187 protein-coding genes, 13 tRNA genes, 4 rRNA genes, 1 riboswitch and 1 other annotated feature (2 of these 206 only partly in view) are annotated in these 230,686 nt (G+C 47.4%); of the genes, 28 read left to right on the top strand and 176 right to left on the bottom strand.

From position 1 onward, the window contains the following. The 30 genes from MHB71_RS29580 to MHB71_RS29435 all read right to left on the bottom strand — a co-directional run. On the bottom strand, nucleotides 1-587 hold the 5' portion of the coding sequence (locus MHB71_RS29580) for a nucleotide disphospho-sugar-binding domain-containing protein (protein WP_340028343.1). 622 nt of this gene lie to the left of the window's left edge; the window shows 587 of its 1,209 coding nt (coding positions 1-587); its start codon is at nucleotides 585-587; its stop codon lies beyond the left edge, outside the window. Between the two features lie 40 nt (nucleotides 588-627). Continuing rightward, on the bottom strand, nucleotides 628-1,485 hold the full coding sequence (locus MHB71_RS29575) for an SDR family NAD(P)-dependent oxidoreductase (protein WP_340028342.1): 858 nt from the start codon (nucleotides 1,483-1,485) through the stop codon (nucleotides 628-630). A 13-nt stretch (nucleotides 1,486-1,498) separates the two neighbouring features. Next, nucleotides 1,499-2,668 (bottom strand): thiolase family protein, encoded by a 1,170-nt coding sequence (locus MHB71_RS29570; RefSeq protein WP_100529843.1) that lies wholly within the window; start codon nucleotides 2,666-2,668, stop codon nucleotides 1,499-1,501. Nucleotides 2,669-2,673: 5 nt separating this feature from the next. Then, nucleotides 2,674-4,179 carry an AMP-binding protein gene (locus MHB71_RS29565; protein ID WP_100529844.1) on the bottom strand — a complete coding sequence of 502 codons (1,506 nt, stop codon included), beginning with the start codon at nucleotides 4,177-4,179 and terminating at the stop codon, nucleotides 2,674-2,676. Further along, complete coding sequence (locus MHB71_RS29560; protein WP_179086540.1) at nucleotides 4,176-5,840, bottom strand: adenine deaminase C-terminal domain-containing protein; 1,665 nt, start codon at nucleotides 5,838-5,840, stop codon at nucleotides 4,176-4,178. Before MHB71_RS29560 ends, MHB71_RS29565 begins: the two co-directional genes overlap by 4 nt. An 83-nt stretch (nucleotides 5,841-5,923) precedes the next feature. Next, nucleotides 5,924-6,727, bottom strand: a complete 804-nt coding sequence (locus MHB71_RS29555) for an energy-coupling factor transporter transmembrane component T (RefSeq protein ID WP_340028341.1) — start codon at nucleotides 6,725-6,727, stop codon at nucleotides 5,924-5,926. 2 nt (nucleotides 6,728-6,729) lie between these two features. Continuing rightward, on the bottom strand, nucleotides 6,730-7,593 hold the full coding sequence (locus tag MHB71_RS29550; protein ID WP_076253568.1) for an energy-coupling factor transporter ATPase: 864 nt from the start codon (nucleotides 7,591-7,593) through the stop codon (nucleotides 6,730-6,732). After that, nucleotides 7,578-8,387: an energy-coupling factor transporter ATPase gene (locus MHB71_RS29545; protein ID WP_076253567.1), complete on the bottom strand. Its 810-nt coding sequence runs from the start codon at nucleotides 8,385-8,387 to the stop codon at nucleotides 7,578-7,580. Before MHB71_RS29545 ends, MHB71_RS29550 begins: the two co-directional genes overlap by 16 nt. A 78-nt stretch (nucleotides 8,388-8,465) precedes the next feature. After that, nucleotides 8,466-9,038: a biotin transporter BioY gene (locus MHB71_RS29540; protein ID WP_340028340.1), complete on the bottom strand. Its 573-nt coding sequence runs from the start codon at nucleotides 9,036-9,038 to the stop codon at nucleotides 8,466-8,468. A gap of 71 nt (nucleotides 9,039-9,109) precedes the next feature. After that, on the bottom strand, nucleotides 9,110-10,093 hold the full coding sequence (locus MHB71_RS29535; RefSeq protein WP_340028339.1) for a zinc-dependent alcohol dehydrogenase family protein: 984 nt from the start codon (nucleotides 10,091-10,093) through the stop codon (nucleotides 9,110-9,112). Nucleotides 10,094-10,317: 224 nt separating this feature from the next. Further along, nucleotides 10,318-10,647 carry a cytochrome o ubiquinol oxidase subunit IV gene (cyoD, locus tag MHB71_RS29530; protein WP_036606914.1) on the bottom strand — a complete coding sequence of 110 codons (330 nt, stop codon included), beginning with the start codon at nucleotides 10,645-10,647 and terminating at the stop codon, nucleotides 10,318-10,320. Next, nucleotides 10,648-11,268, bottom strand: a complete 621-nt coding sequence (cyoC, locus tag MHB71_RS29525) for a cytochrome o ubiquinol oxidase subunit III (protein WP_036606911.1) — start codon at nucleotides 11,266-11,268, stop codon at nucleotides 10,648-10,650. It abuts the gene before it with no gap. Then, the gene (locus MHB71_RS29520; RefSeq protein WP_036606909.1) at nucleotides 11,269-13,239 is read right to left on the bottom strand and encodes a cbb3-type cytochrome c oxidase subunit I; all 1,971 of its coding nucleotides are present in this window, start codon (nucleotides 13,237-13,239) and stop codon (nucleotides 11,269-11,271) included. Nucleotides 13,240-13,260: 21 nt separating this feature from the next. Continuing rightward, the gene (gene cyoA, locus MHB71_RS29515; RefSeq protein ID WP_076253565.1) at nucleotides 13,261-14,235 is read right to left on the bottom strand and encodes a ubiquinol oxidase subunit II; all 975 of its coding nucleotides are present in this window, start codon (nucleotides 14,233-14,235) and stop codon (nucleotides 13,261-13,263) included. A gap of 318 nt (nucleotides 14,236-14,553) precedes the next feature. Beyond that, nucleotides 14,554-14,817 (bottom strand): hypothetical protein, encoded by a 264-nt coding sequence (locus MHB71_RS29510; RefSeq protein WP_036606904.1) that lies wholly within the window; start codon nucleotides 14,815-14,817, stop codon nucleotides 14,554-14,556. A gap of 360 nt (nucleotides 14,818-15,177) precedes the next feature. Then, the gene (locus MHB71_RS29505) at nucleotides 15,178-16,539 is read right to left on the bottom strand and encodes a GH1 family beta-glucosidase (protein ID WP_036668061.1); all 1,362 of its coding nucleotides are present in this window, start codon (nucleotides 16,537-16,539) and stop codon (nucleotides 15,178-15,180) included. 16 nt (nucleotides 16,540-16,555) lie between these two features. Beyond that, on the bottom strand, nucleotides 16,556-18,937 hold the full coding sequence (locus MHB71_RS29500; protein ID WP_340028338.1) for a glycoside hydrolase N-terminal domain-containing protein: 2,382 nt from the start codon (nucleotides 18,935-18,937) through the stop codon (nucleotides 16,556-16,558). Nucleotides 18,938-19,127: 190 nt separating this feature from the next. Next, nucleotides 19,128-20,813, bottom strand: a complete 1,686-nt coding sequence (locus MHB71_RS29495) for an ABC transporter substrate-binding protein (protein ID WP_076328928.1) — start codon at nucleotides 20,811-20,813, stop codon at nucleotides 19,128-19,130. Between the two features lie 333 nt (nucleotides 20,814-21,146). After that, nucleotides 21,147-22,850, bottom strand: a complete 1,704-nt coding sequence (locus MHB71_RS29490; protein ID WP_036606898.1) for an ABC transporter substrate-binding protein — start codon at nucleotides 22,848-22,850, stop codon at nucleotides 21,147-21,149. A 377-nt stretch (nucleotides 22,851-23,227) separates the two neighbouring features. After that, nucleotides 23,228-24,916 carry an ABC transporter substrate-binding protein gene (locus tag MHB71_RS29485; RefSeq protein ID WP_100529848.1) on the bottom strand — a complete coding sequence of 563 codons (1,689 nt, stop codon included), beginning with the start codon at nucleotides 24,914-24,916 and terminating at the stop codon, nucleotides 23,228-23,230. Nucleotides 24,917-25,103: 187 nt separating this feature from the next. Next, nucleotides 25,104-26,006, bottom strand: coding sequence for a carbohydrate ABC transporter permease (locus tag MHB71_RS29480; protein ID WP_036606894.1), 903 nt, complete (start codon nucleotides 26,004-26,006; stop codon nucleotides 25,104-25,106). 15 nt (nucleotides 26,007-26,021) lie between these two features. Further along, a complete protein-coding gene (locus MHB71_RS29475; protein ID WP_036606891.1) occupies nucleotides 26,022-27,005 on the bottom strand; it encodes a sugar ABC transporter permease in 984 nt (327 codons plus the stop codon). A gap of 278 nt (nucleotides 27,006-27,283) precedes the next feature. Next, complete coding sequence (locus MHB71_RS29470) at nucleotides 27,284-30,193, bottom strand: sugar-binding domain-containing protein (RefSeq protein ID WP_340028337.1); 2,910 nt, start codon at nucleotides 30,191-30,193, stop codon at nucleotides 27,284-27,286. Between the two features lie 175 nt (nucleotides 30,194-30,368). Beyond that, nucleotides 30,369-31,967, bottom strand: a complete 1,599-nt coding sequence (locus MHB71_RS29465) for a response regulator transcription factor (RefSeq protein WP_340028336.1) — start codon at nucleotides 31,965-31,967, stop codon at nucleotides 30,369-30,371. Next, a complete protein-coding gene (locus MHB71_RS29460; protein WP_036668069.1) occupies nucleotides 31,960-33,750 on the bottom strand; it encodes a histidine kinase in 1,791 nt (596 codons plus the stop codon). Before MHB71_RS29460 ends, MHB71_RS29465 begins: the two co-directional genes overlap by 8 nt. A 328-nt stretch (nucleotides 33,751-34,078) precedes the next feature. Then, nucleotides 34,079-34,501 (bottom strand): OsmC family protein, encoded by a 423-nt coding sequence (locus tag MHB71_RS29455; RefSeq protein WP_340028335.1) that lies wholly within the window; start codon nucleotides 34,499-34,501, stop codon nucleotides 34,079-34,081. Nucleotides 34,502-34,776: 275 nt separating this feature from the next. After that, nucleotides 34,777-35,523: an amino acid ABC transporter ATP-binding protein gene (locus MHB71_RS29450; protein WP_340028334.1), complete on the bottom strand. Its 747-nt coding sequence runs from the start codon at nucleotides 35,521-35,523 to the stop codon at nucleotides 34,777-34,779. Nucleotides 35,524-35,539: 16 nt separating this feature from the next. Continuing rightward, nucleotides 35,540-36,184: an amino acid ABC transporter permease gene (locus tag MHB71_RS29445; protein ID WP_017692207.1), complete on the bottom strand. Its 645-nt coding sequence runs from the start codon at nucleotides 36,182-36,184 to the stop codon at nucleotides 35,540-35,542. Between the two features lie 32 nt (nucleotides 36,185-36,216). After that, the gene (locus MHB71_RS29440) at nucleotides 36,217-37,068 is read right to left on the bottom strand and encodes a transporter substrate-binding domain-containing protein (protein WP_340028333.1); all 852 of its coding nucleotides are present in this window, start codon (nucleotides 37,066-37,068) and stop codon (nucleotides 36,217-36,219) included. Between the two features lie 114 nt (nucleotides 37,069-37,182). After that, a complete protein-coding gene (locus tag MHB71_RS29435) occupies nucleotides 37,183-37,815 on the bottom strand; it encodes a TetR/AcrR family transcriptional regulator (protein WP_124118149.1) in 633 nt (210 codons plus the stop codon). 238 nt (nucleotides 37,816-38,053) lie between these two features. Here MHB71_RS29435 and MHB71_RS29430 point away from each other — a divergent pair, with 238 nt between their 5' ends. Then, nucleotides 38,054-38,839 carry an undecaprenyl-diphosphate phosphatase gene (locus MHB71_RS29430; protein WP_340030239.1) on the top strand — a complete coding sequence of 262 codons (786 nt, stop codon included), beginning with the start codon at nucleotides 38,054-38,056 and terminating at the stop codon, nucleotides 38,837-38,839. Nucleotides 38,840-39,104: 265 nt separating this feature from the next. Here the strand turns inward: MHB71_RS29430 and MHB71_RS29425 are convergent, their stop codons facing one another. The 6 genes from MHB71_RS29425 to MHB71_RS29400 form a co-directional block, all read right to left on the bottom strand. Continuing rightward, entirely contained in the window at nucleotides 39,105-39,287 is a 183-nt protein-coding gene (locus MHB71_RS29425; protein WP_124118151.1) for a hypothetical protein, read from the bottom strand. A 224-nt stretch (nucleotides 39,288-39,511) separates the two neighbouring features. Beyond that, nucleotides 39,512-39,838 carry a thioredoxin family protein gene (locus tag MHB71_RS29420; RefSeq protein WP_047841605.1) on the bottom strand — a complete coding sequence of 109 codons (327 nt, stop codon included), beginning with the start codon at nucleotides 39,836-39,838 and terminating at the stop codon, nucleotides 39,512-39,514. An 85-nt stretch (nucleotides 39,839-39,923) separates the two neighbouring features. Continuing rightward, entirely contained in the window at nucleotides 39,924-40,832 is a 909-nt protein-coding gene (locus tag MHB71_RS29415; protein ID WP_340028332.1) for an aldo/keto reductase, read from the bottom strand. 180 nt (nucleotides 40,833-41,012) lie between these two features. Continuing rightward, nucleotides 41,013-41,183, bottom strand: coding sequence for a hypothetical protein (locus MHB71_RS29410; protein ID WP_339191346.1), 171 nt, complete (start codon nucleotides 41,181-41,183; stop codon nucleotides 41,013-41,015). Nucleotides 41,184-41,398: 215 nt separating this feature from the next. Further along, nucleotides 41,399-42,142 carry a 2,3-diphosphoglycerate-dependent phosphoglycerate mutase gene (gene gpmA, locus MHB71_RS29405; RefSeq protein WP_047841607.1) on the bottom strand — a complete coding sequence of 248 codons (744 nt, stop codon included), beginning with the start codon at nucleotides 42,140-42,142 and terminating at the stop codon, nucleotides 41,399-41,401. Between the two features lie 73 nt (nucleotides 42,143-42,215). Further along, nucleotides 42,216-42,788: a DUF420 domain-containing protein gene (locus MHB71_RS29400; protein WP_074096493.1), complete on the bottom strand. Its 573-nt coding sequence runs from the start codon at nucleotides 42,786-42,788 to the stop codon at nucleotides 42,216-42,218. 375 nt (nucleotides 42,789-43,163) lie between these two features. Here MHB71_RS29400 and MHB71_RS29395 point away from each other — a divergent pair, with 375 nt between their 5' ends. Continuing rightward, complete coding sequence (locus MHB71_RS29395; RefSeq protein ID WP_127546622.1) at nucleotides 43,164-44,354, top strand: cation:proton antiporter; 1,191 nt, start codon at nucleotides 43,164-43,166, stop codon at nucleotides 44,352-44,354. A 914-nt stretch (nucleotides 44,355-45,268) separates the two neighbouring features. Further along, nucleotides 45,269-45,922 (top strand): transcriptional regulator, encoded by a 654-nt coding sequence (locus MHB71_RS29390; RefSeq protein ID WP_340028331.1) that lies wholly within the window; start codon nucleotides 45,269-45,271, stop codon nucleotides 45,920-45,922. A 495-nt stretch (nucleotides 45,923-46,417) separates the two neighbouring features. Here MHB71_RS29390 and MHB71_RS29385 read toward each other — a convergent pair whose 3' ends face one another. From MHB71_RS29385 to MHB71_RS29340, 10 genes are all read right to left on the bottom strand, one after another. Next, nucleotides 46,418-46,903 (bottom strand): DedA family protein, encoded by a 486-nt coding sequence (locus MHB71_RS29385; protein WP_036606861.1) that lies wholly within the window; start codon nucleotides 46,901-46,903, stop codon nucleotides 46,418-46,420. A 13-nt stretch (nucleotides 46,904-46,916) separates the two neighbouring features. Beyond that, on the bottom strand, nucleotides 46,917-47,462 hold the full coding sequence (pssA, locus tag MHB71_RS29380) for a CDP-diacylglycerol--serine O-phosphatidyltransferase (protein ID WP_036606859.1): 546 nt from the start codon (nucleotides 47,460-47,462) through the stop codon (nucleotides 46,917-46,919). 21 nt (nucleotides 47,463-47,483) lie between these two features. Further along, on the bottom strand, nucleotides 47,484-49,232 hold the full coding sequence (locus tag MHB71_RS29375) for a HAMP domain-containing sensor histidine kinase (protein WP_340028330.1): 1,749 nt from the start codon (nucleotides 49,230-49,232) through the stop codon (nucleotides 47,484-47,486). After that, a complete protein-coding gene (locus tag MHB71_RS29370) occupies nucleotides 49,229-49,909 on the bottom strand; it encodes a response regulator transcription factor (protein WP_036606855.1) in 681 nt (226 codons plus the stop codon). The genes MHB71_RS29375 and MHB71_RS29370 overlap by 4 nt, the downstream gene beginning before the upstream one ends. A 249-nt stretch (nucleotides 49,910-50,158) precedes the next feature. Then, nucleotides 50,159-50,971, bottom strand: a complete 813-nt coding sequence (gene thiD / locus MHB71_RS29365) for a bifunctional hydroxymethylpyrimidine kinase/phosphomethylpyrimidine kinase (RefSeq protein WP_017692191.1) — start codon at nucleotides 50,969-50,971, stop codon at nucleotides 50,159-50,161. A gap of 105 nt (nucleotides 50,972-51,076) precedes the next feature. Continuing rightward, a complete protein-coding gene (locus MHB71_RS29360; RefSeq protein ID WP_340028329.1) occupies nucleotides 51,077-51,775 on the bottom strand; it encodes an ABC transporter permease in 699 nt (232 codons plus the stop codon). Continuing rightward, complete coding sequence (locus MHB71_RS29355) at nucleotides 51,768-52,691, bottom strand: ABC transporter ATP-binding protein (protein ID WP_340028328.1); 924 nt, start codon at nucleotides 52,689-52,691, stop codon at nucleotides 51,768-51,770. Before MHB71_RS29355 ends, MHB71_RS29360 begins: the two co-directional genes overlap by 8 nt. A 127-nt stretch (nucleotides 52,692-52,818) precedes the next feature. Next, entirely contained in the window at nucleotides 52,819-53,751 is a 933-nt protein-coding gene (locus MHB71_RS29350; protein ID WP_340028327.1) for a sensor histidine kinase, read from the bottom strand. Further along, entirely contained in the window at nucleotides 53,748-54,464 is a 717-nt protein-coding gene (locus MHB71_RS29345; RefSeq protein ID WP_340028326.1) for a response regulator transcription factor, read from the bottom strand. The genes MHB71_RS29350 and MHB71_RS29345 overlap by 4 nt, the downstream gene beginning before the upstream one ends. 153 nt (nucleotides 54,465-54,617) lie before the next feature. After that, nucleotides 54,618-55,469 (bottom strand): DegV family protein, encoded by an 852-nt coding sequence (locus MHB71_RS29340; protein ID WP_036606840.1) that lies wholly within the window; start codon nucleotides 55,467-55,469, stop codon nucleotides 54,618-54,620. 305 nt (nucleotides 55,470-55,774) lie between these two features. Between MHB71_RS29340 and MHB71_RS29335 the strand changes: the two genes are divergently transcribed. The 4 genes from MHB71_RS29335 to MHB71_RS29320 all read left to right on the top strand — a co-directional run bounded on the left by MHB71_RS29335 (nucleotide 55,775) and on the right by MHB71_RS29320 (nucleotide 59,113). Beyond that, nucleotides 55,775-56,551, top strand: coding sequence for an ABC-2 family transporter protein (locus MHB71_RS29335; protein ID WP_036606839.1), 777 nt, complete (start codon nucleotides 55,775-55,777; stop codon nucleotides 56,549-56,551). Further along, a complete protein-coding gene (locus MHB71_RS29330; protein WP_340028325.1) occupies nucleotides 56,548-57,348 on the top strand; it encodes an ABC-2 family transporter protein in 801 nt (266 codons plus the stop codon). Before MHB71_RS29335 ends, MHB71_RS29330 begins: the two co-directional genes overlap by 4 nt. Before the next feature lie 22 nt (nucleotides 57,349-57,370). After that, entirely contained in the window at nucleotides 57,371-58,339 is a 969-nt protein-coding gene (locus MHB71_RS29325; protein WP_340030238.1) for an ATP-binding cassette domain-containing protein, read from the top strand. Between the two features lie 96 nt (nucleotides 58,340-58,435). Then, on the top strand, nucleotides 58,436-59,113 hold the full coding sequence (locus MHB71_RS29320; protein ID WP_340028324.1) for a succinylglutamate desuccinylase/aspartoacylase family protein: 678 nt from the start codon (nucleotides 58,436-58,438) through the stop codon (nucleotides 59,111-59,113). Nucleotides 59,114-59,199: 86 nt separating this feature from the next. On the opposite strand, the gene MHB71_RS29315 is transcribed toward MHB71_RS29320, so the two are convergent. The 11 genes from MHB71_RS29315 to MHB71_RS29265 form a co-directional block, all read right to left on the bottom strand. Beyond that, nucleotides 59,200-60,255 (bottom strand): serine hydrolase domain-containing protein, encoded by a 1,056-nt coding sequence (locus MHB71_RS29315; RefSeq protein ID WP_340028323.1) that lies wholly within the window; start codon nucleotides 60,253-60,255, stop codon nucleotides 59,200-59,202. Nucleotides 60,256-60,412: 157 nt separating this feature from the next. Next, complete coding sequence (locus tag MHB71_RS29310) at nucleotides 60,413-60,814, bottom strand: MerR family transcriptional regulator (RefSeq protein WP_340028322.1); 402 nt, start codon at nucleotides 60,812-60,814, stop codon at nucleotides 60,413-60,415. A 26-nt stretch (nucleotides 60,815-60,840) separates the two neighbouring features. After that, nucleotides 60,841-62,319 carry a prolyl oligopeptidase family serine peptidase gene (locus MHB71_RS29305; RefSeq protein WP_340028321.1) on the bottom strand — a complete coding sequence of 493 codons (1,479 nt, stop codon included), beginning with the start codon at nucleotides 62,317-62,319 and terminating at the stop codon, nucleotides 60,841-60,843. A gap of 84 nt (nucleotides 62,320-62,403) precedes the next feature. After that, the gene (locus MHB71_RS29300; protein WP_340028320.1) at nucleotides 62,404-63,966 is read right to left on the bottom strand and encodes a glycoside hydrolase family 32 protein; all 1,563 of its coding nucleotides are present in this window, start codon (nucleotides 63,964-63,966) and stop codon (nucleotides 62,404-62,406) included. A 42-nt stretch (nucleotides 63,967-64,008) separates the two neighbouring features. Further along, entirely contained in the window at nucleotides 64,009-64,836 is an 828-nt protein-coding gene (locus MHB71_RS29295) for a carbohydrate ABC transporter permease (RefSeq protein ID WP_036607075.1), read from the bottom strand. Further along, nucleotides 64,836-65,720 carry a sugar ABC transporter permease gene (locus MHB71_RS29290; RefSeq protein ID WP_340028319.1) on the bottom strand — a complete coding sequence of 295 codons (885 nt, stop codon included), beginning with the start codon at nucleotides 65,718-65,720 and terminating at the stop codon, nucleotides 64,836-64,838. Before MHB71_RS29290 ends, MHB71_RS29295 begins: the two co-directional genes overlap by 1 nt. Nucleotides 65,721-65,867: 147 nt before the next feature. Beyond that, entirely contained in the window at nucleotides 65,868-67,193 is a 1,326-nt protein-coding gene (locus MHB71_RS29285; protein ID WP_340028318.1) for an ABC transporter substrate-binding protein, read from the bottom strand. Between the two features lie 161 nt (nucleotides 67,194-67,354). Next, nucleotides 67,355-68,335, bottom strand: coding sequence for a LacI family DNA-binding transcriptional regulator (locus tag MHB71_RS29280; protein WP_340028317.1), 981 nt, complete (start codon nucleotides 68,333-68,335; stop codon nucleotides 67,355-67,357). Between the two features lie 92 nt (nucleotides 68,336-68,427). Then, nucleotides 68,428-68,871: a FixH family protein gene (locus MHB71_RS29275; RefSeq protein ID WP_036668090.1), complete on the bottom strand. Its 444-nt coding sequence runs from the start codon at nucleotides 68,869-68,871 to the stop codon at nucleotides 68,428-68,430. Nucleotides 68,872-68,890: 19 nt separating this feature from the next. Next, nucleotides 68,891-69,340, bottom strand: a complete 450-nt coding sequence (locus tag MHB71_RS29270) for a disulfide oxidoreductase (RefSeq protein ID WP_047841622.1) — start codon at nucleotides 69,338-69,340, stop codon at nucleotides 68,891-68,893. A gap of 189 nt (nucleotides 69,341-69,529) precedes the next feature. Continuing rightward, nucleotides 69,530-71,158: a copper amine oxidase N-terminal domain-containing protein gene (locus MHB71_RS29265; RefSeq protein ID WP_327196760.1), complete on the bottom strand. Its 1,629-nt coding sequence runs from the start codon at nucleotides 71,156-71,158 to the stop codon at nucleotides 69,530-69,532. A 330-nt stretch (nucleotides 71,159-71,488) separates the two neighbouring features. Between MHB71_RS29265 and MHB71_RS29260 the strand changes: the two genes are divergently transcribed. Together MHB71_RS29260 and MHB71_RS29255 are read left to right on the top strand one after the other, a co-directional pair. After that, nucleotides 71,489-71,695: a hypothetical protein gene (locus MHB71_RS29260; protein ID WP_017692174.1), complete on the top strand. Its 207-nt coding sequence runs from the start codon at nucleotides 71,489-71,491 to the stop codon at nucleotides 71,693-71,695. Between the two features lie 201 nt (nucleotides 71,696-71,896). Next, nucleotides 71,897-73,000: a hypothetical protein gene (locus tag MHB71_RS29255; protein WP_340028316.1), complete on the top strand. Its 1,104-nt coding sequence runs from the start codon at nucleotides 71,897-71,899 to the stop codon at nucleotides 72,998-73,000. A gap of 74 nt (nucleotides 73,001-73,074) precedes the next feature. On the opposite strand, the gene MHB71_RS29250 is transcribed toward MHB71_RS29255, so the two are convergent. The 3 genes from MHB71_RS29250 to MHB71_RS29240 form a co-directional block, all read right to left on the bottom strand. Further along, nucleotides 73,075-75,033, bottom strand: a complete 1,959-nt coding sequence (locus MHB71_RS29250; protein WP_340028315.1) for a hypothetical protein — start codon at nucleotides 75,031-75,033, stop codon at nucleotides 73,075-73,077. A 222-nt stretch (nucleotides 75,034-75,255) separates the two neighbouring features. Beyond that, complete coding sequence (locus tag MHB71_RS29245) at nucleotides 75,256-76,308, bottom strand: hypothetical protein (protein WP_340028314.1); 1,053 nt, start codon at nucleotides 76,306-76,308, stop codon at nucleotides 75,256-75,258. 90 nt (nucleotides 76,309-76,398) lie between these two features. Beyond that, nucleotides 76,399-78,126 carry a DUF6138 family protein gene (locus MHB71_RS29240; protein WP_340028313.1) on the bottom strand — a complete coding sequence of 576 codons (1,728 nt, stop codon included), beginning with the start codon at nucleotides 78,124-78,126 and terminating at the stop codon, nucleotides 76,399-76,401. 298 nt (nucleotides 78,127-78,424) lie between these two features. Between MHB71_RS29240 and MHB71_RS29235 the strand changes: the two genes are divergently transcribed. Beyond that, nucleotides 78,425-78,667 carry a hypothetical protein gene (locus tag MHB71_RS29235; protein ID WP_036606815.1) on the top strand — a complete coding sequence of 81 codons (243 nt, stop codon included), beginning with the start codon at nucleotides 78,425-78,427 and terminating at the stop codon, nucleotides 78,665-78,667. A gap of 123 nt (nucleotides 78,668-78,790) precedes the next feature. Here MHB71_RS29235 and MHB71_RS29230 read toward each other — a convergent pair whose 3' ends face one another. From MHB71_RS29230 to MHB71_RS29220, 3 genes are all read right to left on the bottom strand, one after another. Next, nucleotides 78,791-80,443 (bottom strand): extracellular solute-binding protein, encoded by a 1,653-nt coding sequence (locus MHB71_RS29230; RefSeq protein ID WP_340028312.1) that lies wholly within the window; start codon nucleotides 80,441-80,443, stop codon nucleotides 78,791-78,793. Nucleotides 80,444-80,563: 120 nt separating this feature from the next. Further along, complete coding sequence (locus tag MHB71_RS29225) at nucleotides 80,564-82,156, bottom strand: response regulator (RefSeq protein ID WP_340028311.1); 1,593 nt, start codon at nucleotides 82,154-82,156, stop codon at nucleotides 80,564-80,566. Then, nucleotides 82,131-83,891, bottom strand: coding sequence for a histidine kinase (locus MHB71_RS29220; protein ID WP_340028310.1), 1,761 nt, complete (start codon nucleotides 83,889-83,891; stop codon nucleotides 82,131-82,133). Before MHB71_RS29220 ends, MHB71_RS29225 begins: the two co-directional genes overlap by 26 nt. A gap of 319 nt (nucleotides 83,892-84,210) precedes the next feature. Here MHB71_RS29220 and MHB71_RS29215 point away from each other — a divergent pair, with 319 nt between their 5' ends. Together MHB71_RS29215 and MHB71_RS29210 are read left to right on the top strand one after the other, a co-directional pair. Next, nucleotides 84,211-85,131, top strand: coding sequence for an ABC transporter permease subunit (locus MHB71_RS29215; protein WP_036668173.1), 921 nt, complete (start codon nucleotides 84,211-84,213; stop codon nucleotides 85,129-85,131). Between the two features lie 132 nt (nucleotides 85,132-85,263). Beyond that, on the top strand, nucleotides 85,264-86,142 hold the full coding sequence (locus MHB71_RS29210; RefSeq protein WP_017692164.1) for a carbohydrate ABC transporter permease: 879 nt from the start codon (nucleotides 85,264-85,266) through the stop codon (nucleotides 86,140-86,142). Nucleotides 86,143-86,187: 45 nt separating this feature from the next. Here the strand turns inward: MHB71_RS29210 and MHB71_RS29205 are convergent, their stop codons facing one another. The 6 genes from MHB71_RS29205 to MHB71_RS29180 form a co-directional block, all read right to left on the bottom strand. Further along, nucleotides 86,188-86,379 (bottom strand): aspartyl-phosphate phosphatase Spo0E family protein, encoded by a 192-nt coding sequence (locus MHB71_RS29205; protein WP_036668104.1) that lies wholly within the window; start codon nucleotides 86,377-86,379, stop codon nucleotides 86,188-86,190. A gap of 247 nt (nucleotides 86,380-86,626) precedes the next feature. Beyond that, nucleotides 86,627-87,649 (bottom strand): hypothetical protein, encoded by a 1,023-nt coding sequence (locus MHB71_RS29200; protein WP_340028309.1) that lies wholly within the window; start codon nucleotides 87,647-87,649, stop codon nucleotides 86,627-86,629. Between the two features lie 24 nt (nucleotides 87,650-87,673). After that, nucleotides 87,674-88,672, bottom strand: a complete 999-nt coding sequence (locus MHB71_RS29195) for a hypothetical protein (RefSeq protein WP_340028308.1) — start codon at nucleotides 88,670-88,672, stop codon at nucleotides 87,674-87,676. A gap of 28 nt (nucleotides 88,673-88,700) precedes the next feature. Then, on the bottom strand, nucleotides 88,701-89,621 hold the full coding sequence (locus tag MHB71_RS29190) for a WYL domain-containing protein (protein WP_340028307.1): 921 nt from the start codon (nucleotides 89,619-89,621) through the stop codon (nucleotides 88,701-88,703). A gap of 83 nt (nucleotides 89,622-89,704) precedes the next feature. Beyond that, nucleotides 89,705-89,893, bottom strand: a complete 189-nt coding sequence (locus MHB71_RS29185) for a hypothetical protein (RefSeq protein WP_076253532.1) — start codon at nucleotides 89,891-89,893, stop codon at nucleotides 89,705-89,707. Nucleotides 89,894-90,038: 145 nt separating this feature from the next. Next, complete coding sequence (locus MHB71_RS29180; protein ID WP_340028306.1) at nucleotides 90,039-90,362, bottom strand: helix-turn-helix transcriptional regulator; 324 nt, start codon at nucleotides 90,360-90,362, stop codon at nucleotides 90,039-90,041. 205 nt (nucleotides 90,363-90,567) lie between these two features. Here MHB71_RS29180 and MHB71_RS29175 point away from each other — a divergent pair, with 205 nt between their 5' ends. Beyond that, complete coding sequence (locus MHB71_RS29175; protein ID WP_237178186.1) at nucleotides 90,568-91,947, top strand: MFS transporter; 1,380 nt, start codon at nucleotides 90,568-90,570, stop codon at nucleotides 91,945-91,947. Between the two features lie 196 nt (nucleotides 91,948-92,143). Here MHB71_RS29175 and MHB71_RS29170 read toward each other — a convergent pair whose 3' ends face one another. The 3 genes from MHB71_RS29170 to MHB71_RS29160 form a co-directional block, all read right to left on the bottom strand. Beyond that, the gene (locus tag MHB71_RS29170; protein ID WP_074096526.1) at nucleotides 92,144-92,593 is read right to left on the bottom strand and encodes a nuclear transport factor 2 family protein; all 450 of its coding nucleotides are present in this window, start codon (nucleotides 92,591-92,593) and stop codon (nucleotides 92,144-92,146) included. A gap of 213 nt (nucleotides 92,594-92,806) precedes the next feature. After that, nucleotides 92,807-93,214, bottom strand: a complete 408-nt coding sequence (locus MHB71_RS29165) for an Rrf2 family transcriptional regulator (RefSeq protein WP_017692155.1) — start codon at nucleotides 93,212-93,214, stop codon at nucleotides 92,807-92,809. Between the two features lie 106 nt (nucleotides 93,215-93,320). Then, nucleotides 93,321-94,160, bottom strand: coding sequence for a helix-turn-helix domain-containing protein (locus MHB71_RS29160; protein WP_036606789.1), 840 nt, complete (start codon nucleotides 94,158-94,160; stop codon nucleotides 93,321-93,323). Nucleotides 94,161-94,278: 118 nt separating this feature from the next. On the opposite strand from MHB71_RS29160, the gene MHB71_RS29155 reads away from it, so the two are divergent. After that, the gene (locus MHB71_RS29155) at nucleotides 94,279-95,283 is read left to right on the top strand and encodes a Gfo/Idh/MocA family oxidoreductase (RefSeq protein WP_340028305.1); all 1,005 of its coding nucleotides are present in this window, start codon (nucleotides 94,279-94,281) and stop codon (nucleotides 95,281-95,283) included. A gap of 20 nt (nucleotides 95,284-95,303) precedes the next feature. Beyond that, complete coding sequence (locus tag MHB71_RS29150; RefSeq protein ID WP_340028304.1) at nucleotides 95,304-96,251, top strand: aldo/keto reductase; 948 nt, start codon at nucleotides 95,304-95,306, stop codon at nucleotides 96,249-96,251. A gap of 127 nt (nucleotides 96,252-96,378) precedes the next feature. Here the strand turns inward: MHB71_RS29150 and MHB71_RS29145 are convergent, their stop codons facing one another. Further along, a complete protein-coding gene (locus MHB71_RS29145) occupies nucleotides 96,379-97,398 on the bottom strand; it encodes a Gfo/Idh/MocA family oxidoreductase (protein WP_036668128.1) in 1,020 nt (339 codons plus the stop codon). Nucleotides 97,399-97,453: 55 nt separating this feature from the next. Beyond that, nucleotides 97,454-98,230, bottom strand: coding sequence for a sugar phosphate isomerase/epimerase (locus MHB71_RS29140; protein ID WP_047841639.1), 777 nt, complete (start codon nucleotides 98,228-98,230; stop codon nucleotides 97,454-97,456). Nucleotides 98,231-98,605: 375 nt separating this feature from the next. Between MHB71_RS29140 and MHB71_RS29135 the strand changes: the two genes are divergently transcribed. The 5 genes from MHB71_RS29135 to MHB71_RS29115 all read left to right on the top strand — a co-directional run bounded on the left by MHB71_RS29135 (nucleotide 98,606) and on the right by MHB71_RS29115 (nucleotide 105,114). Next, the gene (locus tag MHB71_RS29135) at nucleotides 98,606-99,436 is read left to right on the top strand and encodes an AraC family transcriptional regulator (RefSeq protein ID WP_036668130.1); all 831 of its coding nucleotides are present in this window, start codon (nucleotides 98,606-98,608) and stop codon (nucleotides 99,434-99,436) included. Between the two features lie 236 nt (nucleotides 99,437-99,672). Beyond that, nucleotides 99,673-100,374 (top strand): response regulator transcription factor, encoded by a 702-nt coding sequence (locus MHB71_RS29130; protein ID WP_340028303.1) that lies wholly within the window; start codon nucleotides 99,673-99,675, stop codon nucleotides 100,372-100,374. Nucleotides 100,375-100,394: 20 nt separating this feature from the next. Next, on the top strand, nucleotides 100,395-101,837 hold the full coding sequence (locus MHB71_RS29125; protein ID WP_340028302.1) for an ATP-binding protein: 1,443 nt from the start codon (nucleotides 100,395-100,397) through the stop codon (nucleotides 101,835-101,837). A gap of 113 nt (nucleotides 101,838-101,950) precedes the next feature. Then, the gene (locus MHB71_RS29120; RefSeq protein ID WP_340028301.1) at nucleotides 101,951-102,709 is read left to right on the top strand and encodes an ABC transporter ATP-binding protein; all 759 of its coding nucleotides are present in this window, start codon (nucleotides 101,951-101,953) and stop codon (nucleotides 102,707-102,709) included. Between the two features lie 2 nt (nucleotides 102,710-102,711). After that, complete coding sequence (locus tag MHB71_RS29115) at nucleotides 102,712-105,114, top strand: FtsX-like permease family protein (RefSeq protein WP_340028300.1); 2,403 nt, start codon at nucleotides 102,712-102,714, stop codon at nucleotides 105,112-105,114. Between the two features lie 83 nt (nucleotides 105,115-105,197). On the opposite strand, the gene mmuM is transcribed toward MHB71_RS29115, so the two are convergent. The 8 genes from mmuM to MHB71_RS29075 form a co-directional block, all read right to left on the bottom strand. Then, a complete protein-coding gene (gene mmuM / locus MHB71_RS29110) occupies nucleotides 105,198-106,265 on the bottom strand; it encodes a homocysteine S-methyltransferase (protein WP_338707075.1) in 1,068 nt (355 codons plus the stop codon). After that, nucleotides 106,243-107,655: an S-methylmethionine permease gene (gene mmuP / locus MHB71_RS29105; protein ID WP_340028299.1), complete on the bottom strand. Its 1,413-nt coding sequence runs from the start codon at nucleotides 107,653-107,655 to the stop codon at nucleotides 106,243-106,245. Before mmuP ends, mmuM begins: the two co-directional genes overlap by 23 nt. Nucleotides 107,656-107,747: 92 nt before the next feature. Continuing rightward, a riboswitch (SAM riboswitch) is annotated at nucleotides 107,748-107,849 on the bottom strand. Nucleotides 107,850-107,919: 70 nt separating this feature from the next. Next, a complete protein-coding gene (locus tag MHB71_RS29100; RefSeq protein WP_051447013.1) occupies nucleotides 107,920-109,122 on the bottom strand; it encodes a Ger(x)C family spore germination protein in 1,203 nt (400 codons plus the stop codon). Further along, nucleotides 109,119-110,219, bottom strand: coding sequence for a spore germination protein (locus MHB71_RS29095; RefSeq protein ID WP_036606759.1), 1,101 nt, complete (start codon nucleotides 110,217-110,219; stop codon nucleotides 109,119-109,121). Before MHB71_RS29095 ends, MHB71_RS29100 begins: the two co-directional genes overlap by 4 nt. Before the next feature lie 39 nt (nucleotides 110,220-110,258). Then, on the bottom strand, nucleotides 110,259-111,971 hold the full coding sequence (locus MHB71_RS29090) for a spore germination protein (RefSeq protein WP_100529892.1): 1,713 nt from the start codon (nucleotides 111,969-111,971) through the stop codon (nucleotides 110,259-110,261). 148 nt (nucleotides 111,972-112,119) lie between these two features. Next, nucleotides 112,120-113,040: a PAS domain-containing methyl-accepting chemotaxis protein gene (locus tag MHB71_RS29085; protein ID WP_235200715.1), complete on the bottom strand. Its 921-nt coding sequence runs from the start codon at nucleotides 113,038-113,040 to the stop codon at nucleotides 112,120-112,122. A 472-nt stretch (nucleotides 113,041-113,512) separates the two neighbouring features. Continuing rightward, entirely contained in the window at nucleotides 113,513-114,037 is a 525-nt protein-coding gene (locus MHB71_RS29080) for a VOC family protein (RefSeq protein ID WP_340028298.1), read from the bottom strand. A gap of 228 nt (nucleotides 114,038-114,265) precedes the next feature. Beyond that, nucleotides 114,266-114,709, bottom strand: a complete 444-nt coding sequence (locus tag MHB71_RS29075; protein ID WP_036606754.1) for a VOC family protein — start codon at nucleotides 114,707-114,709, stop codon at nucleotides 114,266-114,268. 87 nt (nucleotides 114,710-114,796) lie between these two features. Here MHB71_RS29075 and MHB71_RS29070 point away from each other — a divergent pair, with 87 nt between their 5' ends. Then, entirely contained in the window at nucleotides 114,797-115,765 is a 969-nt protein-coding gene (locus tag MHB71_RS29070; protein ID WP_340028297.1) for a YafY family protein, read from the top strand. 41 nt (nucleotides 115,766-115,806) lie between these two features. On the opposite strand, the gene MHB71_RS29065 is transcribed toward MHB71_RS29070, so the two are convergent. After that, complete coding sequence (locus tag MHB71_RS29065) at nucleotides 115,807-116,988, bottom strand: MFS transporter (RefSeq protein ID WP_340028296.1); 1,182 nt, start codon at nucleotides 116,986-116,988, stop codon at nucleotides 115,807-115,809. Nucleotides 116,989-117,156: 168 nt separating this feature from the next. Here MHB71_RS29065 and MHB71_RS29060 point away from each other — a divergent pair, with 168 nt between their 5' ends. Beyond that, on the top strand, nucleotides 117,157-118,038 hold the full coding sequence (locus MHB71_RS29060) for a LysR family transcriptional regulator (protein WP_340028295.1): 882 nt from the start codon (nucleotides 117,157-117,159) through the stop codon (nucleotides 118,036-118,038). Nucleotides 118,039-118,059: 21 nt separating this feature from the next. After that, on the top strand, nucleotides 118,060-118,734 hold the full coding sequence (locus tag MHB71_RS29055; protein ID WP_340028294.1) for a VOC family protein: 675 nt from the start codon (nucleotides 118,060-118,062) through the stop codon (nucleotides 118,732-118,734). Nucleotides 118,735-118,777: 43 nt separating this feature from the next. Here MHB71_RS29055 and MHB71_RS29050 read toward each other — a convergent pair whose 3' ends face one another. Further along, a complete protein-coding gene (locus tag MHB71_RS29050) occupies nucleotides 118,778-119,143 on the bottom strand; it encodes a MerR family transcriptional regulator (RefSeq protein ID WP_340028293.1) in 366 nt (121 codons plus the stop codon). Between the two features lie 129 nt (nucleotides 119,144-119,272). On the opposite strand from MHB71_RS29050, the gene MHB71_RS29045 reads away from it, so the two are divergent. Next, entirely contained in the window at nucleotides 119,273-119,923 is a 651-nt protein-coding gene (locus MHB71_RS29045) for a nitroreductase family protein (RefSeq protein ID WP_340028292.1), read from the top strand. A gap of 266 nt (nucleotides 119,924-120,189) precedes the next feature. On the opposite strand, the gene MHB71_RS29040 is transcribed toward MHB71_RS29045, so the two are convergent. The 13 genes from MHB71_RS29040 to ppc all read right to left on the bottom strand — a co-directional run bounded on the left by MHB71_RS29040 (nucleotide 120,190) and on the right by ppc (nucleotide 175,406). Further along, entirely contained in the window at nucleotides 120,190-139,083 is an 18,894-nt protein-coding gene (locus MHB71_RS29040) for a non-ribosomal peptide synthase/polyketide synthase (RefSeq protein WP_340028291.1), read from the bottom strand. An 85-nt stretch (nucleotides 139,084-139,168) separates the two neighbouring features. Continuing rightward, nucleotides 139,169-140,902, bottom strand: coding sequence for an ABC transporter ATP-binding protein (locus MHB71_RS29035; protein ID WP_340028290.1), 1,734 nt, complete (start codon nucleotides 140,900-140,902; stop codon nucleotides 139,169-139,171). Further along, the gene (locus tag MHB71_RS29030) at nucleotides 140,899-142,725 is read right to left on the bottom strand and encodes an ABC transporter ATP-binding protein (protein WP_340028289.1); all 1,827 of its coding nucleotides are present in this window, start codon (nucleotides 142,723-142,725) and stop codon (nucleotides 140,899-140,901) included. Before MHB71_RS29030 ends, MHB71_RS29035 begins: the two co-directional genes overlap by 4 nt. Then, nucleotides 142,715-145,993, bottom strand: a complete 3,279-nt coding sequence (locus MHB71_RS29025) for a non-ribosomal peptide synthetase (protein ID WP_340028288.1) — start codon at nucleotides 145,991-145,993, stop codon at nucleotides 142,715-142,717. The genes MHB71_RS29030 and MHB71_RS29025 overlap by 11 nt, the downstream gene beginning before the upstream one ends. Before the next feature lie 152 nt (nucleotides 145,994-146,145). Next, nucleotides 146,146-161,193 carry an amino acid adenylation domain-containing protein gene (locus MHB71_RS29020; RefSeq protein ID WP_340028287.1) on the bottom strand — a complete coding sequence of 5,016 codons (15,048 nt, stop codon included), beginning with the start codon at nucleotides 161,191-161,193 and terminating at the stop codon, nucleotides 146,146-146,148. A 671-nt stretch (nucleotides 161,194-161,864) separates the two neighbouring features. Continuing rightward, nucleotides 161,865-163,148: a diaminobutyrate--2-oxoglutarate transaminase gene (gene ectB / locus MHB71_RS29015; RefSeq protein ID WP_017692123.1), complete on the bottom strand. Its 1,284-nt coding sequence runs from the start codon at nucleotides 163,146-163,148 to the stop codon at nucleotides 161,865-161,867. Nucleotides 163,149-164,451: 1,303 nt separating this feature from the next. Continuing rightward, the gene (gene glmS / locus MHB71_RS29010; RefSeq protein ID WP_036668148.1) at nucleotides 164,452-166,284 is read right to left on the bottom strand and encodes a glutamine--fructose-6-phosphate transaminase (isomerizing); all 1,833 of its coding nucleotides are present in this window, start codon (nucleotides 166,282-166,284) and stop codon (nucleotides 164,452-164,454) included. Between the two features lie 700 nt (nucleotides 166,285-166,984). Then, a complete protein-coding gene (gene glmM / locus MHB71_RS29005; RefSeq protein ID WP_017692121.1) occupies nucleotides 166,985-168,325 on the bottom strand; it encodes a phosphoglucosamine mutase in 1,341 nt (446 codons plus the stop codon). Nucleotides 168,326-168,398: 73 nt separating this feature from the next. Then, nucleotides 168,399-169,892 carry a CdaR family protein gene (locus MHB71_RS29000; RefSeq protein ID WP_076328833.1) on the bottom strand — a complete coding sequence of 498 codons (1,494 nt, stop codon included), beginning with the start codon at nucleotides 169,890-169,892 and terminating at the stop codon, nucleotides 168,399-168,401. Continuing rightward, the gene (gene cdaA, locus MHB71_RS28995) at nucleotides 169,885-170,721 is read right to left on the bottom strand and encodes a diadenylate cyclase CdaA (RefSeq protein WP_017692119.1); all 837 of its coding nucleotides are present in this window, start codon (nucleotides 170,719-170,721) and stop codon (nucleotides 169,885-169,887) included. Before cdaA ends, MHB71_RS29000 begins: the two co-directional genes overlap by 8 nt. 314 nt (nucleotides 170,722-171,035) lie before the next feature. Then, nucleotides 171,036-171,650 carry a zf-HC2 domain-containing protein gene (locus MHB71_RS28990; RefSeq protein WP_036614042.1) on the bottom strand — a complete coding sequence of 205 codons (615 nt, stop codon included), beginning with the start codon at nucleotides 171,648-171,650 and terminating at the stop codon, nucleotides 171,036-171,038. 136 nt (nucleotides 171,651-171,786) lie between these two features. Further along, nucleotides 171,787-172,353 carry an RNA polymerase sigma factor SigW gene (gene sigW, locus MHB71_RS28985; RefSeq protein ID WP_036614044.1) on the bottom strand — a complete coding sequence of 189 codons (567 nt, stop codon included), beginning with the start codon at nucleotides 172,351-172,353 and terminating at the stop codon, nucleotides 171,787-171,789. Nucleotides 172,354-172,613: 260 nt separating this feature from the next. Further along, on the bottom strand, nucleotides 172,614-175,406 hold the full coding sequence (gene ppc, locus MHB71_RS28980) for a phosphoenolpyruvate carboxylase (protein ID WP_036668150.1): 2,793 nt from the start codon (nucleotides 175,404-175,406) through the stop codon (nucleotides 172,614-172,616). A gap of 577 nt (nucleotides 175,407-175,983) precedes the next feature. Between ppc and MHB71_RS28975 the strand changes: the two genes are divergently transcribed. Next, complete coding sequence (locus MHB71_RS28975; protein WP_076328832.1) at nucleotides 175,984-176,331, top strand: WGxxGxxG family protein; 348 nt, start codon at nucleotides 175,984-175,986, stop codon at nucleotides 176,329-176,331. A 235-nt stretch (nucleotides 176,332-176,566) separates the two neighbouring features. On the opposite strand, the gene MHB71_RS28970 is transcribed toward MHB71_RS28975, so the two are convergent. The 19 genes from MHB71_RS28970 to MHB71_RS28880 all read right to left on the bottom strand — a co-directional run bounded on the left by MHB71_RS28970 (nucleotide 176,567) and on the right by MHB71_RS28880 (nucleotide 184,418). Then, a tRNA-Gly gene (locus MHB71_RS28970) sits at nucleotides 176,567-176,637 on the bottom strand. Between the two features lie 12 nt (nucleotides 176,638-176,649). Then, nucleotides 176,650-176,723: transfer RNA gene (locus MHB71_RS28965), tRNA-Pro, on the bottom strand. Between the two features lie 15 nt (nucleotides 176,724-176,738). Further along, nucleotides 176,739-176,815 (bottom strand) — tRNA-Arg (locus MHB71_RS28960). Between the two features lie 8 nt (nucleotides 176,816-176,823). Then, nucleotides 176,824-176,898 (bottom strand) — tRNA-Gly (locus MHB71_RS28955). Between the two features lie 10 nt (nucleotides 176,899-176,908). Beyond that, nucleotides 176,909-176,989: transfer RNA gene (locus tag MHB71_RS28950), tRNA-Leu, on the bottom strand. 6 nt (nucleotides 176,990-176,995) lie between these two features. Further along, a tRNA-Lys gene (locus MHB71_RS28945) sits at nucleotides 176,996-177,071 on the bottom strand. Nucleotides 177,072-177,080: 9 nt separating this feature from the next. Beyond that, nucleotides 177,081-177,155 (bottom strand) — tRNA-Gln (locus MHB71_RS28940). Nucleotides 177,156-177,164: 9 nt separating this feature from the next. Then, nucleotides 177,165-177,240 (bottom strand) — tRNA-Val (locus tag MHB71_RS28935). A 7-nt stretch (nucleotides 177,241-177,247) separates the two neighbouring features. Continuing rightward, a tRNA-Glu gene (locus MHB71_RS28930) sits at nucleotides 177,248-177,319 on the bottom strand. 10 nt (nucleotides 177,320-177,329) lie between these two features. Next, a tRNA-Thr gene (locus tag MHB71_RS28925) sits at nucleotides 177,330-177,402 on the bottom strand. A 3-nt stretch (nucleotides 177,403-177,405) separates the two neighbouring features. After that, nucleotides 177,406-177,481: transfer RNA gene (locus tag MHB71_RS28920), tRNA-Asn, on the bottom strand. Nucleotides 177,482-177,565: 84 nt separating this feature from the next. Beyond that, a 5S ribosomal RNA gene (gene rrf, locus MHB71_RS28915) occupies nucleotides 177,566-177,682 on the bottom strand. A gap of 78 nt (nucleotides 177,683-177,760) precedes the next feature. Beyond that, nucleotides 177,761-180,686 (bottom strand): 23S ribosomal RNA (locus MHB71_RS28910). Nucleotides 180,687-180,896: 210 nt separating this feature from the next. Further along, nucleotides 180,897-180,972 (bottom strand) — tRNA-Ala (locus MHB71_RS28905). A gap of 22 nt (nucleotides 180,973-180,994) precedes the next feature. Further along, nucleotides 180,995-181,071, bottom strand: a tRNA-Ile gene (locus tag MHB71_RS28900). 36 nt (nucleotides 181,072-181,107) lie between these two features. After that, a 5S ribosomal RNA gene (gene rrf, locus MHB71_RS28895) occupies nucleotides 181,108-181,224 on the bottom strand. A gap of 158 nt (nucleotides 181,225-181,382) precedes the next feature. Beyond that, a 16S ribosomal RNA gene (locus tag MHB71_RS28890) occupies nucleotides 181,383-182,935 on the bottom strand. Together the 16S, 23S and 5S rRNA genes with 13 tRNA genes alongside form the textbook arrangement of a ribosomal RNA operon. Nucleotides 182,936-183,414: 479 nt before the next feature. Continuing rightward, nucleotides 183,415-183,645 (bottom strand): hypothetical protein, encoded by a 231-nt coding sequence (locus MHB71_RS28885; RefSeq protein ID WP_017692114.1) that lies wholly within the window; start codon nucleotides 183,643-183,645, stop codon nucleotides 183,415-183,417. A 155-nt stretch (nucleotides 183,646-183,800) separates the two neighbouring features. After that, the gene (locus MHB71_RS28880; RefSeq protein ID WP_076329930.1) at nucleotides 183,801-184,418 is read right to left on the bottom strand and encodes a stage II sporulation protein M; all 618 of its coding nucleotides are present in this window, start codon (nucleotides 184,416-184,418) and stop codon (nucleotides 183,801-183,803) included. A 122-nt stretch (nucleotides 184,419-184,540) separates the two neighbouring features. Here MHB71_RS28880 and pdaB point away from each other — a divergent pair, with 122 nt between their 5' ends. After that, nucleotides 184,541-185,317 (top strand): polysaccharide deacetylase family sporulation protein PdaB, encoded by a 777-nt coding sequence (gene pdaB / locus MHB71_RS28875; RefSeq protein WP_036607219.1) that lies wholly within the window; start codon nucleotides 184,541-184,543, stop codon nucleotides 185,315-185,317. A 98-nt stretch (nucleotides 185,318-185,415) separates the two neighbouring features. Here pdaB and MHB71_RS28870 read toward each other — a convergent pair whose 3' ends face one another. Beyond that, nucleotides 185,416-186,048: a KinB-signaling pathway activation protein gene (locus tag MHB71_RS28870; protein WP_047841115.1), complete on the bottom strand. Its 633-nt coding sequence runs from the start codon at nucleotides 186,046-186,048 to the stop codon at nucleotides 185,416-185,418. A gap of 125 nt (nucleotides 186,049-186,173) precedes the next feature. Here MHB71_RS28870 and gerD point away from each other — a divergent pair, with 125 nt between their 5' ends. Continuing rightward, the gene (gene gerD / locus MHB71_RS28865) at nucleotides 186,174-186,923 is read left to right on the top strand and encodes a spore germination lipoprotein GerD (protein WP_076254717.1); all 750 of its coding nucleotides are present in this window, start codon (nucleotides 186,174-186,176) and stop codon (nucleotides 186,921-186,923) included. A gap of 88 nt (nucleotides 186,924-187,011) precedes the next feature. Here gerD and MHB71_RS28860 read toward each other — a convergent pair whose 3' ends face one another. From MHB71_RS28860 to MHB71_RS28845, 4 genes are all read right to left on the bottom strand, one after another. Further along, nucleotides 187,012-188,112 carry an Mrp/NBP35 family ATP-binding protein gene (locus tag MHB71_RS28860; RefSeq protein ID WP_076329931.1) on the bottom strand — a complete coding sequence of 367 codons (1,101 nt, stop codon included), beginning with the start codon at nucleotides 188,110-188,112 and terminating at the stop codon, nucleotides 187,012-187,014. A gap of 79 nt (nucleotides 188,113-188,191) precedes the next feature. After that, nucleotides 188,192-188,947, bottom strand: a complete 756-nt coding sequence (cwlD, locus tag MHB71_RS28855; protein WP_036607212.1) for an N-acetylmuramoyl-L-alanine amidase CwlD — start codon at nucleotides 188,945-188,947, stop codon at nucleotides 188,192-188,194. A 68-nt stretch (nucleotides 188,948-189,015) separates the two neighbouring features. Then, on the bottom strand, nucleotides 189,016-190,185 hold the full coding sequence (gene sat / locus MHB71_RS28850; protein WP_036607210.1) for a sulfate adenylyltransferase: 1,170 nt from the start codon (nucleotides 190,183-190,185) through the stop codon (nucleotides 189,016-189,018). A 23-nt stretch (nucleotides 190,186-190,208) separates the two neighbouring features. After that, complete coding sequence (locus MHB71_RS28845) at nucleotides 190,209-190,901, bottom strand: phosphoadenylyl-sulfate reductase (RefSeq protein WP_076320297.1); 693 nt, start codon at nucleotides 190,899-190,901, stop codon at nucleotides 190,209-190,211. A 202-nt stretch (nucleotides 190,902-191,103) separates the two neighbouring features. Here MHB71_RS28845 and MHB71_RS28840 point away from each other — a divergent pair, with 202 nt between their 5' ends. Continuing rightward, on the top strand, nucleotides 191,104-191,295 hold the full coding sequence (locus MHB71_RS28840) for a hypothetical protein (protein ID WP_076329932.1): 192 nt from the start codon (nucleotides 191,104-191,106) through the stop codon (nucleotides 191,293-191,295). Between the two features lie 407 nt (nucleotides 191,296-191,702). Here MHB71_RS28840 and rpsI read toward each other — a convergent pair whose 3' ends face one another. The 55 genes from rpsI to cysE all read right to left on the bottom strand — a co-directional run. Beyond that, entirely contained in the window at nucleotides 191,703-192,095 is a 393-nt protein-coding gene (gene rpsI, locus MHB71_RS28835) for a 30S ribosomal protein S9 (RefSeq protein ID WP_017692105.1), read from the bottom strand. 19 nt (nucleotides 192,096-192,114) lie between these two features. Next, nucleotides 192,115-192,552, bottom strand: a complete 438-nt coding sequence (gene rplM / locus MHB71_RS28830; protein ID WP_024633564.1) for a 50S ribosomal protein L13 — start codon at nucleotides 192,550-192,552, stop codon at nucleotides 192,115-192,117. A 205-nt stretch (nucleotides 192,553-192,757) separates the two neighbouring features. Then, nucleotides 192,758-193,531, bottom strand: a complete 774-nt coding sequence (gene truA, locus MHB71_RS28825) for a tRNA pseudouridine(38-40) synthase TruA (protein WP_076329933.1) — start codon at nucleotides 193,529-193,531, stop codon at nucleotides 192,758-192,760. Nucleotides 193,532-193,697: 166 nt separating this feature from the next. After that, on the bottom strand, nucleotides 193,698-194,063 hold the full coding sequence (gene rplQ / locus MHB71_RS28820) for a 50S ribosomal protein L17 (protein WP_017692102.1): 366 nt from the start codon (nucleotides 194,061-194,063) through the stop codon (nucleotides 193,698-193,700). Nucleotides 194,064-194,097: 34 nt separating this feature from the next. Next, entirely contained in the window at nucleotides 194,098-195,042 is a 945-nt protein-coding gene (locus MHB71_RS28815) for a DNA-directed RNA polymerase subunit alpha (protein ID WP_017692101.1), read from the bottom strand. Between the two features lie 136 nt (nucleotides 195,043-195,178). Then, nucleotides 195,179-195,574: a 30S ribosomal protein S11 gene (gene rpsK / locus MHB71_RS28810; RefSeq protein WP_017692100.1), complete on the bottom strand. Its 396-nt coding sequence runs from the start codon at nucleotides 195,572-195,574 to the stop codon at nucleotides 195,179-195,181. Nucleotides 195,575-195,593: 19 nt separating this feature from the next. Next, complete coding sequence (gene rpsM, locus MHB71_RS28805) at nucleotides 195,594-195,962, bottom strand: 30S ribosomal protein S13 (protein ID WP_036607200.1); 369 nt, start codon at nucleotides 195,960-195,962, stop codon at nucleotides 195,594-195,596. 20 nt (nucleotides 195,963-195,982) lie between these two features. Continuing rightward, nucleotides 195,983-196,096 carry a 50S ribosomal protein L36 gene (rpmJ, locus tag MHB71_RS28800; RefSeq protein WP_003333770.1) on the bottom strand — a complete coding sequence of 38 codons (114 nt, stop codon included), beginning with the start codon at nucleotides 196,094-196,096 and terminating at the stop codon, nucleotides 195,983-195,985. 152 nt (nucleotides 196,097-196,248) lie between these two features. Continuing rightward, the gene (gene infA, locus MHB71_RS28795; protein ID WP_017692098.1) at nucleotides 196,249-196,464 is read right to left on the bottom strand and encodes a translation initiation factor IF-1; all 216 of its coding nucleotides are present in this window, start codon (nucleotides 196,462-196,464) and stop codon (nucleotides 196,249-196,251) included. A 3-nt stretch (nucleotides 196,465-196,467) separates the two neighbouring features. After that, nucleotides 196,468-196,776, bottom strand: a complete 309-nt coding sequence (locus MHB71_RS28790; RefSeq protein WP_036607194.1) for a KOW domain-containing RNA-binding protein — start codon at nucleotides 196,774-196,776, stop codon at nucleotides 196,468-196,470. Between the two features lie 10 nt (nucleotides 196,777-196,786). Continuing rightward, entirely contained in the window at nucleotides 196,787-197,539 is a 753-nt protein-coding gene (gene map, locus MHB71_RS28785) for a type I methionyl aminopeptidase (protein WP_340028286.1), read from the bottom strand. A 3-nt stretch (nucleotides 197,540-197,542) separates the two neighbouring features. Beyond that, nucleotides 197,543-198,187: an adenylate kinase gene (locus MHB71_RS28780; RefSeq protein WP_036607188.1), complete on the bottom strand. Its 645-nt coding sequence runs from the start codon at nucleotides 198,185-198,187 to the stop codon at nucleotides 197,543-197,545. A gap of 90 nt (nucleotides 198,188-198,277) precedes the next feature. Next, nucleotides 198,278-199,576, bottom strand: a complete 1,299-nt coding sequence (gene secY, locus MHB71_RS28775; RefSeq protein WP_340028285.1) for a preprotein translocase subunit SecY — start codon at nucleotides 199,574-199,576, stop codon at nucleotides 198,278-198,280. After that, on the bottom strand, nucleotides 199,576-200,016 hold the full coding sequence (rplO, locus tag MHB71_RS28770) for a 50S ribosomal protein L15 (protein WP_091020538.1): 441 nt from the start codon (nucleotides 200,014-200,016) through the stop codon (nucleotides 199,576-199,578). The genes secY and rplO overlap by 1 nt, the downstream gene beginning before the upstream one ends. 43 nt (nucleotides 200,017-200,059) lie before the next feature. Beyond that, the gene (rpmD, locus tag MHB71_RS28765) at nucleotides 200,060-200,245 is read right to left on the bottom strand and encodes a 50S ribosomal protein L30 (protein WP_017692092.1); all 186 of its coding nucleotides are present in this window, start codon (nucleotides 200,243-200,245) and stop codon (nucleotides 200,060-200,062) included. A 13-nt stretch (nucleotides 200,246-200,258) separates the two neighbouring features. Next, nucleotides 200,259-200,756 carry a 30S ribosomal protein S5 gene (gene rpsE / locus MHB71_RS28760; RefSeq protein ID WP_017692091.1) on the bottom strand — a complete coding sequence of 166 codons (498 nt, stop codon included), beginning with the start codon at nucleotides 200,754-200,756 and terminating at the stop codon, nucleotides 200,259-200,261. A 27-nt stretch (nucleotides 200,757-200,783) separates the two neighbouring features. Further along, nucleotides 200,784-201,152: a 50S ribosomal protein L18 gene (gene rplR / locus MHB71_RS28755; protein ID WP_017692090.1), complete on the bottom strand. Its 369-nt coding sequence runs from the start codon at nucleotides 201,150-201,152 to the stop codon at nucleotides 200,784-200,786. Between the two features lie 117 nt (nucleotides 201,153-201,269). Next, the gene (gene rplF / locus MHB71_RS28750; RefSeq protein ID WP_017692089.1) at nucleotides 201,270-201,812 is read right to left on the bottom strand and encodes a 50S ribosomal protein L6; all 543 of its coding nucleotides are present in this window, start codon (nucleotides 201,810-201,812) and stop codon (nucleotides 201,270-201,272) included. A gap of 30 nt (nucleotides 201,813-201,842) precedes the next feature. Beyond that, the gene (gene rpsH / locus MHB71_RS28745; RefSeq protein ID WP_017692088.1) at nucleotides 201,843-202,241 is read right to left on the bottom strand and encodes a 30S ribosomal protein S8; all 399 of its coding nucleotides are present in this window, start codon (nucleotides 202,239-202,241) and stop codon (nucleotides 201,843-201,845) included. A gap of 32 nt (nucleotides 202,242-202,273) precedes the next feature. Next, nucleotides 202,274-202,459 (bottom strand): type Z 30S ribosomal protein S14, encoded by a 186-nt coding sequence (locus tag MHB71_RS28740; protein WP_013312154.1) that lies wholly within the window; start codon nucleotides 202,457-202,459, stop codon nucleotides 202,274-202,276. A 73-nt stretch (nucleotides 202,460-202,532) separates the two neighbouring features. Next, a complete protein-coding gene (gene rplE / locus MHB71_RS28735; protein WP_017692087.1) occupies nucleotides 202,533-203,075 on the bottom strand; it encodes a 50S ribosomal protein L5 in 543 nt (180 codons plus the stop codon). Between the two features lie 32 nt (nucleotides 203,076-203,107). After that, nucleotides 203,108-203,461 (bottom strand): 50S ribosomal protein L24, encoded by a 354-nt coding sequence (gene rplX, locus MHB71_RS28730; RefSeq protein WP_017692086.1) that lies wholly within the window; start codon nucleotides 203,459-203,461, stop codon nucleotides 203,108-203,110. A gap of 39 nt (nucleotides 203,462-203,500) precedes the next feature. Further along, on the bottom strand, nucleotides 203,501-203,869 hold the full coding sequence (gene rplN / locus MHB71_RS28725; RefSeq protein ID WP_017692085.1) for a 50S ribosomal protein L14: 369 nt from the start codon (nucleotides 203,867-203,869) through the stop codon (nucleotides 203,501-203,503). A 35-nt stretch (nucleotides 203,870-203,904) separates the two neighbouring features. Further along, a complete protein-coding gene (rpsQ, locus tag MHB71_RS28720; RefSeq protein WP_017692084.1) occupies nucleotides 203,905-204,171 on the bottom strand; it encodes a 30S ribosomal protein S17 in 267 nt (88 codons plus the stop codon). Between the two features lie 48 nt (nucleotides 204,172-204,219). Continuing rightward, on the bottom strand, nucleotides 204,220-204,417 hold the full coding sequence (gene rpmC / locus MHB71_RS28715) for a 50S ribosomal protein L29 (RefSeq protein ID WP_017692083.1): 198 nt from the start codon (nucleotides 204,415-204,417) through the stop codon (nucleotides 204,220-204,222). Beyond that, nucleotides 204,407-204,841 (bottom strand): 50S ribosomal protein L16, encoded by a 435-nt coding sequence (gene rplP, locus MHB71_RS28710; protein ID WP_017692082.1) that lies wholly within the window; start codon nucleotides 204,839-204,841, stop codon nucleotides 204,407-204,409. The genes rpmC and rplP overlap by 11 nt, the downstream gene beginning before the upstream one ends. A 2-nt stretch (nucleotides 204,842-204,843) precedes the next feature. Continuing rightward, on the bottom strand, nucleotides 204,844-205,509 hold the full coding sequence (gene rpsC / locus MHB71_RS28705) for a 30S ribosomal protein S3 (RefSeq protein ID WP_036607182.1): 666 nt from the start codon (nucleotides 205,507-205,509) through the stop codon (nucleotides 204,844-204,846). Between the two features lie 15 nt (nucleotides 205,510-205,524). Then, complete coding sequence (gene rplV, locus MHB71_RS28700; RefSeq protein WP_036607180.1) at nucleotides 205,525-205,857, bottom strand: 50S ribosomal protein L22; 333 nt, start codon at nucleotides 205,855-205,857, stop codon at nucleotides 205,525-205,527. Nucleotides 205,858-205,892: 35 nt separating this feature from the next. Continuing rightward, nucleotides 205,893-206,171, bottom strand: coding sequence for a 30S ribosomal protein S19 (rpsS, locus tag MHB71_RS28695; RefSeq protein ID WP_017692079.1), 279 nt, complete (start codon nucleotides 206,169-206,171; stop codon nucleotides 205,893-205,895). A gap of 71 nt (nucleotides 206,172-206,242) precedes the next feature. Further along, nucleotides 206,243-207,073 (bottom strand): 50S ribosomal protein L2, encoded by an 831-nt coding sequence (rplB, locus tag MHB71_RS28690; protein ID WP_017692078.1) that lies wholly within the window; start codon nucleotides 207,071-207,073, stop codon nucleotides 206,243-206,245. Between the two features lie 30 nt (nucleotides 207,074-207,103). Beyond that, nucleotides 207,104-207,394: a 50S ribosomal protein L23 gene (gene rplW, locus MHB71_RS28685; protein WP_017692077.1), complete on the bottom strand. Its 291-nt coding sequence runs from the start codon at nucleotides 207,392-207,394 to the stop codon at nucleotides 207,104-207,106. Further along, nucleotides 207,394-208,017, bottom strand: a complete 624-nt coding sequence (gene rplD / locus MHB71_RS28680) for a 50S ribosomal protein L4 (RefSeq protein ID WP_017692076.1) — start codon at nucleotides 208,015-208,017, stop codon at nucleotides 207,394-207,396. The genes rplW and rplD overlap by 1 nt, the downstream gene beginning before the upstream one ends. A gap of 25 nt (nucleotides 208,018-208,042) precedes the next feature. Beyond that, on the bottom strand, nucleotides 208,043-208,666 hold the full coding sequence (gene rplC / locus MHB71_RS28675) for a 50S ribosomal protein L3 (RefSeq protein ID WP_017692075.1): 624 nt from the start codon (nucleotides 208,664-208,666) through the stop codon (nucleotides 208,043-208,045). A 46-nt stretch (nucleotides 208,667-208,712) separates the two neighbouring features. After that, nucleotides 208,713-209,021 carry a 30S ribosomal protein S10 gene (rpsJ, locus tag MHB71_RS28670; protein ID WP_017692074.1) on the bottom strand — a complete coding sequence of 103 codons (309 nt, stop codon included), beginning with the start codon at nucleotides 209,019-209,021 and terminating at the stop codon, nucleotides 208,713-208,715. 436 nt (nucleotides 209,022-209,457) lie between these two features. After that, complete coding sequence (gene tuf, locus MHB71_RS28665) at nucleotides 209,458-210,648, bottom strand: elongation factor Tu (RefSeq protein WP_017692073.1); 1,191 nt, start codon at nucleotides 210,646-210,648, stop codon at nucleotides 209,458-209,460. 95 nt (nucleotides 210,649-210,743) lie between these two features. Further along, the gene (gene fusA / locus MHB71_RS28660; RefSeq protein WP_036607177.1) at nucleotides 210,744-212,822 is read right to left on the bottom strand and encodes an elongation factor G; all 2,079 of its coding nucleotides are present in this window, start codon (nucleotides 212,820-212,822) and stop codon (nucleotides 210,744-210,746) included. Between the two features lie 49 nt (nucleotides 212,823-212,871). Further along, nucleotides 212,872-213,342: a 30S ribosomal protein S7 gene (rpsG, locus tag MHB71_RS28655; RefSeq protein ID WP_017692071.1), complete on the bottom strand. Its 471-nt coding sequence runs from the start codon at nucleotides 213,340-213,342 to the stop codon at nucleotides 212,872-212,874. A gap of 87 nt (nucleotides 213,343-213,429) precedes the next feature. After that, nucleotides 213,430-213,852, bottom strand: coding sequence for a 30S ribosomal protein S12 (gene rpsL / locus MHB71_RS28650; protein WP_017692070.1), 423 nt, complete (start codon nucleotides 213,850-213,852; stop codon nucleotides 213,430-213,432). A 150-nt stretch (nucleotides 213,853-214,002) separates the two neighbouring features. Beyond that, the gene (locus MHB71_RS28645; protein WP_036607175.1) at nucleotides 214,003-214,254 is read right to left on the bottom strand and encodes a ribosomal L7Ae/L30e/S12e/Gadd45 family protein; all 252 of its coding nucleotides are present in this window, start codon (nucleotides 214,252-214,254) and stop codon (nucleotides 214,003-214,005) included. A 204-nt stretch (nucleotides 214,255-214,458) separates the two neighbouring features. Next, on the bottom strand, nucleotides 214,459-218,073 hold the full coding sequence (gene rpoC, locus MHB71_RS28640) for a DNA-directed RNA polymerase subunit beta' (RefSeq protein ID WP_036607173.1): 3,615 nt from the start codon (nucleotides 218,071-218,073) through the stop codon (nucleotides 214,459-214,461). A gap of 113 nt (nucleotides 218,074-218,186) precedes the next feature. Further along, nucleotides 218,187-221,732 (bottom strand): DNA-directed RNA polymerase subunit beta, encoded by a 3,546-nt coding sequence (gene rpoB / locus MHB71_RS28635; protein ID WP_036607171.1) that lies wholly within the window; start codon nucleotides 221,730-221,732, stop codon nucleotides 218,187-218,189. A 394-nt stretch (nucleotides 221,733-222,126) separates the two neighbouring features. Then, nucleotides 222,127-222,747, bottom strand: coding sequence for a class I SAM-dependent methyltransferase (locus tag MHB71_RS28630; protein ID WP_074096568.1), 621 nt, complete (start codon nucleotides 222,745-222,747; stop codon nucleotides 222,127-222,129). A 96-nt stretch (nucleotides 222,748-222,843) separates the two neighbouring features. Further along, on the bottom strand, nucleotides 222,844-223,203 hold the full coding sequence (gene rplL / locus MHB71_RS28625) for a 50S ribosomal protein L7/L12 (protein WP_017692065.1): 360 nt from the start codon (nucleotides 223,201-223,203) through the stop codon (nucleotides 222,844-222,846). A gap of 72 nt (nucleotides 223,204-223,275) precedes the next feature. Continuing rightward, a complete protein-coding gene (gene rplJ / locus MHB71_RS28620) occupies nucleotides 223,276-223,779 on the bottom strand; it encodes a 50S ribosomal protein L10 (RefSeq protein ID WP_047841127.1) in 504 nt (167 codons plus the stop codon). 23 nt (nucleotides 223,780-223,802) lie between these two features. Continuing rightward, nucleotides 223,803-223,950 (bottom strand) — a sequence feature (ribosomal protein L10 leader region). Nucleotides 223,951-224,018: 68 nt separating this feature from the next. Continuing rightward, complete coding sequence (rplA, locus tag MHB71_RS28615) at nucleotides 224,019-224,711, bottom strand: 50S ribosomal protein L1 (RefSeq protein ID WP_017692063.1); 693 nt, start codon at nucleotides 224,709-224,711, stop codon at nucleotides 224,019-224,021. Nucleotides 224,712-224,805: 94 nt separating this feature from the next. Continuing rightward, nucleotides 224,806-225,231: a 50S ribosomal protein L11 gene (gene rplK, locus MHB71_RS28610; protein ID WP_017692062.1), complete on the bottom strand. Its 426-nt coding sequence runs from the start codon at nucleotides 225,229-225,231 to the stop codon at nucleotides 224,806-224,808. A gap of 68 nt (nucleotides 225,232-225,299) precedes the next feature. Continuing rightward, on the bottom strand, nucleotides 225,300-225,833 hold the full coding sequence (gene nusG, locus MHB71_RS28605) for a transcription termination/antitermination protein NusG (RefSeq protein ID WP_017692061.1): 534 nt from the start codon (nucleotides 225,831-225,833) through the stop codon (nucleotides 225,300-225,302). Nucleotides 225,834-225,854: 21 nt separating this feature from the next. After that, the gene (gene secE, locus MHB71_RS28600; RefSeq protein WP_017692060.1) at nucleotides 225,855-226,046 is read right to left on the bottom strand and encodes a preprotein translocase subunit SecE; all 192 of its coding nucleotides are present in this window, start codon (nucleotides 226,044-226,046) and stop codon (nucleotides 225,855-225,857) included. Nucleotides 226,047-226,063: 17 nt separating this feature from the next. Next, nucleotides 226,064-226,213: a 50S ribosomal protein L33 gene (rpmG, locus tag MHB71_RS28595; RefSeq protein WP_072735843.1), complete on the bottom strand. Its 150-nt coding sequence runs from the start codon at nucleotides 226,211-226,213 to the stop codon at nucleotides 226,064-226,066. Between the two features lie 304 nt (nucleotides 226,214-226,517). Then, nucleotides 226,518-227,162 carry an RNA polymerase sporulation sigma factor SigH gene (sigH, locus tag MHB71_RS28590; protein ID WP_017692059.1) on the bottom strand — a complete coding sequence of 215 codons (645 nt, stop codon included), beginning with the start codon at nucleotides 227,160-227,162 and terminating at the stop codon, nucleotides 226,518-226,520. A 171-nt stretch (nucleotides 227,163-227,333) separates the two neighbouring features. After that, entirely contained in the window at nucleotides 227,334-227,855 is a 522-nt protein-coding gene (locus MHB71_RS28585) for an NYN domain-containing protein (RefSeq protein ID WP_036607162.1), read from the bottom strand. A 5-nt stretch (nucleotides 227,856-227,860) separates the two neighbouring features. Then, nucleotides 227,861-228,607, bottom strand: coding sequence for a 23S rRNA (guanosine(2251)-2'-O)-methyltransferase RlmB (gene rlmB / locus MHB71_RS28580; RefSeq protein WP_017692057.1), 747 nt, complete (start codon nucleotides 228,605-228,607; stop codon nucleotides 227,861-227,863). A 43-nt stretch (nucleotides 228,608-228,650) separates the two neighbouring features. Next, nucleotides 228,651-229,130, bottom strand: coding sequence for a ribonuclease III domain-containing protein (locus MHB71_RS28575; RefSeq protein ID WP_307415964.1), 480 nt, complete (start codon nucleotides 229,128-229,130; stop codon nucleotides 228,651-228,653). After that, nucleotides 229,127-230,527, bottom strand: a complete 1,401-nt coding sequence (gene cysS / locus MHB71_RS28570) for a cysteine--tRNA ligase (RefSeq protein ID WP_340028284.1) — start codon at nucleotides 230,525-230,527, stop codon at nucleotides 229,127-229,129. The genes MHB71_RS28575 and cysS overlap by 4 nt, the downstream gene beginning before the upstream one ends. A 42-nt stretch (nucleotides 230,528-230,569) precedes the next feature. Continuing rightward, nucleotides 230,570-230,686, bottom strand: the 3' portion of a protein-coding gene (cysE, locus tag MHB71_RS28565) for a serine O-acetyltransferase (RefSeq protein ID WP_221825254.1). 543 nt of this gene lie beyond the right edge of the window; only the last 117 of its 660 coding nucleotides appear in the window; its start codon lies beyond the right edge, outside the window; its stop codon occupies nucleotides 230,570-230,572.

The raw sequence follows: 230,686 nt of genomic DNA, 5'->3' as shown, positions 1-230,686 counted from the left end.
ATCTGTACCGGATCAAAATCCGGTATGCTCGGAAGAAGGGCAAGATTACCCGCCAGAAATGTGAGAAGGTTGTCCGTTTTAGGCAGACCGTACTCAACCAACGCTCCGTTCAACACATTCGTGACATCTGGTATGTCTCCATATAATCCATAATTCGTTGTAAAAGGAAGACCACCTGGAAGTGTGCTGGACTGATTCATAGAAACGAGAGGAATGTCCAGCTTACAGGCAATGAACGCTGCGGGGACACTCGAATCGGAAATAACAAGGTCCGGTTTAAAACCGATGGTTACCCGCAGACGAGCTTCAAGCTCATTTCGCATGTAAACAGGGTCCGAGTACCCCATCATGGACAAAAAGTGATTCATATCCTTGAAGTTTGGGTGGAAAACCTGTCCCTTGGGAGCAGGAATAACTGGAATCGGAATATAGGTAAAACCCATCTGTTCCATCGCGCCCCCGGCATTTCCCCAGATTGTGAACGCCACCTCATGTCCCATCTCTCGTAACTTTAGTGCTATGGGAAGACAACGATTCACTCTCCCCATCCCGGCCATCATCCCAATAAAAATGCGTTTTTTCTTCAACAAAATTTCCTCCATCAATTCGTATATTTCGGAAATAGTTCTACACTTTCACGTAGGCTGACAACACTTGCTCAAAGAGTTCGCCTGCTTCCCAACCGTTCTCCCTACTGGATTGGGTGGCAACTATACGGTGCTCTGGAGGGGACCACACACCGATCTTTCCACCATTAACAGAGAATATCTGACCGGTAACCCTACGGCAACGCGGCAGACATAAGGAAAGTATCAATTCGGCCACATCTTCCGTTGAACCTACTTTCCAGTACTCGGGAAACGACTCACCTTTCATTTCAGCGGTCTGCTTCGCCCGTTCGATATAGGGCATTGTCATGTCAGTACGCGCTGCGGGAGAAACTGCATTCACATTAATGCCATAAGATTCAAGTTCCAGCGAAAGTGTCCACGTCATGCCTATCAATCCGGCTTTGGCAGCACTATAATTTAATTGTCCGATCATTCCGGTCAAGCCCGCCACGGAGATCATATTAATAATGCTGCCTTCCCTTCGTTCCCTCATGCCCGGCAGAGCGGACCGGATACAAGCAAAGGCTCCCTTAAGATGCGAATTCAATACAAGATCCCACTCGGTTTCACTCATTTTATGGGCCATCTTATCGTGAACAACTCCGGCGTTGTTCACCAGGATATCAATCTTGCCGAATTCGCGAAGACCCTCCGATATGATGCGTTCACCACCGGCCATGCTTGCGACGGATTCAACGACCCCAATAGCGGTCCCTCCCTGATTCCGAATCAACTGAACAACGTCCCATACCCCACCTTCTTGTACACCGTTGACAACTATCTTGGCTCCTTCTTGTGCCATACGTATTGCGGTTGCACGCCCAATTCCGCGGCTGGAACCCGTAATGACTGCTACCTGTCCCTCTAACAACAAAGGCTGTTTCCTCCTATTCGCACTTCTCCCACAATGATGCAAGCCCGATCCCGCCACCAATACCCAGTGTTGTGATTCCCCGAGCCCCCTTTATATGCCTCATCTCGTTGAATAGGCGTGTAACCAGGATGGCTCCCGATGCACCGAACGGGTGTCCAAGCGCCAGTGCCCCGCCCCCCACATTAACAATGTGAGTTGAAATATGCAGTTCTCTTAAAGAGGCCAGAACTTGTGAAGCGAACGCTTCATTGAATTCCACAAGATCAATGTCTTCCATTGCCAAGCGATTTCGGCTGAGCAACTTGGTAACGGCAGGAACCGGACCGATACCCAAGTAGTTCGGGTCAACGCCCACTGCCACACTGTCGATAAATTTCATTAGTGGTGTAAGTCCTAACGATAATGCTTTTCCCATTGACATGATTAAAACGATAGCGGCTCCATCATTCAATGGACATGCATTACCAGCCGTCACTGTACCATCCTGTTCGAAAACAGATGGCAATGCTGCAAGCATCGTAAGTGTTGTATTCGCCCGAGGACATTCGTCTGTATGAATGATTCTAAGTTGCTTACCCTCCGGGATAGACAATGGAACGATTTCGTTGTCGAAACGCCCGCTTTGTATTGAAGCAATCGCTTTCCTATGACTGGAAAGCGCATATTCGTCCTGGTCCATTCGAGTCACACCGTACTTCTTAGCAACGTTGTTAGCCGCCTTCCCCATATCCGGATCTCCGATCCATTCCGGAGAGAATCGTGTGCGAGTGATTACTTGAGGTACTACACTCCCGTACAGAGACAAGGGTTTCTCCAATCTCCAGGGTGCACGACTTGTGCTTTCGACACCACCAGCCAGATACACTTCCCCGGCACCTGATTGAATCAGCCTCGCTGCTAAATGAATGGCTTCAAGACCAGATCCGCATTGACGATCAATCGTCACGCCAGGGACCTCTACTGGGAGTTTGGCTTGTAACGCGGATAACCTGGCGATGTTACCTCCCCCGCCTACTGCATTCCCCAATAGAACATCATCAATGTCACCGGGAGGGATGGGAATTTCGCTTAAAATGGCCTGAATGACTTCTGCAGCCAGTATCTCCGGCGGTGTCTCCTTAAACATCCCCCCGTATTTGCCGATTGCAGTTCGCTTCGCGGAAAGAATAACAGGAATCAACATATTGTTCATATCTTTATTTTCAGTAACTCGTTCAGTTTTGTTCGCGAAATCTTTCCACTCGTTGTATAGGGGAAGGCATCCACCCGTATAATTTCCTTTGGACACTTGTAGGTAGCAAGCTCACGACGGCACAATGATACAATCTCATCATCACTAACCTCGCTACCCATTCTGAGCTTGATAAGTGCGCTCACCTTTTGGCCCCAGTATACATCGGGTACACCTACAACGATGACCTCCTCAATACCTTCCAATGTTAACAACAGCTTCTCGATTTCCTCCGGATATATATTAAGCCCTCCGCTAATAATCATGTTTTTCTTTCGACCAACCAGATATAAATAACCTTCGGAATCTCGTGTTGCAAGGTCTCCCACAGTTGCCCATTCACCATGTACAACTTGGCTGGTTTCTTCCTCGGAACCATAATATCCGGTAAAGATCATCGGGCTCTTCACAAACAATTGTCCTACTGCGCCTTCGGTTACTTCCGTACTATCCGCTTCACGAATGGATACCTGCACACCGGCAAACGGTTTACCGATTGAATCAGGCTTATACCGATTTCCTTCCGGATCAAGTACTGTGACAAAGCTTAGCTCGGAGGCACCATAAAATTCATACAAACCTGCATTTTCAAATACCTCTTTCACCTTCCGTTTTGATTCTGGTGACCATTTATCACCTGACGTAATGAGAGATCTGACAGATGGCAGCGCAATAACTGAATCAGAAGCCATGAACGCTTTGTAGAGTGCTTCAAACATCGTAGGTACAAGATAAAGATGTGTAACCGCATGTGTTGCTAACGTCTCCAATACGTATTCCGCTCGGAATTTGCTTGTTAGATGGAATGTCCCGCCAATATACAACGTTTGAATGCACGCATATAACGTAAGTGAATAGACCAAAGAACCCGGCGCCAATACATGGTCTCCTGCATCATGCACGAATGTTTCACGCGCATATGCAAAGCTCTCGATCCATGAACGCTGAGAACGGAGATAGCCTTTCGGTCGTCCGGTCGTCCCGGAGGTATATCCCATGTAGAACAGGCTATCTTCAGTTGAGGATCGCTGTGGTTCGGCTTCTTCCCTTCTGAGAGAATGAGGTTCACCTGTATCCACAGTAATCACCCTTGTTGACGATGGAATATGAGGTATTCTGGCTTTGAACTCCACATCTATGACAAGCACACGAGGTTCACATTCATTAATAACCTCCGTCAGATTTGCATCGCTCCACTTGGGATCAAATACAGCAGCACACATTCCAATTTTGGTGGCTGCAAGAAAGTATTCGATCATCACGGCACTATTGTTCATCAGCAGGCCGACAAGAGGAAGTTCATCGGCTTCGAAATCTTCCTCAGTAGCCAGAATTGTATTTGCTGCCAGCTTTATTCCATGGTATAGCTCGGCGTACGAAATCTGCCGGGCATCATCAAAGATGGCAGTTTTCTCAGGATTCTGGGAAGCATGCATGCGTATCGCATCAGCCAGTAACATCATTTCACCTTCCTTACTGTATTAACTAAGGGGGTAGCCGGGAGCACTATCTCACCTGTTTTAACCAGATACAACCCTTTGTCCGATACACGAATATGCGGCAAATGTGAAGCTGTCAGAAATAAAAGAGAATACAGAGGATCACCAAATCGGTAACCGTGGACACGCATTTTCTCATTGAAATGATCCACACTAGCGCCGATTGATGCCACGCTCTCCAAGCTCATAGCTCCACTGAGAGGAAGAGGAATGTACAGTTGCTCCCCATCCACGAAATATACTAATATTCCTTCCCCGCGAACTTCCAACTCCTGAGATGCTTCGCGCATGACAGACAGAGATCGCCCAAGTAAAAGTGTATCGTTCGAAGCGTTGTAAGTACTTGCTAATGCCTTGATCCCACACGCTAAACCTTTGATTCGGGTGTTAATCACCCAACTTCCGTTAACATCCAGTAATGTCATCCAGTTCTCATCCGTTTCCAATTCCGCTCGGGGATCAAAATGGTACGATTGGGTGATGACATCGTTCACCAATTCAATACCGATGTCGGTTCGAGTTTCCATCTGGTCCAGCCTCAGGTTACCGATCGTTCGACGAGACCGAAAAGTGGAGCGCAACCAAGTGTGTATCTCTGCTTCATCTGGCTCTACTACTCGCCTTTGATTTTGGACCACCCAATCACCTCGTTGCAGGACATGCAGTGGATCAGGTTCATTTATGGAGGTTAAGACGTTCAAACAAGCCAGTCTGCCTGGTGCAATCCCGCCTAAGTCTTCATCCAGACCGTAATATACTGCCGGATTTAAGGTAGCAAGACGATAGGCATCCGCTACAGATATTCCCGTCTCCATACAGATCTTGATCATGCTGGCACAGCTCGTCCTCTTCACATAGTTTGGTGACGGGCCATCGCTGGTAAGCATCATTCGGTTCATATTGAATCGGGAATCACCTTTCATCCCTTTAAGGAGGTGTGGCAAATCAGGACGAATAGATGAGTATCGAAGAGAGGCGTACAGCCCCGCTTTTAATCGTCTAAGTACATCTTCGGCATGGAGAGCTTCGTGGTCAGCTGTGATGCCCGCTGCAGCCATAGTACTTATTTTTTCATAAGATACGCCCGGCAAATGTCCTTCCGCCCTCATCCCATGATGAGCCTTCGTTAGATAAAGTTGCTCTACCAATACTTCGTCGTTCGCCAGCAGTTTGGGCCATTCGGTCAGCTCCCCGCTCTGTATCACAAGGTTATGTTGTAGCCACTTGTCCATAGTCATTGGATCAGCTCGATCAGGACGGTCAATGTTACACCACCATAGGAACATATGGTGACTTGTCTCCTCCAGCTTCTCAATGAATGACAAAGCTTCAGTTCCTAGAAACGTTAACAAAGACAGATTATCATTAATGGACAAGACCGTACCCTTCTGTAACAGAGCTTCTCCCCATGTATAAGGATTGTACATTTGGCATGGGTGTGCATGAGGTTCAATATATCCTGGAACAACAACATGATCTTTCTCCAATTCAATGACCTGGGTCTGGTCTGAAGTGGGTAGTTCCTTGGCTCCAACGTAGGCAATACGACTTCCGGACAGATAGATATTCGCTTGTTCAACTTCCCCTGTGTATACGTTCAAGTAAGATGCCTGTCTAAACCACATTGTCGCAGGCTGATCACCTTTAGATACTGATATGAGTTTGTGATATTCATGTAGATTTGTCGGGTAAATCCTCATAGCTTACCTCACTTTCGTAATGCCAACAAAAGTGCGAAACAAAAAATGGATATGATCAGCACTTGATAGTCGAGCTTTTTGAAAGCTAACGTTCTCAGTTGCGTTCGATTCATGCCTGGGCTATATCCGCGTGCCTCAACGGCCAGTGAAGCGCTTTCGGCTTTCTGGAAAGCTAACAGAAGGATAGGGACTACAATTGGGATAAAACTTTGCAGACGACGAACGATATTACCGGAATTAAAACGAACACCTCTTGCCCGCTGTGCCTTCATCACGTTGTCGGTTTCATTCAACAGGATTGGAATAAAGCGGATCGTCCACGAGATCATCAACGCAACTTCCTGTGTAGGAACACCCAACCGCTTGGCAGGCTTCAACAGATCTTCAATAGCCTGTGCGAGATCACCCAGCTTTGTCGTAAGTGTCAACAATGAAGCGATGACGAGAAGAAGAATGATGCGAATGGCTATATTACCTGCTTTAATGACACCCTCCTTGTAGATCGAAAACACTCCCGCTTCAAGCCATAGCTCCCCCCCTTGTGTCAGAAAAATGTGAAACACAGATGTGACAATGACTATTAGCCAAACAGGTTTCAATCCTCTAACAATATAGGAGGGTGGTATTTGTGATATAGTGACTACACACACCACAAACACCGCAGACAATACGTATGAAAGCCATGAGTTCAACAGCATGACAGACAACATGAACAGGAACGCGATGACGAGTTTAGCTCTTGGATCAAGCCGGTGAATGATGGAGTTTCTGTGGACATACTGACCAATGATAAAGGATTGAGATAAGGACATAACTACAATTCCTTCCTCTGAAAAAAATCAGCAATATATGACAAAATCCATTCTTTCTTTACCGACTCCAGCTGCAATTCAACGTTCAATTTTACATTTATGGCTTCCACGAGCTGGAGCGCTTTAGGCAGCTTTAATCCCATATCTTTCAACTCAACTTGATATTCAGTGAACAATTGGAGCGGAGTCGTATGTCTTTGCACTTGACCACGTTCAAATATAATCACTTCTTCGGCGTACTCGGCAACAGTCTCCATATCGTGCGTCACCATAATGATCGTACTCCCCTGTTCCTGCTGCCAGGAACAAAAGAGTTCCATCAGCTGCTCTTTTCCTTCCGAATCCAACCCTACCGTTGGCTCGTCGAGAATAAGTACCTCCGGGTTCATCGCTAACACACTTGCAATTGCCACTCTCCGCTTCTCTCCGCCACTTAATTCAAACGGTGATCTATTGCAGAAAGATTCGTCCAGACCTACCATGTGTAATGCATCCAAGCATGTACTACGTACTTTTTCGGCCGACCAGCCCAAGTTCTTGGGACCAAAAGAAATGTCTTTTATTACCGTATCCTCGAATAATTGATGCTCCGGGAATTGAAATACAATACCTACTTTATCGTAGAGAACGTGCGTTTTTTTTCGATCGGTTGTCATTCGAAAATCCCCTATATCAACTGTTCCATTTATAGGTTGCAGAAGCCCATTGAGCAGCTGTACAAAAGTTGACTTGCCTGATCCCGTTTTCCCCACAACAGCAATAATACGATTATCGCCCATGGTGAGTGTAATGTTGCTCAATACGTTGTTCTCCAGTGGTGTTCCAACATGATACGAGAAGTCTACTTCTTTTAGTGTAATTTGCATAAATCATCCACCAAATCTTCCAGAGTGAGTGCCGAAGAAGAGTGCAGCCCCTTCCGGTTCAATGTCTCTCTTGCCTCGACAACAAAAGGAGCCGTTATCCCGGGAAAACGCCAGTATTCCCCCTGAAACAAGGCCTCGGGCGATCCATCATAACAAATGTCACCCTGATCAAGTACAATAACCCTCGAAGATGCTGCAATCTCCTCTAAGTCATGCGTAATTGTTACAATCGTAATTCCTTGTTTATGCAACTCTCCCATCAGCAATGCAATCTGATCTTTGCCTTCCGGGTCGAGCATTGAGGTAGATTCATCAAAAACAATAACTTCTGGTCCCATAGCGAGAACTCCCGCAATAGCGATACGCTGTTTTTGCCCTCCAGATAACGAATATACATCAGAATTATAATAATCCAGCATCCCCACTTGCCTCAATGCCTCTGTTACATGACGCTCGATATCTTCAGTAGGGACACAAACGTTTTGCAGGCCGAAGGCGATATCTTCAAACACTGTAGATGCTACAATTTGATTCTCTGGATTTTGAAAGATCATTCCAATTCTCTGACGAATGATACTTAAATCATTTTCATTGGATGTCACATAATCATTAAAAGTTACTTGGCCTGTGGTTGGAAGGAGTAACCCGTTCATTAACCTAGCTATGGTGGATTTCCCTGCTCCATTCCTTCCAGCAAACGCCACATATTCACCAGAACCAATATGAAGGTTAATATCGTTTAACATTGTTGCTCGGTTTGCATAACCAAACGTTACATTGGAAAAATGAATCACTGTAGTACCTCCATCACTTGGGCGCGATTTACTTGTACAGAAGTGTTTAAGAATGTGCAGTCTCTGAATATCATAATGTTAGACCCCCGGAGTCTGCCTTTTCGTATCCTGGATCATTGTAGGACTTACCTTGAGGATTCTAACAGCAATAAGTGAAGCAAGCACTGCTTTGAGCAAGTCGCCTGGAATGAAAACAAGGTTGCCTATGATAGCCTGTGTAATTGGTACATCCGTTATAAAGGACAGGAATGGAATACCCACTGCATACACAACAAGGATTCCGCCCACGATGTTGCTCAGTAGAAAGTTCCAAAATTTAATGCCTGCAACGGATGTACGTTGAACTAACAACCCAATCACAAAAGCAGCAATCGGATAACTAAGAACATACCCGCCTGTAGGTCCAACCAGAACACCCAAGCCCCCTCTGCCACCGGACAACAATGGAGCTCCTAAACCGATCAGAACAACAAAGAGCAAGAGACTTCCCCCTCCCAATCGAGCACCAAGGATACTGCCTGCCAGCATCACGCCCAGCGTTTGGACTGTAATTGGCACAGGTATAAATGGTAGTGGAATCGGAGGTAACAGTCCAAGTACTGCAATAACAGCTGCCATAATCGCAGTAAACATCATATCTTTAATCTTCACAACAAGGCCCCCAATATGAATTAGTTATTAACTACGCATCCTTTATGTTGAGTTTTTCCAAGTCTTATGTACTACTGTATTAAGAGAACCTTCCCCTCGATACCCGATTCAGCCGCTGCAATAGCCTGTTGTACATTCGTTAGTTCATACGTCGCCCCAATGTTTGTCATGACAAGCCTCCCTGCTCTGACCAACTCCATTACCTCATGAAATACCTGTTCCCAGCGTTCTTGCGTACAGCGTTCCACCCAATGTTTTAACCAGAAAAGTTTCACATGAACTTGTGTTCCCCGGGTAACTTCATGCCATAACGGTGTGATCCCCGAAAGCAGTCCTACACTGATGACCGTTCCATTTGGCTTAAGGCAACTCACCAACTGTTCCCCATCTGTCCCTCCAATACAATCCACGGCTGCATCAGCACCGCACCCCTCTGTTAATTCCGTGATCCTAGCCTGGAGCAACTCTTTCGTTGTATTGATAACAGATACTGCTCCAAGACGATACAGTTCAGCAGTATGACGATCATCTCTCGTAAGCGCAATCAATTTAAATCCATAGATTTTTGAGATCTGTGCAAAGATTCGCCCGATTGCAGATCCCCCTGCATTCACAATCAGGGTATCACCACACGTAAGCTTAAGCACCTCTGTACAGATCAACCAAGCCGTAACCGGATTAATATAGAGCTGACTTGCTGAGTGATCATCGATATCATTCGGCACAATAATCGTATGTTGCTCCAAAGTCTTCACGACGTCCTGCCAAGTATTCTCACCTTTTAGTGGCAAGACACGGCGACCCAACATTTGATTGGAAACTCCCGGCCCTACTGCTTCTACCACCCCCACACCCTCAAACCCGGGAACAGCTGGTAATCGGGTACGATGCGGGTAAGCTCCTCGAACAGGAATAATATCGGAGGGATTAATAGGTCGAGCATACATCCTCACTGCTAATTCACCGGGGCCAGGGGGTATCACATCTTTTTCTTCCATACATAACACTTCACTTGGTTCGCCAAAACGATAATAACGGATTACCCTTGCTTTCATTAGTACATCTCCTAAAATAATTTTGCTAAAATTGCTCTAACTAAAATATTGAATATATTTCCAGAGTGTATAACAATAGTATCACTGGTAAATTATTTCATCAACGACTTATTATGATATAATCCAACTTTTTTTTCATTAAAATATGCGATAACTTCTGCTTAGAAAAAAAAGAGCCCCACAACCTTGAATTCCAAGGTCGTGAAGCTCTTTCATCATATCAATTAATGTGCAACAGCATTGTTAAGCATAATCCAGATCGAACCAATTACGATGGTCATCATAATCAGCAAACCGAAGATAAGAGCCATCACATTCCAGCGTGGTTTCTCTGTTTCACGGATATGCATGAAGAAGAAGAGTTGAACCACAAACTGAAGTGCTGCCGTGCCAAGAACAACAATGAGTGTTCCTGTTCTTTCCATCATATCATTGAGAACCACCACAAGTGGAATGATTGTCAGAACGACGGACAGAATGAAGCCGATGACATAAGACTTCAGTGAACCATGTTGCTCATGACCGTGGGAATCATGTGAGTTGTGCTCTGACATCTACATCACCCCCATGAGATAGACGATCGACAGGAGGAAAATCCATACGACGTCCAAGAAGTGCCAGTACAAGCTGATGACGTTAATTTTACCGCGAGTAACATCGGTAATACCACGTTTTTTCAGTTGTAACATAAGTCCAATCATCCAGATCAGACCGAGCGATACGTGAAGTCCGTGAGTTCCCACAAGGGTGAAGAATGCGCCAGAAGCAGCACTCGTTGTAAAGCTGAACCCTTCGTGAATCAACTCAATAAACTCATATACTTCCAGTGCGATAAAGCTTGCACCCAGAACGGCTGTAACTGCCAGCCAACTGATTAATTGTTTTACTTTGCCTTGATTCATCGCCAGTACGGCTAGTCCGCTCGTAAATGAACTTGTGAGCAAGATAAACGTTTCGGCAATAACACCAGGCATTTTGATCAATTCAGACAAAATCGGTCCGCCCGCCGTATTGTCACGCAACACAATGAAGGTTGCGAACAATACGGAGAACAGGATAACGTCGGAAATCAGGAAGAACCAGAAACCGAGAATTTTCATTTCCTGTGGATCATGATGTCCATGGTCGTGACCATGTGCATGATTCTCACCGTGCTTAGCGGCTGCTTGAGCCATCTATACCGACCCCCTTAACGACGCTTCGGTACGTTTAATTTCGTCAACCGGAATGTAATAATCCGTATCATATGAGAATGAACGGGCGATCATACAGATCCCTACGCCAGCGAGTCCGAGAATTGCCATCCACAACCATCCGAAGACAAAGCCGAAACCGGCGATGAACCAGAAGACAGACATGATGAACGGAATTCCAGAGTTCTTCGGCATATGAATCGGCTCAAGCGGTTGCTCTGGCGGATAGATGCCTTTGGCACGACGTTCTTTCTCTTCCCACCACTCATCAATATCATCTCCGCGCGGTGTAACGGCGAAGTTGTATTCAGGAGCTGGTGAAGGAATTGACCACTCCAGCGTACGGCCATCCCATGGATCGGCGGAAGCTTTGAGTGATTTGTATTTGCGAATACCGTCTGCGATTTGTGCAACTTGGAACAGGAATCCGACACCCATCAGGAATGCCCCGATTGTGGATACGAAGTTCAGTTCCCACCAGCCAGTATCCCAGCCGTATGTGCTCAGACGACGTGTCATACCCATTAGACCGACAGCGTACTGCGGCATGAAGCAGACATAGAAACCAATATTCCAAGTCCAGAATGCCCATTTGCCCAGTTTCTCTTCGAGTTGGAAACCGAACATTTTAGGCCACCAGTAGTACAGACCTGCGAAGTATCCGAAGACAACGCCACCGATCAATACTTGGTGGAAGTGGGCAATCAGGAAGTAACTGTTGTGGAACTGGAAGTCAGCAGGAGCAACGGATAACAGAACGCCTGTCATACCCCCGACAATAAAGCACGGGATAAAGGCAAGTGTCCACATCATCGGAGTCGCCATGCGAATCCTTCCTCGATACATGGTAAACAGCCAGTTGAATATCTTAACCCCTGTTGGAATAGCAATCAACATCGTAGTTACGGCGAAGAATGCATTCACGTCTGCTCCGGAACCCATCGTGAAGAAGTGATGCGCCCATGTGAAGAAGGACAGGAAGCTGATGATCAACATCGCGAATACCATCGATTTGTAGCCAAACAGTTTTTTCCGAGAGAAGGTACTTACAATCTCGGAGAAAACACCGAATGCCGGCAAGACGACAATGTATACCTCAGGGTGACCCCACATCCAGATCAAGTTGATATACATCATTGGGTTACCGCCCAGATCAAGTGTGAAGAAATGCGCCCCGGCAAACCTGTCGAGGAATAACAATGCAAGTGTCACGGTCAAGATCGGGAAAGCAAACAAGATAATGATACAAGTGGAGAATACCGACCATGTGAACATCGGCATTTTCATCCATCTCATGCCTGGCGCACGCATTTTAATGATGGTAACCAGGAAGTTGATACCGGTAGCCAAGGAACCGATACCCGATATCTGTATACCCCATATATAGAAGTTCTGTCCTACCCCCGGACTGTGTGACAGCTCCGATAGAGGCGGATAACTCAGCCATCCTGCATCCGGTGAACCACCGATAACGAATGACAGGTTAAACAGCATTGCTCCCAGGAAGAATAACCAGAAGCTCAGTGCATTCAGGAACGGGAATGCAACGTCCCTTGCTCCGATCTGTAATGGCACGATAACGTTAAATAGACCAAACATAAATGGCATCGCCATGAACAAGATCATGATCGTACCGTGAGTTGTAAAGACCTGATTATAATGCTCAGGATTCAGAAATTCATTGTTAGGCATAGCTAGCTGAAGGCGCATCATTAGCGCATCCACACCACCACGGAACAACATGATAATGGAAGCAATGATATACATGATACCGATCTTTTTGTGATCGACAGTCGTTAACCAGTTACGCCAGAGCCAGCCCCATTTTTTGAAATAAGTTAGCACCGCTACAATAGTAATCATGGTAATTCCGATAGCTACCATCGCACCATAAATGAGCGGATCACCGGTTACGAAAAACTCCGATGCAAACTCTTTAAGTCCCTCTAACATTGGGGGCCTCCTTTCGAATCTTTAGTTAGCACTCTCGTCCTCGTCTTGATTGGACGTATCAGTTGCATTTTGAATGGCTCCAGAAGCTTCTTTTGAAGTTCCATGCTTACTGTGAGCACTTTGACCATCTACTACATACTTGGTCACAATATTTTGGAACAATCCTTCTGGGAAGGCAGAATAATAAGCAACGTTGCTTGTGCCTGGCTCAGCCAGTGCTTTGTAACCTTCTGTAGTCAACGCCTGAGAACTCTGTTTCACTTCAGCTACCCAATTGTCAAAATCTTCGTCCGATGTAGCATTCACATCAAAACGCATTTCTCCAAAATGCTCACCTGTGAAGTTAGCGCCTGAACCCCAGTACTTGCCTTCATGATCTGCCTGCAGATACAAGGTCATCGCCATACCCGACATCGTATAAATCTGTCCTCCAAGTTGCGGAATCCAGAATGAGTTCATCGGTGAATCCGCAGTGAGTTCAAATTTCACGGGCCGGTCTGCCGGAATATTCAACGTATTAACCGTTGCAATTCCTTGTTCTGGATACATAAACAGCCATTTCCAGTCCAGTGAAGACACTTGGATGGTAATTGGTGCTTTCTCGTGAGCCAACGGCTTCGAAGGTTCCAAAACATACGTGTAACGAATCGTTACAATTGCAAGTATTCCAATAATAATAATTGGAATGGTCCACCATACAACCTCCGCTTTGGTGCTATGAGCCCAGTTAGGTTCATATGCTGCTTTGTTGTCCGGTTTCTCACGGTAACGCCATACGATTACGGCAGCCAAAATGAGTACTGGCACAATAATGACAGCACACAAAATTGTCGAGATGACAATCAAATCTCTCTGCGAAGCGCCAATTGGCCCCTTCGGATCCAGAACAACGTACTGTCCGCCTGCCAGCATTGGCCAGACAATCAATGCAATTGTAACCAACGTCAGGACAACCGGAATGATAATCCGGATTAGCGACCTAGGTTTCTTGTTCATTTTGATCCCCTCTCCTTAAATTCGCTCATACTGAAAAATCAGTATACTACTCTCTTCCTACTAAAGATATCAGAAATGAACAACTTTTTTGTTCTTGTTAACAAATTTGTCGATTTTACACCTTAAATGTGTGAATTTTTTCTCACAAATCGCTTGCATGCTTGATATTTGTACTTCGTAATCTTTACACATCAAGTCACAAAATAAAACCCTTTGCAGTCCCGTTGAACAGTGTCAACGAATCCGCAAAGGGCTTTATTGACTGGATTCCGGGAACTCATCCAGTCTTATTATGAACGAATTAACGCAGGATTATAATCAATCGGCGCCTTCGTCTTCCCGGCGTGTATGAACAAGGCCAATCGCTTTGGCAATAACGTAAATAAACACACTACCTACAAGGAATCCAATACCAACCATCAAGCCAAGATTACGATCATTAAATTCGTTCAGATTGATCAGACACATGATCACTCCCGTAATGAGTGCGACCCATGCCAGAACTGTCATCGTCAAGACGGCGCGCCGCATATTTTTGTCTTTGCGCTCCAATTGGCTAACCATTGCTGTCTTCGATGCCATAGTAAACACTTCCTTTTCCCTTTTTGTAAGTGCTTTCCTTATACCAATATACCACATCAGTATGATTTTTAGTCAACAAATGTTCAAATTTTCTTCGCAATTTGGACACTTTATTTCAAATTTATCCGTTGACAAAACATTATTCATTTCTTCCTTACTTCTTATAACCCAAAAAACGTCTCTTCATAACAGGAACCGCACTTGACCTTATGAAACCTTTATGAACTACTCCTTTCCAACGGTAAAAATACAAAAAAAAGACGGCACATTGGAATACTCCAATGTTACCGTCATTCTCAGCTTTAATAAGGGAACCATATATAATGAGGACCTGCTCTACCCTTAAAACCTGCCAACCAACTATTGAGGATTATGTTCGTTCCGTGTCTCCAACCAATTATTCTTGATGACGTTCTGATACCAGTAATAACTCTCCTTCGGTGTTCTCACGAGTGAACGATAGTCCATATGAACAAGACCAAAACGCATACGGTAGCCTTCTGCCCACTCAAAATTATCCATCAGTGACCATGCCATGTACCCTTTCAGGTTAATGCCGTCATTAATGATGCGGTGAATTTGAGCCAAATGCTGCTCATAATATGAAATCCGGCGATCATCGTTAATTTTTCCGTTCTCCAGATCATCATTGATGCAGGCACCATTCTCTGTGATATATACATCCACATTGCCGTACTTTTGCAAGTAATGCATAAATTCATACAAACCACGTGATTCCACAGGCCAGCCAATATCAGTTTTGGTGAGGCCCATATCAACTTCTTCCGATTGCAGAGCACCTGCCTCCGGATTGAAGCGATTGATCCCCATCGTGTAATAGTTAATGCCGAGCAGATCGATTGGTTGCGAGATGATCTCCATATCACCTTCCTGAATTGGTACGGTAGCACCCGCTTCTGCAAACCAATCCACCATAAACTGCGGATATGAACCTTTGTAGATTGGATCAAGGAACCAATCGGTATTAAGCGCAATTGATCGGTCACACGCAGCTTGGTCCTCAGGAGATTTGCTGTACGGCTCAGCCCAGCACACGTTCGGAGCAATACCAATCTGACCGGTTGTTCCCAAGCGACGGAAAGATTGAACGGCTTTACCATGAGCAACCAGCAATCCATGAGCAACATTGATTGAAGTTTGCAGGTCTTTGTTTCCTGGCGCATGAATCCCGAGAAGGTTCGACAGGAACGCGATGCACCATGGTTCGTTGAATGTAAGCCAGAAGTTGATTTTGCCAGAGAATTCTTTGAAGATCACTTCGGCATATTTCACAAAAGCATCCACAGTTCTGCGGTTGCCCCAGCCTCCGTCATCCTCCAGCGTTTGCGGAAGATCCCAGTGATACAGTGTGAGGAACGGTTCAATTCCAGCCTCGATCAATGCATCCACGAAGCGGTGGTAGAAGTCCAGACCTTCCCGATTGATCTCACCATCTCCGTCAGGAATAATACGCGGCCAGGCAATGGAGAACCGGTATGTATTAATCCCGAGTTTCTTCATCAGTTCGATGTCTTCCTCGTAACGGTGGTAGCTGTCACACGCGACATCCCCATTGTCTCCGTTATATACCTTGCCAGGTGTGCGCGCAAACGTATCCCAGATGGATGCCCCGCGTCCACCTTCCTGTGCCGCTCCTTCTATTTGATAGGAAGCTGTTGCTGTACCCCAGCGAAAATCTTGCGGAAATTTAAAAATGGTCATGGTTGGCTCCTCCGTCTCATGATGACACGCGGATCGTCTGTCCTGCGGTCATCGTTAAAATAATTACATAATCGCCCTGAGGCGTAAGCTCTGCCTTGGCTTGTTCGTTTCCTTCCACACGCAGCGGATAAGCACTGCGAAGGGTCAGCGACTCATTTCGATCTGCCTTAATAACCGCTGACGCAAGCTTGTTGTCCGTCCACGTTATTGCTACCGTATAACCACCTCTTGCACGAAGCCCTTCAACTCGACCTTGAGTCCAGAGTTCAGGCAGTGCCGGCAGTAAATGTAACTCGTTCAAGTGGCTCTGCAACAACATCTCGGCCATGCCAGCCGTGCCTCCAAAGTTACCATCGATCTGGAACGGCGGATGATCGTCAAACAAATTCGGATGTGTGGATCGGGCCAGCAACGTGCGCACAAACTGATGTGCCTGGCTGCCATCCAGTAATCGTGCATACAGATTGATCAACCATGCACAGCTCCATCCTGTATGCCCGCCACCTTGTGAGATACGACGTTCAAGCGATACCCTTGCAGCTTCCACAAGTTCTGGTGTGTGCACTCGATTGATCTGCTCTCCCGGATACAGTCCATACAGATGGGAGACGTGACGATGCCCTGGCTCGGATTCGGCAAAATCCTTAAACCACTCCAGCAATTGTCCTTCGCTTCCAATTCGGAATGGATAGAGTTTCTCCAGAGCCTCACTCCACTCGCTTGCCAACGACTCATCTATATTTAGTTGCTTCGAGGCCTCAATACAGCGGCTGAACAGTTCACGAATTAACGTCATATCCATCGTTGAAGCCATGGATATACTGCGTGACTCCCCAGCATCTGTGAGAAACTTGTTCTCTGGTGAAGTGGATGGAATCGTAACCAGATAACCATCGGGCCCTTCCACCAGCCAATCGAGACAGAACAGCGCCGCCTCTTTCATGATGGGATACGCACGTTCCTCAAGAAAACGCTGATCCCCGGTAAATTGGTAATGCTCCCATAGATGCGAGGTCAGCCACACACCACCCATCGGCCAGAAAGCCCAGCTTGCATCTCCACCTGTCGGTGTAGAGGTTCTCCAGATATCCACGTTATGATGGGCAGTCCATCCACGGGCTCCATACAGAATCCGCGCCGTTCTTCGTCCTGTATCACTGAGATCGGTCAGCATATCAAACAGTGGCTCATGACATTCACTGAGATTGCAGACTTCTGCTGGCCAGTAATTCATCTCCGTGTTGATGTTGATCGTGTAGTCACTGTGCCATGGCGGCTCTACCTGATGATTCCAGATTCCCTGCAGATTGGCAGGCTGGCTGCCCGGACGCGAACTAGCCATTAACAGATATCTTCCATATTGAAAATAAAGTGCCTCCAGTCCAGGGTCTTGTTGCCCTGCCTGATAAGCCTGCAGCCGCTCATCTGTAGGTAATTCGGCGTTAGCCCATACCCCTAAATCAATAGAGACTCTGTTAAACAACGCGCTGTGATCCTGAATATGTCGGTCACGAAGCGCTTCCGCGCCATGTGTGGTCGCTTTGGAGATCATCTCCTTACATTCCTCTTCCAATACAAGATGATCCTTCACAGGTAACACATCGTAACTCTCAAAGGAGGTAGCCGCTGCTAGATAAAACACAACCTGATCAGCACCCTGAATATGTAACTTGCCTTCCAGATTGGAGACCTTCATCTGATCGCCAGATGCCGTAAATGCTACATGGACAGCATAAGCCGTTCCCCGATCCTCTTCATAGAGAACGGATTCCGGGTGATCTCTGAAGTAATTGGACTCCACATGACTTGGGCACCGACTGAACATGGTTAGAGCATCTCCCGAAGTCTCAACGCGATAAGGATGGGGACTGTCTAGCGTAATACTTACACTCACAGCGCCCTTCTGATCAGCAGTTAATGTGCAGACCATTAGATCATCCGTAGCACTGGAATACACTTCACGTACGTATTGAGTTCCTTCCAATGAGTAGTTTGTGGTTGCAATACCTGATTCCAGATCAAGCTCCCGTTCAAATGCATCATATGAAAGATCATCCAGACCCTCATGGTGCAATAGAAAATGACCCATCGGCTGGTAGGCCTCTACATCACGACCAAGCATTTCACGGTTCAACAAATCCTCAGCTTCACCATACTGCCCAGACATGATCAACTCTCGCGTCTGTTTCAAATACCACTGACTGCTGTATTGAATCGTATCCCGTGGAAACCCTGACCATAATGTATCTTCATTGAGCTGAATTCGTTCATCTGCCGCGCCACCGTACACCATGCCTCCAAGACGGCCGTTTCCGATGGGCAATGCTTCTTCCCAGCGTTTTGCCGGTTGTTGATACCATAGACGATTGATTTTAGTTTGTTTATTGTGTTGGGACATGATTAGCTCCTGTTCCTGAATCAACTGTATATTCCTTATGTTATAAAACGTTTTCGGTAAGTGCTTACAATAATAAAATTATATGTGATTTCAAAATTTGCGTCAATGCAAATCATCACATCATTACACAAAAAAAAAGCCCCATATAGGGCCCTTTCCTTGTGTAACCATGGATCACAGACAATCCATATTATTTTACGTCTTTTCCTGTCCACAGAGAGACACGTTCCTTAACCCAAACCGTAAATTGTTTCTCCATTTCAACTGCACCCGCTTTGTCCAAATCAGCCAGTAAAGCATCATAGGTTGCATCAAAGTTGGCTGGTGTAGTCAGAACAGCTTCCGGAATCCGTTTACGGATGATATCCTGCGTTTTCTGGAAAGTTACTTCATAGTCTGTACCGGATGGTACGGACATGTTATACGCTGCGCCCCAATCCTTAACTGGCAGATCTTCTTCAGCCGGATAGAACTCTTTCCAAGTCGTGATACCGTAAGCTTTCAGCGTTTCTTTCTCTGCAGCCGTGTAACCAGCTACAATCTGCTCAGGGAAGTTGGTTGTGTAGTAGTTATCCGTAGAATCTTTTACACCATCACCGTATCTTGCGCTAAATATGTTATACATCCCAATTCCTGTTTCCTTGCTGAAATTGGAGTTGTCATTCGTTTTGCGGTCTTGAACGTCTTCTGGAATCACGCGTTTACCATCTTCTACGTTGTAATGTTCACCTTCGATACCCCAGTTTCTCAGAACTTGTCCTTCATCGGAAGCAAGCCAATCCATGAATTTGATGATACGCACTGGATCTTTGGCCGAAGTTGTAATCCCGATGCCATAACCGTCAAATCCGGCTGGTTGGAACGTGTGATCCACAATCTCATCGTTAAGTGATACAGAGAAGTGAGCGTATGTGGCATCATCCTTACCTGATGATTTAAGCGCGTTCTCCGCTTCTTGATAGTTCCACTCTTGGTCAATCAGACCGAGGACACGACCACTGGCAATTTTGGACTTGTATTGGTCATCCTTTTGAACAAAGGCATCTTTGTCCAGTAGGCCTTCATTGTACATTTTATTCAACCAGCGGAAATATTCTCTTTCCTCTGGACGTTTGTAGTGCAATTTTGCTTCATACGTTTCAGGGTCAATGTAATATTCACCATCATCCGGTGCACCTGTTGCTTGGAAAGCCGGGTTCGTTACCGTGATCATGATTTTCCAATCATCTGCATTCAATGTTAATGGAATGGTTGGTTGACCATCAATGGTTGGATGTTTTTCATAATAGGCTCTGAGTACATTCTCGTAATCCTCAAGTGTCTTCACTTCAGGGTATCCAAGCTCTTTCAATACTCTTTGCTGAATTTCAAATCCACCTGTAGCGTCAAACGTAACATTATCAACACCCATATTGGTTGGAATGGTATAGATCGCTTGATCTTCCAAACTGTATTTCAAACGGTTCATCTGTTCCCCATAGATTTTTTTCAGATTGGGAGCATGCTCCTCAATCAGATCCGTGAGATCCAGCATCGCGCCTGCATCCACAAGCTTAGATAAGTTACCTTTAGGGTAAATCATATCAGGAAAGTCACCACTGGCAGCCATTAGTGCAATCTTCTGGTTACCACCATCGTTTACATCATACTCTGCTTCAAGAGTAACGCCAGTTTGCTCCGTAATCTTTTTACCAACAGCATCTTGCATCTTGTTCCAGGTTGGACTAGCATCCGCCCCGAAGAATGTAACTGTGATCGGTTCGGTTCCGCTGGATTCCGAAGTCTCTTTGGTTCCCGAATTCCCGCAACCTGCTGTAACCAACATTGCACTTGCGAGCATCAACATTGCAAACGTCTTGGGTGTATTGCCTTTCATTTTGCCTCTCATTGTCTAGTTCCCCCTATTATTTATGAAGGTTTTATCTGTATAACAGGCTTTATGCCTGAGGATACCACTTTTTTTGAATACGCTTTCGATATCGTTCATTCCGACGTGTTTACTGGAGCTTACGTTTCGATTCTGCAAAAAGAAAGATTCTTCTTCTAACAAACGTAAAACGTTTTCGTAAATAGAATAAACCGCTTACTGAAAGTGCTTACATGATAGATTATAGGCTATCCATCTCCTCACGTCAACAATAAAAAAAGCCCTCTCTCAAGGGCTTTTTTTGCTATGAAAATCAATAGCTTTCATGCTTGGTTTTCAAGCTTATTTCACATCTTTTCCAGTCCAGAGAGCTACACGTTCTTTGATCCAAACCGTGTATTGTTTCTCCATCTCCACTGCACCCGCTTTATCGAGTTCAGCCAGAAGACTATCATATACGCTGTCGAAGTTCTCAGGTTTGGCAAGGATCGCTTCTGGAATACGTTTACGTACGATATCCTGTGTTTTCTGGAACGTTACGTTGTAATCCGTGTCAGATGGTACAGGCATGTTGTATGCTGCACCCCAATCTTTCAGCTTCAGATCATCGTCTGAAGGATAGAAATCTTTCCATGTTGTAATACCATAGGCTTTCAACGTTTCCTTCTCAGCGGCAGTGTAACCAGCTTGAATCTGTTCAGGGAAGTTCGTTGTATAGTAGTTATCCGTGGCATCTTTCACACCATCACCGTATCTGGCGCTAAATATGTTATACATGCCTACGCCTGATTCTTTGGTAAAAGCAGAGTTATCATTGGTTTTGCGATCCTGTACGTCAGCCGGAATGATGCGTTTCCCATTCTCGACTTGGTAATGTTGGCCTTCAACGCCCCAGTTTCTCAGGACCTGACCTTCATCGGAAGCAAGCCAATCCATGAATTTGATAATACGTACCGGATCTTTGGCCGAAGTTGTGATTCCGATACCATAACCGTCAAATCCTGTCGGTTGGAACGTATGATCCACAATATCCTTGTTCAGGGATACGGAGAAGTGGGCATATGTTTTGTCTCCACCGTTAGATGATTTCAAAGCATTCTCCGCCTCACCATAGTTCCACTCTTGGTCAATTAGACCAAGTACACGGCCACTGGCAATTTTGGATTTGTATTGGTCATCCTTTTGAACAAATGTATCTTTATCAAGCAGACCCTCATTGTACATTTTGTTCAACCAACGGAAATATTCTTTTTCTTCAGGACGTTTGTAGTGTAGAACGGCTTCATACGTCTCAGGGTTGATATAATACTCACCGTCATCCGGTCCACCCGTAGCTTGGAATGCAGGGTTCGTTACCGTAATCATAATTTTCCAGTCATCTGCATTCAATGTTAACGGAATCGTCGGTTGACCATCAATCGTTGGATGTTTTTCATAATACGTTCTCAATACGTTCTCGTAGTCCTCAAGCGTTTTTACTTCAGGGTAGCCAAGCTCTTTCAATACTCTTTGTTGAATTTCGAATCCGCCCCTAGCGTCAAACTCAACGTTATCTACACCCATATTCGTCGGGATCGTGTAAATGGCTTGATCTTCCAGACTGTATTTCAGACGGTTCATCTGATCACCATAGATTTTTTTCAAGTTGGGAGCATGCTCCTCAATTAGATCGGTCAGGTCCAGCATCGCGCCTGCATCCACAAGCTTAGACAAATTGCCTTTAGGATAGATAATATCAGGGTAATCACCACTGGCAGCCATCAAAGGAATCTTTTGGTCACCACCATTATTCACATCATACTCAGCTTCAATTGTAACTCCCGTTGCCTTAGTAATTTCTTGACCGACAGCATCCTTCATGTTATTCCAGTTCGGACTCGCGTCTGCACCAAAGAATGTAAAGGTCACTGGACTGGTTGTATCTCCGGAATCAACCGGTTTCTCTGAAGCGTTAGTTCCTCCTCCACTGCCGCTGCATCCTGCTGTAATTGCAAGAGCACTGGCTAACAGAAGCATTGCGAATGTTTTTGGTGTTTTGCCCTTCATGTGTAATCCCCCTTATGGATATTAATGAAGCTGTATATTTGTATAACAGGCTGACCTGCACATACCGTGACCAGATGAAACAAATGTAATTTTCTTGTTTTTATAACATTAGAAGCGTTTTCTGAAAAATAAACAAATGTTCTTCTCTTGCTTTACTTCCTCTTCATTCTGCAAATGTTTACTTTGAGATTCAGGTGTATGGCACGTGTTGTACAAGTGAATGTAAGTGCTTTCATACTTGAATAATAATCGCTCCTATATCCCTTGTCAATAGTGAATTTATAAAATTGAAAACGTTTTTTAGAAAACGTTTTAGATAAAAAAATAACCCAGAATATCTGGGTTATTTTTCGTTTTAGATCTGAATTGCTAATCGTTTATTTAGCTTCTTCACCGCTCCACAATTGAACACGGTTTTGAACGAGTTCTGTGTATTGTTTCTCCATATCCTCTGCGCCTGCTTGGTTCACTTCTGTAATCATGCCGTCATAGATCGCATCGAACTGTTCAGGAGTACTCAGAATGGCTTCCGGGATACGCTTCCGGATGATATCCTGTGTTTTCTTGAAGATGACGTTGTAGTTGGAGTCACCTGGTGTTGGCAGATTGTATGCTGCTCCCCATGGTTTGATTGGGAACTCGTCTTCACTCGGGAACAGATCTTTCCACGTCGTAGCACCGTAAGCTTTGAGTGTTTCTTTCTCTGCATCGGAATATGCTGCCACGATCTGTTCAGGGAAATTCGTAGTGTAGTAGTTATCCGTTGAATCCTTCACACCGTCTCCATAGTGACCAGACATATTGGTGTACAGACCAATACCCGTTTCTTTCTGGAATACGGCTGCATTATTGGTTTTCTGATCCAGAATGTCGGCAGGAATGACACGTTTGCCGTCCTGCACTTCATACTGTTTGCCCTCAATCCCCCAGTTCATCAGCACTTGCCCTTCTTCAGAAGCCAGGTAATCGAAGAATTTGATCGTACGAACCGGGTCAGGATTCGATGTTGTAATCCCTACACCCCAACCGGATACAAAACCAGGGTCTTGGTAGGCATGATCCTTGATATCCTCGGACAGGGTTACTGGAAAGTGTGAATACGTTGCTTCAGTCTTACCAGCGGATTTCAATGCATTTTCTGCATCGGAGTAACCCCAATCCTGGTCAATGACACCAAGAACACGTCCACTTGCAATTTTGGATTTGTATTGGTCTGTTTTCTGGATAAAGCTGTCCTGGTCCAGTAATCCAGAGTTGTACATATGGTTCAACCAGCGGAAGTATTCTTTTTCCTCTGGACGTTTGTAATGCAGACTTGCTTCATACGTCTCTGGATCGATGTAGTATTCACCATCATCCGGTGCACCTGTTGCCTGGAAGGCCGGGTTCGTTACGGTAATCATGATTCTCCAATCATCCGCGTCCAGTGTTAACGGGATCGTTGGCTGACCATCAATCGTTGGGTGTTTCTCTTTGTACGCCTTCAGTACATTCTCGTAATCCTCAAGTGTGCGCACTTCCGGGTATCCGAGTTCTTTCAGTACACGATGCTGAACGCCAAATCCACCACCTGCATCAAAGTACTTCTGGTCTACCGCATAATACGTTGGCAGCACATAAATAGCCTGATCTTCATTACTGTACTTCAACCGGTCCATGTAATTACCATACAGCTTCTTCAGATTGGGAGCATATTGGTCGATCAGATCTGTCAGATCGAGCATTGCTCCGGCATCCACCAGTTTGCTGAGTTCTCCTTTGGGGGAGACAATATCCGGATAGTCTCCGCTCGCCGCCATTAAGGATATTTTATCTTGACCACCACTAACGGCAAATTCACCGTTAAGGGTTATCCCTGTTTTTTCCGTAAGGACTTTACCTACTTCATCCTTCATGCCATTCCAGTTCGGACTGGGGTCAACGCTGAAGAAATCAAAAGTAAGTGGAGTTGTCTCTGCGCTTGTATCCTTGAACGACGTATCACTGCCGCTTCCTCCACCGCAACCTGCGAGTAAAGACATTGCAAGCACTGGTGCCAGTGCAATCTTCATTTTGGAACTTGCCATAATGGTAATCCTCCCTGTTTCATATGTCTGTCTTATCCGGGACTTTTTTGTCCCTGTCTATAGCTTCATGAATACCACACCGCAGCCCTATACGGTGAAGCGCAGACCACATGGCTGCGCTTCGGATATCCTGATGCTTCATTTGTAGATGTACGGCCGCTCTATGTGGCAGCCTGTACCCACTTGTTTAACCTTTTACTGCGCCCAGTGTCATACCACCAACAAAGTACTTCTGAAGGAACGGATATACAATGAGAATTGGAACCGTTACAACGATCGTAATCGCCATTTTGATCGATTCCGGTGAAATCTGTGTCATTTGCTGCGCCATATCATTGGCATTTCGTCCAGCACCTGAGCCCTGCTGTGTACTTTGCAATACTTTCATCAGCTCATATTGGAGCGTGGTCAAATGTGCCTTTGAACCATTATACAGGTACGTATCGAACCACGCATTCCATTGACCTACAGCCAGGAACAATGCGATGGTAGCAAGCACTGGTTTACACAGTGGCAAGATGATTCTGTAATAGATTGTAAAGTCATTCGCTCCGTCCAGCTTCGCGGATTCCTGCAATGAGTATGGCAGGCCATCAATGAATGAACGGATAATGAACACGTTAAATGCACTGATCATGCCAGGCAATACATATACCCAGAATGTACCGATCAGGTTCAAGTCACGCATCAGAATGTACACCGGAATCAGACCACCGGAGAAATACATCGTGAGCGCGAGCGTTGTGGAAACAAATTTTCTAAGTCCAAAATCAGGTCTGCTCAGTGTAAAGGCGATCATGGATGAACTGATCAATCCGAGCACGGTACCTACAAGTGTACGCAGAATGGAGATCTGCAAACCTTGTAACAATCCATCATATTGGAAAATCGTTTTGTAGTTCTGTAATGTGAATTCGCGAGGCCACAAGTAAATTCCGCCACGTACTGTATCTGTCGAGTTATTGAGTGAGATGGCTAGTACGTTAAGGAATGGATAAAGTGTTACAACCAGCACCATGGTCATCGCGAGGATGTTGAATATATCGAACAGTTTATCGCCCCGAGTAGCATTGAATGCTTTGTTCGCCATAATGTCGTCCCCTCCCTACATGATGCTTTCTTTTGTGAATTTTTTGAACAAGCCGTTCGCAGTAAACAGAAGGATGATACTGACAACGGAGTTGAATATACCTATGGCTGTACCATATGAGAATCGTCCCATATTCAAACCATAATTGAGCGCATATAGATCAAGTACTTCCGAGTAGTCTGTGACCAGACTGTTGCCAAGCAAGAACTGCTTCTCGAAACCGATACTGATCAGATGTCCAATTGACATGATGAAAAGTACAGAAATCGTGGTCCGTATGCCAGGCAGCGTAATATGCCACATCTGTCTCCAGCGGTTGGCTCCATCTACACGGGAAGCTTCATACAACTCATTGTCGATACCTGTAATCGCCGCCAGATAGATGATGGCATTCCAACCGGTTTCCTTCCACATATCTGAAGCGGTTACAATGTACCAGAACAAGTTCCCCTTGGCCATGAATTGGATCGGCTGATCGATAATGTTCAGTCCTACCAATAGATCATTGATAATCCCTCCATCGGTGGAGAGCATCTTCGTAATGATCCCGGCTACAACAACCCAGGATACAAAGTGAGGCAGATATGATACCGTTTGCACGGCACGTTTGAAGAACATGCCTCTCATTTCATTCAGGAGAATAGCGAAGAATATCGGTACGATAAAACCGACAACCAGTCCCATCAAGCTCATTGCAAGCGTATTTCGAAGTACCAGATAGAATCGATCATCACTGAACAGTTCTACAAAGTGTTTAAAACCAACCCACTCTTGATCACCAAACGATCTGGCAGGTTTATAATTTTGGAAAGCCATCGTCCATCCCCATAGTGGCAGATAGTTAAATACGAAAACCCAAGCTACGAATGGCAATGACATGAGATAGAGATATTTCTGCTGTTTCATTCTGTCCCAAATTCCGTTCCGCCGATTCTTTAAAGGCGGTTTGGGGTCACTGCTTCTGTTCGCGGAAGCGGATTTTTTTGTTAGCGTTTCCATCTCCGTTCCCCCTCCTCTGTTTTATAAAATAATCATACTCGATAGAGCGTTTTCAAAATACCATCTGGATTTTAGAGAAAATCATATAAAAATTAGATATAGACATATATAATCAGACATTAATTCGTTAAAATCAGTGATAAATTATACTTTTAAATGATATAAAAGTAATATTAAGGTAAAATACTTTTGAAAGTGGTAATTATCGAAAACGTTTTATAGTAATCGTTTACTTCAATTACATGGCATACAAAAAGGACCCTTTCGGGTCCCTTTGATTACAATGTAAACTGAATGGTTTGCAGTTTAACGATGCCGAGTAATTGCGCTACGGATATGGAGGTTGCTGGACGGAATTGATCTCCATTCAGATACGCAAGCATCTCCTGAAATAAGTAGGCGGCTTCCGAACGCTTCATTACAGCCAGATTGGCAAACGGAAGTGAGGAGATCAAAATCTTGCCCTTCCCTACTTTTGCCTCAAAGGCATAAGCAAGTCGTTTGGCCCGATGGAAATGGTCCACCACTTCGATCAGCGGCTCCACCCCGGGCAACGTATCCAAACATATCGCTGGTGTACCGTTCACCAAGTGATACCAATGCCAGTCCGAAGCCCCATCATGCGGGAAGGAGCCTAGTAGTGCTAGCTGTTCTCTCAAATACATGCCCATCGTTGCACCAGGCTGTGTAGCAAACATCAGGTAATTCCAGAATACAGGCAGATACTTGGTCTCCACTGAATCATATAACCCTTCTGCGGTTGGCTGCAGCCAAACACTCCCCCCGTTGACCACATAATCAACGACATTGGGTGTTAACGACTGAACGATAACCAAGTCAATCTCCCGATTTTTCAACAACTGGAATCCATCGATGCGATCTACGCAATCATCATGCGCTTCACCCAATAATGGCTTCAACTCTGCCACGGTATTCCAGAACCGATTTGAACTAGGATGAGACTGATAAAAAGGAAACGACCAGCCATGCCATACATTCGCTACAGTTCTTTCCGAATCGCCTGATATCAGCTCCGCTTCAATCCGAAAAGATGCTGCCCCTTCATGAGGAGCGGTAGCGACGATGCTTCCCAGTGACATGACAGACCCACATTGGATATCTCCGGTCTTCCATGCCCCTTCAGTAAGCATCACATCATCGCTTATTAACCTCCACTGAATGACCGCGTCCTCAAGCGGCTCCTTACCGTAGTGAGAGATGCGTACATCGACATGAATGGGTTCTCCGGCGTAAAATGTACGCTCCTTGCAGCTTAACAACAGCACCACATCTGCGTTGAAACACATGAATTCTTCTGGTGTTGTAATGCCTTTGTCATCCCAAAATACATCCAGAATGCCCGTCGTAGCATGTCCCTGCCCTGGAAAATCACGAATGTCCAGAAGCTGTACGCCCGCAGCGTCGGGTGTTCGCCGAATTCGCTCCATAGCTTCTTTTAAGGAACGTACCAGATGGGTACCACTGACCTGTTGAAAATGCTCCAGGTCCCCCATCATACCTTTGTTTGTCAACGATTCTTCGATCGGTCGTAACCAGCTAGGACGCAATACGCCAGTATACTTCGCTCGCTCTTGGGGCCGCACATACATGGTGTACTGTGCATGTTCGTGCCCAATGACGGGATGCTCCGCGAGCCGAGTGACTGCATGATAGTCCAGCGTGGTATCCGGCACAGCAGAATATGCGGATTCCAACGGGGGATGCCAGTTCAACGACTGAATATAATAATCACCTTCCCGCCCTTGCGTCGGAAGCTGTCCAAAACCTGTATTGTCCGTATATAACCGGGTCGGGTCCATATCCTTTGCCCTTGAGACCAATGCATTGAGTTCAGGGTGGCCATTCGGACCAATGAGTTCATTCCCCATGGAGAACATGACGAATGAAGGATGTCTATGCAGCGACTGAAGCAACCCGTCCAGTTCTTGTGTCAGATAGGACAATACTTCAGCTGGCGCAGACTGATCCGATTGCTCAAAGAAACGAGACCAATGGGGAAGTTCTGCCTGCACCAGCATGCCTGCTTCATCAGCAGCATCCCAGAAAGGCTCCGGCGCGCTCCACCCATGCAGTCGGACATGATTGAAGCCATACGATCTGGCGATTCGAAATTGCTGAAGATAATGCTCCTTGTCCCAGACGGGATAACCCGTCAGTGGAAAGATACAGCAATCGACGTATCCACGCAAATATACTGGTGTCCCATTCAACTCAAGCTGCTTCCCGTTTGTTGCAAAGGAGCGTACACCAAATGATTGCTCCAGCCGATCCAGTTCCTGTTCACCGTCATAGAGACGGATCACCGCCTTGTATAATTCAGGGGATTCATCCGACCATCTTGCGATAGACTTCTCTGTTCCAAGTTCCAATCGCCACTGATCTATTACAGCGTTGCTTTCAGTTACACCTGCTGAGCTTATCTCCACATGTGATGGATCACTCAGATTCACATTACAACTATATCGATCAAGCCATGTGCCATCCGGATGCTGGATATCCACATGTAATTGCATCGATCTAGCAGAATCATCTGCGGGAGCGCTTACAGTACAATCAACCAGAATGGTTCCGTTCTCAGCATCTGGTTGAATACGTAACGTCTGTAGTCGGCATGGGGGCAGACTGTCCAGATAAACACCACCCGTGATTCCACCCCAGGCTGTGGCCGTATGCAATGAATGAATATGGCTACCCGCCAGCGGAAGTTTCATCGTATTATCCACGCGAATCTCTATCCGATTCACTTCCCCCTGCTTCACCAGAGAGGTAACATCCCACTTCTGTAGACTCACCAGACTATCCTGCTGCCCTGCATATTGTCCATTGATCCAGAGATGCGTTGTCCAGCGGACCCCTTCCAACCTGAATACATACTGGCAGCCAGAATCATCTGATGGAACATGAATATCCTGAGCATACCAGGCTGAGCCTTCATACTCACGTACCTTGGTCCAAGTATCGATTCGTTCGTATTCAGGCTCATCTCCGTACCCTTGCTCTTCCCATGAACCGGGAATTTGAATGGTCTCCCATGATGTATTTTCACACTGTGATGGCGGTAATATCTCTTGTTCAACGAGTATATCGGACTCCAGATCCAAACAAAACTGCCATGTTCCATTTAAGTTCAATGTATGACGCACAGCGCCTATATCAGACAAATTCATATCGTATAGCCATCCCTTCATCTGGATACTTGTAAATCCAGTCTAAAATGTGAAGCATTCGGTGACCATTGCTTATCATGGGAAGTGCATGGACAATATGATGAATCTGGAAACTTCTCAGGAATACCGAAAACGTTTTACACAATAGGTAGGGGCAAAGCCCAGCACTCCGTACTTATTCCTCGTTTATATCCGTAGCCGTTCCTTTAATTGATGATTGGGTTCTGGCCTGTTTGTAAGCGGATGGGGATTCCCCTACATATTTCTTGAACTTACCGTGGAAGTAGTCCACATTAGCATATCCCACTCTCGCCGCGACCTGATGGACCTTCAGTCCTTCGTCCAGCAATTCCTTGGCCTTTTCCATACGAACCTTGTCCAGAAATGCATTGAAATATTCTCCAGTATGATTCTTGAACAACTTACCCAAGTAACTGCTGTTATAGTTAAACACTTCTGCCAGCACTTCGAGTTTGAGATTTTCGCCAGGGTTACGCTGGATAAATTCAATCATCTGTTTCAATACAGTATCCTTGCTTCCCCCACCCATACGTTGAATAAGTCGATTAAAATGTTCCGCTGCTATAACTTTGAGATCAGACATCGTAAATTGATGATAGACTTCATTAATCAGAACCGAATGTTCCTGCATAATGGAGTGCATATGTTGATTCGTCGCTGCAAGTTTGTTGAACGCCAGGGAAAATACCTGTGAGAACGCCGTCTTAATCGCTTGCTCTGTTCGGTGATATGGAACCAAGCGCTCTTCCATCTCACCCAGTACCCGCATGACTGACTCACTACTGCGGATGTCTAACGCATAATACAGCTTGTCCGCGAGTTCGTCCTCAACTGGCTCATGTGTTCCGTCCACAGCTTCAACTCCTGGCTTAACAACCTCTTCGCCTTCGCTACCTTCAGTCCACAGCATGATACGTTTCTCCGTGAACAAAAAGCGTTCACCGAGTATACGATTCGCCTGCGTGTATGACCGGGCAATTTCAGAAGTGGAATGTACGGGTTCACCTGCAGCACCATACATATGAACCTCCCATTCTCCAAGAAGTCCTTCCAGCTCATCATACAGATTTCTTGCAGATGACTCGGATGTGATTATTTCCTTACTTAACAGCCCCAGACCAGAATGGAACGAGAATACAATGCCTCGGTCTTTATGGTCAAATGCTTCAATCAGTTTGCGTTTCATAACACTTCCCCGTTGCAGGTCGGGGGTTACATGCATCTCAAGCAGCACAATCTGATAGTGAGGCCAGTGCAGCCCCAGGCTATCTTCTTCCGTGCTACCCGCACCCTCCAGACTGTCAAAGAGCAAAGCCTCGATCTGATGCTCCCTAAAGACGGTATCTTCACCAGCATGACGTGCCATTGTCTCCCGTTCACGGGTCAGGATTGTAGCAATACGCTCCAGTTCACCAATAATCTCTTCTTCATCCACCGGTTTGAGCAGATAACCATCCACACCAAAACTGATGGCTTTTTTGGCATAATCAAAATCTGCGTAACCACTTAATATCAAAAAGTGCGAATCCGGATGATTCCGGCGCACTTCTTCAATCACATCCAGCCCGGTCATACCGGGCATGCGAATATCAATAATCGTCAGATCAGGCTCCAATTCCTCAAACCGGGAGATGGCCTCACGCCCGCTGGCAGCTGTAGCGATAACCTGGAATCCGTATTTTTCCCACTCGATAATGGTTGTCAGTCCCTCACGTATGCTCGGTTCGTCATCCACCAAAAACACTTTATACATGTTGGTCCCCTCCTGCTGGCAAAGTGAAAGAAACCTCTGTTCCTTCCCCATATACACTCGTAATCTGTAACCCATATGGCTCCCCGTACGTCAAGGTTAAGCGTTGATGTACATTACGCATGCCGATCCGACTCTTCTCCTGTTCCTCCGGTCCACAGATAAACTGCATCACCTCAGCCAGTCGTTCTGGCGTTATGCCTGCACCATTGTCATCCACACGGATCTGCAAAATGTTCTCTACTAAACGAATACTTATATGAACACGGACTGTGCCCTCTTTGTTCTCCAGACCATGGACAATCGCATTCTCAACCAAAGGTTGAATAATTAGAGGCGGAATGTACATCTTCTCCACCTCAGGATCGATATGGATCTGGAATGCAAGGCGGTCGCCGTAACGAAATTTCTGAATTTCCAAATAGGAACGTACCATTTCAAGTTCAGCCCGGAAGGTTGTTTTTCCACTGCCAATCTCCAGACTCTTGCGCATTAGCTTGCCCAACAGCCTGACGATGTTGGCAATCTCTGCTTCTCCCTTGATATGCGCTTTCATCCGAATGGACTCCAGTGCATTAAACAAGAAATGAGGATTGATCTGGCTCGCCATCATTTTCAATTTAATCTCTTTTTGGGCGATTTCCAATTGATTGTTCTGTTCGGTCGCTTCTACCACCTGCGTCATGAGTTCATTGATACTTTTCACCATATAGTTGAACTGTCGTGACAGTTGCCCAATCTCATCGTTTCCATCAATCCGTGAAGTCACGTTCAGGTCTCCTAATGCCAGCTTGTTGAGGTGTTTACTCAGCCGGAGCAATCGATTCGAAGTGAGGAACGAGATGATATATACGAATAGTAGGGCGATCACCAGCACAAGGATAATGAAAATCATGCCGATCAAGCTGACGGTGTTAGCGTCTTTGACGATATTTTTGGTGGCAAAAACCGAAATCACCTTCAGGCTGTTCATACTCGATCCAGGGCCCAACTCATCAATAACAATATTAGATGGTTCCCCTCGGAAATCCCCCTCTATGGTGCCTTTCGCCTGATTCTGCAGATCAACGCCAAAATCAAGCTCATCCAGCGTTTTACCCACCAGCTCGGTATTCTTGGCCGCAACCACATACCCCTGCTCGTCCGTAATCATCGTCTCAAACTGTTCCTGACGCAACAATCCATTCAGCTCATCCTGATTGATCACAATCATCAACACGCCCTCGGTCCGATACTCGGCAAAAGGTACTTTGCGCACCAGGCTGAGCTTGTGTACAGGATTATCTTCCTTGTCCGGAATGTAGAACCACCCGATGCTGGTTGTTTTCAGTGCCTGTTGGTACCAGTAGCTCTCTTCCGTCTGCTTGTCTACCGGGATGAATTCGAGGTTGTTGATCAATGTTGGGTTAGTCGAGTAAAAACGAATGCCGGCTATCTCACGGTACAAACGCCTGTACTCCTGAAAGTCTTTGTATGCAAGATACGCTGAGGTTAACTCCACAACGCTCTTGTACCGTTTATTTACGATCTCCTTAAGATCCGCATTAAACATTAAAAGATTGGATATATCGGTTGGTACACGAAGCATGGTTGCCGTCTGGCTCTTGATCTTGTCCACATTGATGATCGTCTGTCCTATCGCATTGTCCAGGGCTTGCTGGCGAAAATAACTGGTCACAGCAAGACCAACAATCAGGACCGGAATCATGACAACCAGTACATAGGAAATGAGCAATTTATGCTTTAATTTGAGATTATTAGTGGTTCGTATCAATCTTTTCAACATGTCTGCACCTTCCGTCATCTGTATAAGCGCTTACATACAAACAGCAGGATCAGGATGTTCTGTCCTCAGAATTAATCATACCACATAACCGCCAGAATTCGGATTGTCATTGCAATGGGTAATATATTGCCAGGCTACAAGCTAGGCTACCTCTAGTAGAAGAGGCCGCCATTAACATGGCGACTGGGCTTACCGAATTATTTTCTACTGACAGAAGTTTAGTGACTCCTAGATGGGCGAAATCCCTGTTGAAGTGTTGGAAAAGCCAAAAAAGGCACTCCCACGATTGGAAGTGCCTTCTCAGTATCAGAGATTTACTCATATGTTATTAAGGACGAGGTGTACTTACCCCATTGAGGATCAGTTTAGGATGAATATCGGCGTTTAGCGAAGCGGAGACTGCACAATATTTTTCTTCAGCCATCTGGATGGCTTTCCAGATGCGATAATCCGGGATATCGCCATCGACTTTGAAGATCAGATCAATGGATGTGAACCCTTTAGGCATCTCTTCACTGCGTGTACCTTGCGCTTCAATCTCAATTGACTCAATTTTGTCCAGAAAAGCGTCCAGAATCATCGTAATATCGATTCCCATACAGCCGCCGAGACCCGCCAGTAACAATTCCATCGGGGTAGCTCCCTTGCTGTCACCACCATAAGTAGCAGTGGCATCCATGCCAACGGCGTAGCCAGAGGGTCCTTCGGAAGTAAACGCGCGTTTGCCTTTCCATACGGTTGTTACATTCATGATGTTATCCTTCTTTCTCACAATAGTTTAAGTTCAAGCGAAAAAGGTTTGCACTTGCCAATCCGATGACAGAATAACCTTCCGATCGCTGTTATCCCCAGATTTTTTTGATTCCCTTCTTCAAGGGAATATCAGGGGATAAAGGCGCACGCTCCGCTTCTTCAGGTTTCTTCTGTCCTCTCCGTTCTTGTGCAAAAGTTTAGTTGAACTGATATCGTCACGACCTTAAATACCCGCTCCGGGTTCGTTCGTTCTTCCGATCGCTGTTATCTTTATCAAAATTCAGTAATTTGTTGCAAGAAACGACGGGTGCGTTCTTGCGTTGGATGTTCAAAAAAGGCCTGTGGACTTGCCTCTTCTACAATCGATCCATCCGCCATAAAGACGATTTTGTTCGCCACATTACGGGCAAACTTCAATTCATGCGTCACAACCAGCATCGTCATGCCTTCCTCTGCCAACTCCTTCATGACGGAAAGTACCTCTCCGACCAGTTCAGGATCAAGAGCTGAAGTTGGCTCATCAAACAGCATCACTTCCGGCTCCATTGCAAGTGCACGTGCAATGGCGACCCGCTGCTGTTGTCCACCCGATAATCGGGATGGATACGCATCCTGCTTGTCTGACAAGCCAACCCGATCCAGAAGAATTCGGCCGCGTTCAGCCGCTTCGTCACGCTTGATTTTTTTTACCGTCACGAGACCTTCCATCACATTACCCAGCACTGTCTTGTGCGGATACAGATTGAATTGCTGGAATACCATGCCGGTCTGGCGACGAATCTCCAGTACCCGGGCACGTTGGACTCGCAGCGGATCTGCGCTGTTGACCACAATGCCGTTCACTTCGATCTGTCCTCCGGACAACTCTTCGAGTCCATTCAGACAGCGCAGCAAGGTACTTTTGCCTGAACCACTTGGGCCGAGCAATACAACAATATCTTTGGCATCGACATGAAGATCGATGTTCGTAAGTACTTCATTTTGCTGAAAACGTTTGGTAAGTCCAGTTGTTGTAATCATCGGTTCTCTCCTCCCATCAGTAAGCCCGGGCCAACCGGCGCTCCACTTGTTCCAGAATGGCCGAGAAGCCGATACTCATGATCCAGTAGATCACACCAATCGCCAGATAAAATGGCATGTTCAATGCATATTGTGATACCAGCAGTTGTGCTGAACGCAACAACTCGGTAACACCAATCGCCGCCACAAGTGATGTTTCCTTCAACATGCCAATAAAGGTGTTCCCCATCGGCGGAATCGCAATGCGCACAGCCTGCGGGAAGATAATCCGTCTCATCGCTTGAGCCGGGGTCATTCCCGTTGCATATGCAGCTTCCGTCTGTCCTTTAGGCACAGCCTGAATGGCTCCACGGAACGTCTCCGATAGAAACGCACCTGCATTCAGACTCAGTCCCAGACACGCTGCGGTGAGCGATCCCAAGGTCACTCCATAATCGACCAATCCGTAATAAATAACGAATAATTGCACCAGCAGCGGGGTTCCCCGCATGATGGATACATAAAACCTTGCGATCAACCTAAGCCACATCGGTCCCTTCAGACGAGCAATCGCAACAAGCACCCCGATGATGAACGCAAAAAACATGGAGATCACAGTTACATACAGCGTATAATAAGCCCCCTTCAGAAAGAAGGGGATATTCTCAAATACCAGTTCCATGGGTCAAATCTTCCCTTCGCCTTGCAGGTTCATTATTGCGCAGGCTCTTCACCAAACCATTTTTTGAAAATGGTATTGTACGTGCCATCATCTTTCATGCCTTTGAGAGCATCATTCAATGCTGCTACAAGTTCCGGATTGTCTTTGCGAACAGCAATACCTGCCTGGTCACTCTTAATAGCTTCACCTACAGCTTTGATATTCAATCCGTTGGCATCCACAATCGGTTTCAGTGCATACATATTGTTGATTGTTGCGTCAATCCGTCCAGCATTCAGATCTTTGAGTGAAGAGATGACATCGTCATAGGTTTTGATCGTGAAGTCTCCCACTTTTGGCAACACTTCATTACGCAGATATGATTCATCATTTGTACCCAGACCTACGCCAATCGTCTTACCTTTGAAGTCTTCCAGCTTGGTAATATCGTTATTGTCTTCTTTTACAATAATTTTAACTTGGTTCGTAATATACGGATCACTGAAATCCAGTACTTTCTTACGATCATCGGTAATCGTCATCTGGCTGATAATGGCATCGAGCTTCTTCGCTTGCAGACTTGGTGTCAAACCGGAGAACTCTTGGGATACAAATTCAACCTCTACACCCAGACGCTTCGCAACTTCACGTGCGATATCGGCATCATAGCCGTCCATTTCTTTCTTATCGTTCAGGAAGTTGTACGGTGCGTATGTGCCCATCATGCCCACTTTGATAACGCCAGCAGACTTGATTTGCTCCAGTTCATTACTTGCCTGTGCACCATTTGTACTTCCATTGTCTGCTGCTTTACTTCCACAAGCACTAAGTACCAGCACGGTCATCAGCAGAATTGCTGTCAAAGACCAGCCTTTACGAGTTTTCGATCCATATGTTTTGTTCATTACGTTAACTTCCTCTCAGTCGTGTATTAATCTGGATGTACATTGGGTTACTTTATTGTGACTAAACCGCAGTTGTACCCATTATTCCCTGCTATTTGTTTAATCATGTGAATCTTATGTGCCCAATAGTCCGTAAAACTCAAAGCTTGCTGCTTCAGCTGCCAACGATGAAGCTGTCATGGCTGAGAACTTGCTGTGCAACTCATCGGAACCGAACAACCAGCGTGATATCATTCCTTCAATCATGCTTACCAATAACGCTGCTCGGAGCGGTACATCCATGCCCTTAGGCAACATGCCGAGTTCGATGGCACGTTCCATATTGTGACGAAACGCCGTTTCCACAGCATTACGTGTCTCCTCAACCAGGCGTTGTACGGATTCTTCCGTCACGATGCCTTTGAGTAACAGTTCCATAAAATAACGATTCTGCGCGGCAAACAAAAACAAGTCAGTGAACAGCCTTTCCGATGCTTTCACCATATCTTCTACCGACCCGGCATCCTTGCGGTACCCTTGTCCGATCGCCTCAAGCAACTCCTCCTTGCCCGTTAAGACAATCTCCGAAGCAATGGCTTCTTTACTCTTGAAGTGCCAGTAGAACGTCCCTTGCGCCACACCAGCCTCACGGACGATATCGGAAATTTTCGTCTGATGGTAGCCTTGGGTTGCAAAACGCTCCATCGCTATGCGTATTATTTGGTCCCGGCGTTCTTCACCGGGTTCCAAACCGTTAATTTTGGTCATTCATGTAACCCTCCCGATTGATCAGTCAGTCAGTTAATTTATATCCTATGGGATAACTAGGTTTTTGTCAATATAGTTTTAAACAAATGGTTACAAGCATAAGTTGAAGTTGAGTGCATTTGTGATCATAATAGGTGATAGCCTTGTTCAAATGAACAGGCATGGTCAAGCAGGACAGCCTGTGCTGTCACCTGCATTTCAAGGAGGAAGAGAATTGGACATTATATCATCCATTATTATGGGCATCATCGAAGGTTTGACTGAGTTTTTGCCCGTGTCCTCTACTGGACACATGATTCTGACTGCCCACTTGCTGGGTTTATCGGAGGACAACGAGTCAGTCAAAACGTTTGAGGTGGTTGTTCAACTCGGAGCTGTACTTGCTGTTGTTGTACTGTACTGGAACAAATTCATTGATATGTTCCGCTTCACCGGAGGGAGCAGACCTTACTCTCGCCGCCTCAATCTGGGACATATCTTCCTGGCGATGGTTCCTGCCGTAGTCATCGGACTTGTATTCCGCGACTGGATCAAAGCACATTTGTTTGGTCCGGAAACAGTGCTGTACAGCCTCGTTATAGGTGGTATATTGATGATCGTAGCCGAACGCTGGAGTCGGAATAGTGGGCGGATTACTACCCATGATGTCGATGATATTTCCTACAAACAGGCATTCGCGGTGGGTATATTTCAGATCTTGGCATTGTGGCCAGGCTTCTCTCGTTCCGGGTCAACGATCTCAGGCGGTCTCTTTGCAGGGGTAAGCCGTGTAGCCGCTGCGGAGTTCACATTCCTCGTGTCTGTGCCAATTATGATTGGTGCTACGGGATATGACCTGTACAAAAGTATCGATCACCTGAACGGCAGTGATTTCCCGATCTTTGCGATTGGATTCATCGCTGCTTTCATCGTCGCCATGCTTGCGATCAAGACGTTCCTCTCCATTTTGAAAAAATTGAGCCTGACCGTCTTTGCTGTATATCGCTTTGTCTTGGCAGCCGTGTTCTTTATTATTTTGATGTAATCATTACAATTCAAGTAATTAGACAGGCAAAATCAATGGCGGCCTCACGTTCCCTTGGGAAGCGAGGCCGCCATATTTTATATTGCTATACTTCCGTTACTTCATGTTTCTGTTGCTGCTTCAGAGACAGGAATTTCTGTAATTAGAAGAAGTTTGACTCTTCATTACTTCCTTCTTTGCTGGGTTGGTTCACTTGTGATGCCAACTAGGTTTACTATGTATCATGGACAACCATATTTATGTTCACTTCTGAGAAGAAGCCTGTCTAATACCACTCTTTTACTTGAAAGTTCCGGTGTTTCTTTCGATTCTTCAATCTCTCACGCAGATTATATCTATTCTCCTTTTGTTCCTGCAGCAGTTGTTTCACTCCAATCATCAACAATCGGTATCTTCGGTCATCATTGTGACTTAATTGGTGCATTTCTTCAAAAATTTCATTCTTCATACGGATCTTGTTCACTCCAAATATTCAGTTTGTTCTCACAGTATACATGGGAGCACTGAACAAATTCTAAACAAGCGTTGTTTCTCAACTTCAGTTATTCAAATGCACATTTGAATGCACATCATGCGTGCTGGGATGAAGCAGAAAAACCCCTTCCTGTCGCAGGACAAGAAGAGGTCTCCTTAGCTAAATTAATTAGTCAAACTGCTGATGCCTTTGTACACTTAAACTTTGGATTCAAGCGTCTCCAGATACTCGGAGATTTGAGCAGGTGTTTTAGCCCATTTGCTATGCAGATGTGCGACTTTCTTGCCGTTCTGGAAGACGAGCAGGCTTGGAATGCCGCGTACACCATTCTCTTCAGCAAACGGCTGGAACTTTTCTGCATCCAGCGCATAGAAGGTTTTGTCCGTATGTTGGTCGATAACATCCCCGATAAAACGATCCAGGTTTTTGCAATCCGGACACCAGGTTGTATCAAATTTAATGACGGTAAAACCATCAGAGTTAATTGTATCCAAATATTGCTGTTCACTTTGAATTCTTTCCATATGTCTTCTCTCCCTTATATGTTCCTTTTTTGGCTGATCTTCATTGTACCTCGTATAGTTACAATTGAAAATAGGCTTAATGGAGTTAACGATGCTGCTTGTACAGATTAGCGGGACTGAGTTCTCGTATTTCCTGAGTTTCCGCAGCGGTGAGTGCAGGCGAATTCGAAGCAGCAATATTGTGCAGCAACTGCTCTCTTGAACTGGCACCAGGGACAACAGTTGCTACGGCAGGATGGGATAACGCGTAGCGGATAGCTGTCTGAGCCATACTGCGTTGGTCTGTAACAAGACGACTTAGCCCTTGCCGAATGGTATATAGTTGCTCTGGCGTATAGTCCAGATAACCTTTGTCTGCCTTGGCAGATCCGGAATCAGCAAGCACACCGCTAGCTACGGGCCCGCGGGCAATTACGCTGATCCCCTTTTGTTCCAATAAAGGCAGCACTTCTTCTTCCGCTCTGCGGTCAGCAATGCTGTACTGGTTCATCACACTGACGATGGATGCCCTCTTTACATACTCCCGAATCACATTGGGACGAATGGAGGAAATTCCGTAATATCGGATAAGTCCTTCCTTCTTCAGTTCCTCAAACGCTTCGATCGTCTCTTCGATGGGGTCGTCCAAGGTCCCGCCATGTAGCTGATACAGATCGATGTAATCGGTCTGCAGACGCTTCAGACTTTCATGTACAGCCTGCTTAATGTAGGCTTTGGACGGGTCCCATGACCAGCCCTCTTTGCCAGGCAGACGACGATTACCTACTTTGGTCGCCACAATGACTTGGTCCCGACGCCCTTTAATAGCTTGTCCTACAATCTCTTCATTACGCCCTTCGTCATACAGATCGGCTGTATCCAACAGATTGACCCCATGATCCAGAGCCTCATGAACCAGGCCCACAGCGTGCTCCATTTCAGTTCCAAGTGACATACATCCCAGCCCAATCTCAGACACCATCAGTTCGGATGTACCCAGACGATTTTTCTTCATATGTGCATCTCCCTCCATACGTTCTGCAAGTATCCATTGTATCATTCTTACTGGCAAAAATCGCATGCCTCACCGAAACATAAGGTAGTTTTCAACTGCACAAAAAAACCTGGAACGACTTCATCTCCAGGTTTATCATGATCATCATTTAAATTCAATCGATAAACGAACTATCGCAATCTATTTCACTTCCACACGTGGTCTGGTTTTACTTGTTACATTGGACGAATTGGAGTTTTTCATCATACCCGAGACAGTGCTAAACAGCTTATCTCTTGCTTGTTTGTTCCTCATCAGATAAGTCACACCTGCGCCGATAGCCGTCATGATAATTCCTCTTCTTTTAGACATGTGCTTCTCCTCCTTCAGGATAAATGTACATCGTGTCTTGTTTGACAATTACCCTGTGGGAGCAAAACGAAACGAAGTACAGGCTTGATCGCAGAAAAAAAGATGACCTCCGAATTCAATTCAGCGGTCATCTTTCAATCCTCCTGTTGAAACATCAACCGAACGAAATAAATCATACAAGCTTTCGTACAATCAAGACATACGTCCATGTCCAATTAATCAGATGGCGTTGCCACATGGGTCATTTCTTCATGTTTGTAGGTCGAACCATCGGCGGTCAGATAAAAGTGTCCGATGGGATGCAGATCTTCATCCAATTCGTAGACAAGCGGAATGCCTGTCGGGATATTGAGCGCCATCACGTCTGCTTCGGACAATTGGTCCAGATGCATGACGAGTGAACGGAGCGTGTTCCCATGCGCAGAGATCAGCACTCTTTTGCCAGCAGACACCATCGGTTTAATCTCCGCATTCCAGTACTCCAGAACACGCTTCGAGGTATCCATTAGGTTCTCCGTAAAAGGGATGGTGCATCCGAGCCGCTTGTACTTGTCCAGATCCTGCACATATCGGTCATCGGTTTCGTCCAGTGCCGGGGGAGATACGCTAACGGAGCGTCTCCATTCCTTTACTTGGTCTTCCCCATACTTCAGAGCAGTCTGCTGTTTGTTCAGTCCTTGCAGCGCACCATAATGGCGTTCATTCAGTTTCCAAGTCTTCGTAATGGGAATCCACATGAGGTCCATTTCATCCAGCGCAATATCGAGTGTTCGGATAGAACGTTTCAGCACGGATGCATAGGCATAATCAAAATCAAATCCCTGTTCCTTCATGATCTTACCTGCTTTACGTGCTTCTGCGTAACCATCCGTCGTCAGATCCACATCTGTCCATCCGGTAAAACGATTCTCTACATTCCACATGCTCTGTCCATGGCGAATCAAAACAACTCTGTACATAAATGTGAACCCTCCTTCCATGGAAACATTACCCGCAAGTCAAACTAATTAGCACAATGAAACGTTCATCACATTAATAATATGGTGCCATCATCAGGTATACCACGACACCTGTAGAACTGACGTACAGCCAGATTGGCATCGTCCAACGTGCAATTTTGCGGTGTTTCTTCAATTGATTCGTCCAACCCCACACAAGTGTGAACAACGCCAATGGAACAATCAGGGCTGCCAGTATACTATGGGTAATCAGAATGAAGAAATAGATCGAACGAATGATGCCCTCGCCGCCGTATTTGGACGTCTCTGGTGAGAGGTAATGAAACGTCAGATAGGTCACGAGGAATAACAGTGTTGTTGAGAATGCAGCAAGAATAAATCGTTTGTGCAGCTTCACATTCCGCTTGATAATCGCAATAAGTGCTGCGAGCAGGAAGATGAAGGTAAAGCTGTTAAACACGGCATTAAACCGCGGCAACACCGTAATATCAAAGGTTACATCACCTTTGTAACCAATCGACGGTGCGAAGAACAATAATAAAATAATGACATTAGCGAGAATGGAAATCGTGATAATGATGCCTGCGAAATTTTTATTACTCGTCGGGGACTGAATGTTCGGCTCCCCTTTGTTATTTTTGCCCAATGCAAAATCCTCCTCATATCCTAACTTCTATGTTCTATATCATTATATCTCGCCAATTCCGGGCTGTTAAGTGACAACACTCTGAACAAAAACCGCTTCACTCCCCTATAAAATGCCCCTTTGCGGCTATTTTCAATCAAATCCAAACCGGCTCCCATTTACCCAAGTCCTTATTTGTGGTATAATTAATGCAATTAATCACATACGCGTTGAAACTGGAGGAGCCTGTCACCAAGGGCCCCTCTTTGTCTTTTTCAGGCACAGAACGGCACTCTGCTAATGCCGTTCTGTGCCTTTTTGTCTGTTTGAAGCGGAGGATGGATCGCCCTTGGGTTGGTTAACCTATATACGCTACTACTGGAGGGAAGAACACCTATGGAATTTATTTTGGTTCTTGCACTTATTTTAATCTTTACCAAACTCGCTGGTGATCTATCCGTAAGATTGGGTCAGCCATCCGTTTTGGGGAAATTGATTGTCGGTGTCATCCTCGGACCTGCGCTGCTCGGTTGGGTGGAGAAGACGGATTTCGTTCATTATATGGCTGAGATCGGGGTATTGCTGTTAATGTTCATTGCGGGACTGGAAACCGATCTGGAGCAGTTGAAGAAAAACTGGAAGGCGGCCTTTGCCGTAGCGGTCGGCGGTGTTATTTTACCTTTTATCGGAGGATACGGTTCGGCCATAGCATTTGGTATGTCGCAGACACACGCGCTTTTCTTCGGACTTTTATTCTGTGCTACTTCCGTCAGTATCTCAGTTCAGACGTTGAAGGATATGAATCAGCTGAGTTCACGGGAGGGTACCACCATTCTGGGTGCAGCCGTTGTGGATGATGTGCTCGTTGTGGTTCTGCTCGCCGTGATGATGAGCTTGCTCGGCACAGGTGCAGGGGATGTCTCTATTGGATTGTTGATTGGTAAGAAACTTCTGTTCTTTGTCATCATCTTTGCAGCAGGCTGGTGGCTTGTGCCACGGGTCATGAAATGGATGGCCCCACTGCGGGTCACGGAAACCGTGATTACGACAGGACTCATTATCTGTTTCCTCTTCTCATACTTTGCAGAGTGGATGGGTGTTGCTGGAATCATAGGTGCATTTGCCGCTGGTATCGCCATCTCCCAAACCAAATTCAAACATGAGGTTGAAACTAAAATCGAGCCGATTGCTTACGGAATATTTGTCCCAGTTTTCTTTGTCAGTATCGGCTTAAATGTCACTTTTGATGGTGTGGGTTCACAGATTTGGTTTATTGTTGTTATAAGCCTCATCGCTATTGTTACCAAACTTATCGGTGGTGGAGCTGGTGCCCGGCTGACCGGGTTCGACCGTTCCTCTTCTATTGCTATTGGTGCAGGCATGATCTCCAGAGGGGAAGTTGCTCTAATTATTGCTTCGACCGGACTTGCTTCGGGCTTGCTTGATTCGGAGTATTTTACCAGCGTTGTGATCATGGTTATTGTGACTACACTGGTTACTCCGCCACTCCTCAAAATCACCTTTGCACGTAAAAAAGGGGAGCAGCGGGTTGAAAAAGGAATTGAAGATTCTCATTTGAACGGGTGAGGTATGTCTCAGTTCAAAACTTAACAATACAGATTCCATTGTGGCACTCTGAACTCTAGACTTCAGTTGTGTCCACAGAATTACTATGAGTGTCTTGCGACTCAGGTAAGCTGTGTCTTGATGATATGCTGCACTTTAAGCTTTTCGCATTTGGCACACCCAAGGCATCCAGTCGTCACACATACTAACACTGTCTTGAAGCATCAACGGGCGTAAAATTCCTGAAATGTAGGCCGGCTGCGCCTTAAGAATAACCCTTCATTTTTTCTAAGGAACCCAGTACGTCTTATTTGGTCCTCTGGCTCTCTTTTTCAATTGTAAGAAACATCAGACACCTTATTTCCCAAATTTTCATAACAAAACGCTGAAAATGGCTGTACATTCCGAAATAACGTTTCTCAGGTTCCTTACATTTCTGCGAGTGCTTCAACTCCCTGAATAAGACGTCTCAGATTCCTTAGCTCTTATTGCCCGCTCTACGCTTCTTTCCAAGCATGAGCAAGAGAAGACGCATACCCGCGGTACGAAGAACTTAATTTAAATGTAAACAGCCTTGAAGGCGAGAATAATCTACTTTTACAGCGTCTATATCGCTTACTCGCACATTAAGGGACGCGTTCTCACACATTTAAAGTGTAGCACCTAATAGCTCGGAATACGTCCAGTCTCGTTCTGGCATTCAGACCTTGGCTTGAGATATCCTCTATTGGAAAAGGTATTGAAATCATTCCATATTTAAAGCTATACTTGATCTAGAAATGTAACATATCGGTCGTGAAGCACACGCCGCTTTGATCCATTCTCCCCCTTCAACGCGAAGGTTGGAAATGGTCAGAGCGGCTTTTTGTATTTTGACATGACGACCTGAAGCCTGTTCACGTTCGTTTATTTTATTTTTAGAGGAGATGAAGACGATGAGCATTGATTTTGAGGAGGCTTACGAAGTTTGGATGCACTCCCTTCTGGAGAAGGAAACGAACCCCAGAGTGCTGTCCAGACTAGAAAATGGACTTGAACATGGCACGTTGGAATTTTTGCGTTCAGTCTGGTTTCCGGTGATGAAAAACTTTAACCATTTGCAACCCGAATGGGAAGTTCGAGACTTTCATAACGGCTATCGGTATCTGGATCTGGCTTATCTGCCAGGTAACGGCGTTAAAGGAGGTATTGAGATTCAGGGATACGGGCCACATGCCCGTGATCTGGATGTACGGCGCTTTAAAGATTTATGCTGGCGGCATTGTCTGCTAACGCTTGATGATTGGATTTTTCTGCCGATCGCTTATCTCTCCATTAAAGACGAACCGAAACGGTGCCAACAGCTTGTGCTCTCTTTTATGGGAAAATTCATTGCTACGGATGTTCCGACATCCTTAAATTGGCTTGAAGCCGAGACTCTTCGTTATGCCAGACGCATCATTCGTCCATTTGCCCCCTCGGAACTAGCAACACACCTGCGAATCACGGATCAGCATGCTCGAAGAGTTCTTCACAGCCTGATTGATCAACAAATATTACATGTCGCTAGTGGCGCTCAACGATATCGAACGTATATCTTACGAACATGAGACACTCTATTTCGCCGATATCGTACATATCCATTTTTTAACGAACTCAGGACATCTTATTGTGATGATATGAAGTAGATCAGGGCACTTTTTCGGGCTTTTTCGTGAAATAGGGTTGCTGAGATTCGTTAGAATTTCAATATTGCTCAAATCTCGATAATAAGCTCACCTGAGTTCGTTAGAATTTTGGAGATGACTTTGAAAAGCTTGGAGTTACTACTATTAAATCTAAATTCTAACTACTTTAGCTACTAGAGTGTCAGATACTTGCGTCAATAACGAGTTACATGGAGATTTAAACGGAGGAATAGCTCTGAGCTTGAATTTACTTGAAATAGCTTGCGGGCTAGCCTACAGCTCCAAGGATAAATTACTTGTAGTCGATTAAATCACTTAAAATGAGGTTTCCGACCATATATAGAAAAACAAAAAAAGACCACCTTACACTCAAGAGGTCTTCCATCCTTGCCTGTTGTTACAACAGGCTGTCCCATTTTAAGTTAACACGCCAACATAAAAACCAATCGAGATAAAGACAACACACCAGACGAATGCACCAATGCCCGATACAACTACGTACCTGCCAATTGCCATCTTGCTAATCCCGGAGAAACAACACATCAGATGACGAATGCCTGGAATGAAGTAACCCAGGATGATGGACCAATACCCATATTTGAGGAACCACGACTCCACCCTGCTGAATCGTTTGGCATTAACGCCAACCCACTTGCCGTATTTTTCAACCAGCGGCCTGCCCGCTTTTTTGCCAATCATGTAGCTAAGCAGCCCTCCGGTAAATGCGCCACCAAAACTGACGGCGATGGATACGGAGTAATTCAATACCGAGATGGAGGCGAGATAACCGACAAAAGTCATCATCACCTCATCCGGAATCGGCATGCCAATAACGCCGAGAGCCAGTAGTCCGTATATTGCGAAATAACCATATTGACCAATAAATTCTTTTGCAAATTCCATACTGACTCGCTCCTTATTTCGGTTCCACAATATCCTTCTCATGTGAGGCTAACACTTGTTTTAGAGACGGGAATCGGATTTGGCTCACCATGAGACCGGATAATACAATAATGACAAGATAGGCTACACCATGTGTGAAATAAGGACTCCAGAGTGCGAAAAAGGACATCAGACCTCCCGCAAATGTAATCGGCATTCCGACAAAACCACTGCTTGCTGTCTTCTGACAGTTATAACGGGCCAGACGCAAAGCACCGCAAATCGGAAACAATGCAGTCAGTGCCATCCCCAGCACACTCACTTCAATCATGGAATTCAGGTACAGAATCAGCACGGGTGCTGTTCCGAATGAAACTACATCCGCAAGCGAGTCCAAGGACTTGCCGAACTCACCCTCACAATGCAATTTACGAGCCGCATACCCGTCAAACAGATCAAAGAACATCGCTACCCATATCATCATCACAGCCAGGGCAAATTCACCATGAATAGCCATAATGACTGCCAGCATGCCTGAACTCAGATTCCCCAAGGTTAAAATCGATGGTAAAGACTTCATAATATTTGACTCCCTTTCGTACTAGGCTTTAGGAAAAATAATATAAAAACGGACTCCATCCGGTGTATTCTCCACTCCATAACTGCACCCATGCAGATCAAGAATCTGCTTCGCAATGGCCAGACCAAGCCCGGTCCCCCCCATTTTACGATTACGTGAGCGCTCTACCCGATAGAACCTCTCCCATATATACTGCCGCTCAGCTTCAGCAATGTGCTCACCCTTGTTTTCAATGGAAATATGGACAAAACCTTCACGCCTGCTAATCTCAATAGTTATATCGGTATGTGGTATCGCATGACGTATAGCATTCATCATGATATTGAAAATAACTTGCTCCAGCTTGCTTCGGTCACCCTCAACCGTCTGTTCTGTTGTGGATACAAGCACCACATCCAATCCTTTGTCCTTCAGTTGCGGGCCCAGACGGCCGGCGATATCTTCAATCATGTCTGCCAGAGCAACAGCATCCGTATTCAATTGAACCGCTGAGGATTCCAGTCGCACCAGATCCAGCATCTCTTCAACCATCGTTTCCATTTTGATCGCCTCATCGGCAATGATCTCAATGTAACGCTCCCGTTTGCTCTCACTCACGCCATCTTTCAGCCCTTCAGAATATCCCTTAATAATGCTGATTGGAGTCTTAAGTTCATGTGATGCATCGGCAAAAAACTTGCGCTGACGCTGTTCAATCTCCTGCTTCATTTCCATATCTGTACGCATCTGCGAGTTGGCCTGCCTCAGCTCTTCCAGTGTCTGACCCAAGGTTCCCGATAAGGCATTAAGGCTGTTAGACAGACTGCCGATCTCATCATTACGCCGGATGGGTGATTTCACCGTGAAATCCAGCGTAGACATTTTCTTAGCGACATGGTTCAAGGCCAAGAGCGGCTTCGTTACAATTCGGGACAGGAGTAACGCCAGCAACAGAATCAATATAAATGCCCCTATGCCGAAATACGCATAGAACAAACGTGTTGCCTCATTCGCTTCCCTCATCTCCTGTAGAGAGGTGAGCGAGAAAATCAGTTGCTGCTCGGGTCCGGAACGATGCACTGGAGCAATGGTGATGACATTGCGAACACCGCTCCAGCTATCCATCCATTCTTCATTAAGCATTTTGCCATTCGCCAAGGCCAGTTGGTCTTCGGTGGACAACGGGAACCGACTATCCAGGGCTTGCACCAGCAGTCCCTGCCTCTGACTCCACGTTGCCAGATTGGGAAGAACGACCTCGGTCAATACGCCTGACCATTCCTTTACCGGTTCAATTGATTCCTGAAAGCTTTCTGTTCCCCATGCGGCAGAAGTGGCATCCTGGATTTTGAATGGATAGACCATGGATTCGCTGGCCGGACCTTTCACCGTCAGTTCTTGCCCATATTTCAGATGGGATGTAATCCAGCCAGCATTCTCACTATTGATAAACAAGGACAAGGACACCTTCACGTGACTTCCATCCTCTTGAAGCAACGTAATGTGGAACGGGTCATTAACCAGTCTTCCTTTATTCGTCAGAATGACCAGATGTGACTGATTCTGACGCATGAATTTCCCGGTCTCCTTGGCTAGCTGTAAATCACTCCAATGTCCATTGGAATATTGCTGTTCGAACTTGGACAGCTTTTTCTTCATACTGCTAACCTTTTGATGCTGATAGAAGTCGGGGAACCAGACCAACTGGGCAAAAACCGTCGTCCCATATAGAAGAACCAGACATCCTGCCATGACCAGGAAAAGCTTCATCGTTACGCCATTTCTTCTCATGCTTCTGCCTCGAAACGGTATCCAGTGCCAATCACCGTCCGGATACACTTGGCTTCATCACCCAATTTGCTCCGCAGCTTCTTGATGTGGGTATCTACAACACGTGAGTCCCCCTCAAAATCAAATCCCCAGATCCGATTCAAAATGGCATCCCGGGACAACACAATGCCTGCATTACGTACCAGATAAAGCAACAGATCATATTCCTTTGGTGCAAGTTCCACTTCAATTCCGTCCTTCTCCAGACGTCTGGCCCATGGATCAAGGGTTACCTGTCCGAAGCGAATCACACCCTGCTCTCGTCCAAATGCACCTTCAACACGCTTCATTAATGTCTCTGCACGTGCAACCAGCACACGTGGACTAAACGGCTTGGTGACGTAATCGTCTACGCCCAGCTGAAATCCATGAATTTTATCGTCATCCTCGGACCGTGCAGTCAGCATGATAATAGGTACGGTGGATTGGGATCGAATATGCCCACATAACGTCCATCCATCCATTTCAGGCATCAAAACATCCAGAATAACCAGATCTACCTCATGCAGAGCCAACAGTTCCAGTGCCTGTACTCCATGTTCAGCTTCTATGACGTTCCATTGTTCTTTTATGAAATAATCGGCCACAATCTCACGAATGCGGCTTTCATCTTCCACCAGAAGCACTGTTCTGATCATGGCCGACTCTCCTTTTAGATTTCTGATGATAACATACCTATTCCATGTGTCGTTCATGTGTCCACACATGTTTTGGAATGCTCCCATGATATATACGATTAATATAAGCCAAAAGTTACTAGTTTTTATAAAAATTCGCATAAAAAAGAAGCCATCAACGAGCAAGCTCCTGCTCATTGACAGCTACTTGAATGAAATCGAAGTGTGTTATCCAGAATTGATGCGCTACTGCGCGCTCCCTGGCAACACTTAACGTTGTTGCTCCAGACGGTGTGCCACATGCAGTGTCGGGCCAACAAAACGGTTTAGCGGGAATCCGCCGGCAATCGCTTTGGTCACGAAGGCTTTACCTTCACGAACAGCCTCTTTCACTGAAAGACCACGAGCCAACCCTGCGGTAATCGCAGCAGACGTTGTGCAGCCCGCACCATGAGTATATCCGGAGCCGACAACATCGGCTTCAAACCATTCGTAGTTGGTTCCATCATAGAGTAGATCCATTGCTTTACCCGGGCTAATGACACCTCTGTCCTTGATCAGAACATGTTTCGAGCCATGGGCATGAATTGCTGCTGCCGCTGCTTCCATTTGTTCCTTGGAGCGAATAGGTCCGCTCTTCGCCAGTTGGGATGCTTCGAACAGATTAGGTGTAACCAGATCAGCACCTGGCAACAGGAATTCGATCATCGCTTCCGTATTTTCCGGTTGCAGTACTTCGTCTGTACCTTTGCAGACCATTACCGGATCGATAACGATCTGTGGCAGACCGCTGCGGCGAATATGTTTTGCTACCAGTTCAATAATATCTACAGAACCGAGCATACCTGTCTTCATTGCATCGAAACCGATGCCGTCCAGAACCGTGCGAAGCTGCGCTTCAACCACATTTAATTCAACAGGAAAGACCTGGTGATCCCATGTTTCGGGCTCCATTGCCACAACCGTAGTCAGTACGGTCATGCCATACACACCCAGCTCCTGAAAAGTTTTCAAATCAGCTTGAATACCTGCACCGCCGCTCGTGTCCGAACCAGCTATTGTTAATGTTTTTGGAATCGTCATGGTAGTTGCATTCTCCTTCGTGTCTCAGTTGACATTATCCTATCCCTTGTACGAGCGGATGTCAATGGCATCTGAAGCCATACAGAGCATGGTTTTCCGAATGATTCAGTTCACATCTTTTGTCTCCAGACGAACCATGGACATCGAAGCAATCCATATCCCTATTGCTCCAAGGGTCAGAGGAATAATAATAAGAGAATGAATGGAAACTTCCGACCCGTTGAATCCGGAGCAGACAATCGAAACCAGCAAAATGGACGAGACCATTGTAGTTGTAACAGAATGCTTACGCATACCGAAGAATAGGGGAATGAGTGCCATACACGCAGCCGATAAAGAACTTATACTGTACTTCACCAGAAGTCCCAATATATCCAGATTCGTCAGTGATTCAGGAATGAAGGAGTAGAATTGATTAACAATCAACAATAGTGAGCCCATGAACAGATCGTTAACCATAATCATCACAAATGTAAAACCAAACACGATAATCAATTTGGCAGCGATGATTTTATGACGCTGGATGGGATAGGTGAACATGACGTTCATCGTTTTATTTCTATACTCACTGATCACCAGCTTGGATAATAAAGCTCCTGCAAATATGATAAAGGTCGCTCTCACAAACGTATCAATAATCATAAAGGCGGTCTGGTAATCGGCATAGGCATAATCTTCTGCTCCCACATCCACGAATCCAATCATGATCAGGAAAAGAAGAATGGCTATGCTGGCAATACCTGCACCTGCAAAATTACGTGCAAAACGGTGCTTCCGCATCTCAAGTCTGATTAGTTTAAGCAACGTCTTCATCCCCTTTCACAAGCTTCATGAAGTGTTCTTCCAGGGAATGAGCCCGTTTGGATATCGATTCGATCTCAATGCCGTGTTGGATCAGCTTGGTGTTCAGTTCTGATGGAATAATTCCCGGATCATAGATGCGTAACGTTTGGTCGTCAACCAGTTTATAATTACTCAAACCAAGCTGGTGTTCAATGACATAGGTCGCTTTGCGGATATCCACCGCCTGTAACTCGATGTACTCATTTTGACTTCCACGAATGCTCTCCATCGATACTTCCTCCACCAAACGACCGCCGCGAATGACACCAACTGTGTCCGCAATCTGCTCTATCTCGCCAAGGATGTGACTGGAAACCAGCAGGGTAATGCGATACTCATTGCTAAGGCGCTTGAACAAATCTCGCATCTCCCGGATCCCTACAGGATCCAATCCGTTGATCGGTTCATCCAGAATGAGCAGTTCAGGTGTGGTTATAAGTGCACGAGCCAGTCCCAGCCTCTGCTTCATGCCCAAGGAGAAGTCCTTGACCGGTTTCTTGCCTGTACCCTTCAGCCCTACCATTTCCATCGTATTGTCGATGATCTTTTTGTTGTGAAACCCCATGTATTCACAGTGAAGTTCCAGATTCTCGCGAGCAGACAGCCTATCGTAGAAAAAAGGATATTCAATAATGCTGCCCATTCGCTTCAGCACTTCATAAGAGGTCGGCGTAAGCTTCTCCCCAAACAGTTCTATCTCCCCTGTGGTTGGTTTGACGAGATTGGTGAGCATCTTCATGATGGTTGTTTTACCAGCACCATTCGGACCGAGGAATCCATAGATCTCACCTTGCTTAATATTCATATTGACGTTGGATACAACCTCCACCCCTTCATATACTTTGGTCACATCTATTGTTCGTGCGATATAATTCATCGTCCTTGTTCTCCTTTACGTCCCCTGTCCGGGTTCCTATATCTATATTGTAAAGAGAAAAGTCTTCTTTTTTATTAATCAAATCTTACAAAAACCTTAAGTCTGACCGGACACGCCAACGCAGGGTCTACCAAGCCTTTAAGGTAACCGAGAATACAGTCCGTTGATGTGGCACACTATGCAAGTGAATACTTCCACCCATCCGCTCAACTAGCCGTTTCGTAATGGTCAGACCCAGGCCACTGCCTTGATAGAGTCGATTGCGGGAATCCTCCAGTGTATACATGCGTTCAAACACACGGCTATGCTCGCTCTCAGGAATCCCTTTTCCCTGATCCCAGATTTGTAACGTCACAGGTGCACCTATTGAATGATCAAGTGAAAGTCCCAGTACCTTACCCTCTGCTCCATATTTCATTCCATTGGTAATGAGATTATCCAGCACACGGTCCAATGCTTCTTCATTCGCTTGCACGAAGAGATCACCATCAGGTATCTCCAGCTCCACGTGCAACCCCAGATTCGTCAACATTTCATAAAAGGAAAGCATCTTCAACCGGCATAATTCACTTAAATTCACCCGACTAAGTACCAGTTCCGTATCTCCGGATTCCAGCTTCGCCAGATCAAAAAAGGAATGGATCAAACGCAACACTTCCTGCGCCTTATCTTGTATTTTCTCCGTCATCATCTTCCGTTCCTGATCGGTCAGTGATGGGCTGTGCAGCAAGGTCTCACTATAACCCAGCACAACGGTGAGTGGCGTTTTCAGATCATGCGAAATGTTGGAGAGCATATTACGCATCTCCTTCTCCTGGTTAGCATAACCGGCCTTAGCACGGTGCGCATGATCCAGCAGCTGGTTCATGTCTTTCAAAAGCTGACTGACTTGGTCATCACTATTGAATACAAGTAAACGCTCAAAGGTGCCTTGATCCAGAATAGCAGATATTTTCTGATGAATATAAGACAGGTGTTGGGTGCGTTTCCGCAAGCTCATCCACAATCCAATGACGGCAATGGCCAGAATACCCGTCGTGACGGCAAAAATCAGTGTCATCCCTGCTCCGCCTCCAGCTTATATCCGATGCCCCAGAGTGTCTTGATATACTGGGGATCCGAAGGGTCCGCCTCCAGTTTCTCACGCAGACGACGCATATGTACGTTAATGATATTTTCGTCTCCATAATAATGATCGTTCCAGACGGAAGCGTAGATCTGCGCCTTGGTGAACACTTTGCCAGGATGGGTAACTAACAGCTTCAGAATGCCAAATTCCTTGGATGTCAGCTTGACGGGTGTACCTTCACGTTCCACCTCGTACGTCTCCATGTCAACTACGAGTCCTCCAATGTGAATACGCTGATCTTTAGCCACTTCAGCCACAGGGGGAGTGGTATAATTGGCGCGGCGAATCGCAGCTTTGATGCGGGCAGTCAGTTCGATTAACGAGAAAGGTTTGCTCAAGTAATCATCTGCACCGAAGCCCAGACCTAATGCTTTGTCCACCTCCCCATCCTTCGCAGACAGAATGAGCACAGGTACCAGACTGACTGCCCGAATGGTTTGCAGCACATCCATCCCACTTTTGCGGGGCAGCATCAGATCCAGAATAACCAGATCATACCCGGGTTGTGACTGGCTGAACTGACGTTCTGCCTCTAAGCCGTCATATGCATAAGTGACGTCGTAGCCCTCTTTTTCCAAGTATGGCCCGACCATCTCACTAATTGAACGATCATCTTCAACAAGCAACAAGCGGTGACTTAACACATGTTTCCCTCCAACATGAACAGTTTTCTTTATTACCTCACAGTTTGTTTGAATTGGCAATGATATACGAAAAAACCTGACAGGAGCAACACTTTGACATCAAGTGTGTTTCCTGCCAGGTCTATGAGAGTTTATAGATGAGTGCTTATACGTCTAGTCTCTATATCCGTTTTCGCTGTGTATCCAGCACAGTCCAATGGTTCCTGCACCTGCATGAATACTCACCACAGGGATAAACGGCATGATTTCGGTCTTTAATTTAGGGAGCAGATTGGCAATCTGCTTCTTGATCGTGACGGCTTCTTCCTGATTGTTCGCATGCATAATGCACACATGCTTTACTTTCTCCACATCCAGCTTGAGCATATCCAGCATGCGCTCTTTTGTCCGCTTGAACGTGCGAATTTTCTCATTCACAACCACTTTGCCCTCTTCAAATCGAAGCAGCAGATGGATCTTGAGCAGTTGACTGATGATCAGCTGTGTGCCCGACACCCGGCCACTGCGGTGAAGATGCTGAAGACTGGCCGGTATGAGGTAAAAGGACATGTTATCAATCATCTGTTCAATGTTTACTTTGATCTCGGCAGCTGAACATCCCTGCTTCTGCCATTCCAGTCCTTGCATAATCATCTCACGGTGAGGATAGGCACCTGCCTTCGAATCAATTGCGGTCACCGTCACTCCTGCAATCTCTGCAGCCTGCATGGACGTATGCAGCGTTCCGCTAAGCTCTGTAGAGCAATGAATCGTAATAATCTCATCGTACTTGTCTTTGAGCGACTCATACAGTTCAATGAATTCGCCAATGGGTGGCTGCGAACTGCTCGCACGTGAAGCCTCCGCAAGTTTCTCATAGAACATTTCAGATGTAATGTCATCGGTTTCCCGGTAACATTCCTCTCCAAATACGATGCGCAGCGGTACGATGTAGATATGATTTTGCTCCGCAAAAACGGGATCCAGTGTACTGGTACTATCGGTGACCCATGCAATTTTCTTCATGACATCCTTCTCTCTTGCCGGATTGTTCGTTCTGTATCCTCAATCGTCAAGCACAAGCCCGGCGGTTTATTTAAAATTTGAATATTTCACATTGTAAACGTTTGCGATACTACCTCTCAATTATAAATGAACGGACAGACCGTTGTCTTGTGGCGCAATCATGAACACCCCTGTTAATACCATTATTAGCTAAAAAAATGTCTTGCCTGTGAAGGAATAAATTGGTATGCTGTTGTCCTTCTCTCTTTTTCGCCTTGACTGAAGTGAACGGAAACGCCGTTCAATCCACTTATCGGAGGTGTCACATGCTTTATTTCACTCTGGCTTCCAAAGCCTACTCCCGGAATCTGCAATACCGCGGGGCACACATGGTACATAACTTGGCAAGCGCCATGTTTGGTTACATGTATGCCTGCCTCTGGATCGGCATCGGGGCCGACCATACTCTCGGAGAATATGGGACACAGGGAATGATCAGTTACATTGCGTTCACGCAATCCTCTCTCTGGATCTCGGGTTTTCTCACGAACGGATTGGGTATTCCCTTATCCGTCAGGACAGGGCAGATCGCACTGGATCTGATGAGGCCTGTTCATCTGTTCACCCACCTGATGGCACGCGAATGGGGGCAGATTGCCTACCAGTTCGTGTACAAAAGTATTCCGATCTACCTGCTCTTCTCCATTGTCTTTTCCCTGCATTGGCCCTCAGACGTTTCAACACTATTCTATGCCGCACTTGGTCTTGCCGGCGCCGCATACTTATCCATCTGTATGAACTACATCATTGGTGCCACGTCGATGTGGACCACGGAGTCCTCTTGGCTTCACTGGGGCAATCACGCGATGATGAATCTGCTGGCTGGTTTTTTCATTCCGCTGGAATGGCTACCGAACTGGCTTGAACAACTTGCCTGGATATCACCCTACCCTTTCCTGCTCTATGTACCTACCCGAATCTATCTTGGTTTCGAAGATGGCTCCTTGTTATGGGGAACCTTGCTTTGGTGTGTCTTTATGACGTTGATCTGTCTTGCGATTACCCAAGTGTTACGTCGTAAAGTGGAGGTACAAGGCGGATGAAGCGAACTTCCTGGTTCAATTTATATAAAATGCTCATTCGAACAAGCATCCGCAGTCGGATGCAATACAAGTTCAATTTCATCATGGCGTCCGTACTGGCCGCTTTAATTCAGATCTCCGAGTTTCTGATGGTTGCTCTCGTGCTGCACAAATTCGGAGCAATTAAAGGCTGGTCCCTCCATGAGATCGGTTATCTCTTTGCCATCATGACGTTATCCAAAACACTGTATCGGACATTCGGTAATGAGGTTCACCATCTGGAAAAATATCTGGTTAATGGTGAGCTTGATCAACTGTTAACACGTCCCATGCCCGTATTGCTGGCACTGCTGCCGCAAAACTTCCGCATCATGGCTGGAGAAGTCCTGCAAGGCGGGTTCATTCTCTGCTGGTCATTGGCAGGCATGATGCATAGCGGACAGATTGGCTGGGTAGCCATTCCCTTCTCCCTGTTCATTATCCTGACCGGTGCAGTCATTCTCTTTTCCATAGGACTTGCTACCGCCACACTCGGATTCTGGACCACACGTATCGAGGAATTACAGACGATCACTGAGGATGCAGCACGAACAGCTGCCCAATATCCGCTAACGTTATATCCCAAATGGATGTCTGGCATTCTGCTAACGGTGATTCCGGTGGGATTCGTCAACTACATTCCGTCACTGTACCTGCTACGGGGTGAAGGAGGAGCGTGGATTCTTGTTGCTGTGGCGGCGGTTGCCGTACTGAGTTTGGCTGCAAGTCTGCGTTTCTGGCAATTCGGCATGACCAAATATCAAAGTACAGGTAGCTAAGGAGGCGTAACGAATCATGAACATGATCACAGCACGGCATCTGCAAAAGGAATTCAAAACTCCTGTTATTCGCGAAGGACGTTTCTCCGGTCTACGTACTTTATTTTCACGTGAGTATGTGTCCAAGGAAGCGGTACGCGATATCAGTTTTGATATCGGCCCAGGGGAATTTGTGGGTTACATCGGTCCGAACGGGGCTGGCAAGTCTACCACGATCAAAATGCTGACAGGTATCCTGCACCCAACCTCGGGTGAGGTAAAGCTTGACGGTATGAACCCACATCAGGACAGGCGCAGGACCGTTGGTCGACTAGGCGTTGTGTTTGGACAGCGCAGTCAGCTCTGGTGGGATCTGCCCGTGAAAGATTCATATGATATTCTGGCCGAGATGTACGGCGTTCGTGCCGAGGATAAAAAGAAACGGCTGTCCCAGTTCGCCGAGCTGCTGGACCTTGAATCGTTCTGGGCCACGCCTGTCCGCAAGCTCTCGCTTGGACAACGCATGCGTGCCGATCTCGCAGCTTCCATGCTGCATGATCCCGAACTGCTTTTTCTCGATGAACCAACGATTGGACTGGATGTGAACGCAAAGCGGAACATTCGTCAATTTCTACGTACATTAAATGAAACGTTTGGCAAAACGATTTTGCTGACTACACATGACATGGACGACATTGAGCAGTTATGCAGCCGGGTCATGGTGATTAACCATGGTCAACTGACCTATGACGGTACGATCTCGTCACTTCGCGAAACCATCGGACTACCTACGCTGATTCGGGTAACGTTCCGAGGAGAGTTCCACATCCCGGATGTTGTGTCGTCCGCGATACATATTTCTGGAGTGGAAGGACAGATTGTCACCGTGGAAGTGAACCGGAAGGAATGGAGCACAATGGACATTCTGAAACAGTTGGAGCACTGGGGTGAGATTGAAGATGTAGAGATGAAAGAACCCGATTTTGAAGATATCATTCATCGGGTGTATTAGTCGGCCCATTTTGTGAGGAAATAGGATGAAGACCTGTTCTTACGCCGTTACATGAAAGAGGGACATGGCGTACTGTAATAACGGAGGTGAAGTGTCATGCTTGTGACCAAACATGTCCTTCTAGCATCCACCGTACACGCTACTCCCTACTTCATTGTACGTGGCATGATGCCGGGACCCGTGATGTTCATTACATCCGGGGTTCACGGGAATGAAACGGCGAGTGTGGCCGCTGCGCAAAAACTCGCAGATGATATTGCGACAGGTCGTCACGCCATTCAGCGAGGGCTGTTAATTATCGTGCCACGCGTGAACCAACAAGCCTACGCAAAGAAAATCAGAGGCAAGCCAGATCTGAATCGTACGTTTCCACGCCGTATGTCAGGCAAGGCCAAGCATCCGCTAGCTACGGCAGTTTTTCAGCTGGCGCGTGAACATCGGGCCGACTGGTGGCTCGATCTGCATGAAGCCAACGGCCTGTCTCAACTGAGTTCACGAGTGCTTGGACAGACGTTGATCACCAATCCCGGCAGTCGGACGATTCCAGCTTGCAGAAGAGTTATCGAACGGATGAATCGGTCGATTGCCATTCATGATCGTCATTTTAACCTCAAGCAGCATGAATTGCCGGGATCTGCCCGTACAGCGGCTTCAAGACTATTACAAGCCCGTTCCGTCACGGTGGAGACCTGTTGGAGTCTGAAACGCTCAACTCGTATCAAGTATCAGACGAAGATTGTGCACCATTTTCTGCGTGAAGCAGGTATGTCATGATCAAGACTATTAAGATAGAACGAAAAAAAACCTCCAACAGAGAGCGCCGAAGTACATCCTCAGGCGATCTCTATTGGAGGTTTTTTTTATCTCTGCATCATGGCTTCCAGTATTTTATTACCCACGGGATCCAGCGGCATGAGTGGATAAAGGTCTTTTTTAGTTATAAACTTGAATATCGCATCCAGATACTCATCCACAATTGAGGCTGATCCAAAACAATAATTGGACAATAATACGATGCCTATACCCTGTTCCTTGTTTATAGCCAAATAACTGGAGAAACCAAATGTGCCACCGTTATGCCAGAGTATATTCTGATCTGAGATGTTATCACTAAACCAGGCGTAATGATGAGTCGAATCTCCAATCATTACAGGCATGTGACTTTGTTGCATTGCAGAGGCTGGCGGATGATCTTCATTCAGATTGGCCTGTACAAATAAACACATATCGTAAAGAGATGACTTGATTGCCCCTGCCCCTTCATGTACACCAGTATCCCAGTGAGGCATATTTTTCCCCGTTGACGTATGTCCATCCACAAATCTGCCATTCTGTTCTGCATTCAGCATAACAGCTGTCTCCGTCATGTTTAATGGACCTGTGATATTTTTTTTCAGCAGATCGTCATATGTACTGCCTGATACTTTACATAGGATATAACCAAGTAAGCCCACGCCGGTATTGGAATACTCAAATGAACCCATCTGATCCGTAAAGTCAGCATCCGATAAAAAAGCAAGTAAATCATCCTCCGTATAATTTGAATACGGATTGTATCGATTTTTCTTCGAGGACAGGTTTGTGGCAACTCCGGGTAATCCAGAGGTATGCGTTGCAAGACTTTTTAAGGTAACCTTATTCAAATAATCGTTTTTACCGTTGTGTATGTACTTGCCAACCGTGTCATCCGCGGAAAGCTGCTGTTGACGCTCCAATTCTAATAGAAGGATCGATGTAAAAAGTTTGGTTACAGAGCCGATTTCGAACAACCTATGTTCAGGAGCAGCCACACTCTTCTTTTTGGGATTGCCCAATGAATGATATTCGATATCTCCCTTTGTAATGATGCCAATCTCAAGATGCAGATGTTTCTTTCCTTTGATGTAATCGGATACAAAACCTTGTAAATCCCTCATAGAAAATGTTACTCCTCTTGTGGTGTGAATTTCATTATTGAAATCACGTTAACCACCATTATGTATTGGCAAACTACACTATGTATTCTTTCTAAATCTCCGATTCCCTGCTCAATAGTCCACGCCTGTTTTCTCCTAAACAGGAAAAGAGCCGCGATTACGGCTCTTTCTTCTGCACCCTGAACGATTGAATATAATTGTCGATATCGTCCTCCGGTGTATGCAACAGTCGTGCCAGATTAATCTGCAGCTGTTCCAGATGGTCAATATGCTTCTGAATGTCAGTGATGCGTTCGCGTACAAGGGTTTTTAACGTTTCCTTTTCCATGTCTTCCTGACTGAGTAACTGTAACGTATCCTGTATTTCCTTTAGAGAGTAACCCAGCGACTGGGCATCCTTAATGAATTTAATCTTCACCAAATAATCCTCAGTATACACCCGATATCCGTTGGAGGAACGACGGGGAGCAGGCAGAATTCCACTATCTTCGTAATAACGGAGGGTTGCCATACTTACAGCGGTACGCTTGGCCAACATTCCTCTTGTCATGGTTTCCATGCCTACTCCTCCACCTTTCTACGGATTTATTGTGTTTGTTCGTTGCGTATCTTAGTATATGTGGCATCATAGGTGACCTCGGGAAATTGCGCTGAAGAACCTTGCAGCAATGGCTGCTCTTTCCCTTTCAGATAACGGTCAAAGAATGCCAGCGCATAGGATCTGGTTATATCCACATTATGTTCTGGCGTCATACCTCTGGCAAACATTTTTGGTGAAATTAACGAAATATCCGTAAAGCTTTGATGAAATAAATTCTCCACTGTCAGATAATAGGTATCATTAAGACTGTTTGACATCACCCGATCCAAATCAGGCTCAAACTCGGGATAAAATACTTTATCCTTGGCAGTGGCGTCCGGGTCCAGACTTTTGGCTGTCCCACCCGACATGATATACATAAACGGCTGTTTCAAGGCTGTTGTGGATACTTTACCCCAGAAACCGCCTTCCAAACTAAGTCCTGCTTTGAAACGGTCATCCTGAGCCAGCGCTTCCGCCGTGGTTGCACCGCCGTAGGAGTGACCAAAGATACCGACAGAATCCAGATCAAGCTTGCCTTCGAGCAATTGATTCGGATCATGTGAATTCCACTGTGTGAGAGTGTCCAGTACAAAGCTTGCATCCTCTGCACGAATACCTATACCTTTTATATTATATTGATATAGTTCTTTGGAGGTTGGGAAGTCAGGGTCCGGCTGATAAGAAGCGACATCGCCATCCGAGAATGTAACTTGTGCAGATGTATACGGATGGTCGATACCAACCACAATGTAGCCGTTGCTCACAAGTTCCTCAATCGCGGTCATACTTTGAAAGCGAGTAGAACGTATCCCTGGTGAAAACAGTAAAACAGGATACTTGCTCTGTGCGGCAGATACCTCGGCACCTTTAACAACATGCGTCGGAATCGTGTCAAGGTAACTGAATACCACTGGTGGAATACCAAATACCAGGCTGATCGCCTCTCCCAATTCGGCAGGATAATGCTCTAGCGGCAATCCTTTGGCTGTTTCCTGATCTACAGGATACCAGACATTGATCATGAGTTCCCGCTTGTCGCCCGGTTCAACCGATTTCGTTTCTTCCCGGGAATCATCCGTTAACTGCTGCGAAAAGGTTCCTATGGCAAATGAACCCGTCGATTCGGGCATCGTGAATGCAGGGAATAACGACGTCAACACCATTGTACCTGCACTAAGAGCCAGCACCAGAATGGATGCCAAAATGGTTTTGAACCACGATCGACGTTTCTGTTTCTGTGTATTCTGAATATTGCACCGTGACTTCCATAATTGAACGGACAATACAATCAGTAAAACAAAGGCCACGATATAGGTAGGCATCAACTGCAAACGAAAATGATCCATTCCCCCATGCAAAAGGATAGCCAGTGCCAGTGCCGACAACGTACCGCCCCCCACTACCCGATGTTTGGGAGCCACCCAAATAACCACTGCGCTAATAACTGTCACGATTACCAAAATCCATTCTAAAATTCTCATTATTCAGCCTCCAATATTTCTTGATAAAAAAAGAATAAACCTTGAAGCATACTTCAAGGTCAAGGCTGTATTTTAGAAAAGATTTTATCGAGGAATTCGTAAATCCCATTTCCGAAGTTCGGTCAACGTGCACGTTCCGGACGAGAAAGCCTTAATAACTGTTGAGTTCGGCCCAGGATAGATCCGTCCTGTCATCACTTGCTCCCCCTGCTGAATGAACACCTCAATGGAGCTGACATCCATAAAGATATGAAGTTCCAGTTTCCCGTCAAGCAGTTCCACTGTTGCAGCTCGTTCTCCGCCCGGCCCTTGTCCGGCCTGCTCGCGATTCAAGCATAAACGCCGCTGCTCCACATCATAGGAAATCACGGTTTCTTCATCCTCACCCGTGCGCAGCTTTAACCCAAAGTGTTGTGCCTGTTCCGCTTCGAATACAGCATACAGTTCGTAACGGTCTCCACTGATTCCAAGATCAAAATCATGTTCATCACCATTTAAATGTATACCATACTGCTCGGTGCCTTCCGACCTGTACTGTATAAGTTCGGAAAGAGGCTGGAATATCAATCGTTCTCCCCTACGAATCAATTGTCTTGGCAACGTCATCGCTCCAGCCCAGGCATGGGACTGTTGTGTCGGGATTTCCGTTTCCCACGTATCCATCCAAGCCACCATGATTCGTCGTCCCTGTGCATCCTCCATCGTCTGAGGTGCGTAAAAGTCGAAGCCACAGTCCAACGGAACGTACTGCTCGTACTTCAACACACCCTGGTCTTCATCCAGCGTTCCCATCATATAAACGGTCGAATGCAAGTTGCGATAGTTATCTCCCTGAGCAGGCATGCGTTGCGGAGACATGATCAGAATATCTCGGCCATCCAGTGTGAACAGATCGGGACATTCCCAATTGTCGCCAAGCGTCCCGTCACTCTGGGCCATAATGTTGACATAACTCCAATCCAGCAAGTCCGTTGAGCGGTATAACAGAATGACACCTTTGCCCGCAGCATCATTCGATCCAAGGACGCAATAGTACACACTGTTTCGTTCAAACACTTTCGGATCACGGAAGTCCTTCGTACTCGTATGCTCCGGAATCTGATCCAGCCGAATGACCGGATTCATCGTGCTTTTGACAAAATCAATCCCATTGTCCGAGACAGCGATATTCTGTGTCTGCAAGTAATCGTTATCCTTGTCAGGTCCAGTCACGACATGTCCCGTGTACATCAGCACCAACTTGCCATCCTGCACGATTGCACTTCCGGAGAAACAGCCTCCACTGTCGTAGCTCTGATCGGGCGCCAGTGCAACAGGCAGGTAAGACCACGTAACCAAATCACGGCTCACCGCATGGCCCCAGTGCATCGGCCCCCATACCGGTTCATAGGGATAATGCTGATAGAACAAATGATACATCCCACCGAAGTATATGAAGCCGTTGGGATCATTCATCCAGCCCACCTCTGGCATCAAATGATAGGCCATTCGATAGGTTGGATCAACCTGATGTCGATGCTCCTTGATATATGCGTTGGCCCGGGCGAGTGTATACCTCTCCTTCGTTTGAGCCGAAGAACTCGTCAGTCCAAGGTCTGTCTCTTGCCTTGTGTCTATTTCCTGCTTCTCGTGTCGTTCCTGGTTCATATGTCCTTCACTCCTGTCTCTCTCTATATCACCCGACTGAACTTATTTGATTGCCCCTTGCATGACCCCCTGAATAATGTACTTCTGCGCAAACAGATAAACGATCAGGACAGGTAGCAGGGTCAACACCAGACCAGCCATCAATGGACCGTAATCCACTGTATATGTCCCATAAAAATAAAACGTGGACAACGGCAGCGTACGCTGCTCGGATGAAGTCAGTACCAGAGAAGGCAGCAAAAAATCATTCCATATCCACAATACATTCAGCACGCTAATCGTTACGGTTGTTGGCAGTAACACTGGCAGTACGATACGGAAAAAGGTCTGCACTCTGCCGCAGCCATCCATTAGAGCCGCTTCTTCAAGCTCCAGGGGAATACTTTTGATAAAGCCATGGTAGATAAATACGGCGAGCGGACTGCCAAAGCCAATATACATGTAGATCAGCGACCACTTGTTATCCAGCAGGCTGAGCGAGCCGTATATTTTAACCAATGGAATCATAATGGCCTGGAACGGAATAATCATCGCAGCTACCATCAGGAAAAAGAGATACTGATTCACCTTGCTTTTGTGACGAACAAAGTAATGGGCTGTCATCGCCGCAAAAAGAGCAATCAGTAATACACCTGCAATGGTAATGAGCAACGAATTGCTGAATGCGGATACATATCCCATTTTGTCAAACGCATTGACGTAATTATCGAATTGAAAGGAGCTTGGCAAGCCCAGCGGATCAGAGGTAATGGCCTGGTTAGCCTTGAACGAATTGACGATTAGAAGCACAAACGGAAATACAAATAAAATCATCACAATGATTAATGCAATAAACTTCATCCAGTTGAGAATGCGCGATTGTCCAGCCATCATGCCTCGACCTCCAGTTTTTTGCTGAAATAGACCTGGAGCAATGTAATGGCGGCTACAAGGATAAACAGAACAAAGGCTTCTGCCTGACCCAATCCGTAGTCACGAGCAAGAAAGGCCTGCTCATAAACATGCATGGATACCATCTCTGTGCTCTTGAAGGGCCCGCCACTGGTCAAAGAGACGTTCAGATCATACACCATGAATCCCCGTTGCAGTGACAAAAAGATGCATACAATAAACGAAGGAACCATCAGTGGCAATACAATGCGCGCCAGCATTTTGCGATTACTTGCCCCATCAATGCTGGCTGCCTCCATAACATCCTTTGGCACATTCATCAGTCCTGCAATGTAGATAACCATCATATAACCGGCATACTGCCAAACGGTCACCACAACGAGAGCCCAGAACGCTTTATCCGGATCAGCCAACCAAGAGGTGGAGAACAGCGTGAGATTCATTTTTTGTCCTGCAAAGACGAGTACCTGATTAAAAATAAACTGCCAGATGAAACCAAGCACGATTCCGCCCACCAGATTTGGCAGGAAAAATCCAGCCCGAAACCAGCCCTGTGCCTTCATTCCCCGAGTTACAACGTAAGCGAGCAGGAAGGCAACCGCATTGGTCAGCACAACGGTAATAAATACGTACTCCAGCGTCATCCCAAATGATTTCCAGAACACGGTGTCCTTGAACACACCGATGTAATTATCCCAGCCAACAAAGTTTTGATCGACGGCAATGCCATCCCAGTTCGTAAACGTCAAATAAATACCATACAAAAATGGAATAATCATCACCGTAGCAAACGCAAATAATGTCGGGCCAGTAAAGATCAGGCGGGTGCGCAGACGTGTCCATAATCCTTTTTCGGTCAGCATTGTCAACCTCCACTCTATCCAAATGATTAGCCTGGCGGTTATACCGGAAACAAGTCGAACAGACCTCGTGTGGAAGCTGTATGTTCACCATCTCCGGCGTACCGCAAGTCTCTCTCTATGTGCTGCACAGGGCTATGATTAATTCCTTTATTTCACGTTGCTCCAGTATGCCTGAATTTCACTGGCAAGTCCGGTACGGTCAATGACGTCAGCCAAATATTTCTGCATGGATGCACCCAGTTTGGACCAGTGATCCGCAGGAAGTGTGCTCATTGATTCCTCGATTTTGCCTGCCTTGATGTATTCACTAATGGATTTGCCAAGTGGATCGGTTGGCTCCAATGTAATGTTGCTGAATGCCGGAATAATACTGGCTTGATTCACCAGGAAATCCTGACCTTTTTCGTTATAAACGATCCAGTCCAAAAATTTCTTCGCTGCTTCCTGCTGCGCTGGTGTGCTCTTTTCCTTATCCAGCAATATGCGTTTGGATACAGCAGCAGAGATTTGCGTATTACCGAAATCATCCGGATTATTGCTCACAGGTACCGGGAGGAAGCCATATTTTCCATCTGCTGTATCAAAGCTTGAAATTTGTGGCCATGCCCAGTTGCCCTGGAACCAGATGCCAACCTCACCCTTGCCAAGCACCTCCGGTCCACGCTCATAGGTTCCGGACAGTGGAGAAGCCTTGTCAATATTGTAGGTTTTCATCAGGTCAAATGTATCTAACAAGCCATTAAACACGGCATTGGATGCAAGGTCCACTTGACCTGCCTTCAGATCAGTAATGAATTGATCCACCTTCGCACGGTCCGGCGACTGCCCACCATATGCAAGCCCCAGATAATGCGCACCAAGCGACCAGTCCATCGGAGATACAATCAAAGGTGATTTTCCAGTAGCGGCGATCTTTTGGAACAACTCATCAAGCTGTACAGTGGTCTGTACAGACTTTGGATCGAATGTCCCACCTACCGCCTGATCCAAAACATTCTGGTTATAGATGAATCCATATCCTTCAATAGAGAACGGGAAGGCATAATTTTTGCCATCAAACGTTGTAGCCGCTGTGCTATTCTCCACAGCATCCTTCATCCAAGACTCGGATGTGAGGTCCAGAACACGATCTTTGAATTTCTCGACATCCCCTGTATCCAGCATCATCATCGTTGTAGGGCTGCCAGAGGCATACAAAGCAGACGCTTTTTCAAACGGAGACTGTCCACTGCCTACAGGTACAATTTCAAGTGTTATATTTTGATTTTCGGCATGAAAGTCTTTAGCTGCTTGTTCCAACTGACTGTTAATTTCCGACTTGGAATTAAGCAAGGTGATTTTGACACTCTCACTGCTGCTACCCTCTGAGGAGGAGTTGGACTCCGTCGCTGCTTTACTTCCACATGCCGACAATACAAGCATCATAATCAATGACAATACCGATAATTTCATCCATCTCTGTTCTCTTTTCATCTTGTTATGGCCCCCGATCAATAGTTTAAAAGGAAACGCTTACAAATCGAATTATAATGTCAAAGGTTTGACATGTCAATCGTTTGACATACCATTCAAAAAAATTTTTCTCGACTTCATTTCTTCGTGGCAAAAGGACGAATAGGAAAAAACGACCTGTATCAGGTCGTCTCTCTCTCCACGATGGTAACTGGCAAAATATGCTCCATTCCGATCTTCTCTTCCGCGAGCTGGCGCCGAATCAGATCAATCGCCAGCTTAGCCATGGCCTCCACCGGCTGCCTGATCGTTGTAATGCCAGGCACCGTATACGCTGCCGCACGACTGTCATCATAACCTATAATAGCAATATCGTCGGGTACCTTGCGCCCACCTAACACGATCTGCTTCAGCGCATGCACCGCCATCAGATCACTCGTTACAAAGAGCCCATCCACCTCGGGGTGTTGTGCAAGCAGCTTATCCACCAATTTCGTATACTGATGCTGATCAAACACATTCAGATCGGTTTCATGAATCATGACCGGTTTGACTCCATGAGCCTGCAATGTATCAACGAAACCTGTCGTCCGGCGATTGGACAGCATTTGCAATTCCAAATTACCGCAGATATGTGCCAAATGTCGTCTGTTCTTCGAGAGCAGCAATTCAGCAGCCATAACCCCTCCCTGATAGTTATCAGATGAGATAAACGGGATGTCTTCACCGATCTTACGATCAAAGGTCACGATTGGGGAATGCAGATTCATATACTCATCAACTTCCAGTGTATGACTTCCCATAATAATGCCATCCACGCGATTACCCTTGAGCATTTCCACATATTCACGCTCTTTGGAAGGGTCCATGTGGGAATTGCATAACATAATTTTAAATCCATTCTGGTAAGCATGATACTCAACATAGCTAGCCAGTTCTCCAAAAAACGGATGGGATACATCGGGGATAATCAAGCCTATCACATTGGATTGCTTACGCAGAAGAGAACGGGCAATTTCATTGGGTCGATAGTTCAGTTCGTCCATGGTTTGATACACTTTGTCCCGAGTCTTCTGACTTATATATCCCCGGTTGTTTAATACACGCGAGACGGTAGTTACAGAAACTCCTGCCCTGAGTGCAACATCATGAATAGTTGCCATAACAGCCTCTTTTCCTACAACATTCTTCATACCTTTAACATTATAAACCTATTGTTAAACCTGAACCAAAGCCTTGGTACCCGCCTGCTGCTTCATTCCGCTACAATTCTCGCTCTCGGCATGCTATGCATAGCTCCGTGCGTAACATGGACCTGTACCACATACGTACCTGGTTCTTCAAAGGTATGCTGGATTTCATAATGCCCTTCCTCTGCCTCCTTGGCAGTTATAGCCCCCTGATTCTCCAGTTCGTCCGCTGTCATCATACCTTGTTCCGGAGATACAGAAGGCGGATCATCAAGCTCATTCCAGATCTGGAATTGCACATGGTCAGCATGACTTAACGGTGCATCTCCCTGTGTAAGCTTCACCTGCAACCGTGTTGGTTCATGAAGAGAAGCTTTCTCTGGAACGTCAAGTTTCACTTTGATCATCTCCGGCATCTCGCCCGATTGTGACTGTTCTTCATAAGAGCATCCCACCGTCAGGAGGAGCAGAATAACGAAGGGCATGAACCACCGAGCTTGTCCGCTCATCACCATCTATCCTTTCTTATTAAGAAGATTTTGGTGTTTTGCCGATACCCCACAGCATCACGATGATGATAATAAAGGCGATCAGTGCCAGTAATGGAATTGTGATGAAACCAAACCAGTTCAAATAGTCGGTATAACATGGAACCTTACCGCACGCGACGGCATTACCTGTAGCCGAAAAAATACGCTGGATCGTTACATGATATAACGAAATGCCGCCACCGACGAAACTCAGTGGGAGTACGTATTTCGTGATGCCCACGTCATCCTTAAAGTAAGCAATGCCCAGCAAAATCGTTAGTGGATACATGAATATGCGCTGGTACCAGCACAGATCACATGGAAGAAAGCCCTTGATCTCACTGAAATAGAGACTCCCCCCTGTTGCGATAACGGAAACGGCCCAAGCGACAAATAACCGGGTATCCACATTTCTCGCTGGGCGCTCCGATTTTGATGATGTACTCATTCCTCTGTCCCCCTCTTCATTTTGCTTATACCAAATTATCATACATCATTCTAGACTCCATCGGCTATTCAAGCTGTTATGTAGGTCATTACTCGATGATTATACCAAATATTTGAACTTTTGGGTGAATACAAAAAAGCTGCCGTATGGGGCAGCTCTTTTTGTTTGATTCGTATATAAAACGTTGGATTACATCGATTTAGTCAGCGTAATGGAACCATCTTTTTGTGCCCATTTCACGTCCCAGTTCAGAAGTTCAGCAATGAAGCGCAGAGGAACTTGCGTACGTCCATCTTTGTTTACAAATACAGTTGCACCCACATTTTTCTTCACGCCGTTTACTTCCATAACGTTGTTGTTCACCCAGAATTCAAGGGTATCATCGCCAGCCATCACCGTTACTTGTTGTGCTTTTTTGTCCCATTTCACCGTTGCGCCAATACCTTCACTCAGGAAACGCAATGGAATGTATGTTGTGTTTTTCCAAAGCACTGGTGTGGTATCCATGTTGGTTGTTTTATCGTTAATTTTCAGCATTTTACTGTTCAGTTGCATCCACACCGTTGTCATATCTGGCGCTGGTGCTGGTGTTGCTGGCTCTTGGAATTTGTCATTGAATTGAGTCACGATGGCGTTACCCAGGGCTTGACCTACACCAAACATCACTTTGAAGCCTTCACGATTCGTTGTGTAAGAAGCATCATAGTTACCTGTTGCATATTGATTCAATACGTTTTGTACTTGATTTTCATGCGTTGTCAGCGCTTGTTGTCCTGCTGCTTTTGGCAGATTGCCAGCTGTTGCTGAATCCAGGAATGTAGCAAATTCTGTTGTAAATCCATCAATACGTTTCTCTACTGCTGCACGAGCCGCAGCATCGTTGTTTTTAACAGCTTTTACATAGTCGCTTTGTGCGTTAACGTGGTTCGTTACCCAAATTTTCTCGAAAGCATTGGCACCATCGTTACCATAAACGGAAGCAATCGCTGCTTTGAAGTCAGCTGTGTTTCCAGCTTCAGCTGTAACCAGTGCGTTGGAAGCTGCTGTGCGTCCATCGAATTCCTCTTGCATTTGCAGAGCCGAAAGTGCAAAGTGTTCGGAAGCCAAGTGGTTGAGTGCAGATCTCAGATCAGCTGCTTTTGTATCCGCTTTGGTATTTTCGAATTTCTCAGGCATTTGTGTCGTAATTGCTGTGGAGAGTGCCTTACTTACGTCGAACATTTCCTTGAAACCTTCACGGTAAGCCTTGTATGCATCAGCGTAATCTCCAGCTACATACTCATCAAATACTTTTTGCACGAGATCTTCATGTACTTTCAGCGCCTGTTTGGCTGCTGCTTTTGGCAACTTGCCTTCGGTAGCTGTGCTCAGGAATGTGGAGAACTCATCCACGAAACCGTTGATGTTTGCCTGTGCTTGTTTGATTCCAGCCTGGTTGCCCATTTTGGTTGCTTTCACCAGATCATCTGTGTATTTGTTATGAGCGCGGAAGATGCGTTCGAATTCTTTGGCACCTGCGTCACCGTATAGGGAAGCAATTGCTGGTTGCATATCCAGTGCATTCTGGTCGAGTGCTTTGTAGGCTGCATCTGCATCTTTTGCTCCGTCATATGCTTTGGCCATTGCCGTTACTGCGAGTGCAAAGTGCTCGGACAACAGGTGGTCCAGGTTTGCTCTCAGGTCAGCCGCAGGTGTGTTCACGGATGCTTTCATCATGGTCATTGGTGTCTGTGGTGCGGCAGCTGCTCCAGCGATCCCCGGCATCAACAGTGTCAAGCTAAGTACAGGTGCGATAAACTTCTTCATTTTCATTTTCATTACGTGTTCACTCCTCGATTATGTTGTGTGTATAATTTCTTTCCTCGTCGTCGTCTTCATAGGGTGTAACGCAGGGTTCTCTATTCTGGATCACTCTGTGGACAAAAAAAATTCACAGCCTTCAGTGAAGAAAGGTGCGAACGCCTGTTGTATCAAGGTTTTTTTGAATTAAAAAAATATAAAATTGTAGTGATCTTTCCGATTCAAGACCACATACATACTGTAATATAGATACTTCATTTTCCTTTATTTCTCAACTAAAGCTTACATCAAAGGTTATCCTGAAGTACAATAAGGACATATCATATTATTCGCGAAGGAGGTCCATTCATGACCTGGTTGCCTTATGTTTTAATTGTGGGTATTGCCTTGTTTGGAGGTATTGCTACCATGATCATCGGAAATTCCAAAGCCAATCAGACCAGCAACCCCGAATATGATCGCCGCACAAAGCAAAACCTTAGCAAACTTTCCTATGTATACGTTGGTGCGATTGTACTTGGTTTTGGCGGACTAATCCTCTATCTTTTTAACTAAAATGTTTCGATTCGGCAAAGAATACGTTCAACACACCAAGCAGCTTCCGTTTTCGTTCTACATTCTCCGTTTATATACACATGTTTACAAGTTGGAGATAATTCAGAATTATTCTGGATATGTTCGGGGTTTAATATAAAGCCATAAGGGACAGCGAGCCCATTAAACAAACCAAACCCCAACTTGAAGGAGAGATATAGGATGAAAAAAAACATGAAGAAATCCGTAGCAACGATGATGGTACTGGGCATGACTTTAACAGGAGCAACGGGTGTATTCGCCGGAACACAGCTGGAGAAAATCTCCGCATATCTTAACCATGGAATTAGCTTCAATGTCGATGGCGCGACTTACTCACCAACGGATGGCAATGGCAACAAACTTGCGCCAATTACTTATAACAACTCTACTTATCTGCCTGTACGTGCGCTTGCCGATGCACTGCATGTACCCGTATCCTATGACGGCAAAAAAGGACAGGTCATTATCGGCCAAGCAACAAGCAATCCATCAGCTTTGACAAATGTAACGTATAGCGCAGCACAAAAAGAGGCGATTCAAAAAGCTTTTGCACAATTCGATGGGTTCGAGACCGCTTATGCCCCTCAGCAGATGATCGCAGGTGACACGTTCAAAAGTGTAGGTGCGGGTGGCGACGGCGTCAGTTTTGTTTTCAACCATATGAAAGTGGATGTGTCTCCAAGAGATTATTCGGACGGTTATACGAGCAAAGACGTGAAACTGTCCAATGGCGTGATCGCCAAATGGTACACACCAGATCAAACGGGCATGCTCACATTCCAACTGGATGATCGCTACGTTACGCTTAGCTCCCCGGATCATAAGCTGAGCCAAGCTCAGTTGCAACAAGTCGCTGTCTCTGTTCAGAAAGCCAACAGCAACAATGAAGGGATCACTGCATTTGCAGATGTGAACTATAGCAAACAACAATTGGATAACATTCGCAAAGCATTTGCGAAGTTTGACGGGTTCACAACAGCCTATGCCCCACAACATATGGTTGCTGGAGATACGTTCAAAAGCGTAGGTGCGGGTGGTGATGGTGTAAACTTTGTTTTTAATCGTATGAATGTAACGGTATCCCCTAAAGATTACTCGTTCAGCTATGATGGCAATACGGTAAAACTGCCTAATGGCGTATCAGCCAAATGGTATACACCAGACCAAACGGATATGCTCACATTCAAGCTGGATGATCGTTATGTAACACTCAGCTCGCCGAATAACCAATTGACTCACACTCAACTGGAGCAAATGGCAGTATCCGTACAAAAAGTGAAATAAACAAAAATAAACACACATCATTTCGGTCCCGCTCTATGAGCTGGGGCTGATTTGATGTGTGTTTTTTTGAATCTTTAGAATTTATTTTTATCAAATGGTTCTGGAAGCTTTAAGGAGTACACCATCGTTGATTTTCCTTCTTTCACGGGAACAATCACGTTAAGCACACCATCTTGTAACATGTTTTCTGGAATCTTGGCTGTGCTAAATCCCCACTTCCTCTCAGGTATGTCCGTTAAAGATACTTTCCCGAGCACCGAAGTGTAGTCTGGATTGATGAACAGCAACTCTGTAATTGAATCTTTAGAGGAGGAAATGGTCAATGTTCGATCAAAATTCAGCACCACACCATCAATTCGGTCTGGCACAGCTGATTCCATCGGCCTTGTATTTACCGGATCTAATTGGTAACTGTCCCCTACCCGATCCATCCATCGTGCTCTTGCATGAAAAGGAAGAATTTTGGAATCCATGGCTAGATCAGTTCCCTTTTCTTCATCGCTCATGCTTAATTGTTTGTTGTAACCAGTTGCTTTTGTTTCCGACACTTTGAGCCCCAAGTCCTTACTCCACTGACCTAAAGGAATAAAGGTCTGATTGTATAGCGTCAACAATTGTTTTGAAGGTTTATTCACACTGGAAGAACGCTGACCACGAGTGAAGGTGAGCCGATCCTTCCCGAGATTATATTGAATATGAAATGCTTTAGTGAATTCTTCTAAAGGAACATAATGCTGACCTTCCATATAGAAGGTGGGCTGCCCTTTATACTCCAATACACCCTGATCAGACTTAATAGCTACAGGTTCCATCGGGAAAAACACATTAGAGAACTGAAAAGAATTCCAATATTTTTTCCAGTCACTGTACGTACTATAATTCAATTTAAGATGTTTATTTTCTGAAATAACATATAAGGATGGCGGATAAGAGCCCGGGTTGGAAAAGTACTGTTCAATAATATACTCATCCTCAGTAATCCACTGGATACTTTCGGTACGAGCGCGATAAGGAGAATCATAGGAACGAATCCGTTTAAGGGTCTTCAAATCATAGACTTGTACCTTGGACGACTCCATTTTACTATCCAGACCGTTCTCTGTGACCAGAACCAATGTTTTTCTTTCGGGTGAGATAAATGATTGCACATAGCCCACTCGCTCTTTAATCAGTGTAGTTTTTTTGCCATTTTTGGTTACAACCACAGTCCAGTCTGATTTCCGATCCCTCGTGTTGCCTTGAGAAACATTTAGATGAACATCTGCACTTACCTGAAAAGCTTTAGTAGACAAGCCCGTCTTCTGGTCGGGCTTCATCCACAAGTCGCTTACTTTGGCCTTCTTCCCCTTTATACCGCCATATTCAAGGTAGTGACAATCTAAAGTATCTGTGCAATAAACCCCAAAATTACGGGTTTGTGGAATCGGTGATACCACATATTTGGTATCTGTAAAATCCCTTTCCAGCAAAAGCTTTCCGCGAGTGTATACTTTTTTTCCTGTGACCATGGAATAGTAGTTGGATTTAGGTGCGTTTTTCTCATAGATCGTATAATATATTCCGATTTGAGGTTCCAAGTGGATACGGTTTTCGCCCTCATGGACCTTGCGAAGTGTGTTCGAGCTATAGTCATACTCGTACAAAACGTAATAATGCTGCTTATCATCCGTGGCATAATAAGTTATGTATCCTTTTAACCCTGCTGGTGTGTCACTAACAATAGGATCATAATGATGGGAAGTTGTCGTCAGACCAGTATGTATCCGAGGAAGAATAGCTGGATCGGTAAAATGGTGCTCATTTTCTTTGATTTCACCAGTATCAAAACTTGTTCGAAGCGTAGTCACGGCCACCTCCGTTCCTCTGACTGCAAAACGAATGTTGTGTTGCACACGATCTTTGGATGAAATGGATCGCTCTGCGTTCTGTGTGGTTTGAACTATTGAAGTGGACGCTGAGACTGTGAATTGCGACATGCTGAGTATAAAAATTGAAACTAAACTGACGATGAGCCATTTGGATATTCTGGACATACTTAACTCCTTCTCTGTGTAATGGATTTGGTTGAGACTCGTTAAGTATAGAACTTTTGATCTAAATATTCATTACTTTTTCTTCCATCTTCTGGCCCTAATGGAACATTCCAAAGGACAGCGACAGATCTATTCATTTATCTGTCAACTGCCCTTTAGAATTCACTAAATCTCTTTCTACGTATGGGATGCTACCGCTTAATAGCTGTTTCGGTTAACCCATCAAACCTTTAGTTCAGCCAAACGAATAACCCTGCGATACATCATCGCATCCATCAAATCCTCCCAGTCAAGTTCACTGGCATTAACGTCTCGATAATAGACCGCAGCAGCAGGCAAGAAACCAACCAGCGGCCCTGTACCACCACATATCAGGCTACCTCCGTCTCCGCCTTTAGGCATCACATCCCCAACCGAATCCAGTGTAAGCTCATACTTGTAGGGATCACCGGCAAATTGCACTCCGAAGAAATTTGGCAGTTCCAGATCATAAGGACAATCATCCTTTTCTTCACCCCGTGAAGAGGCCGTCTCTGCCACTCCATCCACAATTTCATCCACGCCTTCCAGACTTCCAAAGTGCTTCAATCTCATCGTATAGTCGAAGCTGTCACCCCAGGGAAATAACGTGCGACAACCGCCGCCATAGATATACTCCCATTCGTCTTCAGTCAGCAAACCAAAACCCGCCGCAGCTTCCTCCCTCACAACGTCTTCCAACTCTATTCCTTCGTTGAACCACAGAATTCGGACTTCATTCTCACTTTGGCGAATCAGACGGAATTGTTGATGCAATTCATATTCACGTATTTCCGACTGCTTAAACTGCTCCAGTGCTGACGGGAAATCAGAATTTTCCTGTGCAAATGCTTCCTCCTTGGACACTTCAATCCAGCCAAGTGAGATCAGTTCGCATTCAACAAGCATCGGCGCAATGTTGACCATTCTTACAGGTGACATCTGACTCGCCAGAAACGAATCCACGTCCTCCACACCATACTCACTGACCGTTTCATGCAGGTCGGCTGAGGTCTCTTCGTTCATACCATGCTGCCAACGATCCCAGCCGAGTGTTACTTGATCCCCAGGGACAAACACAAATCTCAGCCCATCCTCCGTAAATACACCTGTCTCCATCCGCTGACCAAATCGTTCAAATGTCTCGAGGCCCTCATATACCATACCATCTGGTAACTGACGAACAAGCTTACGCATCCAAGCCTCTTTGTCCTGAGCATTCAACGCCTGCCACATGTCTCGTCTCAATGCCTCCACAACTTCCCCCACCTTTCCTTATGCACTTTCACTTCTCTAAAATGTTTTACTGGCTGGCACAGCACAATCTTACTTGTGTTGTTTACATTTTCACTTCCCTGCAGCCTGCAACAGTTCCAGCAATAATTCCTTCCGTCTCCCCTCGGCCTTGCGAGCAAGCGTTGAGAGCTTCTCCACTTTGCCAAAGATCAGATAGAGTACACGTTCCGCTTCATAATACTCAAGTTTTTGAATCTGTCTAACCAGCAGTTCGAGTATTTCCTCATTCTCCAGTTCGGGCTGAATCTTCAGCTTCAGACTATCGGTCGAACGACGCAAGCTGGCGACTAACGCAGGTATGGATTGAGCCGTGACACCCTGTTGTTCTACAAATGCCGCAATGAACTTATCCTGAATCAACTGATGCTCATCATCCACTTCACCCATGTAATATTCAACCAACGGGAAATACTGCTCATCCACAAGCCCCAGTCCAAAGGTTGCATAACTGCCCGGCATACAGCTTTTCTCTCCCTCGGTATCCTCATAAAACTCAAACTCCTGGATAGCCTCACGCGCATACTCTTCCAGAAGTGGATGCAATTCCGGGTACTCCAGTGCATTGGCAAAGAATCGGTGGGTATCCGACTTCGCAAGTCCTTTGATCGGCAAATACTGCTTTACGCTGGACTTGAGCTTGATCTTATAACTTTTCGGAAAGCCCTGTTTCAATAAATGAGTGACAAAGGTAAGTGCCTGTTGATAGGCACCCGGCTCTTCCTTACGAATGTGAATGGTCATCAGAGCAAATACATCATTTGCTTTGCATTCTACTTCTTCCGTTTTCACATGAATATCGTCCTTCGCATACGTTCCGCTGCCTTCTGTCATCATACGTGCCGCACGTTTGCTACCGAGTTGCTTAGCGAGTTCCAGAAAAGTCACACCTTTGGGTTTACTATAACTCGGCTCAAAACGTAGAATCATGACCGCCGCGTATAATAGCAGATCGATTGGTTGAGTTTCGGATGTTTGCGCCTTCCCAGTCTCGTTCAAATGTTGGCCTGCCTGTGTCTCAACGTTCGACTCCAGCGTTGCTCCAGGTTTTAGTGAATATTCATTGGTACGATAAGGCGAAGACTGAACATCATAATACTGTGGCAAAAACTGATTCTCCGCCCATGCCGTCACCGCACGAGTTATCTCACCACGATGTTCTGCAAGTGCCTCCTGACGCCCCTGATTCAACTCTTGTATCCGGTCATACTGCCCGATGGTCCATGCTACATCCAACTCCGGGAACAGCTTTGGATCGAGCAGATGACTCGTCAAAAAGAAGGATTCCAATGGCTTCGTTGGATATGTACTGTTCTCCAGATTCTTGTCTACATAGGTATGAATACGATCAAGGAGCAGCTTTCTTTTCTCTTCGTTGATCCATTCCAATAAAGTCAGTTGCAGCTTACCTTCGGTTGTTGGGAATTTCCCTCGCAAGGTGAAGCGGTAGTCAATCAACGGAGTATCTGCCAGCTTGTCCAATCTTTCCTGAACAACCTCAACAAGCTTAGGCCCGATCTCGTTCCGTACCTGTTCCTCGGTAAAGGCTCCTGCCTGCTTTGATTTCACATCATCATCATCATCATCATCCAAACCCAGATCCAGGCTGTCTACCGTGGTCCGTCCAGGTCTGTAATCCAGCACAATATCATTAAAAATACCCATTTGCAGTGTAGTTCGCTTCACAACACTTTCCAAGTCATCCCGCTTTTCCTGTTCATCAAACCATTCATTGATCGTCGTCATCATCTCTTCCATCGCCTGATCATAAAGTGTACTCATCTAATCTCCTGCCTTCCCATGCATCTTATGATGTTCATCAACCACACTTGAACCTCTATGAATCCCGGATTAATCCGGGGCATCTATGTTATAAATACGTATTGATGTTCGTATATTACCTATTATTTTACTCTCTCAAGTACACCCGGAACAATAAGGCTTATGCACGGTTGTTTGCTGGTCAAAGAGATCTACGGATTCCTTTTTTTTCAAATTTATGTACGCTCTCGGCATGCCCTCGCTATCATCATCCCCACGTTGTATAATCATTGTATTCCTTTTCAGGAGGTCTGACGAAATGAGCTACAGCAAATACTTCCCCTTGGAAAACTATTTGAATCAAGTTTCAATCACCCTTACATATGCAGAGCTTGAGGAGATTCTCGGATTTACGTTACCCCCTACAGCGTATAATCGCGAACAATGGTGGGTGAATAATTCCAATAATCATACACAAGCACTATCCTGGTTAAATGCCGGATGGAAGGTTGAGAATGTGATTCTAGGAAAACAAGTAACTTTTGTCCGCTGCGAGTCATAATCGATCTGTACGATATAGATTAATAGTTATAACTCCAAAGGTTCTATTTTTCCATAAATGTTATTCGAGACAAAAAAAGCAGGGTAGACTGATGAACTCATCAGTTCTCCCCTGCTTTGTAAATTAATTAACTGTCTTATACCACTCGTTCACTTCGGCGGTAATATCATCGCCGCCCATGGACTTCCACTTCGTCACAAATGCATCAAATTCCTCAATGCCTACCTGACCATAGATGATCTTGCTGAACGTATCTTTCTCCAACTTGTCGATTGCGTCCTTCTTCATTTTCATCGTCTCGGTTGGTGCCCCGGTGAACTTGTTCTTGATCGCGTTATCTTTATTCGCAACGACCACCTCAGCGGCTACAAATACTTCCGGTTTGTTGGCAATCTTCGTATTTTTCTCAAAAGGAGTCTCCGGTTCCTTGCCCTTTGCAAGTTCCGCCAGCGTATCCATCATGAGATTCGGAATCCGTGCACCATCATACGTAATCGTATATTTGAGTGGTGATACGCCGTCCTTCACTTCAGCTTCACCAACGACTTTGCCATCCACGATGTCATAATCATATCCTTGTGCGAAGCCATGTTCGAACTCGCTTCCCACTTCCGGATTAGCAAAGTTGTCGAACAGATAATTTTGGTACGTGAAGAAAATCTCCGGGTTCGCCATGTCTTTGTTAATCAGTACAACGCCGTTACTTGCACCAGAACCATGCTGGTGGCTCTCACCTGTTGGTCCTGTAGGTAAAGCAATGGCCTTGTACGTGGCACCGTCCACATTTTTCTTCACATCATCAATCGGCCAGTTTGGCATCCAGTGTGGTCCCACAATAATGCCTGCTTTACCTGCGGTGAACAATTCTGCTGCCTTGATCTCGTCATAGACACCCGCTTCTTTGGGCAGGTAACCTTTGGACAACCAATCTTTCATCGTTGCAAGGCCTTCCTTCACACCTGGCTGAATGGAGCCATATTGCAGTGTTCCGTCTCCGGCATCATTCCACTGTCCAGGCATCGTGTTGTACATGCCGAAGATCCAGCCGGATTCCGTCATCCAGGTATTGAGCGCATTTTTCATGCCCACGGTCAGACCATACGTATCTTTCTTACCGTTCCCATCCGGGTCCTGATTTGTAAAAGCATCCATGACCGTAACCAGTTCATCCATGGTTTTTGGTTCTTCCAGTCCCAGCTTCTTCAGCCAGTCTTCCCGGATAAACATGACCGAATCGCCGTTGTAGGCATAATCGAAGATTGGAATGCCATAACGCTCGCCCTCATACATGTATGGATACCATTCCTCGGATGCTGATTCGGATGCCTGTTTCCATGTGTCCGAAGCGTATTTGTCAAACAACTCGCCTGCATTGGCAAATTTGCCGGACTCAATTAATTCCCGGACCAGATTGTAGTCTCCCCGAATGGAGACGATATCCGGCAGTTCTTCGTTAGCGGACAGGGACAAGCGTAATTTCGTGTAAAATGCATCATTGGTCACCGATACAGCCCATGGCGTAGTCAGATCGATGCCAAGTCGTTCCTTAGCCCATTTGGTATGCACATTGTTCTGTGCCGTTTCCCCATTCTTGAACTTCGTGTCATCATTCCAGGCCCGCAAATAACTCATCTGTACCACCGGTTCATACTTCCCATCTTGCAGAGCAAGTGGTGCAGCGGCTTCCTTCGCCGGTTCTTCCTTGGCCCCCGAACTACATGCTGTTACAGCAACCATCGTGATTGCGAGCAATGCCGTCATCATTTTTCTATACATGAACTAACCCCTCCTCAGGTAACTTGGATACCCTTATGTGCCAAATGCACCTTACATGAAAAGGATAGTGCAGCCGGGGAGGCAAACATATATCACAATTTCAATGTTCATATCGATTTGTTAACCGTTCCGAAAATCTTGCGGGGTCAGTCCATAATGTTTGCGGAACACCTGAATGAAATAAGGCGTGTTATTGTACCCCACTTCCTGACCAACTTCATAGATCTTCATCGCCGTATGCTTCAGCAAATGAACCGCACGTTCCATTCTGGAACGGATAATATAATCACTAATGCCTTCACCTGTGGATTGTTTGTACATTTTCGACAGATATACGGGGTGCAAATGCACCTCTCCGGCAATGACCTGCAATGATAGATCCTCACCCAGATGATGGTCAATCCATTGCTGCACCTGCCGAATCAGCGTTGATCCGGCATCCTGTCCCGCATCGCTTGTGCTCTCTTCCCACTGCTTCATCACACATCTGGTCCACGTTTCCAGACTACGCAGCGAGATACCATATCCATCCTTGAGCAGTTGCTGGTATTGCTCGCCAAGCACTTCGGTTAACTGCCTTCCTTCCCGATGAGCCATATAGGAGAATGCTGCCGCCAGATAATGAAAAGCCACATACACATGCTCCGGGAACACACTGTTCGACAGTTCGGCAAAGATCTGATCGATCTTGCGGTGTGCATCCTCCATGCGCCCGGCTTCCAGTAACGTCGTCAGACCCGGTGGTTCATACAGCGCTGCAAGAGACTTCAACGTGGCCCCATTGGTTCCTGCCGCCGCATTCAAATGTAATCCTTTGCCCGCCTCGGCCTGCTTGCGAAGTGCACTCACAGCTTGATGATATAGCTGCGGCACCTGATCTGGGAAACGCCCCATACGACTAACGGACAGGGAAATGGTCGCGTTCAGATACTGCCTCACACTGTGGATCAACCGCTCTCCAAGTCGGCCCATTAACATTTCTGGTTCGGCCTGAGTTTGTTTGGGACTGGCCATGAAGACCAGATCATCATAGGCGTCATCCGTATGGCAGAGATGATAGGTACTGCCGTAGATCTCTTCCACTACATTCGAGATGGCGTACTTCATCAATCGAAACGCTTTATGTGTAGGTTGATGGTCATCATACCGGATGAGCAGCAGTTGCATTTTATCCTGTGGACGGAACCCGATCTCCAGTTGCTCCAGCTTGCCTTCGAGTTCAGCATCCGCAAATTTATGCCCAAAAAGTACATCCTTCATCAGCTCCGCCCGCTTCTCGGGCAGATGTTCCCTCACGGAATACATGGCCCGCTGATGCAGCAATTGTTTCTCACCCTCCAGGCGAATCTGCACTGCGGCCTGCTGCACGGATTCGATCAGTTCTTCATCCCGAACAGGTTTGAGCAAGTAACTGACTGTCCCATGTTTGAGCGCCTGCTTCGCATAATCGAAGGATGCATGCCCCGATAAAATAATACATTTGGTCTGTTCCCACTTTTGCCTGATGTAACTGACCAGATCCAGACCGGACATACCCGGCATACGGATATCCGTGATAATAATATGGACCTGATGTGATGCCATATGTTCCAAGGCTTCTTTGACAGAATAGGCTTTGAATACCTGACCAATCCCGTGTTCTCTCCACGGTATGGAGACAGCGATCGACTCTACTGCGGAATGTTCATCATCCACGACCATCAGATTCATCATGCGGTTGTTCCTCCTCAAACCATCGAATTTCTACACTAAGTCCACCATAGGGAATCGCTCCAAAATGAAGCCCCGACGACAGCCTATATCGCGTAACGAGACGCTGGTGCACATTCCATGTGCCTGTTCCAATCTCCTCACCCATCGGTTCATTGATCTCCCGTTCCAATTCGGCAATCTCTTCCGCTGTCAGCGTGACACCATCATTGTCAACAAACAGGCTATATCTTGTATATGTCCGACCCTCAATATGTTCGGGTACCGCCATCCCCGTTACGACGACATGCCCACTGCCCTCCATCGGCTCAATGCCATGGATCACCGCATTCTCTACGATGGGTTGAATGAGCAGTCGCGGAATGTGAAGCAACATCAGTTGCTGCGGTACGGCAATCTCGTAGGTCAGCCGGTTGGTCCGCATCTGTTGAATGGACAAATAATGGTCCAGCAGCCGGATTTCTTCCTCTACTGTCGTCATATCATTCTCGCCCCGCGTAATGTAGCGATAGTAGTCTCCCAGACTTAGCGACATGGCAATAACGGCTTCACGGTTGCCGAGCTGGGTCATATTTTTGATATAAAACAGGCAATTGTACAGGAAATGCGGATTGATCTGTGATTGCAGATGTTTCAATGTTGCTTCCCGCGAGCGAATACGTTCCTCGTATACCTTCTCGATCAGTTCCTGAATCTGCTCTGCCATATGGTTGAAGCTCTGGGTGAGATACGCGAATTCATCACGAGAGTGATCGACCGGAATCCGTGTGGACAGCTGCCCTTTGCGAATCTGTTGTAGCCCTTTCATCAAGCGATGGATGGGCACCTGAACTTTTCGATACAAAAGCAGTGCGGCCCCGATACTCAGCACGAGCAGTAACAGAATGGAGGTAATAAACATATTTCGGCTCTTGTCCATTGGGGTCAGCAAATCATCCAATACCACAGGGTTCACGTATACCGCTTGCAGTTGTTTGGAGTGCACGTAACTGACCAGATATTGTTTACCGCCCACTTCCAATTGATGATTGCCTTCCCTCTCCGGCCCGTTAAAAGGCATATCACGCATGATCGCTTCGACCAATTCGGTGTCCGCCGTACGGTTCAACAACGGATCGTTACCTGGTACCAGCAAGAAGGGATCTCCGCCCTGCGTTTCTTTAAAATCATCCAACATGGCAACCACGTTCATCGGGTCAAAATTAATCTCCATCACCGTTCGCACGCCTGTATTCATCGGTTTTTCATTCCACTCGTAGTTATCCGTGAAAAAGTAGGTGAAACTCCCCTTCTCCAGCTGCCATTGGCCAGGTTGCGGGAACGTCAACATCTTCTCATCGTAGACCGTCCGGCTGGACATGGTGGATAACACAAGTTCCGCTTGTGGCAGGACAATGGTAATATCGTTCTTCCAGCGGCTGGTGGACTGGTACAACGATAATTTGTCGAGAATATCCAGATAGATGCTGTTTTTCTCATATTGGCTGGTTGAATCCGTCATGTAACGGTAGTGCAGGATACTCGGATCTCGCAACAATGTCAGACCATACAGCGAGAGCTGCTCGATATTTTTATCCACCTGGGAACTGAAATAATTGAACTGGTTCAGACTCGACTGTTGTTTCTCTTCAACGACCATGTCCACATTTGCCTGGTTCGCATACGTATAGAGCAGCAGAATGGGTACGAGCAGGCAGATTAAAAGAATGACCGTCTTCGCAAATACTGTGAATTTCATTGTTTCACCCTGTCCCTGAATTTGAAGTCGTTCTACACCGAAGTCCTATTTTATATTGAAAGCCCTTACAATTCTATATGATTTTTTATTCTCCCGTTTTCCTGTGACTTGAAATCCTCCGTTTCCATCAACAAGTTAATATTTCAACATCCGCATTGAAATGTTGTTCTATAGTCCACCCTTTTCCGTTGCTATAATTCAGTTGCTCCACTCTGTGCAGAGGTTTGCTTGCCTCATTAATGCCGGGGGTGGACGAGATAAAGGAGGGACCCTGATGGCTATCGAACAACCGTTGACAACCAATACGCCGGTGCGAAAAATGACACCCCATCCACGCAAACGTACCCGCTGGAATTTCAAACGCACGTGGCCGCTGCATCTGATGCTGCTGCCCGCTGTACTGCTCACATTACTGTTCGCCTATGTGCCCATGGGCGGCATTATTATTGCTTTTCAAGACTTCAAACCGTGGCTGGGGTTCACTGGATCCAAATGGGTGGGCTGGGATAACTTCAGGTTCATGTTCGAATATCCCGACAGCGTTCAGGTCATCTGGAACACGGTATTGATTGCTTCGATGAAAATCGTGGCCGGACTTGTGGCCCCCGTGGTGTTTGCCATTTTGCTGAATGAGGTTCGAAACTCTACGTTCAAACGTTTCTCACAGACCTTGGTGTATCTGCCCCATTTCCTGTCTTGGGTTGTCCTGGGCGGCATTCTGCTCGATATGTTATCACCGGAAGGTGGGCTGGTAAACCAGGTGTTAGCCGCGGCTGGTGTTGAACCGATCTTCTTTCTGGGAGATGGCGACTGGTTCCGTGTCACGGTGGTTGTCAGTGATGTATGGAAGGAATTTGGATTCGGTACGATTGTATTTCTGGCAGCACTTGCGGGCATTAACCCGGCATTGTACGAGGCTTCAGAGGTGGATGGGGCAACACGACTCAGACAGACATTGCACATTACACTGCCTGCACTCGTGCCGATGATTATCGTGGTAGGTACATTATCGCTGGGCAATATCCTGAATGCAGGCTTTGACCAGATCTTTAACCTGTACAATCCGCTGGTATATGAGAAAGGTGATATTATCGATACCTTTGTCTACCGGATGGGAATTCTCAATGGCAAAATGAGCTTTGCCACCGCCGTTGGACTATTCAAATCATTTGTCGCGATGTTCCTGGTCATCTCTGCATACCGGATGGCATACAAAATCGCCAATTACCGTATTTTTTAAGAGGCATTTTGCATACATCCAGACAGCGACTTTCAATCAGCAAGATATAGATCGAAATGGTTTAGTTCGTCTATATCTTGTACACGCGAGCGATTCAAATCGAATTATGCAAAATGCAAAGGAGGAATCAAGGTGTATCACAAAACAACCGGGTACCGTATATTCAATGGCTTTAACCTGATATTCATCGCGGCCGTCTCGATCCTGTGCATCCTGCCGCTGGTCCACATTCTGGCGGTTTCCTTCAGTGGTAAAGCGGCAGCATCCGCCAATCTGGTGACACTTTGGCCCATTGATTTTACGGTGGATGCCTACACCAAAACATTTGGTAACAGTAACTTTCTCAGTGCACTCTGGATTTCAGTCCAGCGTACTGTTCTGGGAACACTGCTCAGTATGACACTTGTCTTCCTGACGGCTTATCCGTTATCCAAGGAGAGTCTTCACTTCAAGGGGCGCTCGTTATATGCGTGGTTTTTCATCTTCACGATGCTGTTTAGCGGGGGATTGATTCCATCCTATATTTTGATCCAGAAGCTTGGACTGATTAATACGATGTGGGCTCTCATTTTGCCGGGAGCGGTAGCTGTCTGGAACCTGATTCTCATGATGAACTTTTTCCGTAACGTGCCAAAAGAGCTGGAAGAAGCCGCATTCATTGATGGAGCCAACCATATCACAACTCTGTTCAAAATCTATCTGCCTGTATCCATGCCCGCCATTGCCACGATCTCCTTATTCACCATGGTAGGTCAATGGAATTCCTGGTTCGACGGGCTGATCTATATGAATGATGCTTCCAAATATCCACTCGCCACGTTAATGCAGACCATAATTGTACAGCAAGATTTCTCTAATATGAACGTGGATGCGACGCAGCTCCAGAACATGTCTCAACGTACGGTGAACGCGGCTCAGATCTTTATTGGGGCTCTGCCGATTCTGCTCGTATATCCGTTCTTGCAGCGTTTCTTCGTAAAGGGGATTGTGCTCGGGGCGGTAAAAGAGTAAGGCAAACACACGGAATCCCCTCTTGGAATTCTTTGTTCAGAAAGATCATGATTTCAGTTGATTCGAGATCGTTCTCCCGCGAGTTGCATTGTTATATTCATTAATTAACTCATCCAGCACCATGGATTGGCGAATAACCTCCGGATGCCATAGTTCCGGGTATTGACTTGCAATCTGGTAGAGTCTTTGCCGTGCATTCTCGATACATTCCTGAATGGTTTCCGGATTATGTACCATACTCCCGCCCCCTGTTGTCCTTGAATATCATCATCCAAAAAAGACCATCTAATATAATATTCGGAACAAGAGGGGATTTGGATTACCCCAAAATTAAAATTTTGGTTATTTTTTCTTGTAAAAGTTATGACTAGCGTGGATCACATGAGTTGATGTGCATATATGTTCAATACAAATAAACCGGATCGGCTGCGCCTGTCCGGTTTTATTCCTGCTGAGTTTTTCAATTTTCTCTATCATGCTCCATTCATCTTAATCCAACATCCTTAAAACGATTGCCTATCGTCTCTGGAAAGGCACGTTTAATGGCATCAATGGCACGTTGTTCCGTAGCCCCTGCCTTCCGGATAAGCTCAATTACCCTTTGCACACATTCCGGTTCTCTCGAATCCCAAGAGATGGAGTTGTCTATTTCCTCAATGATCATTGTGTACAGGTTTGCGAGTAGCTCATACTCGTCTATGACCTGGTCCATTTGAATGGACAGATGCTTAAGTCCTGCAACATAAGAGGCAATATCCAATCTTGATTTGGCATAATAGCAAAGTACAGTTGCCGCTTGTTCAGCGTCATATGTTCCTGACTGCAAAGCAGCAACAATAGCGGCATACGCAGCCGCCCCACAGGCATAATCTTGGGGCGGCAGCATATAGTCATGAGTTTCCCATTTGTACACGGCCTGGATTAACGATTCCTTGCAGACTTCCCATAAATCGATAGGTGCACAGGCTTCCAGAACCTGATAATACCAGTAGGGTGTACTGTTCCTCCCAAACGAATCATAGGGCAGACGAATGATTTCATTACCTTTACTTTCACAGATGAATAACACCCGTTCCGCATCATCATATCCAGTAACAATGACAAATTGATCGTGCCAGAGAATCGCACCTACGCCCCGGTCAATGGAAGCTTTGATATCCAGCAGAGCCTGCTTCTGATAGAGCGGAAAAGTCGGTTCAAATGAAAATCCACCATGTTGTCCCGTTGTCACACCAATGAAGTCTGCTGCGACAAAGTTCTCTGCCATCCAGTTGTATGTCGAAATTGATTCTGACGTCAGACGCCGATCCACCACTAATCGGAATGCACTTGCTGTCATACCTGCAATCATGTGGTGTGGAAAAACCGTCCACTTTTTATGTAATAAAATGCGATATAACGCATCTGTATACGCGCTCACACCGCTCCATGATCTATATTCATCAGCAAAATTCACAGCTTGCGGGGATTGAATCCAGTCCTGCAATACTACTTTTGTCGCCATCATCCTTCACTCCTTTCCTCTCTCATCCTATCGTGCAGAATGCGCTCCCCACCGTGGTATAGTGGACCTTTTACGGTCAGGATACTTCCTGGATATCACTCGAAAATAATCAATAGCCTGCTCTTCCAATGCTTTTGCCTTCACTAGTACCTGTGCTAAATCTTCTGTGGTGTTTGGTCGCAAGATACGTCTATTCTCCTGCTGAACTATATATCCTTTCATTTGGGCAATTAACGTCCCAAGCTGTTCATAACATGCACAAGCCTGGTCCAGTTCGTTCCATATCCCTCGAACACCCTGCAAATACATCCTTATTTCGGTTCGCGAATGGCAGAAGGATTCCAAAATATAACCTGCACCAGATTCATCGAAATCCCCACTCCGCAGGGCCTCCACCCACACATCATATGCCTTTTTACCTGAAGCAATATTCTGATCAGGTAACAGACGATAGGGAATATCCCAATCCTCAATCGCCAGTCGCAGGGATTCCAGCAGCATCTGCTGTTCAGGGATGCGGACCTGATCACCAAACACCTGACAATACCAAAATCCGGTAAAGTTTAAGCCGAAATTGTCATACAACAAAATCTGCGGTTCCTTGCTCCATCCGTCTTGCACATAAAAGATGCGGTCACTGTCATCATATCCATGAATAACACCAAACTCAGGAATCCAGTAAATCACACCATTGCCTTCATCAATACTCCGTCTCACCCAATTCACTGCATCCTGCTGATAATAACCGAACGTGGAATGACGTGTACGTCCCGCATCCCAGATCGTGAATATCCCCAGGTTATCGACTCCAGGACGATGTGCTTCCCCCCATTGTCCATACGCTGTAACCGACATGGGAAGTAGTCTGCGATGCACCGACAACTTGAAAGCCATGCCCGTATATCCGGCAAGTACAACCTTGGAACCTTGAAACTGGCCTGTATGTGTGAGTATCGCATGCAGACTATCCACGTACGATTTGGACTCCCGCTTCATGATGAGGTTATCTAAAATATTCTCTGCCAAGGACGGATCTTCTCCTCTCTATGCTGCTTTATTCCACGTTTTGCTTACGTTTTATCGCGAGCCTGTCAATTAATCCTTCTGCGCTTTGCTGAAGCTTGCGTCTAAGCCACCCAGGAGACAAAAGTTCCTCCCATTCGCTAACAAACAAATGCTGTAAGAAAGCATCCGTGTCATAAAATTCAATTGAATAAATCTGATCGTGCCTAGCCTGGATACGATACCCTTGCCATAGGTCCATTTGCTGCAATTCCTTCAAGCGAATCTCAGCTACAAACGGTTTACGCACAGGCAGTGGTTCTTCCCATCCACCTAGAAGGGCATCTGACCTGTACTCAAATCTCTCATCCAAGATCGATACATGAACAATGCCCTCCAAGCGAATCGCCACTTGCTGCACAGGATCTGCTTCATAACCCACCACGTAATCGGCGTTAAACTGGGATATCATCTTTAATGGACACAAGGAAAACTGCCGTTCTCCATCGTGATCCCTGTAATGAATATGTACTCTGCGCAAGTCAGTTATGGCGTGGGACAACAATTCAAAGAATTGCAGCTGCTTCGGTTGCGCCGAAAATACTGGGAGCTCACTACTTCCCATCTGTTGTTCCTCCAACGTAAAACGCTCCAGCAAATGCGCTACACGTTTCACCGCGTCCGATTGATCATAATCGTAATGCCGGTAACGATGCGCCAGATATTTCAGCACACGCTGCTCTTCTTCGGTCATATACAAATGGGGCAATCGAAAAGTCTGATCCTCATAACAATAGCCCCGATATTTTGCCATATACACCAAAGGGGCTCGCAAGGAACTTGCCATATATTCAATATCACGCTGAGCCTGACGACGGGAGATTTCAAATTCACGGGCAAGCCAGCTGCTATTCGGAAAACGTCCACCCCGAATCTGTTCGTCAAACCAGTGAATCCGATGCATGTTACTCATCTTCCCGCCCCCATCTCATCCATTCTTAATATATTCGATTATATCAAAAGACATGGCCCGTTCCGAAGAACAGGCCAGTTATGTTATACATGTGCCTTATCCACTCTGGATTGCACGGCTTTGGAGCATTTCTTGCATACTTTCAGACTTGTACCGTCTGTTTTTGTTTGCGTATACAACAATTTAATTCGGGTACTGCTACACACCGGGCATGTTCCCCGGCCTCTGGAAGGAAGACTCCACAAAACGCGTCCTCTTTTAGTTTTTGCCAATGGTTGTGAACCTCTTTTCGATATGGTTTGTGTGTTCACCGTTATTATATAGGGCATGGTACGACACAGAGTGTCGCATCAGTATTAGAAGTATTTCAAAAGAAAATAAAAATGTCCCCTCTTCGACCTGAAGAAAGGACAACATTTAGGAAGGATCTGTGCTCGACTGAGCTGCGGCCTGCAATAACGGTTGCAGGAGTCCTGGAAAGCGCGTTTCCAGATCATCGGATCGCAGGGTGAGAAAATGCTGAGTGCCCTGCACTCTGACCCGAATAACTCCGGCTTCCCGCAAGGTACGAATGTGATGCGACATCGTTGACTTCACAACAGGTGCATGAAAATGACTGCACGGCCGCTCCCCGCTTCTCGCTGCTTCCGCAACAATCCCAAGACGGGTCGGGTCGCTTAACGCATACAATACGGAGGAAAGTTCAATATCTGACACCTGTGGATGATGTAAAATTTTCATACTGTAGTCCCCTTTTCTCAGACTATCCATTGTATTTTAACACAGATCCATGATATATTTCTAATGTTCGACACCAATCGAACTTTAATGATTTCGTTATGTAACCCCTGCTGTTAGGCACGGGATTGACATCATACTACATTTTGCAAATGTTACACACCGTTTCTGAAATGTTGCGAAATACACATCACTTTAGGAGGTTTTTATGAACAACACCGCAACCGCATCATCAGGGGAACGGACCGGAATACAGGAAGGATTAATTGTAAGCTTGCTTGGCTTCACCGTTGTACTCGTTGTTATGAATACAATGATGTTTAATCTGGCCCTGCCCAAAATTGCAGCCGAATTTATGCTTACATCCGTCGCTTCTTCATGGATTGTTACAGGGTATTCCATTGTATTTGCCATTTCCTCGATTACGTTCTCACGTCTATCGGATTTCATACCTATTCGCACATTATTCACGACCGGGCTTACGTTACTTGGTGCGGCATCCGTTCTCGGGTTCTTCAGTAATCATTTCATCATTTTGCTCATTGCACGTCTGATCCAGGCTGCGGGTGCTGCATCGGTTCCGGGGCTTGCCATTGTGCTGATTACCCGGTACATTCCACATGATCGCCGGGGTAAATCGATGGCTGTCATCATGTCCGCGAGTTCACTGGGGCTTGGACTTGGTCCCGTCATCGGCGGAAGTATTACTCAGTTTCTGGGATGGCATGATCTGTTTATCGTTACGGGATTAACGTTATTCTTGATTCCTGTATTCTTCAAACTGCTCCCGCGGGAAACACCGCAAAAAGGTTCATTTGACCTGCTGGGTGCCGTGCTTCTTGCCATCGGTACTACGGGTGTGCTGTTATTCCTGACTTCCCGTCAGTGGTACACGCTTGTTATCGGTGCTGCGGCACTGCTTCTGTTCTGGCTCCGAATTCGGCGCGCGGCAGATCCATTTGTTCAACCTGCTTTGTTTAAAGACAAAAAATATATGATGCTCAGCTCGCTGGGAATTGTATCGTACATTAATAACTTCTCAACGTTGTTCCTGTTACCGCAAATTTTGGCACATCTATATGGACTGACACCTGCTCAATCCGGGCTTGTCATCTTCCCGGGTGCAGTCGTGTCCATGCTGCTGTCCAACCGGATCGGCCGCATGATTGACCGACACGGCAATACGTTGCTGTTGAAATTTGCACCATGGCTGCTACTGGCAGCTGCCGGGTTATTCGCCTTATTTGCAGACAATAACATCTACGCCATCATGGCCGTGTATGTCCTGCTCAGCGTTGGCTTCTCTTCCCTAACCACCAGCGTGTCCAATGAATTGTCTGGCAATCTGACCATGGATCAGGTGGGCGCAGGTATGGGGCTGTTCCAACTTAGTCAGTTCTTCAGCGGTGCCTTCAGCGTTGCTGTCACTGGTGTAGCATTAACGGCGATGCAGAACTTGCCACTCTCCTCGGCTTACACCAATATTTTCTGGGGCATGACTGTGGTCGCACTGGCATCCGTTATTTTCTCTCAGGTGTATCTGAGAATGCAGTCACGTAAAGTCACGGAAACAAGTAACCGAATTTAACATTATATTTAACCAAAAGAAGTCAGGAAGGGACCCTCGGGTTCTGAACCTGGCTTTTTTCTATCCCATTTTTCTCTGCATGAGTCAGCTGCCCTATCCCACTAACACAAAACAGCCCCAAGGACGCGTTCATCACGCTCCTCGGGGCTATTATTTTACGGTTGATCAACTTCTATATTCTTCTACACTGATTATACTATTCAAACAGGTCCAAACGAAGACGTTTCAGACTTGTATGTTTGATGTACCACTGTCCGTCGATTTTGACAAAAGTTTCGTGGTAGTGCCCAAATCCGTGGAAGGATTTGTTCTCATTGCCCTCCGGGAACGTAACCCAATCTTCCATTGGGGAGATGACCTTTGCTTCGTTCTCAGATACAAATTCAACTTCGGCGCTATGTACATGATGCACGGTTACGGCAACATCCACCAGATCACGGAATACTTGTACGATCGTATCACGGCCTGTTAATACCGGAATTGGATTGCCTTCTGTGCTGAAATCGGCCACTGCATCCGGAGCAAACACATCACCCAAGGTATCCCACTGCTTCGTATCAATATAGCGGCAATAACGCGCCTTGGTGTTCCTAATGTTTTCAAGCGCGAGCAATTGTTCCAGTCCTGTGATCGTTGATTGGCTCATGTGTTGTCCCTCCAGAGATGTAAAATGTGATGTAAGATTAGGATCATGTATGTATGCATACTATACCTTCCTTATTGTACCATTCGCCTTCTATTAGGTACAACGATACAAAAAAATCTTTCCTTACCTCTCGCGAGGTTGGGGAAAGATCTGGATATACCTATGTGCCAGACGAGTTAACCACGTCGATTGAAGTTCACTTCTATCTGCAAGTTACAGGGAATGTGCACCCTTCATCTGGGAAGCCAGTTCTGACATTTTTTTATTGTTCAAAAAACTTTCCATCTCTTCTTCCGCCTGCACCATCACCTGCTGGATCAAACAGCCTGCGTTATGATTCTGGGAACATTCGAACAGGGACGCCTGACCTTCAATCGCATGAATGATCTCCAGGAAAGAAGGATCCGGATTTTTACGACTAAGCCGGTAGCCACCATTGGCGCCAGAAGTCGATTCAATCATGCCCGCCTTAACCAATTTGGTCAAAATTTTGGACAGATAGGTTGGGGATACCTTCTGCAATTCTGCAAGTTGATGTACACTAACCAGCTGTTCGGGGGCAGTGCTTACAAGATGAAGCATCGTATGCAAAGCATAATTTGTCGCTTTTGAATATTTCATGAGGGCACCTCATTATACACGGATTTAATTTATCCATAATAGACTTGATTGAGCTCTGTGTCAAACCACTATACCTCAAGCGCTGGCAACATCGAAAAGATACGGGTTAATTGTGATACAATCCGCGGTAATCCGTAGGTGTCATCCCCTCATGGGCCATGAACTGGCGGTTAAAATAACTGGCATTGGGATACCCCGCTTCCTCTGCGATTTGTCCAATGTTGGCCGTAGGCCGTTCGAGTAACCATTGCTTTGCCATCTGTAGTCGTGAACGAGTGATAAATTCCATGGGCGTCATCTCCACAGCACTTTTAAACATTTTGCAAAAGTAATACGAACTCACACCTGCGAGATCCGCCCAGTCCTGCAACAGGAAAGGTTGACAGGCCTCCTGCTGCATCTGTGGAAGAAGTGCAAGAACCCGATTCTCCGCCTTACTTGTGGTACGTGTGCTCTTTAAAGGTACTGCATGCTGCACGAACTCGGCAAGTACGGCATAGGTCAGTGTGGATAGCTGAGCTGGACGTAGCATGGTGTTCTGTTCCGCTTCAGTGAGCAAGGCCAGATGAGCCTCTTCCCAAGAGCTGCGTTGCCGCAGTGTCCACAATAGATTGCGATGTAACCCCCGCTCGATCATATAATCATGCAGACGTTCACCGTAAAAATGAACCCATCGTACATCCCATGGATCATCTTCACTACTATAATAATGCTGCCGCTGCTGCGGGAAATAGAGAAACGCCTGACCTGCGCGAAGCTCATGTACCACCCCGTCCACTTCCACATATCCCTTGCCCGAAGCCACGTAGTGAATATTAAAGTTGTTCAGTGCGCCGGCCTCACGCAACACGGCATGCTGGACGTGGTCCATATAATGTCCAACGGACTCGGGATAACAAAAATATGGAATATCCTGCAGGGTAAGCAATACGGTTTGTCTCATCATAGCCGGTTCTCCTTGATCAACAATATTGTGTTAACTAACTTCAATATATTATCATTTTAATTCATTGATCTATTCTTTATAATCACAATATACATTCATAAACGGGAGGATACAACACATGAATTCAGTTCAAAAATTGCGTTGGGGCATTCTTGGTAGCGCTAGCATTGCTGTGGAATCCGTCATTCCAGGCTTGCAGCAATCCGAGTTAAATGAAGTAACCGCGATTGCCAGTCGAGACGAAGATAAAGCCAAACAGACGGCCGAACAACTTGGGATCGACAAAGCTTATGGCAGTTATGAAGCTTTGCTAGCTGATGATTCCATTGATGCCGTATATATCCCACTGCCGAATCATCTTCATCGGGAATGGACGATCCGGGCTGCTGAAGCAGGCAAACATATTTTGTGCGAAAAACCACTGGCTCTGACAGAACAGGAAGCTCAGGAGATGGTTCAAGCTTGTGCAGATGCAGGTGTGCATCTGGCTGAAGCATTCATGTACCGCCATCATCCACGATATGAGCAGATCCGGGATATCATTGCCAGCGGTGAGATTGGTGAGATTCGTGGTATGCACAGCACATTTTCATTTAATAACTCCAATGCATCCGGCAATGTCCGCTTTCGGCGGGATTGGGGCGGAGGTGCACTGTATGATATCGGATGTTATTCCATCAGCGTAGCACGTCTGCTGCTTGGTCAAGAACCAAGTGCAGCCACTGTTATTGGCATGTTCTCCCCAGAGCATGATCAAGTCGATATGATGGCTTCCGGACTGCTGGAATTCGATAATCACGTTGGAGTGACGTTTGACAGCAGCATGTGGGCAGCATTCCGCAACACGCTGGAGGTATTGGGATCCGAAGGAATTATTGAAGTCCCTTCGGCATTTATCAGCGGACAGGACCGCAGTTCCAACTTCTATGTAACGGCTGGTGGTGAACGGAGAGAGATTGAAGTCCCGCAAGTGAACCACTACTCTCTACAAGGAGATGATATGGCACGTGCTGTACTTCAGGGCAAGGATCTGCGCTTCGCCCCTTCCGATGCGGTAGCTAATATGAAAGTACTGGAAGCTTGCCTTCGTTCAGCGGAAGAACGTACACGAATTACACTATAATTGAGAGGATGAACTGACTTATGGAATATATCGAAATTGCTGGTACAGGTAAACGTGTCTCCAGATTGATTAAAGGAACCGATTATTTCGTGCATAATGCCTACGATAAAGCAGCTACGAACATGGATGCTTTTCTGTCGATTGGCGGTAACACTGTAGATACAGCACATATTTATTGTGGTGGACAGAGTGAAGAAGTCCTTGGTCGTTACATGAAGGAACGTGGTAACCGCGACCAGATCGTCATTCTCACCAAAGGCGCGCATCATGACCAGAATGGGCCACGTGTGAACGCTGATGCCATCCGCAGTGACTTGATGGAAAGTCTGGAGCGTCTTCAGACAGATCACGTAGAGATGTATGCCTTGCACCGCGATGATCCCAATACCCCTGTCAGTGTTATTCTTGAAGCACTGAACGAACATATTGAATCCGGCAAAATCGGCGCAATTGGCGCATCCAACTGGACCTGGCAGCGGCTCGAGGAAGCCAATGCATACGCTGCGGCAAATGGCCTGAAGGGCTTCACATTCAGCAGTCCAAATCTCAGTCTCGCCAAAGCAAACGAACCTTTCTGGGAAGGCTGTGTGTCAGCAGATGCAGAGACGCTGGCATGGCATGAGCAAACCAAACTACCATTGCTATCCTGGTCCTCCCAAGCACGTGGTTTCTTCACTGGAAGATTCACACCTGAAGTTCGGGATAACGAAGATCTGGTGCGTGTATTCTACAGTGATGATAACTGGGAACGGTTGCATCGGGCTGAACAATTGGCTAATTCCAAGAAAACAACACCAATCCAGATTGCACTTGCTTATGTATTGAATCAGACGTTCCCAACCTGTGCGCTGATCGGAGCCCAGAATCAGGCAGAACTGCTCTCCTGTGACGAAGGATCACGCATCACGCTTACTCCTGCTGAAATCGCATGGTTGGATCTGGGCAGTGATGTACCGGCTGGCACCTAAAGAAAATTAATCATTCCATCAACAAATACAGAAGGACTTACCCCAGAGCACATCTCTGAAGGTAAGTCCTTTATATCGTAGATTAAGCCATATAGAATGTTAGAAATTGCAATGTCATTCGGTTGGATTACAGTTTAACGATCTGACCTGTTTTCTCGGATTCGAATGCTGCCAGGATCACTTGCAGGGAACGCAAGCCCTCTTCCCCGGAAATCGCTGGAGGTGTTTGGGTGACAATCGACTCTACAAATGCGTCAATTACACCACTCGGCACTTGTTTCTCGTTGGTAGCCATGGCACCAACTTTGTACGTCTCAACTGTACCATTGGTCAGCTCAACGATAACTTCATCGCCTTCCACTGTTCCGATCTTCATAACACCATTCTCGCACCACAGCACTGTACTGTTGTCTCCAGCTCTGTATTGTGTCCAGCTCGCTACGAGCGTTCCGATCGCTCCGCTCTTCATACGCAGCAAACAAGTTGCGTTATCGTCAACTTTAGTGCCTTCCTTGTGCAGTGTGCTGATGAAACCAGCCACTTCAGATACTTCATCATTCAGCAGATAACGGATGAAGTCGGATTTGTGCACGCCCAGATCGCCCATTGCGCCCATAATCGCTTCTTCTTTACGGAAGAACCAGCTTTCAGCTCCGTCCACACTCCATCCTTCCGGACCCGGGTGACCAAATGATGTACGGAAATTCAGGACTTTACCGAGTTTGCCGGATTCGAGAATTTCTTTTGCTTTTACGTGAGGAGGCATCAAACGCTGGTTGTGTCCAACCATCAAATACACGCCATTTTTCTTGGCAGCTTCGATCATTTGCTCGCCTTCTTCAGTGGATACTGCCATTGGTTTCTCAACCAATACATGCTTGCCTGCATTTGCAGCAGCAATCGCCATTGGCGCATGCAGATAGTTTGGTGTACACACACTAACGGCATCCACTGTTTCGTTTGCAAGCAATTCTTCGTAACTGGAATACGCTTTACCGCCGTAAGTCTCGGCCATCTTCTCCGCACGCTCCACAACCGGATCGGCAAAAGCGACAAGTTCTACGTTCTCATTGGCAGCGTACTCTGGAATATGTCTGCGCTCGGCAATGGCTCCACAGCCGAATACAGCAACTTTAATTTTACTCATGTACATAAGTCTCCTTTGACAAATAGATTAGCATTTTTCATGGTTCGATGGTCCATTAGAATTGATTCAAGTAGTTTTCTTTCAACCAGTTGTAGCTATTGGATACGCTCTCAAGCGGAGGATTCTGACATACGTCTTGTTCCACGATCAGCCATTCCACGCCTGCATTCGTAGCGCCTTCAATAACAGCTGGCAGGTCAACCGAACCTTGTCCCAATTCCAGTGTTTTCATCTGGCCCTGTTCGTCTTTGCTGAAGTCCTTCAGATGAAGCAGCGGCAAGCGACCCGCATATTGTTTAATATACTCGATCGGATTTTGTCCCGCAAATTGTACCCAACATACGTCCATTTCCACTTTTACCGCTTCCGGTGATGTTTGAGCGAACATGGCATCAAAGGCATTCGCATCGCCAACCTGGCCGTGGAATTCAAAGTCATGGTTATGGTATCCGAAGATCAACCCTTGTTTCGCTGCTTCAGCTCCATATTGTTGTAACTCAGCGAATAGCTTGGTCCAACCTTCTGCATTCTCAGGACGATCTTCTGGCATCAGGTAAGGGCAAATGATATATTGTGCACCAATTGTTTTTAGGTAATCGATTTGTTTTTGCAAGTCTTCGCGCATTGCATGTAGTGAAACGTGGCTGCTGAATCCTTTCAGTCCAAGTTCATCTAGTAGCGCTTTCATTTCCTCAGCTGGAATATCGCCATATCCGGCAAACTCCACACCTTCATATCCAAGGGCCGCTACCTTACGCAACGTACCACGAAAATCTGCTGCAGTTTCATCACGGAGTGTAAACAATTGCAAACCAATATTAAGTTTTTTCATGTAGGATACACCTCTGTTCTCAAATTTGCTTTCATTGCTCTATCTGGTATCATCCTAACGCAAAACAGGCTAGAATGAACATATACAATATAGTCAGAACATGAACTATCTGATCAAATTTTATTTCCATCATTTTGCATCAATTGAATGTACCTAATTTCAACTGAAGATATTTACACTGGCACTCCGATGACAGAACAACCTTCCGATCGCTGTTATCCCCAGATTTTTTTAATTTCCTTTTCAAAAGGATAAAATCCGGTGATAAAGGCGAACACTCCGTTTCTTCAGGTTCTTTCTGTCCTCTCCGTTTTCGTGTAAATGTTAAGTTAAACTTATGATGTAAAAGGATGTACATATTGGGGGATTTTATCTTTGGATACGTTAGAGACATCTGTACTGATCTGTGACTACTCATACCACTATAAGGCGTTCACTCATAATATGAAGGGCGAGTTGCAAACCTATCTGTTCCGTCTGCAGACCGAAGGCTCGTGCAAAGTGTATGTACAGGATGAAGAATTCAGGATGACTAGCGGGGATTTGCTGCTCTTAAAGCCTGGTGACGACTATCATCTCGTGGTCGATGAACCACATAAGGAAGGACGCTTGTCTAGCGGAGATTATTATCTGTTCTGCGAGGGCAGCTGGATCGAGAACTGGTGGAAACGGCAGCATCGATCTACCGTGAGCCGGATTGGACTTGATGACAAGCTCATCAGCCTGTGGAGAAATATGTTACTTGAGAAACGTCGCGGACCTCTTGAGGAAAATGCGGAGCTAAAGGATGCGTTACTGCGCGGATTATGTCTATATATTGACCGGGCAATTAAAGAGAATATTCAGACCGATCGGGCTGTTTCCTCTGCGCTGAAGTTAAAACGTTTTATAGAGGAGCATGCCACGGTTACGTTCAAGCTTGATGAAGCGGCTCGTTATGCGGGTCTCAGCCTGTCACGTGCAGTCCGTTTATTTAAGGAGCACTACAATCAGACCATGATTCAATATGCGATTGAGATCCGTTTGAATGCGGCATTGGAACGAATGAAATACAGTGAAATGACACTGGAGCATATTGCCGAATCCTGCGGTTTTGCAAGTTACTCCTATTTCCACCGGGTATTCCGGGCACACTTTGGTGTGTCTCCGGCGGAATATCTCAAATCCAAGCAGCATGAGCCTATCGATGATCTGGAGCATGTATGATGTTCAGTATCAGAAACCCATGACCTTAAAGAGGTTCATGGGTTATTTTGATACATTGAACTGTAATCAACTTTCAGTACGACTGGAAGTCAGAACGTTTTTTATAAGAATGAAGTTCACTTCAATATTTTTTCATGTGACTCCCACAGAACAAGACTGTACAATTATAGAGACAGTTTTTTTACAAATTCATACATATCCATTAAATCCATATCTATCATACTGGAGCGATACATATGCTAACCCACCAGCGCAAAGTCCTCATCATTGAGGATGAATCAGATATTTCGCGCATTCTGCGAGATTATTTAACCAAAAATCAATATGAAGCCGCCGTGGCAGCCACTGGACAAGATGGACTTCAGATTATGGAGCTTATTCAACCAGACTATATCATTCTGGACATTATGCTTCCGGACATGGACGGGATCGAGGTCTGTCGAGAGATCAGAAGGCGCAACAATATCCCCATCCTCATTCTAAGTGCCAGAGGCAGTGATACCGATAAGGTACTTGGTCTTGGCTTTGGAGCAGACGACTATATGACCAAGCCCTTCTCGCTGAGCGAATTGTTAGCACGAATTAATGCCCACTTCAGGCGTTATGACAGTATGACATCCGTTGGAGACAGAACAGATCTGTTGCATCTTGGAAACCTGGTGATTGATAAAAAAGCCTATAAAGTTACATTGAACGGATCGGAAGTATCTCTATCTGCCAAAGAATTCGAACTACTTCATTATCTGGCAAGCCACAAGAATCAGGTATTTTCCAAAGCCCAGTTGCTCGACGCCATCTGGGGATATGCAACCTACGGCGATGAAAATACCGTAACCGTATACATTCGCAGACTGCGTGAGAAAATCGAGGCAGATGCCTCGCATCCGATCGTTCTGAAGACGGTATGGGGTGTCGGTTACAAATTCAATTACGAATAAGTGAGATTGGAGGCTCCCACATGTCATTGAACAGCTGGTCCAAACGCTGGTTGTTAACAACACTTGGGCTTCTCATTATTATCGTTTTAAGTATCCTTGCACTGTCGATGATGCTGTTACAAGATCGAAATTCAGGCGAATCCAATCTGTCCCTGAATCAGGTTCGACTCAAGGTCAATCCAATCTTACTCGCTTTGGAGCAAAATCATCAGCATCTTAATGAACAAAATATTCGTGAAGTCATACGTTCCACCGCCAGAGAGACCGGGGTTCTGCTTACCTATCTAAACTTGGATGGAAAAGTCATTCTGTCCTCCGACCCCACCTCTGAAGGAACGCAAGTTAATCTGCGTTCAGCCCTTCATTATGATCTGCATCATGCCACGCAGGCCGCGGACGGTAACGATTTGCTTGATATTGCTTTTCCCGTGATGGATGGACCCGTGGGAAGTCAGATCGGCAATGCTATCTTTTCCATCCCCCAAGCCATGGTTACGGTTCAGCAATCGATGACTTTAGCGGTTATATTGATTAGCGCACTCATGCTCCTGTCACTGATCCTGAGCTTATTTCTATTCTGGATGAAACGAAAACTGGACAAACACCTGCTCTCTCCCATCCATCAATTGAAGCAACATGCGGAATCCATGCTTAAAGGCAATTATGAAGAAAACATCCAGTACAACCGGAACGATGAATTACTCGAAGTATATGCCATGTTTGATCTCATGCGCACGGAGATTAAACATATGAGCGAGCAGCGTATCCAGCAGGAACAAGCACAAAAAGAACTCATCACCAATATATCTCATGATATTAAAACACCAATTACCACGATAAAAGCATACATAGAAGCTATTGAGGAAGGACTATGCAACGATCAGGAGACGCTGATGGAATATATGGGAGTCATGCGGACCCATACGGATAAAACGGCACGCCTTGTGGAGGATCTGCTGGTTCATGCACTTCAGGAATTGGGGCAAATTTCGGTGGAAACCCGTGAAATGTACAGTGCGCCTATACTGGAGACGATGTTGAAACCTATTGAACATGTTGTCCTAACAAAGGGGCTTATCTATAAAGGACCCAACTACATCCCCAATGTGTTAATCGCTATCGACCCCACTCGAATTGAACAGGTGATCTCCAATCTTGCCGCCAATGCCCTCAAGCATACAGCTCCAGGAGACACGATACGTATAGATATGGAACTGGAATCCGGACACTTGAAAGTGACGATTGCGGATTCGGGTCAGGGAATACGTGTGCAGGATATGCCTTTTGTTTTCCAGCGTTACTTCAGAGGCCAGACGAGTCATGCAGAACAACGTGTTCAGGAAGGTACAGGGCTGGGCCTTTCTATCTGCCAAAGCATTATTGAAGCACACGGAGGTCATATTTCCTTTACTAGTAAAGAAGGCCAAGGTACAACCTTCCGGTTCTATCTGCCGATCTGCTGAGCCCACCTGAACCTACACTCCACAGCTGTAATACTTTATTCATAATTTGATAAGGCTTCCTCAACATCCCTCCTCTAGAATGAATCCTATACTGTACTCGGGAGTGATTCGACTTGTCCAAAAAAGTGATTATCCGTGCACAGAATCTGTGCAAAACGTACAACAGCGGAAGTAAGCAACATCATGCCATCCGTAATGTTGATATCGACATCTATGAAGGAGAATTCACGGTCATCATGGGTAACTCTGGCTCTGGCAAATCAACCCTCCTATATCTGCTAAGCGGACTGGACCAGATCACAGCAGGTGAGGTCTATTTTCACGACCAGCGGATTGACGCTTACAGTGAACGAGAAATGTCCAACTTCCGCACCCGCAGGATTGGTTATATCTATCAGAGCATCAATCTGGTCCCGGACCTTTCCATCAAAGAGAACATCGCTTTACCGGGATATATCGCTGGAAACAAAACAAAGGACATCCAATCCCGCGCTGCTGAGCTGATGAATGCCATGGATATCGATGAACAGCGTAATCGCCTTCCCTCCCAAACTTCCGGAGGACAGCAGCAGCGAGCTGCCATTGCACGGGCTTTGATCAATTCGCCGGATATCATTTTTGCGGATGAACCGACCGGAAGCTTAAATATGGAACACGGCACAGCTGTTCTCGATATCCTTACGAATCTCAACCGGAAAGGACAGTCCGTTGTTATGGTGACGCATGATATCAAGGCCGCCTGTCGGGCAGATCGCCTGATCTACATTTTGGACGGCAAGATTGGCGGAATCCTTGAGTTTGACACTTATGACGAACATCAAATTCAGGATCGTGAAGCGATTATCTTCGCTTTGGTTACGGGGAAGGAATAACGATGGCAGTCATGTTTAAACTTAGCTTGTCGTATCTGAGTAGGAACAAAATACAAAATGCGTTGATTGCGCTGCTCCTGCTACTCTCGACACTTCTTGTATCTACAGCTATTGTCATTCTGGCGAACACAGGCAATCAGTTTTATGAAATGCATACCCGAACCCATGGATCTCATCAGATCCTGACGTTTGAAAAAGGGCTCAATGACCCTGACGCTGTGCACAACTGGTGGGCTTCTCAGGATGGAGCTCAGGTGTCCCCTTTGCTAACGTATCGTACATTGTCAGGCATCATTTTGAATGAAACTCACATCCCTAACATCTACCTGTATATGTTTAATACGCCTCCGCCGCCATGGGGTGTGGATGAACTAATTTTCTCAAGCGGGACGCCCGACACAGTTCCCGAACAAGGCTCAGTCTGGATTCCAACGTCCATGGCGAATGCTTATCATATTTCGGTAGGTGATACCATTGGCTTCAAAACCGGCTCAAGCACACTCGAATTGAATGTATCGGGCATTGTCATCGATGTACCATATGGGGCACCCTTCTCCAATACAGCACGGGTCTGGATGAATCCTACCGATTATCAACATGATCTCGCTACACTTGCTGGCAACGAGAATCGTATGATGGGCATCCATTTTAACGATTACAGCATGAATTCGGTGTATTGGGAACGGTACAATCGTGAGACAGGTATTCCGTTTCTGGAATCCAAAATGGAGTTCGAGGCCATTGCCTCTTTTTATCTGATCATCAATCAGGTTATTGGATTCATCATGATATTCATGGGTGTTGTCATGCTCTCTATCGCCCTGATGACCATCGGATTTACGATTGCGGATGCCATCCTGGCCAATTACAGAACGATAGGAATCCTCAAATCACTAGGTCTGACTTCCCGAAAAACGATAGGCACCTATGTTATTCAATATGCATTGATATCCATCGTAGCCATTATCCCAGGACTTGCACTCAGTATATGGATATCCAAATGGATCATTAATATTTCTGTATCCTCTCTTCGAGTGGGGAATCAGAACATTCCAGTCCAAGGATTGGATGCGGCCATACTGGCCGGCGTACTACTATTTACTCTAGTGATTCTGTTCACTGTGTTATATGCCAAAAAGGCACGCAGCATACAGCCCGTGCAGGCTATTCGTTATGGTATGTCGGAGACAGATCACAGCCGGATGGCTGGCAAAATGAATTCGCCATTGGCGCACTGGATCGGGTTCACACGACTGCCTGTGACCGCCGTGCTTGGATTCCGACATGTGTTCAAAAACACCAAAAGCTCTGTTCTAACAATCCTGCTGACTACCATGGCTTCCTCCGTACTAGTTTTGGGGTATGTTCTGCTGACCAGTATAAACGGAATTGAACAGACCGCAGCTAAATGGGGGTATGACAATGCCAATATCGCAACAGTCGTAGTGAACAAAAGTAACTTCCCCAAGGCTGAACTAAAGCACGTGTTAGCGCAGGATTCGAGGATCAGCAATGTAGGCTGGCAAGGGAACACAACGGGTGTAATTAGCCCGGAGTCTTTGGCAGCAGTAGAGGGCCAATCCATCAGTCTCAACTTGAGTGTACTGGACGGGAGTTATCAGGAACTTGGATTCGAAACGTTAAAAGGGGTTAACCCACAACATGCGAATGAAATTGCCATTGGTGTAAGTGTAGCCAAAACATCAAATAAAGATCTCGGTGATCTTATCGATATCTATATTGAAGGAGAAAAGCGTACATTCCTCATCACAGGCATCTATCAGGCGTTCGCCAACATGTCTGTTTCAGGCAGAATCACCATTGATGCCATGAGAAGTGTGAACCCGGATTATAGTGAATTTGATGTTATCTTCATCAATGTGAACGATATGGCACAAGCGGGTAAGGTTGCCTCGGAATTAAATGAGCAATTTAAAGATTTTGCTTCGGTAGTCACTCAAAAGACTTTGCTTGATTCGGTTTACGCGGAAGCCGCTAACATCCTGATCTATCCGATGAGCCTGATCGGATTGCTGTTTATCATTGTGACGTTCATCATTATTTTCAGTACCTGTAGAATCAATATCCGTAAAGAAAGCAGAACGTACGGGATATACAAATCGCTGGGAATGACATCTCGCCAAATCCGGTTGTCGCTCACCATGGGAATGTTCATACTGTCCTCCGTGGGAGCCATACTGGGTATTTTCGTCGGCGTATACCTGCTGCCTCTTCTACTCGAAATGGTCCTTTCCGGTTATGGTATCGTACAGCTTCCACTGATCCTGCATTGGGGTGGAATGGTACTGTTCACCTGTCTAAGCATCATTGCAGCCAGTCTTGGCTCGTGGTTCTCTTCGAGAATCATTCGGGAAGCATCGCCACGTATACTGGTTATCGAATAATGTAATCAGAATGCCTTAACACAATAAAACAAGCCCTTCCATACCTCTATAGGATGTGGAAGGGCTTGTTATCATGATATGAACTAATTCCGCCATTTCTTCGCAAGTGCACCAATCTGATGTGGCGTAGTACGGCAGCAGCCGCCAATAATTTGCGCGCCCGCAACAACCCACTGTTTCGAAGCATCACTCATGCTGCCACAGGTACCCTGTCCGCTCCACGTCTTCGTCACTGCATCATACGTCTCACCTGAGTTCGGATACACAATAACAGGTTTGTCGCTAGCACTGCTGAGAATACCCACTGCTTCCGTCACCACTTCCATCGGAGCACAGTTCAGGCCAATCGCCGCAATCTGCGGCTCGGAGCCAAACGTCTGTGCACATACCTCAAGCGGTGTGCCCTCGCTGATGCTTGTCCCGTCTTTTAAAGAAAATGATAACCAGGCATACGCATGAGGGAACTCCTTCAGTACATCAACCAGCACCTGTGCTTCCTGCAGGGAAGGAATCGTCTCAAACGCCAGAATATCAGCACCCGCTTCAAGCAGCGCCGCCATACGTGGACGGTGAAATGCGGCCAGCGTCTCATCCGACACGCCGTAATGTCCCACATACTCTGAACCATCCGCCAGATAGGCGCCGTACGGACCAACGGACCCGGCAATAATTGGACGTGGACGAAAACTGTCTCCTTCGCGATCTACTGTACGATCTGTTATATGCTCCTCATTCTCTACGTTCTCGGAACGTACCGAAGGAGCTTCTACAAGCTGACCTGTCGAGCTTTCTCTCCCTACTAAACTACTCTGCACTTCTGCCCACACGTCATCTCTCGCCTGTACAGCCAGTTCCACCGTCTTCCGGATCAGCTCCAGTGCTGACTGTTCATCGATCCCTCTCTTACGGAAACCATCCACCGTCGCCTGATAACTGGATGTAATCGCACAGTCGGCTCCTGCTCGAAAATAATCTGCATGGACCTGAACAATAACATCCGGATTCTCAAGCAACACACGAGCAGACCATAGTGGATCATCGAGATCACATCCATGCTGTTCGAGTTCCGTAGCCAACGCTCCATCCAGAATCATGACCGGATGTTCACGAAGGATCTGTTCTATGGGGTTAGTCTGTTGTGCTTGCGTCATGTACTTGTCCTCTTTTCTTATTCACACGTTCTGTCAGATAATAAGCAGCGTAACATACTGCGATAAACGGAACCCCACAATACAGCGCAATTCGCTGTGTCGGGTCAAAGGCAATACCTATGCATGAAGCCAGGCATAATATAAATGAAACAATTGGTACCACCGGATACAGTGGTGTGCGGTAGACCAGATCTTTGACCGCATGTCCTTCCCGGATATATTGTCTGCGGAACATGTATTGGGAGGCACTGATACTCATCCATACTGCAACGACAGCCAGACCTGAAATGGAAACCAGTGTAATATACACGGTACCTGGCGCAATGATGCTGGACAGCAAAGCCAGCGCACCACCCACCATACTAATCAGAAGTGCATTCAGCGGTACTCCGCTTTTGGTCAATTTGGCAAACCACGGAGAGATCGTTCTTTTGTCAGCCAGAGACCAGAGCATACGTGAAGATGCATACAGGCCTGAATTGGCAGCAGAGAGAATCGCCGTCAGAATAACAAAGTTCATAATGTCTGCTGCATAGGGTACACCCACCCGCTCCATTACCGCTACAAACGGACTTTCCAGTACACTGGCATCCGACATGGGCAGCAAGGCCGACAAGATAATAATCGTTCCGATGAAGAAAATAACCAAACGCCACAGCGTTGTATGAATAGCCTTTGGTATCGTCTTTTCCGGGTTCTCCGTCTCACCGGCGGCAATGCCGATTAACTCGGTGCCTGAGAAGGCAAAGTTTACAGCAAGCATGGTCATCAATATCGCTGTAGCCCCATGAGGGAACCACCCGGATGCGGTAATATTCGATAGAAATGGAGCCGGTTCAGAATCCGCCATGGGAATGATACCAAACATGGCTGCGCCACCGATAATAATGAAGATTACGATAGTCACTACTTTTACAGATGAGAACCAGAACTCGGATTCCGCAAAAAATTTCACCGTTAGAGCGTTAAACAGAAAGATCATCAGTGCAAAAACCGCGCTCCATATCCATACGTTTACCGATGGGAACCAGCGCTGCATAAGCAATCCGGCGGCTGTGAATTCGGAGCCAAGCGCAACAGTCCAGGTTAACCAGTATAACCAAGCCACCGTGTAACCTGTTGCCGGTCCGATATATTTGGCTGCATAACTATGAAATGCTCCCGTCTCTGGCATATGAACAGACAGTTCACCAAGACAGAGCATCACCAGATATACAACGATGGCTCCAATCAGATAGGACAGAATGGTTCCCAGTGGTCCCGCCTGCTGAATCGTGTAACCTGAGCTGAGGAATAATCCCGTTCCAATGACTCCTCCGAGAGAGAGCATGACCACATGCCGTGCCTGCATTTTCCGCTGAAAATGCCCTTTGTCGTTGTTGTTCTCCATACCTGCTGCTCCCCTACTTCTTCATCCAGAAAAAACAAAAAAGACCCACTCTGCCTAAAGAGTGCGCCGTTACTGACAAATAAAAACAAACGCTCCTATCTATCAGGCTTTCACCCGCTGGAATTAGCACAGTATCCTTCAGATCTGTTGCTGAGGTTTCTAAGGGCCAGTCCCTCCACCTCTCTGGATAAGAAAATGATTTTTTACTAATATAGCGATCTATCATGAATGTGTCAACAATTAAATAATATATGGCACACCTCGCTATTCGGTGGAAGACCCCGGATTCGTGATGGTGGTCTTTACCTCATAGGTGATCGGCACGGTGCTAAAAATTTTATCCCAATCGTCTTTGACTTTTTTCCATGTTTTAGGTTCTTTAATACGCAAGCTATCCCGAAAATCCGCAACATCTACTTTATAGGTATGCTGAAGTTTGTATAACAACTGTCGAATCTGTTGTTTGGCAAGTTCAGCAAATTCTTTTTCCAATTCACTGAGATACGCACCTTTTTCCTCTTCCTCGGGAGCACGCCAATCCTCCATCAACCAGCCTTCGGATTCAGTTTTCACATGGAATGAAATATCATCGCCAACCACTTTTGGAATTATTGTTGTTTTTTTCTTCTTCATTTCATATACAACAGTGAACCCCTCTTTATTGTATGTCTTCAAGATACCTCCTTTTTCTTTAGGTCTGAGCCAAGATAGCCCTTCTAGATCCGTTTGGCTGAGTTCCCCGATGAATTTTGTTGTTTTCCCATCAAAGATACTGGCACCGGAGAACTTGTCCTCTCCATTGAAGTTCAGTACATTCTGGAGCAAAAAGCTGGAACCGGATTGCATTTGTGCATCTAATTTGGAGAGTAGAACGGGGTCCAGGATTTTATTGGACAAGTATGAATTACCGGTAATACCTGTAAGATAAAATGCTGGAATCCGGGAAGGATCATCTGAAGTCAGTACATCAACAGCGCGATGATGGCTAATCAACACCAGACAGTTAGGACGAATATCGTTATCCCGAAGGACAAAATCCAGCAGCTGGTCCAGACCATACTTTTTGGCGATATCCTTGGACACAACGATAACCTTCAGATGATGTCCGATGAGCGGATGATCTCGTCTCAGTGCAAACTGACGAAAGATTTGCAGCAAGGAATCTCCGGTAAGCTGTTCATTGGAATAGGACGTTTTACCAGAAGCAGGCGAACCGGATTGTTGGCTCTTTTGACTGCTGGAATTACCGGGAGCAATCTGTACCGTGGCCGTCAAATTGTTCTGCTTGGAGTACCCTCCTCCCTGATTGGCGATGTTCTCCTCAAATTCCGTCTCTTTGCCGATATCGATCCCGAGACCAACGTAGACACTTAGATCCTCTATCTCTCGACTGCTCCAACATCCGGATATCGTTAAGAGAATGCATAATACAGTGGCTAAGCGTAACAACATGCGGAATGTAATCATGCATGCTTGCCTCCTTTTTTGCGAATCAGACTTAACAACAGTAGTACCAGAGGTAAAATGCCAAACAAAAATACGGACACATTGCCTAGCATATCTCCTAGTACGAAGGTATCATCCACTGTTTTGGGTATCATTGCTGTCAGATAAATGAACGGCAGCAGGCCGTACATGATGCCTTTGATTTTTTTGGAACGAAACAAATCACGAATACCCACCGAAGCGCAGTAATGTGTAATTGCTGTAGTCGAAAAGATTTGCATAATCCAGATGACCAGCAATAAGGATTCAAAACGCTCGAATATCAGACCCTGGATTTCGAAGCTTCTTACCAAATCCAGCGTTGGCCAGGTTCGAGTTTTGATGCCATCGAGCGATAAACTGCCTATAACCATCACCACCGTGATCAAGTAGATAATAGTGGATATGAGTATCCCCCAGGTCATCGCTTTATTGCTCTTCTTCGGATTTTTCATATAGGCAGTCATGATTAACATCACCTCATAGCCCGTATAAGATAATAGTGAAGGCTTCAACCCTTGGAAAACGGGCATAATCCCATCACCGAGGACGGGTCTCAGATTGCCAATCTCGAATAGCTGATTACTAAGCAAAATTTCAATCACAAATATAATAATCGTAATCGGAAGGATGATCTCAAACACGCGTACGATAACGCCAAGCCCGCCTGAAATCATATATACACCGATCCACATGAAGACCATCACAATCACCCAGGTGGGGGTGCGTTCGAGCAGATACATCCCTGTTACTTCAGCCATAACTCTGATTTCGAATGCGGCAATAACTATGAAATACATAATCATAGACAATCCCAGTATGTAAGCAATCCAGCTGCCCGTAATCTCACGGGTGAACTGGAAGACGGTTTTCTCCGGGAATCTGCGACACAGCGTAACCAGAATAATTCCGACGCCTAAGATAATGAATCCAGATAGGATAATGGAAATCCAGACATCCGGTGTTCCGACAGCTTTGCTGGTCGTTCGAGGTAGTGTCAATATCCCGGCACCAAGCATGTAATTGACAATAATTACAACGGCCTGTGTCGTGGTTAGCTTTCCTTGGGAGCCATTCACTTTAGTTCACCTCCAGACCTTCAGTAGATGGAATTCCGTTTATTTTTTCCGATCATCATCGATCGGATTAGTCATCTTGGGACGCATTCTCATCATGTTTAGCGGAGCACGGATAACAAAATCCTTCCATTCATTCATGTGATAAGGAACGGCTGGTGCAACATAAGGTACGCCAAAGCTTGAGAGTCGTGCCAGATGTGTACACACAAGCAGAAAGAACATAACCACGCCAAACAATCCAAGTACGGCTGCGCTGAACATAGCGGCAAATCGTAGAATCCTTAGCGTTAATCCCGCACTATAGACAGGAATCGTAAAGGAAGATATGGCTGTTACCGCAACGACAATGACCAGAAATTGGCTTATTATTCCCGCTTGCACCGCTGCTTGGCCAATAATCAGACCTCCTACGATACCCATCGCTGGCGCAATCGGTTTGGGCAAGCGTATCCCGGCCTCCCTCAAGATTTCAATTGAAAGCTCCATGATGAGTACCTCAATAATTGAGGGGAATGGCACTCCGGTACGCGTTTCAATAATCGTCAATACCAGCTTGGTTGGAATAAGACCCGGATGGAACGAGATAAACGAGATATAGAGCGCAGGAGCAAGCAATGCCAGCATCGCGGCCATAAAACGCAGCACTCGCAAAAATGTTCCAGGAATCCAGCGTTCATAATAGTCCTCTGGAGACTGAAGCAACATGCTAAAGGTCACCGGTACAATTAATACAAATGGCGTTCCATCCAACAAAATTGCCACTCGGCCTTCCAGAAGGGCACCCATCACTCGGTCAGGTCTTTCCGTATTCAGTACCTGCTGAAAAGGACTCAGCGTATTATCTTCGATGAGTTGTTCCACATAACCTGATTCGAGCATTGAATCCATATCCATCTCTTCGATTCGCTTGCATACTTCTGCAACGAGATTTGGATCGGCAATATCCTGAATATAGGCTATCGCCAAATCTTTTTTGATCCGTGAACCCACTTCATACTTCTTAATAAACAGGCTCTGATCACTTCCATAACGACGTAAAATGCCTGTATTATCGCTTAATTGCTCTGTAAAACCAATACGAGGCCCACGAAGCAGTCCCTCTGACAAGGGTTCATTCATACCTCTTGTTTTGATCTTATGAGCTCCAATTAATAAAGCACCTGGCAAACCATCAACCAGCAGTGCATTTTTCCCAAACAACACACCAACTGCGAGTTCTTGGAGGGACTTCGTCTCCTCAACCAGACTGACAGGAAGTAATTGATCTTGCAGATATGCCGACAGTAAGTGTGCGTTGTCTGGATGGAGAAAACCCTCCTGCTTAAGTAGAGGAACACCTTCGAACATCAACGGTGTAATCAAGTGATCATCAACTAAGTCCTGATCTACCAGGCCTTCGGTATAGATGACCGCAGCCCGTGTATTCGTTCCCTTAATAATAAATTCTCGAATATGCACGTCTGCATTGAGTCCAAAGCTTTCTTTCACACTCGTCAGATTTATGCTGTACTTTTCGGTTAATTTAATATTGGCATAGTGGCCTGTTTCGGTCCCTTCACCCTGCCCTTTGGCTGCTGGCGAGATATCCTTCGAGGATATGGACGATGGCTTGGAACGAGAGAAGCTTCCGCGCTTAATGGCAGCATTGATCCAGCGCATGCTCAATGTAATACCAATTGGAATGATGAAGACCAAGAATGCCTGAATCCATATGGACCAATCCGGCACGTAGGATACAATTGTTGACCACATGTTCCCACCCCAACATTTCTCTGCATGACATAGCTGCAGGTATTCCCAAGTATTGTGTCCCCGTTTGATCACAATAATTCCCGTTTTTTTGAGTGCTGAACGACAAAAAAACGGTTCCTGTGCAAGGAACCGCTATTACTATATATTGTTATACGATTCTGGTCACATGCTCCGCTTTGGCATCCAACAAGTGAGCTGAAGCAGCAATTGCTGTAAAATCATTCAATGCGATCTCAATCTGCTTCTGGCTCTGCTCCACATATTCTTCTACTTTTTTGGTACCACCCGTGATATTACCAATCTCCTTGGTTATTCCAGTCACACTATCACGAATCTCATTAATCGAACTCTCCACCATTGCGGATAGTTTCTTAACTTCCTTGGCCACGATATCAAATCCTCGTCCGTATTCTCCTGCATGTGCAGCCTCAATGGCAGCATTCAACGCGAGCAGTTGCGTCTGAGACGAAATCTCGCGTATCGTTCGTACCACGCCCTGAATCGATCCGGCCTGTTCCTGCAGATGGGTCAACGTTGCACGGTTAGAAGTTGACACCTCTGAGATATAGGAGATACTGGACATTAATTCCTGGCTCCGTTCAATGCCTACATCTGCCTGCCCATTCAGTTCATGGGACATCGTTTTCAGCTCATTCACTACGACCGAAATGTTGTTCTGACGGTTGGTAATGTTGGTGGCGATTTTGGATACACCCAGTATCTTCTGATTTGTCTCATCGTACACCGGCATATATGTCGCCTCAAGCCATACGGAATTCCCCTTTGCATCCTTGCGTTCAACCTTGTCCTGGAAGCTGACACCATTAAATATGCTATTCCAAAAAGCATCATATTCCGGAGTATTTGCAAATTGACCGAAGCACAGTTGCTGATGCTTCATGCCGTACATCTCATCTACCGTATATCCCATCGTCTGGGCAAAGACTTCATTCACGTAGGTTACCCGGCGATCCAGATCAAATCGAATGATAGCAAGACTTTTCTCCATCGCCTTGATGACCATTGCATCGGTGACAACATCTTTCTTTTCCATATCTAATATAGACACTTGATAACCCCCACAGTTCATTCCATAATAGACAGCCTTTAACTAGCAAAAAACAATCATAACAACATATGTATCCATCAGGTTCTAGATGGCTCTACTATGGATACCCGATTTGCAGCATTTTGGATCACCTGTTGTTATTTATTTTTATTGCAACCCTGTGAAGTCAAAATATATAGTTGTTCCTTCGTTTCAATGCTTCTCCAATATCCTGGATAAAAGGGTTCCATCAACATACTTTCGGAGCATATTCATCGTCCAGAAAAGAGACGTTATAACTTATCTTATCCGTAAAATATCTCTGTATCTACTAGTACGTATCGTAACATAAGGCAAAGAGGTATACACTTCTGTATTTGTAACGTATTTGTAACATAATTTCTGTTTTTTAATAACCGTTTAACCCCTATATACAAGAAAAACAGAACGATTTATCATGCATCGTCCTGTTTCTTATCCAGTCTCATCTTCATTATTTCTTTCGTGGTGTCCAGCGCTTCGTTTCACTGTGATTCGGATACTGAATGCCCGCAGGATAGGAGATCAGCTCGATCAGCATCCCCCAAGGTGCTCTTCCATACACAAACTGATTGCCTTCTCCACCTTCAATATGACCGGTCAATGCCCCAGGCTCTGTTAGCAACACCCCGCCCGCTTCCTTGAAGTGTCGTGCAGCTTCTTGCATATCGTCCACATACAACGCCATATGCTGCAATCCGTAATCTGATGCCCTAACTGGCTCCGATTGCGCTGTATTCGCGTACTGAAATAACTCTATACTGGCGCTCTCCCCTAGCGATAACATCCGAATATGAATAACCTTTGCTCCTGAACGCAGTCCTAATTTACGCTCTGCCTCGGGTCCTTCCTGTGGGGGATCATCCGGCGTTATATGGTCATAGGCAAGTTGAGCTCCAAACGCCTGTTGTAGAAATAGTGTCGCCTGCTCCATGTCCGGTACAGTTATTCCAATATGGTCAATTCCTCTCGTAATCATGTTATCCCTTCTTTCCTTTATCCATTGAACTTGCTTTTACACAGCGACATCCGTACCTATATGATTTACACGAAAAGGGGTCCGCTTTAACATTGGTTGCTCGAACGACCTGTGTATAGAAACCGAAAAAAGAAGAGCGCATGATATCCATGGCTCTTCTTTTTTTAATGTTTTTAAGTTAGTTACAGGTTTACATACCGAGTGCTTAACCGGGGGCCTGAACTCATTTTAAAAATCGTGCACAGTGACACACAGCTGAATCGCAATGCCAAATGGGTCCCTTACAATACCGTATCCTGGGCTGAATTCATTTTGTTCATACGGTACCAGTATCTTCACGCCCTCATGTTGCATCAGAGAATGATACAGTTGATCGATGGTATCTTTATCCTTGGATTGAATACATAGTGACGTGCTGTTCCCCAGCTGCCATGCTCTCTCCGTGTCCATTGCTTCTTCCGCAATCATGACTTTGTTAACCCCAATCTCCAGCACCGAATGTGTAATATACTCATCTTGACCGGCAGGGTACTCGAAACCCGGGTTCATTTCCTTCATCTCTTTATAACTTTTCTTGAATATCACCTTGGCGCCCAGAAACTCTTCATAAAAAGCAATGGCTGCCGCCGCATCCCCGTTCATCGACAAAAATGGTATCACTTCAAAATTCATTATATTGCCTCCTTGTTCCTATTGGATTACACTTATCACTATAACAACGAAAGGTGCCAATCTATGGCACCATTAAGAGGGTTTGATATGAAAAAATCAGAACGTATGAACCAGATGCTGCGCTTTATTAACCAAAAACAACAGTTCACCCTGCAAGATCTCATGGAGGAGTTCCAGATCTCCAAACGAACCGCGTTAAGAGACATCGCTTCATTGGAAGAGTTAGGTGCGCCCATCTATGTCGAATATGGACGCTACGGCGGATATCGACTGCTGCAACAGATGCAGCTGCCTCCCATTTCGTTTAATACGGGGGAGCTTCATGCCCTTTATTTTGCGATGCAGGCTCTCCGCAGCTTCTCCAGCTTACCCTTTCAAGTCTCTTTCCGTACCATTCACGAGAAATTTATGAGCGCGTTATCCGACAAGCAACGACAGGATATTGAGAACATCCAACACCGGGTTTACTTCCAACATACCGAGCAGATCCGCGACAGTGCACATTTGGAGTTTCTGTTGATGGCTGCTGTGCAGAATATAGTGATCCAGATTACGTACGCTAATCAGCGTAGATCCTCTGATCAAAGGCCATCTTCTACAAACACCAATATCCGCACCATTCAACCCATCGCGCTCTATGCCAGGAAAGGTTATTGGTATTGTCAGGCCTATGATCTGCATAAACAAGCTTATCGTGTATTCCGCTGCGACCGCATCATTTCAGCCGAAACAACGGAGATTGAACCTTTAACTCATGTAAAGGAACTCTATTCACAGGATGCCCAATCTCTATGGAAACCATCGGAACAAGCAATTCCATTCAATTGTCTGATTGATGAAGCCGGGATTGAGCTGTTCCAGCAAGAACATTTCCCATCTATGCAGATCAGCGAGAAGAGGGGACACATGTATCTTGTCGGTTCGTATGAACCTCACGAGCTTAATTTCATAGTGAGATATCTTGCGGGCTATGGTAAATCGATTAAGATTATGGAGCCCGTCATCTTACAGAAAGCATTAAGGCAGTACTACCTGGACTTATTAGATCATGTATAAAGATCATCATATTTCTATATCCATTTTACTTTACATGCCTTTTAGCTCTGCTCCTGGCTAACTTTTAAACTTTTTTTATTACCAATAGCCAATTGAACGATAATCTGCAACACGATGATGATAGCCAAACCATAAAATGCTTGCACAAAGCTGCCTGTTAGATCGCGGAGCCAACCAATCGCCAGCGGCCCAAGTGCTCCAAGAATGTAGCCACCAGATTGAGTCATAGCCGACCAGCTACTCGCTTCCTGAGCATTGTTTGTCTCATCAATCGGCAACATAAGTGCAATCGGGAACAATCCACCTGCACCAATCCCGAGCGGAATCGCAGCGAGCCACGGACTGACAGAGAGATTCAGCATCAGGACACCTATTAACTCCAACATCGCACATCCAACAAGCCAGAAGACACGTTTTTGGTACCGATGTACAAGCATGGGAATGAATAACGTTGAGGGCAGTGATATCAATGTAAATAACGTTTGAATGTTGCCAGCAGTCTCTTGGCTATATCCATGGCTCTGAATGGCTGGCGCAAGCCAGGCGGTTAATGAATAGAAGATCGCGGCCATCAATCCGAAGAACAGTGTCAGCACCCATGCACGCCTGTTCTTCACCGGAAGTGGTGCATGGACTACAGCCGAAGTTTGTCCGGATTGCCGCTCTGTACGCGCAGACCAAGCTAATTTTAACCAGATCGGCAATGCAATGGCTGCGAGTAATGCCCATGTAGCCAAAGAACCTCTCCAAGATCCACCCAACGTCTGCTGAAGCGGGACCGATAATCCCACACTAATGCTGGCCCCCATCACCATTGCTGTAGAGTAGATGCCGACCATGGCTGCCACTCGGTTAGGGAAATACTGCTTAATGAAGCTGGACAACAGCGGCCCTGCCAATGCAATCCCTACACCTGACAGAAAAGAAGTGAACATCATCAATGGAGTTGCGCCTACGAACAATCGTAATCCCGTACCTATCCCAATAAGGATTAAAGCCAGCACAATGGCTCCTTCGTTCCCCCACCTTCTACTTAGTCTTACAGAGAATGGAGCGAATATGCCCATACATAATACCGGTAGTGTAGTTAACAGACTGGCGGTCATGCCGCTCAAACCTAGATCATTCTGTATGGTACTCATCAGAGGAGAAATGGAAGTAATCGGTGGTCTTAAGTTCAGTGAAGCCAGAATAAGCGCCAATACAATATAAAAAAGTTTCATTATGGATCACCTCATGGGAGTAGTATTCTTGCCTTCACCAAAGATCCTATTTGTTAATGTCAGGATCTTTGAGTGTTGCACGATTAAGTATAGATTCATTATAATGATTGAACAATACTATTGTTTCTATCAAAATGATTACTAAAACCAATGATTAGAGGTGAATTCATGGAGATTCGTCAAATGGAAAACTTTATTACGGTGTGTGAGGAGCTTCATTTTACACGGGCAGCTGAGAAACTTGGCATATCTCAACCTACGTTGAGTCAACAAATACGTGGGTTGGAGGATGAACTTGGTGTTCCTTTGTTTGACCGCGTCGGCAAAAAGATTGTGATGACCCAGGCAGGCACTCTGTTTCTGGAGCACTGTGTACAGATGATCCGGCATTTACAGAATACCCAGGATGCGCTAGCTGAATTTCGGAATGATCAGCGGGGACGATTGGTTATTGGTGTTCTTCCATCCGATTTGGATTACCGTATCACTCCGCTGCTCGTTGATTTTCATGCCCGATTCCCCAAGGTACAATTGAAGGTTATCTCTTCGATCTATGTAGTAAATCAAGTGTTGGAAAATGAAGTCGACATCGGCATCGAGATCACGTCTCCCCCGGATAGGCGGCTTGTACGCATTCCTTTGTGCAGTGAAGAATATGTACTGGTCGTATCCGAGAATCATGATTGGGCTGAACGAAGCACAATTGAAATTCAGGAGCTACGTGATATCCAAACGGTGATGTTCCCCGAAGGATTTACGGGCAGAGAATTGGTCGATGGCTATTGCCGTAAATATGGATTTACCCTAAATACCATCATGGAGACCAGTTCGGCAACCTCCATCATTAGCCTGGTCAAAGCCAACGTCGGAGGAACACTGCTGCCTTATCCTCTGATCAAAGCCATGAATGAGCCCACGCTACGTTGCATCCGAATTACAGACGATCCGCCATACCGGCACTTTGAGATCATCCATCGGTCCGACCGTTACCTGACGCAATCGGCCAAGGCATTTATTGAGAAAACAATCGAGTATTTCAATCAAAGGTGAGATTAAAAGGAGGATGTTGAAATGATAATAAGAGAAGTTGGTTTGTTGACACATCAGGTCGAGGCCATAAAAGAGTTTTACGGTACACTACTGGAATTGAATCTTGTGGAGGATACTGCAACATGCGTTTCATTCCGTGCGGGGAACTCGGTCCTCTCTTTCAAGAAGGCGCCAGAACAAGAAAAGCCCTACTATCATGTAGCATTTACGATTCCAACGAATAAACTTGCTGATGCAAAAAGATGGGCTCAAGACCGTAACATTTCATTGCTATCCAAAGATGGACAAGATGAATTTTATTTCCCCTACTGGGATGCAACAGCCTTCTATTTTTATGATCCAAGCGGCAACTTGATGGAATTTATCGCTCACCATTCATTCGATAATGCAGTTGATGAAGCTTTCGAAGCGAAGCATCTGTTATGTATTAGTGAAATCGGTCTGCCTGTCGATGATGTTCCTGAGACAATGAACACATTGAATGAGCATTATCAACTTGAACCATTTGCCGGAGACGGAAAACAATTCTCCCCCACGGGTGATGCAGAAGGTATGTTTATTGTCATTGATAAACAGAAGCCATGGTTCCCAGACGGACGCATGCCTGGTGTATTTGCTACGGAAGTGAAGGTGGAAACTGGGCAGCCCGGTAATCTGCGTATACAGGACGATATGTACTCGATTGAATCGATATGATGTAAGAACGTACTGAATGAAAACCTTAAGAGGGACTTCCGGCTTAATACTTACCAAAACCATCCTCACACGTGATATCCGATTTAAGAATTTCGTACAGATTTTGTTTGGAATTCTCTAATTTATTTTGTATTTCTTCAATTTCTGATATTTTCGCTTGGATAACGCTTGCTTGATCATTACTTGAAAACCCATGTTTAGAGATCATAGATTGGATCTCATGGATCGTAAAACCAACAGCTAAACATTGTTTGACCACTTCCAGATGCTGAATAATGCTCTGCGCATATATTCGATAGTTATTATGATCTCTCAGCATATGTTCATCCGGGATCACACCTATTTTCTCGTAGTAACGAATCGTGGATATCGGAAGGTTTACATGGTTCGCTACTTCACTAATCTTCATATGGATTTCCCCCGTTTCTTCTTCTTGCTATAAAGTATACTTCATAGTTTACAATCCTCATAGTGAGACAGATGGAGATATAATTTATACCCTACTCTCACCAATATAGATATGAGGAGAGATTTTAATATGAACACAATTACCGGTCAATTCAACAAAACAAATGATTTTGATAACATCGTCTTGGAGCGCCATTCCGTTAAAGCCTACGACCCTGAAGTGAAGATCAGCCGCGAGGAGATGACCGAAATACTGGCGAAGGCTTCACGTGCCCCTTCGGCCATTAACATGCAACCTTGGCGTTTTCTTGTTATCGAAAGTACTGAAGGCAAAGAGAAGCTTGCACCGCTGGCCTCTTTTAACCAGACACAGGCACTAACGTCTTCCGCTGTCATTGCCGTGTTTTACGATGCCAACAACGTTGATTACATGGAAGAGATTTTCAGCAAATCAGTGGAACTTGGGTACATGCCCCAAGACATCATGGATATGCAGATGCAGCAGGTAAAACCTTATTATGCGAACATAAACGCATCCGAATTGCGTGACATGAACCTCATTGACTCAGGCCTCATATCCATGCAACTCATGCTCGTTGCCCGTGCCCATGGTTATGATACCAACCCTATGGCCGGTTATGACAAAGGTCAAATCGCCGAAGCGTTCGGCCTGGATAAAGAACGGTTCCAGCCCGTGATGTTGATCTCCATAGGGAAAGCAGCCAAAGATGGCTATCCTTCCTATCGTCTCCCGGTTGAAACGATTACAACTTGGGCATAATCAACAGCTACTCTCAAGACTAAAATGACTATGGATGATGCTATAATAAATACTAAGTCTGAAAATAGATGAAAATCAATGTGCATCCCATAATATCAGAGTACTCATCCTATATCAGTTAAAGGCTTTCATTATAATAGCCTCATACTGTTTTGGACATAGGAACATTAATTATATTCATAAACAAAGGGTCCTGATGACAACTGTCATCAGGACCCTTTGTTACATAACTTAAATACCCATTTTCACCCAAGCCGAGTAAAGGATTAGAAAATAATATCAATAGCCTCTAGCTCATCTTGCTCCTGTTCGGATTGCCCGTTCAGGGAAATATCCTTGAGCAGCACCGAAGGCTGTTCGCCAATTTGGGTGATGATCACGAGCAGGTCCTGAGCGAAATTGTCGATCAGATTGCGCGTAAACAACTTCGTCGCATATTCAAACTGCCCGTTCATTCCCTCATCCAGCAACGAAATGACCAAGGTAAGGTCAAATTGAGCAACCGCATGCGTTTCCGGATAAGATTCGATCTGGATATCCCCGAAGCTTTGAACGTTATCTTCCTTCGTTTCCAGTGCAAACATGACATCAAATACAGGATTGCGGCTTTGATCGCGCGGCACCTGCAGCTTTTTCACAAGCTCTTCAAACGGATAATCCTGGTGGTCGTAGGCCCCCAGCATCGTTTCTTTGACTTCGTTCAAGTAAACAAGGAACGTCTTCTCCCCGGATGGATAATGGCGAATCGCCAACGTGTTGACAAACATTCCGATGAGCGGCTCCAGGTCGGCATGTGTGCGGCCCGAAACCGGTGTGCCTACAATGAAATCTTCTTGTCCCGAGTACTTGCTGAGCAGGATTGAATAGGCCGCCGATAACACCATATATAGGGTAGCACCGTTCTCATCGGCAATGCGCTGCAAGTTGTCAGTCATCTGCTTGTCGATACTGAAAGGTAGCACATCTCCCTCAAAGCTGCGAGCGGCAGATCTGACAAAGTCCGTAGGCAGCTCAAGCGTTGGCAGTTCACCTTCCAGCATGTCCAGCCAGTAGGCTTCCTGGGATTTCAGCCGTTCTTTTACAGGTTCGGACTGCTGCCAAGCAGCGAATTCCTTGTATTGAATCCGAAGCGGTTCCAGCGTCTCACCGTTATACAGGCGTAGCAGCTCTTCGATGAAGATACCCATCGACATGCCATCCGTGACGATATGATGAATGTCCAGCATAAGCAGATGACGTTCCGCTTCCCATTCAACTAAGCCCACACGCAGTAGCGGCGGCTGCTCCAAATCAAAGACACGTACAAAGGCATCCGCAATGCTTTTCGTTTCACTTTCCGTCGCCTTTGTATACTCGACGGCAAACTCCAAGTCCGAATAAATCCGTTGTACCGGTTCGCCGTCGACCATTTCGAAGCCGGTTCGCAAAACTTCGTGACGAGCGATTAATCCTTTGAGCGCCGCCTCGAATTGATTCCGCTCCAAGCGCCCGACGAGAACCGTCATGCCGGACATGTTGTAACTAAGCTCGGCCCCTTCCATCTGCTGCTGGATGTACAGCCGCTTTTGCACAGAGGAAAGCGGATAATACTCCCTTTTATCCAGAACCGGAATGGAAAGAAACTCCTGCTGCTCCAATCGGCTAATCACTTCAGCCATCGCTTCAATAGTCGAGTACCGGAATACATCGCGCAGTGGCAGGTCCACGTGCAGCTCCTTGTGCACCTTGCTGACCAGCGTCGTCGCCCGCAGCGAGTGACCGCCGAGGTCGAAGAAGTTGTCCGTCACACCAATCGTAACTGACCCAAGCACGTCCTGCCAGATGGAGACCAGTTTCGTCTCCAGATCGGTGCGTGGCGCCACGTATTCGCGCCCTGCACTTGCTCCCTCTTCCGGCGCCGGCAGCGCTTTCCGGTCGATTTTCCCGTTTGGTGTCAGAGGTAAATGCTCCAGCTCCACAAAGTACGACGGGATCATGTAACCTGGCAGCTCGCTGGAGATCGCTCGTTTCAGGTCGGCCGCCGTCAGTTCGATATCCGTTGTGTAGTATGCGCACAGTGCCTTTTGACCGTTCGCATCACTTCGAACCAGCACCACCGCTTCGCGTATACCTACCACCCGCAGCAGCTGCGACTCAATCTCACCCGTTTCGATCCGGTAGCCCCGGATTTTCGCTTGATTGTCGATCCGGCCGATGAAATCCACGTTTCCGTCCTCCATCCACCTCGCCAAATCTCCCGTGCGATATAACCGCTCACCCGCGGTGAAAGGGCTGTCTACAAACTTCTCTTCCGTCAGCTCTGGACGGTTCAAGTACCCACGTGCTACGCCAACGCCGCCGATGACCAGCTCGCCCAGCACACCGACGGGTACGGGATTCAGATGTGCATCCACGATGTAAAACTTCGCATTCAACCACGCTTTGCCAATCGGCACATGGCCTGTCTGCGGCAGTTTCGCCAATTCTTCGTCATAGAAACTGGAGTCGATTGCCGCTTCCGTCACACCATAGGCGTTAATGATGCGGAACGACGAGCCAAACCGCTCCTGCAAGGTACGGTAATCCGCTACACTGCAACTGTCCGAGCTTGTGATCAACAGCTCCATACCGCTTAACTTTTGCCCCTGCTCATGCACGTATTCCATAAACGGCACGACCAGTGCTGGTGTTGATTCAAAGATCGTCACTTGCTCCTGCTCTATCCAGTGGTGCAGACGAGATGGATCAATCCGGTCGTCCTTCGGTACAATGACCATGGTGCCTCCGTTATACAACGTGCGTGCGATATCGCCCACGAAAACATCAAATGAGAAGCTTGCGAGTTGCAACAGTCGCACCGGAAACTGATCCAACCGGTATTCCCGTCGGTAGCCCGCTGCCGTGTTCACTAGGCTGCGATGCTCGATCATCACGCCTTTTGGCTTGCCCGTCGTTCCCGACGTGTAGATGACGTACGCCAGATCCTCCGGACGGGCTTCATGGAAGCTGTCCATACCGACAACATCAACATCATTTGGATGACTCTCGCCACCACCGTTCACAGCCCCCGTTAGCTTGCCGTTGACTGGATCGGGAGCACTGTTGGAGCCTTGGCCAAAGTCCATTGGCACATTGCTTTGTTCCTCGCTGTATGACGTTTCGTCGTCGAGATACAGCACCGTCGCCAGTGCCAGTTCCTCTTCGCTGAGCCAGGCCTCGGCACGCTCTCGCAGCAGCGTTTGTGTCAGCAGTACCTTCGCTCCGCTGTCTTCCAGCATGAACCGCACGCGGTCCACCGGATAATCCGGGTCAAGCGGTACATACGCCCCGCCTGCTTTCCAGACGGCCATCACGGCCACCAGCAAATCGACCGAACGCTCGGCGAGAATGCCAACGATGGTCTCCCGACCGATGCCGCTTGCGCGCAGCGTGGCCGACAGACGGTTCGCCCGCTCGTTCAGCTCCACATACGTCAGCCGATCGTTTTCGTAAACGACAGCTTCAGCTTCGGGCGTGTGTTCCGCCTGTTCCTCGAACAGTCGATGGAACGCTGCCATAGGAGCCTGTTCCGGTTGCGCAGGGTTAAACGCGCCGACAATCTGCTCTTTTTCCTCTGCCGTTAACAAGTTCAGCTCGGCAATAGTCGCCGACGGGTTGCAGAGAATGGATTCAAGCAGCTGCAAGTAGTGAACAGCCAATTTCTCCACCGTTTCGGTTTTGTATAGAGCTGTGGCGTATTCAAACAGATATTCCAAGCCGTCCTCAATCTCGGTGACGTCCAAGCTGAGATCGAATTTGGAAACAATTTCTTCGCTGGCATACGTCGACAGATGCAGTCCCGGAAGCTGAATTTCCACATTTTCTGTATTCTGCAAAGCAAACATCGTATCAAACAGTGGATGACGGCGTAGATCACGAGCCACGTTTACCTTATCCACCAGTTCCTCAAACGGATAATTCTGATGTTCAAAAGCACCCAGCGTTGTCTCCTTGATTTCCTTCAAGTAGTCAAGGAACGTTTTACCGGCAGCCGGGTAACTGCGGATGGCCAAAGTATTAACGAACATCCCAATCAGCGGTTGAACGTCGCTATGATTTCTGCCCGCAATCGGCGTACCTACCACCACGTCTTCCTGACCTGAATATTTATGCAGAAGCACGTTATATGCCGCAAGCAGAACCATGTAAAGCGTTGCGCCGTTTTCAGCTGCAAGCCGTTTCAGACCTTCGCTTTTCTCAATATTCATAAACAATTGCAGCGTGCGGCCCTCATAGCTCTGCATAGCCGGGCGCGGATAGTCCGTTGGCATTTCCAGAACTGGCAGTTCTCCGCGGAACATGTCAATCCAGTAGGCTTCCTGCTTGGCAAGTTGCGTTTTCTGCTCGTCCGATTGCTGCCATACTGCATAATCTTTGTACTGAATGCGGAGTGGCTTGAGCGGCTCCCCGCTGTACAAGTGCACAAACTCTTCGATCAGTACGTCCATTGAAACGCCGTCCGATACGATATGATGTGTATCGAACATCAGGATGTGCCGGTCCGGCGCGAGTTCGGCAATGCCCACCCGCAGAAGTGGCGGCTTCGCTAGATCAAACGCACGAACAAATTGGCGCACCGTTTCTTCCGCCTGCTCCCCGCTGATCTGCACATATTCCACCTGGAAGGTGACTTCTTCGTAAATCCGCTGAACCGCTTCGCCTTCAACCATCTCAAAGCTGGTACGCAGCGTTTCATGACGAGCTACAAGCTCGCGGAACGCTTCTTCAAACCGCTGCCGGTTGAGCTGCCCTTCGAGCAGCATAGCTCCCGGTATATTGTAGCTCAGCTCGCCTCCTTCCAGCTGGTTCAAGATATAGAGACGTTTCTGCGCAGAAGAGAGCGGATAATACTCGCTAGGTTCCGCAGCCGGAATAGCCATAAACGAGCCGATCTCCAAATGCTCCATAGCCACAGCCATTTCCTCAACTGTCGAGTAGCGGAATACGTCGCGAAGCGGGAATTGGGCGCCCAGCTCCTTATGCATTTTGCTGACAAGTGTTGTCGCCCGCAGGGAGTGTCCTCCGAGGTCGAAGAAGTTGTCCGTTACGCCTACCGCCTTATCCCGAACTAGTACCTCCTGCCAAATGGCGGCTAGCTTTGCCTCCAGTTCGGTGCGCGGTGCCACGTATTCGCGGCCTCCTCCTGCTCCCCCTTCCGGCGCTGGCAGCGCCTTCCGGTCAATTTTCCCATTTGGCGTTAGAGGCAATTGCTCCAGTTCAACGAAATACGATGGAATCATGTATCCCGGTAGCTCGCTGGAGATCGCCCGTTTCAAATCTGCCGCCGTCAAGCCTTCTTCCACTGTATAATAAGCGCACAACGCTTTCTGCCCTTCTTGATCTTCCCTGACAACAACGACCGCTTCCTTCACGCCACCTACACTCAGCAGCTTTGCTTCGACTTCGCCCGTCTCGATCCGGTAACCCCGGATTTTCGCCTGGTTATCGATCCGGCCGATGAAGTCCACGTTGCCATCCTCCATCCACCTCGCCAAGTCTCCCGTGCGATACAACCGCTCACCAGCGGTGAAAGGACTGTCTACAAACTTCTCTTCCGTCAGCTCTGGACGGTTCAAATACCCGCGCGCCACACTGACTCCGCCGATAACCAATTCGCCCAGCACGCCGACTGGCACCGGGTTCAGATGTGCATCCACGATGTAAAACTTCGCATTCAACCACGCTTTGCCAATCGGAACATGGCCTGTTTGTGGCAGTTTCGCCAACTCCTCATCATAGAAACTGGAGTCAATTGCCGCTTCCGTCACACCGTAGGCGTTAATAATGCGGAACGACGAGCCAAACCGTTCCTGTAAGGTTCGGTATTCCGCCACACTGCAACTGTCTGAGCTTGTAATCAACAGCTCCATACTACTTAACTCTAGCCCCTGCTCATGCACGTATTCCATAAACGGCACGATCAGTGCCGGCGTTGATTCAAAGATCGACACTTGCTCCCGCTCTATCCAGTAGTGCAGACGAGACGGATCAATCCGGTCGTCCTTCGGTACAATCACCATGGTCCCTCCGTTGTACAGCGTCCGCGCGATATCGCCCACAAACACGTCGAACGAGAAGCTGGCGAGCTGCAACAGCCTTACCGGAAACTGATCCATCCGGTATTCCCGTCGGTAACCCGCTGCCGTGTTCACCAGGCTGCGGTGCTCGATCATCACGCCTTTTGGCTTGCCCGTCGTTCCCGACGTGTAGATGACATACGCCAAGTCCTCAGGACGGGCTTCATGGAAGCTGCCCATACCGACAACATCAACATCATTTGGATGGCTCTCATTACGGTCGTTCACAGCACCCGTCAGCTCGCTGGAGATCAGACCTGAAACCATGCTGGAGCCTTGGCCGAAGTCCATTGGTGCATTCGCTCGGTCTTCGCTGTATGACGTTTCGTCATCGAGATACAGCACCTTCTCCAGTGCTAGTTCCTCTTCGCCGAGCCAGGATTCGGCACGCTCTCGCAGCAGCGTTTGTGTCAGCAGTACCTTCGCTCCGCTGTCTTCCAGCATGAACCGCACGCGGTCCGCCGGATAATCCGGGTCAAGCGGTACATACGCCCCGCCCGCTTTCCAGACGGCCATCACGGCCACCAGCAAATCGACCGAACGCTCGGCGAGAATGCCAACGATGGTCTCCCGGCCTATTCCGCTTGCACGTAGCGTGGTCGACAGGCGGTTCGCCCGCTCGTTCAGCTCCGCATACGTCAGCCGATCCTTCTCGTATACGATGGCCTCCGCTTCCGGCGTGCGTTCCGCCTGTTCCTCGAACAGTCGATGGAACGCTGCCACAGGAGCCACTTCCGGCTGCACCGGATTAAACACACCGATAATTTCTTCTTTTTCCGCCGCCGTCAAAAGCTCTAACTCATGTACACGAACATTCGGATTAGCCGCAACCTGCTCCAATGCACGGGCAAAATGACCGTGGATCTGCCTGATGTCTTGCTCTCTGAATGTCAGTGCATTGTACGTAAACCTCAGCAAAATATGCTCTTCCGGAATGACGGTAATGTCCAGATCGTAGTTCGTTTGTTCCGGCGATTGGATATTAGCGATTTTCAGCGCTTCTTGTCCTCCGCCGACAACCTGCTCAATCTGTTCTTCCATCGGATAATTTTCAAAGACCATAATATGGTTGATCAAGTCGCTCTTTTGCTCGCTCAGCGACTGAATTTCGAAGAGCGGGAACGTTTCGTAAGCTCCCGATGTCAGCGCTTGATCCTGGGTTTTTCTCAAAATATCGGCTACCGTCTCCTCGGCTTTGCCTTGAATACGGACGGGGATCGTATTAATAAACAGACCGATCATGCTTTCGATACCCGGAATCTCCGCTGGACGCCCGGATACGACGGAGCCAAATACAACATCATCGCTGTTGTTGTATACCTGCAGAACCAGTCCCCATACGGTCTGCATGAATGTATTAAGCGTCACCTGATGCTGGCGCGCCACCCGCTCGATTTGCCCAGTCAGTTCCTTGCTGAGTTCCACATCGATCTCAGCTGCTTCAAAAGTGCCCTGCTTCAGCCCTGTTTTCTCCCGAGGCAGCTTGGTCTGCTGATCATAACCCGCCAAATACTCGGACCAGTAACGCGAAGCTTTCGCGGCATCTTGAGCTTCCAGCCATTCGATATACCGAGAGTACGAGGTAACCGGAGGAAGCTCCAGCGTCCGTTGCTCCTGGAACGCGAAGTAGGTGTCGAACACTTCCTTGATCATTAAGGACATGCACCAGCCGTCCAACAAAATGTGATGGTGACTCCAGATCACTTGGTAGGACTCGTCGCCCGTACGCAAAACTGTAACGCGCATCAGAGAGCCTTGGGCCAAATCGAACTTGTTCGCTTTATCCGCGCTGACAAAATCGGCTATCGTCTTCTCCGGGTGTTCATCTCTTGCCGAGCGAATATCTTCAAAGTACACTTCACACTTCCGCTCGCGGAATACCACTTGAATCGGCTCGTCTCTCCAGCCGGTAATAAAATTGGTCCGCAGCGCCTCATTTCGCTGTACCAGCGTATCCAATCCGCGGGTGAAGGCTTCCACATTCAGGCTTCCATACAGATCGAAGGTCACCTGTTCGAAGTAGGCTTCCGAATCGGCATCCAGCAAGCTGTGGAACAACATCCCTTTTTGCAGCGGAGTAAGGGTGTATACATTCTCCAGTTCGCCGAGTGCCGTCGTATGTTCGGACAGCCGCTCCAGTTCCTCCACCGTCACATCTTGAAGCAGTACGTCACTAGGCGTAAGCTCCGGCCGCTCTTTCGATACGCAATGGCTGATGACTTCAAGCAAACTCGATTGAAGCAGGGTGCCCAGGCGCTCAACCGTCTCCCGTTGATACTGGGTTTCCCCATAACGGATCGTAAGTTCCAACACGCCTTCCGATACCATACCGTTGATATCGAGGACATAATTCATCACAGCATTCGGGCTTGAATCGGAGCCCGGACTGAACGGAGACGGCTGCGAGCCGCTGCTTTCGTAATCCTGGTCGAACTGACCCAGATAGTTGAAACTGATCTCCGGCTCTAAAGCAAAGCGCTCGCCGTCATGCGGCGCCGACAAATAACGCAGGATGCCGTAGCCGATTCCTTTGTTCGGAATGCGGCGCAAGTTTTCTTTCACCTGTTTCACCTGATGACCGAGCGCCTGGACGTGACCCGGCTCCAGAACGACAGGGAATTGGCTTGTAAACCAGCCTACCGTCCGCGTAATGTCCACATCCGGCAAAAGTTCTTCCCGACCGTGGCCTTCGAGATTCACCAGCACGCGTTCCCGACCGCTCCAAGCTTGTACCGCGAGGCCAAGCGCGGCAAGCAGCAAATCGTTCATTTCCGTATGGTAAGCACGGTGTGCCTGCTTCAGCAGCTGTTCGGTTTCCTCCGCCGTCCAGCGGACGGTCACGAGCCCGCTGTCCTTCAGCTTGGATGTGCCTTGTTCAAAATCTTTTGGAAGCGGCTCATAGGTCAATTGCTCGAGATGCTGCCAATACGCTCTCTCGCTTTCCATCGCCGGACCGTTCGCATAATCAGCGAGCTGTTTCGCCCACGTTTGGAATGAATCCGTTTTGAGCGGCAGACGGATCAGCTGCCCTTGCAGCGCCTGCTCATAGCCGACAGCAAAATCCTCAAGCAGAATCCGCCAGGATACGCCGTCTACGACCAAGTGGTGGATCGCGATCAGCAGATGATCTCCATCCGTACAACGGAACAAGCCGAGCTTCAGCAAAGGCCCTGCCTGCAGGTCAATGCTGCGCTGAAGCTCGTTCGCCTTGGCTTCGATCGCCTGCGCGCAGTCCGTCATTCCACGGAAATCGATCACTTCCAGGTTGTAGAGCTCGCCATCGCTTTCCGCGATGCCCCGGTTCCATGCCGCATACCCGCTCTCGGTCCGGCTGAAGACGAGGCGCAGCGCATCGTGATGCTCGGCCAGCTTCCGCACGGCCTGATGAAGCGCCGCTTCGTCATAGCCTTCCTCCCGGTACAGCATCACCGCCTGGTTAAAGTGGTGCAGCTCGGCGAACGACTGCTCGAAGAACCAGCGCTGAATCGGCGTCAGCCCCGTATCTCCCTTAGCTGCCCCCTGATCGGCGCGTCTTAAGACCGACTGGAGATACGGGCTTAATTCCGCTACGGTCGGATATTTGAACAAATGCTTAATTTCCAGCTTGTACCCGGCCTGATATAGCCTGGACGACACCTGGATCGATTTAATTGAATCCCCGCCGAGTTCGAAGAAATTGTCCATCACGCCGATCGGACGACCCGTTCCCAGCACCTTTTGCCACACCGCAACCAACGTCTGCTCCGCCGCCGTCCGGGGCGCCACGTATTCCGTTCCAACGAGCATACTGCTTTCCGGTGCGGGCAGCGCCTTGCGGTCAAGCTTTCCGCTGTGTGTGAGGGGCATCCGCTCCAGCTGCACGAAGTAGGACGGAATCATGTACGCAGGCAGATCCTCCGCCAGCGCGCTTCGCAGCTCGCTCGCCGCAAGCGGCTTGTCCGCCACGAAGTACGCGCAGAGCTGCTTCTGACCGGCTTCGTCCTCTCTGGCGATGACAACCCCCTCTTGTACGGACGCCGCTTTCAGGACCTGCGCCTCCACCTCGCCGAGTTCGATCCGGTACCCGCGGATTTTCACCTGATGGTCGATCCGGCCCATATACTCGATGTTGCCGTCCGGCAGCCATCTGGCCAGATCGCCCGTCCGGTACATCCGCCCGCCCGGCGCGAACGGACACTCTACGAATTTCTCCGCGGTCAGCTCGGGACGGTTCAAGTAGCCTCTAGCCAGACCTACGCCCGCGATGCACAACTCGCCCGGCACGCCGATCGGCTGCAGCGCTGTCGTCCCTTCCTTGACAATATGCAGCCGGATGTTCGAGATCGGCTTGCCGATCGGCACCGATACATACGCCTCTTCCGGTCCGCAATCGTAGTACGAGACATCAACCGTCGCTTCCGTAGGCCCATAAAGGTTGATCAGCTGCGCTTGATTCACGGATGACGAAATCCACTGCCAGAACCGGCTCACATGCGATGTCGCCAGCGCTTCCCCGCTTGCAAACACCCGTTTCAGCGAAGACAGCTTGTTACCCAGATCTTCACTCGGCTGACGCTCGACATATTCGAGGAAGGCGTGCAGCATCGACGGCACAAAGTGCATCGTGGTGACGGATTGCCGTTCGATCGTGTCCAGAATCGTCTCGGGATTCTTCTCTCCGCCCGGCGGCAGCAAGCAAACTTTGGCCCCCGTCCAAGCCCACCAAAACAGCTCCCACACGGAAACGTCGAAGGTGATCGCCGTCTTTTGCAGAATCGTATCCCTGGAGTCGATCGGGTATGCATTCTGCATCCACAGCAGCCGGTTGATCACCGGACGGTGCTCCACCATGACGCCTTTGGGCTTGCCTGTCGAGCCCGATGTGTAAATGACGTAGGCCAGATGCTCCGGTCCGCTGGCCAGCTCCAGATTCGAGCCGTCTTCGTCATACGCGGATGGATCGTTCAGATCGACGAGCGATAGACCACCAAGTGGCTCTGTCCCGGCAAATGACGCGCTTTCCCGCAAATGGCTCTGAATCAGCAGCAGCCTAGCGCACGAATCTTCGAGCATGTAGCGAATACGCTCCTGCGGGAATTGCGGGTCGATCGGCACGTAGGCGCCCCCGGCCTTCAAGATCGCATAGATGCCGACAATCATCTCCAGCGAGCGCTCGGCCATGATCGCGATCGGCTGATCGGCCTGCGCGCCAGAGGCACGCAAGGATCGCGCCAGCCGGTTCGCCCGCTCGTTCAACTCCCGGTAAGTCAGACGGCTGTCCTCATAGACAACGGCCACCTGCTCCGGCGTTCGCTCTGCTTGCTCCTCGAACAGCTCGTGGATCGTTCTCTCTCTCCACGACTCATCCGCTTCCAAGCCTGGACCCTCTGAGGCGGATTGCTTCGCCAGAGCCGAAGACGACACGGCAAACCCGACCAGCAAATCATGCTTTTCGCTGTCCTTCAAAATATTCAAATCCGAGATCCTCGCACCCGGCTGAGCCAGGATCGATGCCAAAAGCTGCTCGTAATGACCCGCCAGCCGTACCATCGTTTCCTGTCTAAACAACGAGGTAGCGTACTCGATCTTGCAAACCAGCTCGTTACCCTCTTCCACGATATCCAGGCTAAGATCAAACTTTGCTCTCTTTTCCTCGATGTCAAACAGCGACCATTGCAAACCTTCCAGGGCTAAATCCAGGCTTTCGTGCTTTTGCAAAGAAAACATGGTGTCAAACAGCGGATTCCGGCTTAAATTCCGGCTCACCTGAAGAGCTTCTACCAGCTCCTCGAACGGATAGTCCTGGTGCTCGTAGGCTCCAAGCGTCGTTTCCTTCACATCCTGCAAGTAATCCAGGAACGTCCGCTCTGCCGTTGGACCCAAGCGAAGGGCCAGCGTATTGACAAACATGCCGATAATCGGTTGCAGGTCGGCGTGAGAACGAGCGGCAATCGGAGTGCCGACTACGATATCTTCCTGTCCCGCGTATTTATGAAGCAATACGGAGTAAGCAGCCAGCAGAAGCATGTACAGCGTCGCCCCCGAATCTCCGGCAAGCCGTTTTAGAGCTTCGCTTTTCTCCGCATCCAGCGCAAACGTGAGCGTTTGACCGTCAAACTGCCGGACGGCTGGGCGGGAAAAGTCAAGAGGCAGCTCAAGAACCGGAAGCTCGGAGCTGAATACCCCACGCCAGTATTCCTCCTGCCGTTTGATACGCTGACATTGCTCGTCGGATTGCTGCCAAACGGCGTAATCCTTGTATTGAATCCGCAGCTCCGGCAATTCTTCCCCATTGTAAAGCCCCACAAATTCGCGTAGTAGCACGTCCATGGAAAGACCGTCGGAACCAATATGATGCATATCCAGCGCAAGCAGGAATTTCTCTTTTTCAAGTATGATCAGCAGGACGCGCAGCAAAGGCGGCTGGGTCAAGTCAAAAGGCTGAATGAAGCCTTCCAGAATGGCCGCGACCTGATCTTTGCTTGCTTGAAGCTTCTCGACCTTGAAATCTACGAGCGGATGAATACGCTGAACCGGCTCTCCATTCACGATTTCAAAACCGGTGCGCAGCATATCGTGCCGGGCCACCAAAGTAGTCAGCGCCTTTTCCACTTTGGCCTCGTTCAAAGTCCCTTTCAATTGCAAGGCGCTCGGAATGTTGTAATTCAGCTCCGAGCTATCTAGCTGGTGCAGGACATACAGCCTTTTTTGCGCAGAGGAAACTGGATAGTATGCTTTCTCTTCCGCTTTTGGAATGGAGCTGTGCTCTGATTCTTCCAAGCTGGCAATAGCCCCGGCCATCGATTCCACCGTCATATAGCGGAACACATCGCGCAGCGGAAGTTCAACGTTCATTTCCTTACGAATCTTGCTGACAAGGTTTGTCGCCCGCAAGGAATGCCCTCCGAGCTCGAAGAAATTGTCCAGGATTCCAATGCCGGAGTAACCCAGCACTTCCTCCCAGATCTGTACAAGCTGGGACTCAATAAGGTTACGAGGGGCTACGTGTTCGATGCCCGTTTGCAGGCTACCTTGCGGCTCCGGCAGCGCTTTGCGGTCCACTTTGCCGTTAGACGTCAGCGGCATGCGCTCCAGCTGCACGAAATACGACGGGATCATGTATCCCGGCATTCCCTGTGCCAGCGAGGTTCTCATTTCGCTGACTGTCAGCGTCCGGTCTGCAACAAAGTAGGCAACAAGTGCCTTCTCTCCCTCGTTGTCCTGACGGGCGAGCACCACCGCTTCTTCCACGCCCTCCACGTTCAGAAGTTGCGTCTCGATTTCGTCCAGCTCGATCCGGTACCCGCGGATTTTGACCTGATGGTCGATCCGGCCGAGGTATTCAATGTTGCCGTCCGGTAGCCATGCCGCCAAGTCGCCTGAGCGATACAGTTTTTCCCCCTCCGCAAACGGGGAATCAACGAACTTTTCCGCCGTCAAATCCGGTCGATTCAGGTATCCTCTTGCCAGGCCTTCACCGGCCACGTACATTTCGCCTGCTACGCCGATCGGAACAGGACGACGGTTTTCATCCAGAACATACACGCTCAGCGTCGGGATCGGCTTGCCGATATTACTCTTTGCCGCCTCCATCTCGATCCATGTAATTTCCTTATACGTCACGTGAACCGTCGTTTCGGTAATACCGTACATATTGATCAGCTTTGTCTCCGGGTACTTCGTCTTGAAACCCTTGAGCAACAGCGGGCTGAGTGCTTCGCCGCCAAAGATGACGTTGCGAATCCGCAGATTGTACGGATGGTCCGCTAAAACCTCACGCAGCAGTTGGTAGAAATATGTTGGCGTCTGGTTCAAAATCGTGACCTGTTCGCAGCTCAGCAGTGCCAGGAACTCGGCCGGATTTTTCGCCGTAAGTGGCGGTACGATAACCAGCTTTCCTCCATTCAGAAGTGCTCCGTACATCTCCCAGACGGAGAAATCGAAGCAGAACGAGTGGAATAACGTCCACGTGTCGGACGGCCCAAAGTCGAACAGGTTCTTGTCGTTGAACAAAAGGCGCACGACGTTTTTATGCTCAATCAACGTGCCTTTGGGTTTGCCGGTCGTTCCCGATGTGTAGATGACATAAGCCAGGTTACCCGGCCCGGAAATCGGTTCTAGATTCGAAGCGTCCAGCGCACCAGCGGAGTCCGCCCCTTTGTCGCCCCAAACGAAATCGTCCAATTCAAGGCGCGTTCCTGCGAAGTCGGTCTTCTCATGCAAATGCCTTTGAATCAGCAATAACGGTGCGCCCGAATCCTCAATCATGAAGCGTATGCGTTCCTCCGGGTAGTCGGGATCGACAGGCACGTAGGCTCCACCCGCTTTGAGAATCGCCAGAATGCCGACGACCATATCAAGCGAACGTTCGGCCAGAATCGCTACCAACTGATCCGCTTCGACTCCTGTCTCCCGCAGCTTACGCGCAAGGCGGTTGGATCGCTCGTTCAGTTCGTGGTAGCTCAGCTGCCGCTCATTCATGACGGCGGCCACGTTATCCGGGTAAAGCTTCGCCTGCTCTTCGAACAAGCCATGAATCGTCTGCTGACGCGGGTAGTCTGCCTCCGAATCATTAAAACCGCGCACCAGTTCACGGATTTCCTGCTCGGTTAGCATTTCCAGCGAAGCAATATCCCCTTCCGGCGCTGTTGCGATAGTTTCGAGTAGCTTGTCATAATGTCTGGCGAACCGCTCCGCGGTCTCCTGTTTATACAAAGCCGTAGCGTACTCCAACCGGCATTCGAGCTGGCCATCCAGTTCCGAAATATCCAGAAGCAGCTCGAACTTGGACGTTCGGTTTTCCAACGGATAAAACGATTGCTCCAGCCCCTCGATGACAATTTGCTCATTCTCCGTATTTTGCAGGGAGAAGAACGTATCAAAGAGCGGATTCCGGCCGGTCGCGCGTGGTATATGAAGACTTTCCACCAAATCTTCGAACAAATAATTTTGGTGTTCAAAAGCCCCGAGTGTGATTTCCTTCATTTCTTCCAGGTACTTAAGGTACGGCTTGGAACGCTCCGGATGGCTGCGAATGGCAAGCGTGTTGATAAACATACCTACGATTGGCTGCACTTCTTCCTGCGTTCTTCCGGCAATCGGCGTTCCCACGATCAGATCTTCCTGACCCGAATATTTATGCATAAGGATCGAGTAAGCAGACAACAGCACCATGTACAGGGTCGTGCCCGTCCGTGCGGCCAGTTCTTTCAGCTTTTCCGTCCGTTCTTTCCCAATATCAAACTTCACGGTCCGGCCGTCAAAACTTTGCACCGCAGGCCGCGGGAAGTCCGTCGGCAGTTCCAATACAGGCAACTCGCCCGACAGCTGTTCCAGCCAGTACTCCTTCTGCGGCTGGATCAACTGCCCGTAGGCTTCGGAATGCTGCCAAACGGCATAATCTTTGTATTGAATACGCAACGGAGCCAGCTCCTCACCACGATACAGGCGGCTGAACTCGTCGAAAAGCAATGCTGTCGAGATGCCATCCGAGACGATGTGATGCATATCGAACAACAGGATGTGGCGATCCTCGGCGACTTCGATCAGGCCGATGCGAAGAAGTGGCGGCTTTGTCAGATCAAACGGGTGAAAGTATGCTTCCACCACATGGTCCACTTCTAGCTCGCTCGCCTGGAAATAATCTACAGCAAACTCCACCTCGTCATAGATGCGCTGCACAAGCTCGCCTTGAACCTGCTCGATCCCAGTACGCAGCGTCTCATGGCGCTGAATCAACGCCCGGAATGCGTACTCTACGCGCGTGCGGTCCAGCTTGCCTTCGAGAAGAAGCGCCGCCGACATATTGTAGCTACGCTCGGCCGCGTCAAGCTGGCGCAGGACGTACAGACGCTTTTGCTCGGATGAAACCGGATAGTACTCGATCTCTGCCGCCTTTGTAATCTCATAGGTTTCCTGCTGCTTTAAACCGCTAATTCTTTGGGCAAGCTGTTCGATCGTGGTGTAGCGGAAAACGTCCCGCAGCGGAACCTCGACTTGTAGCTCTTTTCGAATCTTGGAAACAAGCGCGGAGGCCCGCAAGGAATGACCACCCAGGTCAAAGAAATCGTCTTGGACTCCAACTCGCGCAATACCCAGCACCTGCTGCCAAATAAGAGCAAGTCTTGTTTCCAGCGTTGTGCGAGGAGCCACATACTCACGGCCGGCTTCTATCTCTCCGGTCGGCTCAGGTAGCGCTTTACGGTCAATCTTGCCGTTCGGTGTGAGCGGAAGCTGATCAAGAGACACCAACCGGGCCGGAACCATATGCGCAGGCAGCTCTTGTTTCAATTGGGACAGCAGATCGCTCAGTTGCAAGGAAACATCCCCCGCCACGTAACCGCACAAATACTTTTGCCCCTGCTCATCCGTACGGTCAGTCACCACAGCCTGCTTGACCCCCGGGAAACTGAGCAGGGCCGTTTCAATTTCGCCGAGTTCGATCCGGAACCCGCGAATTTTCACCTGATAGTCGATCCGGCCGATGAAGTCAACGTTGCCGTCTTCCAGCCAGCGGGCCAAATCTCCTGTCCGATACAGACGTTCTCCAGGCACAAACGGGCTGTCTGCAAACTTCTCGGCGGTTAGGTCCGGACGGTTCCAATACCCGCGCGCCACCCCGGCGCCGCCGATGACAAGCTCCCCCGGAATCCCTACAGGAACCGGCTTTAACCCGGCATCTACAATGTAAAACCGGGCGTTCAGCCAGGCTTTGCCGATCGGCACATGACCCAACGATGGCAGCTTGTCCAGCGGCTCATCGTAAAAGCTGCTGTCAATGGCCGCTTCGGTAACGCCGTAGCTATTGATGATACGGAATTGTCCGCCGAATCTTTCCTGCAGCAATCGGTAATCGGTGACACTGCAAGCATCCGAGCTGGTAATCAGCAAATGCATGGAGCTGACGTCCAGCCCTTCTTCATAAATATGCTGCATGAACGGCAGGATAAGCGCAGGCGTCGATTCAAATACCGTAATGTTTTGGTCCCGAATCCAGCCGTATAAGCGGTTCGGATCAATCCGGTCATCCTTTGGCACAATTACCATCGTTCCTCCGTTATACAGCGTCCGCGCGATGTCTCCAACGAACACGTCAAACGAGAAGCTCGCCAGTTGCAGCAACCGCACCGGGAACTGATCCAACCGGTACTCACGGCGGTACGCATCCGCCGTATTCATGAGACTACCATGCTCGATCATGACGCCTTTTGGACGTCCCGTCGTACCGGAGGTGTAAATCACATAAGCCAAGTCTTGTGGGGCACTGTCAGCAGATTCAAATTCCATGGCTGAGGTATCCCCGTTATACATCTGTTCATCGTCCATCGCATAGACAGCTTGAAGCTTCAGCCGGTCATCGGCCAGCCAACCTCCGGCCCCCTCCAACAGATGACGCTGCGTAAGCAGCACCGATGCTTCGCTATCGCTGAGCATGTACTCAATCCGCTCCGCCGGATAATCGGGGTCCAGCGGTACATAAGCTCCGCCGGCTTTCCATACGGCGAGCACACCGACCAGAAGTTCCACCGAACGCTCTGCCCAGATCCCCGTAATCGTCTCCCTGCCCACTCCCTGTTCACGAAGGAGCGCAGCCAGCCGCTCAGCGCGTTTGTTCAATTCGCCGTAAGTCAGCTTTTTGTCCATGTAAACAACTGCCGGGTGATCCGGAATGTCTCGGGCAAACTTTTCGACATACCGATGAAACGCTATTCCCTCGCTCAGTGCTGCCACCGGCGGGTTAAACACGTCCAGAATACGGTGTCTCTCCTCATCGCTCAACAGAGAAATCTCGCGCACCCGCAGTTCGGGAGTCTCAAGAAACTGGTCCAAAACGGTTACATACTGTTCCATAATGCGATCAATCTCGGTCGTCTCGAACAGGTCGGTACGATAGGAAGCATGGAGAATGACATGGCCTTCATTCAGCATATGGTCGAAGCGCAGCAGTAGATCGTCCATCTCGTGTCTAGCAAAGTGAGCCTCCAGACGTACCTTGATTTCTTCGTACTCCACGATTTTCAAAGGTAGATATTCCAGAGACGTGCGGAACAACTCCGAAAGATCGTTGCGGCCGTGTTGTTCGCGTAAATCCTGAATCAATTGGTTATACGGATATTTCTGATGCCGCAGATCCGCCGTATTTTCCTTGGAAACCGTTTGGATCAAGGAAAGCACGGACCCAACTGGATTCAGACTAATCCGCGTAGCCACAGTGCTGACGAACATACCGATCGTTTCTTTTTCCTTCTTGCTGGTGCGATTGGCAAACACCGTGCCGACTGGAACATCGGTGCTGTCGGTCAGCTTATACAATAAGACGTACATGGCGGACAAAAATAACGTATATAAACTAACCTGATATTGTTCGCTAAAAGCCAGAATGCGGTCATAGCGGGAACCATCCAAAGTGATGGAACGTTTATTCGATTCGCTGCCAATCGAGAATGGCGGAACTGATTTAATGCCGCTCGTTTCAGGCAAAGTGTTGTACTTGGTTAGCCAATATTCCTTGCCTTTTTGATAACGCTGCGATTGCTCATATTCATGCTCAGTTGAAATATAATCCAGATAGGATGGGGCCTGGTAACTGCTGAAGATGCCATTGCGCAGTTCCAGGTATTTTTCCATCACCGCATGCAGCAAAGCAGTGACGGACAAGCCATCGGCGATGATATGATTTATAGTCAAATTAAGCCATACTTGGCCGTTCGCAAAATGGATCATCGTAAATTGATAGAGGTGTTCGTCGAACACACTCGCCGGTTTTTCGGTTACTTCTTTCACCCAAGCATAGAATTGTTCGGTTGTGCCTATTTCGAGGTGGCTTATCCTGGTTTGGACATTCTGCAGCTCTTCGAACCACTGCGTTGGATTTTGCATATCCCCGCTAATGCGGATTCGGAAAGCATCATAGGTTTTGACAATCTCTGCCGCCGCTTGCTCAAGCAGCTTGGTGTCGATCTCGCCCGTAATCTGGTAGGTCGCGGAAAGCATCGTGATGGATGTGCCCGGATTCATAATTTCCATGAACCATATCCGGCGCTGGGCTTGCGTTAATCCATATTGCTTGTTCGTATTCTCTCTCACATCGACACACTCCCGTATTAGAGATTGTTTGTAGATAGGCTTTGTACCTGAATATCAGCAGGAAGCCGCCCGCCAAAAAGCGGGTCTAGCCGTACAGCCGCGCGTAGTAACCTCCGAGCGCCAGCAGTTCCTGATGGCGGCCCAGTTCCACGACCGTTCCTTGATTCATGACTGTAATCAAATCCGCATGTTCCACAGTGCTGAGACGGTGGGCAATCAGAATGGTGGTGCGCCCCTTCATCAATACGTTCAGAGCTTGCTGTACCCAATGCTGGGATTCGTTATCCAATGCAGAAGTCGCTTCGTCCAGCAGTAGAATCGGGGCGTTTTTGAGAATCGCCCGGGCGATCGCAATTCGCTGCCTTTGTCCACCTGACAACGACGCTCCCCTCTCTCCCACCGGCGTTTTATACTGTTCAGGAAGTTCCTGAATGAAATGGTGAGCGTACGCCGCTTTGGCCGCTTCAACCACTTCTTCATCCGTTGCATCCGGGTTGCCATAACGGATATTTTCCTCAATCGTGCCAGTAAACAAAAACGGCTCCTGCGGAACATATGCAATCTGCCTGCGGATTTCTTCCAGCGTGTAATGGCCGAACGGTTTGCCCTGGAGCAGGATATCTCCGCTGTCCACAGGATAAAAGCCGAGCAGCAGCTTGATCAGCGTACTTTTGCCGCTGCCGCTGGCTCCCACGATCGCAGCGACCTGACCAGGAAACACCTGCATGGACATGTCGACAAGCACCTTTTTATCTGTCTGATAGGAAAACTCCACATCGCGAAACTCCACCGCAGCCTCCGATACAAGCTCGCTATGAGAAGATCCCAAACGCTCCGGTTCCTCTTCCTCGCTTAGTACCTCTTGAATCCGGTGAGCACCCGCGAGCGAATTTTGGGTCATCGACAGAACCATCCCCAAGTTCAACAAGGCGTGCGTCAGATTCACTTGCAAAACTGCCAGAGCGGCGACACTTCCCATTCCCATCAATCCGTAAGCATAAAGAAGACTGCCGATGACGATGATGCCGCAGAACGTGACGTAGCTGATAAAATGGTTCACCGCAGCCTGCATACCGTTCTTTTTCGCCGTTTGCCGAAGCGTTTGCGTCATTTGCTCGTTCAACGCCTCGTACTGGCCGTAAATCGTGCGGATGCGAAACAGCTTCACAATTTGAATGCCGCCCATAAAATCTTTGAATTTTTCGGTCATTTTACCGAGCGTACGCAAGCCTTGTTCGGACAAAGCGCGGATATCCCGTGCAAATTTCAGGCTGACCAGAGAGGACAGCAGCAGAATGACGAAGGATACGCCAGCAAACCGCCAATCAATCACCGCCATAGAGACAATGGAGCCGATACAGAAGACAACTTGAAGCAGCAAAACGAAGTAAACCTGCGAGAATGTAAACTCAACGGTCGTTACATCGTTGTTCACTCGCGACAGCAAGTCCCCATGATGGTTCTGCTCCAGGAATCTCGGCCGCACCCGGCACAGCTTGTCATAAAGACGTTTGCGGATATTCAGCACAGTCAGCTCGACACTGCGCTGGTATAAGTAAATGAACCAGGGAGAAATTATATTTTCCAGGAACAGGGCCGCGCCCAAAATAACAAAAGCTTCTACCATCAGGGACGTATCTCGGGACACGGCGAAATCAACCAAGTTATGTACGACCAAGCTGAAGGCGATCAGAAACAATGTCTGGGTGAGCGCCGTTACAGCAAGGCCAATCGCGTACTGGGTTTTGCGCTTGCGGTTCATAAACGTCAGCAAGTAGCCGAGTTCTTTCACTTGTGATAGCCTTCCGCCCTTTTTCATGTGTACGACACCTCCCTGCGTTCGGCAGACTCGGTAAACTCCTGGTAATACGACTGGGCGTACAGTCCCTTCCTCTCGAGCAATTGTTCATGAGTGCCCTTTTCGACAATACTTCCTTGTTCCATAACCCAAATTTCATCGGCGTTTTGTACCGTAGAAAGCCGGTGGGCAATAACCATGGTCGTTCTCTGCTTCATCAATACGCCCAACGCTTCCTGAACCGCGCTTTCCGACTCCGGATCAAGTGCCGATGTGGGCTCGTCCAACAGCAGAACGGGAGCATCCTTCAGAAACGCCCGAGCCATTGCAATGCGCTGCCGTTGCCCACCGGACAAAAACCCGCCGCGCTCTCCGACATACGTCTGGTAACCGTCCTCAAGCTGCATAATGAAAGAATGAGCCTGAGCGGCTTTGGCGGCTTCGATAATCTCGTCCATCGACGCTTCTTGCCGCCCATAGCCGATATTTTCGGCGATCGTACCGCTAAACAAATATGAATCTTGGGTTACCACGGAAAAATGTGACCGAAGCTGCTCCGGATCTGCACCGTGGATCAGGCTTCCGAACACGCGGATCTCGCCCTGATCCTCCGGAAGCGGATAAAAGCCGCATACCAGCTTAAACACCGTACTCTTCCCTCCGCCGCTCGCTCCGACAAGCGCAATCGTCTTGCCTTCCGGCACCGAGAAGTTAACATTCCGCAGAATCGGGGAACTTTCTTCATACCCGAAGGTTACGTTCTGAAACTGGATGGGGGCGGCACTCGCTTTTGGAAGCAAACGGCCATTTTCTGTTTCGGTCGGCTGCTCGACGATTTCGGAGACCCTTCTCAGGGCACCGGTCATTTCGAACGTGCGCGTGATGAGCTCGGGAATATGCTCCAGCGGCTCCAGACACAGATTAAGCAAGTACAGGAAGGCGATCAGTTCTCCCGCGCCTAGCTGCCCGTTGTAGATCAAATAGCTTCCGTAACTGACGGCGAAAATGATCGGGCTAATCATCAACGTAGAAAGCAGCGGGTTGACCCAGGCTTCCCGCTTTTTCACGGCCAGCTTTTTTTGAGCCGTCAATTGCAGTAGCACTTGGTAGGAACGAGATAACATACCAGATAGCAGGTAGCTTTTTACAATAGGCATCCCCCCAAGCGTATCCTGGAGGTTGACGTTCATTCGGCCCATGTTCGCCTGGGCTTCCTCCGTCAACTGTTCCAACTGCTTGCCGATCCATTGGGAAACCAGCAGTGCTACGGGAAATAACAGCAGGCTGTACAGCATCAGCTCCCATTGGAGATACATCAAATAAGCGAAACAGCCGATAAATAATAGCGGATGATAAAACCACTGGGCGAGGTCCCGAATCATAAATTGCTGGATGAGCTGCAGATCGTTGTTGATCCGCGACAATACGTCGCCGGAGTGCTGCTTTTCCAAATAGGGGACCGGAAGTTTGCCGATATGACGCATGACATGGTTACGGATATCCCGCACCGCAGAGGCACTGCTTCGCTCCACACCAAAGCTCATGAAAAACTTCGCCGGCACACCGATCAAGATGACCACAAAGACCGTGTACACGATCTGCAGAACGATGGGCCCCGCCCCATTCTCAGCCTGTGTGGTCAGCTGCTCGACCAAACGTCCCGTCCATATCTCAATAACCGCGGCGGCAATTGCGGACAGGATACCGACGATCATCCAGCCTTTGTGACGGCTTACATAGGACATCAGCCAGCGGAACGCTTTCCAGGTGGCATAAGCGGTTCGGCGCTTGGAAGGCGCCGCTGTGCCTTGTCCTTGAACAGACGTCTGCCGGTCAGCTCCCATGCAGGACCCCGGCCTCCGCTTCGATCTGCTGCTTGATTTGCACTAAGATGTCACGGATGACAACGGCCGTTTCGTCCACGCGCGTGAGTTCCAGTAACTCCTCGTGTGCGCCCTCCAGACGGTAATTGGCGTAAGCTTGCGTCGTTGCCCTCTGCCAAGACGGCAACTGGTGCTCCAGGCGGAACGCTTCACTGTCCTTCGCAATCAGTTCGTAAATCCGGGCAGTTATCGTTCCTGAATTAATAAGCTGCGCTTCGTACGTCAATGTGGCTTTGATCTTCCGATGAACACGCTCCCGCACGAGCGGATTGCTCATTAATTCCTTCTCTTCTTCGTCGAAATCCGCAAGCATCTCTTCAAGCTCTTTCTCAGACGTTTCATAAGGTGTGAGTGTGTCCTTAATCCACGAGTCCACCATGAGCACGTCCGTTACGGAATACCCTCTTCTTTCCATCGATTTGGCTACCTCGAACGTCAGGTTGCCTCCGAAGCAGTAACCGAGCAGCACGTAAGGTCCTTCAGGCTGGATACGAACAATCTCATCCACATAACGGTTCAGCATGGCCTCGTAATCGATGACATCGTCGATAAAATCAATGCCGTAAAGCACGAATCGGCCGTCTAGTCTGCTTGCAAGCTCTCGGTAACCGATGCCGAAGCCGCTGCCTGGAGGGAAGCAGAACACGTTCAGATCCCCTGTTTTATTTAGCTTAATGAAGGAGTCTCCCCCTTTATCCAGACCCAGATCCCCCTCTCCAAAAGCCATGGCTTCAACGGTTACATAATGGAATTGGCGATTCAGCGGTATCTCGATGCCCGTTTCATCGTAAACGGCTTGAACGAGTCTAATCAGACTTAAGGAATTGCCTCCCAGCTCAAAAAAGTTATCCTTTACGCCAACCTGTGGAATGCCAAGTGTATCCTGCCAGACACGGACGATCTTCATCTCGAGCAGTGTTCTCGGCGCGACATATTCCGTTCTTCCAGTGGCGGCTTCCTCTGGCGCGGGTAGCGCTTTGCGGTCGATTTTCCCGTTCGGGGTCAGCGGCATCCGCGAAAGCTGCACGAGGTACGAAGGAATCATATATCCCGGAAGCTGCTTGGCGAGCTGCTCCTTGAGTTCATGCGCCGCCAGCCTTGTTTCCGCAACGTAATAAGCAACAAGCTGCTTATGGCCGTTCGCGTCGTCGCGGGCGAGCACCACCGTTTCTTGCATGGCGGCGATCTTCAGCAGCTGCTCTTCAATCTCGCCGATTTCGATCCGGTAGCCGCGGATTTTCACCTGATGATCGATCCGCCCCCGGTATTCGATGTTGCCGTCCGGCAGCCAGCGGGCGAGATCTCCCGTCCGGTAAAGGCGTTCTCCCGACGCAAACGGATGTTCCACAAACTTCTCTGCCGTTAGCTCCTGATGGTTCAGGTAACCTCTCGCAAGCCCTACGCCTGCCACGCATAACTCGCCGTCCACTCCAGGAGGCACAAGCTGCAGGTGGGCATCCAAAATAAAAATCCGGTGATTGGACAGCGGGCGCCCGATCGGAATAACTCTGCGCTCCGGCTGCTGCTCATCTGCATCCCAAAGCGTCGTAACAATCGAAGCTTCAGTAGGCCCGTAAGCATTGAAATAGTGGACCTTCTCCTTCCACTGCTGCACAAATTCGGCCGATACCGCCGAACCTCCCGTTACAAGCTTCGTTAAGCTGGGAAGGCGGTCCGGGTTCAAATATGCGCTGTACGTCGGAGGCAAAATCGCCGCCGTAATCGCATGCTCGTTCATATAACTCTCGAACAGGCGGTTGTCGAGAATCGTCTCGGCCGTCGGGATGTACAAAGTCGCGCCAAAATAGAGCGCTTTGAACACTTCCCAGCAGGACGCGTCGAATGACAGGCTGGCGAATTGAACGATCCGGTCATGCTCCGTGATGCCCAGTCTGTCCGCGAACATCAGCTTCAAGCTGACCAAACCACGATGCTCCAGCATGACCCCTTTGGGTTTGCCCGTCGTACCTGATGTATAGATGACATAAGCCAGATCATTCGGACCGCTGGCCGGCTCCAGATTCGAAGCATCCAGCACACCAGTGGATTCCGCCCCGCTATCGCCCCAAACAAAATCGTCTAATTCAAGGCGTGTTCCTTCAAAGTCGGTTTTCTCGTGCAGATGTTTTTGAGTCAGCAATAACGGTGCGCCTGAATCCTCGATCATGAAGCGGATGCGCTCCTCCGGGTAGTCGGGATCGACAGGCACGAAGGCTCCGCCCGCTTTAAGAATTGCCAGAATGCCGACGACCATATCAAGCGAGCGTTCGACCAGAATTGCTACCAGCTGATCTGCTTCTACTCCTTTTTCCCGCAGCTTCCGCGCAAGGCGGTTGGATCGCTCGTTCAGCTCGCGGTAGGTCAATTGCCGCTCGTTCATGACGATGGCCACGTTATCCGGGCGATGCTCCGCCTGTTCTTCGAACAAGCCATGAATCGTTTTCCCCCGCTCGAACTCGGTTTCGGTGTCATTAAATCCCTTGAGCAGCATCTCCCTCTCGACTGGGAACAGCATATCGACTTGTCCAAGCTCCAGATCTGGCTGAAATAAAAGCATGGACAGCAAACGAACAAGATGGTCGGCCACCTGCTCCATAAATGCCCGCTCGTACCGCTGTCCGTCAAAGCTTATTTCCAGCTCGATGGAGTGGTTTTGGCGGTCGAAGCGAAAAACGGTATCAGCCGCCACACGGTTACTCAGCGGTCCCGGATGAATCGGGGCGAAGGATGCGATGGTGTTGACGACCGGGAGACCATGCCCCGTATAGTCCAAATGGAGCGGCTCCACCATTTTTCGAAAAGGCAGGTGCTGATGCTCCAGCGCCTCGCCGATGGAGCCTTTGATGCCCCCAAGCAGCGTTTTCAGCGTAGTCTGGCTGCTTACCGATGTCTTGATCACCAAGATGTCATGCGGCGGCGTCTCGCCCTGGTCTGCGCTATACGAAGGCATGCCGACCAGCACTTGGTCCCGCCCGGTATATTTGAACAGCAGGCTTTTGACTCCTGCCAAAACAATCATGTACAGAGCCAAATCCGAACCGCTGGCGAGGCCAATGATTCTCTCCGAGAGTTCGCTCGGCAGAGTACGATGAAGCAAGTCCGGCTCTGCCGCAGCTTCGCCACCCACAGATAATTTGGAGGATTGACTGTAGGGAAGGAAGCTCAGGCTATCATCTGCGTCAAACTTGCCGCTCCAGTACCGTTCTTCCTTTTCAAATAACGATTTCATTCGTACCTCCCCTAAAAATGAAGTGACCGCATACCCCGACGCAGGTCCGAAAGAGCTTGCTTTCGGCCTGCGCGTTTACGGGCTTGCATGTTGTTCGCGTTTTCCTTGGGATACACGCGCTGTCGCTTGATGACGGAAGCGCGCTTGTAACATTAGAATGCGAATTCGATCGTATCAACAGCACTCTTTGCGCCTGCCGCCGGTTTATGACATTCAATTCGGCTTAGCTCGAGTTGTGGATTTTCCGCAATTTGAGACAGTACCCGCAGGTAATCCTCAGTCAAGGTGCGGATCATCGTTTCTTTGAACAGCTTGGTGGCGTAGAAGAAGCCCCCGCTCAACGCCCCTTCGTTTTCATACATAAACAGCGTCAGATCAAACTTCGCTTCTTCCAATGGGTCAAGCTCGTAATTCTTCAGGCTGACCCCTTCCAGTTCGGCGTCTCGTTCTTCAATATTTTGCAAGTCGAAAACGGCATCGAACAACGGGAAGCGGCCCGGCTCCCGTTTCACATTCAAACGTTCCACGAGATCCTCGAATGGATAATCCTGGTTCTCAAAAGCACCCAAAGCCGTTTCCTTCACTTCTTCCAGGTAGGACAAGAACGTTTTGTCGCCAGACGGACGATTGCGGAGCGCCAGCGTATTAACAAACATGCCGATGACCCGCTCCAAATCGGCGTTAGTTCTTCCAGCCACCGGGGTGCCCACGATCAAGTCCTCCTGACCGCTGTACTTGGACAGCAACACAGTATAGGCCGCAAGCAGCACCATGAACAGTGTGCTTTCACACTCGGCAGCCAATTCGCGTAACTGCGCAGAGAGAGAAGCTTCGACGTCGAACTCCACATGCGCGCCTTCGTAGCTACGAACGGCAGACCGTTCGTAGTCCATCGGCAGGTCCGCCGTGGGCAGCTCGCCTTCGAAGGTTTGCAGCCAGTACGCTTCCTGCCGCCCGATTCGCTCTCGGTGGGCCTTCGACTGCTGCCAAACGGCATAATCCTTGTAATGAATGCGCAGGGGTGGCAGCTGTTCTCCGGCGTAGAAACTCGAGAACTCCTCCATCACAATCGCCATCGATACACCGTCGGACACGATATGGTGCATATCGAAAAGGAGAATACGCAGGTTCGGCTCCAGCTCGATGACCCCGGCGCGCAGTAGCGGCGGTTGGCCGAGATCAAACGGACGAACGAAGTTGCGGACGATCTGCCCGATTTGATCTGAATCCTCTGTATCCGCTTGATGGTGCTCGATAGCAAAATCGACCTGTGGGTATATCCGCTGAACCACTTCGCCCTTCATCATTTCAAAACCGGTGCGCAGCGATTCATGCCGTGTTATCAATTTCCGCAAGGCGGCTTCCAACCGGTCTAAATCAAACTCACCTTCCACCTGCACCAGTTCCGGCATGTTGTAAAGCTGATCTGCTCCATCCAGCGTGTGCTGAATGAACAGCCGTTTCTGCGCGGAGGACAGAGGGTAATACTCTCTCTGCTCCGCTTGAGGAATGGCCTCATGCTCCCGCCGTTCCATCCGGGCGATCGCCTCGGCCATCGCCGCAATCGTCGAGTGGCGGAATACGTCGCGCAGCGGGAGGTTGACGTTTAGTTCCTTAAATACCTTGCCTGCCAGTGACGTAGCCCGCAGGGAGTGACCGCCGATGTCGAAGAAGTTGTCGTAAACGCCAATCTGCTTCGCAAGCCCCAGCACCTCCTGCCAAATCACCGCCAGCTTCATTTCCAGCTCATTGCGCGGTGCGACATACTCCGTTCCACTTCCCGCTTCCCCTTCCGGCGCTGGCAGCGCCCTCCGGTCTATTTTCCCGTTCGGTGTCAGAGGCAGACGCTCCAGCTCCACGAAGTACGACGGGATCATGTAACCCGGCAGCTCCTGTGCCAGCGCGCTGCGCAGATCGTTCACTGCCAGCTTCGCTCCGGTATCCGGCGTGTAATACGCACATAGCGCCTTCTGCCCGTTCGCGTCATTTCGAACCAGCACCACCGCTTCGCACACACCTTCCACCCGCAACAGCTGCGACTCGATCTCTCCCGTCTCAATCCGGTAGCCCCGGATTTTCGCTTGGTTGTCGATCCGGCCGATGAAGTCCACGTTGCCGTCCTCCATCCACCGCGCCAAATCTCCCGTGCGGTACAACCGCTCGCCCACAGCGAACGGACTGTCTACGAACTTCTCTTCCGTCAGCTCCGGTCGGTTCAAGTACCCACGCGCCACGCTGACGCCGCCGATGACCAGTTCGCCCAGCACGCCGACTGGTACGGGATTCAGATGTGCGTCCACGATGTGAAATTTCGCATTCAGCCACGCTTTGCCGATCGGCACATGGCCTGTCTGCGGCAGCTTCATCAGCGGTTCGTCATAGAAACTGGAGTCGATCGCCGCTTCCGTCACACCGTAAGCGTTAATGATGCGGAACGACGAGTTGAAGCGTTCCTGCAAGGTTCGGTAATCCGCCACACTGCAGCTGTCCGAGCTTGTAATCAACAGCTCCATCCCGCTGAACTCCACCCCCTGTTCATGTACGTATTCCATAAACGGCACGATCAGTGCTGGTGTTGATTCAAAGATCGTCACTCGCTCTCGCTCTATCCAGTAGTGCAGACGAGAAGGATCGATCCGGTCGTCCTTCGGCACAATCACCATCGTGCCTCCGTTGTACAGTGTCCGGGCAATGTCGCCCACGAACACGTCAAACGAGAAGCTGGCGAGCTGCAGCAACCGCACCGGGAACTGATCTAATCGGTATTCCCGCCGGTAACCCGCTGCCGTATTCACCAGGCTGCGGTGCTCAATCATCACGCCTTTCGGCTTGCCCGTCGTTCCGGACGTGTAGATGACGTATGCTAGGTCCTCAGGGCGGGCTTCATGGAAGCTGCCCATGCCAACATCATTGACAACATCCAGATGGTTCCGATCCGCACTGTTCACAGCCCCCGTTAGTTTGCCAGAGTCCCGGCTGGAAGCCATGCTGGAGCCTTGATCAAAGCACATCGGGGCATTTGCCCGATCTTCGCTGTACGACGCTTCGTCGTCGAGGTACAGCACCGACATCAGCGCCAGCTCCTCTTCGCGGAGCCAGGCCTCGGCACGTTCTCGCAGCGGCGTTTGTGTCAGCAGTACCTTCGCTCCGCTGTCTTCGAGCATAAACCGCACGCGGTCCGCAGGATAATCCGGGTCGAGGGGTACATACGCCCCGCCGGCTTTCCAGACGGCCATCACGGCCACCAGCAAGTCCACCGAACGCTCGGCGAGAATGCCAACGATTGACTCCCGGCCGATGCCATTTGCACGCAGCGTGACCGCTAAGCGGTTCGCTCGCTCGTTCAGCTCCACATACGTTAGGCGGTTATTTTCATACACAACGGCCTCCGCTTCCGGCGTACACTCTGCCTGTTTCTCAAACAGACGGTGGAACGTAGCCGCAGGAGCCGCTTCTAGCTGCGCTGGATTAAACGCATTGAGAACTTGTTCTTTTTCCTCTGCTGTCAGCAAGTTCAGCTCGGCAATCTTTGCATCTGGACGGTTTACAATTGTCAGGAGCAACTGCTCGTAATGTTTTGCCAGCCGTTCAATCGTCTCCCTTTTGTAAAGAGCTGTCGCATATTCAAAGCTGTAATCCAAGCCGCCGTTCTCCTCGCCCACATCCAAGCTGATATCAAACTTCGCAGTATCAAGTACGCTCGGATAAGGAATCAGGCGAAGCCCTTCAAGCTCAAATTGCTCGTTCTCCGTATTCTGCATCGTAAACATCGTGTCGAAGAGCGGATTGCGGCTTAAATCACGGGTGATTTGCACCTTGTCCACCAATTGTTCAAACGGATAGTTCTGATGCTCAAAGGCACGCAGAGTTGTTTCTTTGACTTCGTTCAGATATGAAAGGAATGTTTTCTCCGAAGACGGATAACTGCGAATCGCCAGCGTGTTTAGGAAAATCCCGATCAACGGCTGCACATCTCCATGATTCCTTCCGGCAATCGGCGTACCAACGATTACGTCTTCCTGACCTGAATATTTATGCAAAAGCACGTTATACGCCGCAAGCAGCACCATAAACAGCGTCGTGCCCGTTTCCGCAGCCAGCTGTTTCAGGCCGCCGGTTTTTGAAGCGTCGAAGGAAAACTCCAGCGTTTGACCTTCGTAGCTCTGTACAGCCGGACGTGGATAGTCGGTCGGCATTTCCAGCACTGGAAGCTCGCCCTGGAACATGTCCAGCCAATACGCCCCCTGATGCCGAAGCCGTTCCTGCTGCTCCTGCGAATGCTGCCAAACGGTGTAGTCTTTGTACTGAATGCGCAGCGGCTCCAATTGCTCTCCACCATACAAACGCACGAATTCTTCAACAAAGATTTCCATTGAAACGCCGTCAGAAATAATATGATGCATGTCGTACATCAGAATATGGCGTTCCGGAGCCAGCTCAACAAGGCCTACCCTCAACAGCGGTGGCTTAGCCAAGTCAAACGGACGGACGAAACCGTAAACCACCGCTTCGACCTCTTGCTCATCCGCTTGATAGAACTCCACCGCAAAATTCACGTCCTGGTAAACCCGCTGTGATGCTTCTCCATCCACCATTTCAAACCCGGTGCGCAACATTTCATGCCGCGCCACGAGCTTACGGAACGTTTCTTCGAACCTTGCCCGGTCCAAAGCACCCTCCAGCAGCATCGCTTCCGGCATGTTGTAGCTAAGCTCCGCAACTTCCAGCTGATTCAGAATAAAGAGACGTTTTTGAGCAAAAGATTGCGGGTACACCTCTCGGCCATCCGTCACCGGAATGGAAACAAATATCTGCTGATCCAGCCGAGAAATGGCGGTAGCCATGCTCTCGATCGTGGAATGGCGGAACACGTCGCGCAGTGGCAGATCCACGTTCAACTCTTTATGAATCTTGCTGACCAACGTTGTCGCGCGCAGGGAGTGGCCACCGATGTCGAAGAAGTTATCGTGAACACCAATCTCCTTCGCAAGCCCCAGCACCTCCTGCCAAATCGCCGCCAGCTTCGTTTCCAGCTCATTGCGCGGTGCGACGTACTCCGTTCCGCTTCCCGCTTCCCCTTCCGGCGCTGGCAGCACCTTCCGGTCTATCTTTCCGTTCGGTGTCAGAGGTAGACGCTCCAGCTCCACAAAGTACGACGGGATCATGTACCCAGGCAACTCCTGTGCCAGCGCCCTGCGCAGATCGTTCACTACCAGCTCAACTCCGGTATCCGGCGTGTAATACGCGCATAGCGCCTTCTGCCCGTTCGCGTCACTTCGAACCAGCACCACCGCTTCGCGCACACCTTCCACCCGCAACAGCTGCGACTCGATCTCCCCCGTCTCGATCCGGTAGCCCCGGATTTTTGCCTGGTTGTCGATCCGGCCGATGAAGTCCACGTTGCCGTCCTCCATCCACCGCGCCAAGTCTCCCGTGCGATACAACCGCTCACCAGCGGTGAAAGGACTGTCTACAAACTTCTCTTCCGTCAGCTCTGGACGGTTCAAGTACCCACGTGCTACCCCAACTCCGCCGATAACCAATTCGCCTACCACGCCGACTGGAACAGGGTTCAGATGTGCATCCACGATGTAAAACTTCGCATTCAACCACGCTTTGCCAATCGGAACATGGCCTGTCTGCGGCAGCTTCGCCAACTCCTCCTCATAGAAACTGGAGTCGATCGCCGCTTCCGTCACGCCGTAGGCGTTGATGATCCGGAACGACGAGCCAAACCGTTCCTGTAAGGTTCGGTAATCCGCCACACTGCAACTGTCCGAGCTTGTGATCAACAGCTCCATCCCGCTCAACTCCAGCCCTTGCTCGTGTACGTATTCCATAAACGGTACGATCAGTGCCGGTGTTGATTCAAAGATCGTCACTTGCTCCCGCTCTATCCAGTGATGCAGGCGAGACGGATCAATCCGATCATCCTTCGGTACAATGACCATGGTGCCTCCGTTATACAACGTGCGTGCGATATCACCCACGAACACGTCAAACGAGAAGCTGGCGAGTTGCAGTAGCCGGACTGGGAACTGATCCAACCGGTATTCCCGCCGGTAGCCCGCTGCCGTGTTCACCAAGCTGCGGTGCTCAATCATTACACCCTTCGGCTTGCCTGTTGTCCCTGACGTGTAGATCACGTACGCTAGGTCCTCAGGACGAGCTTCATGGAAGCTGTCCAAGCCAGCAACCTTCAGATGACTCGGATCATCGCTGTTCACAGCACCCGTCAGCTCGCCGGAGACTTTACCGGAAACCATGCTGGAGCCAAGCGGTGCATTCTCCCGCTCTTCGCTGTATGACGTTTCGTCGTCGAGGTACAACACCTTTGCAAGTGCCAGTTCCTCTTCGCTGAGCCAAGCTTCAGCACGCTCTCTCAGCAACGTTTGTGTCAGCAGCACCTTCGCTCCGCTGTCTTCAAGCATAAACCGCACGCGGTCCGCCGGATAATCCGGGTCAAGCGGTACATATGCCCCGCCTGCTTTCCAGACGGCCAGCACGGCCACCAACAGGTCCACCGAGCGCTCGGCGAGAATGCCAACAATCTCCTCCCGGCCGATTCCACTTGCGCGCAGCGTGGCCGCTAAGCCGTTCGCCCGTAAGTTCAGCTCCGCATACGTCAGCCGAACGTTCTCGTAGACAACGGCTTCCGCTTCCGGTGTACGTTCCGCCTGTTCCTCGAACAGTCGGTGGAACGCGGCCGCCGGACCCGCTTCCGGCTGCGCCGGGTTAAACGCGCCGAGAATTTGTTCTTTTTCCTCTTCCGTCAGCAAGTCCAACTCGGCAATCTTCGCATTCGGATGGCTTACAATCGCCGCAAGCAAATGTCCAAATTGAATCGACAGCCGCCGGATCGTGCTTTCTTTATAAAGAGCCGTTGCGAATTCAAAGTTGCACTCCAGTCCGCCATTTTCTTCCGTAACATCCACACTCAGGTCGAACTTGGCCATACCATATTCGCTAGGGTACGGGGACAATTTCAGCCCTTCCAGCTCAAACTCTGACTCCTCCAGGTTTTGCAGGGAGAACATCGTGTCAAACAGCGGGTTGCGGCTCAAATCCCGGCTAACCTGCACTTTATCGACGAGTTCTTCGAACGGATAATTCTGATGCTCGTAAGCGCCTAAAGTCGTTTCTTTCACTTCTTCCAAATACGTCAGGAAGGTCTTCTCCGAAGCCGGATAATTGCGGATCGCCAGCGTGTTGACGAACATTCCGATCAAAGGCTGCGTGTCGCCGTGCGTTCTGCCCGCAATCGACGTTCCGACGATCAAATCGTCCTGACCTGTGTATTTATGCAAAAGCACGGTATATGCGGCAAGCAACACCATATATAGCGTCGTTCCTCTTTGAGCGGCCAGCTGTTTCAAGCCTTCGTTCGTTGCCTCGTCCACGAAGGACGTCAGCGTATGTCCCTCATAGCTCTGTACAGCAGGACGCGGATAGTCCGTTGGCATTTCCAGAACCGGCAGCTCGCCCCGGTAACGGTCCAGCCAGTAAGCTTCCTCGCGGTTCAATTGCACTTTTTGCTCGTCCGATTGCTGCCATACCGCATAGTCCTTGTACTGAATGTGCAAAGGCTCTAATGACTCACCGCCATACAGACGAACGAGTTCCTCAACGAACACGTCCATCGAAACCCCGTCGGAGATGATATGGTGCATGTCAAACATCAGTAAATAACGATCGGCTGCCAGCTCTACGAGCTCGGCACGCAGCAACGGTGGCTTCGCCAAGTCGAAAGGTCTGATAAAAGCCTGCACGACTGCAGACGCTTCTTCCTCGTTCGCATGTCGACACACGACGGAAAAATCAACGCTCTCGTAAATACGCTGTACCGCTTCGCCTTGTACGACCTCAAATCCGGTTCGCAACGTTTCATGACGTTGGATCAGTCCGCGGAAAGCTTTCTCCAGCAGGCTATGGTCAATTGATCCTTCGAGCAGCAGCACACCCGGCATGTTATAGCTCTGCTCGGCTCCTTCCAGCTGATTCAGGATAAACAGCCGCTTCTGAGCTGAGGAAAGTGGATAATACGCTCTTGCGCCTACCAGCGGAATCGACGAGAACGAATGTTCTTCGATCCGGGAGAGGGCGAGAGCCATCTGTTCGATCGTTGAGTAGCGGAATACGTCGCGCAGAGGCAACTCGACGTTCAACTCCTGATGCACCTTGCTCACCAGTGTCGTTGCCCGCAGGGAATGGCCGCCCAAGTCAAAGAAGTTGTCATGAACCCCGATGCGCTCCAATCCAAGCACGCTTTTCCATATTTCAGCCAAGCTGGCTTCGAGCGGAGTCCGAGGCGGAGTATGTCCTTCGCCCGGTTGCAAGCTCTCCTCAGGTGCCGGGAGGGAGCGGCGGTCAACCTTGCCATTCGTCGTCAGCGGGAGACGCTCCAACTTGATCAGGTACGTCGGGATCATATAGGCCGGCAGTTCCTGAGACAGCACGCTCTTCAGCTCGGCCGCCGGAAGCTCACAGTCCGCTTCATAATAGGCGCAAAGCTGCTTTTCGCCGGACACGTTTTCCCGCGCAAATACTGTCGTTTTCCGAATTCCCTCCACTTTCTGAAGCTGAGTTTCGATCTCGCCCAGCTCTATGCGGAAGCCACGGATTTTCACTTGGTCGTCCGTTCGTCCCACATATTCAATCGTGCCGTCCGGTAGCCATTTCGCCAAATCCCCCGTCCGGTACATGCGCTCTCCTGACGTAAAAGGATTGTGCACAAATTTCTCCGCCGTCAGTTCCGGCCGGTTATTGTAGCCCCGTACCAAACCTTCTCCGCCGACACATAGCTCCCCGACCACGCCGATCGGCAGCAGCTTATTCCGGCTGTCGACGATATACACCGTCGTATTGCTGATTGGTCGTCCGATAGGAACGGTAAGCGCCGACTCATCAACGAAGTCGACCGGAAGGTACGTGGTAAATATCGTGCTTTCCGTCGGTCCGTATACATGGTTGAGCCTACCCGCTCCAAGATGGGCGAGTGCTTTACGTACATGACCAACCGAGACACGCTCTCCTCCAAACAAAATCGCCCGGACATCCCGAAAACAATTGACATTCACATCTACAAGCACGTTGAAGAAAGCCGTCGTAATAAACATGACCGATATGCGCTGGCGCTGGATGAGATCCGCCAGTAGACCAATTTCCAGCAACGTCTCGCGGGGAACCAGCACCAGCCGCGCCCCGTTGGTCAAAGCACCAAAAATATCGAAAATCGCTCCGTCGAACGAATAGCTCGAAAGCTGGAGGACATGATCGCGATTGGTGATGTCGATATAATTTGTATTTTGCACAACGCGCACGATGTTGCGGTGTGAAACAAGGTTTCCTTTTGGCTTGCCCGTCGTGCCTGATGTATAGATCACGCAGGCCAGATCTGTCGCTTCAATCCCTTGATTTAGGTTTGTTCCGTCCTCGTGATAGAAAGACTCGTCATCCAGTAAAATCACCGAGTCCAAACCCGCCAGTCGCTCGCGCAAGCGGCTTTGTGTCAGCATGACCTGCGCTCCTGAATCCTCTATCAAGAAACGGATACGCTCCTCTGGATATTCCGGGTCAATCGGTACGTAAGCGGCTCCGGCTTTGTGTGCTGCCAGTATACCTATAACCATTTCGATGGAACGCTCAGCCATAATGGCGACCAGACGTCCTTGGGATATCCCGTGGCTGCGCAAGGTACGGGCAAGGCGGTTGACACGTTCGTTCAGCTCCCGGTAAGTCATCTCTTGCTCATTCATGGAGATGGCGGCTGCATCCGGGATGTACTCCGCCTGCTCTTCGAACAATTGAATGAGCGTCTGCCCGCGCGGAAATTCCGTCTTGGTGTCGTTAAAACGTCCGAGAAGGTCGGCCTTTTCTGCCTCCGTCACAAGTTCCAGCTCGCCCACAGTAATTTCTGGGTTATCCGTTACCTGCTCCAGCAGATGCACGAGATGCCCCTTGAGCCGCTCGATGCTGTCTTTATCGAACACTTCGGCGTTAAAGTCGAATCTAATTTCGATCTCGGCTCCCGGCATCACAGTCACGTTGAAGTTATAGTTCGTCTGCTCCTCCATCTGAACGTCAGCAATTGTCAGGCCGCCGTGCTGCTGGTCCCCCGCCTGCTCCATCTGCTCGTCCACCGGATAGTTCTCGAAAGCGATGATATGGTTGATCAGATTCTGCTTTTGCACGCTACGCGCTTGAATTTCATACAGCGGATAGTAATCATAACGCCCGGAATCCAGCGCCCGCTCTTGGAGCTTCGCCATCAGGTCGGCGAACACGGTGTCCACTTCGCTATCGACGCGGACCGGCACCGTATTGATGAACAGCCCGATCATAGACTCAATGCCCGGGATTTCCGCCGGTCTTCCGGCAACGACACTGCCGAATACGGCATCGTTTGTTCCGTTATATTTTTGCAGCATCACGCCCCAAACGGCTTGCAACAGCGTATTGACTGTAACCAGGTGCTGTTTCGCCACCCGGTCCATCCGTTTGCTCAAGTCCTTGCCTAGTTCGGCGGTGACGTGATCAGCCGTAAATCTGCCGCTCGCCGCTGGTTCCTTTTGCCCCGGAAGTACGGTTTGCCCTTCGTAGCCTGCCAGGAACGCTGTCCAATAGCCGGATGCCGCCTGATCGTCCTGTTTCTCCAACCATTCGATATAATCGCCATAATCCGATCCTTTACCTCCCGCTGGCTGCTTACCAGAGGTCAGGGCCGAGTATATCTCAAACAACTCCTGCGTCAGTTGAGCCAGGCACCAGCCGTCCATCAAAATATGTTGGAAACTCCACAGCACATGATAACTTTGCTCTTCGGTGCGCAGAATCGTAAACCGAACGAGCGCATCATGTTCCATGTTGAAGCCACGAAGCTTGTCCTCCTCGGCCTTTTCATCCAAGTAAGCTTGTTTCTCGTGTACCTGCAAATGAAGCAGCTCTTCATATTCAAAGCCGACTGGCTTATCGCGGTATATGATTTGCAGCGGCTCGCCCGCTGGTCCATTCGCAAAATTCGCCCGCAGCACCAGATGACGTTTTGCAAGCTCCATCCAGCTCCTCTCAAAAAGCTGGACGTCGAGCGCTCCCCGCATCGTAAACCGCGTCTGCTCAAAGTAAGCTGCCGCTTGCCGGTCAAGCGCGCTGTGGAACCACATACCCTTCTGCATCGGCGTCAGCGAGTAAATATTTTCGATTTCCCCGAGATGACTCGAGCGCTGGGCGATTTGCTCCAATTCTGTGATGGTCAAGCCTTTAAATTGCACGTCGCTTGGCGTCAATTCGGTGTTCTCTTTGCCTGCGCAGTGGGTAATGAGCTCTCGGAGACTTTGCTCAAGCCGCTGAGCGAAGGCTTCCATCGTTTCCTTGCGATACTGCTTCCGGCTGTAGCTGAGATCGAGCGATAAAGCACCGTCCAGCACCATACCGTTGATATCCAGCACAAAGCTGCGGGCCTGCCGGTCGCTAGCCGGGCTGCCACTGGAATAAGAAGATATGCCGATCTCGCCCTGGTTGACATCATCGTCGAACTGGCCGAGGTAGTTAAAATTAATTTCCGGCTCTGCGCCCCAAACCAAGCCTTCCTCCGATTTCGAAAGATAGCGGCATATGCCGTACCCAAGCCCCTTGTTCGGAATGCGGCGCAAGTTTTCCTTGACCTGTTTAATCTGATAGGTCAAATCCCGGTCAGTTTCCGGCTCTAGGACGACCGGAAACTTGGTCGTAAACCAGCCGACTGTACGCGTGATATCGATATCCGTTCCGATCGATTCACGTCCGTGTCCTTCGAGATTGATCCGCACCCGTTCGTGCCCCGTCCATTTGCGTAAGGCTATGCCGAGCGCCGTTACCAAAATATCATTCATTTCGGTGTTGAAGGCACGGTGAACCCGCTTCAGTAGCAGCTCCGTTTCTTCGGGAGCCAAACGGACAAACAGCGATTCGCTGTCCTGCTGCGTCGTAACGTCCGCCTCCGTATCCTTCGGCACGGCCGGAACCTCCATTTGATCCACGGCCTGCCAATAGGCCCGTTCCTTCGCCATCTCCGGGCTTTGCGCGTAAGCAGCCAACTGCTCGGACCAAGTACGGTACGCATCTGTTTTCGCCGGGAAACGAATTTCTTCGCTTTTGCCAGTCTGCTCGTAACCTAGAGTGAAATCCTCCATTAAAATGCGCCAAGACACGCCATCTACCACGGCATGATGAACCCCGAGCAGCAAATGATCACCGTCCGCGCACTGGAACAGTCCCGCCTTCATGAGGGGCCCGTTCTCCAGATCGATGCCCGCTTGAATGTCCGTTGCCTTCGCTTCCACAGTCTGCGTGGGATTCTCCGCATCTTTGAAGTCGAACACGTCCAGCGTGAACATCTCGTCTTCCTGAATCGCGCGGGTCCGTGCGCTAAACCCTTGTTCCGTTTTGCGGAACACCATCCGTAAGGCGTCATGATGCTCGGCCAGCTTTTGCAGCACCTGACGTACCATCTCTTCGTCGAAGCGTTCCTTCCGGTACAGCATCACCGACTGGTTGAAATGATGCGGGTCCGCAAAGGAGCTCTCGAAAAACCAATGCTGAATCGGCGTCAGCGCCGTTTCACCCGTAATTTCGCCTTGATCGATGGTACGTCCGATCGGTATCACATGTAGGCTAAGCTGTGAGATCGTCGGATATTTGAACAAATCCCGGATTTCCAGCTTGTACCCGGCTTGATGAAGCCGCGAAGATACTTGAATGGACTTGATCGAGTCTCCGCCCAGCTCGAAGAAATGATCCGTTACCCCAACGCGATCGGCGTTCAATACCGCCTGCCACACATCGGCAAGCGTCCGCTCGGCTTCATTGCGTGGAGCTACGTACTCGCCGCCGGTCAGTGCGTTTCCTTCTGGGGCAGGCAAAGCCTTGCGGTCGATTTTGTCGTTCGGCGTGAGCGGCATCTGCGGAAGCTGAACAAAATGTGCCGGAATCATGTAATTCGGCAATTTTTGCGCCAGCGCGCTTCTCAGCTCGCCGAGCGTAAGAGGGAGACTAGCGACCAGGTAAGCGCACAGTTCTTGCCCACTTTTGCCTTCCCGCGCAATCACAATCGTCTCCTGCACCGAGTCGATCTTCAGAAGCTGCTCTTCAATCTCACCGACCTCGATTCGGAATCCACGGATTTTCACCTGATGGTCGATCCGGCCCAAATACTCCATATTACCGTCCGGCAGCCAGCGGGCGAGATCTCCTGTCCGGTAAAGGCGTTCTCCCGGCGCAAACGGATGTTCCACAAATTTCTCTGCCGTCAGCTCCGGCTGGTTCAGGTAACCTCTCGCAAGCCCCACGCCTGCAACGCACAGCTCGCCGTCCACTCCCGGAGGCACAAGTTGCAGGTGGGCATCCAAAATAAAAATCTGATGATTAGACAGCGGGCGCCCAATCGGAATGACTCTACGCTCCGGCTGCTGCTCATCCGCATCCCAAAGCGTCGTAACAATCGAAGCTTCGGTAGGGCCGTAAGCATTGAAATAGTGAACCTTCGCTTTCCACTGCTGCACGAATTCGGCCGATACCGCCGAACCTCCCGTTACAAGCTTTGTTAAGCTGGGAAGACGGTCCGGGTTCAAATGAGCGCTGTACGTCGGGGGCAGAATCGCCGCCGTAATCGCATGCTCGTTCATATAACTCTCGAACAGACGAGTGTCGAGAATTGTCTCGGCCGTCGGGATGTACAAAGCCGCGCCAAAATAGAGTGCTTTGAACACTTCCCAGCAGGATGCGTCGAAGGACAAGCTCGCAAATTGAACGATCCGGTCATGCTCCGTAATGCCCAGCCTGTCTGCGAACATCAACTTCAAGCTGACCAAACCACGATGCTCCAGCATGACCCCTTTGGGTTTGCCCGTTGTACCTGACGTATAAATGACATAAGCAAGATCATGTGGACCACTGGCCGCCTCCAGGTTCGAGCCATCGTCGCTATAGGCCTGCTTGTCATCTAGCGCCAATACGGTCCCTTCGAACGGGACTTGCTGTAACAGCTCTCTTTGAGTCAGCAGCAACTGCGCGTTCGAGTTCTCCAGAATGTAGCGAATACGTTCTTCCGGGTACTCCGGGTCGATCGGCACGTAGGCACCGCCAGCTTTCAGAACCGCCAAAATGCCAATGACCGTCTCCAGCGATCTCCTAACCATCAAGCCTACCAACTGATTGGGCAGCACACCGACCGATCGTAGCGTACGCGCCAGCTGGTTCGCCCGTTCGTTCAACTCTGCGTATGAAAGCCGCTGCCCCTCAAAAACAACCGCCGTCGCCTCGGGCACACGCTTCGCTTGCTCCTCCACAAGCTGATGAATCGTCCGATCACGAGGATAGTCCTTCTCGGTATCGTTGAAGCTTTGTATTAATTTAAATTTTTCGTCCTCCGACAGCATATCCGCTCGCACGATGTCCAGCTCCAGCTCATGAAGCCCGACGGACAGCAGGCGATTCAGATGGCCGACGACCCGATTCATGAACTCGGAGTCATATAAGTGCTCGTTATATGACAGCGCTAGGTGTATCGTCCCATTGGCTAAACTGAATTCAAATGAACAGTCTGTGACCACGTTTTGCCCAATTTCGTCCAGATGCAGCTCCTTAAGGGATGCTAGCGTATGGACGAAGGGTATACCTTCTGCATATTGCAGATCCAGCTTCTCCGTCATTTTCAAGAACGGAATATGTTGATGCTGAATGGCTTCCGGCAAGGAAGTCCTCAGTTCGCTCAGAAGCGTCTTAAAAGTTGCCCCCACCGAAAGCGAGTTTTTCAAAATGACCGTATGATTAACGGATCGACGCGTCTCCCCCTTTTTCGGCACAACCGGCATGCCAACCAGAATGTCTGAAGCACCTGTATATTTATGCAAGAGTGCCTGAACACCGGCGAGCAAAATCATAAAAGCAGCCAGCGGAGCACCCTTGCTCATTTGAAGGACCCGCTGCGCCGCTTCCTCCGAAAGCGAACCGCCAACGGTTTTCACATTGGGCACCAGGGAGTTTGGAGCCTTGCTGTAAGGCAACCGCGTCAAGGTATAATCGTCAATACCGAATTTTTCGTTCCAAAACAACGTTTCTTTTTCAAAAGCCATCTGGATCGTTCCCCTCTCTTCATCGGTAAAAGCAATCCGGCGGAGCATATGCCGAAGCAACGCTCCAGCCTCGCTCCTCTCTTTTTCAAACATCTGACAACAATATCAATGGCTTGCGCAACGTCACGCTTCGATTGCCCGGTTGATCGCATGCGGCAATCCTCTGGCTAGCAGCTGTACCGCTCGGCTCCCATGCGTTAAGGACAACAAACATCGTTCTACGCAAGAGATGCGGCTGCTTCGGACTCCTCTGCTTCAATATGATTGCCGCGGACGAGCCACCTGAAGACGGGATTTGGTTTAACATGGGTTTCGGAATTGGATTTGGGGATAGACGACAAGGAATGTTCCTCCTGTCGATGTAAGGCTTGCCGCAGGGTTCCGGCCGACCAGCAGGAAGTCGACCGTACCTCCTGATTTGGCACCCGAGCTGCCTTTGACGAAGCCTATGTTTAAGGGGTATTGATACACTCTATGTACGATTTGATTATTCCCCCACAGCCCTGGTGTGGATAAGTAAAGATTCGGCTGCGGGGTAGTGAGCTTTTCCTGACGATTAAATTTAACGAGGGTACTGCATAAGGCTCAAAGAATGTTCCGTATGGCACGAACGGGACTGCGCTTGGATTGCCGGAGAATTCCATGCTGATTGACGTTACCGCAGGTAGCATGAGGTGAAAGCGCTACCTTAACATCAAGTCCGCACGCCCTCCGGAAGGCACTTTCGTGCCTCTTGCCGGGGGCGACCATCGGCTTGGCCAAGCTTAGGTCGTTACTAGTAAATCCTTGGTCTCCTGAGAGATCACCTGCTGCATACTGGACTTGATAATGTCGCAGCCGGCGGCCAGATGCTCCATCGAGACGGTCAGCGGAGGCATGATCTTCAGCACACAATCTCCTCTGCCGGCTCTTTCAATGATGAGCCCGTTCTCGAAGCTGATATCCGTCACCCGCTTCGCCCCGGCTTCATCCATGAACCCCGAGACGTCAATGCCCCAGATCAGGCCGAGTCCGCGGATGGCGATGGACGGATGCAGAGGCTTAATTTCTTGATCAAGGAACGAGCGCACATATTCTTCCTTCTGCTTCACCTGAGCTTCCAGTTCGGTTCTGTCCCGGAACTCGAGAGCAGCCTTCGCGGCCACAAAAGCCAGCTGGTTGCCGCGGAAGGTGCCGTTGTGCTCGCCCGGCGTCCAGATATCCAGTTCGGGCTTCAGCAGCAGGAGGGACATTGGCAGGCCGTACCCGCTGATCGACTTCGACAGGGTAATGAGATCCGGCTCGATCCCCGCACGTTCGAAGGAGAAGAATTCGCCTGTCCGGCCGCATCCTACTTGAATCTCGTCTGTAATGAGCAGAATATCGTGCCTGCGGCAAATCTGCTGTAGCTCACGTAGCCACTGCGCATCGACAACGTGAATTCCGCCTTCGGCTTGTACCGTTTCAAGCAGAATCGCGGCCGGCTTGTCGATTCCGGAGTGCGAATCAGTCAGGATATTCTCGATATAACCGAGCGTATCCATTTCTGCGAAAGCCCCGCTCGGGTGCGGCATGAACGTAACTCCGTCCAGAGGAAGCCCCGCCCCTTCTCTCATGGACTTGGAGCTTGTCGCCGACAGACTGCCGAGCGACATGCCGTGGAAGCCACCCATGAATGCGAATATTCCACTTCTCTTCTTCGCCTTGCGTGCGAGCTTCAGGGCCGCTTCCACCGCATTCGTCCCTGTTGGACCGCAGAATTGAAGCTTGTAATTCAGCTTCTTCGGCTCCAGGATCCGCTCGGAGAAGCTCTGGATGAATTCACGCTTGGCCATTGTATACATATCCAGACCGTGCATAATCCGGTCGGAGGTCAAGTAATCGAGAACCCGGTCTTTAATATAATCGTTGTTATGGCCGTAATTGAGTGCCCCGGCACCTGCAAAGAAATCAATATATGCTCTTCCGTCCTCAGAATATAAAAGGTCTCCCTTGGCCCGGTCGAATACCACCGGAAAGCTTCTGCAGTAAGATCTTACGTTGGATTCCAGCTTTTCAAAAATGCTCACTCGCTTCATCCTCCATCGGAATTGGGATAAGGTTGGCTCTATCTTTCCGAACCTTCCTTTCTAAACCTTCTGACGTCATGGAGCAACATATTCTAGGCTGTCATTTTCCACAATTGTTGGTCCCCACATGCCGGCTTGTTGGTAAGCCAGTATACTGGTCTCTCGCACACAGCTTGGATGGGTATAAAAAACCCTACAATTCCATTTATTAGAATAATAGGGAATAAGACCTAGGTTGAATTATATCAAAATTTACAAGAATGTATAGTGAAATTTTTGTTAAATATAGTCATTATATTGTTAAATTTGGTTCATAAAACATTATGTGTTAACATTTTTCGTTAAAAATAGTGAATGGAGAAGAAACGTTGGGCATGATTTGACATCAATCAAGGAATTCGACGAGTGTTGACATTTAGTCACTTAACAGGTAAATTTGGTACATATTCCCTTTAAATATTCTTTGTCGGTGTTCCGATTCCTTGCACTTTGTAATTTTTAACTTGATTACCTGACCAATTTCTGAAAGCCTGGCTGGAAACTGGCCATAGCGTCCGCACGGATGGTAGCCGACATCGTTTTGTATCACGTCTTCTTCTCTACGCCTCTGTTAGAGTAAAGGGGAAATATATTCTGTTCCTCCTTGTCAAACCGTACGTGAGGTTTTCCCTTATACGCTTTCCGATGTCCTTCACTCATTTACATGCAGATTACAATCGCGTTCTGAGTCCGAATTGAACGGTCAATAATTTTACTTCGCGTAATAAGCTTCTTCATCGAGCGCATTGTTGCTTCTTGGCATACCATTTTGTGAGTTGCTGAAAGATGTACCCGTCACGTTCAGTCATCTTCCTTTACCATTCAAATGATCTTTTATGACCGATCCGCATCCTTCTTGGGATATATTTGCACTTACGAATTGCGAATGTTAATGATTCTCTTTAAGTAGTTGATTACATTCGTGCACGAAGAATATTTCAAATGTGAGAATTACAAAAGGTACTCTTCCTAAGGTGCTCTATAATTTGATGGATTTTCATCCAATGAATGATCGCAATTTACAATGCACAAACACAAATAAGGTGGTTCTAATATTTAGAACCACCCTCCTGAAACATCAAAAAAGTCCTGATGACTTAGAGTCATCAGGACCATTATTTTGTTTATACTGTATTAGTTTACTGAATCTTTTGATCAACCCGTTGTCCATATCATCGGACAATAGTTCGTGTAGTTCCATACTTTTGTTAATGGTTCTACACTTATTTATCATTGGACAATAAACTAATTTGTACAGAATACCTTACTCAACCGTTACACTTTTCGCCAGGTTACGTGGTTTATCTACATCATGACCCAGTGCCAGGGAAGCATAGTATGCCAGCAATTGCAGCGCAACTACAGACAAAGCAGGGCTAAGCAGTGGCAGCGTCTTAGGAATCGCAAACGCTTGGTCCACGGATTTCAGCAATGGTGCTACGTGCTCTTCATACGTAATTGCCAATACATCTGCACCACGTGCTTTTACTTCCTTAATGTTGCTCACTGTTTTCTCAAGTACGTTCTCCTGCGTTGCCAGGGCAATAACAGGGATACCATCTTCGATCAATGCAAGCGTACCATGTTTCAACTCACCCGCAGCATACGCCTCGGAGTGAATATAAGAGATCTCTTTCAGCTTCAAAGATCCTTCTTGAGCTACTGCATAGTCAAGACCACGGCCAATGAAGAAGAGATGTTCATGTTTGGAGATTTGCTCTGCATATCCTTTGATTGCTTCCGCTTGCTCCAACATGGATTCCACTTGCTCAGGCAATGCTTGCATTGCTGCCAGCGTGTGTTCAATCTCTTCTGCAGATTGAGTACCACGAACTTGTGCAAGGTACAGACCAAGCAAGTTAAACGCGATCAATTGCGAAGTATACGCTTTGGTAGAAGCTACTGCAATTTCAGGACCTGCCAATGTTGCGATAACATCATCTGCATCACGTGCAATGGAGCTACCCACTACGTTTGTGATTGCCAGTACATGTGCACCATTGGATTGTGCTTCACGCAATGCAGCAAGCGTATCGGCAGTTTCACCGGATTGGCTCACTACGATTACAAGTGTATCTTTGTGCACGATTGGGGAACGGTAGCGGTACTCGGAAGCCACATCTGTTTCAACCGGAATACGTACCAATTGCTCAATCACTGTACGTCCAACCAGGCCTGCATGGTACGCTGTACCACATGCAATGATTTGAACGTTACGGATATTTTTAATTTGTTCTTCAGTCATTTTCAACTCAGGAAGTTGAACTTTTTTGCCTTCATTATCGATGCGACCCAGCATAGTATCACGATATGCTTTTGGTTGCTCATGAATTTCTTTCAACATGAAGTGCTCAAATCCGCCTTTTTCTGCGGTTACAGCATCCCAATCGACACGAATCATTTCCCGAGAAATAAAGTTACCTTCAATCGTCATCAATTCGACAGCATCATGTGTCAATACAGCCATTTCACCATCATTCAGAATGTACACGTTACGTGTATGTTCCAGAATTGCCGGGATGTCGGAACCAATGAAGTTCTCGCCTTCACCAATACCAATAATCAATGGGCTTGCTTGACGCACAGCTACGAGTTTCTCAGGCTCATGCTCTGTCAATACACCCAGTGCAAATGCGCCACGCAACAACGTGATCACTTTTTGTACTGTTTTGACGATATCACCATTGTATTCACGTGCGATCAGGTGAGAGATAACCTCAGTATCTGTCTCGGAAGTGAACGTGTGACCTTGAGCCATCAATTCGTCCTTCAGATCCAGGTAGTTCTCAATAATACCGTTATGCACAACAGAGAATTTCTGGCTTCCATCTGTGTGTGGATGAGAGTTCTCATCCGATGGTTTACCATGAGTTGCCCAACGTGTGTGTCCGATTCCGGCATTACCTACCAGTGGTGCACCATCCAGCTTGGCTTCAAGGTTCGCAAGACGACCAAGAGCTTTCGTGATTTGCAGACCTTCCGGTGTGAATACTGCGATACCTGCAGAATCATAACCACGATACTCGAGTTTCTTCAATCCTTCAACCAATACCGACTGAGTGTTCTTATTACCAATATATCCAACAATACCGCACATAATTTATTTCCTCCGTTTGTATATGAATACTGTGTCACGAAGAGAAACAGGCAGAGGCGGCATATCGGAAAAATGAGTGATTGCCTAGCCTTTCATGAATACTTGGTACTTATTCAATTATCAATGATCAGAGCGACCTCGTGTCGCCCCGCTGTCATCATAAGCTGTAATGAATGCAATCATGAATGTACATCATTTTCCCGTCCGCGTACTGTTTACGCTCTTCACGCACATTCATTTAAATTTTAGTTTAACTCTTGCACCTGCACCGGCGCGTTGTGTGGACAGTCACCTATCCATTTTCTGCAATCCGGTTTACGGCTCTGGTGCTTCACCGGGAGGTCCCCGCCGAACAATCCGAACACCTCCACCTCGTCAGCTTGATTGCCGTTGATCTTAATCAGCGTTCTTCAACCTAGAAGAAATCCTGATCAACATCATCCCGCGCAACTCCAAGCTCTGGCGCTTGTATAACTGTAACCTTACGTTCCTCACTTTCTGTGTCTGAATGACGACTCCACTCATTATATGCACGTCAGGTCCATTTTGCAATGGAGCAAAGTACCTGTGACAATTTTAGCATATTTACCTACAATCCCGACCGGATAAACGGACCTATGGTCTCATCAGGCCGGGATGCAGGAATATCCATTCATAAGTCCTAAATCATGTTATATTAAGCCTCTTACATCTTCCAGTCCTATACCAGTTCTTTTTGCACTACATCTGCGATTTGAGACACAAATTGTTCAAGTTCGTCTTTATCTGGTCCTTCCGCCATAACACGGATCAGAGATTCAGTACCTGAAGCACGAACGAGTACACGTCCATTATCCCCGAGTTGTTGTTCTACTGTAGCAATAGCTTGCTCGATTGCAGCATTGCCCTCGTATTTGCTCTTATCTTCAACACGCACATTCACCAATACTTGTGGGTACTGGGTCATTAGCGCTTTTAGTTCACTCAGTTTTTTACCGGAAGCCTTGAGCGTATCCACGAGTTGAATCGCAGTCAGCATACCGTCTCCAGTTGTATTGTAATCCAGGAAAATAACATGGCCAGATTGTTCTCCACCCAAGTTGTAACCGCCGCGACGCATTTCCTCCATCACATAACGATCACCTACTGCCGTTTTAGCTGTTTTCAGTGCAAGTTTCTCTGTTGCTTTGTAGAATCCGATGTTACTCATAACGGTCGATACAACAGTACTGTCCTTCAACTTGCCTGCACGATTCATCGCATCACCACAGATACACAGAATGAAGTCTCCATCCACCTCAGCGCCTGTCTCATCAATAGCAATCAGACGATCCGCATCCCCGTCAAAAGCAAGACCCAGATCTGCTTTATGTTTGAGCACTTCTTGTTTCAGGTTCTCTGGATGAGTTGATCCACATTGCTCATTAATATTCAGGCCGTTAGGCTCAGCGCCAATGGCAATGACTTCTGCACCTAGTTCACTGAACAATTTTGGTGCCAGTTCATAAGCTGCTCCGTTTGCACAGTCCAAAACAATTTTAAGTCCAGAGAACGATTCATTTACAGTCGTTTTCAGGAAATCAAGGTAACGATAACGGGATTCTTCATCTGTCGTTACAGTACCCAGCCCGCCACCAACTGGCCGTGGCAATTGATCTGTCTCCGCATCCATCAGTTCTTCAATCCGGTTCTCTGTTTCATCAGACAGCTTGAAGCCATCTCCACCAAAGAACTTGATTCCGTTATCCTCAACTGGATTGTGGGAAGCCGAGATCATCACGCCCGCGTCAGCTTTCAACAAACGTGCAATATACGCCACTCCCGGAGTGGATACAACGCCCAGACGGATCACATCAGCGCCAATGGACAACAGACCTGCAACCAGTGCGGATTCCAACATCAATCCCGAGATACGAGTATCCATGCCGATAACCACTTTTGGTCTTTCCACACCACCTGCAAGCACGTAACCACCACAACGTCCAATGCTGTAAGCCAGCTCTGCCGTTAACTCTTTATTGGCAACCCCTCTTACACCATCTGTACCAAAATATTTCCCCATGATTTAACTCCTTCTATTCGCATCATATACGAGCACTATTATTATTTTTTTGAGAATTTTAAAATTAGAACGTTTACGGATTCGCGCCACTTTTACTGCCAGTACCGCTGTTATTATTATTTAAATTACCTCGACTGCTTGTGCTCCCCTGTTGACCCTGATCCTGAGTATCCGTATTCGATTCCGTTTCTTCTTCATCAGGAACAGGCTCTGTTTCCCCATTTTCAACCTCTGCTGGTGTTGGGTCAGGTGCTACCGTTCCCTCGTCCGTCGGTTCTTCGCCAGGAGTGGTCGTGGTGTCTTCAGCCTTTTCGCTAATTTTGACCGTCGCACTCAATGCAGTGGATGATTCATCCAGTTTGGCATAACGGGGCAGGTCGGCTTCAAGCTTGATCTCATGCGTTCCGACCGCAAGTCCAGCAAGATCCCCGGTTAACGTGAGATCATCACTACTCAGACCCTCAAGCATACTTGCTGAGCCTGTAAGTGTGAGGTTCAGACCGCCGCTTCGAGGCGTAACCAGCGTCCCTTCCAGTCCATTCCCCGCACCGGTAAGTGTGATGGGGACGTTCGGAAAGACTTTGGTTGTCTCCTCTGCCTCGTCAAATGGTGATATGGTTACCTTGATCTGAATCGAACTAGGCTCGATTTTCTCAAAACCGGAAGGCGGCGTCAAGTCCACGTTAACTGTCGATGTACCCGACTGATCAAACTGTGTAAGATCAAGGGTTACTTGGTCGTAGGACTGTATACCTGCAAGCGCATCCTCTGATCCATAAACCGAGACTTCTTTCACGTTTGGCTCTACCGTGGAGAGTACCAGGCCTTCCGGAAGCTGTCCCGAATATTTGATTCTTAAGGGTACAGATGTATAGGGCTGATTGACCGGAACTCGGACTTCAACCGTTTGAGGCGTTATAATCGCATTTTCAAGGACCTTGCCTTCAGCATCGTATGCTTGAAGTTTCACTTTTTTCTGTATGACATCTTCCTTGGCATCTTTCACGCTCACACTGCCCTGGACCTTCGCTACAGCCTCGAGTTGCCCTTCGGGCAGAGTTACCTTAACCGGCGTCGAAGGTTCAGTTACGGGCGTTCCAGCGCTGTATCCGGCGGATGGTTCCCCTTCGGGTACAATATTCACATTGAAGGATTTGGTGCCCAATTTTTCTACGTTCACCGTAACCATGGAAGGTTCCATGCTGACCACTTCTACCCCGGAAGGCAAATCAGGTACAAGTGGCAGTGTATTGGACCCATCTTTCACCTGACTCAGATCGACCAGTACCTTGTAATCGTCATTCGTAAAAATCGATGTTAGCATCGAGCGCTGTCCTTTAATCTCCAGCCGGACCTCATCCGTACTTAATGAAGTGAGCACATAGCTGTTGCTGTCTAATCCATAAGGTTGAACAGGCACCGTACGTTCCACAACCTTGTTGGTTGTCCCTGTTGTAATCGTAGGGGTGGTTGGTACTTCATCCAGATGAATCATGAACCAGAGCAACAGGCTCACCGCAAGCGCAAGTATTTTGGCAAAGTTATTATTGTTAAACCACTTATCCATTGTTACGTCCTCCCTTCCGTTTCCAGAAGGTTGTCCAGCCATTCTTTTTCAGATTGGATGTAGGGCGCAACTCCTCATACAGTTTGGCAATCAGCGATTCTTCCTTAATATCACGAACGACCTGTCCATTCATTGCAAGTGACACTTGTCCAGTCTCCTCGGAGACAACCAAACAGATCGCATCTGCAACTTCGGTAATCCCGATTGCTGCACGGTGACGTGTTCCCAATTCCTTACTGATAAAAGGATTCTCTGATAATGGCAAATAACAAGCTGCCGCCGAAATCTGTTTTCCCTGTATAATAACGGCTCCATCATGGAGCGGTGTATTTGGAATAAAGATGTTAATCATCAGCTCCGAGCTGACCAGAGAGTGCATCTTAATGCCCGATTCCGTGTAATCGTTCAGACCTGTTTCACGTTCAAATACGACCAAAGCGCCAATTTTACGCCGTGACAAATAATTAACTGACTTAATAATCTCACCAATTAACACGGTTAGTTCTTCATCACTCGCTGCCGCTGAACGTCCAAACAGCTTACCGCGTCCCAATTGCTCCAGACCACGACGTAGTTCCGGCTGAAAGATAATGAAGACCGCAACGACACCAAACGTAAACATCTGGTTCATTAACCATTTGAGCGTATACAAGTTTAGCCACGTACTTAATGCCCAGATCAGCACAAGGAACAGAATCCCTTTTAGGAGCTGAACCGCACGTGTCCCCCGCACAAGCAAAATCAGTTTGTACATAATATAGGTAACGATCAATATATCGATAACGTCCTTAATGGACTCTGTCCACGTTAAGTCAGCAAAATAATTCATAAGCCAGCCCCCGCTATCCCCATTGATGAGTAAACCCTGATCTCATATTAACCCATTAGGATTTTATATAATCCTTTGTCTCCGCATTTTTGCATTATTTGATTTGTGCAAAATGCTTATCTATATGTAGTAGTATGTTCTCTTTAGTATCTAGGTTATAACGTTAACGTTCAGGTTGCAAGTTACGGCAGTCTCAAACTGCACATAAACATCACATTTACCATGAATTACAAAGTTTGCGTATAAAAAAAGAGTACCCCTGCAATCTGGAGGTACCCTGCTTGGTATATACCATTGAAGAATTTTACCCTGTTCTAGCGATAAGCCACTTCATTTACCATATTGGTTATTTTGTACCAGAACCAGTCCAGCGCCTGATCAATACTTTTCACCTGACCTGAAATATGCGCCGTTGAAGCCTGAAACAGTTGTCCGTCGATAACCGTCAGATTGCCGTTCACATCACCATATACTTGTGCGGTTCCATTTTCTATCGTAAGATCGCCAGCAATTGACTTACCTTCAGGAACAATAACCGTGTTACCCTGAATCACGATCTGGTCCAGATTATTTCCCTTAACAACCATTTCGTTATTCTGATTCCAGAAATTCAAGGCGCTAAAGAGCATCACGACCAAAAAGAAGGCTGCCGCCGTCAGCGCGGGATGTCCTTTGACCCATTTGAGCCATGCTTGCTGTCTCTTGGGCTGGGGCAGAGCATTCATAATTCGATTGGTCAGCTCATCAGAGGCAGACGGTGAATAGTGTTTCATGGCAAAGAGTAACATTTCCGTCTGTTCCAACTCTTTAAAGCGCATGCGACAATCCGGACAGATCACAAGGTGACTTTTCAGTTCAACCTTCTGGGCCGGGGACAACGACTCATCCAAACATTCATGCATTAAAGAGACGGCCGAGTTGCAATCCATATGAGAGCCAATCCTTTCTTAAATCACTTAGTCCATGTGCCATTAAAAAGCACGCATAAGACTTGCATACATTACATACGCATCCGTTTCGGATATGTTTCAAATAATTTCGCCCATATTTAAAGGCACTTAACATTTATAACTTATACTCCAATTTTTTACGTAGAAAATCACGGCCCCGATGAACGCGTGTCTTGATCGTTGTTACGGGCATACCTGTCACATCACTGATTTCCTGTAGCGACAAGTCCTGTAAATATCTCAGAATCATAACGGACTTATACTTGGCTGGCAAACTGTCAATGGCCTCACGAATGAGTGTCTGCGTTTCTGACAGGAGCGCTTCACTCTCCGGTGTACGATCATCACTCGGGAGCATCGCATAACCATCAGATCCTTCCTGATCATTCAGTTCAGCATCCAATGAGTATGAAGGTTTCTTTCTGCGCAGTCGGTCAATACACAGATTCGTTGCGATCCGGTAGATCCAGGTTGAGAACTTCTGGTTCGGATCGTACTTCTCCATATTACGAAACACACGCAAAAACGTCTCCTGCACAACGTCTTCAGCTTCATGACGATTGTTCAGCATCCGGTATGCCAAATGAAATAGCTTGTCCTTATATAGTTCAACGATTTCTGCAAAGGCTCTCTGGTCGCCCTTGAGCACCAGTTTAATAAGCCTATTCTCCAAATTGTCCACCCTTATTCCCCCAGACATGCTGATGGGTCTTCCGTCTTCTGATACCCGTCCACACTTGTAATTCACCAATCAAATCGTAAATCAACTTTGGTCAAAAATCAAGACTGTATGACAAATATCCGCCAAAAACAGTAAAAACGGGAACTCCCGCAGGAGTCCCGTTTCATCTCTTACTCCGTAGAGCAGAGAATAGAGCTTTTTAGTTAACAAAGTAATGGGTACTTTGTTACATATAATCATCATTCACAACAAATTGATAATCAACCTGTATTACGAAGTCCTGCAGCGATTCCATTGATTGTCAGCAACACTTCTCTAAGCAGTTCCGTATCATCCTCACCACGTTCACGCATATCTCTGAGCTCGCTCAGAAGTTGAACCTGCATGTAGGATAACGGATCCACATAAGGGTTACGAAGGCGGATGGATTCTTGAATAACCGGTACATCATCCAGAATTTCAGCTTCTCCGGTAATTTTCAGAATCAGCTCTTTTGTGAGCTTGAATTCGGCTTCAATCTGACCGTAGATGCGATCACGGGCTTCCTTGTTCGAAGTCATGGCTGAATATTCTTTGGCAATGACCAAATCAGCCTTGGCTACGGCCATCTGTACCGTATCAATTAATGTACGGAAGAATGGGAAGCTTGCATACATTTCTTTCAGGACAACCAGATTTTCCTCTTTATCCTGATAGTAACTTTGCAATCCTGTTCCTGCCGCATACCATGCCGGAAGCAGATAACGACTTTGAGTCCAGGCGAATACCCAAGGGATCGCTCTCAGATCTTCAAACTTATCGCTATTTTTACGCTTGGATGGACGAGAACCAATATTCAGCTCACCAACCTCCGGAAGCGGCGTTGATTCTTTGAAGAAGGTGAAGAAGTCTGGATCACGGAAAATCAGATCCTGATATTTCGTCAGAGATACTTCCGAAATCTCTTTGATGATGCTGTCCCAATGACGTTCGGATGCTGACTCTTGCGGCTCAAGCCCATTAAGTGCTGCTGTGATTAGAGCCGAAGTTGCCTGCTCCAGACTGCGGTATGCAATCCCCTGAAGGGAATAACGGGAAGAAATAACCTCTCCCTGCTCCGTAATCTTAATGCCCCCACCAATCGTATGTGGTGGTTGAGCAAGAATACTGCGGTTGAGTGGCATGCCGCCACGTCCAAGAGCCCCGCCACGTCCATGGAAGAACTTCAGCTTAACGCCGTGTTCATTACCTACAGCCGTGATGGCATTCATTGCTACACGCAATTCCCAGTTGGCTGTAACCACGCCGCCATCCTTGTTACTGTCTGAATAACCAAGCATGATTTCATGCAGTTCATTCCGTCCTTTTACGCTTGCGCGGTATACAGGAAGGTTGAACAGCTTCTGCATAATGTCCGAAGCCGCATGTAGATCATCAATCGTTTCAAACAGCGGTACCGCTTGAAGTGTAGATACAACGTCACCGTTGTGACCTTTGGTGAATAAGCCCACTTCCTTGGCAAATACCATAACCTCCAGCAAATCACTTGCGCCCTGCGTCATACTGATCAGGTAACTTGTGATACAGCCGTTCCCAAATTCGTTCTGGGCACGTTTGATGGTACGGAAGACTTCCAGACACTCTTTGGTTCCCTCCGTGTATTGGTGATAAGGAGAAGTAAGCGGACGTGGATCATCCAGCAAACGAGCAAGCAGATCGATTTTACCGTCTTCAGTCAGACGCGCATAATCTTCTACAATGTTCATTTTCGCCAAAATCTCCGACATCGCATTTTCATGTTCCTTACTGTGCTGACGCACATCCAATGCTGCGGTATGGAAACCAAACAACTCGACTTGACGAATCATTTTGCGAATGGTCGTATCTGCTACGTAATCGGCAAAATGATGGCGCAGACTTCGATCAATAATCATCAGTTCATCAATCAAATCCTGTGCGCTATGATAACGGTCAGGCTGACCTAATTTGTTTTCATCCAGTACATTGTTCAGCTTGGCAATCATATAAGCCAATTTGATGCGGTATGGCTCTTTTTCATTCCGCCAGATATCCACTTTTTTCAATGTAACAGAATTACGATCCTGCTCAATCGACTGCACCAGCTCATCCGATACATGAATGATGTTTGTGCTGAAGCTGAGATGGCCCATAAGTTCAATCATAATCCGTTGGTATTCACGCAAAGCAAGCTTGCGTTGCATCAACAGTGTCTGCCATGTTACATCTGAAGTTACCGAAGGATTTCCATCCCGGTCTCCACCGATCCAGGAACCGAACCGCAAATACGTCGGCACATGCCAGTCATGGTCAGGATAAAATTTGTTCAGGCAGCGTTCCAGCTCCTGATATACATCCGGAAGTACGTGGAACAACGTTTCATGAAAGTAATACATCCCGTTCCGCACTTCATCGAGTACAGTCGGTTTGCGGTCGCGAAGTTCATCTGTCTGCCAGAGTGTAATAACCTCATTCAGCAGCTTCTCACGCAACTGTTCACGTTCACGCAACGTCAGCGTAGGATTATCAAGTGACATGACATCTTCGGATATCCGTTTATGGATGTCCAGAATAACCCGGCGCATAGCTTCGGTTGGGTGAGCTGTCATAACGAGTTCCAACGACAAATCGTCGAGAATCTCTTCCACCTCTGTATGAGACAGTCCACGTTCCTTAAGATCCTGTACTGCTTTCTCAATCGATCCTGGCTGCACAGCGTCCCCAGCAGAACGTTCATAATCCCGTTTACGCCGGATCCGATGGTTTTGTTCAGCAATATTAACTAATTGAAAATAAATAGCGAAAGCCCGAATAACCTGGTGACGATTGTCCGAGTCTAATTCCTGGATCATCGTTTTGAACTCTGCATAGAGTTCTGGCAGAAATTCTGCACGTAACGATTTGCTCGTTTCCCGAATCTTCTCAACGATATCTAGAAGCTCCGTGCCGCCTTGATGGACAAGAACTTCTCCGAGTATATTGCCCAGGAACCGCACGTCTCGCCGAAGCAGGTTGTTGGATTGGCTTTTGCTGGCGGTTACCATAGTTTCAGTCATGCTTATCCTCCCATCTGATCGTTCCATTCGTACACGTAAATTTGACACCTTCATAACATCATACAATAAAATGGTACGAAAATCTTTATTTTTCTACTAGAAAAAATGGGGATTATCCCCGATTTACAGCACAAAAACACGCTTTTTTATTCATTTTCTTGTTCTGCTTCAATTAATGGTCATATACTGTCGCATGATACCTTTTTCACGTACTTTAGATAAATCAAAAGTCTCATACCTATTCTTAAAAACTCATAAATATACAGTTCTTTTAGATATGATCCGATGTACCTGATATTAAGGTTAAACCGCATAATTTCATTGTTTGAGAACAGATGATATACAAAGAAACATGACCGGCAAAGCAAGCTTTTGTATACTTTACCACAGTGACGCAATAAATTAAAGATGTAATTATAATTTTCTTCCCACTACAGTCTGCTTACTAGGCAAGTTTCTTATGTATGTTGTTATTCAATTGGACTCAAAGGTATATCTTAACAGACTATTTCTACATATTGTACTTGTCTTCTTGGGCAGATTAATCTGTAGCTCTTACTAAAAAGGAGGAATCCACATGATGAAGAAAGGTACAACAATTATTGCTTCCGTGCTTCTGGTGGCCGCGATGGCTGGCCCTGCTGCTGCTGATGGTCATATGTCCAAAGGAATGGATACAACCGGCTCACGTGTCCGGTCTTATCAGGACACCAACTACATGGACCGCACAAACACTAATTCCAACATGAATATGAACATGGATGGAAACTACCGCAACAATGGTGACTATCGTACCAACAATGTTCGGGCAAACGCCACAACAACCGACCGTGACAACGGCATGGATTGGGGCTGGCTTGGTTTGTTGGGACTGCTTGGATTAGCTGGCATGCGTAAAAGAGTAACGGACCATAACGAACGTTAAATTGTGCGCTCTTCACTATATAATAGCTGCTGCGTCTTAGAGGCAGCTCATCCACAGAGATAAACAGAAGAGCCAAGACCCCTTTACTATCGAAATAGGGAGGTCTTGGCTCTTTTTTTAAATAAACCTGTACTGTTCCTTACATAAAATATTATATAAAATAACTGCTAACTCTTACGTTAATATAAAAAAAGAGCCTTTGCAGATGCAAAGGCTCTTTTTTTTATATCCTGTAAGCGGGTGATGGGAATCGAACCCACGCTATTAGCTTGGAAGGCTAAAGTTCTACCATTGAACTACACCCGCATAAACAAAAAATCGGGATGACACGATTTGAACATGCGACCCCCTGGTCCCAAACCAGGTGCTCTACCAAGCTGAGCTACATCCCGATACTAAAAAAATAATGGCGCGCCCTGAGAGATTCGAACTCCCGGCCTTTTGATTCGTAGTCAAACGCTCTATCCAGCTGAGCTAAGGGCGCAAAAATATTGGAGCGGAAGACGGGAATCGAACCCGCGACCCTCGCCTTGGCAAGGCGATGCTCTACCGCTGAGCCACTTCCGCAAATAAAGGATGCGCGTGGAGGGACTTGAACCCCCACGTCAAAGACGCTAGATCCTAAGTCTAGTGCGTCTGCCAATTCCGCCACACGCGCATATGATGGTGAGTCATGAAGGGCTCGAACCTTCGACACCCTGATTAAAAGTCAGGTGCTCTACCAACTGAGCTAATGACTCATACTAAAATGGCTGGGGATATAGGATTTGAACCTATGCATGACGGAGTCAAAGTCCGTTGCCTTACCGCTTGGCTAATCCCCAATAAAAATATGGTGGAGGCTGAGGGGATCGAACCCCCGACCCTCTGCTTGTAAGGCAGATGCTCTCCCAGCTGAGCTAAGCCTCCAACTATATGACCCGTAGGGGATTCGAACCCCTGTTACCTCCGTGAAAGGGAGGTGTCTTAACCCCTTGACCAACGGGCCCCATTTCCAAAGCTCTCAACCGGGATCGAACCGGTGACCTCATCCTTACCATGGATGCACTCTACCTACTGAGCTATGAGAGCAAATGGCTCCCCGAACAGGGCTCGAACCTGTGACAACTCGATTAACAGTCGAGTGCTCTACCAACTGAGCTATCAGGGAATAATATGCATTTGCATGGCAAATGCAATTCATCGTACAACGTCCACATGCAGAGCCTGTTTTCTATGTATGATGAAAGAGTTCGCTTGGCGGCGTCCTACTCTCCCAGGACCCTGCGGTCCAAGTACCATCGGCGCTAGAGGGCTTAACGGTCGTGTTCGGGATGGGTACGTGTGGAACCCCTCCGCCATCGCCACCAAACGCATAGCATAGCTTACATTCAGAGATCGTTCTCTGAAAACTAGATTCGAAACGAAACACGCGAATTACAACTTGCTATTGGATAAGCCCTCGACCGATTAGTACTGGTCAGCTCCATGCATTGCTGCACTTCCACCCCCAGCCTATCTACCTCGTCGTCTTCAAGGGGTCTTACATACTGGGAAATCTCATCTTGAGGGGGGCTTCACGCTTAGATGCTTTCAGCGTTTATCCCGTCCGTACATAGCTACCCAGCGGTGCTCCTGGCGGAACAACTGGTACACCAGCGGTACGTCCATCCCGGTCCTCTCGTACTAAGGACAGCTCCTCTCAAATTTCCTACGCCCACGACAGATAGGGACCGAACTGTCTCACGACGTTCTGAACCCAGCTCGCGTACCGCTTTAATGGGCGAACAGCCCAACCCTTGGGACCTACTTCAGCCCCAGGATGCGATGAGCCGACATCGAGGTGCCAAACCTCCCCGTCGATGTGGACTCTTGGGGGAGATAAGCCTGTTATCCCCAGGGTAGCTTTTATCCGTTGAGCGATGGCCCTTCCATGCGGTACCACCGGATCACTAAGCCCGACTTTCGTCCCTGCTCGACTTGTAGGTCTCGCAGTCAAGCTCCCTTATGCCTTTGCACTCTTCGAATGATTTCCAACCATTCTGAGGGAACCTTTGGGCGCCTCCGTTACTCTTTAGGAGGCGACCGCCCCAGTCAAACTGCCCACCTGACACTGTCCCCGCACCGGATTACGGTACCAGGTTAGAACCTAGATACGATCAGGGTGGTATCCCAACGTTGCCTCCACACAAGCTGGCGCTCATGCTTCAAAGGCTCCCACCTATCCTGTACAGATCGTACCCAAATTCAATATCAAGCTGCAGTAAAGCTCCATGGGGTCTTTCCGTCTTGTCGCGGGTAACCTGCATCTTCACAGGTATTAAAATTTCACCGGATCTCTCGTTGAGACAGCGCCCAAGTCGTTACGCCATTCGTGCGGGTCAGAATTTACCTGACAAGGAATTTCGCTACCTTAGGACCGTTATAGTTACGGCCGCCGTTTACTGGGGCTTCGGTTCACAGCTTCGGATTGCTCCTAACCACTCCCCTTAACCTTCCAGCACCGGGCAGGCGTCAGCCCGTATACTTCGCCTTACGGCTTCGCACAGACCTGTGTTTTTGCTAAACAGTCGCTTGGGCCTTTTCACTGCGGCCCCCTCGTGCTATTCACACTACCGGGGCACCCCTTCTCCCGAAGTTACGGGGTCATTTTGCCGAGTTCCTTAACGAGAGTTCTTCCGCGCGCCTTAGAATACTCTTCTCGCCTACCTGTGTCGGTTTGCGGTACGGGCACCTTCACCTGGCTAGAGGCTTTTCTTGGCAGTGTGAGATCATGACCTTCGCTACTATAATTTTCGCTCCCCATCACAGCTCAGCCTTACAATGTGCGGATTTGCCTACACATCAGCCTTACTGCTTAGACGGACATCCATCAGTCCGCGTCACTACCCTACTGCGTCCCCCCATTGCTCATAACGGCTTACGGTGGTACAGGAATTTCGACCTGTTGTCCTTCGACTACGCCTTTCGGCCTCGCCTTAGGTCCCGACTTACCCTGAGCGGACGAGCCTTCCTCAGGAACCCTTAGGCTTTCGGCGGATCAGATTCTCACTGATCTTTTCGTTACTCATACCGGCATTCTCACTTGTATAATGTCCAGCGCTCCTTACGGTACACCTTCAACCCTTATACAACGCTCCCCTACCCCTGATGCAAAGCATCAAGCCATAGCTTCGGTGGTGTGTTTAGCCCCGTTACATTTTCGGCGCAGAGTCACTCGACCAGTGAGCTATTACGCACTCTTTCAATGGTGGCTGCTTCTAAGCCAACATCCTGGTTGTCTGTGCAACTCCACATCCTTTCCCACTTAACACACACTTGGGGACCTTAGCTGATGGTCTGGGCTGTTTCCCTTTTGACAATGGATCTTAGCACTCACTGTCTGACTCCCGGAAGTAAGTCTATGGCATTCGGAGTTTGACTGAGCTTGGTAACCCTTGCGGGCCCCGCACCCAATCAGTGCTCTACCTCCACGACTCTGTTTTCCGAGGCTAGCCCTAAAGCTATTTCGGGGAGAACCAGCTATCTCCGAGTTCGATTGGAATTTCTCCGCTACCCCCACCTCATCCCCGCATTTTTCAACATGCGTGGGTTCGGGCCTCCAGTGCGTGTTACCGCACCTTCACCCTGGACAGGGGTAGATCACCCGGTTTCGGGTCTACGTCCACGTACTCATTCGCCCTATTCAGACTCGCTTTCGCTGCGGCTCCGGCTCTTCACCTTAACCTTGCACGGGAACGTAACTCGCCGGTTCATTCTACAAAAGGCACGCCATCACCCCTAAAACGGGCTCTGACTTTTTGTAAGCACACGGTTTCAGGTTCTATTTCACTCCCCTTCCGGGGTGCTTTTCACCTTTCCCTCACGGTACTGCTTCACTATCGGTCGCTAGGAAGTATTTAGCCTTGGCAGATGGTCCTGCCGGATTCATACGGGGTTTCACGTGCCCCGCACTACTCGGGATCCGTCTCGGAGGGAACAGACTTTCAACTACAGGGCTTTTACCTTCTTTGGCGGGCCTTTCCAGACCTCTTCGCTTAACCGGTTCCTTTGTAACTCCATGTGAGACGTCCCACAACCCCAAAGAGCAAGCTCTCTGGTTTGGGCTTCTCCGCGTTCGCTCGCCGCTACTGACGGAATCACTATTGTTTTCTCTTCCTCAGGGTACTTAGATGTTTCAGTTCCCCTGGTATGCCTCTGCATAACCTATGTATTCAGTTATGAGTAACTGGAAATTACCCCAGCTGGGTTTCCCCATTCGGACACCCCCGGATCAAAGCTTGCTTACAGCTCCCCGAGGCAGTTTCGTTGTTCGCCACGTCCTTCATCGGCTCCTAGCGCCTAGGCATCCTCCGTGTGCTCTTAGTAGCTTAACCATTTTGTTCCGGTTTCGGTCGCTCGCTTCCCTTGGTTTGGACTGCGTCCAAATCCAAAAGTCGCTCTCACCCGATACCCTCACAAAAGCAATTTAACTACCTTTATACACTTGACTTGTTTGCACAAGTTCAGCTTAAAGGAATGTTCTAATTCGCGTTTGTTTCGTTTCGATATCTAGTTTTCAAAGAACAAACTTGTAAAACTTTTTTTGGTGGAGCCAAGCGGGATCGAACCGCTGACCTCCTGCTTGCAAGGCAGGCGCTCTCCCAGCTGAGCTATGGCCCCATATAAAGTTTAAAGGTATAGATGGTGGGCCCTGGTGGACTCGAACCACCGGCCTCACCCTTATCAGAGGTGCGCTCTAACCAACTGAGCTAAGGGCCCACATTATATATACTATTTGAACCCAAAATGGGTTACGCTTGGCGGCGTTCTACTCTCCCAGGACCCTGCGGTCCAAGTACCATTGACGCTGAAGGGCTTAACGGTCGTGTTCGGGATGGGAACGTGTGGAACCCCTTCGCTATCGCCACCAAACGTTTGAGAGTTTGAGCTCTCAAAACTGAGCAACGAGTGAGTTGCTTGTGCTCTTCATTTCATCCACACCGAAGTGACGGACCGAAATGAATCGCTGTTGCAGGTTCTAAGAACCTGCGTATTTGAATGTTTCCGTTGCAGGAAACGATTCTCCATAGAAAGGAGGTGATCCAGCCGCACCTTCCGATACGGCTACCTTGTTACGACTTCACCCCAATCATCTATCCCACCTTCGGCGGCTGGCTCCTTGCGGTTACCCCACCGACTTCGGGTGTTATAAACTCTCGTGGTGTGACGGGCGGTGTGTACAAGACCCGGGAACGTATTCACCGCGGCATGCTGATCCGCGATTACTAGCAATTCCGACTTCATGCAGGCGAGTTGCAGCCTGCAATCCGAACTGAGACCGGCTTTGTTGGGATTGGCTCCATCTCGCGATTTCGCAGCCCGTTGTACCGGCCATTGTAGTACGTGTGTAGCCCAGGTCATAAGGGGCATGATGATTTGACGTCATCCCCACCTTCCTCCGGTTTGTCACCGGCAGTCTATCTAGAGTGCCCATCCGAAATGCTGGCAACTAAATATAAGGGTTGCGCTCGTTGCGGGACTTAACCCAACATCTCACGACACGAGCTGACGACAACCATGCACCACCTGTCTCCTCTGTCCCGAAGGAAAGATACATCTCTGCATCGATCAGAGGGATGTCAAGACCTGGTAAGGTTCTTCGCGTTGCTTCGAATTAAACCACATACTCCACTGCTTGTGCGGGTCCCCGTCAATTCCTTTGAGTTTCAGTCTTGCGACCGTACTCCCCAGGCGGAGTGCTTAATGTGTTAACTTCGGCACCAAGGGTATCGAAACCCCTAACACCTAGCACTCATCGTTTACGGCGTGGACTACCAGGGTATCTAATCCTGTTTGCTCCCCACGCTTTCGCGCCTCAGCGTCAGTTACAGCCCAGAGAGTCGCCTTCGCCACTGGTGTTCCTCCACATATCTACGCATTTCACCGCTACACGTGGAATTCCACTCTCCTCTTCTGCACTCAAGTCACCCAGTTTCCAGTGCGATCCGGGGTTGAGCCCCGGGATTAAACACCAGACTTAAATGACCGCCTGCGCGCGCTTTACGCCCAATAATTCCGGACAACGCTTGCCCCCTACGTATTACCGCGGCTGCTGGCACGTAGTTAGCCGGGGCTTTCTTCTCAGGTACCGTCACCTTGAGAGCAGTTACTCTCCCAAGCGTTCTTCCCTGGCAACAGAGCTTTACGATCCGAAAACCTTCATCACTCACGCGGCATTGCTCCGTCAGGCTTTCGCCCATTGCGGAAGATTCCCTACTGCTGCCTCCCGTAGGAGTCTGGGCCGTGTCTCAGTCCCAGTGTGGCCGATCACCCTCTCAGGTCGGCTACGCATCGTCGCCTTGGTGAGCCGTTACCTCACCAACTAGCTAATGCGCCGCAGGCCCATCCCCAAGTGACAGATTGCTCCGTCTTTCCAGTTTCCTTCAGGCGAAGAAAACAATTATTCGGTATTAGCTACCGTTTCCGGTAGTTGTCCCAAACTTGAGGGCAGGTTGCCTACGTGTTACTCACCCGTCCGCCGCTAACCATCAGAGAAGCAAGCTTCTCTTCAAGTCCGCTCGACTTGCATGTATTAGGCATGCCGCCAGCGTTCGTCCTGAGCCAGGATCAAACTCTCCAATAAAGTATTGAAAAGAGCGATAAGCTCATTTTGAATCTGACGAGATTAAAAATCTCATTTGTGCTCCAGTCGATTCAAGCCAAGGCTTGTTTCAAACTTTCGCGTTCATTCTGCAAGTAGAATGTTTACTCACTCGTTGTTCAGTTTTCAAAGATCAAACATTCAATTTAGTGCTGTTTTTCATGTTGTCGTCGTTTCAGCGGCGACTTTTATAATATATCATGTTGAAGTTCTCTTTGCAAGCATTATTTTTTCGATTATTTTCAATCGCTTTATTTTCATGCTTGTTTCCGTGAACCGCTCCTAAAAAAGGAACGAAAATTAATTTACCATATGAAATTAGAAAGGTCAACCTTTTTTCGACAAAAAGTATGAAACCCTTAACAATTTCACATTCTCATAGTTCAGAGGTACAGCACCCGCTATGAAGAGCCGCACCTCACTTCCACTACTGTAAATCGAATATATGACCAGCTTCAGCATTATGGCTTCGACTTTTTCAGCTTCCCACCTCTGGCATACTTGGACAACTCTTTTGGCGGGGCAAAGCGTGCATACATGCGGAACACAGTCTTATATCGGCTCGCGATAGCATATTTGATCTCTTGGTCAAGACGATTATCACTTAGATCGAAAAGCATCTCATCTAATTCTTTACGCAGCACATAGTCTAGTTCCTTGCATTCCTTCTCGTTAAACAACATACCCAGCATTAGAGTTCTCCTTTTTGTGCATAGCCTCTTTATCACACTTACACAAGTTTCATGCAACACCCCGTGCATTCTCGCTTTTGTGGGTGCTGCTGAAACCCGTTTTATTGTTATGGTCAACTTTCTGAAAATTTATGAATGCCAACCATCACAAAATTTTATCCTCTCACCAGAGTATACGTAAGTGTGCTTTCGATGATTGCTGCAACAAGAAGCAAGATGACAACCCAAAAGGATGCCGTTAACGTCCTATTCATGAATGCTCTCCACCGGGTACCCATCGTATTTCGCTTGTCACTTCCAAGTTGTGCAAGGCTTTTGATAACCAGACCACCAAACTTCAGTCCGAAGGCGCAAGCAATGATAATGACCGGAATCTCAATAATGCCATGCGGAAGTAAACCTTTAACCACAATGTCATAGAAGCTTGCTCCATAATTCATCGTGGTGTGCACCACAAATCCAAGGACCATCCCATTGATCAGCAGGAAGATGACAGGCAGAATTCCGAAGAATATACCGGCATAGATGACAAGTACACTTTTGATGGCATTATTGAAAAAGATAAACAGAAAGAAGTTCCATTGCACATTGCCCCCCTGCTCCAAGCGTTCACTGATTTCACGTAATCCTCCGATTTGGTTCAACAACAGTTCTTCCAGTGGCCCTGTACTCACCCATCCTGCCCCTATACCAACAGCAAATAAAACTACGGACCAGATTAATGCACTGCGGATGGAACCAAGATCTCTAAGAAATGTACTGAATTTTAACATAATAACCTCCTGTAGAATCTAAAATGATGGACAAACAAGGAGCAGTGACGAATAACTGGGCAGTACGAGCATACATTGGAGAGTAAACAAGCATTTCTTATGGGAGAGGGGCGCTTATTGAAATGAACTCGTTCTATGTATTTAGCGGCAAAAAGATTAAACGGTACCTGATTGTCCTCGTTGCTGCCATCTTTGCGATCGGTATTATCTATCTGGAGAGAGGCAATGTCTCCGTATTCTCGGAGGAAGCACCATCAGCCGTCTACAGCGTTCCAACCGAGAAGAAGGTAATCGCACTTACCTTTGACATTAGCTGGGGGGATAAACGGACGGAGCCAATTCTGAAAGTTCTTCAGGAGAATAAAGTGCAGAAGGCAACCTTTTTCCTTTCCTCCCCCTGGAGCAAGACACACCCCGAAATTGTTACTGCCATCAAAGAGGCAGGATATGAAATTGGCAGCCATGGTCACAGACATGAGAACTACAGCAGCCTGACTGAAGAAGAAATTCGCAAAGAAATTTCGACAGCTCATAGCATTTTAACCGATTTAACGGGAAAAGAACCGAAATTACTACGTCTGCCCAACGGGGACTTTGACAAGCGAGTGCTTCAGGTAGCCAATAGTCTGAATTATCAGGTTGTGCAGTGGGATACAGACTCCTTGGATTGGAAAAACCCTGGTGTACAGACCATTGTTGATCGCGTGGTTAGTAAAGCACATCCGGGTGACATCGTACTGCTGCATGCAAGCGATTCCTCCAAACAGACGCATGAAGCACTCCCTGTCATTATCGACAAATTAAAAAACCAGGGCTATGAATTCGTTACCGTCTCGGAACTGCTGAACCATTCTAGTGTCGAGGGCAAAGAAGTTCGTGACCAAGCCAGCGGTCAATGATTACTCAATTATGAGCTATAGCTCAAATAGGTGCGTAAAAGTTGAAAAGAGCTAACCAGGTTAGCTCTTTTTGGTATGTTTTTTGTGCAAAATGAATTCTATGCTCGGCTTTCTTTCAACTGTTCTGCCTTTCCACTTACACTCCGGTTCGTCGATACATCCACCAGCCTGTGCAATATCAGCATTTGGTATGCATTACATAGGAGCAAGGGAACCACAATAAATATGGTTGCAGCATTCACATCAATACGTAATACGCCGATCGTCTCCACTATGGTGACGGCAATCATGAAAAAGAGTGTAGGTACAAGCGCGGAGATATGAGTCAGCTTTACTTTAACGTAAGCGGTAACAATTGCAGCTGCCAAAATAATGATACCTAACACAATATCCGATATGCGTTCCCGGTCTCCCCCAACAAACAGGCGTAAAAACATCACGTCAAGCAGGGCTAACACCGTTAGTACAATCTGCACGATCTGCCAACCGCGCTTTGGAAATACACCTTTACCCATATAATTCAATATCAGATATGCAAAGAAACCCATTTGTGAATACACGCTGATCATAACCCCTGATCCAAATAAGATCAAAAGATACAGAAGAAAATCATTCAATCCATTTGTTTTCTCCCCGTTCACCAGCATCATAATCAATCCTGTACCCAATGCTCCCGCTGCCCCAATAAGCAAGGCTGTCCAAAACAGGAAAAACCATCTACGTAAATTCAAAAGTTTTCCACCCCCGAGTGTTTATTTTACCAACCTTCTCAGCAAAAAACCATCATTGCTCAACATATTTCCCCCTTTCCCATCACATACTACATCCAGTATCTAATCAAGGAGGGATTGTACACATGAAACGGCCTTTGTGGCAGCTATGCTGTGTCGTACTGGGGCTATCCGTCATGCTTGCCGGCTGCGGTTCAGATCAGAGTTCTTCGCCTCCTCAGGGCAGTTATAAAGAGATGAAAACAATGGTTGTAGATATTTTGAAAAGTGATGAAGGCAAGAAAGCGGTGGAAGAAGCTCTTACAGGTCAAAGCTCATCCAGCGGAAGCAGCGGTTCTGAAGAAGGTGGCGGTTCGGGTGGTGCTTCAGGATCCATTGGTATGAAAATGTTAATGCCTGTGCAATCTTCGGAACAAATACGTATTGCAGTAAAAGATACCATCACAGCTCCCGAATATAAGAAGGAATTCGAAAAGATCATGACCGATCCGCAGTTTGCGGGTGAATTTGCCAAAGTGATCAACGCACAAAGTAAACAACTTCATATGCAATTGATTAAAGATCCCACATATCAAAAGTCTGTTGAAGACATCATGAAGTCACCTGAGGTATCCAAGATGTTCATGGATATGACGAAGACTCCCGATTATCGTAAACAGACGATGACTGTCATGCAGGAAGTGATGCAAAACCCGTTGTTCCGTATGGAAGTACTCACTTTGCTTAAAAAGGTTGTGCAGGAGGAATTACAACCCAAAGTAGAAAGTGGCGGACAACAGGGGCAAGAGCAAGGCGGACAGCAAGAGGGTCAGGGCGAAGGTGGTGGTGATGGCGGAGATGGTGGAAGCAGTGGAGATTCGGGCGGCGGATCATAAACAGTAGGTGTTACTACGCACCACAGATACTGAAAAGCCTGCATCCAAATGGACGCAGGCTTTATTTGTATTTATAACACTCATACCATTAGAATTTGGAGTCAATGGACCGGGCAACTTCATCGTAGATAGCCCCTATACGGGAATCTGCTTTGTAAACCGAAGGTGAGAAATCAGGCTCGGAAGGATGATTATCCGGCGTGCCTAATGGAATCTGGGCAAGCAGGCTTGTATGCAGACTTTCCGCAAGTCTTCCCCCGCCTCCACGACCAAAGACATAATCCTTCTCTCCGCAACTGCCACACTCATAGTACGCCATATTCTCAACCACCCCAAGCAACTCATGATCGGTCTGAATGGCCATCGCACCCGCACGTGCTGCGACAAAAGCTGCCGTTGCATGCGGCGTGGTAACGATGATTTCCTTACTCTGTGGCAACATCTGATGCACATCCAAAGCAACATCTCCCGTACCTGGTGGCAAATCCAGTAATACATAATCCAATTCGCCCCACTGGACATCCGTAAAGAATTGACGAAGCATCCGACCTAGCATGGGTCCACGCCAGATTACCGGGTTGTTTTCCCGAATAAAGAAGCCCATCGACATGACTTTGACGCCAAAACGTTCAATCGGTTGAATAACGCCATCTTCAACGACCGGATATTCTTCAATCCCCATCATGTCGGGTACACTGAAGCCATAGATATCCGCATCAATTAAGCCCACTTTCTTGCCTTGACGTGCCAAGGCTGCAGCCAGATTAACGGTTACCGTTGATTTACCAACGCCACCTTTACCACTGGCCACAGCAATAAAACGAACACCTGATTCAGGACTTAACAGCTCATGTCCATCCAGACCCGCTGCGTGACCTTTTACGAGCACTTCGTCCCGATCTGGCTCATTATCGGGTTGTCCCATATTCAGGCTCTCACGATCATGCTCAGAAGCTGCACGCACACGAATATGTACATCCTTCAGTCCGTGCTGGGACAACAGATTACGCGCTGCATCACTCAAAGCTGTTGTATCCTCAGGTCGATTTTCCAGTGTCACTATGGTCAGAGCCACATGATTTTCTTTCACCATAATATCTCGAAACCATTCCAGTTCGGTCAGACTTACTCCCAATTGTGGTTCTTGTAATGGCTGTAATAGTTCAAGTATCTGTTCTTTTGATAACATCAGACAGCACCTCAGCTTTATCTATTGGCATGTAATTAGGTATGCTGATCCAATTATATCATTACCTTTCTTGTTCTGACTAACTTTTAGGCCGTTCTCCTGAGGAATATCTGAGAATTCCATTATAGATCGATGCAGCTACCTTGCGTTGATAAGCTTCGTCAGCAAGCATACGTGCCTCTTCCGGATGAGAAAGGAAACCCACTTCTACCAGCGCTGAAGGGATCTTCAGAGCCTGTAACAGATAAACCGTATTCACCGTTTTGGCGATTCGATCTGTATTCTCCAGATTACGAACCATCTCTTGTTGAAGAAGATTAGCCAAACCTTCGTTATCCGGATGGTTAGTTGTATAGAAAACCTGCGCTCCACTCCATCGGTTGGATGGGACACTGTTCATGTGAATGCTGATAAAGAGATCTGCTTGCTTATCCTCTATCCGTCGTACTCTTTGTTTCAGATCTTCCGTCTTGCGTTTGGAGTACCCCTTGGTGTCCGATTCCGCCAAATCAGTGTCTATTTCTCGTGTCATAACCACTAAGGCCCCTGCCTGTTGCAAATAATCTCTCACATACAGGGCGATAGACAGGTTGATATCTTTTTCAATAACCCCCTGTTTACTTACCGCTCCTCCATCTGGACCTCCGTGTCCTGCATCAATGGCAATGACTTTACCCGCCATCGGCAAACTCCAATAACCTGACGTCTTAGCGGAAGGCAGTTCATAGGACATTACCGCCACTAACATGGCCAGTAGACAGAGACTCAGCATGACCCTTTTGATTGTTTTTAGCCTAATCCAGACTACAAAGTGTTTCCCCATATTTTTACGCATAAAAAAACCACCTCGTCCCTATAAATGACTCTAATCATCTATATGGGACAAGATGGACAAATATACCGCTAGGACCGGACTTGCTCCGCCATTCCTTCAATCAGCACCTCAGCTACCTCAGGACGTGTAAATTCAGGTGGAGGGCACTGGCCGTCACGGAGCAACCCGCGTACTTTGGTGCCGGAAAGCGCCATATGATGTTCTTTATCATGTGGGCAAGTTTTGCTGGATGCCATGTTTCCACATTTGGTACAGAAGAAACTATGTTCGAAGAACAACGGAGTAATCCCCAGTTCCTCTGCTGTAAAGTTAGTAAAGATCTCCTGTGCTTCATATGTTCCATAATAATCACCAACACCCGCATGGTCACGACCAACAATAAAGTGGGTACACCCGTAATTTTTGCGAACCATCGCATGGAAAATAGCTTCACGTGGACCGGCATACCGCATGGCTGCGGGGAACACACCAAGAAACGCACGATCAGCCGGGTAATAGTTCTCCAGTAATACCAGATAACTCTTCATCCGAACATCTGCAGGTACATCGTCCGACTTCGTCTCTCCAACAAGCGGATTCAGGAAGAGTGCATCTACAATCTCCATAGCGCTCTTCTGAATGTATTCATGAGCCCGATGGACCGGATTACGTGTCTGAAAACCAACTACGGTCTTCCAACCCTTCTCCTGAAAAATCTTCCGGGTATCTGCAGGATCATAATAGAATTCCTCAAATTTCGAAGGTTTTGGACGGTTCAACACTTGGATTGGACCTCCTACGTATGTTGCAGGACGCTCCAAAAGTTTTTTAACGCCCGGGTGCTCGGGATCATCTGTTTTGAATACACGCCGGGCTTCTTCACCCTGATCCACCTGGTATATACTTTGGACTTCGAGCAATCCATAAGTGACTCCATCTTGGTCACCAACAAGTTTCACACGTTCACCAATCTGGAGGGATGCGGCTTGTTTATCGTCAACAGCAAGTGTAATCGGTATACTCCAGACTGTTCCATCGGCGAGACGCATGCGAGACACCACCGAAAGGTAATCTTCCTCATTCAAGAAACCTTGAAGTGGTGAGAACGCACCTACACCAATTAGATCCAAATCTGATATTGTCCAGGTATTAATACGCAAAGAGGATAAGTTTTTACTGTCTTGTAACAATTGCTCCCGTTCTTCTCCTTGTACGATACGTTGAACCAACGTACCTCCATGAGGCAGAATCGATGTCATCTTGTCAGCTCCTTGTATATCTATTATTTATGAAGGCCACATTCCGTTTTATCATTACCAGACCAGCGTCCGGCACGTGGGTCCTCTCCAGGCATAACTTGACGTGTGCAATGCTCACAACCAATACTTGGGTAGTTCTGATCATGAAGAGGGTTATATACAACGTTATTGTCACGAATATATTGCCATACATCCTCAGTCGTCCAGTGAGCAATCGGATTAAACTTCATCAGGCCAAATTTGGAATCATATTCAACCTTCTTTGAGTTTGCACGAGTTGGTGCTTGATCTCTACGGATACCTGTAATCCATGCATCATACTGAGAAAGAATACGTGTTAACGGTTCGACTTTGCGAATGTTACAGCACCCATTGGGATCAGATTTCCACAACTCTTCACCGTGCTCAGCTGCCTGCTCTTCCGGAGTAATCTTAGGAGACACACGTACAAATTCAAGATTGTAGTTCTCCTGCATCTTATCACGTGTTTCGTATGTTTCTTTAAAGTGAAAATCTGTATCCAGATAAAAAATATCTGTGGATGGGCTGATTTTCTGCACCATATCTACAAGTACAACATCTTCTGCACCAAAGCTACATGCAAAAGTGATATTTGGGAATGTTTCAATAGCATACCGAATAATATCCTCTGGACTGGCATGTTCCAGTTCCTCTGCCTTCGTCCGTGCCAAATCTTCTTTCTCCAACAAGTTCATCTGTGAATTTCCCCCATTCTGCATTTCAATACACCTAAAGCCGACTAATCTAATATGAATTATGTTTAGTATAAATCTTTCATTGGGGATGTCAATGCCTGCCATATGGTAAAATAAATCAGTTTTTGACCCTTTTTGATTGCCGCTATTACACAATATTTTGGTTCAATTTATCCATTTCTCTGTTAATGAGATAAAAACAATGATATTGGCCCAGGTCATTAGACAGGTAAAAATACATCGCTTAGCCTGGGAAACCTTTGCTGTTACTGGGTTTGGACAGTTCTTGTCGTCAAGAACAACATCAAAAAATCACTGGGCGATTGAAGTTGAAGGAAGAAAAGCTAAAGTTTTAAGGGGAGCAGCTTTGCGGATTTTAGCTGTTGATATGTAAGGGACTTTTATCGTTTCCATAAGAAATACTGATAAGGTTTGCAATAAAGAATTAAGTGCAAAAACATTAAGCCTAGTGCATTCAAAAAATCCGGCGTGAGTTCTAATCGATGATTTTATAGGAGCTGTTATAAAATGTGTGGTGAGCGATGGGTGAGAGCGTAAGAGCAAATTCAATGATATAAACGATTAGAGAGGTTCAGTAAGATGTAGATGTATCAACGTACATATTATAGGACTGTATTGAGGGACATTAAGAGCACAATGAAAAGGCAATGAAGGAAAAATGCACAAGCACGGGGAGAGACATCAGAGATATGAGAGCTATCGCACAAACTAATATAATATATGGCGTAATATTCATGAATATAAAAAAAAGCCTTTGACCGAGGCCAAAGGCTTTTAATATTAACGTTTGGAGAACTGAGGTGCGCGACGAGCCGCTTTAAGACCGTATTTTTTACGCTCTTTCATACGTGGGTCACGAGTCAGGAATCCTGCTTTTTTCAGGGATGCACGGTATTCCGGATCTGCTTTGAGCAGAGCGCGGGAGATACCATGACGGATTGCGCCGGCTTGACCGGAGATTCCGCCACCATGAGCAATAACAAGAACGTCATAGTTGTTGAGCGTTTCTGTCAAGTTCAGTGGTTGTTTTACGATCAGTTTGAGTGTTTCCAAACCGAAGTATTCATTAATATCACGTTTATTGATGACAATGCGTCCTTCACCCGGTACAAGGCGAACACGTGCTACCGAATGTTTACGACGACCTGTCCCATAGTATTGTACTTGTGCCATGAAACTGTCCTCCTTTTAATTAACCGCGAAGTTCGTAAACTTCTGGTTTTTGTGCTGCATGTGGATGCTCAGTGCCTCTGTACGCTTTAAGTCTCAACTTCATTTTCTCGCCCATGCGAGTTTTAGGAAGCATACCGCGAACAGCCAATTCCAACATACGCTCAGGTTTGTTTTTAACCATCTCTTCAGCTGTAGTTACTTTCAAACCACCTGGGTGCATTGAGTGACGGTAGTATTTTTTACCTTGCATTTTCTTACCAGTCAATACGATTTTCTCAGCATTGATGATAACAACGAAATCGCCAGTGTCCACATGTGGAGTGAATTGTGGCTTGTGTTTGCCGCGAATCAAAGCTGCTGCTTCGCTCGCCAAACGTCCGAGGGTTTTGCCTTCAGCATCAATGATGTGCCATTGGCGCTCAACTTCGTTAGGCTTCGCCATGTACGTAGTACGCATGAAAAGTTCCTCCTTAAAATGTTCAAAATCATCATTTTCATTTATCTTCGTTCGTTAAGTTATAACTTTAGGTGTTGATGGATTGTAAATTTGATGTGAAACTCTTAATTGGGGCTGTGGGAAAGCCATTAAGAAAACACAACTTTTATATTACATGATAGGCGATTAAATCGCAAGTGTTAATTAAGCTTTTCACTCACCAAATTTAATCTTTTTTGTATTCAAGATCCCAGAGCATTAAACCGCAGCTAACTGCAGTAGGTCCTGTAGCAGATCGATTACATGCAGCAATCATTTTTGGTACATCAGAGGCTTTCCGTTTGCCCTCTCCGATCTCCAGCAGTGTCCCTACAATGATACGAACCATATGCTGCAAAAAGCCGTTACCACTCACATAAATGTGAATGACACCCTGATCGCGCGGATGGTCTCTGCACATTGATCGGTCCACTTCCATCCATGCTTCGTACACCGAACGGACATGATTTTCTTTCTGAGACTTGCGTGAAGCAAAAGAGGTAAAATCATACGTCCCTATGAAATGTCGTAAGCCCTCCTGCATTGCCATAATATCAAGCTTCGCATGATGATGATATTGCAGTCTTCTGTTGAATACATCCGGAAATTGATTCGCATTGACTGTATAACGATACGTTTTCTTTTTCGCTGCATAGCGAGAATGAAAATCAGCCGAAACTTCAATCGCATCAATAACGACAATATCGGAGGGTAATCTGGAGTTGAGTGCAATACACCAACGTTCAATCGGGATCTGGGACTCCGTAGGAAAATTGAAGATTTGTCTGCGGGCGTGAACACCTGCATCTGTTCGGCCTGAACCTGTAATTTTAACCTTCTCACCGGTTAAAGCACGAATCGCATCTTCAAGATGATCCTGAATGGTATTCCCACCCGGCTGTACTTGGAAGCCGTAATAGGCAGTGCCATCATAAGTTAACGTCATACATAAGTTTCGCATTATTACCACACCTTTGTTCCATACTATACATATCCCATATCCCTATCCCGAACAGCAAAAGAAGCCCCTTACGGAGCTTCTATTACAGCACGAATTCCGAAATGAAGAGAAAAAAAGGGTTAATCCAGAATCGTTGATTCTGTCCCCTTTCCTCATCTCATCTGTTTTACGCGCGGTCTACCAGTTCCAAGTAAACCATTGGCGCTGCGTCACCACGACGAGGTCCCAGTTTCAAGATACGAGTGTATCCACCTGGACGCTCAGCGTAACGACCGGACAATTCGCTAAACAGTTTTTGGATTGCATCTTGCTCACCATCGATAGTTTCGCGGCGAACATAAGCTGCCACTTGGCGACGGGCATGAAGATCTCCCTTTTTCGCTTTAGTGATCAGTTTTTCAGCAATAGAGCGAACCTCTTTTGCTTTCGCTTCAGTTGTCTGAATGCGTTCGTATAAGAACAGGTCGGTTACCAGGTCACGGAACAAAGCTTTACGTGCGCTGGAATTACGGCCCAACTTTTGGTATGCCATTGTTTTCCCTCCTTCACTTCAAGCACTCGGCTGTCTATTCTTCTGTACGGAGTCCCAAACCAAGTTCCTCAAGCTTCTCTTGAACTTCTTCCAAAGACTTGCGTCCGAGGTTACGGACTTTCATCATGTCTTCTTCCGTTTTCGTAGTCAGCTCTTGCACGGTATTAATACCGGCACGTTTGAGGCAGTTGTAGGAACGAACAGAGAGATCCAGCTCTTCGATCGTCATTTCGAGTACTTTTTCTTTTTTGTCTTCTTCTTTTTCGACCATGATTTCTGCATCTTTCGCTTCGTCTGTAAGACCCACGAAGAGCATCAAATGCTCAGTCAAAATTTTAGCGCCGAGGCTTACAGCCTCTTCAGGACGAATACTTCCATCAGTCCAAACTTCCAACGTGAGCTTGTCATAGTTGGTCACTTGACCGACACGCGTATTTTCCACAGCGTAGTTAACGCGACTGATCGGGGTGAAGATGGAATCGACTGGGATGACGCCGATCGGCTGGTCATCGCGTTTATTCCGATCTGCCTGGACGTAGCCGCGACCGCGATTGGCAAAAATACGCATGTGAAGTCTCGAACCTGGTCCGAGCGTAGCAATGTGCAAATCCGGATTAAGGATTTCCACATCGGAGTCAGCACGGATATCTCCAGCCGTAATTGCTCCTTCGCCTTCAGCATCAATCTCGAGCACTTTCTCCTCGTCTGAATGAATCTTAAGCGACAAAGCTTTCAGGTTAAGAATAACCTCCGTTACATCTTCCATTACGCCAGGAACTGTAGCAAATTCATGCAGAACGCCATCGATTTGAACCGAAGACACTGCCGCACCCGGCAGTGAAGAGAGCAAGATTCGGCGAAGCGAGTTTCCAAGCGTCGTACCGTATCCGCGCTCAAGCGGTTCTACTACGAATTTCCCATAGGTGCCATCATCGTTGACGTCTACCGTCTCAATTTTCGGCTTTTCGATTTCAATCACTGCAATACCCCTCCTTCAAAACGTCGGTCCTCTATGAAACATTTACCTTCTCTTGCGAAAACATGTAGTAGTATGCCTAAACAACCATTATTAGCAGATTGTGCCGGAAATATACCACACGCAGGGGCAAATCTCATTAGACACGACGACGTTTTGGAGGACGGCATCCGTTATGCGGGACTGGAGTTACGTCTTTGATCAGGTTAACTTCAAGACCAGCAGCTTGCAAAGAGCGGATCGCTGCTTCACGGCCTGCGCCTGGTCCTTTAACCATAACCTCAACGGCTTTCATCCCATGTTCCATTGCAGCTTTGGCAGCAGTCTCAGCAGCCATTTGTGCAGCAAACGGAGTCGATTTACGGGAACCTCTGAATCCGAGGCCGCCGGAGCTTGCCCACGAAATTGCGTTTCCGTGAGGATCCGTAATAGTAACGATAGTGTTATTGAAAGTGGAACGGATATGCGCCACGCCAGATTCAATATTCTTACGGTCACGACGTTTAGTACGTACGACTTTTTTCGGTTTAGCCATTTTCTCTTATCCCCCCTTATTATTTCTTCTTGTTCGCTACTGTACGACGAGGACCTTTACGAGTACGAGCATTCGTTTTCGTACGTTGTCCACGAACAGGCAGACCACGACGATGACGAACTCCACGGTAACAACCGATCTCCGTCAAACGTTTAATATTCAAAGAGATTTCTCGACGCAGGTCACCTTCTACTTTGACCTCTTTATCGATACTTTCACGCAATTTGCTGACTTCATCTTCCGTCAAATCACGAACACGAGTGTCCGGATTGATGCCTGTTGTGCTCAGAATTTTCTGGGAAGTCGTTTTACCGATTCCGAAAATATAAGTCAAGGCGATCTCAACGCGCTTATCACGTGGCAAATCCACACCAGATATACGTGCCATTTTACGCTACACCCCCTTCTTTAACCTTGTTTTTGTTTGTGTTTCGGATTTTCACAGATAACCATAACATTCCCTTTGCGGCGAATGACTTTGCACTTTTCGCAAATCGGCTTGACCGAAGGTCTTACCTTCATGTGAATTACCTCCTCAAAGTTTTGCTAAGCAAAACCCTCTTCGTAAGCATTGACCTTGTTCTACTATTGTAAAACCGGCTTCGAAGCTTTCGCAAGTTTTGCCGGGCAAAACCCGCTACATAAGCTTCACAGTTCATTGCAACTGTCTACTACTATTTACGGTAAGTTATGCGACCTTTTGTTAAATCATAAGGCGACAACTGAACAACTACTTTGTCTCCAGTCAGGATACGGATAAAGTGCATCCGCAGTTTTCCGGAAACGTGAGCGAGAATTTGATGACCGTTCTCAAGCTCAACCTTGAATGTTGCATTCGGTAGCGGTTCGAGAACCGTACCTTCCACTTCAATGACATCTTCCTTAGCCATTAGTCAGTCTCCTTTCTCTTCAGCTTGAATGTTGGTGGATTCCAGAAATGAATGAACCGCGTAACGGAGCTTTCCATTTGTCACCCGACCACTCTCGTTTAAACTGTTCACAACCTCGCTGCTAATCATGGGCTGGAGCTCAAGATGAAGAAGATTCTTCTTCTTTGGTTGATCAAACTTACGTTTGTCTCCATCCGCAATATATACGAACTTACCGTCCGCTATAGCAACAATTACTGCGGCTTGGTCCGCATTGCGGCCTTTACGGATCTTCACAAGTTGACCGAGCTGCGGATTAGACTGACTGTTCATGCCTCATCACCTACGCATTCAGTTTTGTGAAAATTTCCATACCATCTGGTGTAACTGCTACGGTGTGTTCAAAGTGTGCACATAACTTACCATCAACCGTGACGACAGTCCAGTTATCTTCCAACGTTTTCACATACCGTCTACCTACGTTAACCATCGGCTCTATGGCCAGCACCATGCCCGCTCTAAGCCGTGGTCCCCGATCGGGAAGACCATAGTTCGGAATCTGTGGTTCTTCGTGCAGATCTGCGCCTATGCCGTGACCGACATATTCACGAACTACGGAGAACCCTTCATCTTCAATATATTTCTGAATTGCATGAGATATTGTAAACAAGCGAACGTCCGGTTTTACCAGCGCCAGACCTGCGTATAACGAAGCCTCGGTAACGTCCAGAAGACGACGGGCTTCTTCGGAAATACGGCCGACCGGATAAGTCCAGGCGGAATCTCCATGATACCCCTGGTACTGCGCGCCAATGTCAAACGTAACGATATCGCCCTCGTTCAACTTGCGTTTGCCGGGAAATCCATGTACCAACTCTTCATTGACTGAAGCGCACACACTGGCAGGGAAACCGTTATAACCTTTGAAAGACGGCACAGCTCCTTGACTGCGGATATATTGATCAGCCATATGGTCAAGTTCTCCAGTCGTAATACCGGGAGCGATATGCTCTGCCAAGAGACGATGCGTTTCCGCAACAATTCTCCCTGCTTCCCTCATCAAGCCCAGTTCCGTTTCGGACTTACCAATGATCATCAATTAACCTCTCAGTAAGGACACGATTTCTTGAGAAACTTGATCGATATCCTGTTCTCCGTTCATTTGACGAAGAAGACCTTTAGTCTCATAGAACGTGAGGAGTGGTGCTGTTTTGTTGATATACTCGTCCAGTCGTGTACCTACACTCTCTTCATTATCATCAGAGCGTTGATACAACTCACCAGCGCATTTATCACAAATACCTTCCTGCTTAGGCGGATTGAATACCACATGATAAGTGGAACCACAGTTTTTACAAATTCGACGACCCGTCAAACGAGCGAGCAATTTGTTGCGATCCACTTTCAGGTTGATTACATGATCGAGACCTGAGTTCAATCGATCCAGAATGCCATCGAGCGCTTCTGCTTGCGAAAGGGTTCTTGGAAATCCGTCCAAGAGGAAACCTTCTCTGCAGTCAGGCTGCTGCAAACGTTCTTCAACGATGCCAATGGTTACATCATCTGGTACAAGCAATCCTTGATCCATATATTCCTTGGCTTTCATGCCAATGGGAGTTCCCTGTTTGATCGCGAGACGAAATGCATCGCCTGTTGAAATATGGGGAATACCGAACTCTTTCACGATGACGTCTGCTTGCGTTCCTTTTCCTGCCCCCGGAGGGCCCATGAATAGGATGTTCACGTTATGTCACTCCCTCCAAGACTACCCTACATCAACAAACAGCACAATAGGTGCCGGCAAGTAAATCTTCACTCGACCGGTACCTATTGCCTATTTATTGATAAAACCTTTGTAGTGGCGTTTGATCAATTGGCTTTCGATTTGCTTCATCGTATCCAGCGCAACACCGATAACGATCAGGAGGGATGTTCCTCCAATTTGCGCAGATTGAGGCAAACCAGACAGTGCCCCCAAGATTACAGGCAGAACGGAAATGACTGCCAAGAACATGGCACCGGCCATTGTCAAACGAGTCATGACACGGGTCAGATATTTCTCGGTTGCTTTACCCGGGCGAATGCCTGGGATGTAACCGCCGTTCTTTTTCATATTGTCAGCCATCTGCTGTGGATTCATCTGTACGAAAGTATAGAAGAATGTAAATCCGAAGATCATCACGACATACAGCAACATACCCAGAGGTTTGTGTGTAGTCAAATTCTGTCCAATCCACCGAGCCCAATCATGATCAGCCCAGAAGTTGGCGATGATCGTTGGGAACATCAACAGCGATGATGCAAAGATGACAGGGATAACACCTGCTGCATTAATTTTCAGCGGGATATGTGTATTCTGTCCACCGTACATTTTGTTACCTACGACACGTTTAGCGTACTGTACCGGAATTTTCCGAATCGCCTGCTGAATGTAAATGACCCCTATGATGATCAACACAATAACAATTGCGATGATAACACCTTTAAGAATATTCATAAACAGTTGGTCAGGTTGAATGAAGTCAGATTCGATCGTTTGTTTGATAATGTTAGGCACCGTAGATAGGATACCCGCAAAGATCAAGATCGAAATCCCGTTTCCTATGCCCTTCTCGGTGATCTGCTCACCAAGCCACATCAGGAATGAAGTACCGGCCGTAAGTACAATCGCGATCAAGATATAATCTGCAAATGTAGCGTTAGGAATCATGTCTGTATTGTACAAGCGGTTGAATCCGATCGACGTACCAAACGCTTGAATCAATGCCAGGCCAATCGTTAAATAACGGGTCAATTGTGCAGATTTCTTCTTACCTTGTTCACCTTGCTTTGCCCACTCCGCTAATTTAGGAATAACGTCCATGGAAAGCAACTGTACTATGATAGACGCAGTGATGTAAGGCACGATCCCGAGCGCAAATATCGAGAACTGGAAGAGCGCTCCACCCGAGAACGTATTGAGAAGTCCAAAAACTTCTTTACCCGCAGAATTTGTCGCTTCGAACACGTCTTTGTTAACTCCCGGTACGGGAACAAAGGAGCCGATGCGGTAAATGATCAGTACAAAAAGGGTAAATAATACCCTTTTGCGCAGATCTTCAACCCGCCAGATATTCTTTAGGGTCTTGAACATTAAATCACCTCGGTTGTACCGCCGGCAGCTTCAATTTTCTCAATAGCAGATTGAGAAAACTTGTTAGCTTTAACAGTCAGCTTCACAGTGACATCACCGTTACCCAGGATTTTGATTCCGGATTTAGCGTTTTTAACTACGCCGTTCGTCATCAAGAATTCTGGAGTTACTTCAGTACCCGCAGCAAAACTGTTCAGGTCTTCAGTATTCACAACTGCATATTCTTTGCGAGTTGGGTTTACAAAACCACGTTTTGGCAAGCGACGATACAATGGATTTTGTCCACCTTCGAAGCCTGGACGTACTCCACCGCCAGAACGAGAATTTTGTCCTTTGTGACCGCGACCTGATGTTTTACCTGTACCACTACTTGGACCGCGACCAACACGTTTGCGTTCTTTGCGGGATCCAGGAGATGGTGAAAGCTCATGTAACTTCATCGTTCGTTGCACCTCCTTAAAGATTTGTGGGATTAACCCGATATTAAGCTTCTACTTCTTTAACAGCAACCAAGTGGCTTACTTTATTAATCATACCACGGATGGCAGGATTATCGTTTTGTACCACTTTGCTATTGATTTTGCGCAAACCCAATGTTTTCACAGTTGTTCTTTGCGTCTCCGGACGTCCGATCAAGCTGCGGACGAGGGTAATTTCTAATTTAGCCATGAGAATTCCCTCCTTAACCCAGAAGCTCTTCGACGGATTTTCCGCGCAGTTTAGCCACGTCTTCAGCACGCTTCAAACGGGACAAACCTTCCAAAGTCGCATTGACCATGTTCATGGAATTCGAAGAACCCAGAGATTTTGTCAAAATGTCACCTACACCAGCAAGTTCGAGAACCGCACGTACAGGACCACCAGCGATAACACCAGTACCTTCAGATGCTGGTTTCAACAGCACGCGTCCTGCGCCGAACTTACCTGTTACCAAGTGAGGAATCGATGTTCCTACGAGTGGAACGTGTACAAGGTTTTTCTTAGCGTCTTCAATACCTTTGCGAATTGCATCAGGTACTTCGCCCGCTTTACCGATACCAGCTCCAACCCAGCCGTTGCCGTCGCCGACTACAACCAGTGCGCTAAAGCTGAAACGGCGTCCGCCTTTTACTACTTTAGCTACGCGATTAATATTTACAACTCTTTCAGTCAGTTCCAAAGTATTCGGATCTACACGCAAGTCGTTAACCTCCTTTTGAAAAATATCTTAAAACTCAAGTCCTGCTTCACGAGCCGCTTCAGCCAATGCTGCGATACGACCATGGTACAGATAACCGCTACGGTCAAATACGATGTTGGAAACACCTTTGTCTTTCGCACGTTTAGCAACGAGTTCGCCAACTTTACGAGCTGATTCAACAGATGCACCATTTTTGATGTCAGTGCTCAATTCTTTGTCTACGGTAGACGCGGAAGCGATTGTTACACCAGCAACATCATCGATGATTTGAGCATACATATGTTTACCAGAACGGAATACGTTCAAACGAGGACGTGCTGCCGTTCCTTGGATTTTCTTACGAACACGAAGGTGTCTTTTCAGACGAGCCTTGTTTTTATCTGGTTTCGTAATCATCTCAAAGATTCACTCCTTTCAGGTTACCTCGCTGGCTTCAAAGCAGAAGCCACGGGGTATATTAGAAACACACGAAGCAAGCAAGCCGAAAGCCGCGCAAAGGCGGTAAGAGAAATCTTATTTCTTCTTACCGGCTTTACCTTCCTTACGGATGATACGCTCGCCTTCATATTTAATACCTTTACCTTTGTACGGCTCAGGTTCACGTACGGAACGGATTTTAGCAGCGTAAGCACCTACACGCTCTTTGTCAATTCCGCGAACGATGATTTTTGTATTCGAAGGTACTTCGAATTCGATTCCCGCTTCCGGTGTAATTTCAACCGGGTGAGAGTAACCAACGTTCAGAACGATTTTATCTCCGGATTTGCTTGCACGATATCCGACCCCAACCAATTCCAGAGATTTCGCGAATCCTTCAGTAACGCCGCTCACCATATTGTTTACAACGCTACGCGTTGTGCCGTGCAAAGAACGGTGAGTTTTGTTATCGGAAGGACGCACAACTGTGATTTCGTTATTTTCAACTGTAACCTTCATGTCTTTATGAAGCTCACGAGTCAAAGTTCCTTTAGGTCCTTTTACCGTAATAACGGTGTTGTCCAGGGTGATGTCTACACCACTTGGTACTGTGATTGGTTTGCGACCAATACGAGACATATGTTGCACCTCCTATCTTGTGACGTTATATTACCAAACGTAGCAAACGACTTCTCCGCCGGATTTCGATTGACGAGCTTCTTTGTCCGTCATGATACCTTTAGATGTCGAGATGATCGCGATTCCCAGGCCACCAAGTACACGAGGTACTTCGTTGCTTTTCGTGTAAACACGAAGACCAGGTTTACTGATTCTTTTCAGACCAGTGATAACGCGCTCGTTATTTTGACCGTATTTCAGGAAAACACGGATAATCCCTTGTTTGTTATCATCGATAACTTCAGCGTCACGGATGAAACCTTCACGCTTCAGGATATCGGCGATTTGTTTTTTCATTGTTGAAGCAGGCATTTCTACCGTTTCGTGACGAACAGTGTTCGCGTTACGAATACGAGTAAGCATATCTGCAATTGGATCAGACATAGTCATTGTGAGTTAACCTCCTTCCCGTTCAGGACTTTTTACCAGCTTGCTTTTTTCACGCCAGGGATCTGGCCTTTATAAGCTAATTCACGGAAACAAATTCTGCAAATTTTGAACTTTTGCAGGACCGAATGTGGACGTCCGCAACGCTCACAGCGTGTATATGCACGTACTTTAAACTTAGGTGTACGTTGTTGTTTAACTTTCATCGAAGTTTTTGCCACTTAGCCTGACACCTCCTAAATAATTTCGGAGAAAAGGGAGTCTTTCCAGACACCCGGAAACGTTATGCCAACATTACTTAACGAAAGGCATTCCCATTTGCGTAAGCAATTCACGGGACTCTTCGTCTGTTTTCGCCGTTGTTACAATGACAATATCCATACCGCGGACTTTATCAACTTTATCGTATTCGATCTCCGGGAAGATCAATTGCTCTTTCAGACCCAGTGTATAGTTACCACGTCCATCGAAAGCATTACTCGATACACCGCGGAAGTCGCGGACACGAGGAAGCGTTACGTTGAGCAGCTTATCTAGGAAGAAGTACATACGCTCACCGCGTAATGTAACTTTCGCACCGATAGGCATATTCTCACGCAGTTTGAAACCTGCGATAGATTTTTTAGCACGAGTGATTACAGGTTTTTGACCCGCGATCAGTTGCAAATCGTTTACTGCAGAATCCAACACTTTAGAGTTTTGGACAGCGTCGCCCACACCCATGTTGATAACGATTTTCTCGATTTTCGGCACTTGCATTACCGTTGTATAGTTAAACTTCTGCATCAAAGCAGGAGCGATTTCTTGCAGGTAACGTTCTTTCATTCTTGATGCCATGAATCATAGCCCTCCTTTCTCATTCGGTTCAATTAGTCGATAATTTCTCCGGAACGTTTAGCAACGCGCACTTTCTTACCGTTATCCAAAACTTTGTAACCTACACGGGTTACTTTTCCGCTCTTCGGATCGATGTGCATTACGTTGGAAACGTGAATCGGAGCTTCCTTCTCGATAATGCCGCCTTGCGGATTTTGCTGGTTAGGCTTCTGGTGTTTTTTCACCATGTTAACACCTTCCACAAGGACGCGGTTCTCACGAGGATAAGCAGCGATGACACGGCCTTTTTTACCTTTGTCTTTACCGCTGATCACCATAACCGTATCTTCCTTTTTAACGTGAAGTTTGTTGTTATGGGATTCCAGAACTTTTTTCACTCTTGGCATTTCGTACACCTCCTGTTTCTAACATCACGAGATTAAGCTTTAGATAACTTCTGGAGCCAAGGAAACGATTTTCATGAAGTCTTTATCGCGAAGTTCGCGAGCAACTGGTCCGAAAATACGTGTTCCACGTGGGCTTCTGTCGTCTTTTACAACAACCGCTGCATTTTCATCAAAACCGATGTAGGAACCGTCTTTACGACGTACAGAACGTTTCGTACGAACGACAACCGCTCTAACTACATCACCTTTTTTGACAACGCCGCCTGGTGTTGCTTGTTTAACAGAACAAACGATCAGATCACCGATTTGAGCTGTACGACGTCCCGTACCGCCGAGTACGCGGATACACATCAGTTCCTTCGCACCGGAGTTGTCGGCCACAGTCAAACGTGTAAATGGTTGAATCATTTAGTATTCCTCCTTTCAGCAATGCTGCTGATGCATTAGATGATAACCGCTTTTTCTACGATTTCAGTAAGTCTCCAGCGTTTATCTTTCGAAAGCGGACGAGTCTCCATGATTTTCACCGTGTCACCGATTTTCGCAGTGTTTTCTTCGTCATGCGCTTTGAATTTTTTAGTAACCTTAATGCGTTTATGGTACAAGTTGTGTTTTTTGTAAGTTTCTACAGCAACAACAATCGTTTTGTCCATTTTATCGCTGACCACTTTACCAGTTTGCACTTTACGTGCGTTACGTTCTTCGCTCATTGTTGGCCTCCTTCCTGATTACGGACGGATTGTCCATCCTATCCCTAATTAACCGATTCCCAATTCTCTCTCACGGATAATGGTTTTAGCACGAGCTATTTCTTTCCGCACATCACGGATGCGAGTCGGGTTATCCAGCTGACCGGTAGCTAATTGAAAGCGGAGGTTAAAGAGTTCTTCTTTAAATCCGGCAATCTTTTGCTCGATTTCAGCAGAGGTTAGGTTGCGAAATTCACTAGCTTTCATTTGCTTCACCACCCAATTCTTCACGTTTCACGAACTTCGTTTTGATTGGCAGTTTGTGAGCGGCAAGACGCATTGCTTCGCGTGCAATTTCCTCCGGTACACCAGCAAGTTCAAACATGATCTTACCTGGTTTCACTACTGCAACCCATTTTTCTACGTTACCTTTACCGCTACCCATCCGAACCTCGAGAGGCTTTTGAGTGATTGGTTTGTCTGGGAAAATTTTGATCCAAACTTTACCACCACGTTTGATGTAACGAGTCATCGCAATACGAGCCGCTTCGATTTGACGGTTCGTAATCCAAGCCGGTTCCGTAGCTTGCAGACCGTATTCGCCAAAGTTCAGAGTCGTTCCGCCTTTAGCTTGGCCTTTCATATGTCCACGTTGTTGCTTACGGTGTTTTACGCGTTTTGGTACCAACATGATTAGTTGCCTCCTTCCTTAGCAGCTTGTTTCTTAGCCGTAGGAAGAACCTCTCCACGATAGATCCATACTTTTACGCCGATAAGTCCGTAAGTAGTATGAGCCTCTGCTGTACCGTAGTCAATGTCAGCACGCAGTGTGTGCAGTGGAACAGTTCCTTCGCTGTAGCCTTCAGAACGTGCGATCTCAGCACCGCCAAGACGTCCGCCTACTTGAGTTTTGATACCTTTAGCACCGGAGCGCATAGTTCTTTGAATTGCTTGTTTCAGAGCACGACGGAAAGAAACACGACGTTCCAATTGTTGTGCAATGCTTTCAGCTACAAGAACAGCGTCCAAGTCTTGGTTCTTAATTTCAGAAATGTTGATGTGTACTTTTTTACCGCCAGCAATTTTCGTAATTTGGTTACGAAGATTTTCAACTTCCGAACCACCCTTACCAATAACCATACCTGGTTTAGCAGTGTGAATCGTTACGTTTACGCGGTTAGCCGCTCTCTCAATTTCTACACGAGATAAAGCGGAGTCTTTCAATTTATTTTTCAGGAATTCACGAATTCTCACGTCTTCCATCAAAAGATCACCGAAGTCTTTGCCTGCATACCACTTAGATTCCCAGTCACGGATAATTCCGACACGGAGTCCGACTGGATTTACCTTTTGGCCCACACATTTCCCCTCCTTCTACTTCTCAGATACCACCAAAGTAATGTGGCTAGTACGTTTGTTAATACGACTTGCACGTCCCATTGCACGAGGGCGGAAACGTTTCATTGTCGGTCCTTGGTTCACGTAAGCTTGCGAGATAACCAATTTGTTAACATCCAAAGAATAGTTATGTTCCGCATTCGCAATAGCGGAGTTAAGCAACTTCTCAACGATTGGAGAAGCAGATTTCGGAGTGTGACGGAGAATGGCAACCGCCTCACCTACTTGCTTGCCACGAATCAAGTCAACAACGAGTTGAGCTTTACGAGGAGCAATCCGGATAAACTTAGCATGTGCTTTTGCTTCCATTGTGTAACCTCCTTTCAAACATTAAAGATATTCATTTATCTTCTTGTTTTCTTATCATCAGCAGTATGGCCTTTGTACGTACGGGTTGGAGCGAACTCACCCAGTTTGTGTCCGACCATGTCCTCAGTTACATACACTGGCACGTGTTTACGACCATCGTAAACGCCAAATGTGTGTCCGATGAATTGCGGGAAAATTGTAGAACGACGGGACCAGGTTTTGATCACATTCTTCTTACCTGAAGCTTCCATCTCTTCTACCTTTTTAAGCATGTAGCCATCAATGAATGGCCCTTTTTTCAAACTGCGACCCATGTGGAGATCCTCCCTTCAAACATAGCTATTATGCATCCGCAGATGCCTCACGAAGTTATGCACAGTGTGTATTACTTCGTGCGGCGGCGAATGATGTATTTATCAGAAGCTTTATTTTTCTTACGCGTTTTGTAACCAAGTGTAGGTTTACCCCATGGTGACATTGGCGATTTACGTCCGATTGGAGCACGACCTTCACCACCACCGTGTGGGTGATCGTTAGGGTTCATTACTACACCACGAACCTCAGGACGTTTACCCAACCAACGGCTACGACCGGCTTTACCGATTTTGATGAGCTCGTGGTCTTGGTTACCTACAGATCCGATTGTCGCGCGGCAAACTTTCAAAATACGACGAACTTCTCCGGAAGAGAGACGAACGGAAACGTATTTTTCTTCTTTACCAAGCAATTGAGCTTCTGTACCAGCAGCACGAACCAATTGTCCGCCTTTACCTGGTTTCAACTCGATGTTGTGGATAACGGTACCTACTGGAATGTTTTCGAGTGGCAGTGCGTTACCGATTTTGATGTCTGATTCAGGTCCGGAGAACACTTGATCTCCAACTTTCAAACCTTTAGGAGCGATGATATAACGCTTTTCACCATCAGCATAGTGAATCAGAGCGATGTTGGATGTACGGTTCGGGTCATACTCAATCGTAGCAACGCGGCCCGGTATTCCATCTTTAGTACGTTTGAAGTCAATGATACGGTATTTACGTTTGTGTCCACCACCATGGTGACGAACTGTAATTTTACCTTGGTTGTTGCGGCCTGCTTGTTTGCTCAACGGGGCCAACAACGATTTCTCCGGCTGATTTGTGGTGATTTCCTCAAATGTAGAAACGGACATGTTCCGTCTTGCCGGGGATGTTGGTTTATACTTTTTGATTGGCACTGGGTTTCCCTCCTTACTTCAAAAATTCAATTATACAGTTTCAAAGAACTCAAGCGTTTTGCTGTCTTTTGTCAACGTTACAAACGCTTTTTTCCATTCGCTAGTATATCCGGAATAACGTCCGTACCGTTTCGGCTTAGCTGGAACACGAAGCGTGTTCACGTTTTTCACTTTTACATTGAAAATAGCTTCTACTGCCTTTTTGATCTCGGTTTTGTTTGCACGGATATCGACTTCAAATACATATTTCAAGTCGTTCATCATGTCAGCAGTACGTTCCGTAATAATCGGACGTTTTACAATATCACGAGGATCCTTCATTACGCGAGCACCTCCTCTACCTTCTGAACTGCTTCTTTCGTAATGATCAATTTGTCGTGCGAGAGCACGTCAAGAACATTAATACCGTCAGCAGCTACGAATTTCACGCCTGGAATATTCCGTGCGGAAAGAGCTACATTATCATCATAGCTAGGAGCTACGATCAAAGCTTTACGTCCCACTTTGAGGTTACTCAAGATGGCTGCAAATTCTTTAGTTTTAGGCGTACTCAACGTGAGAGCGTCCAAAACGATAATGTCATTGTCAAGCACTTTGGATGAAAGGGCTGATTTGATCGCCAAGCGGCGAACTTTCTTAGGCAGTTTATACGCATAGCTCCGTGGTGTTGGACCAAATACGATACCGCCGCCTTTCCATTGTGGTGAACGAATTGAACCTTGACGAGCGCGACCTGTACCTTTTTGTTTCCAAGGCTTACGTCCACCGCCACGTACTTCAGAACGTCCTTTTACTTTGTGGGTACCTTGACGAAGGGAAGCGCGTTGCATAAGAACTGCATCGTACAGAACGTGTTGGTTCGGCTCAATTCCGAAAACCGCATCGTTCAATTCAACTTCGCCTACTTGGCTACCATCTACATTGTAAACTGATACTTTTGGCATTTTGTGTTCCTCCTTTCTTCAGTGGTTATTTTTTCACCGTTTCTTTAACTCTGATGAGACTGTTTTTCGGTCCAGGAATGGAACCTTTCACGAGCAACACGTTACGCTCAGCGTCTACTTTAACTACTTCAAGACGTTGAATTGTAATAGTATCATGTCCCATGTGTCCTGGCAGGCGTTTGCCTTTAGGAACGCGGTTAGCTTGGATCGAACCCATTGAACCAGGGCCACGGTGGTAACGCGAACCGTGTGACATAGGTCCAGTGCTTTGTCCCCAACGTTTGATAACGCCGGCAAAACCTTTACCTTTAGAAATACCCGTTACGTCAACGAATTCGCCTTCAGCGAAAATGTCAGCTTTCAATTCTTGGCCAACTTCATATTCTGCGATGTTGATACCGCGAACTTCACGAACGTAGCGCTTAGGGGCAGTGTTCGCTTTTTTAGCGTGACCTGCTTCTGGCTTGTTAGCATTTTTCTCTTTCTTATCGGAGTAACCGATTTGAATTGCTTCGTAGCCATCGTTCTCAATGTCTTTCTTTTGCAAAACAACACAAGGGCCTGCTTCGATAACCGTTACTGGAACGACGTTACCTTCAGGAGTAAATACTTGAGTCATTCCGAGTTTTTTTCCTAAGATTGCTTTCATGTTGACACCTCTTTTCCTTTATACATGGTCTTTGTTGTAGCTTGTATTACAATTTAATTTCGATATCTACACCGGACGGCAGATCCAAGCGCATCAAGGCATCCACAGTTTGTGGAGTCGGGTTAACGATGTCGATCAAACGTTTATGTGTACGTTGTTCGAATTGTTCCCGAGAATCCTTGTACTTGTGCACCGCACGAAGAATAGTAATGATTTGTTTTTCAGTAGGAAGCGGAATCGGACCGGATACACCAGCACCCGAACGTTTTGCTGTTTCAACAATTTTCTCCGCGGATTGATCAAGAATTCTGTGGTCGTAAGCTTTCAAACGAATACGAATTTTTTGCTTTGCCATTTTAGTCCCTCCTTCTATCGCCCAATTTTTTATCGGACATACTCCGTGAAAATTTTCTAGCCACTCTCCCATGGCAAAGGGGCCGGGTGTGCCAGTAACCTCTCACATCATCGCAACGTCACAGAACAACATTCATTATTATATAGAAAAGATAGGCGTATTGCAAGCATATTTAAGAAAAACATTTAAACTTATCTTTTCTGATGAAATGACTTCGTTTATTGCAGTGTTAATCTTCAATATCCAGGCTGCCTTGCCAATCCTTCTAAACAAGTAAATGATGTTCATTTCGTATGACGCAGGTTCCGAACTTTAAACATAATAAAAGAGTTCTCTATCCGATGTCGGATAAAGAACTCTTCCGAAGCTTCGTTACAATACAATGTTACTCGTTCCAGTACACTGTTACATATGCTTTATTCAGCGTTAAGCCAAATTATTTTTGGATAGATGCTACGGAACCGGCACCTACTGTACGTCCGCCTTCACGAATGGAGAATTTAGTTCCTTCTTCAATCGCGATTGGGGAGATCAGGGAAACAGTAACAGTGATGTTATCACCAGGCATTACCATTTCAGTACCTTCAGGCAAGTTGATGATACCTGTTACGTCAGTTGTACGGAAGTAGAACTGTGGACGGTAACCAGTGAAGAATGGTTTGTGACGTCCGCCCTCTTCTTTAGTCAGAACGTAGATTTGAGCTGTGAATTCTGTGTGTGGCTTAACAGAACCTGGTTTTGCAAGTACTTGACCACGCTCGATTTGAGTACGGTCAACACCACGCAACAATGCACCGATGTTGTCACCCGCTTGAGCGGAATCCAACAATTTACGGAACATCTCAACGCCTGTTACAACGGATTTTTTAGTTTCTTCAGTGATACCAACGATTTCGATCTCTTCGCCGACTTTAACAGTACCACGCTCTACACGGCCAGTAGCAACAGTACCACGACCAGTGATGGAGAATACGTCCTCGACAGGCATCAAGAAAGGCTTGTCAGTTTGACGCTCAGGCAGTGGGATGTAAGTGTCGATCTCTTTGAACATCTCAACGATTTTTTGAGCCCATTCGCCATCTGGGTTTGCCAGAGCTTCACGAGCGGATCCACGAGTGATTGGAGTATCGTCACCTGGGAACTCATATTCGTTAAGAAGGTCGCGAACTTCCATCTCAACCAATTCCAACAACTCTTCGTCTTCAACCATGTCACATTTGTTCAAGAATACAACAATGTAAGGTACGCCTACTTGACGGGAGAGCAAGATGTGCTCACGAGTTTGTGGCATTGGGCCGTCTGCTGCGGATACTACCAAGATAGCTCCATCCATTTGAGCCGCGCCAGTGATCATGTTTTTAACATAGTCGGCGTGACCTGGGCAGTCAACGTGAGCGTAGTGACGAGTGTCAGTTTCGTACTCAACGTGTGATGTGGAGATTGTGATACCGCGTTCGCGCTCTTCTGGAGCTTTGTCGATTTGGTCGAATGCAATTGCAGCACCACCGTAAGTTTTGGACAATACAGTTGTGATTGCAGCAGTCAGAGTTGTTTTACCGTGATCGACGTGACCAATAGTACCGATGTTAACGTGGGGTTTATTACGTTCGTATTTAGCCTTTGCCATTTGAACGTGGCCTCCTTAAAATTATAATTTTATGTTTTCACTGAATGAAGTGCTCCGAATTAAATTCTTATGCACTTGCATCCAGTGTGAGAAAACTACTCGGTGCCTTTTGTTTTGGCAACGATTTCTTCAGCGATGCTCTTAGGAACTTCTTCATAGTGAGAGAGTTCCATGGAGAATACGCCGCGTCCTTGAGTACCGGAACGAAGAGTTGTAGAGTAACCAAACATTTCAGACAGAGGTACCTTAGCACGGATGATTTGAGCTCCACTACGGGAATCCATACCTTCGATGCGGCCACGACGGGAGTTCAACATACCCATTACGTCACCCATGTACTCTTCTGGAACAGTTACTTCTACTTTCATGATAGGCTCAAGCAGAACTGGTTTACACTTGTCTTTAGCCGCTTTAAGCGCCATAGATCCGGCAATTTTAAATGCCATCTCATTGGAATCGACATCATGGTAAGATCCGTCTACGATTGTAGCCTTAACGTCAACAAGCGGGAAGCCTGCAATAACGCCGTTTTTCATTTGCTCTTCAATCCCTGACAGTGCAGGTTGAATGTATTCTCTTGGTACGGAACCACCGACAACCTTACTTTCGAACTGGCTGCCTGTACCCGGCTCGAGAGGTTCGAATTCAACCCATACGTGACCGTATTGACCACGACCACCGGATTGACGTACGAATTTACCTTCAACGCGCGCTGGAGCACGGAATGTTTCACGGTAAGCTACTTGTGGTTTACCCACAGTAGTTTCAACCTTGAACTCACGACGCATACGGTCGATGATGATATCAAGGTGAAGCTCACCCATACCTGCCAAGATCGTTTGGCCTGTTTCTTCGTCAGTATGAGCACGAAGAGTTGGATCCTCTTCAGTCAACTTACCGAGAGCAACACCCAGTTTATCCTGGTCAGCTTTGGTTTTAGGTTCAACAGCGATTTCGATAACCGGATCAGGGAAGTTCATTGACTCCAGGATAACCGGATTTTTCTCATCACATAGTGTATCACCTGTACCTGTATCTTTCAAACCTACGGCAGCTGCAATATCACCGGAGTAAACTACAGTGATTTCTTGACGGCTGTTCGCATGCATTTGAAGGATACGACCGATACGCTCACGTTTGTTTTTAGTGGCATTCAATACATATGATCCGGATTGAAGAACACCAGAGTATACGCGGAAGAATGTCAATTTACCAACGTAAGGGTCAGTCATAATTTTGAATGCCAATGCGGAGAATGGCTCTTCATCGGATGACTTACGAATTGCTTCAGTTCCATCTTCAAGATGTCCCGTGATCGATGCAACATCTGTTGGAGCTGGCAAGTAGTCGATAACAGCATCCAACATCAGTTGAACACCTTTGTTACGATATGAGGATCCACAGATAACTGGGAAGATCTTAACATCTACAACACCTTTACGGAGTACGGTTTTGATCTCATCAATTGTGATCTCTTCGCCTTCCAGGTATTTCATTGTCAAATCTTCATCCAGTTCAGCAACGCGTTCAATCAACTCATTGCGAAGTTCTTCAACTTGATCTGCAAACTCTGCAGGAATGTCGGTTTCTTCGATATCTTGACCAAGGTCATCTTTGTACATATGAGCTCTTTGTGCAACGATATCGATGATACCTTTGAAATCATTTTCAGCGCCGATTGGAAGTTGAATCGCAACAGCGTTCGCTTGAAGGCGATCACGCATGTCAGATACAACGTTCAGGAAGTCAGCACCGATGATATCCATTTTGTTTACATATGCGATACGAGGTACGCCGTACTTGTCAGCCTGTCTCCATACGGTTTCGGACTGAGGCTCAACGCCTTCTTTCGCACTGAATACACCAACTGCTCCGTCCAATACACGAAGGGAACGTTCAACTTCAACAGTGAAGTCAACGTGTCCCGGGGTATCAATAATATTAACGCGGTGGCCTTTCCAAGCAGCGGTAGTTGCAGCGGAAGTAATCGTAATTCCGCGCTCCTGTTCCTGTTCCATCCAGTCCATTGTCGCAGCGCCTTCGTGTACTTCACCGATTTTGTGCGTACGTCCTGTGTAAAACAGGATCCGCTCAGTTGTCGTGGTTTTACCCGCATCAATATGAGCCATGATCCCGATATTACGTGTATTTTTTAAGGAGAACTCTCTAGCCATGAAATGGGTCTCCCTTCAAAATTGAAGTTTTTTTATTGTGAACTGAATCCTACCAACGGTAGTGAGCAAACGCTTTGTTCGCTTCAGCCATTTTGTGCGTATCTTCACGTTTTTTAACGGAAGCGCCTGTGTTGTTGGAAGCGTCGATGATCTCAGCCGCCAAACGCTCTTCCATTGTTTTCTCACCGCGGTTGCGGGAGTAGTTCACGAGCCAACGTAATCCCAGAGCAGTACGTCTCTCTGGTTTCACCTCGATTGGTACTTGGTAGTTGGCACCGCCGACACGGCGAGCTTTAACTTCCAGGACTGGCATGATGTTCTTGATTGCTGCTTCAAATACTTCCATAGGGTCATTACCCGTACGTTCTTGAATCAACTTGAACGCATTATACAGAATGCTTTGAGCAACACCGCGTTTTCCGCCGATCATGATGCGGTTGATTAAACGAGTAACCAACTTGCTGTTATATAACGGATCAGGCAGAACGTCTCTTTTCGTAACTGGACCTTTGCGTGGCATGGATATCCCCCTTTCTTTCTTGTTCAGCAGATCCTGTACCTTCCAGACTTAGACCAGAAGGCTTTCAGGCTATCTGCCTATAATAGTTTAGGCTTTTTTAGCTTTTGGACGCTTAGCGCCGTATTTCGAACGAGCTTGCATACGGTTGTTTACACCAGCAGTATCGAGAGCTCCACGAACGATGTGATAACGAACTCCTGCAAGGTCTTTAACTTTACCTCCGCGGATCAATACCACACTGTGCTCTTGAAGGTTATGTCCGATTCCCGGGATATAAGCAGTAACCTCGAGACGGTTCGTCAAACGAACACGGGCATACTTACGAAGTGCAGAGTTTGGTTTACGTGGAGTCATTGTACCTACACGAGTGCAGACACCACGTTTTTGTGGGGCACTGATGTTAGTAGATTCACGTTTCAAAGCGTTGAATCCTTTTTGCAAAGCTGGAGATTTTGACTTCTCAACTTTTGCTTGACGTCCTTTACGAACCAGTTGGTTAATAGTTGGCATGTGATTGCCACCCCCTTCCTCAAATATTCATGTTTCTTTATAAACCTCTTTGCACTAAGTCCACAGACCCAGGCGGTTCATAAAAAGACAAATGAAAAGTTTTTGCCTTGGAGAATCCTTAAAAGTTCTCGGACAAAAACGTTCCTTACCCTATGATTTTACGACAGCAGCCATAGCTGCTCCTACTCCAATCCCGCAAGCCTTGCCGAGATTTTTCATTGTATCCACTTTCGTGCATTTTACATTGTGTTGTTCACACAAAGCAATGATTTTGGAAGTAAGCTGCGGATCACTATCTTCTGCGACATAGACTTCAGAAGCCATACCTGTCTGCACCATCCGCATGGTCTGTTTGGTACCTATTTTGACATGAGCATCTTGCAAGGCTTTTTCATTAGACATTGTGTATTCCTCCGAATAGAACCATGTACAATCAGCTGCCCACGCACCTTTGATATATTAGCATCTAGCGCAAGCATTGTCAATGCTAATCCTAAAACATTTTTTAAAAGTTTACGTACATCAGGATTCGTCCGCCTGTATCATACAAACGTCCGTCTCCTGACGCACAAAACTTTCACTCTCCTCTAATGAGGAGAAATATATTTAATCAACCGAAACTGGCTCAAGTTCTTCTACTGAAGATTGGCCATCTTCTGGCTCAGCAAATTTGATGCTGCGGTAACGGTGCATACCTGTACCTGCAGGAATCAATTTACCGATGATTACATTTTCCTTCAGACCGAGCAACTGATCGACTTTACCTTTGATCGCTGCATCTGTCAATACACGTGTAGTTTCTTGGAACGAAGCCGCCGAGAGGAAGGAGTCTGTTTCCAGGGATGCTTTCGTAATACCGAGCAGGATTGGTTTAGCAACCGCCGGCTCTTTATCACTAAGAATCGCAATTTTGTTAGCTCTTTCGTACTCATGCATATCCACGAACGATCCTGGCAACAGCGTTGTATCTCCTGCATCTACGATACGGATTTTACGCAGCATTTGACGGATCATAACTTCAACGTGCTTATCGTTAATTTCTACGCCTTGGTTACGATATACGCGTTGTACTTCCTGCAGAATGTAGTTTTGTACACCACGTATACCTTTAATCCGTAACATCTCTTTTGGATCAATGGAACCGTCTGTCAACTCGTCACCCGCTTCAACTTCCGCGCCTTCGCTTACGCGCACACGGGAACCGTAGGTAACGGCGTATACTTTGGATTCCGCTTCACCTTGAATTTCGATTTCACGACGATCTTTCGCTTCGCGAATCTCTTTAACCACACCATCGATTTCACTGATCGTTGCTTGACCCTTAGGATTACGAGCTTCGAACAACTCCTGGATACGTGGCAAACCTTGCGTAATATCGTCTCCGGCTACACCACCAGTATGGAACGTACGCATTGTAAGCTGTGTTCCTGGCTCACCAATGGACTGTGCTGCGATAATACCAACTGCTTCACCGATCTCCACGTGTTTACCAGTCGCGAGGTTGCGACCATAACACTTCTTGCAGACACCATGACTTGCACGGCAGCTGAGGACGGAGCGGATTTGCAATTTAGTAATACCTGCTTTGATAATCGCTTCTGCTTTATCGGAGTCAATCAATTCATTGCGACCTACAATGATTTCTTTCGTTTCCGGATGACGAAGTGTCTCGAAGCAGTATCTGCCTTCAATACGGTCGTAGAGATCTTCGATAACCTCTTTACCATCCTGGATACGACTTACCGTAAAGCCTTTATCTGTACCACAATCATCATCACGCACGATTACGTCTTGGGCTACGTCTACGAGACGACGAGTCAGGTAACCTGAATCGGCTGTACGCAGGGCTGTATCCGCCAAACCTTTACGCGCTCCGTGAGTGGAGATAAAGTACTCGAGTACCGTCAGACCTTCACGGAAGTTCGATTTGATTGGGAGTTCGATAATTCGACCGGATGGGTTGGCCATCAGACCACGCATACCGCCCAATTGGGTGATTTGCGATTTGTTACCCCGTGCTTTGGAGTCTACCATCATCATGATCGAGTTGTAACGATCCATGGACTTCATCAGAATCTCAGTGATGTCATCTTTGGATTTTGACCAGATATCAATGATACGGTCATAGCGCTCCTCATTCGTAATCAGACCACGACGGTACTGATTCGTAACGATTTGTGCTTTTTCCTCAGATTGTCTAAGAATTTCAAACTTCTCAGGTGGAACGATAACATCAGATACCGCAACCGTAATACCGGCACGTGTAGAGTATGTGAAACCAAGTTGTTTGATTTTATCCAAAATAACAGCTGTTTCCGTTGTGTGATAAATTTCAAAACAACGTGCAATGATGGAGCCGAGGTATTCTTTACCGACACCGCCAGCCAGAGGAGCATTCATAATAGCTTCTCTGAGATCAGCACCTTTTTCATATACAAATGAGTGATCTGCAGTACCTTGGTACAGGTTAGCACGAGTCGCATCATTGATATACGGGAAGCTTGCCGGGAAAATTTCATTGAAGATAATTTTACCGACAGTTGTCAGCAACATTCCTTCTTGTTGTTCTTCCGTGAAGCTTGTTTTACCAAGCGCCTTAACAGGAATAGCTACACGCGCATGCAGACCAGCAGTACCACGTTGGTATGCCGATACAGCTTCGTTAACTGTACGCAAGATCATACCTGTGCCCTTTTCTTCCTTGTTATCCATAGTGAGGTAGTAAGAACCAAGCACCATATCCTGGGAAGGAGTAACAACCGGTTTACCGTCTTTCGGGTTCAAAATGTTACCCGATGCAAGCATCAGGATACGTGCTTCCGCTTGAGCTTCAGCGGACAACGGAACGTGCACGGCCATTTGGTCACCGTCAAAGTCGGCATTGTATGCCGTACATACGAGCGGGTGAAGACGAATTGCTTTACCTTCAACGAGAATCGGTTCAAATGCTTGAATACCGAGTCTGTGAAGCGTAGGGGCACGGTTCAACAGAACCGGATGCTCCTTGATTACTTCTTCAAGAACATCCCATACTTCAGGACTTACACGCTCAACTTTACGTTTTGCGCTCTTGATGTTGTGGGCAAGCCCTTTATTTACAAGCTCTTTCATAACAAAAGGCTTGAACAATTCAAGTGCCATATCTTTTGGCAGACCACACTGATACATTTTCAGGTAAGGTCCAACAACGATAACGGAACGACCAGAATAGTCAACCCGTTTACCGAGCAAGTTTTGACGGAAACGTCCTTGTTTACCTTTCAGCATGTGGCTGAGAGATTTCAATGGACGGTTACCAGGACCCGTTACCGGGCGTCCACGACGACCATTATCGATCAATGCATCAACAGCTTCCTGCAACATCCGTTTTTCATTTTGCACGATAATATCTGGCGCGCCCAGATCAAGCAGACGTTTCAGACGGTTGTTCCGGTTGATTACACGGCGGTACAAGTCATTCAGGTCAGACGTTGCAAAACGTCCACCATCCAACTGTACCATTGGACGAAGTTCCGGCGGGATAACAGGAAGTACATCCATGATCATCCACTCTGGCTTGTTGCCGGAGTTGCGGAATGCTTCGATAACTTCCAGACGTTTGATTGCACGATTACGACGTTGTCCTTGCGCAGTCCGGAGCTCTTCTTTCAGGAACTCGAGCTCTTTGTCTATGTCAAGGTCTTGAAGCAATTTTTTAACCGCTTCTGCGCCCATGCCAGCATGGAAACCATAGCCGTATTTTTCACGGTAGCTGCGGTATTCTTTCTCGGACAACAGCTGTTTTTTCTCCAGTGGAGTTTCTCCTGGATCAGTTACAACATATGATGCAAAATAAATAATCTCTTCAAGAGATCTTGGAGACATATCCAGAGCAAGACCCATACGGCTCGGAATACCTTTGAAGTACCAGATATGCGATACCGGAGCAGCGAGCTCAATGTGGCCCATCCGTTCGCGGCGTACTTTCGCACGTGTTACTTCAACGCCACAACGATCACAGACAACGCCTTTATAACGGACGCGTTTGTATTTACCGCAATGACATTCCCAGTCTTTTGTAGGGCCAAAAATCTTTTCGCAGAACAGCCCTTCTTTTTCCGGTTTCAACGTACGATAGTTGATCGTTTCCGGTTTTTTCACTTCTCCGCGGGACCAAGAACGAATTTTCTCTGGGGAAGCAAGCCCGATCTTCATGTATTCGAAATTGTTGACGTCCAACAAGGAGCAACCCTCCTTAACCAATTCCTGTAATCTAGGTTACGCCCACTCCGGCCGAAGCCGGAGCAAGACGTGAGCCTGATGAAAAACGCCGGTCATCATGCGCTCGAAGCGGTTTATTCCGCTCCGACCTCTGTACCCTCAAGGTTGAGGCTGAGCTTATCGCTCGCAGCGTCATCTTCATCGTCCATTTCTCTCATTTCAATCTCTTGCTCATCTTCACTCAAAATCTTAACGTCCATACCCAAGCTTTGCAGCTCTTTGATCAATACTTTGAATGATTCAGGAACACCTGGTTCCGGAACATTCTCACCTTTGACAATGGATTCATACGTTTTAACCCGACCAACAACGTCATCGGATTTAACAGTCAAGATTTCTTGCAGTGTATAAGCAGCACCGTATGCCTCAAGCGCCCATACTTCCATCTCCCCGAAACGCTGTCCACCGAATTGAGCTTTACCACCCAATGGTTGTTGCGTAACAAGTGAGTAAGGACCTGTAGAACGGGCATGGATCTTATCATCAACCATGTGTGCCAATTTGATCATGTGCATGACACCTACGGTAACTTCACGTTCAAACTCTTCACCTGTACGACCATCATACAGGACAGTTTTACCATTACGTTGCATACCCGCTTCTTCCATCGTATCGAAGACGTCATACTCCTTCGCTCCGTCGAATACAGGAGTTGCTACGTGAATACCCAGTTGCATCGCCGCCATACCCAAGTGAACCTCGAGTACTTGACCGATATTCATCCGGGAAGGTACGCCCAGTGGGTTAAGAACGATCTGAACCGGTGTACCGTCTGGCAGGAAAGGCATATCTTCTTCCGGCAAGATGCGGGCCACGACCCCTTTGTTACCGTGACGTCCGGCCATTTTATCACCCTCGGAAATTTTCCGTTTTTGAGCGATATATACACGAACGAGTTGGTTAACACCTGGAGGCAACTCATCACCGTTTTCGCGGGTAAATACTTTCACGTCTACTACGATACCATCAGTACCATGTGGTACACGCAAGGAAGTATCACGTACTTCACGTGCTTTCTCACCAAAGATTGCATGCAAGAGACGTTCTTCTGCTGTCAGCTCTGTTACACCCTTAGGTGTTACTTTACCAACCAGAATGTCGCCAGCACTAATCTCAGCACCGATGCGGATAATACCGCGCTCATCCAAGTTACGCAACGCTTCTTCCCCAACGTTAGGGATGTCACGTGTGATCTCTTCAGGTCCGAGTTTGGTATCACGTGCTTCTGACTCATACTCCTCGATATGGATGGATGTGTATACATCTTCCTTAACGAGTTTTTCACTGAGCAAGATCGCATCCTCGTAGTTGTAACCTTCCCAAGTCATGAAGGCAACAACAACGTTACGTCCCAGAGCCAATTCACCCATTTCCGTTGAAGGACCATCAGCGAGGATATCACCAGCTTTGACAGCGACACCTCTTTTGACAATCGGACGTTGGTTAATGCATGTTCCTTGGTTCGAACGCATAAATTTGTGTAATTTATATTTAACGATATCGCCTTTAACTTCCTGACCGTCCACTTCTTCAACACGACGGACCCAAATCTCGTTCGCAGTAGATCGTTCAATAATTCCGTCATAATCGGAGACAATACATACACCGGAATCTTTCGCGGCTTTGTGTTCCATACCTGTTCCCACAAGAGGTGCTTTAGGAATCAAAAGTGGAACGGCCTGCCGCTGCATGTTTGATCCCATGAGCGCACGGTTGGAGTCATCGTTCTCAAGGAACGGAATAAGCGCTGTAGCGACGGATACAACTTGCTTAGGAGATACGTCCATGTAGTCAACGCGCTCACTCGGCATCGTAAGGATGTTATCCGACTGTTTGTTATAACGTACAATGATCGCTTCTTCTTCAAATGTACTATCTTCATTCAGCTTCGCATTCGCTTGCGCGATAACATAGTTGTCCTCTTCGTCCGCTGTCAGGTAATCAATTTGTTCGGTTACAATACCTGTCTTCGGATCAACCCAACGATATGGAGCTTCAATGAAGCCATATTCATTCACACGGGCAAACGTAGACAAGGAGTTGATCAAACCGATGTTTGGTCCCTCTGGCGTCTCGATTGGACACATACGGCCATAGTGGGATGGATGGACGTCACGCACTTCCATACCTGCGCGCTCACGTGTCAAACCACCGGGTCCGAGTGCGGACAAACGACGTTTATGTGTCAACTCACCCAGCGGGTTCGTTTGATCCATAAATTGTGACAACTGAGAGCTACCAAAGAACTCTTTAATCGATGCAATAACAGGACGTATGTTGATCAATGCCTGTGGTGTAATTACGTTAGCATCCTGAATGGACATTCTCTCACGAACCACACGCTCCATACGGGACAAACCGATACGGAACTGATTCTGCAGGAGTTCACCCACCGAACGCAAACGACGGTTACCCAGATGGTCAATATCATCCGTGCTACCAATTCCCTGCAGAAGGTTAAGGAAATAACTGATGGACGAAATGATATCCGCCGGCGTCACGTTTTTAACGGACTTGTCAATGATTCCATTGGCAATCAGTTTGACTACTTTACCATCTTCTGTTGGTGAAAATACATCGATCGTTTGCATAGGAACATCATTAGCATCCAGAACACCGTTACCCACGTGATACGTGCGGAAACCAACGCTCTTCTCCAGATACGGCATGATTTCATCCAACAAGCGACGATCCACCATTTGACCTGCTTCAGCAATAATCTCGCCTGTTTCAGCGTCAACAAGTGATTCAGCCAAACGCTGGTTAAACAAACGGTTTTTGATGTGAAGCTTTTTGTTCATTTTGTAACGACCTACATTAGCCAGGTCATAACGTTTTGGATCAAAGAAACGTGCTACGAGCAAGCTTTTCGCATTATCCAGCGTTGGCGGCTCGCCCGGACGAAGACGCTCATAGATCTCAATGAGTGCTTTCTCCGTGGAATCCGTGTTGTCTTTGTCCAGTGTGTTGCGGATATATTCGTCATTACCGAGCAGATCCAGAATCTCAGCATCTGTGCCAAAACCAAGTGAACGCAGGAGAACCGTAACCGGTATTTTACGTGTACGGTCGATCCGGACATAAACAACATCCTTCGCGTCCATCTCCAGTTCCAACCAAGCGCCGCGGTTAGGAATAACTGTAGCGGTATACGTTTTTTTGGCGTTTTTATCTACTTTGGTACTGAAGTAAACGCTAGGAGAGCGAACCAACTGGCTGACAATAACCCGTTCCGCACCATTAATAATAAATGTGCCCGTGTTGGTCATCAGCGGGAAATCTCCCATGAATACTTCCTGCTCTTTGACTTCGCCGGTTTCCTTATTAATGAGCCGGACTTTGACCCGAAGCGGTGCTGCATACGTAACGTCACGCTCTTTTGCGTCGTCTACTGTATACTTCGGTTCACCGAGACTGTAATCGATAAATTCCAAAATCAAGTTACCTGTAAAATCCTGGATCGGCGAGATATCCTGGAACATTTCGCGCAACCCTTCCTCCAAAAACCAATCATAGGATTTTTGTTGGATTTCAATCAGGTTCGGAACTTCGAGTATCTCGTTAATTCGTGCATAACTGCGCCGAGTGCGTCGACCATATTGAACAAGATGTCCTGCCAACTTAAACTCACCCCTCAATGTCTACTCACTTTAAAAATTTCGTTGCGAACCTCTGTTTGTAACCTTATAATGGTACACATACAGAGCAAAGCAATGCATCCACAAATAAAGAAAAGCCCTTACTCGAAATGTCGTTCGAAAAAAGAGCAACTTTGATCGGCGGATGTCTTTCCAAATCATTCTTATCCCCAGTTTGCCCAAAATGTACATATTATACGCCAAACGTAGGCATAATAAGCCCGTTCGGCGTAAAAAAAGGTTGACATTTTTAGTTAGCTAAAGCCAAGTAGGGCATCTTAATACTGACATTTTACAACTATACCACGACCTGAATTTCAAGTCAATAGTCCTATTGCAAAAAAAATGATCCCCTGCTTACTTTACAAACTCGGATTCAGCTTTTAGTAGATACCTCTTCCGATTTCACCGCTTTGAAAATCCGATAGCCTTTATCCTTCGTCACTTCTTCCACTCTTCCAAACAAAGATTCCAATTTCGCTTTCGCTGACGGGGCTCCTTGTTTCTTCTGAATGACAATCCACAACGAACCGCCTACCTTCAGATGGCGATGTGCCTGTTCGAAAATAGTATGAACCGTCTCTTTCCCAGCCCGTATAGGCGGGTTGGTTAGGATAACGTCAAAATCTTGCTTTTTTACTTCAGACAGTAGATTACTTTGCAATACCGTAACATTGTTAATTCCGTTCGCTTTTGCATTTTCCCTGGAAAGTTCAACGGCTCTCTCGTTGATATCGATCATGGTGACATGCCCATCCGGTACAAGTTTGGCTGCTGTAAGACCCATTGGCCCGTACCCACAGCCCACATCGAGAACATGAGCCCCTGATGGCAACTCTATCGCATCAATCAATACTCTGCTGCCATAATCGATTCCGTTTTTGGAAAACACACCGGCATCCGTCACGAATCGCAGACTGAATCCGCGAAGAACCGCTTCAGTTGCTCTGCGATCATGCGCCACTTGCGGTTTGTCCGAATAATAATGATTGGACATGCCCTCACTCACTTTCCATTTACAATTACAGCAACAAACCCCTTGATATAAGTCAAGGGGTTTGTTGTTTTGTTCATTTAGCTTGTAATAGCTAAATTATTTAACTTCAACTGAAGCGCCTGCTTCTTCAAGCTTAGCTTTAACCGCTTCTGCTTCTTCTTTAGCAACTTTTTCTTTCAATGCTTTTGGAGCGTTGTCAACCAATTCTTTTGCTTCTTTCAGGCCAAGACCTGTGATTTCGCGAACTGCTTTGATAACGTTGATTTTGGAAGCACCAGCGCTAGTCAAGATTACGTCGAACTCGGATTGCTCAGCTTCAGCAGAAGCTACTGCACCTGCAGCAGCTACTGGAGCTGCAGCAGTTACGCCGAATTCTTCTTCGATTGCTTTAACAAGATCGTTCAATTCCAGTACAGTCATGCCTTTGATTGCTTCCAAGATTTGCTCTTTACTCATGAGTGAACCTCCATATATAATATTATTTTTTTTAATTCATTTGCCGCCTAAGCAGCATTCAGATCAAGTTGCTTACGCGCCTTGTTCTTCTTTTTCTGCAACTGCTTTAACCGCAAGCGCGAAGTTGCGCACTGGCGCTTGAAGCACGCTGAGGAGCATGGAGAGGAGTCCATCGCGGGATGGCAGTTCTGCCAATGCCTTAACTTCTTCTACTCCGATTACGCGACCTTCTACGACTGCACCTTTCAATTCCAGTGCATCGTTCTTTTTCGCGAAGTCGTTCAGAATTTTAGCTGGAGCCACAACGTCATCTACGCTGAATGCAATTGCAGTAGGACCTGTAAGAACATTTTCAAGTTCTGTCAGTTCTGCTGCTGCAGCTGCACGGCGAAGCAACGAGTTTTTCAGCACTTGGAATTCGATCCCTGCTTCACGAAGTTGCTTACGCAACTCAGTTACTTGGGCAACGTTCAATCCGCGATAATCAACAACAACAGTTGTAACGCTCTCGCGCAATTTTGCTGTTACTGCATCAACGGATTCTTGTTTTGCTTGAATCACTTTTGCGTTTGCCAATCTGTACACCTCCTGATCAAATTTATCCCATTAAGAAAAGCCTCCGTAGAATCACGAAGGCTTGATATATACTCATCATCGATTTGCATCGTTCTAAGTTCTATAATCACACCTCGGCAGGAAATTAAGCCAAATGGCACCTACTGTCTACGGCAAGCATATTCAAATGTCAACGGTCAGTCACTCGGACTCACAACTTTTATATCTTATCAAAAACAGGACAAGCCTGTCAAGAGATATTATCTAAAAGCTGCTGCGTTCACGCGTGCGCCAGGGCCCATCGTGGAAGAAAGACTAACATTCTTCAGATAAACACCTTTTGCTGCCGCTGGTTTAGCACGATTCAGAGCTTCCATGAGAGCTTTGAAGTTCTCATTAAGTTGCTCAGAAGAGAAAGAAGCTTTACCAATCGGTGCATGAATTTGACCTGCACGATCCAGACGATATTCGATTTTACCGGCTTTAATTTCTTGAACAGCCTTAGTTACATCGAAAGTTACCGTTCCGGCTTTAGGGTTAGGCATCAGACCTTTACCGCCGAGCAGTCGGCCCAATTTACCTACTTCACTCATCATATCTGGTGTCGCTACGCAGACGTCGAATTCGAACCAGCCTTGTTGGATTTTGTTGATCATGTCTGCATCACCAACATAGTCCGCGCCAGCCGCTTCCGCTTCTTTCGCTTTGTCACCTTTTGCAAATACCAATACGCGTTGTGTTTTACCTGTGCCGTGTGGCAAGACAACAACACCACGTACAGCCTGGTCTTGCTTACGAGGGTCTACACCCAAACGAACTGCTGCTTCGATTGTTTCATCGAATTTTGCAGTAGCTGCCTTTTTCACAAGCTCTACAGCTTCTGAAGGCTCGTAAGTTGCTTCGCTGTCAATCAGCTTAGCAGCTTCCAGGTATTTTTTACCGTGTTTAGCCATGTTTTATTCCTCCTTTGTGGTGTTAGCGGATATACCTCCCACATCAACCGGTCGCGAATCGACCGGTTTTACGAAGCCATGTTTCTTATGAAAATTAGTCTTCGATGGTGATACCCATGCTGCGGGCAGTACCTTCGACCATACGCATTGCGGACTCAACGTCTGCTGCATTCAGGTCAGGCATTTTTGTTTCTGCGATTTGACGTACCGCATCACGTTTAACAGTAGCAACTTTTTTCTTGTTCGGTTCGCCGGATCCTTTTTCAACTTTAGCTGCCACTTTCAACAAAACTGCTGCTGGTGGAGTTTTAGTGATGAAAGTAAAGGAACGGTCCTCGAATACAGAAATTTCAACTGGAATAATCAATCCCGCTTGATCAGCTGTACGAGCGTTGAATTCTTTACAGAATGCCATGATGTTGACACCTGCTTGACCCAAAGCTGGACCTACTGGTGGTGCTGGGTTTGCTTTACCTGCTGGAATCTGCAGTTTTACCATTTTAATAACTTTTTTCGCCATGATTGACACCTCCTTGCAAAATAGTGGTTAACGGGTTTTTCAACCCTCCCACAAGAAACTTGAAGAAACTAGATCTTCTCCACTTGTGTGTATTCCAACTCAAGCGGTGTTTCCCGTCCAAACATGTTCACGTGCACTTTCAACTTGCTTTTGTCTACCAAAATTTCTTCCACGGAGCCTACGAAATTCGCAAAAGGACCGACTTTAATACGTACGGATTCCTTAAGATCGAACTCAATTTTCGGCTTAGGTTCAACCATTCCCATGTGCTTCAGAATTTGTTCCACTTCTTCAGGCAACAATGCAGTTGGTTTGGACCCAGAACCTGTCGAACCGACAAATCCTGTAACCCCTGGTGTGTTGCGAACAACATACCAAGAATCATCCGTCTGTACCATTTCCACCAAGACATAACCGGGGTAAACTTTACGCATAACGGTTTTTTTCTTACCGTCCTTGTTTACCACTTCTTCTTCCATAGGAACAAGAACGCGGAATATCTTGTCTTCCATGCCCATAGACTCTACGCGTTTTTCCAAATTGGCTTTGACCTTGTTCTCATACCCTGAATAGGTATGAACGACGTACCATCTTTTTTCCATATCAAGCCACCGGAACCCTTCTTAAATAATCGCTTCGATCACAAAGGAGATGCCAATGTCAATGACCCAAAAAAACAGCGTCATAACCACAACAGTACCAAGTACGATCAATGTGTAGTTGGTCAGCTCTTTACGATTAGGCCAGCGAACTTTTTTAAGTTCAGCCCAGCTTTCTGAGAAAAAGGAAATCAGAGATTTGAAACTTCGTTTCACGCCGACACCTCCAAAAACTATCTGGTTTCGCGATGAGAAGTCTGCTCGTTACAAAACTTGCAAAATTTCTTCATCTCCATGCGGTCGGGGTGATTACGCTTGTTTTTTGTCGTAGTGTAATTTCTTTGTTTGCAGTTAGTACAAGCCAAAGTAATAATTACCCGCATGATGTACACCTCCCGAAGACTTCCACATTCAAGCAGAGTCTCTAAATTGATCCTGAAAAAAAGCCATAAATTTAGGCCTACCTAAAACACTTTATCACAAGGGTATAACCATGTCAATGAAAGAATAGTCTTTCATTCATTGGGTATTACTTCCGTACAACGTACATTCGTTTCTCATCTCTGTTTTTCTCTTCTCCTGCTTGGACCGAGCGATTACTAGTATAAACATTCTTAGATTTTATAAACTTGAGACACTAAAAAAAGACTCAAACACCGAGCCTTTTCCGTCAACGACAACATGTGTTTAATTATCTCGAACTTCCAGGTACTTTTCAAGTTTGCGCTTGACGCGCTGAAGTGCATTATCAATGGACTTCACATGTCTGTCCAAATCTACTGCAATCTCTTGATAAGATCTCCCGTCCAGATACAACATCAATACTTTACGTTCCAGATCACTCAGAATCTCGGACATTTTATCTTCCAGGCCCACAAACTCTTCCTGATTGATGATAAGTTCTTCCGGATCACTGACCTGGGTTCCACAAATCACATCGAGTAACGTACGATCAGACTCTTCGTCATAAATAGGCTTGTCCAGAGATACATAAGAATTAAGCGGAATATGCTTCTGACGTGTTGCTGTCTTAATCGCCGTGATGATCTGTCTTGTAATACACAGTTCGGCAAAAGCCTTGAACGAAGCCAGCTTGTCCCCTTTGAAATCTCGAATGGATTTGTAGAGGCCAATCATTCCTTCTTGAATAATATCTTCCCGGTCTGCCCCAATCAGAAAATAAGATCTTGCCTTGGCGCGTACAAAGTTACGATATTTGTTAATTAGAAACTCTAACGCTTCGCTTTCGCCTTCACGGAAAGCTTCGACAATGTCTTCGTCACTTTGGTAATCATACTTAGATAACATGATATCTTTGAGGTCGACACTCACAGACAATCCCTCCGGCTGCAACGCAAGGTACCCCGTTACTCTACTCTATGAAATATAGGATCAGTATATATGATGGTACCTCACACCGTCAACCACGCTCTGCCTAAAAAAGAACATCAATAACATAAATGTCAAGAGTTTCAATATTCTAAATTTTGTAAAAACGTGCTGTTATTCCCGGCGCCATCGCTCAAACTCTTTTAATACATCGGGACTTAACTTACCCCCGAGTGTGTTACGCGTGGTCTTCGCCTGATCTTCTTCCAGTCGTTTTTTTAATTCTTTTTCGTTCTGCTCAACTTCAATTAGCAACTCCCTTGCAGATACGCGTAGCGCTCCCTGTCCAAAAATGACATGTTGCTCTACCATATCGCTCGTAGCCACATAGATTTGGCGTCTTCGCATGCTTAGTTCCCGAACGAGTCTTTCAATGCATTCGTCTGCCGTCTCTTTTTCCTTTGTAAAATAGATCTGCACTTTGCTCTGAGTAAAGGATTTACCGAGTCCAGGCACGAGGTAGGCGTCAAACACAACAATGACTCGACGGCCGGAGAAAGCCTGGTAGTCTGCAAGACGAAAGAGAAGCCTGTTACGTGCCTCTTCGAGCCCACTTTCCGCCAGTTTGGTTAATTCCGGCCAGTCGCCAATCATGTTGTACCCGTCTACAAGAAGCACATCACGGGAATCAGCCATACCTTCTATTCCTGCGCTTGACGCGAGCGGAGCACTTCGTACATGACAACCCCCGCTGCCACGGAAGCATTCAGGGAATTAATCTGACCTTGCATTGGTAATTTGATAAGCACATCGCATTTCTCACGAATAAGTCGTCCCATCCCCTTGTTCTCATTTCCGATTACCAATGCCACAGGGCCAGTAAAGACTCCATTACCAAAGACACCTTCGTGAGCGGTGACATCTGTCCCTACAACCCATACACCTTCCTCTTTGAGGCGATCGATGGTCTGTCCAAGATTACTTACCCGAGCCACTGGCACGTACTCCACAGCGCCTGCTGATGTTTTGGATACTGTCACGGTTACCGCTGCCGAGCGACGTTTGGGTACAATGACGCCATGCGCACCCGTGCAATCTGCTGTCCGCAAAATGGACCCCAGGTTATGAGGATCTTCAATCTCATCCAGCAGAATCAGGAAAGGATGCTCATTCTTCGCTTTTGCTGCGGCAAGAATGTCTTCTACCTCCACATAAGCGTAAGGTGCTGCTTGAGCAACTACCCCCTGATGCTGAATGCCTGGTACCGTTTGATCCAGCTTACGCTTGTCCACGTGTTGAATGACAATACCTAGTTTTTTAGCTTCCGAGATAATAGGTTGAGTCAGATGTTTCTGTGCTGTATCGGCAATCCATATTTTATTAATGGTCCGGCCTGAACGCAGCGCCTCCGTCACGGAGTGTTTACCGGCGATCCATTCTTCTTCCATCGTTGTTCGATCCTCTCTGTAATGCATTGTTTTGTTGAAATTTCTATTTTTTTGTCGGCGATGGCGATTGTTGTTCCGCGTGCTCAATGCCAAGCCCGATCAGTTCAATCATGCGATCATGATGACCACTGCTATAGAGGTAACCAATGAGACATTCAAAAGCCGTAGCATGTCTGTACTCCAATACATCTGCATTTTTGGGTACACTACCCGATTTGGCATTCCGCCCTTGCCGGACGATATCCCGTTCTTCCTCTGACAGTTCATCCTCAATCGTTGTAAGTATGCGGCTCTGTGCCTTCGCTGATACCAACCCGGTTGCACTACGGTGCAAATGATTGGGACGCATGTTGGCCTTCGACAACAGATATTGACGAACAGCTACCTCATATACCGCATCACCAATATAGGCCAGTGCAATAGGTGGAATCAACCTCGCAGGTCTGGAAGGAGGATAAGGGAACCACCCTCCCTCTGTGACCTGCTCCTGTTGTTTTGGTGTATTTGGATGTCCTTCGCTCATTTGCGCCGCCATCTCATGCCCTGCGCCGTATCTTCAAGCAGAATGCCACGTGCAGACAATTCATCGCGAATTTCATCCGCTCTTGCCCAGTTTTTGGACTTGCGCGCTTCTACACGCTCTTCAATCAGACGTTCTACTTCCTCATCCAGAAGTTCTGGCTCTGCGTCAGTATAGATGCGCAGCACAGCATTCAATTCACTGAACAACTCGAGGAGCGCGCGAATGTCTGCCGCATTAACTACTTCTTGCTGCAACAGTTGGTTGGCTTCACCTGCCCACTCAAACATCGCAGTGATCGCATCAGGAGTATTGAAATCATCCTGCATCTTTTCGTGATACTGCTGACGAATTTGGTCGAGTCTTGCCGCAAACTCTACTGTGATATCCTGATCTACAGTCACCGCATTCAGACGATGATTCAGGTTACCTACCGCATTTGCAATCCGGTCCACACTGTTCTGTGCCTGCTCCATCGTATCATCCGTAAAGTTTAATGGGTTGCGATAGTGGGTAGACAACATGAAATAACGAATCGCTTCGCGTTTATATTGATTCCGCAAGTCTTTAACCAGAACACCATTACCGAGTGATTTCGACATCTTCTCGTTATCAATCCGGATGAATCCATTATGCATCCAGTAGTTCGCAAGTGGTTTACCTGTTAATACCTCGGATTGGGCGCATTCGCACTCATGGTGCGGGAACTGCAAATCCTGTCCACCCCCGTGAATGTCCAGTGTATCCCCAAGGTACTCCCTAGCCATGGCGGAGCACTCAATATGCCAGCCTGGTCGACCATCGCCCCAAGGACTGGACCAATAGATCTCACCTGGTTTGGCAGCCTTCCAGAGCACAAAATCTTCGGGATGCTCTTTGCGCTCGTCCACACCCACACGGATTCCAAATTGCAGCTCCTGCAGGTTTTGTTTTGAAAGTTTGCCATATTCGCTGAATTTGCCTGTACGATAATAGACGTCACCGCCATTTTCATACGCAAATCCTTTTTCAACCAACTCACGGATAAAGTCAATGATCAGCGGCATGTTTTCCGTTACTCTCGGATTGCTGCTTGCCTTGGGAATACCCAATCCCTCAATGTCTTCATAATAGGCAGCAATAAATTTCTCAGCCACGTGAGGAACGTCTGTTCCAAGTTGTTCTGCTTTGCGAATCAACTTATCGTCCACATCCGTGAAGTTCACCACATAGTTCACATCATGTCCTGTCTGTTCCAGGTATCCTCGAACCGTGTCGAAAAAGATAACCGGGCGTGCATTCCCGATATGAATGTAGTCATATACCGTTGGTCCGCAGACATACATTTTCACTTTCCCTGGCTCTTGGGGAACAAATTTCTCTTTGGTACGACTCATCGTATTATAAATCTGAAGCGTCATGGTCACTTATCCTTTCATCCTATACTGCCTTTATTTATTGTATCACGTATCACGCACAGTCTCATTTTCACGGGCATTCTGCAGTGTACGTACTTCTTTCTGCAATCGTTCGAGTTCTTTTTGCATACTGCGCAAGGAGTCAACGACCGGATCGGGCAA

It is taken from the genome of Paenibacillus sp. FSL H7-0940 (assembly GCF_037979415.1).
GTDB lineage: Bacteria > Bacillota > Bacilli > Paenibacillales > Paenibacillaceae > Paenibacillus > Paenibacillus amylolyticus.
Note: the sequence above shows the minus strand (reverse complement) of the source record. Positions and strands in the feature narration are given on the sequence as shown.

What these genes read in the sequence shown, in the direction of transcription:
- rpsS (WP_017692079.1), bottom strand. Translation starts at nt 206,171, where the DNA reads ATGGGTCGCAGTTTGAAAAAAGGGCCATTCATTGATGGCTACATGCTT.
- MHB71_RS29490 (WP_036606898.1), bottom strand. Translation starts at nt 22,850, where the DNA reads ATGAAGGGCAAAACACCAAAAACATTCGCAATGCTTCTGTTAGCCAGT.
- MHB71_RS29215 (WP_036668173.1), top strand. Translation starts at nt 84,211, where the DNA reads ATGACACCCCATCCACGCAAACGTACCCGCTGGAATTTCAAACGCACG.
- tuf (WP_017692073.1), bottom strand. Translation starts at nt 210,648, where the DNA reads ATGGCAAAGGCTAAATACGAACGTAATAAACCCCACGTTAACATCGGT.
- MHB71_RS28630 (WP_074096568.1), bottom strand. Translation starts at nt 222,747, where the DNA reads ATGTCCAATCATTATTATTCGGACAAACCGCAAGTGGCGCATGATCGC.
- glmS (WP_036668148.1), bottom strand. Translation starts at nt 166,284, where the DNA reads ATGTGCGGTATTGTTGGATATATTGGTAATAAGAACACTCAGTCGGTA.
- MHB71_RS29270 (WP_047841622.1), bottom strand. Translation starts at nt 69,340, where the DNA reads ATGAGTACATCATCAAAATCGGAGCGCCCAGCGAGAAATGTGGATACC.
- rpmC (WP_017692083.1), bottom strand. Translation starts at nt 204,417, where the DNA reads ATGAAAGCTAGTGAATTTCGCAACCTAACCTCTGCTGAAATCGAGCAA.
- truA (WP_076329933.1), bottom strand. Translation starts at nt 193,531, where the DNA reads ATGCGAAACTTATGTATGACGTTAACTTATGATGGCACTGCCTATTAC.
- MHB71_RS29460 (WP_036668069.1), bottom strand. Translation starts at nt 33,750, where the DNA reads ATGTTGAAAAGATTGATACGAACCACTAATAATCTCAAATTAAAGCAT.
- MHB71_RS29410 (WP_339191346.1), bottom strand. Translation starts at nt 41,183, where the DNA reads ATGTCTAAAAGAAGAGGAATTATCATGACGGCTATCGGCGCAGGTGTG.
- MHB71_RS28845 (WP_076320297.1), bottom strand. Translation starts at nt 190,901, where the DNA reads ATGAACTTGTTGGAGAAAGAAGATTTGGCACGGACGAAGGCAGAGGAA.
- rplV (WP_036607180.1), bottom strand. Translation starts at nt 205,857, where the DNA reads ATGGAAGCAAAAGCACATGCTAAGTTTATCCGGATTGCTCCTCGTAAA.
- MHB71_RS29300 (WP_340028320.1), bottom strand. Translation starts at nt 63,966, where the DNA reads ATGAACCAGGAACGACACGAGAAGCAGGAAATAGACACAAGGCAAGAG.
- MHB71_RS29285 (WP_340028318.1), bottom strand. Translation starts at nt 67,193, where the DNA reads ATGAAAAGAGAACAGAGATGGATGAAATTATCGGTATTGTCATTGATT.
- MHB71_RS29295 (WP_036607075.1), bottom strand. Translation starts at nt 64,836, where the DNA reads ATGGCTGGACAATCGCGCATTCTCAACTGGATGAAGTTTATTGCATTA.
- rplE (WP_017692087.1), bottom strand. Translation starts at nt 203,075, where the DNA reads ATGGCATCAAGAATGAAAGAACGTTACCTGCAAGAAATCGCTCCTGCT.
- rplP (WP_017692082.1), bottom strand. Translation starts at nt 204,841, where the DNA reads ATGTTGGTACCAAAACGCGTAAAACACCGTAAGCAACAACGTGGACAT.
- MHB71_RS29570 (WP_100529843.1), bottom strand. Translation starts at nt 2,668, where the DNA reads ATGTTGATTCCTGTTATTCTTTCCGCGAAGCGAACTGCAATCGGCAAA.
- MHB71_RS29495 (WP_076328928.1), bottom strand. Translation starts at nt 20,813, where the DNA reads ATGAAAGGCAATACACCCAAGACGTTTGCAATGTTGATGCTCGCAAGT.
- MHB71_RS29375 (WP_340028330.1), bottom strand. Translation starts at nt 49,232, where the DNA reads ATGAGAAGAAATGGCGTAACGATGAAGCTTTTCCTGGTCATGGCAGGA.
- MHB71_RS29150 (WP_340028304.1), top strand. Translation starts at nt 95,304, where the DNA reads ATGGAATATATCGAAATTGCTGGTACAGGTAAACGTGTCTCCAGATTG.
- rpsM (WP_036607200.1), bottom strand. Translation starts at nt 195,962, where the DNA reads ATGGCACGTATATCTGGTGTGGATTTGCCACGTGATAAGCGCGTTGAG.
- MHB71_RS29310 (WP_340028322.1), bottom strand. Translation starts at nt 60,814, where the DNA reads ATGGAAACCATGACAAGAGGAATGTTGGCCAAGCGTACCGCTGTAAGT.
- MHB71_RS29370 (WP_036606855.1), bottom strand. Translation starts at nt 49,909, where the DNA reads ATGATCAGAACAGTGCTTCTGGTGGAAGATGAAAGCCGCATTCGTGAG.
- MHB71_RS29275 (WP_036668090.1), bottom strand. Translation starts at nt 68,871, where the DNA reads ATGAGCGGACAAGCTCGGTGGTTCATGCCCTTCGTTATTCTGCTCCTC.
- MHB71_RS29430 (WP_340030239.1), top strand. Translation starts at nt 38,054, where the DNA reads ATGGGCATCATCGAAGGTTTGACTGAGTTTTTGCCCGTGTCCTCTACT.
- MHB71_RS29145 (WP_036668128.1), bottom strand. Translation starts at nt 97,398, where the DNA reads ATGAGTAAAATTAAAGTTGCTGTATTCGGCTGTGGAGCCATTGCCGAG.
- rplQ (WP_017692102.1), bottom strand. Translation starts at nt 194,063, where the DNA reads ATGGCATACCAAAAGTTGGGCCGTAATTCCAGCGCACGTAAAGCTTTG.
- MHB71_RS29065 (WP_340028296.1), bottom strand. Translation starts at nt 116,988, where the DNA reads ATGAAACTTTTTTATATTGTATTGGCGCTTATTCTGGCTTCACTGAAC.
- MHB71_RS29325 (WP_340030238.1), top strand. Translation starts at nt 57,371, where the DNA reads ATGATCACAGCACGGCATCTGCAAAAGGAATTCAAAACTCCTGTTATT.
- MHB71_RS29440 (WP_340028333.1), bottom strand. Translation starts at nt 37,068, where the DNA reads ATGAACAAAACATATGGATCGAAAACTCGTAAAGGCTGGTCTTTGACA.
- rpsG (WP_017692071.1), bottom strand. Translation starts at nt 213,342, where the DNA reads ATGCCACGCAAAGGTCCAGTTACGAAAAGAGACGTTCTGCCTGATCCG.
- MHB71_RS29100 (WP_051447013.1), bottom strand. Translation starts at nt 109,122, where the DNA reads ATGATTACATTCCGCATGTTGTTACGCTTAGCCACTGTATTATGCATT.
- MHB71_RS28575 (WP_307415964.1), bottom strand. Translation starts at nt 229,130, where the DNA reads ATGAGCGAAGGACATCCAAATACACCAAAACAACAGGAGCAGGTCACA.
- MHB71_RS29395 (WP_127546622.1), top strand. Translation starts at nt 43,164, where the DNA reads ATGGAATTTATTTTGGTTCTTGCACTTATTTTAATCTTTACCAAACTC.
- MHB71_RS29470 (WP_340028337.1), bottom strand. Translation starts at nt 30,193, where the DNA reads ATGAATTTGTCTGATATAGGCGCTGTGCGTCATACATTGAACTTAAAT.
- MHB71_RS29060 (WP_340028295.1), top strand. Translation starts at nt 117,157, where the DNA reads ATGGAGATTCGTCAAATGGAAAACTTTATTACGGTGTGTGAGGAGCTT.
- MHB71_RS29235 (WP_036606815.1), top strand. Translation starts at nt 78,425, where the DNA reads ATGAGCTACAGCAAATACTTCCCCTTGGAAAACTATTTGAATCAAGTT.
- MHB71_RS29190 (WP_340028307.1), bottom strand. Translation starts at nt 89,621, where the DNA reads ATGAGTAACATGCATCGGATTCACTGGTTTGACGAACAGATTCGGGGT.
- MHB71_RS28840 (WP_076329932.1), top strand. Translation starts at nt 191,104, where the DNA reads ATGATATTGGCCCAGGTCATTAGACAGGTAAAAATACATCGCTTAGCC.
- rplF (WP_017692089.1), bottom strand. Translation starts at nt 201,812, where the DNA reads ATGTCTCGTATTGGTCGCAAACCAATCACAGTACCAAGTGGTGTAGAC.
- MHB71_RS28990 (WP_036614042.1), bottom strand. Translation starts at nt 171,650, where the DNA reads ATGGATTGCAACTCGGCCGTCTCTTTAATGCATGAATGTTTGGATGAG.
- MHB71_RS29075 (WP_036606754.1), bottom strand. Translation starts at nt 114,709, where the DNA reads ATGAATTTTGAAGTGATACCATTTTTGTCGATGAACGGGGATGCGGCG.
- cyoC (WP_036606911.1), bottom strand. Translation starts at nt 11,268, where the DNA reads ATGGCTCAAGCAGCCGCTAAGCACGGTGAGAATCATGCACATGGTCAC.
- MHB71_RS29315 (WP_340028323.1), bottom strand. Translation starts at nt 60,255, where the DNA reads ATGAGGGATTTACAAGGTTTTGTATCCGATTACATCAAAGGAAAGAAA.
- MHB71_RS29385 (WP_036606861.1), bottom strand. Translation starts at nt 46,903, where the DNA reads ATGGAATTTGCAAAAGAATTTATTGGTCAATATGGTTATTTCGCAATA.
- rpsI (WP_017692105.1), bottom strand. Translation starts at nt 192,095, where the DNA reads ATGGCACAAGTACAATACTATGGGACAGGTCGTCGTAAACATTCGGTA.
- MHB71_RS29020 (WP_340028287.1), bottom strand. Translation starts at nt 161,193, where the DNA reads ATGTTTGAAAAAGAGAGGAGCGAGGCTGGAGCGTTGCTTCGGCATATG.
- MHB71_RS29320 (WP_340028324.1), top strand. Translation starts at nt 58,436, where the DNA reads ATGCTTGTGACCAAACATGTCCTTCTAGCATCCACCGTACACGCTACT.
- rlmB (WP_017692057.1), bottom strand. Translation starts at nt 228,607, where the DNA reads ATGGAAGAAGAATGGATCGCCGGTAAACACTCCGTGACGGAGGCGCTG.
- MHB71_RS29140 (WP_047841639.1), bottom strand. Translation starts at nt 98,230, where the DNA reads ATGAAAAAACTTAATATTGGTTTGCAATTGTTTACACTCCGTGATGAA.
- glmM (WP_017692121.1), bottom strand. Translation starts at nt 168,325, where the DNA reads ATGGGGAAATATTTTGGTACAGATGGTGTAAGAGGGGTTGCCAATAAA.
- MHB71_RS29265 (WP_327196760.1), bottom strand. Translation starts at nt 71,158, where the DNA reads ATGAAAATGAAAATGAAGAAGTTTATCGCACCTGTACTTAGCTTGACA.
- MHB71_RS29485 (WP_100529848.1), bottom strand. Translation starts at nt 24,916, where the DNA reads ATGGCAAGTTCCAAAATGAAGATTGCACTGGCACCAGTGCTTGCAATG.
- MHB71_RS29465 (WP_340028336.1), bottom strand. Translation starts at nt 31,967, where the DNA reads ATGTATAAAGTGTTTTTGGTGGATGACGAACCGAGCATACGTGAGGGA.
- MHB71_RS29290 (WP_340028319.1), bottom strand. Translation starts at nt 65,720, where the DNA reads ATGCTGACCGAAAAAGGATTATGGACACGTCTGCGCACCCGCCTGATC.
- MHB71_RS29445 (WP_017692207.1), bottom strand. Translation starts at nt 36,184, where the DNA reads ATGGAACTGGTATTTGAGAATATCCCCTTCTTTCTGAAGGGGGCTTAT.
- cyoA (WP_076253565.1), bottom strand. Translation starts at nt 14,235, where the DNA reads ATGAACAAGAAACCTAGGTCGCTAATCCGGATTATCATTCCGGTTGTC.
- thiD (WP_017692191.1), bottom strand. Translation starts at nt 50,971, where the DNA reads ATGACGATTCCAAAAACATTAACAATAGCTGGTTCGGACACGAGCGGC.
- MHB71_RS29000 (WP_076328833.1), bottom strand. Translation starts at nt 169,892, where the DNA reads ATGGATAAGTGGTTTAACAATAATAACTTTGCCAAAATACTTGCGCTT.
- MHB71_RS29305 (WP_340028321.1), bottom strand. Translation starts at nt 62,319, where the DNA reads ATGAGAATTTTAGAATGGATTTTGGTAATCGTGACAGTTATTAGCGCA.
- fusA (WP_036607177.1), bottom strand. Translation starts at nt 212,822, where the DNA reads ATGGCTAGAGAGTTCTCCTTAAAAAATACACGTAATATCGGGATCATG.
- MHB71_RS29080 (WP_340028298.1), bottom strand. Translation starts at nt 114,037, where the DNA reads ATGATTACGAGAGGAATTGACCATATTGGAATAACTGTACCGGACATG.
- rpsL (WP_017692070.1), bottom strand. Translation starts at nt 213,852, where the DNA reads ATGCCAACTATTAACCAACTGGTTCGTAAAGGACGTCAAGCAAAAGTT.
- MHB71_RS29455 (WP_340028335.1), bottom strand. Translation starts at nt 34,501, where the DNA reads ATGAATGTAACAACCGTATGGAAAGGCAAACGCGCGTTTACTTCCGAA.
- cysS (WP_340028284.1), bottom strand. Translation starts at nt 230,527, where the DNA reads ATGACGCTTCAGATTTATAATACGATGAGTCGTACCAAAGAGAAATTT.
- MHB71_RS29055 (WP_340028294.1), top strand. Translation starts at nt 118,060, where the DNA reads ATGATAATAAGAGAAGTTGGTTTGTTGACACATCAGGTCGAGGCCATA.
- MHB71_RS29535 (WP_340028339.1), bottom strand. Translation starts at nt 10,093, where the DNA reads ATGAAAGCAAGGGTAATCCGTTATTATCGTTTTGGCGAACCAAGTGAA.
- MHB71_RS29175 (WP_237178186.1), top strand. Translation starts at nt 90,568, where the DNA reads ATGAACAACACCGCAACCGCATCATCAGGGGAACGGACCGGAATACAG.
- cdaA (WP_017692119.1), bottom strand. Translation starts at nt 170,721, where the DNA reads ATGAATTATTTTGCTGACTTAACGTGGACAGAGTCCATTAAGGACGTT.
- MHB71_RS29045 (WP_340028292.1), top strand. Translation starts at nt 119,273, where the DNA reads ATGAACACAATTACCGGTCAATTCAACAAAACAAATGATTTTGATAAC.
- gpmA (WP_047841607.1), bottom strand. Translation starts at nt 42,142, where the DNA reads ATGTACAGAGTTGTTTTGATTCGCCATGGACAGAGCATGTGGAATGTA.
- MHB71_RS28585 (WP_036607162.1), bottom strand. Translation starts at nt 227,855, where the DNA reads ATGGCTGATTCCCGTGATGTGCTTCTTGTAGACGGGTACAACATGATT.
- MHB71_RS29225 (WP_340028311.1), bottom strand. Translation starts at nt 82,156, where the DNA reads ATGATGAATCTGATGGTCGTGGATGATGAACATTCCGCAGTAGAGTCG.
- rplX (WP_017692086.1), bottom strand. Translation starts at nt 203,461, where the DNA reads ATGCCAAGAGTGAAAAAAGTTCTGGAATCCCATAACAACAAACTTCAC.
- nusG (WP_017692061.1), bottom strand. Translation starts at nt 225,833, where the DNA reads ATGGAAAAAAGATGGTACGTCGTTCATACCTATTCAGGGTATGAGAAC.
- rpmJ (WP_003333770.1), bottom strand. Translation starts at nt 196,096, where the DNA reads ATGAAGGTAAGACCTTCGGTCAAGCCGATTTGCGAAAAGTGCAAAGTC.
- rplC (WP_017692075.1), bottom strand. Translation starts at nt 208,666, where the DNA reads ATGAAAGCAATCTTAGGAAAAAAACTCGGAATGACTCAAGTATTTACT.
- ppc (WP_036668150.1), bottom strand. Translation starts at nt 175,406, where the DNA reads ATGACTGAAACTATGGTAACCGCCAGCAAAAGCCAATCCAACAACCTG.
- rpsJ (WP_017692074.1), bottom strand. Translation starts at nt 209,021, where the DNA reads ATGGCAAAGCAAAAAATTCGTATTCGTTTGAAAGCTTACGACCACAGA.
- MHB71_RS29250 (WP_340028315.1), bottom strand. Translation starts at nt 75,033, where the DNA reads ATGTCCAGAATATCCAAATGGCTCATCGTCAGTTTAGTTTCAATTTTT.
- MHB71_RS29420 (WP_047841605.1), bottom strand. Translation starts at nt 39,838, where the DNA reads ATGGAAAGAATTCAAAGTGAACAGCAATATTTGGATACAATTAACTCT.
- MHB71_RS29555 (WP_340028341.1), bottom strand. Translation starts at nt 6,727, where the DNA reads ATGTCCTTATCTCAATCCTTTATCATTGGTCAGTATGTCCACAGAAAC.
- rplL (WP_017692065.1), bottom strand. Translation starts at nt 223,203, where the DNA reads ATGAGTAAAGAGCAAATCTTGGAAGCAATCAAAGGCATGACTGTACTG.
- MHB71_RS29280 (WP_340028317.1), bottom strand. Translation starts at nt 68,335, where the DNA reads ATGGCAACTATTCATGATGTTGCACTCAGGGCAGGAGTTTCTGTAACT.
- MHB71_RS29070 (WP_340028297.1), top strand. Translation starts at nt 114,797, where the DNA reads ATGAAAAAATCAGAACGTATGAACCAGATGCTGCGCTTTATTAACCAA.
- MHB71_RS29340 (WP_036606840.1), bottom strand. Translation starts at nt 55,469, where the DNA reads ATGAAGAAAATTGCATGGGTCACCGATAGTACCAGTACACTGGATCCC.
- rpsK (WP_017692100.1), bottom strand. Translation starts at nt 195,574, where the DNA reads ATGGCTAAACCGAAAAAAGTCGTACGTACTAAACGTCGTGACCGTAAG.
- MHB71_RS29155 (WP_340028305.1), top strand. Translation starts at nt 94,279, where the DNA reads ATGAATTCAGTTCAAAAATTGCGTTGGGGCATTCTTGGTAGCGCTAGC.
- MHB71_RS29565 (WP_100529844.1), bottom strand. Translation starts at nt 4,179, where the DNA reads ATGATGTTACTGGCTGATGCGATACGCATGCATGCTTCCCAGAATCCT.
- rplO (WP_091020538.1), bottom strand. Translation starts at nt 200,016, where the DNA reads ATGAAGTTACATGAGCTTTCACCATCTCCTGGATCCCGCAAAGAACGC.
- MHB71_RS29130 (WP_340028303.1), top strand. Translation starts at nt 99,673, where the DNA reads ATGCTAACCCACCAGCGCAAAGTCCTCATCATTGAGGATGAATCAGAT.
- MHB71_RS29390 (WP_340028331.1), top strand. Translation starts at nt 45,269, where the DNA reads ATGAGCATTGATTTTGAGGAGGCTTACGAAGTTTGGATGCACTCCCTT.
- MHB71_RS29510 (WP_036606904.1), bottom strand. Translation starts at nt 14,817, where the DNA reads ATGGCATCGAAGACAGCAATGGTTAGCCAATTGGAGCGCAAAGACAAA.
- MHB71_RS28790 (WP_036607194.1), bottom strand. Translation starts at nt 196,776, where the DNA reads ATGAACAGTCAGTCTAATCCGCAGCTCGGTCAACTTGTGAAGATCCGT.
- MHB71_RS29475 (WP_036606891.1), bottom strand. Translation starts at nt 27,005, where the DNA reads ATGGAAACGCTAACAAAAAAATCCGCTTCCGCGAACAGAAGCAGTGAC.
- MHB71_RS29125 (WP_340028302.1), top strand. Translation starts at nt 100,395, where the DNA reads ATGTCATTGAACAGCTGGTCCAAACGCTGGTTGTTAACAACACTTGGG.
- MHB71_RS29170 (WP_074096526.1), bottom strand. Translation starts at nt 92,593, where the DNA reads ATGAGCCAATCAACGATCACAGGACTGGAACAATTGCTCGCGCTTGAA.
- MHB71_RS29205 (WP_036668104.1), bottom strand. Translation starts at nt 86,379, where the DNA reads ATGGTACATAATCCGGAAACCATTCAGGAATGTATCGAGAATGCACGG.
- MHB71_RS29415 (WP_340028332.1), bottom strand. Translation starts at nt 40,832, where the DNA reads ATGAAGAAAAATCGTCTGGGTACATCCGAACTGATGGTGTCTGAGATT.
- pdaB (WP_036607219.1), top strand. Translation starts at nt 184,541, where the DNA reads ATGAACTCGTTCTATGTATTTAGCGGCAAAAAGATTAAACGGTACCTG.
- MHB71_RS29025 (WP_340028288.1), bottom strand. Translation starts at nt 145,993, where the DNA reads ATGAAATCGTTATTTGAAAAGGAAGAACGGTACTGGAGCGGCAAGTTT.
- infA (WP_017692098.1), bottom strand. Translation starts at nt 196,464, where the DNA reads ATGGCTAAGGAAGATGTCATTGAAGTGGAAGGTACGGTTCTCGAACCG.
- mmuM (WP_338707075.1), bottom strand. Translation starts at nt 106,265, where the DNA reads ATGACGCAAGCACAACAGACTAACCCCATAGAACAGATCCTTCGTGAA.
- MHB71_RS28885 (WP_017692114.1), bottom strand. Translation starts at nt 183,645, where the DNA reads ATGCTGGGTATGTTGTTTAACGAGAAGGAATGCAAGGAACTAGACTAT.
- MHB71_RS29220 (WP_340028310.1), bottom strand. Translation starts at nt 83,891, where the DNA reads ATGAAATTCACAGTATTTGCGAAGACGGTCATTCTTTTAATCTGCCTG.
- rplK (WP_017692062.1), bottom strand. Translation starts at nt 225,231, where the DNA reads ATGGCGAAAAAAGTTATTAAAATGGTAAAACTGCAGATTCCAGCAGGT.
- pssA (WP_036606859.1), bottom strand. Translation starts at nt 47,462, where the DNA reads ATGAAGTCTTTACCATCGATTTTAACCTTGGGGAATCTGAGTTCAGGC.
- rplR (WP_017692090.1), bottom strand. Translation starts at nt 201,152, where the DNA reads ATGATTACGAAACCAGATAAAAACAAGGCTCGTCTGAAAAGACACCTT.
- MHB71_RS29505 (WP_036668061.1), bottom strand. Translation starts at nt 16,539, where the DNA reads ATGACCATTTTTAAATTTCCGCAAGATTTTCGCTGGGGTACAGCAACA.
- MHB71_RS29160 (WP_036606789.1), bottom strand. Translation starts at nt 94,160, where the DNA reads ATGATGAGACAAACCGTATTGCTTACCCTGCAGGATATTCCATATTTT.
- MHB71_RS28645 (WP_036607175.1), bottom strand. Translation starts at nt 214,254, where the DNA reads ATGTCTAATGAAAAAGCCTTGCAAGATGCTCATGTCAAAATAGGTACC.
- MHB71_RS29030 (WP_340028289.1), bottom strand. Translation starts at nt 142,725, where the DNA reads ATGGGAGCTGACCGGCAGACGTCTGTTCAAGGACAAGGCACAGCGGCG.
- MHB71_RS29090 (WP_100529892.1), bottom strand. Translation starts at nt 111,971, where the DNA reads ATGTGGTCAACAATTGTATCCTACGTGCCGGATTGGTCCATATGGATT.
- MHB71_RS29480 (WP_036606894.1), bottom strand. Translation starts at nt 26,006, where the DNA reads ATGGCGAACAAAGCATTCAATGCTACTCGGGGCGATAAACTGTTCGAT.
- gerD (WP_076254717.1), top strand. Translation starts at nt 186,174, where the DNA reads ATGAAACGGCCTTTGTGGCAGCTATGCTGTGTCGTACTGGGGCTATCC.
- MHB71_RS29260 (WP_017692174.1), top strand. Translation starts at nt 71,489, where the DNA reads ATGACCTGGTTGCCTTATGTTTTAATTGTGGGTATTGCCTTGTTTGGA.
- MHB71_RS29330 (WP_340028325.1), top strand. Translation starts at nt 56,548, where the DNA reads ATGAAGCGAACTTCCTGGTTCAATTTATATAAAATGCTCATTCGAACA.
- cwlD (WP_036607212.1), bottom strand. Translation starts at nt 188,947, where the DNA reads ATGCGTAAAAATATGGGGAAACACTTTGTAGTCTGGATTAGGCTAAAA.
- MHB71_RS29200 (WP_340028309.1), bottom strand. Translation starts at nt 87,649, where the DNA reads ATGATGGCGACAAAAGTAGTATTGCAGGACTGGATTCAATCCCCGCAA.
- rpmD (WP_017692092.1), bottom strand. Translation starts at nt 200,245, where the DNA reads ATGGCTAAATTAGAAATTACCCTCGTCCGCAGCTTGATCGGACGTCCG.
- MHB71_RS29520 (WP_036606909.1), bottom strand. Translation starts at nt 13,239, where the DNA reads ATGTTAGAGGGACTTAAAGAGTTTGCATCGGAGTTTTTCGTAACCGGT.
- MHB71_RS28975 (WP_076328832.1), top strand. Translation starts at nt 175,984, where the DNA reads ATGATGAAGAAAGGTACAACAATTATTGCTTCCGTGCTTCTGGTGGCC.
- rplM (WP_024633564.1), bottom strand. Translation starts at nt 192,552, where the DNA reads ATGCGTACTACGTACATGGCGAAGCCTAACGAAGTTGAGCGCCAATGG.
- rpmG (WP_072735843.1), bottom strand. Translation starts at nt 226,213, where the DNA reads ATGCGGGTAATTATTACTTTGGCTTGTACTAACTGCAAACAAAGAAAT.
- MHB71_RS29550 (WP_076253568.1), bottom strand. Translation starts at nt 7,593, where the DNA reads ATGCAAATTACACTAAAAGAAGTAGACTTCTCGTATCATGTTGGAACA.
- MHB71_RS29350 (WP_340028327.1), bottom strand. Translation starts at nt 53,751, where the DNA reads ATGACACTGATTTTTGCCGTCACGACGGGTATTCTGGCCATTGCCGTC.
- secY (WP_340028285.1), bottom strand. Translation starts at nt 199,576, where the DNA reads ATGTTCAAGACCCTAAAGAATATCTGGCGGGTTGAAGATCTGCGCAAA.
- rpsH (WP_017692088.1), bottom strand. Translation starts at nt 202,241, where the DNA reads ATGACTATGTCTGATCCAATTGCAGATATGCTTACTCGTATTCGTAAC.
- map (WP_340028286.1), bottom strand. Translation starts at nt 197,539, where the DNA reads ATGATCATTGGTAAGTCCGAAACGGAACTGGGCTTGATGAGGGAAGCA.
- MHB71_RS29435 (WP_124118149.1), bottom strand. Translation starts at nt 37,815, where the DNA reads ATGACCAAAATTAACGGTTTGGAACCCGGTGAAGAACGCCGGGACCAA.
- MHB71_RS29180 (WP_340028306.1), bottom strand. Translation starts at nt 90,362, where the DNA reads ATGAAAATTTTACATCATCCACAGGTGTCAGATATTGAACTTTCCTCC.
- MHB71_RS29230 (WP_340028312.1), bottom strand. Translation starts at nt 80,443, where the DNA reads ATGTATAGAAAAATGATGACGGCATTGCTCGCAATCACGATGGTTGCT.
- MHB71_RS29335 (WP_036606839.1), top strand. Translation starts at nt 55,775, where the DNA reads ATGCTTTATTTCACTCTGGCTTCCAAAGCCTACTCCCGGAATCTGCAA.
- MHB71_RS29450 (WP_340028334.1), bottom strand. Translation starts at nt 35,523, where the DNA reads ATGATTACAACAACTGGACTTACCAAACGTTTTCAGCAAAATGAAGTA.
- rplW (WP_017692077.1), bottom strand. Translation starts at nt 207,394, where the DNA reads ATGAAGGATCCTCGTGATATTGTAAAACGTCCGATTATTACGGAACGT.
- MHB71_RS29050 (WP_340028293.1), bottom strand. Translation starts at nt 119,143, where the DNA reads ATGAAGATTAGTGAAGTAGCGAACCATGTAAACCTTCCGATATCCACG.
- rpsQ (WP_017692084.1), bottom strand. Translation starts at nt 204,171, where the DNA reads ATGAGCGAAGAACGTAACGCACGTAAAGTGCAAACTGGTAAAGTGGTC.
- rplN (WP_017692085.1), bottom strand. Translation starts at nt 203,869, where the DNA reads ATGATTCAACCATTTACACGTTTGACTGTGGCCGACAACTCCGGTGCG.
- MHB71_RS29560 (WP_179086540.1), bottom strand. Translation starts at nt 5,840, where the DNA reads ATGTGGTTTAGACAGGCATCTTACTTGAACGTATACACAGGGGAAGTT.
- MHB71_RS29255 (WP_340028316.1), top strand. Translation starts at nt 71,897, where the DNA reads ATGAAAAAAAACATGAAGAAATCCGTAGCAACGATGATGGTACTGGGC.
- MHB71_RS29500 (WP_340028338.1), bottom strand. Translation starts at nt 18,937, where the DNA reads ATGTCCCAACACAATAAACAAACTAAAATCAATCGTCTATGGTATCAA.
- MHB71_RS29035 (WP_340028290.1), bottom strand. Translation starts at nt 140,902, where the DNA reads ATGAAAAAGGGCGGAAGGCTATCACAAGTGAAAGAACTCGGCTACTTG.
- rplD (WP_017692076.1), bottom strand. Translation starts at nt 208,017, where the DNA reads ATGCCAAAAGTATCAGTTTACAATGTAGATGGTAGCCAAGTAGGCGAA.
- rplA (WP_017692063.1), bottom strand. Translation starts at nt 224,711, where the DNA reads ATGGCTAAACACGGTAAAAAATACCTGGAAGCTGCTAAGCTGATTGAC.
- MHB71_RS29165 (WP_017692155.1), bottom strand. Translation starts at nt 93,214, where the DNA reads ATGAAATATTCAAAAGCGACAAATTATGCTTTGCATACGATGCTTCAT.
- mmuP (WP_340028299.1), bottom strand. Translation starts at nt 107,655, where the DNA reads ATGGAGAACAACAACGACAAAGGGCATTTTCAGCGGAAAATGCAGGCA.
- cyoD (WP_036606914.1), bottom strand. Translation starts at nt 10,647, where the DNA reads ATGTCAGAGCACAACTCACATGATTCCCACGGTCATGAGCAACATGGT.
- MHB71_RS29115 (WP_340028300.1), top strand. Translation starts at nt 102,712, where the DNA reads ATGGCAGTCATGTTTAAACTTAGCTTGTCGTATCTGAGTAGGAACAAA.
- MHB71_RS28880 (WP_076329930.1), bottom strand. Translation starts at nt 184,418, where the DNA reads ATGTTAAAATTCAGTACATTTCTTAGAGATCTTGGTTCCATCCGCAGT.
- MHB71_RS29425 (WP_124118151.1), bottom strand. Translation starts at nt 39,287, where the DNA reads ATGAAGAATGAAATTTTTGAAGAAATGCACCAATTAAGTCACAATGAT.
- sat (WP_036607210.1), bottom strand. Translation starts at nt 190,185, where the DNA reads ATGACATCGATTCTGCCTCATGGAGGTACGTTGGTTCAACGTATCGTA.
- MHB71_RS28860 (WP_076329931.1), bottom strand. Translation starts at nt 188,112, where the DNA reads ATGTTATCAAAAGAACAGATACTTGAACTATTACAGCCATTACAAGAA.
- MHB71_RS29355 (WP_340028328.1), bottom strand. Translation starts at nt 52,691, where the DNA reads ATGAATTATATCGCACGAACAATAGATGTGACCAAAGTATATGAAGGG.
- MHB71_RS29240 (WP_340028313.1), bottom strand. Translation starts at nt 78,126, where the DNA reads ATGAGTACACTTTATGATCAGGCGATGGAAGAGATGATGACGACGATC.